Raw genomic sequence first — 230686 nt, 5'->3', positions numbered from 1 at the left:
AGAGCGCGTCGTGCCGCCGGAACGTCGAGACAGATGGGGGAGTGGAGCTGGAACAGGCATGAAGACCTTGTCGGCAGAGTGACGGAATCGCTGGGATCAGGCGGCCGCTCGATCGTGTCACTGGCCGGTGGGTCTCGTCATCGTGGTGGGATGGCGAGTTCGAAGCTTTACGGTACAGAATGTATCGTATGACGGCAACGACGTTGGGGCGACCGCGGCACGAGAACATCGACCGTGCCGTTCTCGATGCCGCTGTGCGGATCGTCGAACTCGAGAACTACCGGGCGTTGACGATCGGCCGCGTCGCCAAGGATGCCTCGACGACGCGTGCCGCCGTGTACCGGCGGTTCCGCACCACCGCAGAACTCGTCATCGCAGTGCTGAGCGACCGGTTCGGCACCGATCCCGGCGTCGACACCGGCGACCTCGAGACCGACCTGCGCACGATCCAGCGGCATCGCCTGGAACTGTTCAACCACCCGCTGATCGTGCGGGGCCTTCCGGGCCTGATCGACGACCTCTCGGTGCAGCCCGACGCCGCTCGCCGTTTCTCCGAGGAGTTCCTCGGCCCCCGGCGTACGGCGACGACTCGCGCGGTGCAGCGCGCGATCGATCGCGGCGAGCTCGATGCATCCGTGGATGTGGAGTGGATCAGCGACCTGCTCACCGGCCCGCTCCTGATGCGAGCGCTACTGCCGGGTCTTCAGGCGATCGATTCGGCGCTCGTCGAGCACACGATCAGCGTCGCTCTCGTCGAACTCGGCGCGAAGGCGCGCTCGCGGTAGTCGCTCCACGAGCGCATCGGACAGCGTGACCGAACCCGAGTCGTGCGGGCTGGTGCTTCAGCCGAAGGGCACCGCTTCGAGCACCGTGACCTGCACGGTGCGGTTCGGCGCCTCGTATGCGACGGAGTCGCCGACGTACCGGCCGGTGATCGCCGCGCCGAGCGGAGAGGTCGGTGAGTACACGTCGAGGTCGACGCTTCCATCGAGGTCGGCGAGCTCACGACTGCCGAGCAGGAAGCTCGTCGGCTCGGCGTCGTCGTCGAATCGCACCGTGATGCGCATTCCGGGCTCGACGAGTCCGTCGTCGGGCTTGAGACCCACCTCGGCGTTGCGCACCATCGCGCGAAGCTCGGTGGTGCGTGCCTGTTCGGTGTCGGTCAGCGTTCGCCCGGGCCGCGAGAGTTCGGCGAGTTCGGCTTCGAGCCGCTCCAGTGCGGTCGGCGTCATCCATACGGTTTCGATGGTCATCGGGGAGTTCCTCCCTCTCGGCGACCCCGCGGAGTCGTCTGGCAAAGAACTTCCCATCCTAGCCGACGTGCCGGATTTCGCGGCATCCGGAACCGCTCGCGCAGCGACCCGTTCTACCCGCTCAGCCAGGCGATCAAGGTTCCGATCGCGGTGAGGAGGATCAGCGCGAGGAGTCCGTAGCGCCGTATCTGCACCGCGACCAGCGCGACCGACGGGCGCCGGCGTCGTCGACGCCGGCGCCGGGGCGCGCGAGGAGGTTCGGTCGGAGTGCTCAGTTGGCGCTCGGCACGATGAGACCTCGTGTCGCTGTGCGAACTGCGGTGAAGCGGGCCTGCACGTCGGCCCAGTCGACGATCTCCCAGAACGCCTTCACGTAGTCGGCGCGCACGTTGCGGTAGTCGAGGTAGTACGCGTGCTCCCACACGTCGAGCTGCAGCAGCGGCGTGACGCCGAGCGGCGCGTTGCCCTGCTGATCGAAGAGATGGAAGATCACGGGCCGGGCGCCCACGCTATCCCAGGCGAGCACTGCCCAGCCCGAGCCCTGCACGCCGAGCGCGGTCGCCGTGAAGTGGGCACGGAACGCATCGAACGAGCCGAAGCCGTCGTCGATGGCCGCCGCGAGCTCGCCCTCGGGCGAACCTCCGCCGTCGGGCGACATGTTCTGCCAGAAGACGCTGTGGTTGATGTGGCCGCCGAGGTTGAATGCCAGGTCTTTCTCGAGCTTGTTGACGTTCGCGAGGTTGCCGCTCTCGCGGGCCTCGGCGAGCTGCTCGAGCGCGGTGTTCGCGCCGGTCACATATGCCTGGTGGTGCTTGGAGTGGTGCAACTCCATGATCGCCGCCGAGATGTGGGGCGCGAGCGCTGAATAGTCGTAGGGCAGGTCGGGCAGTGAATAGGCCGGCATTCGGATGCTTCCTTTCGATGTGCCGTTCGCGGTTGCGATGCGGCGGGTGGCGCGTGGCGGGGTCAGAGCTCGGGTATGTCGTGGTCGAGGCGGTGGAAGCGGCGATCGCGGTAGACGAGCGAGGGTGCTGGGGGCCCGAGGAACACCTCGAGCACCTCGGCGACGACGAGGGAGGAACTGCCGACCGGCACGGTCTGCAGCGTGCGACAGCGCAGGGCGGCGCGCGCGTCGGCGAGCCACGGCTCACCGGTCTCGAGCAGCGACCAGCCCTGTTCGGTCGTGAACCGGGGCTCGCCCGATCGCGCGAACGCGCGGGCGACGTCGACCTGATGTGCGGCGAGGAAGTGCACGACGAGGGTTCTGGCGGCGAGCAGCGCGCCGGCCGAACCCGTCGCTCGCGTCACCGAGAATGAGAGCGCAGGCGGGTCGGCCGCGACCGAAGCGACGCTCGACGCCGTCAGGCCGACCGGTCCGTCGGGCGTCATGCCCGTGATCAGTGCGATGCCGGCGGGGTGACCACGGAAGGCGGCCTTGAACCCTTCGGCGGCGTCGGACGTATCGGCGGTCACGATCGGGTCGCGCACTGCGGCGGCATCCGTCATGAATGCGACGCCTGCGGGGGGAGCGCGGTGATCACCGGGTGGTCGAAGCTGAGCATTCCGGTCTTGGCGGCGCCGCCGGGGGAGCCGAGAGCCGGTGCCCCGCCGTTCGAGATCTCGAAGAACTCGACGTTGGCCTTGTAGTAGTCGGCCCACATCTCGGGGAGGTCGTCTTCGTAGTAGATGGCCTCCACGGGGCACACGGGTTCGCAGGCGCCGCAGTCGACGCATTCATCGGGGTGGATGTAGAGCGAACGCTCACCCTCGTAGATGCAGTCGACGGGACATTCGTCGATGCAGGCCTTGTCTTTCACGTCGACGCATGGCAGCGCGATCACATACGTCACGGGGTGACCACCAACTTCACGATTCGCATGTCTCTACCGTAAAACCTCAAGTAGCCTTGAAGTCAAAACGAGAGGGCGCGGATGTCGCAGCGTGACGAGCACGAGACGGTGACGACGTCGACCGCGCGACACGCACCCGACGAACTGCTGACCGTCGGGGAGATGAGTCGGCGCACCGGCGTCGCGCCGTCGGCGTTGCGGTTCTACGAAGACCTCGGCCTCATCGCCTCGCATCGCACGGGCGGCAACCAGCGGCGGTACCCACGACACATGCTGCGGCGCGTCTCACTCATCTCGGTCGCGAAGCGGCTCGGCATTCCCCTCTCCGACGTGCAGACCGCGTTCGAGAACGTGCCGCTCGACACGACGCCGAGCCATGAGGACTGGCAGCGGGCCTCACGCCGCTGGAAGCGACAGCTCGAACAGCGCCGCCACGGCATCGAACGCCTCGAGCGCGAACTCACCGGATGCATCGGCTGCGGGTGCCTCTCGATGAAGGCGTGCGGGCTGCTGAACCCCGACGACGCACTCGGCGACGACGGGTCGGGCCCGCAACGGCTCTGACCCCCTCGGCGAGAGGGCGGGCGCCTCAGACCGCCGCGACGAGACGCGTCACTTCGGCCAGCACCTCGTTGTTGTATGTCGCGTCGGCACGATCGGTGCGCGTCATGATCGCGAGGATCAGGGGCTCGGCAGTCGGCCGCCAGAGCACACCGGCGTCGTTGACCACCCCGTAGTCGCCGCCACCGGTCTTGTCGGCGAGCTCGTACGGAGCGGTGAGGCCGGCTCGCATCCGGGCGCCCGATGTGGTGTTGCGGAGCATCCACTCCTGGAGTCGAGCAGCGGCGAGCACGCCGGCGCGCTGCTCGAGGATGAGCGCCCGGTACAGGTCGGCGATGTCGTCGGGCGTCGACGTGTCGCGCTCGTCGCCGGGCAACGCGTCGTTGAGCTCTGGTTCCCACCGGTCGAGTCGCGTCGCCTTCGCACCGAGCGATGACGCGAACGAGGTGACCGCCGACGGGCCGCCGAGTTCGCGGAGGATCAGGTTGCCGGCAGTGTTGTCGCTGAAGCGCAGCGCCGCGTCGGCGAGCTCTTCGGGTGTGGCCTGATAGGTCGTCGTCTTGTCGAGCACTTGCGAGTTCTCGACGATGTCGGCGCGGGTGAAGGGAATCGGCGTCGTCCAGTAGTCCTCGTCGTAGCCGCGGGCTTGCACGAGGGCGGCTGCCGCGAGGGTCTTGAACAGGGAGCACATCGGGAAGAGCTCACCGCCGCGGTACCGGAATGAGCGTCGCGAATCGTGCCAGAGGGCGGTGAAGCCGATGGTGACGGATGTCGCGCGCTCGAGTTCGGCGACCGCCCGCGCCAATTGGCGGTGACCGCCGACCGCGGGCGAGGCCGGCGCGGCGACTGCAGGGAGTGAGGTCGAGAAGACGGCCGCGGCTGCCCCGGCGGTGGCAATGCCGCCGAAGGCCAGCAACGAGCGGCGGGAGACGGGGGATGTCGGTCGATTCGTCATGTCCGGAGTCTGACCCGCGGTCGGCGATGCAGGCAAAGGCGGGAACGCGGCGATCAATGCGAGAATCGCATGCATGTCGCGACACCTCGATCTGCGAGCCGCGTGCGAGGCCTTCGTCTCCGTCGCCGAACACGAGAGCTTCACCGCCGGCGCAACGGGTGCGGGGGTCACGCAATCCGTGGCGAGCCGTCGCGTCGCGGCACTCGAACAGCACCTCGGGGCGCGGCTCTTCGAACGATCGTCGCGGCGGGTGGAGCTGACGGCGTTCGGTCGCGGTGTGCTGCCGAGCGCCATCAAACTCGTCGACGCGGCGCATGAGCTCTCCGACGACGCGGAGCGGTCACGTCGTCTTCCAGTGACAATCGGCGTGCCGCATCGCATCGATGAAGTGGATGCGGCGAAACTGACCTCTGTTGCAGCGCTCAGTTCGATGAACGTGGAACTCGTTCCCGCTCATCCCGCAGAACGGGCCGAGTCCCTCGCCGCCGGGCGCACGAGGCTCAATCTCGAGCCCATCGCACCCGATCGCGCTCAATGGGCGGAACCACTCGGCGTCGCGGGGTCCGCGCCGACGTCGCGCGACCGGGAGTTCTATTTCGCCGAGCTTCGCCCGCGCCGGGGCATCCGTCGCGTCGAACGACTGTGGTTGCAGCCCGAAGACGACGTGCCGCACGTGCGGGATCGCCTGGAACGGGTGAGGAACGGCGCCGGACTGGCGCCGGCACAGCTCCGCATATCGCCATCGAACATCAACGCGATGGCCGCGGTGCTCGGAGGTGAGGACCTCGTGCTCTGCACCTCGGCGGAGAGCGAGTCATTCGGTCTCCAGTGGCGGGCGCTCGGCGACCTCCACCTCGTGCGCGGGTACGCCCTCGCCTACCGGGAGGGGCAACTCGCGTCGCGATTCCTCGAGATCGCCGGCCCGTATCTCGCCGCACTGCTGCACTCGAGCAAGGTCAGCGGCTTGTCCGTCTCCACTCCGCCGACGAAGGGGCCCTCTGGTGGACACTGACCGGGCAGTACTGCGCGAAGCAGCCGACGTGCTCAGCGAGGCGGGCCTGCGTGCGTCGATCGCAGTGCGTGACCTCGGCAACGGCCGTGAGCTCTCGCTGGCCGCCGACGACGCCTACCCGCTCGCATCCGTCGTCAAGCTCCCACTCGCGCTCGCCGTGCTGCAACGCGTCGCCGCCGGGACGATCGACCCGGCGCGCCCGGTGACACTCGATCCGGGCGATCGCACGCCGGGTGTCACGGGCTACTGCCGATTCCGGCACCCGACGACCGTGTCGGTCGAAGACCTGCTCTACATGGCCGTGTGCCTGAGCGATGATACGGCGGCGGACGCCCTGTTCGCGCTCTGCCCGCCTGACGCGGTCACCGCGTCGCTTCGCGAGTCGGGCATCACGGGCATCAACGTGCGTCATTCGATCCGAGACCTGCATCTCACGCTCGCCAGCACGCTCCCGCCCGAGCAGATGCCGCAAGCGCTCGCGCTCGCCATCCGCGCCTCCACACGCGGCGGCGGCCACCTCATTCCGCAACTCGACGTGTCGAGCGCGAACGCCGGTACCGCGAACGCCTGCGTCGAACTGCTCGATCGCATCTGGCGTGACCCGTCGCTCAGCGGTCAGCGCGATCAGATGCGCGGTCTGCTGGGCATGAACGTCATGCGTCACCGACTCGCCCCCGACCTGGAATCGGACGATGCCGTGTGGCACTCCAAGACCGGCACGTTCCTGCATCTTCGCCATGAGGTCGGCGTGCTCGAGCACGCCGACGGTGGCGTCTTCGCGATCGCCGTGCTCAGCGAGTCATCCGTGCCCGCGCAGCGTCAGCCGCTCGCAGAACAGGCTCTCGGCTTCGCCGCGAAGCTCCTGCACGACCGGGTACGATCAGCGGCCTGACCGATGTGTCCGGCCTCCTCGCGTGCGCCGGCGCGCCGGCGCGCCGCACCAGGGCGATCGGGGGCGCCGGGATGCCCGTTCGGGCGACCATCGCCGCCCGAACGGCCGGTCGGGCCACTTGCCGCCGGCCCGGCCGGGGCGGAGACTGATTCGATGGCTGGTCTAGCGCCGTCGGCTGCCACCGCGACACGGACCGGGATGCCGCCCGCGGCAGTTCACCGGATCGACCGTCGCACCGCGCCCGCGCCCGCGCCCAGCGTCGCCGCGCCTCAGCGCCTGCGTTCCCTGCCGGACGGCAACGCCGCCCGCTCGACCGCGTTCGCCCTGCAGCGCCTCGCCGGCAACCGAGCCGTGAGCGACGAGCTCGCGGTGCGCAAGCCCGTCGCCGCCCGGCAGGCGCAATCGGCTCCACGTGCCGGTCGCGTGCTGCGCCCCGAGGTGCGTTCGACCGCCGAGCGCCGGTTCGGCTGGGACTTCCGCGACGTGCGCCTCCACGACGACGCCGCGACCGGGGAGCGCGTGCACGCCGCGGGCGCCAAGGCGCTCACCACGGGTGACGACATCGCGGTCGCCGGGCCCACGGGCGACCTCGAGAGCGAACGCAATCGGGGCCTGCTGCACCACGAGCTGTCGCACGTCGTCCAGCAGTCCCGCGACCGCAGGCGACCGGTGCCCGGCGGTGCCGCCGAGCGGCTCTCGAAGACGCCGGTGCGACCGCAGCCGGCGCCCACCGTGACCGCCGTGGTCGCCGGGGGCGAGCTCGGCTCAGGGCGCACGATGAACGTCACAGCGACCGCGGCCGGCAACGCTCCGCTCACCTGGACGCTCGTCGGAGCCCCAGCCGGCGTCACGGTCACCCCGCGGGGTCGCCGTGGCGCCGTCATCCGCTCGGCACCGGCCGCCCTCGGCACGGTGCCGGCCGGCGGCGGAACGAACTTCCAGGTGCAGGCGGCACTGACTGCGACTCCCGCCGACCTGGCCGTCTCGGGCAATGTGCTCTTCGTCACCGTCGACTCCATGGTGGTCAATCCCACCCCGGCGCAGATCGCCGTTCCCATCTTCGGCGGCGGGACGCAGGCGGCGCCCGCCAATGTGCTCGACCCGAACCGGGACGGACTCGTCGGCAGCACCGGCAACGTGGTCGTCACGACGCAGCCGGCCGGCAGAGTGGCGACCGCCACCCTTCGGCAGGCATCGGGTGCGACCGTCGCCGGCCTCGTGATCACCCCCGGCGACAAGACCGGTCCGCTCCGTGTGCGCGCCACGGACCCCGCAACCGCCACGTTCAACGAGGACGCACGCCATCGCATCGACTCGATGCCGAAGAAGGTCAACGGCATCGGCCCGTCGGGCGGCATGGGCGCGGTGGCCGGCAGCTACGGCCCGCTCAACCCGGTGCGGTTCAGCCAGACCGACGGCACCGCCCCGAGTGTGCGAGTGATCGGCGAGACCATCACCGCGGGCGGCTCCGACGCGTTCGGGCTCACGGCGAGGGTCAACCTGGGGCTCGGCGGACCCAACCCCGCACCGATCGGAGGGCTCTCGGCGCCCGCGAACAACTGGAACGACAGCCTCCGCACCGGTCACGCGGGAGTCGACGTCAACCGGTTCGTCGGGAAGAACGCGCCTGGCGGATCGCTACCCGCGGTCTGGCAGCTCCGGCAGGGCTTCCACGCGTTCGGCTGGGACGGCACCCGCTCACCGGTGGAGTTCGACAACGGGCTCCACATCCGCTCCCTCATCAGGCAGGGCAACAACTTCCGTTTCCGCACCGAGCACCGCTTCCCGGGCGGAGGCGTCGTGGCTCCTCTGGAGGCCTACGCGGCAGTGAACCCGCTCATCGTGCTGAACAACATCGCGACCGCGGCCAACGCGCCCGCCGCGGCCGGCGGCGTTGCGGCGGACGGCGTGGCGACCGGCAACGTCACCGTCAACACGACCGTGGCCGGCCGTAACGTGATCTGGAGCGTCGTGACCGGTCCCATCGCCATTCCGGGCGCGGCCGTCCCCGTGGGCGGACCCGTCGTCGTCACCTCGGGCCTCCGATCCGGCAACTTCCCCGTGAAGGTCGTCGACCAGGCCCTTCCGAACCGCGAAGGCACCGGTCGCGTTCGTCTCGTGAACGTGGCGCTCAACGGGCTCGCGGCGGTGCCGTCACCGGTGCCGGCGGGCACGCTCTCCGCGAACCTCGCGCTCAACGCGGCTCCGGGCGGCCGCACGGTCGTCTGGACCGTGGACGGCGCGGCGGCCGCGGCGGGCGTCACCGTGGTCGGCATCGCCGCTGCAGCTCCCGTCGCCACGACCGCGGTGCTCACCCGTCCGGCGGCGTTCACGGGCGCGGTCACCGTCACCGCGGTCGACAACGTGCTCGCGAACAAGCGCACGACACTGAGGGTGCGATTCCTGTGACGGGCGATGCTCGAGGCGAGGTGGCGACCGCGGGCCGCATCATCGTCGTGGACTTCCGGGTCGACGAAGAACCGGCGCCGGCCGGCGGTCCGGTGCAGTTCACGGCTGTCATCTCGCTCCACGCGGGCGCCACGGTCGGCCTCGTGGTCGGCGCCTCCCGCTCGACCGGTCGCAGTGATGAGTATGCGTTCACGGCAGCCGGACCCGACGGGGTACCGCTCGCCGACCCCTACGCGGACGCCGTCGAGGTCGGCGGCCTCGAGGGTGCATTCCCGCTCACTTCGGATGCCCCGCGGGTCGAGCGGATGCCGCTGAACCACTTCCTCGCGCTCGAACACGTGCGCGACCTGCTCGCCGACGGCGAGTCGGCCGAGCTCAACGTGCATTGCGCTCGGCGTATCCGGCTCGACGACGCGGGGCCCGGCGAGCCACCGAGTGCGACGGCCGAACTCCTCGTGACTCTGCGGCGGGACGACGACGCCCTGCGGCGATGGGCCGACGAGACCGCGGCGCTCGTGCTCGAGGGTCAGGATGTCGACGTGGTGCGGGAACAACGAGTGCTCGAGCTCCTGACCGCGCGCTCCGAACCAGTCGCCGACGCGCTCGACGCGCTCACGCGCCACGCCGACGGCCCCATCGCCGCACGCGCCCGATACGCGCTCGAGGCGCTGCGCGGGGGCTGACGCCGTGACCGACGTTCACCCGGCGAGCGCCCGCAACTCGTCGCCGCGATGAACTCATCGACCTCGTGATCCCCGGCGGCTCACCTCGGCACATGATGGTCGCAGCGCCGACGGAGTTCGATGTGCGCGAGTACGCGCAGACCGCGCACGGCAGCCTTCGCGACCGGCTCGACCTTCGCCCGGTTCGTCTGGTCGGGGCTCGACGGCCTGACGATCGTGCAGGACGCACTCGACGGCCTCGGCGTCCCGGACTGAACCAGAGCGCCCGACATCGCAGTCTCAAAAGATGCGCACCCCGATCTCTGCGGGTGCCGCGAGCAGGCCCTCGATCTCGTCATCGAGGCGGACCAGCGTCAGCGAGAACCCGGCCATGTCGAGTGACGTGCAGTATTCGCCGACATAGCTGCGGGCGACCGTGATGCCGCGTGCGGCGAGCTGCTCGTGCGCGTGGCCGTACGCGATGTACAACTCGCTGATGGGCGTGCCGCCGAGCCCGTTGATCATGAGCGCGACTCGGTCGCCGCTCTCGAACGGCAGGTCGCTGACGACCGGCTCGAGCAGGATGTCGACGAGCTCGTCGCCGGGCACGATCTTTGCGCGCCGGCGGCCCGGTTCGCCGTGGATGCCGACGCCGATCTCGATCTCATCGTCGCCGAGTTCGAACAACGGCGATCCCTTCGCCGGGGGCGTGCAGGCCGTGAGCGCGAGACCCATCGTGCGGGTCACGGAGTTGACCTTCTCCCCGATGCGCACGACCTCGTCGAGGTCGGCACCGGCCTCGGATGCCGCGCCCACCGCCTTGATCACGAAGAAGTTGCCCGCGACACCGCGACGGCCGACCGTCCAGGTCGAGTCCTGCACGGCGACGTCGTCGTCGATGAAGAGGGTTCGCACGTTCAGACCGTCGGCGAGGCTCATCTCCTCCGCCATGTCGAAGGCCATGCGGTCGCCCGTGTAGTTGTTCACGAGCAGGAGCACTCCCTTCGGCGAGTTCAGCAGTTTCGTCGTCTCGTAGACGTAGTCCATCGGCGGGGCGGCGAACACGTCGCCGGGACACGCGCCGTCGAGCATCCCCCTGCCGACCGCCATGACGTGCGCCGGCTCGTGGCCGGAGCCGGAGCCCTGGATGATCGAGACCTTGTCGTCGCGCGGGGCATCCGCTCGCATGATGAGGTTGTACTCCGGCACGTAGCGCAGGGTCTCGGGGTTGGCGAGGGCGAGGCCCTTGAGCATCTCCGGCACGAACTGCTGCGGGTCATTGACGATCTTCTTCATCTGCTCTTCTCCATTGCTCGGTGTTGCCTGACGGTTCCTCGGGTGTCGCGTGACGTCTTCGGCTCAGCTCACGCCGTCTTTGCTTCCCACCCGGCGGCGAGGGCTTCGAGGATCACGGCGACGCCCACCGCACCCGCATCGGGGGAGCCGATGCTGCGTTCGCCGGTGTAGGCGGCCCGGCCCCGCTTCGCGATCATCGGTGTCGTGGCGTCCGCCGCAGCGCGGGTGGCCGCGGCCGCTGCCGACACGATCGCCTCGGGGTCGTCGCCGGCTGCGACACCGGACTCGATCGAGTCGGTGAGCGGAGCCAACGCGTCGAGAAGGGTCTTGTCGCCGAGTTCCGCGTTGCCACGCGCCATGATGCCCGCGATGGCGGAGCGGAGCATGGCGACCACATCGTCGCCGCTGATCTCCGTCTGCCCCTTCACCGCGGATGCCGCCCGCAGGAACGCCGTACCCCAGATCGGGCCGGAGGTGCCCCCGATCCGGCCTGTGATGGCGACGGCGATCTTCGTGAGGAACGTGCTGACATCCGTGCGGTCGTAGGAATCCCAGTCGCTCAGTACGATCTCGAAGCCTCGGGCGAGGGAATAGCCGAAGTCCCCGTCGCCCACGACGGAGTCCAGTTCGCCGAAGTACTTCTCGTTGTCGACGGATGTCTGGGCGATCGTGCGCACCACGAACTCGACGTCGGTGAAGCTCGTCATCTGTCCTCCTCAGGACTCGGGGCGGGGTCGGTCGAGAATCGCAACGAGATCGTCGAGGGTGACCTCGACGCCCGGGTGGATGCCGAGCGGGTCGGCGATGACACGCGCGGCCTCCGCTTCGTCTCCGAGGGAGCTGACCACGAGTGAAGCGCCCGGGAAGTCCTCGTCGACCGTGTATGCGCTCACCGTGACGACAGTGCGCAGACCGGCGGCGACGGATGCCTCGACGCCGTTGCCGCTGTCTTCGATGACGATCGCGGCATCCGCTGCGGCTCCGAGTTCTTCGAGGGCGAGCAGGTAGATGTCGGGCGCGGGCTTCTTTCGCGCGACGATGTCGCCCGCGAACACCCGGAAGCCGGCCGCCGCCTCGGTGCCCACCGCGCGCTCGAGCACGGCGCGAACCGACGGCTCGGCCGATGTCGAGGCCACGGCGAGGCCCCACCCCGCGGCGGCGGCCTCCGCGGTGATGCGTGCGATCCCGGGTCGAGCAGGCAGCGCCCCCGAGTCGACGAGCTCGGTGTAGATCGCGGTCTTCCGCCGGTGCCATCGAGCCAGCAGTTCGCGCTGCCCCTCCTCGTCGGCGGGAAGGCCGTTGGCCGCGACGAACTCCGGCGTCAGCAGGCTCGCCATGCGCTCCTTGCCCCCGCCGATCAGCACCTTCTGGGCATAGTCGGCATCGCTCCACTCCACGGGAACGCCGAACTCGGCGAAGGTGCGATTGAACGCGGGCAGGTGGCCGTTTCGCTCGGTATCGGCGAGCACGCCGTCGCAGTCGAAGATGAGGAACGGCATGCTCACCACGCCTTGCCCGTGCTGCCGAACTTGGCGGCAAGGCCCGTCGTGAGGTCGACGATGTGTTGGCGCACGTCCGCGAAGAGCGACGGCGGATCCCACTTGTCGCGTTCCTCGGCACCTTTGAGGAACGCGAGGCTCGACGTCATGAACTCGATCTTGAGGGCGGTCGAGATGTTGACCTTGGCGCAGCCGCGCGCAATGAGGTCGGTGAACTGGTCATCGGTCATGCCGCTGCCGCCGTGCAAGGCGATCGGTGTCGACGTAGCGGCCACGAGGTCGGTCACGCGCTCGAAGTCGAGGTCGGGGGTCGACGAGTACACACCGTGGGCGTTGCCGATCGACGGCGCGAAGACGTCGACGCCGGTCTCGCGGATGAACTCGATCGCGACGTCGAGGCTCTGCCGACGAGTCGCCGTCTCGACCCCGATGCCGTCTTCCACACCCTGGATCGCCTCGATCTCACCCTCGACGTGCGCGCCATAGCGGCGCGCCTCCGCGACGACCTCGACCGTCTGGCGTTGGTTCTCCTCGACGGGCATCGTCGATGCGTCGAAGAGCACCGAGTTCCAGCCGCGGGCGAGGCAGTCGCTGATCACCTGCCGGTCGGGGCAGTGGTCGAGGTGCAGCGTGACGGGCACCTCGATTCCTCGCGTCATCGTCTCCCACATCGCGTAGAGCACGTCGAGACCGATCGACTGGACCGTCTTGACCGAGGTCTGCACGATGACCGGCGACCGCGCCTCGACCGCTCCGGCGAGCACCGCCTCGAGCGTGAGGTCGTTGACGACGTTGATGGCGGGCACGCCGTATTTCTGCGCGAAGGCCCGATCGACGATGTCCTTGAGAGACACGACTGCCATGGGGGGAACCTCCTCGTCGCCCGCTTCTTCAGCGTAGGCAGGTGCATCCTCCCGCGACATGAGTGCTTCCCCTACCCGGGGGTAGGGATTTCCTCCACAGCTCAGTGATGCACCGACTGCCCGGCGAGCACCGTGCGGTTGGCGGAGCCGGTCTTGCGCAGGATGGCGCCGACGTGCTTCTCGACGGTCTTCACCGAGATTCGCAGCTCGGTCGCGATCTGCTTGTCGGGCAGGCCCCGTTCGACCAGCGTTCGTACCTCCCGCTCGCGGGCGGTGAGGTGATCGTCGGGGGCGGCCGTGAGCGAGGCGGTGAAACGGCTCAGGAACTCGGAGGTCACGAGCGAATCGCCGCGGGCTGCAGCGACGATGGACCGCGCGAGGGCGGCCGGATCTGCGTCGTGTTCGACGAATCCGACGGCGCCGATCTGCGCGGCAGCCCGGACTCGGTCGTCGGTCACCGAGTCGATGAGCAGCACGACGGCGGCGGCGGGATCGACTGCGCGGAGGTACGCAGTGAGCTGCACCCCGTCGATGTGCGAGAGGTCGAGGTCGGAGAGCACGACGTGCGGACGAAGCAGCTCGAACGCCTCGACGGCCTGCACGGCGTCGCCGATCTCGCCGACGACCTGGATGTCGGGCTCGATCTGGCTGAGCATGCGCACGAGGCCCGCGCGAACCACGGGACGCTCGTGCACGATGAGGACCCGCCAGCGCGAGCGGGAAGCCTCGGAGAGCGCCGAATCGAAGCACGGCACGTCGGCGCGTATGCGCGTGCCCCATTGCGGTGTCGAGTCGATGTGGAGCGTCCCTCCGAGATGCCGGGCCCGGGCGGCGAGCCCCTGCAGCCCGAGACCCCTGGCGAGGCTCGAAGGTGTCCCGGTGATCGAGGAAAGGTCGAAGCCGCATCCGTCGTCCTCGATGAGCGCTGTCACGGTCTGCCCGCCGTAGACGAGACCGACACGCACCTGCCGCGCGCGGGCGTGCTCGAGCACGTTCGTCAACGACTCCTGCACGATGCGGAACAACTGCCGGGCAGTTTCGGGCGCGAGGGTCTCGGGCTCGCCGACCACGACGAGCCGAGTGTCGATCGCCGCCGTCGACTGCACCCATGCGAGTTCGAGCGCGACCGCCTCGTTGAGGGAACGGCCGTCGAGCAGCGCCGGCCCGAGTCCGAGCACCGTGAGCCGGGTCTCGCCGAGTGCAGAACGAGCGGCCGCACGTGCGTCGGCGAGGGCAACTGCCGCATTGCTTTCGCTGCCGAGCTCGCGTTCCGCAGCATCGAGGTGCAGCAGCACGGTGGCGAGTCCGCGCCCGACCGTATCGTGCACATCGCGCACGACGCGCTCGCGCTCGGCCATGATCGCAGCGTCGCTCTCCCTCTCTGCGGCCAGGGCATGCAGTCGCGCGTTGGTGATCGCGATGGCCGCATGCGTCGCGAACAGCTCCACGAGCGTCGCGTCCTCGTCGGTGAATCGTCGACCGTGCTCACGGCTGAAGACCACGCAAGTGCCGATGATCGCGCCGTCCCAGCGGATCGGCACGCCGATGACGCCGTGCAGTGATGCCCCGTCCTCGGTGGTGATGTGCCCGCCGCGCACATCGGCGTACTCGTCGAAGACGACCGAACGGCGAGCGCGAACCACTTCGCCGGTGACACCCTCATCGAGCGGGAAGGTGCGGCCGGAGAGGCATCCGACGCCGACGTCGACCTCCTTGCGGTAGGTGCCCGCGACCTCATCGACCGTACAGATCGACCCGCTCTCGCAGCCGAGCAGCTCCATCGTGTGACGCAGGATGCGTTCAAGCAGCGGCGCGAGTGCGAACTGCCCCGCGAGGTCTGTGGCCATGGCGGCGAGCGCGTCGAAACGCGCGTCTCGCGGCGCGGCGGCCGCCGAACGTTCCAACGAAGCCATGTGCGACGATCCTCACCGATTGCACTGCACACCCTGCACCTGCCCAGCCCATCATGCGCCTCGGGGGACCTTTTTCGCCAGACCGATCCGTCAGGTCGACGACAGCATCAGCTGCACACTCCGCCTCGACGCCCTGACGGCCTGACGATCGTGCAGAACGCGCATCGACGATCGAGCACGACGGCGTCGAACTCGGAGTCCTGCGCGACAACATGCCGTTCGGTCGCCCGGGGCCGGGCGAGTTCGGCACCTACTTCATCGGGTGCACCCGGTACACCTGGGTGATCGAACTCATGCTCCAGCATGTTCATCGGCGATCCGCCGGGCTTCCACGATCGCATCCTCGACGTCTCGACCGCGGTCACGGAGTCCATGTTCTTCGTGCCATCGAACAGACGCTCAGAAGTCTTGCGATCGATGATGCGGATGCCGCGGCATCCGCTCACTGAACGACGAAGCGGCCGCCCCGGCGTTTTGCCGGGACGGCCGCTCTTCTCTCCGCGAGTCAGGCCGTAGTCGCGTTGTCGCGCTTCGGCAGCTTCCACCCCGGCCGCACGAAGTGGCACGTGTAGCCGTTGGGGTACTTCTCGAGGTAGTCCTGGTGCTCGGGCTCGGCCTCCCAGAACGGGCCGGCGGGGGAGACCTCGGTCGTCGCCGGACCCGGCCAGAGGCCGGAGGCGTCGACGTCGGCGATCGTCTCGTACGCGACGACCTCCTGCTCGTCGTTCGTCGGGAAGATCGCCGAGCGGTAGCTCGTGCCGATGTCGTTGCCCTGGCGGTTCTTCGTCGACGGGTCGTGGATCTGGAAGAAGAACTCCAGAAGGCCCCGGTACGACTCCGTCTCGGGGTCGAACACGATCTCGATCGCCTCGGCGTGCGTGCCGTGGTTGCGGTAGGTCGCGTTCGGCACGTCGCCGCCCGTGTAACCCACGCGCGTGCTGATCACACCCGGGCGCTTGCGGATCAGGTCCTCCATGCCCCAGAAACAGCCGCCGGCGAGAATGGCGGTCTCGGTTCGTGCAGTCATCGTGCGTTCTCCTGGTTCTCGAAGAGGGTGCGGTATCGACCGTATCCCGCTTCGTCCAACTCGGCGAGTGGGATGAAGCGGAGGGCCCCGGAGTTCATGCAGTACCGAAGGCCGCCGTCATCGACTGGCCCGTCGTCGAAGACGTGCCCGAGGTGACTGTCGGCACCTGCCGAGCGCACTTCGACGCGCTTCATGAACAGTGAACGATCGGTGTGCTCGGTCACGGCATCGGGGTCGATCGGCTTCGTGAAGCTCGGCCAGCCCGAACGGCTGTCGTACTTGTCGGTCGAGGCGAAGAGCGGCTGCCCGGAGACGACGTCGACGTAGATGCCGGGCTCATGGTTGTTCCAATACTCGTTGCGGAAGGCGGGCTCGGTGCCGCCGTCTTGCGTGACCCGGTACTGATTCGGAGTGAGGCGGGCGAGGGCCTCGGGAGTCTTGCGGTAGTCCTGTGACACGTTTCCTCCAAGCTCGGCGCCGCTGGCTGCGGCGTCACCATGGAAAACCACGGCGGGTGCAGAAGTGTTCCGCATTCCGGGTCGCCGGGCTGTGGGTTCGCTGTGAACGGGGGGCCCGCTGCCGAGTTCGCCCACTCGTGACGTTCACGGGGTGCGCGGACATCCGGCACGGCGGGCTTGCAAACGAGCGGATCCGTTCGCTTAGCTGTCGGGATTGGCAACTTCCGCGGGCGGAGGGCGCTCGCGGATCGTCGCATTCCGGGGATCAGCCGCTGAGTCGCGTTCCCCGCATGGGGAGAAGCATGAGCGAAGCAACCGAACCATCGACCGCTGCACGGCGCGCGCCGGGTGGATCGACCGGACTCGGCACACGCCGCAGGCGACCGCCCGGTCGACGGTGGCGCGCGTTCGTCTCCGCAGGGGCCGTGGTCGGCCTCGCGGCTACGGCCGGCACCGGAATACTCGCGCAAGACGCCGTCGTCGACCGCGAAGCGAGCATCGAGAAGACCGCCGTGCTCACCGAGGCGACGAACCTCGATGCGAGCCAGCTCGGTGCGCACGGTGGAATCCTGACCGCTCGGGCGAGCCAAGACGCGACCGATGCGCTCAGCGGCGCCGAGGCGGAACTCGCGGCGGCGAGCGGCAAGTCCGACGCGGCCGACTTGGCGGCATCCGTCTCGGCCCTCAGGTCGTTCGAATTCTTGGCGCCCGAACGCGTGTTCGCCCTCGCCGATCTGACGCGCGCGCACGCGGCGACCGTGCACGCGGCGGTCGCGGAGTTCGACCGGATCGCTGCGGAGCGAGCCGCCGCGGAGCAGGCTGCAGCGGAGAAGGCGGCGGCGGAGAAGGCGGCGGCGGAGCAGGCCGCAGCAGAGCAAGCTGAAGGTGCACCGCCCGCGCCCGGCGCCTCCGCGCCTGGCGCGCCGGCGAATCCGAGTGAGGCACAGGTCATCGCCCGCGACATGATCGCCGTGCGATACGGGTGGGGCGACGATCAGTTCGGCTGTCTGGTGGCTCTCTGGAATCGTGAGTCGGGCTGGAACGTGTACGCCGGCAACCCGAACGGCGCCTACGGAATCCCGCAGGCGCTGCCGGGAAGCAAGATGGCCGCCGCCGGTGCCGACTGGCAGACGAGCGCGGCAACGCAGATCAGCTGGGGCCTCGGCTACGTTGCCGGAAGGTATGGCACCGCGTGCGGTGCATGGGCGCATTTCGAAGCGAACAACTGGTACTGACTCGCGCTGAGAGCTCCGACAGCGCGCGTGCGAGGTGCTCGCGCACGTTGATGACATTCACAGGTGAACATGAGGTTCTGTCCAGAACCTCTCGGCAGACTGGCTCCTTCGCCCGGGCACCCCCGCCTGTGGATCGTCGATCAAGGATCGCCATGCGCCCTGCGCCTCGGCGATCCGCCTTGTGAAAGTTATGCAGAACCCGACTTCTTCTTCTGAAACTCCTTCGTCCGAACACCGCGAGTCCACGGCCCTTCGCCCCAGGCCGGGCCGCAATCGCCCCCTCTGGAGGAGCGGCCCGATCCTCGCGGCCGCTGCGGTCGCCGTCGTCGGCGCCATGGTCGGCACCGGTTTCGCCGTGCAGTCCGCGGTGGCCGCGCAGAGCGAGAGCATCGCCGCGACCGAGACCCTCACCGCCGCTGCGAACCTCGACATCGAGCAGCTCGGTTCTCACGCCGGCATCCTCGAAGCTCGCGCGGTGAAGCAGGCCAACGACACGCTCACCGTCGCCAACGACACGATCGCGGCGGCACAGGGCAAGGTCGACACCACGGTGCTCGCCTCCTCCGTCGCCGCACTCGACGACTACGAACTGCTCGCCCCCGAGCGGGTCTTCGAGCTCGCGAACCAGACGCAGGCTCACGTCGCGCCGGTGCGGGCAGCGGTGGCCGAAGTCGATCGGTTCGCCGCCGAACAGGCTGCGGCCGCGGCCGCAGCGGCGGAAGCCGCCGCCGCTGCCGCTGCCGCTGCCGAAGCGGAGGAGGCCGCGACGCCCACGACCTCGACTCGCCCGACCGGACCCGCGAACCCCAGCGGAGCCCAGGCGACCGCTCGCGACCTCATGGCCTCCCTGTACGGCTGGGGCGACGACCAGTTCGGCTGCCTCGTCTCCCTCTGGAACCGCGAGTCCGGTTGGAACGTCTACGCCTCGAACTCCTCGAGTGGCGCATACGGGATTCCCCAGGCCCTGCCCGGGAGCAAGATGGGCAGCGCCGGTGCCGACTGGCAGACCAGTGCAGCGACCCAGATCACGTGGGGCCTCGGCTACATCGCTGGCCGCTACTCCACGCCGTGCGGCGCCTGGGACCACTCGGAGTCCGCCGGCTGGTACTGATCGCAGCCGAATGATTCGAGCGGCGGTGTCATCGGGTTCAGCCCGATGGCACCGCCGTTCGGTATTCACGGTTGTCAAGCGGCTGCGCGGCATCTCCGTGCCTCGATAGCCTGACGGCATGGACGAGCACGGGGGAGCCGGCCGGGATACCGGCAATGCGACGTCATCGGCGAGTGGTGGCATCGTCGCGCTCGGAAAACGCGTGACGGCCTGGGCGTTGGTCAGGAAGCCCGTTCGTGCGTTCCTGCTGTATCAGGAGCACCACGGCGCCATGCTCGCCGACAGTGTGAGCTACCGCGTGCTCTTCTCGGTCTTCGCGGGTGTCTTCCTGGGGTTCGCCATCGCCGGAGTCTGGCTGGCTGGGAACCCCGACGTGTTCGATGCGCTCATCGCCACGCTCGGTACGGCGATCCCCGGCCTCGTCGGCGACGGCGGGCTCATCGACCCCGACGACCTCGTGCAGCCGCTGACTCTCAGCATCGCGGGCATCATCGCGTTGGTCGGGCTCGTCGGAGCGGCCATCGGGGCGATCCGCTCGCTGCGCACGGCGTTCCGCGCGATCGGCGATCAGGCCGATGACCAGACGTTCTTCCTCTGGCTGCTGCTGCGCGACCTGCTGCTCGCCGTGGGCTTCGGTGCCGCTCTCGCGGCCGCAGCAGCGGTGACCTTCTTCAGCACGACGGCGCTGAGCACCGTTCTCGGCTGGCTCGGTATCGCCGCGCACAACGCCGTGTTCGATGCCGGCACCCGACTCGTCTCGATCGTCGTGATCTTCACCATCGACACGCTCGTGATCGCCGTGATGTTCCGCGTGCTCTCGGGCCTGCGCCCGAGCGCTCGTTCGCTCTGGACCGGGGCGGTCATCGGCGGCATCGGGCTGTCCGTGCTGCAGGTGCTCTCGAGCCTCTTCGTCGGCGGCGCGACGAGCAACCCGCTGCTCGCATCCTTCGGATCGCTCATCGCCCTGCTCATCTGGTTCAACCTGTCGTGCCAGGTGATCCTCGTCGCCGCGGCGTACATCGTCACGGGCGTCGACGAGGAGCACGACCGCGTGCACGCGCGCCACGGCGCTCCGACGATCGCGATTCGGCGTATGCAGCACGCCGAGCGACGGGCAGCGGATGCCGCGACTGAACTGGCAGCGGCGCGCGACGCGGTCGAGCGCGAGCGGACGGGCGGTTGACGGGGGCGACATGAAGGCCGCTGCACGCAAGAATGGGCAGATGCCGACCGTGTTGCACCTCGTCCGATCCGTGATCTCGCCGCTCACCCGCGCCCGTCTGTTCCGCTGGAGTGCTCCCCGAGTGCTGCCGCCGGTCGAGCGGGTGTTCGGGGCGGTCTCCGGCGGCCGGGTGCAACTGAGCGCACTCCTCGTTCCGTCGCTCGTGCTGCACACGACGGGCGCGAAGTCGGGGCAGTTGCGAGATACCGCGCTCATGTACACCCCAGACGGTCACGGGCGCGCGATCGTCGCAGGCACGAGCTTCGCGCGCGATCGGCATCCAGGCTGGACCTACAACCTGCTCGCGCACCCCGATGCCGTCATCACGGTGCGAGGCATACGGATGCCGGTGCGTGCGAGCGTGATCGGCAGTGGCGAACGCGATGCCGCGTGGGCCCGCATCGAAGCCCAGTGGCCGGGATACCGTGCGTACGAGCGCGACTCGGGTCGTGTCGTGCGATTGTTCCTGCTTCGGCCGGTCGCCGGGTCGCACGACGCCTCGATGTGAGGAGCGTGCACGATGCGTGACGAATGCCACAGGCCGTGCTCAGCACCCGCGACTACGCTGTGGACATGACGCGACGCCGCAGCGAACCCATCTACAGCGCGGCCATCGTGGCCGGGCGCGGGCTCTTCGGATTCTGGGGGCTGAAGCGCAGCGTCACTGGCGTCGAGAACGTGCCCAGGTCCGGTGGCGCGGTGCTCGCGATGACGCATTTCGGGTACTTCGAGTTCGCACTCGTCGAATGGGTGACCTGGCTGGCGACGCGCCGGCACATCCGGTTCATGGCCAAGCAGGGTGTCTTCGACAAGCCCGTCATCGGCCATCTCCTCCGCGGCATGAAGCACATCGCCGTCGACATGAAGGCCGGTGCCGCCGCCTACGCGAAGGCGGTCACCGCGCTGCGAGAAGGTGAACTGCTGGGCGTGTTCCCCGAGGCCGGCGTGAGCGCCTCCTTCACCGTGCGCGAGCTCAAGACCGGTGCGGCACGACTTGCGGCAGAGGCGGGCGTACCGATCATCCCGGTCGCGGTCTGGGGCGGTCATCGATTGATGACCAAGGGGCATCGAATCCGATTCTTCGAACGGTTCGGGGTGCCGGTGAGCTTCGCCTTCGGGGCACCGATCACGGTCGGCGCGAACGAAGACCCGCGAACCGTGACCGAGCGACTTCGAGAGACGATGCAGGCCCTCGTCGATCGACTCCAGGCCGAGTACCCCGGCAACGGCACCGGCAAGTGGTGGCAGCCTCGAAAGCTCGGTGGCACCGCGCCGACACCCGAAGAGGCGGCTGCCGCGGATGCCGCACGCGATGCGGCGCGTGCCGCGGCGCGTGACGGCGGCATCGCCCCGGCCGGCTGAACCGGTACGCGCAGCATCGCACGTCACCCGAGACATCCTCGATTCCACGGGTTAGGCTCGGAACATGTGCAGGAACATTCACACCCTCCACAATTTCGAGCCTGAGACCACCGACGACGAGGTGCACGCGGCTGCACTGCAGTTCGTGCGCAAGGTCAGCGGTTCGACGAAGCCCTCCAAGGCCAACGCCGAGGCGTTCGACCGCGCAGTCGCCGAGATCGCGCACGTCACGCGCCATCTGCTCGACGACCTCGTCACCACCGCACCGCCGAAGAACCGCGAGGTCGAGGCCGCCAAGGCCCGTGAGCGGGCGGCTGGTCGGTACGCCGCGATGCCGGCCGCGCAGACGGCGTGATCCCGCGAGGCGGCCGGGCGACGCGCCCACCGGGGGAGTAGCGTCGCTTCCATGGCCGATGCCGTCACTCTCACCGTTCCGGGTCCGCACGGCGATCGCGACGTGCGGATCTCCAGTCCGACACGGGTGCTCTGGCCAGAGGCCGGCATCACGAAGCTCGAACTCGCCGAGTACCTCATCGCGGTCGGCGGACCGTTCGTCGAGGCGAACGGCGACCGCCCGGTGTCACTGCAACGCTTTCCGGCGGGCGTCGACGGCGAGCAGTTCTTCTCGAAGAATCCACCGAAGGGCGCTCCCGAGTGGGTGCGGTCGGTGCCCGTGACCTACCCGAGCGGGCGCACGCATCCGCAGCTCGTGATCGACGAGCCCGCCGCTGCGGTGTGGGCCGCGCAGATGAACACGATCGTGTTCCATCCGTGGGCTTCGCGCGCCGAGACCCCCGACTTCCCCGATCAGCTGCGCATCGACCTCGATCCGCAGCCGGGCACGGGATTCAGCGAAGCCGTGCCCGTGGCGCTCGCGCTTCGCGAGCTCTTCGGCGAGGTGGGCCTCACCGGCTTCGTGAAGAGCTCGGGCAGCCGCGGCATCCACGTCTTCGCGCCGATCGAGCCCGAGCACGAGTTCCTCGACGTGCGGCACGCGGTGATCGCACTCGGCCGCGAGCTCGAGCGGCGGATGCCGCAACAGGTCACCACCAACTGGTGGAAAGAGGAGCGGGGCGACCGCATCTTCATCGACTTCAACCAGGCCAACCGCGATCGCACGATGGCGGGTGCCTACTGCCCGCGGCCGCTGCCGGTGGCCTCGGTGTCGTGCCCGCTCGAGTGGGACGAGCTCGAACAGACCGATCCGAGCGAGCACACCGTGCGCACCGTGCCCGAACGGCTGCAGCGAATCGGCGACCCCTGGAAGGGCATGCACGATGCGCCCGGCCGCATCGACACACTGCTCGAGTGGTGGCAGCGCGACCTCGACGACGGACTCGGCGAGTTGCCGTTCCCGCCCGACTTCCCGAAGATGCCGGGCGAGCCGCCACGTGTGCAGCCCAGCCGGGCGAAGCAGCAGCCCTGAATTCACCCGCGCGGGAGCGGCAGCGCTGCGACGACGTCGTACGAGGGCGTCGGTGCGCCGTCGACCGAGTCGCCGGCGAGTGCGGCGATGACCGAGGTGATCGAGCTGAGCGCGGTGCGGAACAGCAGCGACCCGGTGCTGATCCTCGCCACTCCGAGCGCCGCGAGCTCTGCGACGCTCAGGTTCGGCTGCACGAGCACGTTGAGCGGTGCGTCGATCTCGCCGGCGAGTGCGGCGATGGTCGCCGGCGTGAGCACGCCGGGCACGAAGATGCCGGATGCCCCGGCCGCCAGATACCGTCGGGCGCGCGAAACGGCACTGCGGTGCCGTTCCCCTGAGCGGATGCCGCTTCGCGCGGGGTCCTCGACCCAGAACGGGTCGGTACGGGCGTTCAGGTAGAGCTCCGGCGCAGCTGCGGCGATCGCGGCGACCTTCGCCGCGGCCAGATCAGGGTCGACGAGGCGCCCCTCCGCGTCGGAATCCTCGATGTTCACGCCGACGCATCCGAGTGCTGCGAGGTGGGCGGCGAAGTGGCCGACCACCTCGGGATCGTCGGAGAACCCGGCTTCGAGGTCGACGGTCAGTGCGACGTCGTGCTCGGCGGCACGGCGAGCGAGATCGATGGACTCCGGCCCGATGGCGCCGTCGCCGTCGCGCTTGCCCGCGGTGACGGCGATGCCGAGGCTCGTCGTGCCGATCGCGTCGTGGCCGGCGGCGTGGAGCCAGCGCACCGAGGCGAGGTCCCACGCGTTCGGCAGGAGCAGCGGATCGCCCGGCCGGTGCAGGGCGGTGAACTCAGCGAGCGTGAGCATGTGCTGTCATCTCCCCACGGTGCGTGCGGCGTCATCGGTGCGTGCGGCGTCGATGATCGCCGTGGCGATCGCGATCGCGTGATGCGGTGCGGGGCATGCACGAAGTCCGGCGCCGAAGGCGAGCACTCGGGCAGCGTGATCTGCATCGGCAGCGCGGTCCGGGCCGTCGAGTCGCAGCGTGACGACGTCATGATCGCCGCGATCGGGCAGCAGACGCCTCGTGAACGGCACCGGCGAATCGTCACGCAGCACGGCCTCGACGAGGGCCCGCGTGGGCTCCGCTTGGGTGGTGGCCGCGCGCTCGAGCGCTCGCTCGATGAGCGTCGCCGTCGCCGCGTACGCTTGCACGAGCAATTGCGTGCGCAGCACCCGATCGGTCTCGTCGAACGCTCCCGCTGCGGCGATCAGCTCGTCCACCGCGGCATCCGTGGCCGACGGATGGGCCGTCTCGCCGCTCGGATACGCCGACGCCACCGTCGCCACGAGCGCCGGCAACGAGTCGGGGTCGCGGAAGCCGAGCGCCGCGCCGAGCGTCACGACCGGAATTCGACGGGCCAGCACGGCCATCGCATCAGCGCGGTGCGTGCTTCCGCGAGCCACGCCCCAGCGATGGTCGACGAGGGCGGATCGCGTACGTTCGGCGGCCGCGCGAGCGAGGAGCGCCGGGTCGAGCGCGGCGAGGATCGCGTCGATGCGCGCCCGTCGAGCATCGTGTTCGGCACCGTTCACGAACCTCGACGCACGTGCGCGGAAGCGCTCCAACGACGTGTCGGCCGATCCTGCTGGTTCGGGAACCCGAGCGGCGGGGTCGGAGAGAATCCGTGCGACATCGGTGCGGTCGATGATCTCGGTCATGCCTCGACGCTATGCCCGGCACGCTTCGGTGGGCGACGAAGTGTCATCGTCGTATCGTGGAGCCATGCATGGAGATGCCGATCTCGCAGAACCCGCCCGCCTCATGGGCGAACCGGCCAGGGCGGCGATGCTCGTGGCGCTCCTCGACGGTCGCTCGCTCCCGGCGAGCGAGCTCGCCGCGATCGCAGGCATCGCCCCACCGACCGCGAGCGCGCACCTCGCGCAACTGCTCGGCGGCGGCCTCGTCACCGACCGGAAGCTCGGCCGGCATCGTTACTTCACGCTCGCGGGCCCCAACGTGGCGAATGCCGTCGAGGCCCTGCAGCTCATCGCGCCGCGCCGTGCCGTGACCTCGTATGCCCAGTCCGCCACCACCGAACGGCTCGCGCTCGCGCGCTCCTGTTACGACCACTTCGCCGGGCGGCTCGCGCTCGACCTCACGGACGCGCTCGTCGGGGAGGGCGTGATCGCGCCGCTCGTCGCAGGCGAGTCCGGCCACGTGCTCGATCCGCACACACCGCTCGCACAGCGCCTGCGCGTCGCCGAGCTTGCGGGCCCTTCCCGCCGGCCCGCCGTACGCGGCTGCCTCGACTGGACCGAGCGGCGCCCGCACATCGCCGGCCGCCTCGGCGAGCACCTGCTTGCCCGGCTCCTCGCCGAGGGCTGGGTCGGGCGGCGCTCCGGCGATCGCTCACTGCGGGTGACCGACGAGGGCGAGCGGGCATTCGCCTCGCTCGGGTGAGACGCCTGTTCAGACCTCGATGCCCGCCTGGCCTTCGACAGGGTGGACGTGTGCCGACGCCGCGGGTTGCGGGGAGCCGTGCACCTCGCGGTGCAGCCGCTCCATGCGCGCATCGAGCTCGGCCGCCGTGTGTGCGGCATCAGTCAGCCCGTCGAGCAGCTCCTGCGGCACCTGCCGGTCGTACTTGTAGTAGATCTTGTGCTCGAGGCTCGCCCAGAAGTCCATCGCGATCGTGCGGATCTGCACCTCGACGGCCACCGGGTGCGCACCCGTGGAGAGGAACACCGGCACCTCGACGATGACGTGCAGGCTCTGGTAGCCGTTGGCCTTCGGCTCCTTGATGTAGTCCTTGACCCGCATCACCTGGATGTCGCGCTGCGCCGTGAGCAGCTCGAAGATACGGTACGCGTCGGAGACGAAGCTGCAGGTCACCCGCACGCCCGCGATGTCGGTGATCGTGCCTCGGATCGTCTCGAACGTGGGATCGATGCCCTTGCGCTGCATCTTCTCGACGACGCTGTCGAGACTCTTCAGCCGGCTCGAGATGTGCTCGATGGGGTTGTAGTCGTGGGTCTGGCTGAACTCCTCGCGCAGGATCGAGAGCTTCGTGATCACCTCGTCCATGCCGAACTTATACCGGAGCATGAATCGCTCGGTCTCGTCGCGGAGCGCGCGCATCTCATCGAGCGTCTGGCCGTCGATGGTCTCGAGGGTGCGTTGCGCACGCGCCGTGAGCATGGGCGGTGTTGCGGCGTGCCTGGTTGGCGGCGTTCCGTCGAGCGGGGTCACGGATGCCACGCTACGACCTGAAGCTCTGGATTCCCTTTGATCGCCGCGTCCGTTCGCCGATGGCGCATCGCTAGTCTCGAGACATGGCAGATTGGCGCACCGTCGCACCCGGCATCCATCAGCGCCGGTACGACCCGTTCGACATCTCGATCGTCGTGATCGAGGGGGATGACGGTCTCCTCCTCGTCGACACCCGGGTGCAGCCGAGCGAGGCCGAAGAACTCGCCGCCGACATCGGGGCCCATTTCGAACGACCGGTGCGCTGGGTCGTCAACACCCACGCGCACTTCGACCACACGTTCGGCAACCAGGTCTTCGGGCCGGGTACGACGACGGATGCCGCGATCTACGGCCATGCCCGCATCCACGCGCACTTCTCCGAATTCGAGGGCCCGCGGCTCGCCGCCTGGCGAGCCGACCCCGCGCGTGAGCCCGATCGGCAGTGGGACGACGTGGTGCTCACCGCCCCGACGCATCCGCTCGCAGAACCCCTGATGCTCGACCTCGGGGGCCGTCTCGTCGAGCTGCTGCCACAGCTGCCGGCGCACACCGACACCGACCTCGTGGTGTTCGTGCCCGACGAACGGGTGTGGATCCTCGGCGACCTCATCGAGGAGTCCGGGCCGGTGATGTACGGATCGGGCAGCTTCCCCCTCGACTGGCCGGGCGTGCTCGAGTCGCTCGTCGCTCGGATGCGGCACGATGACCGCGTCATCCCGGGTCATGGCAGGGTCGTCGACCGTGCGTTCGTCGAGCAGCAGGCCGCTGAGCTCCGGCTGATCGCCGAACGATTCCGCGCGGCGCACGACGCCGGTCTCACGGCCGCCGAGGCGCTCGCGGCCCACGACGATTGGACGATCCCCGTCGACGGGCTCGTCGGCGCCGTCGAACGCGCCTACCTCGCACTCGATCGTGCCGCGGAGGCCGGCGCATGACGGGCGTCGGCGAGCCGTTCGAGATCAACGTCTCCGCGGGCGAGCTCGACGAGTTGCGCACGCGGTTGCGGCAGACGCGATTCGTCACGGCGAGCAGTGAACGCCCCTGGGCGGCGGGCGTGGATCCCACGTATCTCTCGGGGCTCGTCGCCGAGTGGGCCCACGGGTTCGACTGGAGCGCGGTCGAGGCAGGGCTCAATCGCCTCGACCACCGCGTGGCGGTCGTGCACGGCACTCGACTGCACTTCGTGCGCATGAGCGTCGGTGCGGCCGGCGGGCCGGTGCTGCCGCTCCTGCTCATGCACGGCTGGCCCTCGAGCTTTCTCGAGATGCTGCCGCTCGCCCGCGCGCTGCACGATGAAGGGGTGGCTCGAGGCATCCGGTTCGACCTCGTCATCCCCTCGATGCCCGGCTTCCTCTTCTCGGAACTGCCAGATGACCCGCTGACCAGGGAGGCCATGGCCGATCTGATAGCGGAGCTCATGCTGCAACTGCTCGGCGAGACGCGCTTCGGGGTGTTCGGCGGTGACATCGGCGGTACGGTGGCCGCCTGGATCGCCGCGAAGTACCCGGATCGCGTGCTCGGGCTCTACATGATCCACCCGCCGTTCCCGGCCGAGTTCACCGAGCCCGTGACCGACGCCGAACAGCGGTTGCTCGACGCCGAGGCTGCGTTCGACGAAGGCGACCAGGGCTACAGCGCGATCATGGGCACGAGGCCCGACACGATCGGCGCTGCACTCATCGATTCGCCGGCTGGCCTGCTCGCGTGGATCATCGACAAGCTGCGCGACTGGAGCGACGGCGGCGGCGACCTCGAGCGCCGGTTCGATCGCGAGAGCCTGCTCACGCTCGCGACCCTCTCCTGGTCGACCGGTTCGATCGGCACGTCGTTCCGTCAGTACTTCGACTTTCCGGCGAACCGACCCCGGCCCGTGATCTCGGTGCCGGCCGGGTTCACGCTCAGTGCCGAGGCGATCATCCGCGACATGCCGAAGAGCATCGCCGAACGCGCGTGCAGTGACATCCGAGTCTGGCATCCGGCGACCGTGGGCGGTCACTTCATGGCGCACGAGGAGCCCGAGCTGCTCGCGGGACACCTCGCCGCGTTCTTCGAGGCGCTCGAGCGCTGACGTCGCGCGCCGTCAGCGCTGCGATGCACCGCGCTGCGCGGCGCCGCGCTGCGCGGCGCCGCTCAGTCCCGCCCGACGGGGGCCGTGCGCTCGAGTTCCGATCCGATGGCGGCGAAGGCGCGGTCGAGCGCCGCCTCGAACCGGTGCGGCGGCGGCGCTCCGTACCCGACGACCATCGCAGGCCCACGTGACGATGCCGCATGGCCGTGGCGATACGAGCGCAGTCCATCGAGGTGAACGCCGAGCCGGTCGGCTGCGGCGGTGACGCGACGCTCGTCGACACCGGCCGGCAACTCGATCAGGCAGTGCAGCCCGGCTCGCATCCCGCTGACCCGGCATCCCTCGAGCTCTGCCGCGACGCGGCCCTCGAGGCGCTCGCGCCGTGCACGGTACTCGGCTCGGCGTCGCCGCACGGTGCGGTCGTACTCGTGCGCGCGCATGAAGGCGTCGAGTGTCGACTGGTTCAGCACATCGGCGAGACCGCTCGTCGCGAGCAGTTGCTCGTCGAAGGCGGAGGCGAGGCGCTCGGGGACGACCGCCCAACCGAGCCCCACGGCCGGCGCAAGGCTCTTCGACGCGGTGCCGAGGTAGATCACCGACTCAGGAGCGAGGGCCTGCAGAGCGCCGATCGCGCGCCGGTCGTAGCGGAATTCGCCGTCGTAGTCGTCTTCGACGATGAACGCCCCGGCGCGTTCGGCCCATGTGACCACATCGAGTCGCCTCGAGGGCGCCAGTGCCGCACCGGTCGGGAACTGGTGAGCGGGTGTCAGGAGCACGGCGTCGACGGCGAGCGCGTCGAGCTCTGCGACGACTGCGCCGTCGCGGTCGACCGGCACGGCGACGACCTCGAGTCCGGCGGCTCGGATGATGCGTCGGTGCGCCTCGTGCCCGTACTCCTCGACGGCGATGCGTCGGGCGCCGTGCGACACGAGGGCGCCCGCGACCATTGCGAGACCCGCGCCGAAGCCACGCGTGACCGCGATCCGGTCGGCAGGCGCCCAAACTCCGCGGGTGCGGGAGACGTACTCAGCGAGCGTGGAGGCAAGCGCGGGGGAGCCGCGGGGCGGGCCGTAGCCGAAGGTCGAAGCCGGCGCGTCGAGCGCCGACCGGCGGGCGGCCGTCGCCCACTCGCGACGCGGGAACGACGAGGCATCCGGAATGCCGCCGCGCAGATCGAGACCGAGGGGCCCGAGTGTGCGAGGTCGCTCCGACTCGGCGGTTGCGCCGACGCTGCGATCGCCGACCCAGGTGCCCGCGCCGACCCGCGTCTCGAGCCACCCTTCCGCCGCAAGACGCCCGTAGACCTCGGCCACGACGTTGCGCGCGATGCCGAGGTCGGCGGCGAGGGATCGGCTCGCGGGCAGCCGGCTGCCTGATTCGAGACGGCCATCACGTACTGCCGCGCGCAGCGCCTCTTCGAGTGACGACGACTTTCGACGCGCATCGAGGTCGAGGTGCAGGTCGAGGCCGTGAATGACCCAGGTTCTCGACATGGAATTGGACTGTAGCAGAGGGCCGATCGTTCGTAGCGTGGTGTCATGACCATCACCGATGCACTCGTCGACATCCCCGTTCGCCTCGACTTCGATGCGATCGTCCCGCGCTTCTCGCGCGCGGTCGCTTCGCTGGACCACGCCGCCACCGCCGAGCTCGATCGCGTCGGCGTCGACCCTGCGTTGCGTGAGATGGTGCGGTTGCGCGCCTCGCAACTGAACGGATGCGTCTACTGCGTCGACCTGCACTCGAAAGATGCACGCACGGCCGGTGTCACCGAGCAGAAGCTCCACGCGGTCGTGGTCTGGCGCGACTCGGGGCTGTTCACCGCCGCCGAGCGCGCCGCCCTGCACCTGACCGAGTCGATCACGCGCCTCTCGGAGACGCATGTGCCCGAGGAGGACCTCGCAGCCGTCGTCGCCGTCTTCGGTGAGGAGCGCGCAGCCGCGCTCGTCTCGCTCATCATCACGATCAACGTGTGGGACGCGATCGGCGTGACCACGCGGTGCTGGCCCGTGGCGCACGACGCGGCGTTCGCGTGACATCGGTCTGGGATGACGCAGAGATGACGGATGCCGCCAATCCACCGGTCCTGCAGTTGCGAGTCGTCATCGAGGCCGACGATTACGAGCGAGCCGTCGCGTTCTACCGCGACGCGCTCGGCATGCCCGAACTCATGGCGTACGCCGAGGGCGGCGACGACCGCGTCACGATCCTCGAAGCGGGTCGGGCGACGCTCGAGATCGCGAACCCGACGCACAAGCGCGTCATCGACGAACTCGAGGCCGACGGGGTGGCGAGCCAGCGCATCCGGCTCGCCTTCGAGGTCACCGACGGCGCGGGCACCACCCGCCGACTCGCCGACGCCGGGGCGGCGATCGTCGCCGAACCGGTGGTGACGCCATGGCGATCGCTCAACTCGCGCCTCGACGCGCCCGCCGGCCTGCAGATCACGGTGTTCGAAGAGCTCGAAGGCTCCGAGGAGCGAGCGCTGCGCGACGGGTTCAGCACGGAAGACGAACGCGACTGAGCGCTCGGCGACCGTCAGACGTCGCCGTCGAGGTAGAACCAACGGCGACCGTCGCGAATGAACCGGCTCCGTTCATGCAGCACGCCCGGGTCGCCGCCCGAACGGTATGAGGCACGGAACTCGACCTCGCCGTCCCGATCGAAGGGGCCACCGCGAACGGTGTCCACGATCTCGAGTCGATACCACCGCAGCTCGTGCTCGAGGTGGAGCACTGCCGGACGCGTGCTCGGATGCCACGTCGATCGCAGGTAGCGGCTGTCGCCGACCGCGAATGCCGTGTAGCGGGAGCGCATGAGCTGGGCGGCCGTCGGGGCATCCGTCGCCCCCGCGAGCAGGGGGCCGCAGCACTCGCCGAAGACGGACCCGCTGAGGCACGGGCATCGCGCGCCGGAGGCTGGAACGAAAGGGCGGTCGACAGTCGGCATCCTCCCAGTATCGCGGCGCCGCCGGCCGACCATCATGGTCCACACAGGAAGAACTGAGGAACCCTTCAGAAACTCAGGGCAGAGTGTCTGACTTGTGCCCTCGCTCGGGGGCCGTCCCCCAACAGAAACCCGATCCGAGCACCTCACTCTTATGCGCAACGACACTACTTCAACGCCCGAAACCTCAACGCCCGAAACCGAAACCGCCTCCGCAGAGCACCACCAGCGCCGCAGCATCCGCCGCCGTCGAATCGGCCGCAAGCGACTCATCGTCGCCGGCGCCATCGTCGCCACCGGCGTTGTCGTCGGCAGTGGATTCGCGGTGCAGGCAGGCGTCGTCACGCAGGCGAGCATCGACGCGACGGCCGCGCTCAGTGCATCGACCGGCGTGCACCAGGAGCAACTCGGAGCGTACAGCGCGATCGCCGAGGCCCGCACGCGCAACAGCGCGCAGGACACGATCACCGCAGCCAATGTCACGCTCGCCGCTGTGGACGGCAAGGTCGATTCCAGTGGGCTCGCGGCATCCGTCGCCTCGCTGGGTGACTACGAGCAGTTGCCGCTCGACTCCATCGTCGACCTCACGAAGCAGACTCGTGACGAGACCGCGAAGGCCGCCGCCGCGGCCGCGGAGTTCGACCGCATCGAGGCCGAGCAGGCCGCCGTCGCGGCCGCGGCACTCGCGCAAGCCAACACCCCTGACGGGGCACGTGCGACTGCCCGTGCTCTGGGCGCGTCGAAGTACGGATGGAACGACTCGCAGTTCCAGTGCCTGAACCAGCTCTGGCAGAAGGAGTCGGGCTGGTCGTACACCGCCTACAACGCCTCGAGCGGCGCCACCGGCATCCCGCAGTCGCTGCCCGGTAGCAAGATGGCCACCGCCGGCGCCGACTGGCAGTCCAACGCCGCGACCCAGATCAGCTGGGGCCTCGACTACATCGCGCGTGGCTACGGCACGCCGTGCAGCGCGTGGTCGCACTCCCAGTCGATGAACTGGTACTGACGCCGACCCATCTCGCGTATGGTTGCCGCACGGGGCCGTCCGGGCCTCCGATCAAAGGGCAAATCCATGTCAGACAAGTCGCCGAAGAAGTCGTCATCCAAGACGGCTGCCAGCAAGACCCTCAAAGAGAAGCGCGCCGACAAGAAGGCGAAGGTCGAGAACCGCAGCGGAAGCGACGCGGTGAGCGACGCCACGCACCGCAAGCGTTGACGGTCGTCGTCGTCGGCACCCCGTGATGAGGTTCGCCGTCGACACCGGTGCGATCGACCGTTCGGGCAGAATTGCGAGCGACGCCTGCGCTTCGACTTCGTCGTCCGTCCGAACGGTTTCGCCGTTCACACCGCGCGAGGGTCGAGCAGAGCGGCGCGATCCGGATGCCGGTCGAACCACTCGCCGACGTACCAGCAGCTCGGCACGATGTGGCGCGTCGAGGTCGCCTCGACGTCGTCGGCCGCGAATTCGACGAGCTCCCCGGCCAGGCCGTTGCCGCGGTACGGCGGGTTCGTGAAGGTCCGGGTGAACGCGACCGAGTCGCCGAGCACCCGATAATCGAGCACGCTCGCGATGTCTCCGTCGACCAGGAGCACGTAGCGGCGCGCGTCGGGGTCGTGGCTGAGTTCCTTGTGCACTTGCTCAGGCTACGCCGTGGGTGTTCAGTGTCCGCGGAGGCGATCGAGGTCTCGTCGCTCGCGTTTGGTGGGGCGGCCGGCGCCACGGTCGCGCGTGGCGACGACGGCCACGGTCTCGCGAGGCGGCGGGGGCGGCGTGCGATCGTCGACCGCCGCAGCTGCGAGCGTCGCCGACACGCGCTTGACGAGGGTCTGACGCACGACGAGCATGCGATCGAATCCGTCGATGCGAACGCGCACCTCGTCGCCCGGTCGTACGGGCTGCGCCGCCTTCGCGCGTTCACCGTTGACCCGCACATGTCCCGCGCGGCATGCGGCCGTCGCGGCAGATCGCGTCTTGAACTGGCGCACCGCCCACAGCCAGGCGTCGACGCGCACCGGTGACTCGCCGTTCATGTCACCAGCCTACGGGCGGGCCGTGCGCTCGCGGCGCGTGCGTCATGCTGGAGTCATGAGCGCAGCGAGCGGCGACGAATGGGTCGAAGGTCCCGACGGCGCACGGTATTGGGGCAGGTACGGCGCGGCGGGGCTACTCGTCGTCAGCCCGACGCGAGAGGTGCTGCTCCAGCACCGTGCGGTGTGGAGCCACTTCGGCGGCACCTGGGGGATCCCCGGCGGCGCGCGGCACGAGCACGAAACCGCTGTCGAGGCGGCCGTCCGCGAGGCCGGCGAAGAGGCGGGCGTGACGCCCGAACTTCTCAAGGTGCGTTTCAGCACCGTGCTCGACCTCGGATACTGGTCGTACACGACGGTCGTCGCCGATGCCACCGAACGATTCGAGCCGGTCGTGAGCGACCCCGAGAGCATCGAGTTGCGTTGGATCACTGCCGATCGGGTCACCGAGCTCGCGCTGCATCCGCGGTTCGCTGAAGCCTGGCCCGGCCTCGCCGCGAGACTCTGAGCCGCCGGATCAGGTGATGCGCTCGCCGACCTGCGAATTCGCAGCCCGCGGGAACCACGGCACGATCGGCGACGTGCGCGATCGGTACTCGTCGTAGTCGGGGTACTTCGAGCGCGAGATCGACTCGGTGAAGATCGTGGATCCGATGAAGAGCGTCGTCAGCAGTACGGCCCCGGCGATGCTCCAGTGCAGCCATGCACCCGTCGCGGTCACGGCGAACCCGTAGAAGACCCACCATTGCGCCTGCTCGAAGAAGAAGTTCGGGTGCCGCGAGACCCGGAACAAGCCAGTCTGCAGGAATCCGGCCTGCGGCGTGCGACCCGCTGCGCGCTCTGCGGCCTTCCACCGGTGGAACACCCACTGCTGGTGGTCGGCCATGGTCTCCCCGGCGAGGAATGCCAGGAACACGATCGCGAGCACTGCGTCGCCGGCCCCGAGCGGTGACGCGCCGGCCTCGAAGACGGTGTACGCAGGAAGGCAGATGAGCAGGATGATCGCGTTCTGGTAGATCGAGATGAACAACAGGTTGAACGTAGCGAACTGCGCGCGCGACATCCGCCCGCGCAGCACTGCCCAGCGGTAGTCCTCGCCGCCGGGGCGATAGCCGCCCTTGCGGGCGAAATTGAGGGTCAGACGGATGCCCCACGCACTCACGAGTGCCGCCATCAGCACGAGCCGCGCGTCGAATCCGCTCGCAGCCGCGAAGACCCAGACGTAGGCGATCGGGGCGATCGACCAGATGCGGTCGACCCACGAGTACTCGCGAGTGATGATCGAAGCGAGCCACGTCGCGAGCGCGATCGCGGCACAGATCAGGAGACACACGAGCAGTGGAGTCATGGCTGCATTCTACGGATCGATAGGATCGTGTCGTGGCTGGGGAGCGCGGGGGGGTGGTCGGTTCGGAGATCTGGACGATCCCGAACATCCTCAGCATGCTCAGACTCGCCCTCGTTCCCGTCTTCCTCGTCTTCCTCGTGCGCGGCGACTACGTCGTCTCGCTCGTCGTGCTGATCGTCGCGAGCTTCACCGACCTGCTCGACGGATACCTCGCGAGGCGCCTCGGGCAGGTGACCAGACTCGGGCAGTTGCTCGACCCTGCCGCCGATCGGCTGTACATCTTCGCCGCTCTCGTGGGGCTCGCCGCCCAGGGCCTCGTGCCGTGGTGGATCGTCGTCGTCATCGTCGCGCGAGACGTCTTCCTCCTCACCCTCGGCGTCGTGCTCGCAAACCACGGATACGGGCCGCTGCCAGTGCATCAGCTCGGCAAGGTCGCGACCTTCGCGCTGTTCTTCGGTCTGCCCGTGATCATGCTCGGGCTTGCATTCCCGGTCGTCGCCGACATCAGCCAGCCGGTCGGCTGGGCGATCACCCTGTGGGGGGCGTTCCTCTACTGGTGGGCCGGGATCATCTACGCGATCGAGACCGCTCGCGTCATCCGCATTCCGCGGGTGGCAGACGAGCCTCGATCGGATACGCTGGGACAGGGAGGTTAGTGTGGCGGATTCCGACATCACTCAGGCCGGTGGTACGAGCGAGACCGGTGGTGAACCGTCGACGACAACGTCGACGCATGCTGCGGTCGACGGTGCGACCGATACGACCATCGGCTTCAGCCGTGAGACGGCGGCGCAATTGAGCGCACTCGACGCCGACATCACTGCCGAAGAGCAGGAGGCGATCTCTGCGCTGCCCTCGGGGTCGGCGTTGCTCATCGTTCGTCGGGGCCCGAACAGCGGCGCCCGATTCCTCCTCGACACCGACGTCACGGTCGTCGGCCGTCACCCAGACGCCGACATCTTCCTCGACGACGTGACCGTCTCGCGGAAGCATGCGGAATTCGTCAGGCATCGCACCGCGTTCGAGGTGCGCGACCTCAGCTCGCTGAACGGCACCTACTACGACGGCGTGCGCATCGAGACGGCCCTCCTGAGCGATGGTGCAGAGGTGCAGATCGGCAAGTTCCGCCTCACGTTCTACGCCTCGCGACGCGACCTGGCTCCGGTGGCGAGCGAATAGTGGCAGCTCCCGCTGCGTCCACGCGCGCGAGCGGCCAGGCGCCACTGCTGGGCATCGGGCAGGTTCTCGCCCGACTCCAGCCCGAATTCCCCGAGCTGACTCCGTCGAAGCTGCGGTTCCTCGAAGAGCAACGTCTCGTCTCCCCGGCGCGCACCGCGGCGGGCTATCGCAAGTTCTCCACCGTCGATGTCGAGCGCATCACGGTCGTGCTGTCGATGCAACGCGACCACTACCTGCCGCTCAAGGTGATTCGCACGCACCTCGAGGCGATCGATGCGGGTGAGACGCCGGCACTACCGGGGGCGACGAGTGCCGCGGCGTTCCTCGCCGGTGCCCGCAGGTTCCGACGCGACGAACTCATCGCACAGGCCGGCGCGACGAGTGCGCTGCTCGACGACGCCGTCTCGACCTCGCTGCTGCCTGCCGCCGAGTACTACGGCGACGAGGCGCTCGGGGTGCTCCGCTCTCTCGTGGCGCTTCGCGCGGTGGGCATCGAGCCGCGCCATCTCCGCGGAGTACGAGCCGCGGCCGAGCGCGAGGCGGCACTCGTCGAGCGCGCGATCGCACCGTCGCGACGAGCGGATGCCGCAGACAAGGCTCGTGCCGTCGAGCACGGTCTCGAGCTCGCGGGTCATCTCGAGGCGGTGCACGCGAGCGTCGTGCGCGCCTCGCTCGGCCGCCCCGCGAGATGATGTCGCGACACGCCGTGACGTTCGGCCCGATGTGTTCGACAGAGCCCGCCCGCCTCGGTAGCGTGGAACTCGCGTCGACGGGGTGCCGGCGCGAGAGTGAGGGGCGAATCGGATGAGCAAGCTCGACCGGACTCCACGCTCGCGCTACGACCTCGGGTTGCTCTTCACCGATGGCATGCCGGTGCACGACGACGCCGTCGGGTATCGCGGCGCCGTCGCGGCTCGAGCCGCAGGCATCAGCTATCGACAGCTCGACTACTGGGCGCGCACGCAACTCGTCGAACCGACGGTGCGCGGCGCAGCGGGTTCCGGAACGCAGCGGCTCTACGGATTCCGCGACATCCTCGTGCTGAAGCTCGTGAAGCGGCTGCTCGACACCGGCATCTCGCTCCAGCAGATACGCACGGCCGTCTCCCAACTCCGAGAATCGGGCATCGACGACCTCGCCCAGACGACGCTCATGAGCGACGGCGCGAGCGTGTACCTCTGCACATCAGACGATGAAGTCATCGACCTCGTCAACCGCGGACAAGGTGTGTTCGGCATCGCGGTCGGCAAGGTGCTGCGAGAGGTCGAGTCGACGCTCGTCGAGATCGACACGCAGTCGGCCGATCCGCTCGACGAGCTCGCTGCACGACGCAGCGAACGCCCGCGCAAGATCTCCTGACGATCGCGCGGCCGGCCGCCGCGACTGAGCGTCCGCGCGACGGAGTGCCCGGGGGAGCGGCCTGTCTCAGCCGAAAGGTGTCGGGCCGTCGAGCGGCAGGCCGGCGAACTCGCCGATGCGCGCGGTGCGCAGCACGCGTTCGAGCAACTGGTCGAAGTGCGCCGACATCTCTTCGGCACTCTCACCGGGCCACATGTGCAGCGGCTTCGCGGCACCCTGCGCCTGCTGCAGCGAGGTGCGCTCGGGCAGCTGGGGCGAGAGCACGAGCGGGCCGAACATGTCGCGCAGCTCCTTGATGCGGAACTGGTGCTCGAGCGACTGCACGCGCGCGCGGTTCACGATGATGCCGAGCGGCTGCAGTCGAGGTGACAAGCCACGGCGGATCTCTTCGATCGCCCGGAGCGCCCGGTCGGCCGCCGCGACGGAGAAGAGCCCTGGCTCGGTGACGACTGCCACCCGGTCGCTCGCGGCCCATGCGGTGCGGGTCAGCGCGTTCAGCGACGGCGCGCAGTCGATGAGCACGAGTTCGTAGTCGGCTTCGACGTTCGCGAGCGCTTCTTCGAGCTTCCAGATATCGCGGATCGACGGGTGCGGCCCGTCGAAGTTGATGGCCGACGGGCTGCCGATCATCACGTCGATCGTCGATTGCGGGTTCGATCGAGCCCATCCGCTCGGCGCGATGGCCGAACGAACGATCTTCTCTTTCGGGGAAGCGAGCACGTCGGCGACGTTGAGATGGCCCGCAACCTGGATGTCCATGCCGGTCGAAACGTCGGACTGCGGGTCGAGGTCGACGACGAGGGTACGGACGCCGCGAGCGAACGCTGCGGACGCCAGTCCGAGGGTGACGGTCGTCTTGCCGACACCGCCCTTCAGAGAACTGACGCTGAGTACGTGCACGAACAGATACGTTACCTTTACTACTCGGGCGAAACCTAAACGTTCGCTGTGCGGAAACCCGTCTGAAAGGTCTGCATGTTCACGAAGATCCTGGTTGCCAATCGCGGCGAGATCGCCATCCGAGCGTTCCGGGCCGCTGTCGAGCTCGGTGCGAAGACGGTCGCGGTGTACCCATTCGAGGACCGCAACTCACTGCACCGCCTGAAGGCCGACGAGGCGTACCAGATCGGCGAGCCGGGGCATCCGGTGCGCGCATACCTCGATGTCACCGAGATCATCCGTGTGGCGAAGCTGTCGGGCGCCGATGCGATCTACCCGGGTTACGGATTCCTCTCGGAGAACCCCGAGCTCGCGCAGGCCGCCGAGGTGGCGGGTATCACCTTCATCGGTCCGCCGAAGCGGGTCCTCGAGATGGCGGGCAACAAGGTCACCGCGAAAGAGCATGCGATCGCCGCAGGCGTACCGGTGCTGAAGTCGACGCCGCCCTCGCGCGACATCGAGACCCTCATCAGCCAAGCCGACGAGGTCGGCTTCCCGATCTTCGCCAAGGCCGTCGCCGGCGGCGGCGGGCGCGGCATGCGCCGGGTGGGCACGAAAGATGATCTGCGCGCGGCCCTCGAAGAGGCGATGCGCGAGGCCGACAGCGCCTTCGGCGACTCGACGATGTTCCTCGAGCGGGCGGTGCTGCGGCCCCGTCACATCGAGGTGCAGGTGCTCGCGGATGCCTCGGGCGAGACGGTGCACCTCTTCGAACGCGACTGCTCGGTGCAGCGCCGCCACCAGAAGGTCATCGAGATCGCGCCGGCCCCGAACCTCTCCGACGAGGTGCGCCGCTCGCTCTACCGCGACGCGATCGCCTTCGCGAAGTCGATCGGTTACGTGAACGCCGGCACGGTGGAGTTCCTCCTCGACACGGCAGGGGAGCGCGCCGGCGAGCATGTCTTCATCGAGATGAATCCGCGCATCCAGGTCGAGCACACGGTCACCGAAGAGGTCACCGATGTCGACCTCGTGGTCTCGCAGATCCGCATCGCGGCGGGCGAGTCGCTGTCCGACCTCGGCTTGACGCAGGACTCGATCCGGCTCCGGGGTGCCGCACTGCAGTGCCGCATCACGACTGAAGACCCGACGGCTGGGTTCCGGCCCGACACCGGCAAGATCACCACGTACCGGTCGCCCGGTGGCGCCGGCATCCGCCTCGATGGCGGAACGATCAACCCGGGTGCCCAGATCAGCCCCCACTTCGACTCGATGCTCGCGAAGCTCACATGCCGCGGACGCGACTACCCGGCCGCGGTGGCACGCGCCAAGCGCGCCCTCGCCGAGTTCCGCATCCGCGGCGTCTCGACGAACATCTCGTTCCTGCAGGCGGTGCTCGAAGACCCGGCGTTCGTTGCCGGTGACCTCAGCACCTCGTTCATCGACGAGCGACCACAGCTCGTGCGCGGCCGCGTTTCGAAGGACCGTGGCACCAAGATCCTGAATTGGCTCGCGGATGTCACGGTGAACCAGCCGAACGGTGCCGCGCCGACCACCGTCAGCCCTGTTGAGAAGTTGCCCGCGATCGATCTCACGACCCCGGCACCGGCGGGATCGCGACAGCGTCTCCTCGAACTCGGCCCGGTCGGCTTCGCACAGGCGCTTCGCGCGCAGACGCCGCTCGCCGTGACCGAGACGACGTTCCGCGATGCGCACCAGTCGCTCCTCGCGACCCGCGTACGCACCCGCGACCTCGTGGCCGTCGCACCGTACGTCGCCCGTATGACGCCCGAGCTGCTCTCGGTCGAAGCGTGGGGCGGTGCGACCTACGACGTCGCCCTCCGTTTCCTCGGCGAAGACCCTTGGGAGCGCCTCGCTGCGCTCAGGCAGACGCTGCCCAACATCAACATCCAGATGCTCCTCCGCGGTCGCAACACGGTCGGGTACACGCCGTATCCGACCGAGGTCACCGATGCGTTCGTGCGCGAGGCCGCGGACACCGGCGTCGACATCTTCCGCATCTTCGACGCGCTCAACGACGTCTCGCAGATGCGTCCGGCGATCGATTCGGTGCTCTCGACCGGGCACGCCGTCGCCGAGGTCGCGTTGTGCTACACGGGCGATCTGCTCGATCCGGCCGAAGATCTCTACACGCTCGACTACTACCTCGGGCTCGCCGAGCAGATCGTCGACGCCGGGGCGCACGTGCTCGCGATCAAGGACATGGCCGGCCTCTTGCGGCCGACCGCCGCTGAGAAGCTCGTGACGGCGCTCCGCGAACGGTTCGACCTGCCGGTGCACCTGCACACTCACGACACCGCCGGCGGTCAGCTGGCGACGTTGCTCGCGGCGAGCCGCGCGGGCGTCGACGCCGTCGACGTCGCGAGCGCACCGATGGCGGGCACCACGAGCCAGCCATCGGCGTCGTCGCTCGTCGCCGCACTTGCGCACACCGAACGCGACACCGGTATCTCGCTCGACGCCGTCTCCGACCTCGAGCCCTATTGGGAGGCCGTGCGCCGCCTCTACCGCCCGTTCGAGTCGGGTCTGCCCGGCCCCACGGGCCGTGTGTACCGCCACGAGATCCCGGGCGGTCAGCTCTCGAACCTCCGACAGCAGGCGATCGCGCTGGGCCTGGCCGACGACTTCGAACTCATCGAAGACATGTACGCGGCTGCCGATCACATCCTCGGCCGGGTGCCGAAGGTGACGCCGTCCTCGAAGGTCGTCGGCGACCTCGCCCTCCACCTGGCAGCGGTCAAGGCCGATCCCGCCGACTTCGCCGCGAACCCCGAGAAGTACGACGTTCCCGACTCCGTGATCGGATTCATGGCCGGCGAGCTCGGCGACCTGCCCGGCGGATGGCCGGAGCCGTTCCGCACCAAGGTGCTCGCGGGCAAAGACATCCGCATCGGCGTCACCGAGCTCACCGCCGAACAGCGCGAGGCGCTCGAGGCCGACAGTGCGACGCGACGAGCAACGCTGAACGCCCTCCTCTTCCCGGCGCCCACGCGCCAGTACGAGCAAATCCGGGAGCTGTTCGGCGACCTCTCGGTCGTCGACACGGCCGACTACCTGTACGGCCTTCGCCAGGGCGCCGAGCACGTCGTCGAGATCGACACGGGGGTGCGCCTCTACGCGGGGCTCGAGGCGATCGGCGAAGCCGACGACAAGGGCATGCGCACCGTCATGACCATCCTGAACGGCCAGCTTCGGCCGGTCTTCGTCCGGGATCGCGCCATCGTCGTCGAGACCCGTACGGCCGAGAAGGCGGATGCCTCGCAGCCTGGGCAGATCGCCGCGCCGTTCTCCGGCGTGGTGACCCTCCAGGTCGAGGCCGGCGCCGAGATCGCGGCCGGCCAGAGCGTCGCCTCGATCGAGGCGATGAAGATGGAGGCTGCGATCACCTCGCCCATCGCGGGCGTCGTCGAGCGGGTCGCGATACCCAAGACGCAGCAGGTCGAAGCAGGTGACCTGCTCGTCGTGGTGCGCCCGCGCTAGGCTGGGCGTTGGTTGACACTGATGAGGAGGGGTATCGGTGGCTGAAGACAAGTTCGAAGAAGAAGCTGCGACGCGTCGCGGTTCGGCAACACGTACGTCGGCACTGGATCGCGGCCGCAGGTTGGCCGCGACCGGGGCGCACTCGGGTGCGGAGCTGGCAGAGAACCCGAACGTTCGGGTCGACCTGCCGCCGGCGCCGGTGCACGAGATGCCCGACGACGAGGTCGCAGTGGCGATCGACGATGTCGCGGTCAATCCGGGCAGCCTGGTCGGCGGTGGCAGCAGTACCACCTCCGTCGAGGTGATCACGCCGGCCCTCGCCGGTGCCGGATACCGCGGTGCCGCGCGGCGCGAGCCTTCGCCGTACGGCGCGCTGCTCGCCGCCGACGCATCGAAACTCCGCCGCGAGCGGGTCAGCACCGATACCGGCAGCCACGTCGCGGTCGTCGACGTCCCCGGCGAGCCGCAGCCCAGGGCAGAGGTGCCCGAAACAGCGGACTCGCTGACGGCCGACCGGCTCATCGACTTGAATCGCACGACGCGACCCGCGCCGCAGGGCGGCGTCAACCGGTTCGTCTACGAGGCATCCCTCCACCTCGTCAACCTCGGCGACTCGGCGAAGGTGCAAGCGCACAAGGCCATGAGCCAGCGCATCCAGAAGCGCTTCGAGGGTGGCGCGCGCTTCGTGCCGGTGCTCACCCGGAAGGGCGGGGTCGGTAAGACGACGATCACCGCGCTGCTCGGAATGGCCCTCGCCAACGCACGCGACGACCGCATCATCGCGATCGATGCCAATCCCGACCGCGGCACCCTCGCCGAGCGTGTCGACCGCCAGACCCGTGAGACCGTGCGCGACGTGGTGGCGAAGGCCTCGTCGATCGGCGGATACACCGACTTCTCCAGATTCGTCTCGCGCGATGAGACTCGTCTGGACATCCTCGCCTCCGACACCGATCCGACCCTGTCCGAGGCGTTCGACGACAATGACTACAACGTCGTCGCCGGTCTTGCCGCCCGGTACTACTCGATCGTGCTCACCGATTGCGGCACCGGCATCGTGCACTCCGTCATGCGTGCCACGCTCCAGCGTGCCGACTCGGTCGTGATCGTCTCGGGCGGCAGCGTCGACGAGGCCCGTCTCGCGTCCGAGACGCTGACGTGGCTCGAGGCCAACGGATACGGCGAACTCGTGCGCAATGCCATCGTGGCGATCAACCTCGCCACCCAGGGCACGCACCTCGTCAAGGTCGACGAGATCGAGGCGCATTTCCAGTCCAGGGTGCGCGAGATCGTGCGCATTCCCTACGACCCGCAGCTCGCGGCCGGTTCCGTCGTGAACTGGCACGAACTGCGCCCCGTCACCCAGCACGCGGCTCGTGAGCTCGCGGCGCTCGTGGTGGAAGGCATGCCCGCCGAGCGCGAGCACTGAACGGAGAACCATTGCCCGAACGACCCATTCGCCTGTTCGGCGACCCTGTCTTGAAGACCGTCTCCGCCCCCGTCGAACAGGCCGACGAGCGTGTGCGCGCACTCGTGACCGATCTGCTCGACAGCGTGAGAATTCCCGGCCGCGCAGGTGTGGCGGCCTCGCAGATCGGCGTGAACCTGCGGGCGTTCAGTTACAACGTCGACGGTGAAGTCGGCTACATCCTGAACCCCGAGATCGTCGAGGTCACCGGTGAGAAGGAGCTCATCGACGAGGGATGCCTCTCGGTTCCCGGGCTCTGGCACAAGACGCCGCGGCATCCGTTCGCCCGCGTGCGCGGCATCGACCTCGACGGCAATGAGATCGAGGTTTCGGGCACGGGGCTCATGGCCCAAGCCCTCCAGCACGAGACCGACCATCTCGACGGTCTGCTGTACATCGACCGCCTCGAGAAGGCCGAACGGCGTCTCGCGATGAAGGAGATTCGCGAGTCGGACTGGTTCTGACTCGCGAGCACCCACCGACGACGAAGGCCCCGCGAGCGGGGCCTTCGTCGTCTCGTGACTCAGTGCGTGATCGAACTCAGTGCACGATCGAGTGACCCTCGGTCGCCGGCGCGCCCGAGTACATCGCCTCGATGTGCGGTGCGAAGTCGGCGAGGATGATGTTGCGCTTGATGCTCATCTTCGGGGTCAGGTGTCCGCTCTCTTCGGTGAGCTCGATCGCGAGCAGGGTGAACTTGCGGATCGATTCTGCACGCGAGACCGTCTCGTTGGCCGCGTCGATCGCGCGCTGCACCTCGGCGAGCACCGCCGGGTTGACGGTGGCCTCCTCGATCGACATGCCGGCGTCTTCACTGTTGTTGTTGAGCCAGACGGGCAGCATCTCGGGGTCGAGGGTGATCAGCGCCGAGATGAACGGCTTCTTGTCGCCGACGACGATGATCTGGCCGACGAGCGGGTTCGCGCGAATGGGGTCTTCGAGCGCCGCGGGGGCGACGTTCTTGCCACCCGCCGTGACGATGATCTCTTTCTTGCGACCCGTGATCGTGAGAAAGCCGTCGGCGTCGAACGAGCCGAGGTCACCGGTCATGAACCATTCACCGTCGAACGATGCTGCGGTCGCCTCGGGGTTCTTCCAGTACTCCTTGAAGACATCGATGCCCTTGACCTGAATCTCACCGTCGTCGGCGAGACGCACTGCGACACCGGGGAGCGGTGGGCCGACCGTACCGATCTTCGACTTGTTCGCGAGGTTCACCGTTGCGGGCGCCGTGGTCTCGGTGAGGCCGTAGCCCTCGAGGATCGTGATGCCGAGGGCGTGGTAGAAGTGTCCGAGGCGCGGGCCGAGCGGCGCGGAGCCGGACACGGCGTACTTGACGTTGCCGCCCATGGCTTCACGGAGCTTCGAGAAGACGAGCGCGTCGAAGACCTTGAACTTGAGCTTCAGGCCGAAGGGGACCTTGCCGTTCTCCCTCGCGATCGAGTAAGCCACGGCAGTGTCGGCGGCGGCGCGGAAGATCTTGCCCTTGCCGCCGGCTTCGGCCTTCTGCTCGGAGACGTTGTAGACCTTCTCGAAGACTCGCGGCACTGCGAGCAGGAACGTCGGCTTGAAGCTCGCCAGGGAGGGGAGGAGTTGCTTGGTGTCGGGCTGGTGACCGACCCGCACCCCGGCGTGCACGGAGAGCACCGCGATGAAGCGCGCGAACACGTGCGCCGTCGTGATGAAGAGCAGCGTCGAGGCGCCGTCGGGGTCTGACACGACCTCGCTGAGGGCGACCGCGGAGTTGCGGGAGAGCTCGACGAAGTTCGAGTGGGTGAGCACGCACCCCTTGGGCTTGCCGGTCGAGCCGGAGGTGTAGATGAGCGTGGCGATGTCAGAGCCCACCGCGAGGTTGCGACGACGCTCGATCTCTTCGTCGGCCACCTCGGTGCCGCCGGCGATGAGCTTGTCGAGGTCGCCGAGGTCGATCTGCCAGGTTTCGCGGATCAACGGCAGATCGGGGTGCACCTCGTCGAAGCGCGCGAAATGGTCGGGCGTTTCGACGATGAGGGCGATCGCGCCGGAATCGCTGAGGTTCCATCGCACCTGGGCGGGTGCACTCGTCTCATAAACGGGCACGAGCACGGCGCCGGCGAACCACGTCGCGAAGTCGATCAGGGTCCACTCGTACCGGGTCTTGCACATCAGACCGATCTTGTCGCCCGGCTGGATGCCGGCGGCGACGAGCCCTTTCGAGAGTGCGATGACCTGGTCGTAGAACTCCTTGGTGGTGACGGGAGTCCAGCCGCCGTCGGCGGTCGGGAGCGAGAACAGCACGGAGTCGGGCGTCGCGGCGACGCGGTCGACCAGCAAGTCTGTGGTGTTCGCCTCGGGGTCGGCGGCAACCACGGGTGGGGTGGCGAATTCGATCACGGTAGCTCCTTCGGCACCGGGAGGGTTGCACGCGGCTCGGGTACCAGCGTGAACCGCGGCATTGGGGTCTACTACACTCTAGTCGTTGCTCGTGCGGCCCCAGGTCTCGGCTCGATCACGCTCGTCCCCATCTGAAAGGCAGCCTCCTGGTGCATGCGATCGGAATCGACATCGGTGGAACGAAGATCGCCGGAGCGGTCGTCGACGAGCTCGGCAACATCGTTGCGAACGAGCGAGTCGCGACTCCTGCCGGTGACGCGAGACAGATCGAAGACGCGGTCGTGCAGATGATCGATTCCCTGCGCGCCGGGGCAGCGGCCGAGATCGTCGCGATCGGGGTGGCGGCGGCGGGCTTCGTCGATGCTGCGCACTCCACGGTCTACTACGCACCGAACATCGATTGGCGCAACGAGCCCTTTCGCGAAAAGCTCGAGGCCCGGGTCGGTACTGCCGTGGTCGTCGACAACGACGCCAATGCGGCCGGCTGGGCCGAGTTCCGATTCGGGGCGGGCCGCATGGTCAGCGACATGGTGATGCTCACGATCGGCACCGGGGTGGGCGGCGCGATCGTCGCAGGCGATCGCCTCTTCCGCGGGGGGTTCGGCGCCGGTGCGGAACTCGGTCACCTCCGGGTGGTGCCCGACGGGCTTGCCTGTGGCTGCGGCCAGCGCGGATGCATCGAGCAGTACGGTTCGGGCCGGGCGCTGCTGCGCATGGCGAACGAGATCGCCGATGCCGGCGGCATCGGCCAGAACCTTGCGCGGGTTCGCACCGAGCACGGGGCCCTCGACGGGCGCCTCGTCGGCGCCCTCATCGAGTCCGGCGACCCCGGCGCGATCACTGCGCTGCGACAATTGGGCAACTGGCTCGGACAGGCGGCCGCGAGTCTCTCGGCGGTGCTCGATCCGCAGCGCTTCGTCTTCGGTGGTGGGGTCGCCGTTGCCGGAGAGCTGCTGCTCGAGCCGATCCGCGCGGCCTATCTCGAACACCTGCCCGCCCGCGGGTACCACCCCGAGCCCGACTTCGTGATCGCCGAGCTCGTCAACGATGCCGGGGTCGTCGGCGCGGCCGACCTCGCCCGGGTTTGGGTAGCCGAGCACGCCTGAGCCGGCGACGCTAGGCTGGGTCGGTGCCGCAGCGGGAAGGAGCTTCAGGGTGTTCTACTGGATCATGAAGCACCTCGTCATCGGGCCGATCCTGCTCTCGATCTTCCGACCGTGGGTCGTCGGCCTCGAGAACGTGCCCAAAGAGGGGCCCGTCGTCCTCGCTTCCAACCACCTCTCGTTCATCGACTCGATCTTCCTGCCGCTCATCGTCGACCGCCCGGTCGCCTTCCTCGCCAAGAGCGAGTACTTCACGGGCAAGGGCCTGAAGGGCTGGGCGACGAGACTGTTCCTCAAAGCGGCAGGGCAGCTCCCGATCGACCGATCGGGCGGCAAGGCTTCCGAGGCGTCGCTCGAGACCGGGCTCCGCGTGCTCGGCGAAGGCAAGATCCTCGGCATCTATCCCGAGGGCACCCGCAGCCCGGACGGCAAGCTGTATCGAGGTCGCACGGGCGTTGCCCGCATGGTGCTCGAGGCGGGCGTCCCGGTGATCCCCGTCGCGATGATCGGCACCGAGCACGTCATGCCGATCGGCACGCGCCTGCCGAAGGTGCGTCGCATCGGCATCATCCTCGGCGAATCGATCGACTTCAGTCGCTTCGAGGGACTCGAGGGCGACCGATTCGTGCTCCGTTCGGTGACCGACGAGCTCGTCTACGATCTTCGCGGGCTGAGCGGTCAGGAATACGTCGACGTCTACGCCAGTTCCGTCAAGGAGAAGCGCGCTCCGCAATCGCGATAGGCTCGTTCAGCGGTGGCGCGACGTGCGTCGCCGTTCTCTTTCCCGGCGCGATCGTGCGCCCCGAACCCCTCAGGACATCCCGTGGTACAGCTCGTCGAGCCGGTCGTGAAAGCAGATCCCTCCGTGATTGCCGGCCTCGACTATTGGCGCACGCTGCCCATCAAGCAGCAGCCGACGTGGCCCTCACCCGAGGCCGCTCACGCGGCATCCGCTGAGCTCGCGACCCTGCCGCCGCTCGTCTTCGCGGGCGAGGTCGACATCCTGCGCGAGCGGCTGGCCGCTGCCTCACGCGGCGAAGCGTTCCTGCTCCAGGGGGGCGACTGCGCCGAGACCTTCGCGGGCGCCACTGCCGACCAGATCCGCAATCGCGTGAAGACCGTGCTGCAGATGGCGGTCGTGCTCACCTACGGTGCGTCGATGCCGGTCGTGAAGATGGGGCGCATGGCGGGTCAGTTCGCCAAGCCCCGTTCGAGTGACAGCGAGACCCGGGGCGACGTCACACTTCCCGCCTACCGCGGCGACATCGTGAACGGCTACGACTTCACGCCCGAGTCACGCGCCGCCGACCCGGCGCGGCTCGTCAAGGGCTACCACACCGCCGCCTCGACCCTCAATCTCATCCGTGCGTTCACGCAGGGCGGCTTCGCGGACCTGCGCCAGGTGCACTCGTGGAACCAGGGCTTCGCTTCCAACCCCGCCAACGCCCGCTACGAGACCATGGCCCGCGAGATCGATCGCGCGATCAAGTTCATGGAGGCGTGCGGCGCCGACTTCGAAGCGATCAAGCACACGGAGTTCTACACCGGGCATGAGGGCCTGCTCATGGACTACGAGCGGCCCATGACCCGCATCGACTCGCGCACGGGCACGCCCTACGACACGTCGGCCCACTTCATCTGGATCGGTGAGCGTACGCGCGAGCTCGACGGCGCCCACGTCGACTTCCTCTCGCGGGTGCGCAATCCGATCGGTGTGAAGCTCGGCCCGTCGACGACACCCGAGACCATGCTCGAGCTCGTCGAGAAGCTCGACCCTGAGCGCGAGCCCGGCCGTCTCACCTTCATCACGCGCATGGGCGCCGGCAAGATCCGCGACGCGCTGCCCCCGCTCCTCGAGGCGATCAAGGCGAGCGATGCCAGCCCGTTGTGGGTCACCGACCCGATGCACGGCAACGGCATCACCACGCCCAACGGCTACAAGACGCGTCGCTTCGACGACGTCGTCGACGAGGTCAAGGGCTTCTTCGAGGCGCATCGCGACGCCGGAACGCACCCGGGTGGCATCCACGTCGAGTTGACCGGCGACGATGTCACGGAGTGCCTCGGCGGCTCCGAGCACATCGACGAAGAGACACTGGCGACGCGTTACGAGTCGCTCTGCGACCCGCGCCTGAACCACATGCAGTCGCTCGAGCTGGCCTTCCTCGTGGCCGAGGAGCTCGCGGCTCGCTGAGTTGGCGCGCGGGGCGTCCGGTGACGGGTGCCCCGCGCACCCGCTCGTGAGCGGGTGGCCGGCGTCAGGCCGTTCGTCCGATCTGCTTTGCTCAAAGCGTGAGCGTGCCGACGAGCTTCACTTCGCTCCTGCGCACTGCCTGCGCGTCCGCGGCGGGGTCTTGCGAGGTCACGGTGACGAACGCCAGGAACGGCGCGGGGAAGCTGTGCGCGACGGTGAACTCCGCCGCCTCGAGCGCCTCGATCGCATCGGAGAGCTTCATGCCGACGACGTTCGGCACGCTCACGAGGTCTTGGCCCTTCGAGATGACCACATCGATCGAGTCGGCGGGTCGCACGGGATCGGTGTTCGCACTCGCGCTCAACACGGCGTCGGCCTCGATTGCCCCGGAGTTGTCGAACTCGGAGCCGACCTCGTTCATTGTCAGGCCTACGGCGTCGAGCGCGGCCTCGGCCTCTGCCCTGGGCATGCCGACGATATCGGGCACACCGCCGGCCGAGACCACGAGCGTGAGCTTGCCGAGTTCGGCGTATTCGGAACCGACGGAATTGCCCTCGGCATCGAGCACGTCGATGACGAGGTCGGCCGGCACATCGGTCGAGAACTGCATGGCGCTGCCTTCGGCGACCGTGAAGTCGCTGAGCGCGTCGCGGGCTTCGGCGGAGGGGGAGCCTCGCACCTCGGGAACCGACAGGATGCTCGGCCCCTTCGAGACGTAGAGCGTGACGAGCGAGCCGCGCTGAGCTTGCGATCCGGCTTCGGGGTCTGTGCCCGAGACCTGGCCGATCGGCACCACGGGGTCGTTCCGTTCGGCGGGCTCGACCGTGAACCCGGCCTCTTGGAGCACGGTCGTCGCGCTGTCGGGCGTGAGAGTCGCGGTCTCGGGCACCTGGGTGAGCGCACCCGGCCCCGCGCCGAAGTACCAGCCGGTGCCGACGGCGAGCCCCGTGAGGAGCACGATGAAGGCGAGGATCCAGTAGCCGCGTCGCTTGCGTCGATCGGCACTCTTCGCGAGCGCCGCGGTGTCGTCGCCGTCGGATGCCTCGAGGGTCGCCGTCGAGGCGATCGCCGCACCGACACCGCTGAGCACGCGGGTCTCCGCCGTCGCGGCACCGGCTGGCAGCGCTGAAGCGGGCAGCACCATCGTCGCCTGAGTGGTGAGCGGACGGTGCGATGAGCGGATCGACGGCTCGACCTCGCGCAGCCGGTCGAGCATCTCGCGAGCGTCGTTCGGTCGCTCCTCGGGGTCTCGGGCGGTCGCCCAGAGCACGAGCTCGTCGAGTTCGACCGGCACCGCGGGGTTCTTCGAGCTCGGCGTGGGTACTTGGTCGTTCGCGTGCTGGTAGGCGATCGCCATCGGCGCTTCGCCGACGTAGGGCTGCTCGCCCGTGAGCATCTCGTACATCATGATGCCGACGGCGTAGATGTCGCTGCGAGCGTCGGCGACGCCACGGGTGACGAGTTCGGGCGAGAGGTAGGCGATCGTGCCGAGCAGTGCCTGCCCGGTGGCGGTGTTCGCGCTGGCGGCCCGTGCCAAGCCGAAATCACCGAGCTTGATGCGCCCGTCGTCGGCGAGTAGCACGTTCTCGGGCTTGAGGTCGCGATGCACGATGCCGGCCTTGTGCGCGGCTGCCAGGCCCGACAGCACGGCGTCCATGATGTCGACGGTCTGCTCGGGCGTGAGCTTCTTGTAATCCTTCAGCAGGTCGCGGAGCGTGATGCCCGGCAGATATTCCATGACGAGGTAGGCCATGTCGGCGTCTTGGCCCTGATCGAAGACGTTCACGACGTTCGGGTGGGCCAGTCGTGCGGCCGAGCGGGCCTCTTGCACGAAGCGGGTCTTGAAGGTGTTGTCGTCGGCGAGGTGGCCGTGCATGATCTTGATCGCGACCCGGCGCTCGAGGCGCAGGTCGGTCGCGAGGTAGACAGTGGCCATACCGCCGCGAGCGATCCGCGAGCGCACCTGATAGCGGCCGTCGATGAGACGGCCGATCATGGGATCTGCGGGCGCGGTGGTCACTCTCCGAGTCTACGAAGGGGTATATGCCGCAGTCGGCCCAAACGCCGACGGCGCGCCGATCGCAATCCCATCGTGATAAGCGGCGCCGCCCGGATCACCCGAGTTCGGAGAGCCAGGCCCTCGCCGACGCCTCCCACTTCGCGTAATGGTCGGGGTGGGCGCTCAGCTGCACGGCCTGGGCAGCTTGGGTGACGGTCAACTTCTCCCAGCCCGTGATGTCCAGCAGGCCCCGGGTGCGCCCGGGATTCGGGTTCGCGGTACCGCCGAAGAACGCCGTCGATGCCCGAACCGGGTCGAGCACCTCTTCGACGGTGCCCCAGCCCTGACTCGGACGCTGCTGGAAGAGCCCGAGTGAGTCGGCGTCGCCGTAGTTCGAGTTCTTGAGTCCGGATTCCTGTGCGGCCGCAGCGAGGGCGATGACGATGGCCTGGTCGGAGACGCCGAGGGCGCGGCCGACATCGATGATGATCCGAGCGTTGGCGCGCATCTCGTCGGTGAGAGTGACGCTCACGGATGCGACGGCCACTACGGCGACGGGCCTGGCGATGCGCAATACCTGCCCTGCGCGGATGACGGCGGAAGCATCGAGTCCGTTGGCCGCGACGAGTTCCTGCACGCCGACATCGTGGCGCGCCGCGATGTCCCAGAGCGTGTCGCCGTCCACCACGACGTAGGTGTCGGCGGTGACCGGGTCGGCGGGCGGCTGCGGTGCCGGTTGCGGTGCGGGTGACGGCGACGGCGCAGGCGCGGCCGGCGCATCGGCCGCCCCGGTCGCAGGCGGAAGCACGATCGACTCGCCGGGGAAGATCAGGCTCTGTCGGCTGAGTCCGTTGACGCTGAGCACCTGGTCGAGCGAAAGCCCGTACGCCGCGGCGATGCCGCTCATGGTGTCGCCTGCGGCGACCGTGTGGCGGGAGAGCTCGGCGGCGACCGGCGCAGGCGCAGGAGCGGGAGCAGGAGCCGCGGTGTCGCCGGGCAGGGCGAGTCGCTGGCCCGGGAAGATCAGGCTCGACCATCCGAGACCGTTCAGCGCCAGGATGTCGGCAGTGGCCACGCCGTACCGTTCGGCGATGCCGCTCACGGTGTCGCCGTCGCCGACGGTCACTTCGCCGGGCACGACGGCGGCCGATGGCGCACTCGACGCGGGCGGCGCGGTCGGCGCATTCGTCGCCTTCGCCTTCGGCAACCGCTTCGCCGATTGCGGCACCGCCTCGGCGGGCTGTGCGATGCCGAGCGTGACGGCGATCGTCGAGACGACCGCGAGCGGCAGCGTGATCAACCGGCGGATGCCTCGACGGCGGCGAGGCATTTCGAACTCGGCCCGTCGGGAACGGGCCGCCGGGTCTGGTTCAGGCTCGGTCTCGGCTTCGTACGACATCTTTCCCCCTTCGCCGGCGCGTTGCTCCCGGCCCCCGCGGCAACCGTCGCATAGCCCCACGGACGAGTCAAACACCTCAGCGCGAGTCCGGTGAAGCCGTGCCGCGACGCTCCGCGGCCGCTCGCACTCAAGTTCGGGTTCCGGAAGTCGCCCGGGTCATGGCAGTCTTGATCCGTGACCGATGCTGCCGAGACCGACTGGCTGACTGTTCCCGACCTCGTCGAGATGCTCGGGCAGAGCCCCAGTCGCATCCGCCGACTCATCGACGACCGGCATCTGCTCGCCGCCCGGGTCGACGGTGTGCTGAAGGTACCGTCGGTGTTCCTCCGAGACGAAGCGCCCCTGCCCGAACTGCACGGTACGGCCAACGTGCTCTCCGACGCGGGCTTCACCGATACTGAAGCGCTCGAGTGGATGCTCGCCGAGGAAGACAGCCTCGGGACCTCGCCGATCGCCGCCCTCAGGGCAGGCCGAAAGGCCGAGGTGCGTCGCATCGCGCAGGCGCTGGCCTGATCCGACGTCGCCGCGGCGCTGTGCAGCGCGTGGGGGCCGGTGGTTCAGCTCGCCCGACGGGTGACCGTCTTTGCGAGTGAACCGAGTTCGGCTCGGGCATCGCGGCTGAGCGGTGCGTCGTCGAGCGCCGCCATCGCCTTCGCGACGTTCGTGGTGATGAGCGCTTCGACCTCGTCGACCGCGCCGCATTCGCCGATGGTGCGCTGCAGCATCCGCACCTGTTCGGGCGTGAGGTCGGGGTCGCCGAGGAGTTCGTCGAGCAAGCGGCGCTGGCCGGGCGTGAGTCGTTCGCGGGCGATGGCGATGAGGATGGTGCGCTTGCCTTCGCGCAGGTCGTCGCCACTCGGCTTGCCGGTGACCTCGGGGTCGCCGAAGACGCCCAGCAGGTCGTCGCGCAGCTGATAGGCGATGCCGAGCGGCAGGCCGAACGCTCGAAGGGCGCCGAGCTGGGCACTCGAGGCTCCGGCGATCGCTCCGCCGATCACGAGCGGTGCTTCCACGCTGTACTTGGCCGACTTGTAGACGATGACGCGCTCGGCGCGGAGCCGTTGCTCCGATTCGGGCTGGGCGAGCCAGGCGCGCTCCTCGAGGATGTCGAGGTACTGACCGGCGGTCACCTCTGTGCGCATGCGCATGAACTCGCCGCGCGCGCCCCGGGCGGCTTCGCGATCGGGCAGTGCCGAGAGGCCCTCGTCGAGGAGCTCGTCGCTCCACCCGAGCAGCAGGTCGCCGAGCAGGATCGCCGCGGCGCGGCCGAAGTCGGGGGAGCTGCCGGCCCAGCCGGAATCGGTGTGCAACTGCTCGAAGAGTCGATGCGCCGACGGAGCACCGCGCCGGGTGTCGGAGTTGTCGATGATGTCATCGTGCAGCAGGGCGGCGGCGTGGAAGATCTCGAGCGCGGATGCCGCGGAGACGATGGGGAACCGGTCGCGACCGTCGTCGCCCGCGAACGGGTCGAACCCGCGCGCACCGACGGCCTCCCAGCCCCAGTAGCAGAACAGCGCCCGGAACCGTTTGCCTCCGCTGAGAAAGCGCCGTGAGAACGCATCGAGCGGCTCGAGGTCGGGGCTGATCGAGCGGAGAATGGAGGTGCGTTCGGCGAGGAAATCCTCGATGCGTTCGTGCACCAAATCGACCAGTCGGGAACCGTGAGCCACCTGCCTAGCCTAGCGAGGCAGCGCAGGGCTAGAATGAACTCGGATGCGTCGATCCCGAAGCCTGAGGGGAGTGAGATGCCGCTTTCAGAGCAGGAGCAACGTCTTCTCGAAGAGATGGAGCGCAACCTCTATCGCAATGACGCCGACTTCGTTCAAGCAGTCGGCGGCGTTCGAGGGCGCAGACCGAACTACCGGGCCATCGTGCTGGGCGTGCTGCTCGCCGTCGCCGGCGCCGGCGCACTCATCGCGGGGGTGGCATCGCAGCTGCTCATCATCGGCGTCATCGGGTTCGCCCTGATGTTCGCGGGTGTGCTCGTCGCGATCACGCCGTCGAAGCGAGGCGCGGCCACGGCCGCCCCTTCGGAGCCCGCAGCCGCAACGCAGGGCGGACGCCGTTCGGGCGGCGGCTTCATGGACCGCATGAACGATCGTTGGGATCGCCGCCAGCAGGGCCACGACTGATCCCTCCACTTCCCACCACCTGAACGGGTCGATCTTCGGATCGGCCCGTTTTTTCGTGCGCCGGGAGTCGAGATCGACCGTTCGGACAGCTCGGCCGGAGCCATCCGTCGCTGATCGCGGCTGATCGCGCCTGCTTCTCGTGCTCCGCCGCGGAACTCCCTCCACTCCACTCCACGCTCGGTCTTCCCACTGTTACCGGGAAACTCACAGCCAGCTGACGAGGAAAACGAGCGAATGTCGTTGATTGGTGGATGAGAGTGGAGTAAAGTGGGGTCACCTGGATTCTGGCCGGAGGAAAGGGGGTGATGTGGTGTTCCTCGGTAGCTATGAACCAAAGCTTGATGAGAAAGGCCGCGTCATTCTTCCGGCGAAGTTCCGGGAGGAGCTCTCGAGCGGCCTCGTGCTCACGCGCGGGCAGGAACGCTGCATCTACGTGTTCAGCGCACGGGAGTTCGAGAGCATGAGTGACAAGATCCGCCAAGCCCCGGTAACGAGCAAGCAGGCGCGCGATTACATGCGCGTCTTCCTCTCGGGGGCTTCCGCGGAGACCCCCGACAAGCAGCATCGCGTCACCATCCCGGCAACGCTTCGCGCGTACGCGGGCCTCGACCGCGACCTCACGGTCATCGGCACGGGCAGCCGGGTGGAGATCTGGGATGCGACGGCATGGGCGACTTACCTCGCCGAGCAAGAGGCGGCCTTCGCGGACACGGCGGAGGAGGTGATCCCCGGACTCTTCTGATCCTCGGGCTCCGACTCCCAGCCGGCCGCGCCTGGTGCACTTCCCCGCATCAGGACGAACGGATGGGGATCGGAACCCGAGGCCCGGAAGGCAAGGCAGATCATGGACATCGAACGCATCCACACCCCGGTCATGCTCGAGCGCACGCTGGAGCTCCTGGCCCCCGCCATCGAGGGTGACGGCGCCGTGCTCGTCGACGCAACGCTCGGCATGGGCGGACACGCGGCCGCGTTGCTCGAACGGTTCCCGAAACTCACCGTCATCGGCCTCGACCGTGACACTGACGCACTCGCCATTGCACGGGAGCGACTCGCGAAGTTCGGCGACCGCGCGCGATTCGTGCACACGGTGTACGACGGCATCGAGCGCGCGGTGCGCTCGGCGGGGTTCCGCGAGGTGCAGGGGGTGCTCTTCGACCTCGGCGTCTCCTCGCTCCAACTCGATCGGGCCGAGCGCGGCTTCGCGTACTCGAAAGACGCGCCGCTCGACATGCGCATGGACTTCACGAGCGGTCGCACCGCAGCCGACGTCATCGCCGAAGAGAGTGAAGAGGAACTGCGCCGCATCTTCCTCGACTACGGCGAAGAGAAGCTCGCCGCGCGATATGCACGAGCCATCGTCCGGGCGCGAACGGATGCTCCGATCACCCGTTCATCCGAACTCGTCGCCGTCATCCAGGCTGCGACCCCGGTCGCCGTGCAGCGCCAGGGGCACCCCGCCAAACGCGTCTTCCAGGCACTCCGCATCGAGGTCAACGAAGAGCTGTCGGTGCTCGAGCGTGCGATGCCGGCAGCGCTCGAGGCGATCGCCGTCGGCGGTCGCATCGTCGTGTTGGCCTACCAGTCGCTCGAGGACCGCATCGTCAAGCGCGCGCTCAGCGCCGCGTCGAGTTCCACCGCCCCTGCCGGGCTGCCGATGGAACTGCCCGAACACCGCCCGGTCTTCAAACTCCTCGTGCGCGGCGCCGAGCTCGCGAGCGAGGCCGAGCAGGTGGAGAACCCGCGTGCCAAGCCGGTGCGGCTGCGCGCGGCCGAACGACTGCGGAGGCCGTGATGAGTGCAGTGCCCGCCCAATCCCTCCCCGCGCCGCGCCGGGTCGCCCCCGAGCGCGCACCGGGGCGTCTTCGGCCGGCGCCCGAGCGCGCCGTACGCGCCGCCCGCGCGAAGCCGAGACTCGCCTACGCCGTCATCGCGCTCGGGGGCGTCGTCGTCATCATCGTCGCCCAGCTGCTGCTCTCGATCGCCGTCACGCAGGGGGCCTACGACATCGACGCTCTGCAGACCCGCCAGGCCGCACTCGATCGCGATGAGGCGACGCTCGCGGAAGACCTCGACCGTGTCGAGTCTCCCCAGTTCCTCGCGACGAAGGCCGAGGGGCTCGGCATGGTGCCGAACTCGAACCCTGTGTACCTGCGACTCTCCGATGGCGCGGTGCTCGGCCAGCCCACGGCAGCGTCGGGCGGTGCCGGCGCGTCTGCGCCGCTCGTCCCGAATGCGCTGATCGACGGCGTGCCGTCCGGCGGCGAGCAGCCCGCGGGAGAGACTCCGACCGGGGGAGTTCCCGGTGGCGCGGCGGCCGACGTACCAGCTGGCGCACCCGCTGCGCCGCCCGCCGACGGGGGTCTGCCGACTCCTGCCACGCACTGACCGTACGACCATTGGGAAGGCTCCGATGAACCGCACCAGCCGTCACCCGATGCGGCGGATCCTGTTCTCCGCGGCGGTGCTCGTCGCCGTGGTCGGCGTGTTCGTCGTGCGCCTCGTCGACATCCAGGTCGTGCGGGCGTCCGAACTCAGCGAGCAGGCTCAGGACGCGCGCTCCCAACCGGTCACGGTCTGGGGGGCGCGAGGCGATATCGTCGACGCCAACGGCAAGGTGCTCGCCGACAGCGTCATGAGGTACGACATCACGCTGTCGCCGAAGCAGGCGTCCAAGGCGCTCGTGGAGCGCGAGGTGCCCGACCCCGATGACCCCGACTCGACCAAGAAGGTCGAGGTGCCGCAGGCGGAGCTGGCGGCGGAACTCGGCGCCGTCGTTGGACTGACCGGCGACCAGGTGCAGGGCATCATCACCGCGGCGCTCGCAGAGGATCCGAGCTCCGACTACGCCTACGTCGTCAAGCTCGTCGACACCGAGACGTACGAAGCGGTGAAGGCGCTCGACATTCCGTGGGTGTACGCCGACGAACACCCGAGCCGTCGCTATCCGAACGGCGCGGTGGCGGGCAACCTCATCGGCTGGGTCGGCACCGACGGCGAGCCTGCGGCCGGACTCGAGCTCTCGGAAGACGAGTGCCTCGCGAGCGAGAACGGCGAGATCAGCTACCTGCACAGCCTGCAGGACTGGGTGAAGATTCCCGGCACCGAGGACGTGCACAAGCAGGCACGCAATGGCGGCACGCTCAAGCTCACGATCGACACCGATCTGCAGTGGGAAGTACAGCGAATCGCCGAGGCGCAGCGCCAGGCCGTCGGCGCCTCGTGGGCGATGGCCACCGTCATGGAAGTCAAGACCGGTCGACTCCTCGCAGTCGCCGATGTGCCGACGGTAGACCCGAACGAGCCGTCGGCGACTGCTGAGGATGATCGGGGATCTCGATCGTTCACCGCACCGTTCGAACCGGGCTCGACGTTCAAGGCGCTCACCGCGGCATCCGTCGTCAATGCAGGCAAGGCCGACCCGTTCAGCCAGGTCGTGGCGCCGTATCGATACGAGCCCTCGAACGGGGCCGACATCAACGACAGCTCCCGTCATGACGATCAGCAGCTCACCCTCACGGGTGTGCTCATCGAATCGTCGAACACCGGCATGTCGAAGTTCGGCGAACTGATGACCGACCGCGAACGGTACGACGACATGCTGAAGTTCGGCCTCGGCTCCGAGACCGAGGTCGGCTTCCCGGCCGAGGCGAGCGGCGACCTGCACGGCGACCCCGACGAGGACTGGGACAACCAGACCAAGTACGCCACGATGTTCGGACAGGGGCTCACCACGACGGCGGTGCAGATCGCCGGCGTCTACCAGACCATCGCCAACGGCGGCGTGCGCATGCCGGTCAGCCTCGTCGACGGCTGCGTCAGCGATGACGGTGCGGCGACGACGACGCCGTCGCAGGGTGAGCAGGTCATCTCGCCGGAAGCCGCGTCCGAGACGAGTCAGATGCTCGAGCGCGTCTACCAAGACGCGTGGCTCTCCGACGAATGGAACATCCCCGGTTACCGCGTCGCGGCGAAGACCGGAACGGCCCAGGTGCCCGACGGCAACGGCGGATACCTCAAGGAGTATCTCGTCTCCGTATCGGGCTTCGCGCCCGCAGATGACCCCCAGTTCGTCGTTTCGGTGAGCTACATGAATGCCGTTAAGATGAATTCGTCCGCCGCATCCGCTCCCGTCTTCCAAGAGGTGATGAGCCAGGTGCTGAAGAAGTACCGGACCGTTCCATCCGGCGCCCCGGCGCCCGAGCTGCCAGCTACCTGGTGAGAAAGTTGGGTTCGTGACCGGATCGCCTCTCACGGCCCTCCGGCCGAAGCACCCGAGTGCTCGATCGCTCTCCGGCCTCGCCGAAGCGTTCGGGTTCGCCGTGCTCGGCGACATCAGCGGAATCGAGGTGACGGGCGTCGGCCTGTCATCGAAGGCCGTGCAACCCGGCGACCTCTACGTCGGGGTTCCCGGGCGCAACGTGCACGGCGCCGAGTTCGCGGGTGCAGCGCGCGACGCGGGCGCGGTCGCGCTGCTCACCGATGCCGCCGGCGCCGAGCTCGCGTCCGACGCGGGCCTGCCGATCCTCGTCACGGCTGACGCGCGCGCCGCGCTCGGAGACGTCGCGGCGTGGATCCACCGCACCGCCGAGAACCCCGCGACGCTCTTCGCCGTCACCGGCACGAACGGCAAGACGAGCGTCGTCTACCTGCTCTACGGCATCCTGCGCCAGCTCGGCGTCATGGCCGGGCTCACCTCGACCGCTGAACGCCGCATCGGCGACGAGGCCGTCACGAGCTCGCTCACCACACCCGAGGCGAGCGAACTGCACGCCCTGCTCGCTCGCATGCGCGAGGTCGAGGTGCGAGCCGTCGGCGTCGAGGTCTCCGCACAGGCGCTCTCGCGTCACCGCGTCGACGGACTCGTCTTCGACGTCGTCGGCTTCACGAACCTCACCCACGACCACCTCGACGACTACTCGTCGATGGACGAGTACTTCGAGGCGAAGCGCGACCTGTTCCAGCCCGAGCGCGCGCGTCGCGGCGTGGTCACGATCGATTCGGAGTGGGGTCGTCGCCTCCTCGCAGAGTCGCGCATTCCGGTGACCACACTGACGACCGTCAAGGGAGTCGGCGCCGATTGGCGCGTCACCGTGCTCGAAGAGGGCGCCGACCACACCTCGTTCCTGCTCGAGGGGCCCGGCGGACGCCGACTCGAGACGCAGGTTCCACTGCTCGGTTGGTACATGGCTGCCAACGCAGCACTCGCGATCGTCATGCTCACCGAGGCCGGCTACGACCTCGACCTCATCGCCGCAGCGCTCGAACGCGATGGCGGCGTCGACGCCTACATCCCGGGCCGGGCGGAGCGCATCTCGGGCGACCGGGGCCCCGTCGTCTACATCGACTACGGCCACAGCCCCGACGCGTTCCTGCAGACGCTCGGCGCCATCCGGCGCAGCACCGACGGGCGCATCGTCATGGTCTTCGGCGCCGACGGCGACCGCGATACGACGAAGCGCGCCGAGATGGGCGCGATCGCCGCTCGCGGCGCCGACGTACTCGTCGTGACCGACTTCCACCCGCGGTTCGAAGACCCTGCGGCCATTCGCGCCGCGCTCATCGCCGGCGCCCGCGCTGCGGTGCCCGAGCGTGAGATCCACGAGATCGCCCAGCCGCGCGAGGCATTCCGCGCAGCGCTCGCCCTCGCCGGCGAAGGCGATGCGATCCTCTATGCGGGCCCAGGGCACGAGGACTATCACGAGGTGAAGGGTGTGAAGATCCCGTATTCGGCCAGAGACGACTCCAGACAGGCGCTGCGCGATGCGGGGTGGCCGGCATGATCGCCCTGACCCTGGCCGAGATCGCCTCGGCCACCGGCGGCGTGCTCCGACTCGACGGCACGAATGCCGCTCCCGAAACGATGATCGACGGCGTCGTGACGACCGACTCGCGTGAGATCGGTGTCGGGGGAGTCTTCGTCGCCAAGCGAGGCGAGTTCGATGACGGCCACCGCTTCGCACCCGCCGCGGCGGAGCAGGGTGCCGCTCTGCTCATCGTCGAGCACGCGCTCGAGCTGCCGGTGCCGGTGCCGCAGATCGTCGTCACCGATTCGGTCGATGCCCTCGGGGCATTGGCGACCGAGGTCGTGCGCCTGGTGCGCGAGCTCGGCCGTCTCCGCATCGTGGGCGTGACCGGCTCGAACGGCAAGACGACGACGAAGAACCTGCTGCGCACCGTGCTCGAGCGGGTCGGCCCGACGGTCGCTGCACGCGCCTCGTTCAACAACGAGGTCGGTGCTCCGATCACGATGCTGGAACTCACCTCTGAAACCGAGTTCCTCGTCGCCGAGATGGGGGCATCGGCGGTCGGCGAGATCGCTCGGCTCGTACGCATGGCCCGCCCCGACGTCGGCATCGTGCTCAAAGTCGGGCTCGCTCACGCCGGTGAGTTCGGCGGCATCGAGCAGACCGTGCGCGCCAAGTCCGAGATGGTCACCGACCTCCTCGAGACGGATGTCGCGGTGCTGAACGCCGACGACCCGCGAGTGGTGCCCATGGCTGGCCTGACCGCGGCGCGCGTCGTCTGGTTCGGATTCGGCGAGGCCGCCGACGTGCGCGCCAGTGACATCCGGGCGCACGCACGCGGTACCGACTTCACCGTGACGATTCCGGGTGGCGAGACGGCACGCGTGCGTTTCTCGGTGCTGGGCGAGCACCACGTCATGAACGCACTCGCGGCGATCGCGGCATCCATCGAACTCGGCGTGGCTCTGCCCGCGGTCGTCGACGCGCTCGAACAGGTGACCCTTGCCGAGCGCTGGCGCATGCAGGTCATGGGGGGCCGCGACGGTGTGACGATCATCAACGACGCCTACAACGCCAGCCCCGACTCGATGTCGGCCGCACTCAAGACGCTCGCGCAGGTGAAAGCGCCCGGCTCGCGCACGATCGCGGTGCTCGGCGAGATGAGCGAACTCGGCGAGTTCTCGGGCGAGGAGCACGATCGCATCGGCCTGCTGGCCGTTCGCCTCGGCATCTCGCAGCTCGTCGTGGTGGGGGCGGGCGCCCGGCGCCTGCACATCACGGCGATCAATGAAGGTTCATGGGACGGCGAATCCGCGTTCGTCGAGTCCGCCGACGAGGCATTCGACCTCGTCACGTCTTCCGTGCGCTCCGGCGACACGGTATTGGTGAAATCGTCGAATGCGGCGGGCCTCCGCCACCTCGGCGACCGACTGGGAGAATGGTTCGCGTGAGCACTGTGCAGGAACTCGGCGGGGCTGGGCAGATGATGGGCCTGCTCGATGACCGATTGAGAGAATGGTTCGCGTGAGAGCACTGCTGACCGCTGGGGCGTTGTCGCTCGCCTTCACGCTGTTTCTGACCCCGCTGTTCATCCGGCTGTTCACACGGCTCGGGTGGGGCCAGTTCATCCGCGACGACGGGCCGAAGAGCCACCACGTCAAGCGCGGCACGCCCACGATGGGCGGCATCATCTTCATCCTGGGCGCGTTGTTCGGATACTTCGTGGCGACCCTCGTCAGCAACGAGAAGCCGACGGCGTCGGGCATGCTCGTGCTCTTCATGATGGTCGGCCTCGGTGCGGTCGGATTCCTCGACGATTTCCTGAAGACGCGCAAGAAGCAGAGTCTCGGGCTCGGTGGCTGGGCGAAGGTGACCGGCCAAGTGGTCGTCGCTGGCGTGTTCGCGCTCCTCGCATTGCAGTTTCCGAACGAGCACGGCATTACGCCGGCGAACACGAAGGTCTCGTTCATCCGAGATCTCCCGCTCGATTTCATGGTCTTCGGCACTGTCGTCGGCATCATCCTCTATGTTCTGTGGGTCTGCGTGATCACGGCCGGCACCTCGAACGCCGTGAACGTCACCGACGGCCTCGACGGCCTCGCCGCCGGCGCTTCGATCCTCGCGATCGGCTCGTTCGTCATCATCGGCTTCTGGCAGTTCAACCAGTCGAGGTTCAGCGAGGGCCTCAACCAGAGCGACGCGTACCGTTCGTACGATGTGCGCGACCCGCTCGACATCGCGATCGTGGCGACGGCGATCGTCGGCGGCCTCATCGGCTTCCTCTGGTGGAACACCAACCCCGCGAAGATCATCATGGGCGACACGGGGTCGCTGGCGCTCGGCGGCGCCCTCGCAGCCCTCGCGATCGTCAGCCACACCGAACTGCTCCTCCTGCTCATCGGCGGACTCTTCGTCATCGAGACGGGGTCGGTCATCGTCCAGCGTGCCTACTTCAAGCTCACCCATGGCAAACGCATCTTCCTGATGAGCCCGATCCATCACCACTTCGAGCTGAAGGGCTGGGCCGAGGTCACGATCGTCGTGCGCTTCTGGATCATCGGCGGCCTGCTCGTCGCCGCGGGCGTCGGCGCCTTCTACTTCGAGTGGCTGCAGAGCTGATGACGGATGCTGCAACTCGCGTGCCCGATCGCCTCGATTCGCTGACCAGCTGGCACGCCGACTGGTCGGGTCTTCGCGTCGTCGTACTCGGACTCGGTGTCACGGGCTTCGCCGTCGCCGATACGCTCGCTGAGCTCGGTGCGAGGGTGCTCGTGGTCGCGCCCGAAGTCGATGACGACCGTGCCGGCATTCTCGAGGTGATCGGAGCAGAGCTGCTGCGGCATCCGCTCGATGCCGTGCCGACCGCGGTCGTGCAGTTCGCACCCGAACTCGTCGTCGCCTCACCGGGCTTGCCCCCCGATCATCCCGTGCTCGCATGGGCCGCGACCGAGTCGGTCGCGGTGTGGGGCGACATCGAGCTCGCCTGGCGCGTGCGCGACAAGGTGAACGCCGCCGAGTGGGTCCTCGTCACCGGAACGAACGGCAAGACCACGACCGTGCAGATGACGGCGACGTTCTTGGCCGCCAACGGCCTGCGCGCGGCACCGTGCGGCAACATCGGGGTTCCGGTGCTCGATGCCGTGCGCGACCCCGGCGGATTCGACGTGCTCGTCGTCGAGCTCTCGAGTTACCAGTTGCATCATCTGCCGAAGACCGGACCAGGCGCGCTGCACCCCTGGGCGAGTGTCGTGCTGAACGTGGCCGACGACCATCTCGACTGGCACGGTTCACCCGAGGCGTATCGTGCGGCGAAGGCGACGGTCTACGAGAACACGAAGGTCGCGTGCGTGTACAACCGCGCCGACGAGGCGACGCGTTTCATGGTCGAAGAGGCCGAGGTCGAAGAGGGTGCTCGCGCCATCGGGTTCGGACTCGACGTGCCCGGCCCGAGCGACTTCGGCGTCGTCGACGGAATTCTCTGCGACCGGGCGTTCCTCGATGATCGTCGTTCGGCAGCGCTCGAGATCATCACGCTCGACGAGCTGGAGCCGCATGGACTCGCCGCCCCGCACGTCGTGGCGAACATCCTCGCCGCGTCGGCGCTCGCGCGTTCGTACGGGGTACCGGTGGGCGTGATCCACGACGCGCTCGGCGACTTCCGTCTCGACGCGCACCGCATCGAGACGGTCGCGGTCGCCGGTGGCATCCGCTGGGTCGATGACTCGAAGGCGACGAACCCGCACGCGGCCGAAGCCTCGTTGCGCGCGTTCGGCAAGGTGGTCTGGATCGTCGGCGGTCTGCTGAAGGGCGTCGACGCCGATTCGCTCGTCGCTGCGCACGTCGGGCGGTTGCGCGCGGCGATCGTGATCGGCGTCGATCGCGCATCCCTCGTTGCCGCGTTCCGCCGACACGCCCCCGAGCTGCCGCTCTTCGAAGTGGCGACGGATGACACTGAAACGGTGATGCCCGACGCGGTCGCCTTGGCCGTGAGGGTTGCTGAAGACGGCGACACTGTGCTGCTTGCGCCTGCTGCGGCGTCGATGGACCAGTTCGCCGACTACGGCGACCGCGGGCGGCGGTTCCATGACGCAGTCCGATCGATGCTGGGGGGTGAGGCGGATGGCGACGCCGCCCCGCGCGAACCGCTCCCAGGAGCCTGACCGGCCGGGCGTCTCCGCCGCCCGCATCCGGCTCGGCCGCGTGTTCCGCGTCGAGTCGGCCGATTACTTCCTGCTCCTCGGCACCACGCTCTTCCTCGTCGTCTTCGGACTCGTCATGGTGCTTTCGGCATCCGTCGTGCAATCGCATCTCGAAGATGAGAGCTTCTTCGCCCAAGCGTTGCGGCAGGCGCTCTATGCCGTCTTCGGCGTTCCGATCATGCTCATCGCGAGCCGCATGCCCGAGCGGTTCTGGATGCGGATCGCATGGCCGGTGCTCATCGTGTCGTGCTTCCTCCAGCTTCTGGTCGTGGCGACGCCGCTCGGCATCAAGGTCGGCGGCAACACGAACTGGATCCAGCTCGGGCCCCTGCAGTTCCAGCCGTCGGAACTCATCAAGGTCGCCCTCGTCATGTGGCTCGGGCTGATCGTCACGAAGAAGGAGGCGCTGCTCGGAAATCTCGTGCACGGCATCCTGCCGATCATCCTCGTCGGCGGCGGAGCGATCGGGCTCGTGCTGCTCGGCGGCGACCTCGGCACCGTCATGGTCATGGGGGCGATGCTGCTCGGCGCGCTGTTCCTCATCGGCGTGCGATTGCGGCTGCTGATCCCGCCGCTCCTCGCCGCGGGGGCCATCTTCGTGCTCGTCGCGATCTCGAGCGAGAGCCGACTCCGACGCATCACCTCGTTCCTCGACGCGAACTGCGAGAGCGGCGGCACGGGCGACGCGGTCAGCGATTGCTGGCAGATCCAGCACGGCTCATTCGCCCTCGCCAACGGCGGCATCTTCGGCGTCGGCCTCGGCAACTCGGCCGCGAAATGGTCGTGGCTGCCGGCCGCCGACAACGACTTCATCTTCGCCATCATCGGCGAAGAACTCGGGTTGATCGGCGCCATCGTCGTCATCGCCATGTTCGTGCTGCTCGCCGTCGCACTCAGTCGCGTGCTGCGCGGGGCTCGCACCCCGTTCGCCCGCGCCGTCTCTGCGGCGGTGCTCGTGTGGATCATCGGTCAGGCGTGTGTCAATATCGGTGTCGTGCTCGGCGTCTTCCCAGTTCTCGGCGTGCCGCTTCCCCTCGTCTCGGCGGGTGGCACGGCCCTGCTCACCACGCTCTTCGCGATCGGCATCGTGTTGTCGGTCGCCCGCGACCCCGAGGCGGCTTCTCGTGCCGCCGCTCGGGTCGCGTCGCGCAAGAAGACACGCGGGGCGTCTGCGCGGGCACCGCGATGACCGTCTATCTCCTCGCAGGCGGGGGCACAGCCGGACACGTGAACCCCTTGCTCGCGGTGGCCGACAGGTTGCGCGAGCGCGACCCAGCGGCAACCGTGCTCGTGCTCGGCACGGCCGAAGGACTCGAGGCGCGGCTGGTGCCCGCTCGCGGCTACGAACTGCTGACCATCCCGAAGGTGCCGTTCCCGCGGCGCCCGAACCGTGCGGCTCTCGCATTCCCAGCGCGATTCCGCGCGTCGATCGAGTCGGTCCGCGCCATCATCGACGAGCGCGGGGTCGACGTCGTCGTGGGGTTCGGCGGCTACGTCTCGACGCCGGCGTACCTGGCCGCACGCCGGACCGGCATCCCGGTGGCGATCCACGAGGCCAACGCGAAGCCCGGGCTCGCCAATCGGCTCGGCGCCCGATTCGCCGCAACCGTCGGCGTCGCATTCGAGGCCACCCCGTTGCCCGGCGCCCGCCTCGTCGGCATGCCGCTTCGTCGTGAGATCGAGACGCTCGACCCTCCCGCACGTCGCGGCGATGCGGCCGCTCATTTCAGTCTCGACGCGTCCCGGCCGGTGCTGCTGGCCACGGGCGGCTCGCTGGGCGCACGCCGCATCAACCGCACGATGGTCGACTCGGCGGCCACGATCGCGGCTGCCGGGTGGCAGGTGCTGCACGTGACGGGCGCGAACTCCGAGGTCGCAGACCCAGGAGTCGACGGCTATCGCATGGTCCAGTACGCCGACCGCATGGACCTCGCTCTCGCGGTCGCAGATGTCGCCGTCTCGCGCGCCGGCGCGGCCACGGTCAGTGAGCTCGCGGCGCTCGGCATCCCGGCAGTGTTCGTGCCGTACCCCGTCGGCAACGGCGAGCAGCGCTTCAACGCCGCCGGCGTCGTCGAAGCCGGCGGCGGCGTGCTCGTCGACGATGCCGACTTCGTGCCCGAGTGGGTCGCCGCGCAACTGCTGCCGTTGCTGACCGACTCCGACCGCCATCGCGAGATGGCGGCCGCCGCGGCATCCGTGGGTTTCCGCGACGGCACCGACCGCATGGTCGCACTCGTCGACGAGGCGCTCGGCGAGGCAGCCGACGACCGCCTGCGAGGCGCGTAACGTTGACTGAACGGATGTCGCGGCATCCGCTCGCACCGAATCCAGCGCCCGTCGGGCGCCCCGCGACCGACCGACCGCATTCCGACCGTACCGAGGAAGAACAGCCGCACCGTGACGATCAAGCCCGACCTCTCCGCTCCGATCCCCGCTGAACTCGGCACCGTGCACTTCGTCGGCATCGGCGGGTCGGGCATGAGCGGCATCGCGCGGCTCATGCTCGAGGCCGGACACCGGGTCACGGGCTCCGACGCCCGCGACTCCGAAAATATCGCGGCATTGCGAGCGCTCGGCGCCGAGATTTCGATCGGCCATGACGCGGCGAACCTCGCTGACGACGTCGACACGGTCGTCGTCACCGGGGCGCTCTGGCTCGACAACCCCGAGTACCAGCTCGCACTCGAGCGCGGCCTGCCGGTGCTGCACCGTTCGCAGGCCCTCGCCGCGCTCATCGCGGGCCAGCGGCTCGTCTCGGTCGCCGGCGCCCACGGCAAGACCACCTCGACCGGCATGATCGTCACGGGCCTGCTCGCGCTCGGTGAAGACCCGAGCTTCGTCAACGGCGGCGTCATCGAAGAACTCGGCGTCTCGTCCGCATCGGGCGACGGTGAGTTGTTCGTGGTCGAGGCCGACGAGTCCGACGGCTCCTTCCTGCTCTACGACACCTCGGTCGCACTTGTGACGAACGTCGACCCCGACCATCTCGACCACTACGGTTCGCTCGAGGCGTTCGAGCAGGCGTTCGTCGATTTCGCCGACCGGGCCCGCGAGTTCGTCGTGATCTCCTCCGACGACGTCGGCGCGGCACGGGTGGCCTCGAGACTCGCGCACGAGCGAGTGATGACCTTCGGCGAGGCGGCGGATGCGACGGTGCGCGTGCACTCCATCGCAACCGACGGCCCCGTGGCATTCGCCGTCTCCTACCTGGGTTCCGAGTATCGCGCCCAGCTCCGCATCCCGGGGCGCCACAATGCGATCAACGCGGCGGGTGCGTTCGCGGTGCTCGTGGGCCTCGGCTTCGACCCCGCGGCATCTCTGGCCGGCATCGCACGGTTCGCCGGCACCGGCCGGCGTTTCGAGCTGCACGGCACCGTCGGCGGTGTGAGCGTCTATGACGACTACGCGCACCACCCGACCGAGGTCGCGGCCGCGCTGTCGGCTGCACGCACCGTGGTGGGGGAGGGACGCATCATCGCGGTGCACCAGCCGCATCTCTACAGTCGCACGCGGCTCTTCGCCAAGGAGTTCGCCGAGGTGCTCGAGCAGTTCGCCGACGAGACCGTCGTGCTCGATGTCTACGGCGCCAGGGAGGACCCCGAGCCCGGCGTGACCGGAGCACTCGTGAGCGAGCGATTCGAAGACCCGTCGCACGTGGCATTCGTGCGCGACTGGCAGGAGGCCGCCGACTACACCGCGGGCATCGCACGTGCGGGCGACTTCGTGATCACCCTCGGTTGCGGCGATGTGTACCGCATCGTGCCGCAGCTGCTCGGCTCGCTCGAGCGGGAGCGCGGATGACGGTGGTGCTGGAGTGAAGCGGCCCCAGGGGTTCGACGGGCCGGTCGCGCGTGCACCGCGCTCACAGCGTCCGGCTTCCCGGGATCCCGGCGAGACGGGCGGCCGGGCGGCGCAGGCCGCCGCATCCGAACCAGTGGTCCGGGCCGGAACCAGGAAGCGCGGCGCGGGCGCCGCGAGTTCGCCGTCTTTCGCTCCCGACCGCATCTCGACGGAGCCGATCGACGTCGTCGCCGCAGCTCCGGTGTCTTCGATCGCGTCGGGATCGGCGCACCCGCGAGTCGCCCCACGAGTGCCCGAGTCGCAGACGGACGCCGCGGGCGATGGCCGTTCGAAAGCAGGCCCGCTGCCACGGGATGCACGGGCCGCCAAGCGTGCGGTCGCGGCCGCCGCGAGGGAACGGCGCCGGTACGAGCGCCACGAGGTTCGGCGCTTCACGAAGCGGTCCCGGCGCCGGCGCATCGTCTGGTCGGTCGTGCTCGGTTCCGTCGCGGCGCTCGTGGTGGTGGTCGCGGTCGCCGCCTATTCGCCCTTGATGGCACTGCGCGAGGTGCGCGTCGAGGGTGCATCCCGCATTCCGGTGGCCGAGGTGCAGGCGGCGTTCTCCGACACCCTCGGCACGCCGTTGCCGCTGATCGCGAGCGGCGATGTGCTCGCGGCGCTCTCCGACTTCCCCCTCATCGAGACGTACTCGACGGAGACCATCCCGCCCGGAACCCTCGTCGTGCGCATCGTGGAGCGTGTTCCGGTGGGTGTCGTCGACAGCGGCGAGGGATTCGAACTCGTCGACGCAGCGGGTGTCGTGATCGAGCGGCCGGCGGAGCGACCCGAGGGGCAGCCGCTCATCGTGGCCGAGGGCGGTGTCGCGGGCGAGGGGTTCCGCGCAGCTGCAGCCGTGATCAGGAGCCTGCCGCCCGAGGTGCGGGGGCAGCTCGTGGGGGCGTCCGCGGCGACGGCCGACGATGTGCGCCTCGAACTCTCCACTGGGGCGACTGTCGTGTGGGGCAGCTCCGAGGATTCCGCGCAGAAGGCGACGGTGCTCGCCAAGCTCATGGGTGCTGCACCGCCCGATGTGGTCGGTGAGTACGACGTCTCGTCGCCGACGAGCGCCGTCACGCGGTGACCGAGGGGCCTGCGAGGCTGTTTTCGGGCTGATCCGGGACGCGGTTCGCGACACGCGGGCGCGCCTTGCGCAGGAGGATGCGACGGGCACCTACCGTCAACTTCAGGAATTGCATACTCAGCAAAACTTTAACCTTCGACTAGAGGTTCAGAGTTCGCACGGAAGGCCGGTCATGTCGACAAACCAGAACTACCTCGCCGTCATCAAGGTCGTCGGTATCGGCGGCGGCGGTGTCAACGCCGTCAACCGCATGATCGAACTCGGCCTCCGCGGAGTCGAGTTCATCGCGATCAACACCGACGCGCAGGCGCTGCTGATGTCCGACGCCGACGTCAAGCTCGACGTCGGGCGCGACCTCACGCGCGGCCTCGGCGCCGGCGCCGACCCCGAGGTCGGCCGAAGAGCCGCCGAAGACCACGCGGAGGAGATCGAGGAGGCGCTCGCGGGCGCCGACATGGTCTTCGTCACCGCGGGCGAAGGCGGCGGCACGGGCACGGGCGGTGCGCCGGTCGTCGCGCGCATCGCGAAGTCCATCGGCGCGCTCACCATCGGTGTCGTCACGAAGCCGTTCGGCTTCGAGGGCAAGCGACGCCAGACACAGGCCGAGCAGGGCGTCGCACGCCTGAAAGACGAGGTCGACACCCTCATCGTGGTGCCGAACGACCGGTTGCTCGAGATCAGCGACCGCGGCATCTCGATGCTCGAAGCGTTCGCGACCGCCGATCAGGTGCTCCTCGCCGGCGTGCAGGGCATCACCGACCTCATCACGACTCCAGGCCTCATCAACCTCGACTTCGCCGATGTCAAGTCGGTCATGCAGGGTGCGGGCTCGGCGCTCATGGGCATCGGCTCGTCGAGAGGGGCCGACCGCGCCATCAAGGCCGCCGAACTCGCCGTGGCGAGTCCGCTGCTCGAAGCATCGATCGACGGTGCGCACGGTGTGCTGCTCTCGATCCAGGGCGGATCCAACCTCGGCATCTTCGAGATCAACGACGCCGCACGCCTCGTGCAGGAGGCCGTGCACCCCGAGGCCAACATCATCTTCGGTGCCGTCATCGACGACACGCTCGGCGACGAAGTACGCGTCACGGTCATCGCCGCCGGCTTCGACGGCGGCGAACCGGGAGCGAAGCCCGTCGAGGCCCGGCGCACGAACTTCGCGCCGGCCGTGGTCGGTGCGGCGGTCGGCGGCGGTGCCATCTCGGGTGAGGCCGCCGACGTGATCGCCGAGATCGACATCGACGAACTGGTCGAGACGGCCAACTGGGGCGAGGTCGAGTCGAGCACCGCAGACCAGATCGTCTCCGACCCCGCGTTCGACACCGATGACGACGACCTCGACATCCCCGACTTCCTGAAGTGAACGGCATCCGCGGCCGGAGCGCCGCGGCGGGCGCCGACACGCTCGCCGGGCGCCTGGTCGAGGTGACCGGGCGAATCGCGGATGCCGCGGCCGACGCAGGTCGTGACGCCGACGAGTTGACAACGATCGTCGTCACCAAGTTCCAGCCGGCGACGCTCGTCGCCGAGCTCGCGGCGCTCGGGGTCGACGATTTCGGCGAGAACCGCCATCAGGAAGCGCAAGCCAAGGCCGCCGAGCTCGCGAGTCTCGGTTTGCGCTGGCACTTCATCGGCCAGTTGCAGAGCAAGAAGGCCAAACAGGTGCGCGCATACGCTTCGGCGATCCACTCGGTCGACCGCGCTGCGCTCGTCGACGGGCTCCGTTCCGACGAGGCATCCGTCGACTGCTTCGTGCAGGTGAACCTGACGGATGACCCCGGCCGCGGCGGCGTCGCTCCCGACGCGCTCGAGTCGCTCGTCGAGCGGGTGCTCGGCACACCCGGGCTGCGGCTTCGAGGGCTCATGGCGGTCGCTCCGCTCGGCGAGCCTGCGCGGCCCGCGTTCGCGCGCATGCGAGAGTTCTCCAAACTCGTGCAGTCATTAGAACCCACTGCACGCGATCTGTCCATGGGGATGTCGCACGATTTTCGCGACGCGATCATGGAGGGTGCGACACACCTGAGAATCGGAACGGCAATCACCGGGAATCGGCCGGTCGCCGGTTAACCTCGAAGAGACGGAACACAGACGGAGGCAGCGATGTCGAACCCGCTCAAGAAGACCATGGTCTATCTCGGACTCGCCGATGAAGAGCTCGAAGAGGAGACCCAGCAGGCACACGCGCCCGTACCGGTGACGCCGGTCGTGACCGCGGCGCCTGCCCCGCGGACCGGCGCGGCGGTCACACCGCTGCGCAAGAACCATGTCCAACCGAGCACACCGCAGGCGGAGATGAACGAGATCCTGACCGTGCACCCGCGTCAATACCGTGACGCGCAGGTGATCGCCGAGTCCTTCCGCGAGGGAGTACCGGTGATCATCAACCTCTCACAGATGTCGGATGCCGACGCTCGGCGTCTCATCGACTTCGCCAGCGGCCTCTCACAGGGCCTCTACGGCAAGATCGAGCGCGTCACGAGCAAGGTGTTCCTGCTCTCGCCCGCGCACGTCGTTGTCTCGGGAGAGACCGGCGAGAGCGAAGGCGACGTCGACGCGTCGTTCTTCACGCACGCGTAGCGCCCCGTGGGCGCTCTCGTCGTCGTTTGGAACATCCTTTACGCGCTGCTGCTCATCTACTTCTTCGTGATGTGGGGGCGGTTCGTGCTGGATCTGGTGCGCACCTTCAACAGATCGTGGCGCCCGAGAGGCGCCTGGCTCGTGATCGTGGAGCTCGTCTACAGTCTCACCGATCCGCTCGTGCGCTTCTTCCGGCGGCTCGTGCCGCCGATCCGCATCGGCCAGGTCGCCCTCGATCTGGGCTGGAGTCTGGCCATGCTCGTGGTGATCGTGGCGATGACAGTGGTGTCGCTTCTGGCGCAGGCAGCGGCCGTGCCCGGCTGATGATCTCCTCCGAGCATGAGGTCGAGAAGATCGGCACTCACGACTCTGAGGATCTCTTTGCTACCGTTAGCTGAACGTGATCGAACAGTTCGACAGATTTGAGGGTGGAAAGCCATGGCGCTAACTCCGGAAGATGTGGTCAACAAGCGCTTCCAGGCGACGAAGTTCCGGGAAGGGTACGACCAAGATGAGGTCGACGATTTCCTCGACGAGGTCGTGGTCGAGCTTCGTCGACTGTACGGGGAGAACGAAGAGCTGCGTCAGCGGCTCTCAGCGGCAGAGGCCCGTGCTGCGGATGCCTCGAAAGCGCCGGCTGCCGCGGCACCGACCCCGGCGGTGTACACCGAGCCGGCTGCGCCGCCTCCCACCGTCGCGGTGCAGATGCAGCAGCCCGCAGCTCCGCAGTCGGACTTCGACGAGCAGACGAGCACCACGAACCTCCTGCAGCTGGCCCGCCGGCTGCACGAGGAGCACGTGCGCGAGGGCATCGAGAAGCGCGACGCGCTCATCGCCGAGGGCCACGCGACTGCTGCGCGTGTCGTCGCCGAGGCCGAAGCGAAGCAGCGCGCCCAGATCGGCGTGCTCGACCAGGAGCGCGTGGCGCTCGAGAAGCGCGTCGACGAGCTTCGCCTGTTCGAGCGCGACTACCGGGCGAAGCTGAAGAACTACATCGAGGGCCAGCTCCGCGAGCTCGACACGGCGGCCCCGGTGCAGGCGTCGGGCAACCAGGGCTTCTCCGCTCCGGCGGGCCTGCCCGCTGAGCAGCCCGCACCGACCTTCCAGGGCTTTGGAGGCTGAGCGGGCCGTCAAGGTCGGCTCAACCACAGCACTCCTGGTCGTGGCCGGCGCCGCAATCGCGGCGTACGGCCTCGACCAGCTGAGCAAGTTCCTCGTCGTCACGAACCTCACCGAAGGTGAGATCGTGCCCGTACTGGGAACGCTGTTGCAATGGCAGTTCGTGCGCAACCCCGGTGCCGCGTTGTCGTTCGCGAGCGGCATGACCTGGATCTTCACGATCCTGGCCGCAGGCGTCATCACCTTCATCGTGTGGTTCGCACGTCGTATCCGCTCGGTCGCGTGGGCCATCGTGTTCGGGCTCCTGCTCGGCGGTGTGGTCGGGAATCTGACCGACCGGCTCTTCCGGGAGCCGTCCTTCGGCCTCGGGCACGTGATCGACTTCATCTCGACGCCGTGGCTCATCCCGGCCATCTACAACGTCGCCGACATGGCGATCGTGTCGAGCATGGTGCTCTTCATGATCCTCACGATTCGCGGCATCGGCCTCGACGGCTCGCGTCAACCGCGCGAATCAAAAACCGCCGAGACAGCGCCGGCCGCGCCGGAGGCCACCGCGGGCGAGGGCGATGCCCGGCTGCGCGAAGCCGCGCACGGCGCCTGATGGAGAACCGCTCCTTCCCTGTTCCCGACGGTCTCGACGGTTCGCGCGTCGACGCGGGGCTCGCAAAGCTCCTCGGGTTCTCGCGCACACTGGCCGCGGAGATCGCGTCCCGTGGCGGCGTGAGCCTCGACGGGGCATCCGTCGACAAATCCGACCGTCTGCGCGCCGGCGCCTGGCTCGAGGTGAGCTGGGAGGAGCCGCGCGGTCTCACGATCGAACCGATCGCGGTTCCCGATCTCGGCGTCATCCACGACGATGACGACCTCGTCGTCGTCGACAAGCCGGCGGGAGTCGCAGCACACCCCTCGGTCGGGTGGAACGGGCCGACCGTGGTCGGGGCGCTGGCCGCCGCCGGATTCCGCATCTCCACTTCCGGTGCACCCGAACGTCAAGGAGTCGTGCACCGCCTCGATGCGGGCACGAGCGGGCTCATGGTCGTCGCCAAGTCGGAGCGTGCGTACACCGAGCTGAAGCGACAGTTCCACGACCGCGAGGTCGAGAAGATCTATCACACGATCGTGCAGGGCCATCCTGACCCGCTCGCCGGCACGATCGACGCGCCGGTCGGCCGGCACCCCCGCTCGGAGTGGAAGTTCGCGGTGACCGCCGACGGCAAGCACGCGGTGACCCACTACGAGACGATCGAGGCGTTCCCGTACGCGTCGCTGCTCGAGGTGCATCTCGAGACGGGCCGCACGCACCAGATCCGTGTGCACATGGCCGCGCAACGCCACCCGTGCGCGGGCGACTCGATGTACGGCGCCGACCCGACGCTGTCTGCCCGGCTCGGCCTCGAGCGGCAATGGCTGCACGCCAAGCAACTCGCGTTCACCCACCCCGCAGGCGCAGCGTGGACGACCTTCGTGTCGGAGTACCCCGCCGACCTCGCACACGCGCTCGACGTGCTGCGCGGGGACTGACGCGCGGTCGACCTGGGCCAGGCGTCGCCCGGTCGCCGTAGACTTCAAGGACCCCGAAACACTCTCGCCGTACCCGATGAGGAGCCCAGTGGCCGCCGATTCCTTCGCCCATCTGCACGTGCACAGCGAGTACTCGATGCTCGACGGTGCGGCCCGGGTGGGGGAGCTCATCCAGGCGGCGAAGAACGAGGGCATGCCCGCCGTTGCGATCACCGACCACGGCAACGTGTTCGGCGCCTACGACTTCTGGAAGCAGGCGACCGACGCCGGCATCAAGCCGATCATCGGCACCGAGGCGTACATCACGCCGGGCACCGCGCGCGGCGACAAGACACGTATCCGGTGGGGCAGCGGGGGCGGCGACGACGTCTCGGGCTCGGGCGCCTACACGCACATGACGTTGCTGTCTGAGACGACCGAGGGCATGCACAACCTCTTCCGTCTCTCGAGCCGGGCGTCGATCGAGGGCTACTACTTCAAGCCCCGCATGGACCGCGAGCTGCTGTCGATGTACTCGAAGGGACTCATCGCCACGACCGGATGCCCCTCGGGCGAAGTGCAGACCCGGCTGCGGCTCGGCCAGTACGACGAAGCGGTGAAGGCGGCATCCGACTTCCGCGACATCTTCGGCAAAGAGAACTACTTCGCCGAGATCATGGACCACGGTCTCGGCATCGAACGCCGCATCATGGAAGACCTGCACCGGCTCGCGAAAGATCTGGGCCTGCCGCTCGTCGCCACGAACGACCTGCATTACACGCACGCCGACGACGCCAAGAGTCACGCGGCCCTGCTCTGCGTGCAATCGGGCTCGACTCTCGACGACCCCAACCGGTTCAAGTTCGACGCCGACGAGTTCTACCTGAAGACCGCGGCCGAGATGCGGCACGTCTTCCGCGACTACCCCGAGGCGTGCGACAACACCCTGCTCATCGCCGAACGTTGCGATGTGCAGTTCAACACCAACGCCAACTACATGCCGCGCTTCCCGGTGCCCGACGGGGAGAGCGAAGACACCTGGTTCGTCAAAGAGGTCGACCGCGGACTGGCCGTGCGCTACCCGAACGGCATCCCGGCCGAGGTGCGCACGCAGGCCGACTACGAGGTCGGCGTCATTCTGCAGATGGGCTTCCCCGGCTACTTCCTCGTCGTGGCCGACTTCATCAATTGGTCGAAGAACAACGGCATCCGGGTCGGCCCGGGCCGAGGCTCGGGTGCCGGCTCGATGGCGGCGTATGCGATGCGCATCACCGACCTCGACCCCCTGCAGCACGGCCTCATCTTCGAGCGGTTCCTGAACCCCGATCGCGTCTCGATGCCCGACTTCGACGTCGACTTCGACGAGCGTCGACGCGGTGAGGTCATCAAGTACGTGACCGAGAAATACGGCGACGAGCGGGTCGCCCAGATCGTGACGTACGGCACGATCAAGGCGAAGCAGGCGCTCAAAGACTCGGGCCGCGTACTCGGCTTCCCGTTCTCGATGGGCGAGAAGCTCACGAAGGCGATGCCGCCCGCGGTCATGGGCAAAGACATCCCGCTCACCGGCATCTTCGATACGAAGCACCCGCGGTACAAAGAGGCCTCTGATATCCGGGCCATCGTCGAGACCGACCCCGAGGCGAAGACCGTCTTCGAGACGGCACTCGGCCTCGAGAACCTGAAGCGCCAGTGGGGTGTGCACGCGGCCGGCGTGATCATGTCGAGCGATCCGCTCGCCGACATCATCCCGATCATGAAGCGCGAACAAGACGGTCAGATCGTCACCCAGTTCGACTACCCCGCGTGCGAAGCCCTCGGCCTCATCAAGATGGACTTCCTGGGGCTGCGCAACCTCACGATCATCGACGACGCCCTCGACAACATCGAGGCCAACCGTGGCCACCGCCCGGTGCTCGAAGACCTCGCGCTCGACGACCAGGGCGCTTACGACCTGCTGGCGAGGGGTGACACGCTCGGGGTGTTCCAGCTCGACGGCGGGCCGATGCGGTCGCTCCTGCGCCAGATGAAGCCCGATAATTTCGAAGACATCTCCGCCGTCATCGCGCTCTACCGGCCGGGGCCCATGGGCGCGAACTCGCACATCAACTACGCGCTGCGCAAGAACGACCTGCAGGAGATCACCCCGATCCACCCCGAGTTCGAGGAGTCGCTCCGGGAGATCCTCGACACGAGCTACGGCCTGATCATCTATCAGGAGCAGGTCATGGCGATCGCGCAGAAGGTCGCCGGGTTCTCGCTCGGTCAGGCCGACATCCTCCGCCGCGCGATGGGTAAGAAGAAGAAGTCCGAGCTCGACAAGCAGTACGAGGGCTTCTCGGGAGGCATGAAGGCCAACGGCTATTCCGATGCCGCAATCCAGAAGCTCTGGGAGATTCTGCTCCCGTTCTCGGACTACGCGTTCAACAAGGCTCACTCTGCCGCCTACGGCGTGCTGAGCTATTGGACGGCGTACCTCAAGGCGCACTACCCGGCCGAGTACATGGCGGCACTGCTCACGAGTGTCGGTGATGCGCGCGACAAGCTCGCCCTCTACCTCAACGAGTGCCGGCGCATGGGCATCAAGGTGCTTCCGCCCGACGTCAACGAGTCGATCGGGTACTTCGCCGCCGTCGGCGAGGACATCCGATTCGGACTCGGCGCGGTCCGTAACGTCGGTTTCAACGTGGTCGAAGCGATCCGCAGTGCACGCGAGACGAAGGGCCGGTTCGAGTCCTTCCACGACTTCCTGAAGAAGTCGCCGCTACCGGTGGCGAACAAGCGCACGGTCGAGTCGCTCGCGAAGGCGGGCGCGTTCGACTCGCTCGGACACACGCGTCGCTCGCTCGTCGAGATCCACGAGGGCGCGGTCGAGTCGGTCGTCAAGGAGAAGCGTGCCGAAGAGGTCGGCGACTTCGGCTTCGACTTCGACAGCCTCTTCGACGACGACGAGCGGGATGCCGCGCCGTCGCTCGTGCCTGCGCGTCCCGAATGGCCGAAGAAGCAGAAGCTGGCCTTCGAGCGCGAGATGCTGGGGCTCTACGTGTCCGACCACCCGCTTGCGGGACTCGAGGCTCCACTCGCGAAGCATGCGTCGACCACCATCACCGATCTGATGACCTCGGATTCGACGCAGGATGCCGACACCGTCACGGTCGCGGGTCTCGTCACGAGCGTTCAGCACCGCATCGCGAAGGCCTCGGGCAACCAGTACGGCATGATCACGGTCGAGGACTTCTCGGGCGAGATTACGGTGATGTTCATGGGCAAGGCCTACCAGGAGTTCGCTCCCGGCCTGCAGGCCGATTCGATCGTGGTCGTGCGCGGGCGCGTCAGCATGCGTGACGACGGCCTGAACCTGCATGCCTACAGTGTGCTGACGCCCGAAATCGGTCAGGACGAAGAATCGGGCATCGTGAAGATCACGCTGCCCGACCAACGGGCGACGCAAGAGACGACCGAGGCGCTCCGAGACGTGCTCGTGCGTCATCGCGGGGAGACCGAGGTTCGGATCACGCTGACGAAGGGCCGCGTCGGTCGTGTCTTCGAGGTCGGGCAGTACCCGGTCAAGGTGACCGCTGACCTGTACGGCGAGCTGAAGAGCCTGCTCGGCCCGAACTGCCTCGTGTGACGTTCGCCGCCTGACGAAAGCGGCGTCGCCTGCCCGACGCGTAGGCTGGAATGATCATGCTGCGCACCATCGATCTCCGTGGAACCCGTCCGACGACCGCAGGGCTTCTCGCTCTCGTGCCGCGGTCCGCGACGGACGTCTCGGCGGCGCTCGACGCCACTCGTTCGATCATCGACGAGGTGCGCGAGCGTGGCGAGGCGGCACTGCTCGACCAGGCCGAACGGTTCGACGGCGTTCGGCCCACGGCGGTGCGAGTGCCGGCCGATGAACTCGCCGCAGCGCTCGACGGGCTCACCCCCGAGATCCGCTCGGCGGCGCTCCAGACGATCGATCGGGTGCGCGCTGCGAGCGAGGCGCAGGTGCCGGCACCGCAGACGACCGAGCTCGCGGCCGGTGCCGTCGTCGAGCAGCGCTGGCAGCCCGTCGCCCGAGTCGGTCTCTACGTGCCGGGCGGCAAGGCCGTGTACCCGTCGAGCGTGATCATGAACGTCGTGCCGGCACAGGTCGCCGGGGTTCGCTCGATCGCGCTCGCATCCCCAGCCCAGTCCGCGTTCGGTGGGCGCATCCACCCGACGATCGTCGGCATCGCGGCGCTCCTCGGCATCACCGAGGTCTACGCCATGGGCGGCGCCGGGGCGATCGGTGCATTCGCGTACGGCGTCGAGGGCATCGGCCTCGAGCCCGTGCAGCGTGTCACCGGGCCCGGCAACGTCTACGTGGCAGCGGCCAAGCGTCTCGTGCAGGGCGTCACCGGCATCGACGCCGAGGCCGGTCCCACCGACATCCTCGTCATCGCCGACGACAGCGCCGACCCTGAGTTCGTTGCGGCCGATCTCCTGAGCCAGGCCGAGCACGACGAGCTCGCAGCAGCCGTACTGGTGACCGACTCGCCCGAGTTCGCGGCGCGCGTGAGCGAGCGCCTCGAGGTCCGGGCGAACGCCACCAGACACAGCGTGCGCGTGCGCCAGGCGATCGACGGTGCGCAGTCGGCACTCGTGCTCGTCGACGATCTCGAGCAGGCCGCAGACTTCGCGAACGCCTTCGGTCCCGAGCACCTCGAGATCCAGGTGCGTGACGCGGATGCCACGCTCGCACGCATCGAGAACGCGGGTGCGATCTTCGTGGGCGCGTTCTCACCCGTCAGCCTGGGTGACTACGCGGCCGGCTCGAATCACGTGCTGCCGACCGGTGGTCAGGCGCGGTATGCGTCGGGGCTCTCCGCGGCGACGTTCCTGCGGCCGCAGCAGGTCGTGCGGTACGACGAGGCGGCACTTCGCGTGGTCGCTCCCGTCATCGCTGCACTCTCGGCCGAAGAAGATTTGCCTGCACACGGGGAAGCGGTCTCGGCGCGCTTCGAACGATGACACGAGTGCGCTGACGTTGGCGGTCGGGCGGCCCAGCGGGGAGCACGCGCGAACCGCCGCCGCTAGGCTTGGAGCACCATGTACTGTCCGTTCTGCCGCCACCCCGATTCCCGCGTCATCGACTCGCGCACGAGCGATGACGGACTCTCGATTCGACGCCGACGCCAGTGCCCCGAGTGCGGACGCCGGTTCTCGACCACCGAGACCGCGAGCCTCGTCGTCATCAAGCGTTCCGGCGTCGTCGAGCCATTCAGTCGAGAGAAGGTCGTGCTCGGTGTGCGGAAGGCGTGTCAGGGTCGCCCTGTGACGGATTCCGATCTCGCGATGCTCGCGCAGAAGGTCGAGGAGACCATCCGCTCCACCGGCGCGTCGCAGCTCGAAGCGAACGACATCGGCCTCGCCATTCTGCCCCCGCTCAGGGAGCTCGACGAGGTCGCGTACTTGCGATTCGCGAGCGTCTACCAGGCCTTCGATTCGCTCGATGATTTCGAATCGGCGATCGAACAGCTTCGCGAGGAGCACGGCCGGCTTCCGGCTCGTCCAGTCGAGTGACGTCGGTCGGTTGCTCGCACTCCGATAGCCTGAGTGCGGCATGTATCGACTTCTCTTCTCCGTCTTCCTGTCTCGCATGGACCCTGAAGACGCCCATCACCTCGCATTCCGGGTAATCCGTGCGCTGCCCACCCTGGGGTTCGGAAAACTCGTCGAGCGGATGACCGCGCCCGATCCGTCGCTCGTCGTCGAGACGCTCGGCCTCCGATTCCCGTCGCCGTTCGGCGTCGCGGCCGGATTCGACAAAGACGGCCTCGCCGTGCGTGGCCTCGGCCAGCTGGGCTTCGGGCACGTCGAGGTGGGCACCATCACCGCGATCGCCCAGCCCGGCAACCCCCGGCCGAGGCTCTTCCGCCTCGTCGGCGATCGCGCCCTCGTGAACCGCATGGGATTCAACAACGGCGGGGCGGATGCCGCGGCGGGTCGCCTCTCGCGGCTGTCACGCCGTCGCGATCGCCCGGTTCTTGGCGTGAACATCGGCAAGAGCCGGGTCACCGAGGTCGAAGACGCCGTCGCCGACTACGAGCGGAGCGCCCGCGTGCTCGCGCCCTTCGCCGATTACCTCGTGGTCAACGTCAGCTCGCCGAACACCCCCGGACTCCGAGGCTTGCAGGAGATCGACTCGCTCGCCCCACTGCTCGAGTCTGTGCGTGCGGCCTCAGGAGACACCCCGCTGCTCGTCAAGATCGCTCCCGACCTCGCCGACTCGGAGATCGTGCGCATCTGCGAACTCGTGCAACGGCTCGGGCTCGACGGCATCATCGCGACGAACACGACCATCTCCCGCGCAGGCCTGCGCGCGGCGGCATCCGTCATCGATGCCATCGGGGCAGGGGGGCTCTCGGGCGCTCCACTTGCGGCCCGCTCGCTCGAGGTGCTGCGGGTCATTCGCGGGCAGGTGCCTGCTGAACTCTGCGTCGTCTCGGTCGGCGGTGTCGAGACCGCGGCCGACGTGCAAGACCGGCTGGACGCCGGCGCCACTCTGGTGCAGGGCTATTCAGCGTTCATCTACCGCGGGCCGCTCTGGGCGCGCCAAGTGAACCGCGGGCTCGCGAGGTTCGCACGCGACCGCCGCAACGCCCTCGCTGCACGCGTCTAGGCGCCGCAGGTCACTGCACTAGAGCACGCCGATCTCGGCGAGCTTGTCGGCGATCGTCGATCCGTCGCTCGCCGACACCCACGGCACACCCGCAGCGTGCTGCTCGCCTTTGGTACGACCGCCCGCGAGCACCGCCTCGCCCTTCGAGAGGCGCCGGATCGCGATGGCGGCCACCCGGCCAGGATGCTCCGCCGCGAAGCGCTCGTAGAGCTCCTCATCGTGCTGGCCGTCGTCGCCGATCAGCAGCCAGCGCATCTCGGGGAACTCGTCTGCGAGGCGTCGCAGGTTCTCTTCTTTGTGTTCGCGGCCGCTTCGGAACCAGCGGTCGTGCGTCGGACCCCAGTCGGTGAGCAGCAACGGGCCCGCGGGATAGAGATTGCGCGACAGGAATCGTGTCAGCGTCGGGGCGACGTTCCAAGCGCCCGTCGAGAGATAGATGACGGGCGAGCCCGGATGCGACCTGACGAGTCGTTCGAAAAGCACCGCCATGCCGGGCGTTGGGATGCGCGCGTGCTCGTCGAGCACGAAGGTGTTCCAGAATGCAACGAACGGCCGGGGGAGTGCAGTGACCATCACGGTGTCGTCGACATCGGAGATGATGCCGAAGCCGACATCGGGGCCGACGATCCAGATGGGCGCTTCGACGACCTCGGATCCTTCGGTGCGGAGGGTCACGCGATGCCAGCCCGGTTCGAGCGACACCGGCACCTTCGTGTCGACGACCCCGCCACGGTCGGCGAGAACCTCGACCCGTTGACCGGCGACCTCGATGACCACGGGCACGTCGCCGACGGGCACGCTCGTGAAGCTGCGCCATCCGCGAATGCCCTGTTCACCCCGGCGGCGTCGACGCTTGGACCGCTCGTTCGGGTCGACCGGGCGACTGAGCAGGACGCGGCAGAACACACGCACCCACTGGGTCGAGCCGTATCCGGTGTAGGGCACCACGGTGGGAACATGTCCCCGGCGTCGCGCCCAGCGTTCGCGGATCTCGTGGGCCCAGTCTTCGAGGCGCGCAGCACGATGCCGGACCTGGCGCTCTCGGGATCCGGCCGGAAGGGGGGAGCTCGCCGGCATCCACTCAGTCTGTCATGCGGGGGTGTCGCGCCGCGAAACGCGGCCGCGGGTGGTCGGAGCGCGCACGCGGCTCCCGGTAGAGTGGACGCGCACCTGAGGAGGTTCCGTGCCGAATGTCGACCTGATCCTGGGGGCCGATCCGAGCCGGAGGCGCTCGATCCGCACCGAACCGACGCAGCGACGCAGTACGCAGCGACTCGACGCGCTACTCGATGCCGCCGCCGAGATCGTCGACGAGTCAGGCTTCGAGCGGCTGACCACGCAGATGGTCGCCGAACGGGCCGGAGCGTCGATCGGCACGGTCTACCGCTATTTCCCCGACCGTGTCGCGGTGCTGCACGCACTGCGCGAGCGATCGATCCGGCGATTCCGGGAACGGGTCGCCGACGACCTGGCGCGCACCGAACTCGCAAGCTGGTGGCAAGTCGTCGACGTGGCGCTCGACGCCTGCGCTGCGATGTACCGCGACGAACCCGGTTTCAGTGTCGTGCACGCGGCGCAGCGCGAGATCGCCGACGACGATGTCGAGCCCGAGTTCGCCCACCGCATGGCGCGGGTGATCGATGCCGAATTCGGCGGCGATGCCGACCAGTCGGAGCTCCGGTTCCGCCTCGGTGTGGCGATCGAACTCGGCGACGCGCTCATCAGCCGTGCCTTCGAGCGCGCGGCGGCCGGCGACGAGCGCTACCTCACCGAGGCGAAGCGCCTCGTGCACGATTATCTCGCTGAACACCTCGGAGAAGCCCGCGCCGCCAGCAGCGCCGCCTGACGTGCACCGGGGCGCGTGCGTTGCCTCTCCGCCCGAATGGTGTTTGGCTTGAAACCGCGCCGGGCGAACGCCGGGCCAGGGATGAGGCAGCATGATCGAGTTCCGAGGCGTCACGAAGCAGTTCCCCGACGGCACGGTCGCGGTGGCGGGAGTGGACATCGTCATCCCGCCGCGCAAGACGACGGTGCTCGTCGGGTCCTCGGGGTCGGGCAAGACGACGCTCCTGCGAATGATCAACCGAATGGTCGACCCGACTTCGGGCCAAGTGCTCATCGACGGAACGGATGTCGCGACCCTCGATCCCGTCTCCCTTCGCCGCGGCATCGGCTACGTCATGCAGAACTCCGGTCTGCTGCCGCATCGCAAGGTGATCGACAACGTCGCGACGGTGCCGCTGCTGCGCGGTGAGAAGAAGCGCGAGGCGCACGCGCACGCACTCGAACTGCTCGATACGGTCGGACTCGATCGCTCGCTCGCCGACAAGTACCCGAGTCAGCTCTCGGGTGGGCAGCAGCAACGGGTGGGCGTCGCCCGCGGCCTCGCGGTCGACCCGAACATCCTGCTGATGGACGAGCCGTTCGGTGCGGTCGACCCGATCGTGCGCGCCGAGCTGCAGCAGGAGTTGCTGCGCCTGCAGGGCGAGCTCGGCAAGACCGTCGTCTTCGTGACCCACGACATCGACGAGGCGTTCCTCCTCGGCGACCAGGTCGTGATCATGCAGCACGGCGGCCAGATCTCGCAGGCGGCGTCTCCGGCCGAGATCCTCGCGAACCCGGCCGACGAGTTCGTCGCGGACTTCGTCGGCGCGAACCGCGGCAAACGTGCCCTGCACCTGACCGAGGTCGATGGGCGCCGGCTCGTCGTCGACGCCGACGGTCGCCCGGCTGGAGTGCTCGCCTCGTGAACTGGCTCTGGTCGAATCTCGACCTGGTCGGCGAGCTGACGCTCACGCACCTCGCATTGTCGGTGCCCGCGATCATACTGAGCTTCGTGGTCTCCGTGCCGATCGGCTGGGTCGCCCACCGCTACCGATGGTCGCGGGGGGTGTTGCTCGCGCTCTGCGCGCTGCTCTACGCGATTCCGTCGCTCGCGCTCTTCATCGCCCTGCCGGCGCTCACCGGTCTCGTGCTGCGTTCGCCGGTCAACCTCGTGATCGCCTTGACGCTCTACGGTGTGGCCGTCATCGTGCGCACCTCGGCCGATGCGTTCGACTCGGTCGATCGCGACACCCGCCAGTCGGCCACCGCGGTCGGGTATTCGCCGGCCGGCCGGTTCTGGGGCGTCGAGCTGCCGCTGGCCGGCCCCGTGCTGCTGTCGGGGCTTCGGGTCGTCGTGGTCAGCACCGTGAGCCTTGCGACGGTGGGTGCGGTGATCGGCGTGCGGAGCCTCGGCACGCTCTTCACCGACGGTTTCCAACGCGACATCCAGATCGAGATCTTCACCGGCATCGTCGCGACGATCGTGGTCGCCCTCGTGCTCGATTGGCTCTGCGTGGTCGCCGGCCGGCTGCTCATGCCGTGGTCGCGCACCGAAACAGCGAGGTCCCGCACCTCGTCGGCCGCGCTCGTGAAGCAGGCGGACGCCGCATGAACTTCATCCTCGACGGCATCGGCTGGATCCTCGACCCGGCGAATTGGGTCGGCGTCGGCAGCATTCCACAGCGCCTCTGGGAGCACGTGTGGATCTCGGCCGTCGTGCTCGTCATCGCCTCGGTGATCGCACTGCCCATCGGAGCGTTCATCGGACACACCGGCAAGGGTCGAGAGCTCGCAGTCAGAGTCTCGGGCGGGCTCCGAGCGTTGCCGACCCTCGGCGTGCTGACGCTCTTCGGCCTCTGGATCGGCATCGGTCTCGGCGCTCCGATCATCGCCCTCGTGATTCTCGCCATCCCGCCGCTGCTCGCGGGCGCCTACGCCGGATTCGAGTCCGTCGATCGGCGCACCATCGACGCGGCGCGCGCCATGGGCATGCGCGAATCGCAACTCATCGGCAAGGTCGAGGTGCCGCTCGGCATGCCGATCATCGTGGGCGGCATCCGCTCGGCGACGCTGCAGATCATCGCGACGGCGACGCTCGCCGCCTACATCGCCGATGACGGACTCGGCCGGTTCATCTTCGCCGGGCTCAAAACGCGCGACTACGCCGAAATGCTCGGCGGCTCGATCCTCGTCATCCTCCTCGCCCTCATCGTCGACGGCATCTTCGCGATCACGCAACGACTCGTGGTGCCCGCCGGCGTGCGTGCGACCCGAACCAGAGAGCTCCGCTCGCGGCCGACCCGGCCTCGAGCGGTCGTGGGGCAACCCATCATCGAAGGGAATCGAGAATGAACACAGCAGGAAAAGGCCGGCTCGCTGCCCTGGCAGCAGTCGCGGTCGGGGCGACAGTGGCCCTGGCAGGGTGCGCGTCGGGCGACCCGCTGGACAGCGGATCGGGAGGCGGCGACGCTTCGTCCGAGACGATCGTCGTCGGTTCGCAGGACTACTACTCCAACGAGATCATCGCCGAGATCTACGCGCAGGCGCTCGAGGAGAACGGCTACACGGTCGACCGGCAGCTCCGCATCGGACAGCGCGAGGTGTACATCCCCGAGATCGAGAGCGGGGAGATCGACGTCTTCCCCGAGTACACGGGTAACCTCCTCCAGTTCTACGTGCCCGACACCACCGCCACGACGAGCGACGACGTCTACGCCGAGCTCGAGACGTCGCTGCCCGAGGGCCTCCGGGTGCTCGACCAGTCGCCGGCGACCGATCAGGATTCGTACAACGTCACCAAGGAGTTCTCCGAGGCCAATGGCGTGACGAGCCTGGCCGATCTCGCGAAGGTGACGACTCCGTTGACGCTCGGCGGCAACTCCGAGCTGGAGACGCGTCCCTACGGTCCCGAAGGGCTGAAAGAGGTGTACGGCGTCGAGGTCGGGTTCACGCCGATCGAAGACAGCGGCGGCCCGCTGACCCTCAAGGCACTCATCGACGATCAGGTGCAGCTCGTGAACATCTACAGCGCCGACCCGAACATCAAGGCCAACGACCTCGTGACCCTCGAAGACCCCGAAGGTCTCTTCCTGGCGTCGAACGTCGTGCCCGTCGTCAGCGAGAAGGTGACCGACGAGATCGCGGAGGTGCTCAACACCGTAAGCGCCGCACTCACCCCCGAAGACCTCGTCGCGCTCAACTCGCTGAGCGTCAACGAACAGCAATCGGCCGACGAGATCGCGAAGAACTGGCTGGCCGAGAAGGCCCTCTTCTAGCGATTCGCGTCGAGATTCGAGGGGTCGGATGCTGCGGCATCCGGCCCTTCGCCGTCGACGGGCGCCGCCGAATCGTCGATGGGCCCCATTGCATCCTTCGTCGTGGCCCCCATGTGCTTCGACTCGGAACGCACCAAGAGCTTCTTCACGCCCCAAGCTGCGATCAGGAATACGGCGATGACTCCGACGAACAGGTAGCCGGCCCAGTGCAGTTCGCGGCTGAGCTCGCGGTAGCTCCCCGCCGCCAGCCAGCCGACGGTGACATAGGCGAAGGCCCAGATGACGCTCGCCGGAACCGTCCAGGCCATGAAGCGCCGGTAGCGCATCGAGCTCATGCCCACCGTGAGCGGGATGAGCGAGTGCAAGACGGGCAGGAAGCGGGAGATGAACACCGCTGGTCCGCCGCGGCGCTCGAGATAGCGCTGGGCGCGATCCCAGTTCTCGTCGCCGATCTTGCGCCCCACCCACGAGTGGTGGATGTGCGGCCCGAACCAGCGACCGAGGGCGAAGCCGATGCTCTCGCCGATGAGGGCGCCGACGATGACGGTGATCGTGAGGGCGAAGTACTCGCCGAGCCCGTCGACGGCAGTCGACGCCACGATCACGATCGTGTCGCCGGGTACGACGAGGCCGATCAGCACCGACGTCTCGAGGAGCATCCCGAGCCCGGCGAGCAGGGTGCGTGCGATCGGGTCGACAGCCTGGACGGTGTCGAGGATCCAGTCGAGGATCTCGTTCATCGTTCGAGCGTAGCGAGGGCCGCCGCGCCGTCGCATCAGTCTGCGGGCTGATTCCGGGTCGCCGGAACCCGTACCGTGGTCGGGGTCGACGGAACGCTCCGCAGTGTGTGCGCGGCCGGTGTTACGAGAACGGGCCGAGAGTGGCGAGCAGCGACACGATCGGAATCGCGATGATCGCCGCTGCCATCACGACCACCAGTCCCCGGAGCGCGACACTCGGCTGCCGGTCGGTCTCGCCGAGGCGGGACAGCCGTGCCTCGAGCATCTCGGCGTCGGGGATCACGCCGCCGGACTCGGCGTAGGTCCCGGGTTCGCCGCCGCTGCCGACCTGCAGCATCGCCCGGCGGAGTGCGTCGTCGCCCGCTGCTCGCCGTGCCTGATCGTCGGCGAGCATCTCTGCGAGCAGCGCGACCGAGCGCTCGGCGCGGTTGGCGATCGGGAACCAGGGGAGTGCGCTGTGCCAGGCGCGGAACGCGAGCAGCACGAGGTGATGCAACTGATCGAGATGCGCGCGCTCGTGGGCGATGACGGCGCGCAGCTCCGATTCGTCGAGCGCGTCGATCAGGCCCTCGGTGAGCACGGTGGCTGTGCGGATGCCGGGCACGCAGTATGCGAGTGGGAGGGGATGGGCGAGCACCCGAGTGCGCGGTTCGCCGGGCATCGGATCGCCGAGGATGTCGATGAGCTGGTGCTGGCGGCGGCGCTCGCGTTCGGCGCGCACGGCGGTGAGCGCCAGGTTGAGCGCGAGGTGCAGGGTGAGGCCCGCGGCGAGGGCGAGGGCGGCGATGTGCGCCACCCCGAATGATGGTGGGATCGGCCCGGCGAACAGGTGCGGGAGGAGTTCGCCTGCCGCGGCGAGCAGCGAACCCGCCGGGGAGGCGCCGAAGATCAGCAGGCTGCCGATCATCGAAAGCCCGCCGCCGAGGGCGATGGCCTGCCACAGGGCGAGTGCGATCGCGGGTGATCGGGAGGGCCAGGCTGCCCGGGAGAGCACGACTGGAATGGGCCAGGCGAGCAGGAGCGCGAACCCGCCGAGCAGTGCAGCGACGGCGAGCATGGTCAGGATTTGGAGAGCTCGTCGAGGAGCCGTCGCAGCGTGGCGGCCTCGCCGGCGCTCACGGTGCCGACGAAACGAGCGAGGGCCGCGTCGCGGTCGCTCGAGCGATCGAGCACCTCGTGCATGAGCTCTGCGGTGTGCTCTTCGCGGGTCAGGAGGGCTCGGTAGCGGTGCGGCCGGGTGTCGCGTGCGCGGGTCACGAAGCCCTTGCGCTCGAGGCGCGACAGCACCGTGAGCACCGTCGTCGTGGCGACGGCGCGGCCGGGCTCGCCATCGCGGAGCGCGAGCGCGTCGCGAAGATCGTTGGCCGCGAGCGCGGTGTCGCGCGACCACAGCACCTCCATCACGGAGCGCTCCAATTCGCCGAGACTCGCCATGCCTCCAGACTACCGTCGGCGAGCGAAATGTTCTACGCTCTGTAGAAGAGAGTTCTACGCGATGTAGAACAAACGATGGTCGCTTGCGATCGCGTGTGAAAGAGGCATCCTTGAACGAGCTGCTCGACCCGCTGCTCCTCGCCCGATGGCAGTTCGGGCTCACGACTGTCTACCACTTCCTGTTCGTTCCGATCACGATCGGTCTCGCGACCTCGGCGGCCATCTTCCAGACCGCGTGGTACCGCACCGGCAAGCTCGAATACCTGCGCATCACGCGCTTCTTCGGCACGATCTTCCTCATCAACTTCGCCATGGGCGTCGTGACGGGCATCGTGCAGGAGTTCCAGTTCGGCATGAACTGGTCGGAGTACTCGCGATTCGTCGGCGACGTCTTCGGCGCACCGCTCGCCCTCGAAGGACTGCTCGCGTTCTTCCTCGAAGCGACCTTCATCGGCATCTGGATCTTCGGTTGGAATCGCCTGCCGAGGGCCCTGCATCTCGCGAGCATCTGGATCGTCGCGGTCGGCACGATCCTGTCGGCGTACTTCATCCTCGCCGCGAATGCGTTCATGCAGAACCCGGTCGGCTTCCAGTTGAACGAAGAGCGCGGGCGCGCCGAGCTCGTCGACATCTGGGCGCTCCTGACGAACCCCGTGGCGCTCGCGGCCTTCCCGCACACGATCGCGGCGAGCTTCATGGTCGGCGCCGGTCTCATCATCTCGGCTGCCGCATGGCACCTCGCGCGCAATCAGCATCTCGACACGATGCGGCCTGCGCTGAAGTTCGGCCTCTGGACGATGGTGATTGCGGGCGTACTCACGGTCGTGTTCGGCGACCAGCTGAGCCTCGCGATGGTCGCGACCCAGCCGATGAAGATGGCCGCGGCCGAAGCCGCCTTCAACACGGTCTGCGGCGCGGATGCCTCGTTCTCGCTCTTCACGCTCGGCACCCCCGACGGATCGAGTGAGCTCTTCTCGATTCGGGTGCCGTACCTGCTCTCGCTCCTCTCGACGCACAGCTTCGACGGATGCGTCGAGGGCATCAACGACCTTCAGGCCCAGTATCAAGTGCTGTTCGGGCCCGGCGACTACGCGCCGATCCTCTGGGTGACGTACTGGTCGTTCCGTTGGATGATGGGCCTCGGGTTCCTGCACATCCTCGTCGCCCTCGTCGGCCTGTGGCTCACCCGCAAGGGGCGTATGCCGAAGCAGGCATGGGTTTGGAAGGCCGCGGTCTGGAGCTTCCCGCTCTCGCTCGCCGCGATGATCTTCGGCTGGGTCTTCACCGAGATGGGCCGGCAGCCCTGGATCGTCTTCAGCCAGCTCTTCACCGAATCCGCGGTGTCTCCGAACGTCTCCGGTCTCGACGTACTCATCTCGCTCATCGCCTTCACCCTGATCTACGGCGCCCTGGCGGTCGTCGAGTTCAAACTCGTCATCCGCGCGATCAAGAAGGGCCCGCCGGAACTCGCGGAACCCGACCCCGAGACCGGGCGCGTCGAACAACCCACCACGGTGTATTAGGAGGAATGCGCACATGGATCTCGCGGTGCTCTGGTTCTGGATCGTCGCCTTCCTCTTCGTCGGCTACTTCGTACTCGACGGCTTCGACTTCGGCGTCGGCATGTCCCTGCCGTTCCTCGGCAGGGACGAGACCGACCGTCGCGTGCTGATCAACACGATCGGCCCCGTGTGGGACCTCAACGAGACCTGGGTGATCGTCGCGGGCGCCTGTCTCTTCGCGGCGTTCCCCGAGTGGTACGCGACCCTTTTCTCCGGGTTCTATCTCGCCCTCCTCCTGATCCTGCTCGCGCTCATCGCTCGCGGTGTCTCGTTCGAGTACCGCCACCAGCGTCCCGAAGCGGCGTGGAAGCGACGCTTCGACTGGATGATCATCGTCGGCAGCGCGGTGCCTGCGCTCCTCTGGGGTGTCGCGTTCGCGAACATCGTGCAGGGCGTGCCGCTCGATGCCGACCACAACTACATCGGCAGCTTCCTCGACCTGCTGAACCCGTACGCGCTGCTCGGTGGAGTGACGACACTGCTCTTGTTCTTCACGCACGGCGTGGTGTTCGTTGCACTGAAGACCGACGGCGATATCCGCGACCGGGCACGGCGGCTCGCCACGAGGGCCGGTGCGCTCACCGTGCTCGTCGCGGCGTGCTTCCTCGTGTGGACCGGTTTCGCGTTCGGGTCCACCTGGTTCTGGATCCTCGCCGCCATCGCCGCGGTCGCGCTCATCGGCTCCTGGGTTGCGAACGTTCGCGGAGCCGAGGGGTGGGCATTCACGCTCATGGCCGTCACGATCGCGGCTGCCGTGTTCGCCCTGTTCGCCTCGCTCTTCCCCGACGTCATGCCGGCCTCGAACGATCCGGCGAACAGCCTGACGATCGCCTACGCCTCCTCGACGCCGTACACGCTCACGGTCATGACGTGGACCGCGGTGATCTTCCTGCCGCTCATCCTCGCGTACCAGGGCTGGACCTACTGGATCTTCCGCAAGCGTGTGATGCGCACGCACATCGAGGCGGCGGCGCACTGACGTGAAACCTCTCGACCCGAGGCTCGTGCGACGTTCGCGGGCGGCGCAGCGGTTCCTGCTCGCGGGCGGCGTGCTCGCGTTCGTCCAGGCGCTTGCGATCATCGCGTTCGCCTGGGCGCTCGCGACCCTCGTCGCCGGGATCATCGACGGAATGGCGTGGGCGGATGCCACTGCGCCGCTGACCGTACTCGCCGCTGCGGTTGCGGCTCGCGCCCTCGCCGCCTGGCTCTGGGAGTGGACGGGGTCTGCCGGCGCGATGCGAGTGAAGGGCGAGTTGCGCACCGAAATGCTCGCCGCGATCGAACGTCGCCCCGGCGGTCTTCCCGGATTCCCGACCGCGCGCATCGCCACGTTGCTCGGTCCGGGACTCGACGCGCTCGACGAGTACTTCGGGCGGTACCTGCCGCAGCTCGTGCTCACCGTGGTCGCGACGCCGCTCCTGATCGCGGCCGTGTGGCTCACCGACTGGCTGTCGGGGTTGATCCTCGTGATCGTGCTGCCGCTCATCCCGGTCTTCATGGCGCTCATCGGCATGGCGACCGAGGCCGTGCAGCGTCGTCAGTGGACGAGCCTGCAGTCGCTGTCACGCGGGTTCCTCGAGGTCGTCGGCGGTCTGTCGACTCTTCTGCTCTACGGCCGGGCCGAGCGGCAGACCCGGCGCATCCGTCAGGTGACCGACGACTACCGCGTGCACACGATGAAGGTGTTGCGCGTCACTTTCCTCTCGGGCTTCACCCTCGAGCTCGCAGCAAGCCTCTCGGTGGCACTCGTCGCAGTGTCGATCGGCCTGCGGCTCGTCGCCGGTGACATGACGCTCGCTTCGGGGCTTCTCGCGCTCGTACTCGCCCCCGAGGTCTTCTTGCCGCTGCGAAACGTCGGAGCGGCATTCCACGCATCCGCCGCGGGCGTCGAGGCATCGCGAGATGCGTTCGACCTCTTCGAGGCCACGGATGCCCCGGAGCGCGTGGAGCGGGCGGCGCACGGGTCGTTCGCTCCCGCGGCCAGCGGCGCAGGCCTGCACGTGCGAGGACTCGGCGTGCGCCTCGACGACCGTGAGATCTTCGGCGGGCTCGACTTCGATGCGGGGCCCGGCGAGATCCTCGCCCTCGCCGGGGAGAGCGGCGTCGGCAAGTCGAGCGTGCTCCGGGCGTTGCTCGGGTTCGTCCCCGCTTCAGGGAATGTCACGCTGGACGACGCCCTATTCGACGCCGCTGCGCGGCCGACTGATCGCGGCAGGCTCGCTTGGGCTGGGCAGACGCCGACACTGCTCGCCGGAACCGTCGCCGCGAACGTGCGGCTCGGTGACGAACACGCCGACCAAGCACTGCTCGGCGAGGCGCTCCGGCTCGGCGGCGTCGACGTCGCTCCCGAGCTCGAACTCGGCGCGGGCGGTTCCGGTCTCTCCGGAGGCCAGTCGCAACGGGTCGCGACGGCCCGGGCGGTGCACCGCCTGCTCGCCCGCGGCGCGTCGCTGCTGCTGCTCGACGAGCCGAGCTCGGCACTCGACGAGCGGCGGGAGGCCGAGCTCGTTGGGCACCTGCGGGAGATCGCGGCACGGGGGCGCACCGTCGTCGTCGCCACGCACCGCCCAGCTCTCCTCGACGCGGCCGACCGCGTCGTGACCCTCACGGCGGTGGCGCATGTCTGATCGCACACGCTCGGTCATGCGGCGCGCCGTGCCTGCGCCGAAGCGGCTCGCGCTGCCGGTGCTGCTCGGGGTCGCCTCCGCCGGCTCGACCATCGCGCTGCTCGCCTGTTCGGCGTGGTTGATCGCGCGCGCGGCCGAACAACCGCCGGTGCTCTACCTCCAGCTCGGCATCGTCGGGGTCCGGGCCTTCGCGCTCGGCCGCGCCACGTTCCGCTACCTCGAGCGCCTGACGGGCCACGACGCCTCGTTCCGGCAGCTGGCCAACATCAGGGTGGGCATCTTCGAGCGGATGCTCCCGCTCGCGCCCGACGGGCTGCGCACCAGCCGTCGCGGTGAGCTGCTCTCGCGGTTCGTCGGCGACGTCGACGAACTGCAGAACGTCACCTTGCGGGCCGTTCAGCCGGTCGTGAGTGCGGTACTCGTGCTCATCGCCGCGGTCACGGCGCTCGCGATGCTCGCACCGGCGGCCGCCATAGCCGTCGGCGTGGTTCTCGTCATCGGACTCCTCGTCGCACTCCTGGCCGAGCGCGCTGCAGCGGGCCGGGCCGAGCGTTCGATCGCGCCTCTGCGCGGCGCGCTGCAGGCGGCGGTCGTCGACCACGTGCAGGCGCTCGACGTGCTCGTCGCCTTCGACGCAGCGAGCGACGACCGGTCCCGCATTCGGGCGATCGGCGCCGACCTCGAACGAGCCACCCGCACTCGAACGGCGTCTGCCGGTGCGGCTGCGGCAGTCGTGACGGCCATCGGCGGCTTCGCAACGCTCGCGAGTCTGCTCGTGGCCTGGCCGGTGTTCGCAGCGGGCGGCATCGACGGGCCCGAGTTCGCGGTGCTCTGTCTCGTGCCCCTCGCGATCGCCGAGGTCGCAGGCGCCATCCCCATCGGGCTGGCCGCGTGGCGGGTCGCGCGCGTGAGTGCCGCGCGGGTCGCCGACGTCGTACCCGATTTGGTGCCGCCGGAGATTCCCGTCGCCCCGACAGCTCCGCGGGCGGCTCGATCGGAGCCGCACGACGGCCGACGAGAGCCCGGTCGGTCCGACGCGGGAGCAGGTTCGCGCGTGGGGCCGCCGGCGATCGAGCTCCGCGAGATCAGGGCGTCGTGGCCCGGAGGGCCCGCCGCCCTCGACGGACTCGATCTCACGCTCGCGCCGGGGGAACGGCTCCTCGTGCAGGGCGAGTCGGGCTCGGGCAAGACGACGCTCGCACACGTCCTCGTGCGCTTCCTCGAGTACCACGGTTCGTACCGGCTCGACGGAGTCGAGGCGCGAGCGCTCGACCCCGTCGACGTGCGGCGCACCGTCGGCCTCGTCGAACAGCGACCGTGGCTCTTCGACGAGGACATCAGGCAGAACCTCCTCTTCGCACGCGAGACGGCGAGCGACGAGGAGCTGATCGACGTGCTCGATCGGGTCGGTCTCGCCGATTGGGTCGCCGAACGCGGCGGCCTCGACGCGCGGGTGGGGGAACGCGGCACGCTCGTCTCCGGAGGACAGGCGCAGCGCATAGCCCTCGCGCGGGCGATGCTCGCCCGATTCCCGGTGCTCGTGCTCGACGAGCCGACCGCGAACGTCGACCCCGACCGGGCCGACGCGCTGCTCACCGAGATGCTCGGCGCGGCCGGAGCGGAACGCAGTGTCGTGCTCATCGCGCACGCCGGCGTCGACCCCGCGCTGGTCGATCGTCGCATCGAGATCAGCGACGGGCGGGCAGTCGACCTAGGCTGAGGGGATGCCCCGCCGCATCCGGAGCCTCGCGCTGGCGAGCTGGCGCGACCCCGCGCAGGTCTTCAGTGCGTTCGCCTCCGAGGCGCACACCGCCGTGTGGCTCGACGGCGGCCCCGGTGCGGAGGCCGGCTCGAGCATCATCGCCTGGGCGCATGGCGACAGCACGCTGCTCGTGGGGGATGCCCCGCCCGCCACGGTCTATGCGGCACTCGGCGCTGCGCTCGGCGGTGAGGTCGTCGATGCCCGTGCCGAGGTCGCCTCGCCGTCTCCACTCGGCTGGATCGGATGGTTCGGTTACGAGTTCGGCACCCGCACAGCGGGCCTGCCGTTCGATCGGGCAGAGACGCCGGATGCTGCATTCCTCTTCGCTGATCGTGCGATCGTGTTCGACCATGCCGCCGGCTCGGTGCGGCTCGAGTGGCTCGAAACAAGCGACCCCGCCGCAGCGTCGGAGTGGGCGCAGCGTGTCGCCGAGGCATTCGCGCTGCTGCCCGCTGAGGCGAACGCGGAAGCCGAACCCCCGCCGTCCCCGGCATCCGCACGGCCCGCATCGCGCTGGCGCCACCTCCCGGCCGACTACGCGCGCCTGATCGCGGCATGCCAAGCCGCGATCACCCGCGGCGACGCGTATCAGTTGTGTCTCACCAATCGCATCGACATCGACGTCCACCCTGATCCACTCGCGGCCTACCTGCGGCTTCGCCGCACGAGCCCGAGCCACCACGGCGGTTACCTGCGATTCGGCGACACCGCGCTGCTCAGCGCCTCGCCCGAGCAGTTCCTGCGCGTCGAATCGAGCGGCTCGGTCTCGACGAAGCCCATGAAGGGCACCCGGCCGCGGAGCGCGGACCCGGTGCTCGACGAGGCGCTGCGTCGAGACCTCGTCGAGAGCGAGAAGGAACGCGCCGAGAACCTCATGATCGTCGACCTCATGCGCAACGACCTCGGACGCGTCGCCGAGCTCGGCACCGTCGAGGTGCCGGTGCTCCTCGACGTGGAGGAGTACGCCCACGTGCACCAGCTCGTCTCGACGGTCACCGCGCAGTTGCGACATCCGCTCACTGCGCTCGATGTGGTCGAGTCGGCGTTCCCGGCCGGCTCGATGACGGGAGCGCCGAAGCACAGCGCGATGACGATCCTGCACGAGCTCGAAGCGGGGCCGCGTGGCGTGTACTCGGGGGTGTTCGGGTATCTCGGGGTCGACGGCGGCGCCGACCTCGCGATGGTGATCCGCTCGATCGTGCTGACGCCGAAGGGTGCGAGCGTCGGCACGGGAGGGGGCATCACGGCGTTGTCGGTCGCGGCCGAGGAGATCGAGGAGACGCGCATCAAGGCGAGGGCGCTGCTCGCTGTACTGGGCGCGGATCTGCCGGTCGCAGAGTGAGTAGGCTTGATCTTCGAGTGCGCCGCGGTGCGGCGCGCCCGGAAGCCCCCGAGCGATACACGATTGAGAGTCACGTGGCACACGACCAGGACCCAGCACACGCCGATGCGGGCGCGTACGACTTCGCCGCCATCCAGGCGAAGTGGCTTCCCGTGTGGGACGAGTCCGAGCCGTTCCGTGCCGGACGCCCGGGTGACACGAGGCCGCGCAAGTACATCCTCGACATGTTCTCCTACCCGTCGGGTGACCTGCACATGGGTCACGCCGAGGCGTTCGGCTACGGCGACGCCGTCGCGCGCTACTGGCGGCACCAGGGCTTCGACGTGCTGCACCCCGTGGGCTGGGACTCATTCGGCCTTCCTGCCGAGAACGCCGCGATCAAGCGCGGCGTCGATCCGAGCGCCTGGACCTACGCGAACATCGAACAGCAGAAGCGTGCCTTCCGCCAATATGCGCCGTCGTTCGACTGGTCACGGGAGCTGCACACGAGCGACCCCGAGTACTACAAGTGGAACCAGTGGCTGTTCCTGAAGCTCTACGAGAAGGGCATCGCCTACCGCAAAGACGGTCAGGTCAACTGGTGCCCCAACGACCAGACGGTGCTCGCCAACGAGCAAGTCATCGACGGGCACTGCGAGCGCTGCGGGTTCGTCGTGACGAAGAAGGCGCTCACGCAGTGGTACTTCCGCGTCACCGACTATGCCGACCGGCTGCTCGATGACCTGAACCAGCTCGAGGGCGCGTGGCCCTCGAAGGTGCTCTCGATGCAGCGAAACTGGATCGGCCGATCCTCGGGTGCCGATGTCGAGTTCGAGATCGAGGGTCGCGATGCACGGGTCAGCGTCTTCACGACTCGGCCCGACACCCTGTACGGCGCGACCTTCATGGTCGTCGCGCCCGACTCGGAGACCGCAGCCGAGCTCGCTGGCGGGGCATCCACCGAAGTGCAGACCCGGTTCCAGGACTACCTCGACTCGGTCCGTGCCGAGAGCGACATCGATCGCCTCTCGACCGACCGGCCGAAGACGGGCGTCTTCCTCGAGCGCTACGCGATCAACCCGGTCAACGGCGAGCGCCTGCCGATCTGGGCCGCCGACTACGTGCTCGCCGACTACGGTCATGGCGCGATCATGGCGGTGCCGGCGCACGACCAGCGCGACCTCGATTTCGCGCGCGCCTTCGGCCTGCCGGTGCGAGTGGTCGTCGATACGAACGCGCCCGTGACCGGCGTGATCCCGGTCATCCCGCTCGACGAGAACGGCGACCCCTACCTGCCTGACGACCTGCCGGCCGACGACCCGGCGTCAACAGGTGTCGCGCTCGCGGGCGAGGGCCGGCTCGTGAACTCGGGTCCGCTCAACGGCTTGTCGAAGTCCAACGCGATTCGCCGGGTCATCGAGCTCCTCACGGAGCGCGGTCTCGGGCGTTCGTCGAAGAACTACCGACTTCGCGACTGGCTGATCTCGCGTCAGCGGTACTGGGGCACGCCCATCCCGATCATCCATTGCCCGACGTGCGGCGAAGTGCCGGTGCCCGAGTCGGAACTGCCGGTGCGCCTGCCGGACTCAGCGGGGCTCGACCTCAAGCCGAAGGGCGCGAGCCCGCTCGGTGCGGCCGAGGACTGGGTCAATGTCGCGTGCCCGAAGTGCGGCGGTGCCGCGCGCCGCGACTCCGACACGATGGACACCTTCGTCGACAGTTCCTGGTACTACCTGCGCTACCTCGACCCGAACAACGACGAGCGCGCCTTCGACCCGGCCGAGGCTGAGAAGTGGCTGCCCGTCGACCAGTACGTCGGCGGCGTCGAGCACGCCATCCTGCACCTGCTCTATTCGCGCTTCATCACGAAGGTGCTCTTCGACCTCGGGTACCTGAGCTTCACCGAACCGTTCACCTCGCTCCTGAACCAGGGCATGGTCATCCTGAACGGCACGAAGATGTCGAAGTCCAAGGGCAACCTCGTCGAGTTCGCGAGCGAGCTGCAGGCGCACGGCGCAGACGCGCTGCGCGTCACGCTCGCGTTCGCCGGCCCGCCCGAAGACGACGTCGACTGGGCGGATGTCTCGCCGGTCGGTTCCGCGAAGTTCCTCGCGCGGGCGTGGCGCATCTCGGGCGAGGTCACCTCGAGCCCCGACATCGAATGGAAGACCGGCGACCCGGCCTTGCGTCGCGTCACGCACCGACTGCTGGCCGATGCACCGGGTCTCGTCGAGGCGTACAAGTTCAACGTCGTCGTCGCGCGACTCATGGAGTTGGTGAACGCCACACGCAAGGCGATCGACTCCGGCGCAGGGGCCGGAGACGCCGCCGTGCGCGAGTCCGCCGAGGTCACCGCGATGATCCTCGACCTGTTCGCTCCGTACACCGCTGAAGACATGTGGCAGCGGCTCGGCTACGAGCCGACCGTCGCGCTCGTGTCGTGGCGCAAAGCCGACCCCGCGCTGCTCGTCGAAGATTCGGTGACGGCCATCGTTCAGGTCGACGGCAAGGTGCGCGACCGTCTCGAAGTCTCGCCGAAGATCTCGGGCGACGAGCTCGAGGCATTGGCCCGTGTGTCGGCTGCGGTGACCCGTGCGGTGGGCGAGCGCGAGATCGTGAACGTCATCGTGCGAGCACCGCGACTGGTCAACATCGCGACCAAGGGCTGACAGGCGGAGCGACTCGGAGGCCCGACCATACTCTCTGGTCTCGTAACATAGGCGAATGCTGCCGCAGGGGTTGTCGATGTTGTGGGAGCCGGTCGGTCCCGAGGAGGCGTTGCGGGAGCGGTTCGGGTTCGATGAGTTCACGGCAGTTGTCGACTGGCTCTCGAAAGGGCTCGACGAAGTCTGGGGCATCTCGGTCGTGGGCTGCAGCCGGATCGTGATCAGCGATCACAACGCCATTCTGTGGGTCGAGAGCGATCGGGGCGCACTGGTGGTGAAGTGGTCGCGGGCTCAGGACCGGTTCGCGAGCCTGGAAGCCTCAGCGCGGTTGTTGCGAGTGCTCGGCGAGCAGGATGTACCGGTGGCTGCGCCGATCGTGGCGGTGGACGGCCGCGATCGGGTGGTGCTGGACGGGCCGATGGGTTCGTTGTCGATGGCGGTGCTCCCCGAACTGACGGGCGACTGGCTCGATGCGGAGGACGAGGCCGCGGTCCGGGCCGCGGGAGCTGCTCTGGCCGAGCTGCACGGCGCTCTTCGTACCTACCCGGTCGATCCGTTGCTGACGGCAACCGAGGTCGAAGGGGTGAAGGGTCGGATCGAGGGGTGGCTGGCGAACCACGATCGGGGGTTGGCGCCGACGGCGTCGCACCGGTTAAGAGAACTGGTGGCAGGTCTGCCGGAGTTGGACGACGATGCCCAACTCGTGCACAACGACTTTCGCGCGGCGAACATCCTGACGCGGGGATCGAAGGTCGTCGGAGTGCTCGACTTCGACGAGATGGTGTGGGACCACCGGGTGAACGACCTGGCCAAGGCCTGCGTCTACGTGAGCACGCGGTTCACCGACTGGCGCCCGACGCCGGTCGCCGTTCGCCGGACGCTGCGCGCCGGCTACGAGTCGGTGCGGCCGCTCCGGCCCGCCGAGACCCTGTGGTTCGACGTACTGGTTCTCTGGCACGCGATTCAGGCGATCCCGGGCACGGATGACCCGGCCGGGTGGGCTGAGGCGTTGTAGCGCACGTGACCCACGGGCTGACGGGCGGGGCGACTCGTCCTCGACAGGGCGCTCGTCGCATTCAGCGTCCGACGCTCTCTGCGGGAAGCGCGGGTGCGGTTCGCGGCTCGATTAGCGTGCGGGCATGCCCGCGAGCGACGAACCCGACCCGTTGGCCGCTCTCGACCCCGTTGCACGCCGACACGGTCCTCGCGTGCGCGTCGCAGTCGGAGCCGCGGTCGTGCTCTTCGTCGTCGCAGTCGCCATGGCTGCGCTCATGTCGTTCAGTGCGGCGGGCGGCGGTGAGCAGGGCCGCATCGAGGGAGCGGATCAGCAGAGCACGGATGCGTCCGACGGCGAAGCATCTGCCGCCGGCGTGGGTGCGCCTCCAGTGCTCGTGCACGTGCTCGGTGCCGTGGTCAAGCCCGGCCTCGTCGAGCTCGGGGCCGGGGCGCGCGTGGTCGACGCCATTTCGGCGGCCGGAGGCTTCACCGGCGAAGCGGATCCTGCCGGCGTGAACCTCGCGCGACTGCTCGTCGACGGCGAGCAGTTGGCCGTGCCGGTGCTCGGACAAGCGGCTGCGGCGCCAGTCGACAGCGGCGGCGGTGCGCCGGGTTCCGGCGAGGGGCTCGTGCACCTGAACAGCGCCGACGTCGCTGCGCTCGACACGCTCCCTCGCATCGGCCCGGCGCTGGCACAGCGCATCATCGATTGGCGCGAGACGAACGGACCGTTCACGAGCATCGAACAGTTGCTCGACGTGACCGGCATCGGGGACGCGGTCTTCTCCGGACTCGCGGACCTCGTGGCGCCCTGACATGCGCGATCTCCGGATGCTGCTGCCAGCTGCCACCGCATGGGTGGCGGCTTGGTGCGCGATCGGTTTGCCGAGTGCCGCGGCAGGTGCGGCGACACTCGCCTGGGTGCTGTGGGCTGCGGCGTGCATCGCCGGCGGCATCGCCGTGTGCGGCGGCATCCGAACTCGAAGCCGACGCTCGCTCCGCGACGGCCCCGGTGACGACCGTGATGTCCACGTCGACCGACGCGATCCGGATCAGCACGTCGAGGGAGTCTCGACGTTCGTGCGAGTGTCGGCGACGTTGCTCGTCGCACTCTCGGCGTGCGCGCTCGTGGTGAGTGCTGCGGCGCTCGGGCTCGGCGCTCGCGAAGCGTCGCCGCTCGCCGAGGCGGCGCGGCATCACCGCACCGCGGAGGTCGTGCTCGAACTGACCGCGGCCCCGCGCGCGATGAGCACCACGTGGTTCGCCGAGGGCGAGTTGGCGCCAATGCGTGTCGAGGGGCGTGTCGTCGTCGTCGTCGACGGTCACGGCACATCAGCGGTACCGGTCACGGCCGCCATCTCGCTCCCGGCCCGCGAGCTGCAGCTGGGCGCGCGAATCGGGTTCGATGCCCGGGTGGCCGCGCTCCCGAGTGCAGATGGCGCCGCTTTCCGATTGAGTCCGAGCGGTGACGTGCGAGTCGTGAGCGCGCCGCCGCCCTGGGTGGGATGGACGGTCGGTCTGCGGACGGGCTTCGCCGATGCCGCCGGCGCCCTCGGCGGCGACGGAGGCGCGCTCGTGCCGGGCCTTGCGATCGGTGACACGAGCGCCGTCGATGACGGGCTCGATGCGGCGATGAAGGCGAGTTCGCTGAGCCATCTGACGGCCGTGTCGGGAGCGAACTGCGCCATCGTCACGGCCGCGGCGTTCGCTCTCGCGGCGCTCCTCGGCCTTCCCCGACTTCTGCGGATCGTCGCTGCCCTGGCCGCGCTGGCGGGGTTCGTCGTGCTCGTGACGCCCGAGGCGAGTGTCGTGCGCGCTGCGGCGATGGCGATCGTGGTGCTCGTCGCCATCGCGGCGGGGCGGCCGGGTGGCGGGGTGGCTGCGCTCTCACTCGCGGTCATCGTGTTACTGACCGTCGACCCGTGGTACGCGCGGGACTACGGCTTCGCGCTGTCGGTGTGCGCGACCGCGGGCCTGCTGTTGCTCGCGGCGCCGTTGACCGGTGCCCTCACGCGGTGGATGCCGATGCCCATCGCCGCGGCGATCGGCGTGCCGCTCGCCGCCCAACTGGCGTGTCAGCCGGTGCTCGTGCTCCTCGATCCCGCTCTCGCACTCTATGGCGTGCCGGCGAACCTGCTCGCCGCCCCTGCGGCGCCGGTCGGCACGGTCGTCGGGCTCTTCGGCTGCCTCCTGCTGCCGATCCTGCCCTCGGTCGGATTCGCATTCCTCCAGTGCGCGTGGCTTCCGGCGACCTGGATCGCCTTGCTCGCCCGGGCATCGGCGGCACTTCCGGGTGCGAGGCTCGAGTGGCTGCCGGATGCCGCGGGCGCACTGCTGCTCGCCGCCTGCACGGCGATCGCGCTCTGGCTCGCGCTCGGCGCGCGTCGTCGGCAACAGCGCCGACTTCGTGTGGTCGCCGTGACGGCGCTGCTGATCGGTCTCGCGGTGCCCGTCGGCATGTTCGCGGGCGCACCTCTTCTCGGGGCGGCGACGAGGCCGGCCGATTGGGATGTCGCGGCCTGCGACATCGGACAGGGCGATGCGGTGTTCCTGCGCTCGGCGGGTGCGACGGCACTCATCGACACCGGGCCCGATCCTGCAGCGCTCGCCCGCTGCGTGTCGCTGCTCGGCGTCACGAGCATCGATCTGCTCGTGCTGACGCACTGGGACGCCGATCACGTCGAGGGAGCGTCGGCGGTGGCGGGCCTCGTCGGCACCGTGATCCACGGTCCGCTCGATGATGAACGTTCAGAACGGGCGCTCGACCCATTGGTCGAGGCGGGAGCCGAGCCCGTCGAAGTCGTCGCGGGGTTCGGCGGCACGCTCGGCGATGCGCGTTGGCGGGTGCTCTGGCCGAAACCGCGCGCCATGCCCGGCAACGATGCGAGTGTGGTGATCGATCTCACGGCGCCGAGATACCGAGGCCTGTTCCTCGGCGACCTCGGTGAGGAGGCACAGGATCGGCTGCTGCGTTCTGCGAGCCTCGGCCGGGTCGACCTGGTGAAGGTCGCCCATCATGGCTCGGCAGACCAGAGCGAGCGCCTCTACGACGAGCTGGACGCGACGATCGGCGTGATCGGTGTGGGCGCGGACAACGGTTACGGGCATCCGACCGAGCGGCTGCTCGATCTCTTGCAGGCGGAGGGCACAGCCGTGGTGCGCACCGACCGCTCGGGCACCTTGTTGCTCACCGCAGAGGGTGACGGCTTCAGGCTCTGGAGCGAGCGGAGCGAAAGCGCTGTCGGTGCGGGCCCGTAGAATCGACGAAGAGAACGGGAGGTGCCGTGGCAGCGCGCACAGGGGCATCGGCCAAGACGAAGACGACGATTCCGCAACTCGCATGGCATGCGATCCGGCCCGCTCCGATCGTGCTCGTCTCCGGCGCAGAAGACGTGCTCGCCGAGCGGTCGATCACGATGCTGCGCGACTTCCTGCGCGGTGAAGATCCCGCGCTCGAGGTGAGCGACCTCGAAGCCGACGGGTATCGCCGTGGTGAGCTCATCACCCTCGCGAGCCCCTCGCTGTTCGGCGAGCCGCGTCTCATCCGCGTGAGCGGGGTCGAACGTGCGAGCGACGACTTCCTGCTCGATGCGCTCGACTACCTCGGGCAGACAGCCGAGTCGACGACGCTCGTCTTGCGCCACCGCAGCGGAGTGCGCGGTAAGAAACTGCTCGATGCGGTGCGCGCCGGCGGCGGGGGCGGCATCGAGATCGTCTGCGCCGAGCTCAAGAAAGACGCAGAGAAGCAAGACTTCGCGGCCGCTGAGTTTCGCGCAGCGGGCCGCAAGATCGCCCCGGGCGCTCTGCGTGCGCTCGTGGGGGCATTCAGCGACGACCTCCGCGAACTCGCTGCAGCGTGCCGGCAGCTTCTGGCAGACGCGCCCGGCGACATCACCGAGGCGGTCGTTGCTCGCTACTACGGCGGGCGAGTCGAGACGAATGCCTTCGCGGTAGCCGATGCGGCCATCGCCGGTCGTCACGGCGAGGCGCTCATCGCCCTCCGGCACGCGCTCGACAGTGGCGCCGACCCGGTGCCCATGGTCGCCGCGTTCGCGATGAAGGTACGCACCATGGCGAAGGTCTCGGGCACTCGCGGCGGGGGCGCGCAGCTCGCGGGCTCGCTGAGCCTCGCGCCATGGCAGATCGATCGCGCACGACGCGACCTGGTCGGCTGGAGCGACGAGGGGCTCGGTCGAGCGATCGAGGCGCTCGCGGCCACCGACGCCGCAGTGAAGGGCGCAGAGCGCGACCCGGTCTTCGCGCTCGAACGATTGGTCGGCATCATCTCGTCCCGGGGACGAAACCGCCCGTAGCGGTCGCTACGAACGACGAAGGCCCCGGCACATCCGTGTCGGAGCCTTCGTGGAATACGTGTCGCGTCAGAGCGCGGCGACCTGCTTTGCGATCGCCGACTTCTTGTTCGCGGCCTGGTTCTTGTGGATGACGCCCTTGCTGGCCGCCTTGTCGAGCTTGCGGGTCGCGGCGCGGAGGGCGGTCGTCGCCTTCTCCTTGTCGCCCGAAGCGATGGCGTCGCGCGTTGCGCGAACGGCGCTCTTCACTTCGCTCTTGACGGCCTTGTTGCGCTCTTGCGCCTTGAGGTTCGTGCGGATGCGCTTGATCTGCGACTTGATGTTTGCCACGTGGAGTTCGTCTTTCGTTCTTGTGCGGGTACCGGATATGCCGAGCGAAGGTAGAGGGGCCTCGCCGGCGAATCGTGCGGGGTGGGACCCACACGGAAGCCAACAGGCAACGATACCAGCTCTCAGCGGGAGTCACCAATGCGCGCGCGCGCGAGTCGGGCGGCGGATGTCTCGTGCGATCCGGTGCGCGCCCGGCGTCGCTCGGCGCCGACGGCACGTCGGTCGAGTTCGGCGACCGCGCCGAGCACGATCGCGGCGAAGTCGTCCGGCCTGATGAGGCTGACGAGGTGGGTGGCTCCAGGAATGATCACGAGCCGCCCGTCGCGGGCGGCGTGGAGCAACCGGCGCTCTTCGAATCGGAAGTGGTCGAAGCGTCCGTTCACGAACCAGACGGGTACGTCGACCTCGGCGAGCGCGGCCTCGGGATCGAGTCGGCCGACCGCCTCGAGCACCGGCGCCATCACGTCGAGCGCGACGCCGCCCGCGAGCACATCGTCGGCGGCGCTCGGCGAGAGGAAGAGTCGCGCCATCGCGTCGTTGATGCGACGCCCCCGGTCGGGCATCGTGCCGATCGCGGCGGCGAGGCGGCGGTAGCCGTCGAGGGCGACACCCCGCGGGCGGGTGCCGCACGCCGCAGCGACGAGCCCGTCGAGACGGCCGGGATGGTGCGCGGCGTATTCGATCGAGATGTAGCCGCCGAGACTCAGGCCCACGAGGAGCCGCGGGATCGCGGGTTTGACGGGTTCGGCGGCGACCGGGTTCAGCGCCTGGTCGATGCTCTGCATCGCCGCCTCGAGCGAGAAGGGTTCGCCGCGCCGGGTCCCGTGTCCGGGCAGGTCGACGGCGACCGCTTCGATGTCGTGCCCGGCGAACAACTCGAGCTGCCGTCGCCACATCGTCGACGAGGTGCGGAGTCCGTGTACGAGCACGACGCGGGCGCGAGGCATCCGTCAGCCCACCCTGATCGCGCCGAGTTCGCGGGCCCGCGCCACCGCAGCGGTGCGCGAACCGACGTCGAGCTTCGTGAAGATGTGCACGAGGTGCGACTTGACGGTCGCCTCGCTCAGGAAGAGGGATCTGCCGATCTCGCGGTTCGTACGCCCCTCGGCGACGAGCGAGAGCACTTCGGCCTCTCGTACCGTGAGTCGCTCGCCGCTCGCGAGCGAGGCGTCGAGGCGCGAGGACATGCCGGGCGCGAGCGCCGCATCGCCGATCGCTGCCGCGTGCACCGCGGCGATGAGTTCGGCAGGCGGTGCATCTTTCAGCAGATAGCCGCTCGCACCGGCTTCGATCGCGCCGAGGATGTCGGCATCGGTGTCGTAGTTCGTCAGCACCAGCACGCGGGGCGAGCCCGGTTGCGAACGAATTCGACGGGTCGCCTCCGCGCCCTGCATGGCGCCGGGGTACTGCAGGTCCATGAGCACGAGGTCGACTTCGGATGCCGCGGCGAGCCGTACCGCGTCTTCGGCCGTCGTCGCCTCGCCGACCACCTCGAGGTCGGGCTCGCTCTCGAGCATCGCGCGGATGCCCGCACGCACGACGGGATGATCGTCGCTGAGCAGCAGCCGGATCACGCCGTCACCACCGGGATGCGAACGGAGACCGCGGTGCCATCGCCGGGTGTCGATTCGATGTCGACGCTCCCGCCGAGGGCCTCGGCGCGCTGTCGGATGGCGCGGAGGCCGAAGCCGCCCGCGGTTGTGCCCATGAGGTCATCGGCGTTCGAAGTGCTGAAGCCGATGCCGTCGTCGACCACGTCGAGCGCGATCTCATCGCCGAGGTAGCTCAGGGTGACGGAGGCGTGCGCGGCATCCGCATGCTGCAGCACGTTGGCGAGCGAACCCTGCGCGATGCGCAGGAGTGCCGCCTCGGCGGACATCGGCAGGAGTATCGGATCGCCGCTGGTGCCGAACTCGACCCGCAACGGTGTTCCCGCCTGCACCGACTGCTCGGTCGTGGCCTCCACGAGTCGCCGGAGCGCGGCGGGCAGTGTCTGCGCATCGAGCGAGGGCGGCGCGAGCTCGCGGATGAATCGCCGGGTCTCACCGAGATTCAGTGCGGCGGTCTCGCGTGCGAGCTGCAGCTTCTCTTGCGTCGCGGTGTCGGTCACATCGCGCTCGGCCGCGTGGAGCAGCATCTGGATGCTCGACAGGCCCTGTGCCACCGTGTCGTGGATCTCCTTGGCGAGGCGCTCGCGCTCGGCGAGTGTGCCGGCCTCCCGGCTCGCCGACGCCAACTCCTCGCGAGTGGTCATGAGATCGAGGATGAGCGCCTGGCGCTCCTGCGTCTCCTGCGCCATCGCGCGGTACCCGAGCCCGATGACGATCGCGACGCCCGCACTGATGAGCGGGCCGAGGATCGAGCCGACATTGAATCCGAGGTGGGTCGCGGTGCCCCAGACCGAGAGACCGAAGGTGAGCACGACGAGCGGCACTGCGATCGGGGCCGCCAGCACGTGCAGTTCGAGGAAGAAGAGCGGGAAGGCGAGGAACGCCGCATCTGGCGTCAGGGCCGACATGCCCACCCAGAGCCCGAGGAGCCCGATCAGCCAGACCACTCGCACCCAGGTCGGCAGGTGGCGGTGGGCCGCCGCGATGCCGGCGCCGTACCAGGCGAGAAATGCGACCGCGAGGATCGTCACGGAGACCTCATCGGGCGAATCGGCGAGCAACGCTCGCACGACGACGAAGAGCGCGAGCCCGACGACGAGCACGTGCAGGCCGAGTCGGAGCGCGGTGAAGACCGGACGGAGCGCCGAAGGCGCCACGCGCGTGTCGGGAATCTCGATCACGGCCATGTGCTCCGAGCGTAGCCCGGGGCCCTCGCGCGCGGCATCCGTCGAAAGTCTGAACGCAAGTCATGGGAGAATCGACAGGATGTCTCCGAGAGCTGCTAACCCGCCGGTGCCTGCCGCCACCGACCCCGCGCTGATCCGCAATTTCTGCATCATCGCGCATATCGACCATGGCAAGTCGACCCTTGCCGACCGCATGCTCGGAATCACCGGTGTCGTGAGCGATCGCGACATGCGCGCCCAGTACCTCGACCGCATGGACATCGAGCGCGAGCGCGGCATCACGATCAAGAGCCAGGCTGTGCGCATGCCGTGGCAGGTGGGCGAGACCTCGTACGCCCTGAACATGATCGACACCCCGGGCCATGTCGACTTCAGCTACGAGGTCTCCCGTTCACTCGCTGCGTGCGAGGGCGCGATCCTGCTCGTCGACGCGGCACAGGGCATTGAGGCGCAGACGCTCGCGAACCTCTACCTGGCGCTCGAGAACGATCTCGAGATCATCCCGGTGCTGAACAAGATCGACCTGCCGGCGGCCGATCCCGAGAAGTACGCGAAAGAGCTCGCCGACCTCATCGGCGGTTCGCCCGACGACGTGCTGAAGGTCTCGGGCAAGACCGGTGTCGGTGTCGAAGAGCTGCTCGACCGCGTCGTCGAGCGCATCCCGGCGCCGGTGGGCCGAGCGGATGCCCCGGCGCGCGCGATGATCTTCGACTCCGTCTACGACAGCTACCGCGGCGTCATCACCTATGTGCGCATGATCGACGGCCACCTGAACCCGCGTGAGCGCATCCAGATGATGTCGACGAAGGCGACCCACGAGATCCTCGAGATCGGCGTGAGTTCGCCCGAGCCGACCCCGTCGAAGGGCCTCGGCATCGGCGAGGTCGGCTATCTCATCACCGGTGTGAAAGACGTGCGCCAGTCGAAGGTCGGCGACACCGTCACGACCGCCGCGAAGCCCGCCACCGAGGCGCTGCCCGGCTACACCGAACCGCTGCCCATGGTCTTCTCCGGTCTCTACCCGATCGATGGCAGCGACTACCCCGAGCTCCGCGAGGCTCTCGACAAGCTGAAGCTCTCCGATGCCGCACTCGTCTACGAACCCGAGACCTCGGTCGCGCTCGGCTTCGGCTTCCGCTGCGGATTCCTCGGGCTCCTGCACCTCGAGATCGTCACCGAGCGCCTCGAGCGCGAGTTCGGGCTCGACCTCATCGCGACGGCGCCGTCGGTGATCTACGAGGTCACGACCGAAGACAAGAAGACCGTCACGGTCACGAACCCGAGCGAGTTCCCGACCGGCACGAAGATCGTCGAGGTTCGCGAGCCGATGGTGCGCGCCGCGATCCTCGCGCCGAAAGACTACGTCGGCACGATCATGGAGCTCTGCCAGTCCCGTCGCGGAGCGCTCATCGGCATGGAGTACCTCGGCGAAGACCGGGTCGAGATCCGCTACAACATGCCGCTCGGCGAGATCGTCTTCGACTTCTTCGACCAGCTGAAGTCGAAGACCGCGGGCTACGCGTCGCTCGACTACGAACCCACGGGCGACCAGGCCGCCGACCTCGTCAAGGTCGACATCTTGCTGCAGGGCGAGCAGGTCGACGCGTTCAGCGCGATCGTGCATCGCGACAAGGCCTACGCCTACGGCGTGCTCATGACCGGTCGCCTGCGCGAACTCATCCCGCGCCAGCAGTTTGAGGTGCCGATCCAGGCGGCCATCGGTGCCCGCATCATCGCGCGCGAGTCGATCCGTGCGATGCGCAAAGACGTTCTGGCCAAGTGCTACGGCGGTGACATCAGCCGCAAGCGCAAGCTCCTCGAGAAGCAGAAGGAGGGCAAGAAGCGCATGAAGATGGTCGGCCGTGTCGAGGTTCCCCAAGAGGCGTTCATCGCCGCGCTCTCCGGCGACGTGGAGAAGAAAGACAAGAAGTAGCGTTCCGTTCGGCCGTCTGCGTGATCGCGGCGAGCCGCCGCCGGAACGGTCACAGGAGACATCCGTAGAATCGACGGATGCCTGCCGCCCGATTGCCGCGCCCGACCTGCGCGCCGGTGCGGCGTCGCACCAGAGGAAAGGTCGACGGATGACCCGCCGAAACACGTTCACCGACCAATCGGTCACCTACGGGGCGATCGGGGCGACCCTCGCCCCCGACCTGCTTCGGTATCCGCCCGCCGGGTATCGGCCTGCCGAAGACGCGGTGCGACTGGGATCGGGCGTCGACCGCTTCGAGCGCGCTGCAGAATCGCTCATGACCTGGGGCATCCAGCGCGGTGCAGGTTTCGAGGTGACGGACGTCTCGTCCGGCACCGGTGCGCAGTACCCCGGCATCGTCTACGACGCCGAGGGGTCGCCGCTCGGCGAACAGCCCGCCGCGCGCAGCGAGGAACGCTTCGGTGCCGACGGCACACCCTATGTCGCCGCGGGCATGACCGCCACCCTGCAGCGCCAGCGCCGGTTCGGCGCCGCGAAGACCCCCGTGCTCGTCGTCTACGTCATCGACGAGCCCGACCGCATCGGCTTCGCCTACGGCACGACAGGTGACGGCCCCGAGAGCGGTGAGGAGTCCTTCATCCTCGAGCGCCGCGACGACGACACGGTGTGGCTCACGATCCGATCCATTCTCGCGACCTCGGGGGTCTCCGCACCGATGCAGCGCAAGCGCCGGCGCGAGCTCACGAAGCTCGAGCTCCGGGCGTTGCACCCCGCGGGCGGCGCGTAGGCGTGGCCTCCGCTCTGCCCCTCGGCGACCCGGCACCGGCCGACGGGCTCCTGCCGGCATCGACCGCCGTCGGCGCTGGCCAACGTGCGTTCGGCGTGTACATCCACGTGCCGTTCTGCCGCGTGCGCTGCGGCTACTGCGACTTCAACACGTACACCTCCGATGAGCTTCGCGGTGCGAGGCAGGTAGATTACGCCGACCATGCGATCGCCGAGGTCCGGATGTCGCGGCAGATGCTCGCGGCATCCGCCCTGCCTGAACGCCCCGCCTCGACGGTCTTCTTCGGCGGCGGCACGCCGACGCTGCTGCCCGCGACCGACCTCGTGCGGATGCTCGACGCTGTGCGCCAGGAGTTCGGGCTCGTTCCCGGCGCCGAGGTCACGACCGAGGCGAACCCCGACTCGGTCGGCCCCGACGATCTCGTGCGCCTCGCCGAGGGCGGGTTCACCCGGGTGTCGTTCGGCATGCAGTCGGCGGTGCCGCACGTGCTCGCCGCACTCGACCGCACGCACGACCCTGCACGGGTGCCGCTCGTCGTCGGTTGGGCACGAGACGCGGGCCTCGACGTCAGCCTCGACCTCATCTACGGCACGCCGGGGGAGTCGATCGACGACTGGCGGTTGAGTCTCGACCAGGCGATCGCGCAGGAGCCCGATCACCTGAGCGCCTACGCCCTCATCGTCGAAGACGGCACGAAGCTCGCCCGGCAGATCCGCCGCGGCGAACTCGCGACTCCGTCAGACGACCTCGAGGCGGACATGTACGAGCTCGCAGATGAGCGACTCGCCGCCGCGGGCTACGGGTGGTACGAGGTCAGCAACTGGGCGACGGATGCCTCGCATCGCTCGCGTCACAACCTCGGGTACTGGCGTGGCGACGACTGGTGGGGCGTGGGGCCCGGCGCGCACAGTCACGTGGGCGGGGTGCGTTGGTGGAACGCGAAGCACCCCTCCGCGTATGCCGATCGGGTGACCGCGGGCGTGTCACCTGCGGTGGGCCGGGAAGTGCTCGATGCCCCGACCCGCGAGACCGAACGTGTGATGCTCCTGACGAGGATCAGCGAGGGAGTCCACATCGCGTCACTGCACGCGGGTGGGCGTCACGCCGTGGCGGGGCTCATCGCCGATGGCCTCGTGGACGCGAAAACCGCCCTCTCCGGTGAGTTGGTACTCACCAGAAGAGGGCGGCTGCTCGCTGATGTCGTGGTCAGGCGCCTGCTCGACGAGTCGGAGCTCAGCTCACGAACTTGATCGAGAGCGGGTAGGTGTAGGGCTGGCCTTGGTTCGCCTTGACTGCGGCGATGATGCTGAAGACGATGTTGACGATGTAGACCGCGAGCAGTACGAAGATGCCGATGACGATGAAGGTCAGGATAGTGCCGACGACGTAGGCGATCGCCATGGTGATCTGGAAGTTCAACGCGGTCGCGGTGTGGGCGCGCACGAACGGCCCGCGGTCTTTCAGCACGAGATAGCCGATCAGGGCGGGAATGAAGCTGAAGAAGATGCCACCCACGTGAACGAGCGTCGCCCAGAGCTTCTCGTCGGCCGGACTGAGCTGCGCGCCCTGCTGGTAGGGGTTCGGCGGCGGCGGCGGGGGAGGCGGGGTGGCGTCGGACATGTTGTCTCCTTGATCGGTTCGCCCGAAGGCGATATTCGGTCTCGTCGCACGACAGGCGAGCTTTCAACCATCCCATGCTGGCACAGTGGCGCGCGCCGGGTACGGAATTCGCCCGGCGCGCTCCGGCCCGGACTACTTGATGAGGCGGATCGCGAACGGGTAGCGGTAGTGCTGGCCGTCTTTCGCCTTGAGGAACGCGATGATCGAGAAGACGACGCTCACGATCCATGCCGCCCACACGACGAGGACGCCGATGAAGATGATCGTCAGGATCCAGCCGACGACGTAGGCGATGAGGATCGTGATCTGGAAGTTCAGCGCCTCTTTCGCCTCGGTGTTCGTGAAGGAGCCCCTGTCTTTGAAGACGAGCCAGATGATGAGGGCCGGCAGGAATCCGAGGATGCCGCCGAGGTGCGCGAACGAGCCCCACTGCACATCTTGCTCTTGTGCGAGCGGCGCAGCTGCGACCGGTTGGGCGGGCGGAACGTTCTGATCGGGTGCTGATGAGTTCGGATCGGTCATGGCGGGTGCCTTTCGGGGTTCTCGGGTGAACCGCGTCTCGCGCGATCGGGCATCGCTGCAAGGGGGTGACTCGCGGGGATACCCATAAGCTAGCGCCGCCGCCCGCTGGTGGCAACGGCTTCGTCACGGGATGTCGCGATATGATTGGCACTCACTCAGAACGAGTGCTAAGCGTCTGACGGAAGCGAGGGCCATGGTCTCGGAACGCAGCCTCGCCGTGCTGCGCGTGATCGTTCAGGACTATGTCGCATCACGCGAGCCCGTCGGGTCGAAGACGATCGTCGAGCGGCACGCCTTCGGCGTGTCGGCCGCGACGATCCGCAACGACATGGCCCTCCTCGAAGAAGAAGAGCTGATCGCAGCTCCGCACACCTCGTCGGGTCGCATTCCGACCGACAAGGGCTACCGCGTCTTCGTCGACCAGCTCACCGACGTGCGCCCGCTGACCCCTGCCCAGCGGCAGGCGATCGAGACGTTCCTCGGCGAGTCGAGCGACCTCGACGAGCTGCTGGCCCGAACGGTGCGCCTCATCGCCCAACTCACCAAGCAGCTCGCGGTCGTGCAATACCCGAGCTTCGGCAGCGACCGCGTGCGTCACGTGGAGCTCGTCTCCCTCGCAGCCGATCGGGTGCTCTGCATCCTCATCACCGATTCAGGCCAGGTCGAACAGCGCCTCGCCGAACTCGAAGAACCGGTCGACGAGCACACGCTCGACGCCCTGCGGGCGAGGTTGAACGAGATCGCCGGTGGTCGCGCGATGGCGGATGCCGCCGAGGCCCTCTCCGGGGAGATCGACGGCGCTGACAGCCGGCACGCCGCGGTGCTGCACACGCTCGCGACCACGCTCGCCGAACAGGCACGCGCACAGCGCACCGAGCGGCTCGTCGTGGCCGGGGCCGCGAACCTCGTGCGCACCGAGCAGGACTTCGCCGGCTCGATCCTCGGCGTGATCGAGGCGATCGAGGAGCAGGTCACGTTGCTGAAACTCTTCGGCGAGATGGCGACCGACGAGCATGCGGTCACCGTGCGCATCGGGCGCGAGAACGCGTCGTTTGGCCTCGGCGAGACCTCGGTCGTCTCGAGCGCCTTCTCGATCCCCGGCCGCGACATCTCGCGACTCGGCATCGTCGGGCCCACCCGCATGGACTACTCCACCAGCATGGCGGCCGTTCGCGCCGTCGCACGTTACCTCTCCCGCACGCTCGGCGAGAGCTGAACCCGCCGCCCGTCGCACCCGACCGGCATCCGGCAATCGAAAGGACAAGCCCTCCGTGGCCGACCATTACGAGGTCCTCGGCGTCTCGCGCGACGCCACCCCCGACGAGATCAAGAAGGCGTACCGTCGTCTCGCCCGGGAGCTCCACCCCGACGTCAATCCGGGCGCCGAGGCATCCGAGCGATTCAAAGAGGTCACGCACGCGTACGACGTGCTCTCCGATGCCCGGCAGCGCGAGCAGTACGACCTCGGAGGTCAGGGCGGCTTCGGTGGTGGTCAGAACTTCGGCGGCTTCGGCGACATCTTCGAGACCTTCTTCGGCGCCGGCCAACAGAGCCGGGGTCCGAGATCGCGCCGGGAGCGGGGTCAAGACGCGCTCATCAGGGTCGAGGTGGGCCTCGACGAGGTCATCTTCGGCACGCACCGCGACATCGAGGTCGACACGGCGGTCACGTGCGAGACGTGCCACGGCTCGTGTTGCCAGCCCGGCACCTCACCCGTCACGTGCGACATCTGCCACGGCACCGGCTCGATCCAGCGCTCGGTGCGTTCGCTGCTCGGCAACGTCATGACCTCGAGCCCCTGCGGCACCTGCCGCGGCTACGGCACGATCATCGCGACGCCGTGCGTGACCTGCCAGGGGCAGGGCCGCGTGCGTGCGCGTCGCACGGTGCCGGTCGACGTTCCCGCCGGTGTCGACACCGGGGTTCGTCTGCAGATGCCGGGCTCCGGCGAGGCCGGCCCCGCCGGCGGTCCGAACGGCGACCTGTATCTCGAGATCAAGGTCAAGAACCACGAGGTGTTCAGCCGGAACGGCGATGACCTGCTGTGCACGCTCGAGGTCGCGATGACCGACGCGGTCCTCGGCACGACGGCCAACATCCCCGCACTCGACGGCGACGTCGAACTCGAGCTGAAGGCAGGGCTTCAGAGCGGCGAGATCCTCACCGTGAAAGACCGAGGCGTCACTCGGCTGCGCGGTGCAGGCCGCGGCGACCTGAAGGTCGGCGTGCAGATCGTCACCCCCACGAAGCTCTCCTCGAAGGAGCGCGAGCTCATTCAGCAGTTCGCCGCCTCGAAGAAGGCGCCCGAGCCCGAGCTCAGCCACTTCCAGCAGGGCATCTTCGCCCGACTGCGTGACCGGTTCCTCGGTTAGGCGGATGCCCCGGTGAGTCACCTCTACCTCGACGAATCGCTCGACCTCTCGGCCGTCGTATCCGGCGGCACCGTCGCGCTCTCCGGCGACGAGGCGCGGCACGCCGTGACCGTCTCAAGGGTACGAACGGGCGAGCGCATCGCGATCGGCGACGGCCACGGCACGCTCGTGCACGGCGTCGTGGCCTCGACGGGTGCGCGCGAGCTCGAACTCAGCGTCGACGAGGTCATCGCCGAACAGCCGCCGTCGCCGCGCATCACACTCGTGCAGGCGCTGGCGAAAGGCGACCGAGACGAGCTCGCGGTGCAAGCGGCGACCGAGCTCGGCGTCGACGTGATCGTGCCATGGGCGGCGAGCCGCTCCGTCTCCCGGTGGGAGGGTCCGAAAGCCGAGAAGGGCCGACTGCGATGGGCTTCGATCGTGCGCGAAGCCGTCAAGCAATCGATCCGCGCCTGGTTGCCGGTGGTTTCGCCGGTCACGACGACCGCACAGCTCGCCGAGCGACTCGGCGGGCAACGGATGCTGCTGCTCGAGCCGACGGCGACGGCGACGCTGACCGACATCCAGCCTGATGGGCGTGATCTTGCGCTCGTGGTCGGTCCCGAGGGCGGCATCGCCCCGGCCGAGTTGGAGCGCCTCACAGCTGCCGGTGCCGAACCCGTGCGGCTCGGGGCATCCGTGCTTCGTACTTCGACGGCCGGGCCGGCCGCGATCGCCGTGCTGAACGCGGCACTCGGGCGGTGGTGAGGCATCCGTCGCTACGATGGTGGAATGACCTCGTCCCGCGCAGAACCGACTCTCTTCGAGCGAATCGCCGCTCGTGAGATCCCCGCGCGGCTGGTCGCGGAGACCGACCGCATCATCGCCTTCCACGACGTCGCGCCCAAGGCGCCGGTGCACGTCGTGGTGACCCCGAAGTCGGGGGAGTACCGCGATGTCGTCGAGCTCGCAGCCGGCGACCCGGGTCTCCTCGCCGAACTCGTCGAGGTCGCGCACGGCGTCGCCGACGAACTCGCCGACGGCCAGTTCCGTCTCGTCTTCAATACCGGCGCCGCCGCCGGCCAGACCATCTTCCACGTGCACGCGCACGTGCTCGCGAACAACAGCCGTGACGGCGGTCTCGAGGAGGCCACGCTTGCCGATGAGTGACCCCATCGGTGCCGGAGACGCCTCGCAGCCCGCCGAGGCCGACGAGGAACGGCTCAGCATCGACGGCATCGCCATGGTGCGACTGCTCGGACCGCAAGACCGGCTGCTCACGACCATCCAGCGCGAATACCCCGGCGTGGCCGTGCACGTGCGCGGCAACGAGATCGCGATCCGCGGCGACGTCGACGATCGCGTGCGCGTGCGCCGCCTCATCGAAGAACTGCTGGAGCTTGTGAAGAACGGGCAAGACCCCACCCCCACCGAAGTGAGGAGCTCGGCCCGCATGCTCGACGCCGATCCCAACGCCAAGCCGTCCGAACTGCTCGGGCAGGTGATCATCTCGAGCCGAGGCAAGACCATCCGGCCTAAAACCGAGGGGCAGCGGCGCTACGTCGACGCGATCGACGAGCACACCATCGTCTTCGGCATCGGCCCAGCAGGCACCGGCAAGACGTACCTCGCGATGGCCAAGGCCGTGCAGGCGTTGCAGCGCAAAGAGGTCAGTCGCATCATCCTGACGAGACCCGCCGTCGAGGCAGGGGAGCGGCTCGGGTTCCTCCCCGGTACGTTGACGGACAAGATCGACCCGTACCTGCGCCCGCTCTACGACGCGCTCAACGAGATGATGGACCCAGAGCTCGTGCCCAAGCTGCTCGCGTCCGGCACGATCGAGGTCGCACCGCTGGCCTACATGCGTGGACGCACCTTGAACGACTCGTTCGTCGTGCTCGACGAGGCGCAGAACACCACGCCAGAGCAGATGAAGATGTTCCTCACCCGGCTCGGATTCGGATCGCAGATGGTCGTCACCGGCGACATCACCCAGATCGACCTCCCGGGCGGCGCGAGCGGGCTCCGACTCGTGACCCGAATCCTCGACCACGTCGACGACATCGAGTTCGTGCACCTCACGAGCGACGACGTCGTGCGGCACACCCTCGTCGGCCGCATCGTCGACGCGTACACCGAGTACGACCAACGCCAGCAAGCGCAGCGATTCGAACGCGACCAAGCACGAGAGTTCGCGAACCGTGCCGAACGGCGCGGTCACCAGGGTCCGCGCGACCACCAGCCACGGCTCGGTAAACGAGATGGACAGGCCAAGTGAGCGAGAAGGCGAGGTTCACGGCGTGAGCATCGAGATCAACAACGAGTCGGCGATCGAGGTCGATGAGGCCGCCATCCAGCGATTGGCCGTCTACGCGCTCGACGCGATGCACGTGCACCCAGACGCTGAGCTCGCGATCGTGCTCGTCGACGAGGGGGCGATGGAGCAACTGCACGTGCAGTGGATGGACGAGCCCGGCCCCACCGACGTGCTGAGCTTCCCGATGGACGAGCTGCGGCCCGGCACCGAGGAGTCGCCAACGCCACCGGGACTGCTCGGCGATGTCGTGCTGTGCCCGCAGGTGGCCGAAGCGCAGGCACGCGCAGCGGGGCATCCGCTCAACGACGAACTGATGCTGCTGACCACCCACGGAATCCTCCACCTGCTCGGCTTCGACCACGCCGAGCCGGCAGAAGAGAAAGAGATGTTCGGCGTCCAGCGCGACATCCTCGTCGGGTTCTCCATGCAGGAGCGGCGCCGCTGACATGCAGCCGTGGATCTTCCTCGGCGCGGCCTTCGTGCTCGTCGCATTCGGCGGGCTCATGGCTGCAGTCGATTCGGCCATCGCGTCGAGCTCGCGTGCCGACGTGACCGAGCTCGCGCTCGAGTCTCGTGCCCGGCGCTCGCTCCTCGCGATCGCCGACGACACCGGCGCGCACGTCAATGCGGTCAACTTCATGCGCATCATCGCCGAGACGACTGCAGCGGTGCTCGTGACCCTCGCCTTCGCGTCGTTCCTCGACAATGTGTGGCTCGTGCTGCTGTACTCGGCGCTCATCATGACTGCCGTGTCGTTCGTGCTCGTCGGCACCAGTCCGCGCAGCGTGGGCCGAGTCAACGCAGCGATGGTGCTGCGACTGACCGCGCCGCTCGTGCATTTCCTGCGCGTATTGCTCGGGCCGTTGGCCGGCGCCCTCGTCTCGCTCGGGAACCGGGTCACCCCCGGGCGGGCCAGGTTCGGCGGTGTCTCGAGCGAAGAGGAACTGCTCAGCATGGTCGACGAGGCGACCGAGCTCGACGTGCTCGAAGAGGGCGACCGTGAGCTCATCCACTCGATCTTCGAGTTCAACGACACGGTCGTTCGCGAGGTCATGGTGCCGCGTACCGACATGATCACGATCGAGTCGTCGGCGCATCTCTCGCACGCCATGGCCGTCTTCCTGAACGCCGGCTACTCGCGCGTTCCGGTGATCGAGCGTGACGCAGACGACGTCACCGGCATCCTCTATCTGCGCGATCTGGCCCGTCTCAGTTTCGAGCGCCCGCTCGACGCTGAGGGACTCACTGTCGGCGAACTCGTGCGACCGGCGGTGTTCGTTCCCGAATCGATGAAGGCCGACGCGCTTCTGCGTCAGATGCAGCTCGAGTCGAACCACCTCGCGATGGTCGTCGACGAGTACGGCGGCATCGCCGGACTCGTGACGCTGGAAGACCTGATCGAGGAACTCGTCGGCGACATCTCCGACGAGTACGACCGCGAGGCCGCTCAAGTCGAAGAGCTGGGTGATGGGCGGTTCCGCGTGAATGCGCGATTGCCGGTCGACGAGCTCGGCGAGCTCTTCGGCCTCGACCTCGACGACGAAGACGTCGACTCAGTGGGCGGCCTGCTCGCGAAAGAGCTCGGCCGCCTCGCGCTGCCGGGTGAACGCGTCACCGTGTCGGGCCTCGTGCTCGAGGCGGAGCGTACGGAAGGCCGACGCAAGCGCATCTCGACGATCCTCGTCGAACGCGATCAGGCGCTCATCGACGTGCAGAGCGCGTTCGAGTCGAGCAGCCCCGATGGAAGGAACAGCCGTGGCTGAGTACCGTGCCGGATTCGTCTCGTTCGTCGGGCGACCCAACGTCGGCAAGTCGACGCTCACGAACGCGCTCGTGGGTGAGAAGGTCGCCATCACGAGCTCGAAGCCGCAGACGACGCGGCGCGCCATTCGCGGCATCGTGCACCGCGAGAACGGCCAGCTCATCCTCGTCGACACCCCAGGATTGCACCGGCCGCGCACCCTGCTCGGCGAGCGTCTCAACGCTCTCGTGCAGTCCACGCTCGGCGACGTCGACGTGATCGCGTTCTGCGTGCCTGCGAACGAGCCGATCGGCCCCGGAGATCGATTCATCAACGAGCAGCTCGATCACTATCCGCGGGCCAAGAAGGTCGCGATCGTCACGAAGACGGATGCCGCGTCGAAGAAGCAGATCGCCGAGCACTTGCTCGCGGTGTCGGAGCTCCGCGAGTGGGCGGCGATCATTCCCGTGTCGGCGCCGCGCGGTGAGCAGCTCGATGTGCTCGTCGCCGAGCTGCTGGCGCTCCTTCCCGAGTCCGAGCAGCCGCTGTATCCGGCAGAGACCCTGACCGACGAAGACCCGGCCGAGCGCATCGCCGAGTTCATCCGCGAGGCCGCGCTCGAGGGCGTCTCCGACGAGCTGCCGCACTCGATCGCGGTCACCGTCGACGACATGGTCGAGCGAGAAGACAAAGACCTGCTCGAGATCTACGCGAATCTCTACGTCGAGCGCGACAGTCAGAAGGGCATCATCATCGGCAAGGGAGGGTCGCGCCTGCGCGAGGTCGGCACGACCGCTCGGGCACAGATCGAGGGCCTACTCGGCCGCAAGGTGCACCTCGCGCTGCACGTGAAGGTCGCAAAGGAGTGGCAGCGCGACCCGAAGCAGCTCGGCCGCCTCGGCTTCTGACCCGGTCCGGCTCATCGATCGTCAACGAGCGTGAAGCTCGAAGCGATCACAATGGCACCCGCGCCGTAACGCTGATCGACGGCCGTCTGCAGCGCGCCGTCATCGTATTCGACCTCGACGATGACGCATCCGCTCGCGAGGTCCATCCCGACCGAGACGATGTCGGACACCGCGTCCCGAAGGGCAGGCAACACTGGGGAGCTCTCGGGCTCGCACGCCGCCGAAGGGGTTTCGGCCGGCTGGGCAGTCGTGCCCGGGTCGACCAGTTGTGCAGAGCGATCGACGAGCACGGCGGTGCCCCTGAGAGCGAGTGTCTCGCCGTCCCAGTCGCCCCTGACCGAATAGTCGCCCCAGGTCACGCCCGCTACCGACTCCTCGCCGTCGACCGCATCCCAGTCCCAGCCCAAGATCATCGGGCCAGCGCACTGAGGAGGATACGACTCCATGATGCGCCCGAGGCACAGTTGCGGCCCGTCACCGGCATCGACCACGAAGCCGACTCGCGTCACCTCGGCCGGCAGGCTCGCCCGCTCGGGCACCCATGTGTCATCCGTAACGCGTGCCTCCACGTCGCTGTCCGTGGCACAACCGGCAACGATCAGTACAGCGCACGCGGCGAGCATCGCGCCGATCACCCGAACCACCATTCGCCCTCCTCCAGCTATTCTCTACGTCCGAGTCATACAGTGCGACCCAACATTTCGTGGTCTCCACTCGTCTGACGCGAGTCGCGGATGCCGCCGTAAGGTGTACCTCTCGAGGATGATTCCGGGCGCCGACTGAGGCTGTGCCACCGGTGAACGCGTACTGTGTATCGGTGCCCACCCCGATCAGCCGCGCGAAACTCACGACCGACATCGTGCTCGCAGGCGTGTTCGCGCTCGTGTGCCTCCCGCTCGCGTTGCTCGGCGCCGCGCCCGATGTCGCGGTGCTCATCGTCTTCGCCGGGGCGCTCGCGGTGCGCCGGTATTCGCCCGGGTGGTCGCTCGGGCTCGCCTGGGCCGCGGCGCTCGCGCAGATGCTGATGCTGCGCGACCTGCAGCTCTACGACGTCGCAGTCTTCGGCGTGCTCTACTCGAGCGCGGCACACGGCGGCCGAGTCGTGAAGTGGCTGGGCCTCGCGTCGGCGGGCGTCGGCGCCCTGCTCGCGACCGGGTATCTCGCGCTCATCAAACCGCTCATCGACAACGCCGGCTTCCTCGGTCCGCAGGACACGGTCAGCACGCTGATCCTGACCGTCGTGCTCTTCGTCGCATCGATCGCCGTGTTCGTACTGTCGTGGACGGCGGGCCTGCTCGTGCGCTCGGTGCGCGACACGCGTGAAGTGCGCCGGCGTGAAGACGCGGCGAACCGCGAACGAGAGCTGGTCGAGTACCGCTACGTCGTCGAACAGGAGCGCAACCGCATCGCCCGCGACATGCACGACGTCGTCGCGCATTCGCTCGCGGTCGTGATCGCTCAGGCCGACGGCGCCCGGTTCGCAGCCCCATCGCGCCCTGAAGCCGCCGTCGATGCACTCGGCACGATCGCCGGTGTCGCCCGCGGCGCTCTCGGTGACGTGCGCCTGCTCCTCGCAGAGCTCCGTCACGATGAGGCGGGCGCACCCCAGCCGGTGCTCGACGACCTCGACGGATTGCTCGAGCAGGTGCGCGCGGCGGGCCTCGACGTGCGCTTCGCCGAGATCGGCGAACGGCTGCCGCTCGGCACCGGCCACCAGATCGCGGTCTACCGCATCGCGCAGGAAGGCCTGACCAATGCCCTGCGACACGGCGACGTGAGCGCGCCGGTGCACCTCGAGCTGGCCTGGGACGCCGAAGGCGTGGCGATCACGCTCGTGAACGCCAGAAAAGCGGATGCCGCTTCGCCCGAGTCGCACGCGTTCCGCCACGGGATCCCCGGCATGCGCGAGCGAGCCCAGCTCACGGGTGGCACGTTGCGCGCGGAGGCCGGCGACGACGGCCTGTTCCGGCTCATCGCACGTATTCCGGCGCAGGCGGGAAGGCCCGCATGAGCGAGATCCGGGTCGCGCTGGTCGACGACCAGGCCTTGTTCCGTGCCGGCGTGCGCATGCTCATCGAATCGCAGCCCGACCTCGAGGTGGTCGGCGAAGCGGGCGATGGTGCGGCCGCGGTCGTCCTGGCGGCGCGCGAACGGCCCGATGTCGTACTCATGGACGTGCGCATGCCGGTGCAGGATGGCATCGCCGCGACCGAGCAGATCCTCGCGGCTGCCGAGCGCGACGGAGTCGTTCCCCCGAGGATCCTCGTGCTCACGACCTTCGATCTCGACGAGAACGCGGCTCGTGCGATCCGCGCAGGGGCGAGCGGGTTCGTGCTGAAGGACGCCGACCCCGAGTTCCTGCTCGCGGCGGTGCGCACGGTGCATCAGGGCAACCAGGTGATCGCTGCCGCAGCGACGCGCGCGCTGTTCGCCCATGTCGGGCGGGGCAGTGGCCGGCGCCCGGCGCCAGCCGCGTGGGCGGACCTCACCCCGCGTGAACGCGAGATCTTCGGTCTCGCGGCCCGCGGGCTCAGCAACGGCGAGATCGCGGCATCCGAGTTCCTCTCGGAGGCGACGGTGAAGACGCATATCAGTCGTATCCTCGCCAAGCTCAGCCTGCGCGATCGCGTGCAGCTCGTGGTGTTCGCCTACGAGCACGATCTCGACGCTCCGGCTCCCTGAGTTCGTCGAAGGGAGTCGCCGACGACAGGAGCGCTCGACAGGAGCGCCTCGACAGGCTCAGCGAGTCAGGCTCAGCGAGCCGGACCGGCGAGGTCTCGATACGGCGCTGGCGCGCCTACTCGACCGACGAAAGGGATCATCCCAGAGGATGACGGCGAACCATCCATTCGCCGGATGCCTCGACACCCGCGCCGTCCGTAACGTCGATGACATGCAGATCCAACCCTCTGACCTCGGCCTGATCGCCCGCGTCGCCGAACTCGGCAAGCGCTACGGAGACGGCCCGGGTGCCGTCACTGCCCTCGACGATGTCTCGCTCGGCCTCCGCCGCGGAGAGTTCACCGCCATCATGGGCCCATCGGGATCGGGCAAGTCGACGCTCATGCACATCATGGCCGGGCTCGACTCGCCGAGTGGTGGGCGGGTGTGGCTCGGCGACACCGATATCACCGAGCTCTCGGATTCGGCTTTGACCGTGCTGCGGCGACGCCGGATCGGCTTCATCTTCCAGTCGTTCAACCTCGTGCCGACACTCGACGTGCGCGGCAACGTCATGCTTCCGTTCGATCTCGACGGGCGCCGGCCCACGCGCGAGGAGCAGGGCTGGATCGACGAACTCTTCGACACGCTGGGCCTGCGTTCCCGCATCGGGCATCGACCGCACGAACTGTCAGGCGGCCAGCAGCAGCGCGTCGCGATCGCCAGGGCTTTGGCCACCCGGCCCGACCTCGTGTTCGCCGACGAGCCCACCGGCAATCTCGACTCGCGCACCGGTCGCGAGGTGCTCGGGCTCCTCGCCGCGGCCAGCGCCCGATACGGCCAGTCGATCGCCATGGTGACGCACGACCCGATCGCGGCGAGCCACGCCGACCGCATCCTCTTCCTCGCCGACGGTCGGATCGTCCGCGATTCGGGGCGCTCGACGGCCGGGGAGATCTCGACCTTCATGCTGTCCATGGAGGCGGCGGCCTGATGCGCAGCCAATTCAGGGATCAATGGCCGACGCTCATCGTTGCAACCCTCGCGGGCAGCTTCGGAGTCGCCCTGCTGCACGTCACCGGGCTGCTCGGTGCTGTGGTCGCCGCCGACGACGTCACCGGCTCGAGCGCGACGGTCGCGCTCATGCTCGGGATCGTCGCGAGCGTCTTCATCGTCATCGCGATCTACGTTTCCGCCATCGTCACCGCCAACACGGTCTCGACGGTCGTCGCCGGGCGCACGCGCCTCATCGCGTTGCTCCGCCTGATCGGCTCGAGCGCGAGGACCCAGCGTGCGCAGGTCGCCAAAGAGGGGTTCCTCATCGGTGTCGTGGGAGCCGCCGTCGGTGTCGTCATCGGTTCTGGCCTCGCGTTCGCGCTCGAGGAGGTCGCGGTGCGGGTCGACCTGCTCCCTGCAACCGACTACGACTATCTGAACCCCCAGGTCGCCCTGCCTGCGATCGCGGTCGTGTTGACGACGTGGCTCGCGTCGTGGGTCGGATCGCGCCGGGTGCTCGCCGTGAGTCCCGTCGAAGCAATCGGCAATGCGAACGAGCACGACCGCAGCGAGGTCACCGCGCAGCGCGCGCGCAACGTGATCGCCCTCGCGCTCGTCGTGGTGGGGCTCGTGCTGGTCGCGCTCGGGGTCATCGCGGGGTTGGTCAGCCCGTTCGGGGTCTTCATCGGGCTCGTCGGCGGCGTGGTCTCGTTCACGGGCATCGTGCTCGGTGCGCACCTGGTGATGCCGCCGGTGCTGCGGCTCGTCGGCCGGATGCTCGGGAGTTCGCCGGCCGCCCGGCTCGCAGCGGAGAACGCGGTGCGCCACCCCGAGCGCAGCTCGCGCATGACGATCGGCCTCGTGATCGGCGTGACGCTCGTGACGACCTTCAGCGTCACGATGCAGTCCTATCGCGACATCATCGCGGCGGCGCAGCGGGCCCAACCCGAGGTGTATCAGGGCATCGACGAGACGATGAACGTCACGGTGACGGTCTTCACCGTGCTGATCGGCTTCAGCGCCCTCATCGCCGCGATCGGCATGGTCAACACGCTCTCGCTCAGTGTGTTGCAGCGCACTCGCGAGCTGGGCCTGCTGCGGGCGCTCGGCTTCGATCGCCGGCAGCTGCGAGCGATGATCGTCGCCGAGAGCGCGTCGCTCACGATCGCGGCGACCCTGACGGGGCTCGTGCTCGGTTTCGTGTACGGCTGGGCGGGGGCGCAGGCGCTGCTCGGCAACGTGAACGGCAGCCCAGGCATCGTGCTGCCGGGCATTCCGTGGGCGATGTTCGGTGTGCTCATCGTCGCGGCCGGCGTGTTGACGATCGTGGCCTCGATCGCTCCGGCCCGGCGTGCGATGCGCGTCTCGCCGGTCGTCGCCCTCGCGGCCGACTAGGGACTCACGACGCGAGGTGAAGAAGGGGAACGGAACGAGCGGATGCATCGGATTGCATCCGCTCGTTCCGTCATGTTGCGCGCCCGGCCAGGCGCGGTGTTAGCCTTGCCGTGTGCTTCACGGCCTGCTTCTCCTTAGCTGCCGCAGCGAGTCCTAGTTCTCAGGCCTCCCTCGCTGCGGAGTTCGTCGTCGGCTGAAACCCATCCGTAAGCGAGAAGAGCACCTCATGCAGAACACCCAGAAGCCGTCTTCGATGCCCGTGCATCGCTACCGTGCGTTCCACGAGCAGATCCACGTCGATCTGCCCGATCGCACGTGGCCGTCCAAGCGCATCGAACGGGCGCCGCGTTGGTGCGCGGTCGACCTCCGTGACGGCAACCAGGCCCTCATCGACCCGATGAGCCCCGAGCGCAAGCGCATCATGTTCGACCTGCTGGTCAAGATGGGCTATAAGGAGATCGAGGTCGGGTTCCCGTCGGCAAGCCAGACGGACTTCGACTTCGTGCGCAGCCTCATCGAAGAGGGCGCGATCCCCGACGACGTCACGATCCAGGTGCTGACGCAGGCCCGCGATCACCTCATCGAGCGCACGTACGAGTCGATCTCCGGCGCGAAGCAGGCCATCGTGCACCTGTACAACTCGACGAGCATCCTGCAGCGCGAGGTCGTCTTCCGCACCGATAAGCAGGGCATCATCGATATCGCGCTGCACGGCGCGCGCAAGTGCCGTGAGATGGAATCGACCGTCCCCGGCACGACGGTCTACTACGAGTACTCGCCCGAGAGCTACACGGGCACCGAGCTCGAGTTCGCGGTCGACGTGTGCAACCAGGTCATCGAGATCTTCGAGCCGACGCCCGAGCGCAAGGTCATCATCAACCTGCCGGCGACGGTCGAGATGGCCACGCCCAACGTCTACGCCGACTCGATCGAATGGATGTCGCGGCACCTCGCCCACCGCGAGAATGTGATTCTCTCGCTGCACCCCCACAACGACCGCGGCACGGCCGTCGCCGCCGCCGAACTCGGGTATCTCGCCGGCGCCGACCGCATCGAAGGCTGCCTGTTCGGCAATGGCGAGCGCACCGGCAACGTCGACCTCGTCGCTCTCGGCATCAACCTGTTCACGCAGGGCATCGACCCGCAGATCGACTTCTCCGACATCGACGAGGTCAAGCGCACCGTCGAGTACTGCAACCAGCTGCCGGTGCCAGAGCGTCACCCGTGGGCCGGTGACCTCGTCTACACGGCGTTCTCGGGCTCGCACCAAGACGCCATCAAGAAGGGCTTCGAGGCGATGGATGCCGAAGCGGAGCGCCGCGGTGTCGCACTCGGTGAGCTCGAATGGGCGGTGCCGTACCTGCCCGTCGACCCGCGCGACCTCGGACGCAGCTACGAGGCCGTCATCCGTGTGAACTCGCAATCGGGCAAGGGAGGGGTCGCCTACCTCCTGAAGACCGATCACGCACTCGACCTGCCGCGCCGCCTGCAGATCGAGTTCTCGGGCGTCGTGCAGGCCAAGACCGACGCCGAGGGCGGCGAGGTCTCGAGCGATGAGATCTGGCGCGTCTTCAACGACGAGTACCTGCCGGCGCCCCAGGAGCACCCCGACGAGAAGTGGGGTCGCTTCGAACTGCTGTCGCTGCGCACCGAGAGCGCGCTCGACGGGGTCGTCAACGTGCGCGTCGGGCTGCGCGACGGCGAAGAGCGGGTCGAGGCCGACGCGAGCGGCAACGGTCCCATCTCGGCATTCCTCGCCGTACTCGGCGCAGAGGGCGTCAAGGTGGCGCTGCGCGACTACGTCGAGCACACGCTCGCGGCCAGCGGCAATTCACTCGCTGCCGCGTACGTCGAGCTCGAGGTCGACGGCCGGGTGCTGTGGGGTGTCGGCATCGACGCCGACATCTCGACGGCGTCGCTGAAGGCCGTCGTCTCCGCCGTCAACCGCGCACTGCGCAACGCGGTCGCGTCCGAGGCGGAGCGCGAGTTCGTCGGCGTCTGACGAGTCTCGGATGCCGCGCGCACGAGGTGCGCCCGCGGCATCCGGCGGTGCCACACATCGAGTTGCCCGACTCTGTCCAGAGTCGGGCAACTGGACGCGTGCAGGGTTGTCAGGCTCGACGCCAGACCTTCCAGGTGCCGAGTGCCCGCTGTTCGGGCAGGCTCCAACCGAAGCGCACCGAGCCCAGACGGGTGAGCGTGGTCACGACGACGCACACCGTGGCCGCGATGACCACGTTCACGCCGAGCGCGACGAGTACGACGAGCAGCACAGTGCCGGCCGTTGCGGCGATGGCGTAGAGCGATCCGACGTGCATGAGCGCGATCGGCAGGTTGAGGGCGACATCGCGGAGGATCGATCCGCCCACGGCCGAGAGCACTCCGATGAAGACCGCAGGCACTACCGGCACGCCATAGGCGAGGGCCTTCGAGGTGCCGATCGCGCCGAAGAGCCCGATCGTCACTGCGTCGAGGGCGATGATGAGGCCGTTGAGTTTCGTGAAGACGCGCAACAGTGCCATGCCGAGCAGGGCGGCCGCGGTCGCGATCGGCAGGTACCAGTTGCTCGAGATCGCGGCCGGCAGTTGATTCAGCAGCAGATCGCGCATGAGGCCGCCGCCGAGGCCGACGATGACACCGATGAGGGCGACGCCGAGCAGGTCGATGCGTCGTTCGGTCAGTCGGGCGGCGAACATCGCACCCTGGATCGCGCCGATGGCCACGGCTACGAGGTCGAGCCAGAGGGGGATCGTGAAGAGTGCGTGGTTCACGGCACCAGTGAACCACGCGCCGGAAGCGCGAGGAGACAACCGCGCCGCGGCATCCGCTTCGGCCGGTTCTGCTGCGCGGGGTGGGAGAATGAAGGGTGCCCGTGTATCGAGATGAAGCCGTCGTGCTCCGCACCCACAAGCTGGGTGAGGCCGACCGCATCGTCACGCTGTTGACGCGGCAGCACGGCAAGGTGCGCGCGGTCGCGAAGGGGGTGCGGCGCACCGGTTCGAAGTTCGGCTCCCGGCTCGAGCCGTTCATGGTCGCCGACCTGCAGTTGTACGAGGGCCGCAGCCTCGACGTCGTCACGCAGGCGGAGTCGCTCGGCTCCTACGGCGCGCTCATCACTCAGGACTACTCGGCCTACACCGCGGCGAACGCCATGGTCGAGGCCGCCGACAAGCTCACCGAGGCCGAGGGCTCGCTGCAGCAGTACCTGCTGCTCGTCGGCGCCCTGCGCTCGCTCTCGAGGAGCGAACACGGGGCGAGCCTCACGCTCGATTCGTACCTGCTGCGCGCGCTCGCACTTGCGGGCTGGGCGCCGAGCTTCCAGGACTGTGCCCGCTGCGGCAAGGTGGGCGAGCACACCGCCGTCGTCGTGCAGCTCGGCGGCGTGGTCTGCGACGAATGCGCACCGCCCGGCACTCCGCGCATCGCGGGTTCCACTGTGGCGCTGCTCGGCGCCTTACTCGCCGGAGACTGGGCGTTCGCGAAGGCCTCGAGCGACCGCGACCGGGGCCAGGCGAGCGGCATCATCGCCGCCTACACCCAATGGCACCTCGAGCGGGGTCTTCGCTCGTTGCCGCACGTATCCAGGGAGACGACCGCCCAGTGAGTCCGAAGCCCTTCACCCACCGTGACGCGGTTCCCTACCGGCCGATCGACTGGACGGGTCTGTATCCGCCCGAGCTGCCGAAAGGGGCGGTGCCCGAGCACGTCGCCATCGTCATGGACGGCAACGGCCGATGGGCCAACAAGCGCGGCCTCACTCGCATCGAGGGGCACAAGGCGGGCGAGGTGGCACTGCTCGACGTCGTGGCCGGCGCGATCCAGGCCGGCGTGAAGCACCTCTCGGTGTACGCCTTCTCGACCGAGAACTGGAAGCGTTCGCCCGAAGAGGTGCGCTTCCTCATGGGCTACAACCGCGACGTGCTGCATCGGCGGCGCGACCAGCTCAACGAGTGGGGGGTGCGCATCCGCTGGGCGGGGCGACGGCCGCGGCTCTGGGCCTCGGTGATCAAGGAACTGCAGTTCGCTGAGACGCTCACCGCGGGAAACGACACCCTCACCCTCACCATGTGCGTCAACTACGGCGGGCGCACCGAGATCGCCGACGCGGTGCGGTCGATCGCCGACGACGTGGCATCCGGCCGCCTGCGTCCCTCGGCCGTGTCGGAGAAGCTCATCGCGAAGCGGCTCTACGTGCCCGAACTGCCCGACGTCGACCTGTTCGTGCGCAGCTCGGGGGAGCAGCGCACGTCGAACTTCATGCTCTGGCAGTCGGCCTACGCCGAGATGGTGTTCCTCGATACGCTCTGGCCAGACTTCTCGCGCGTCGATCTCTGGCAGGCCATCGAGTTGTACGCGGGCCGTAACCGCCGCTTCGGCGGCGCAGTGGACACGCCGACCGTCAGCTGAAGCAGGGCCGCTGGCGCGCCGTTGTCACCGCCCGCGCCGTCGGAAGAGGCCGGCGAACAGGGCGTGCAGCAGCGGCAGCACCGAGAGCGCAACGAGAGTCGTGCTGAGCGCCGGGTTCGGCGTGGCGAGCAATGCGCCGCCGATGAGCAGGGCCGCGAAGAGCAGGGCGGAGACGACCCGGCGAGCGAGCCCTTCGATGCGATCGATGCGCTGCTCGAGCCGTGAGGTGTCGAAGGACAACCTGCCCTCGTCGGCCTTGGTGATGAGCGCATCGATGCGATTCGGCAACTGCCAGACCAGTTTCGCGTTCGTCGCGGCCTGCGCCCCGAGATCTTGTGCGAGGTTGCCGCGCTCCTCGTTCAGGAGCTGTGTGGCGTAGGGCTCGACCGCCTCCCACACATTGAACTCGGGGTCCAGTGCGCTGCACATGCCCGACGTCAGGGCCAGCGCCCGGAACAGCAGGAGCAGTTGCTCGGGCAGCTGGAAGGGCAGCGAGCGCATGACGTCGCCGAACTCGTCGCCGAAGTCGCTGAGCTCGCGCGGATCGACGTCTTTCAGCTGGGCGAATCCCAAGCCGCCGAACCGCGCGAAGAGCTGGGTGAGGGCGCGCTCGAGCTCACCGGTGTCGGCCGACGGCAGGAGTACGCCGATCTGCTGTGCCGCCTGGATCATGCCGCGACCGTCGCGCGCGGCGACGGCGATGACGAGGGTGCGGAGGCCGGCTCGCAGTTCGGCGGGCACCTCGGCCATCATGCCGAAGTCCACGAAGGTGAGCCGCCACTGCGCAGCGGTGCCAGGAGTGGCCGCGCCCGCGGAGGCGGCGCCCGCAGCTGCCGCGCCCGGGGTGACGAAGATATTGCCCGGGTGCGGGTCGGCGTGCACGAAACCGTGCGTGAACACCTGCTCGAACATGCTCTCGGCGAAGACCCGGGCCACCTCGCCAGGTGCGATGCCCGCAGCACGCAGCGCAGCGGTGTCATTGATCTTGATCGCCGTCACGTCCTCGAGCGTGAGCACGCGCCGAGTTGTACGCTCCCACACGATCGCGGGAGCGGCGACGCGGGAGTCGTCGGCGAAGGCTTCGGCGAATCGTTCACCGCTCGCGGCCTCGTGCAGGTAGTCGATCTCTTCGAGGCAGGTCGCCGCGAACTCCTCGACGAGCGCTGGTGCGTCGACCCGGTCGGACACGATTCGGACGCGCTGCACCCAGCCGGCGATGCGGCGGAGGGCCGCGAGGTCGACCGCGACGATCTGATCGATGCCCGGCCGCTGCACCTTGACCACCACGTCGACGAGTCCGGTGTCAGCGGTATCGCCATCGGCGAGTCGTGCGCGATGTACCTGGCCGAGTGAGGCGGCGGCGACCGGTGACTCGTCGACGCGGGCGAACACCCGCTCGAGCGGGGCACCGAGCTCGGCCTCGGCGAGCGCTCGGATCGCCGGGAACGGCTCGGCCGGCACTTCGTCTTGCAACCCCTCGAGCTCGGCGGTGATCTCGGGCGGGAGCACGTCGAGGCGGGAGGAGAGGAACTGCCCGACCTTGATCATGAGCCCGCCGAGGTCGACCGCGAGAACGCGGAACTGCTGTGCGAGCCGGCGCATCCGTCGTTCCCGCGAGCGCTCGGCGATGCCCGCGAGACCGATGCGGGGGAGCACGAGCTCGAACCACCAGAGCGCCGTGAGTTGGCGCGCCGCGAAGCGCAGAATGCGGCGCGTGCGCACGGGTCGGGCGCCTCCCTCCACCTGGTTCAGCCCTCGGCGAGGATCGAGTAGAGCCCGCGCCGGGTCTCGTCGAGCAGCTCGACCGCGCGCCGCGCCTGCTCGGGCGTGCCGCTGCGGGCGATCTGCGCGGCCGCAGCGGCGAGTTCGACGCCCGCCTTCGACAGTGCGCGGTGCTGGTCGGCCCCCTGCGGCCCTGCCGCCTCCCACGGTGCAGGTCGGTCGGCTCCGGCGGATGCCTCGTCGCGGCCGGCCTCGGTGAGCGAGTAGGTCTTGCGCCCCCGCAGTTCTTCCGCGACGATCAGCCCCTCGTCGGCGAGTAACTGCAGCGTCGGGTACACCGACCCCGCGCTCGGCTTCCATCTGCCGCCGCTGCGCTCTTCGATCTCGTGGATGATCTGGTAGCCGTGCATCGGCTCTTCGCTGAGCAGTGCCAGCACGGCCGCGCGCACGTCGCCCCGCGCCATGCGGGACGAGCCGGGTCGCTGCTCGAACGAAGAGCGCAACTGCTGCATCGCCTCCCAGATCGCGGCGGCGGGCCCGTCGCCCGAGAAGCCAGTTGAGCCGAAGTCTCCTGTGGAGCCTGATCCGTTCATGACGACCTCCTGAGGTGCAATCCAACGATACTCAACGATATATCGTTCAGGCCGGATCGGGAAGGGTGCCCGGGCCGGAGCGTCCGAAGACGCGAGCGATCCAGGCGTCTGCCTCGCGCGGATGTCGCAGCCGAACGACTTCGAGAGCGGGATGACGCGCCTCGGCCGCGGCGACGAGTTCGAGCCGGCCGGCATGCGTGTTCCAGGCCCATCGGACGATGTGCTCGGGGTCGGTGAAGATCGTGTGGAGCGGCGCCTCCCTATTGCCGTTCCAGAGCTCCTCGCGCCGCAGTCGACGGCGCACCGTGCGCGTGATCACTCGCTGCATCACGAGCGGGCGCGAGTAGTCGAGCGAGAGCATCACATCGGCCCGGCCGGCGAGCAGCTCGCGCACGGGCTCGTACAGCCACTCGATGACCCAGCTTTGTTGCGCTGTGAAGGCGTCGACATCGTCCACGAAGCTCGGGCGAGGCGTCCAGTCCGGTCCGTGGAAGAGGGCGTCGATCTCCAGGTACGGCAGGGCGGATGCCGCGGCGATCCGCCGCGCGAGGGTCGACTTGCCTGCCCCGCTCGTGCCTGCGACGAGGATGCGGCGCGGTGCGGGATCGGGCATCATCCGAGCCTATCGAGGTGCTGGTCGTAACGAGTTCGCCGGGTTGAAACTCGCGTGGGGAATACGGTGCACGATGCATCCGTTCGCATACTTCGTGAGTGAAGCCATCAAGATCGACATCTGGTCCGACATCGCGTGCCCGTGGTGCTACATCGGCAAGCGGCACCTCGAGAGCGGAATCGCCTCGCTCGGCGACGACGCGCCTGCCGTCGACATCACGTACCACTCCTTCGAGCTCTCGCCCGACACTCCGCTCGATTTCGAGGGCTCCACGGTCGAGTATCTGGCCGATCGCAGGGGTATGCCGGTCGAGCGCGCCGAGCAGATGCTCGAACACGTCACGGGCGTCGCCGCGAACGCCGGACTCGACTACCACTTCGAAAAAGTCGCCCACACGAAGACGCTGAAGGCGCACGAACTCCTGCACTTCGCGAAGGCCAACGGCAAGCAGCTCGAGCTGAAGGAGCGCCTGCTGAAGGCCTACTTCGTCGAGGGCGGGCGCGTGAACCGCATCGACGAGCTCGTGAGCTTCGCCGTCGAGGTCGGCCTCGACGCAGACGAGGCGCGCGAAGCGCTCGAGTCGGATCGCTACGCGTCAGACGTGCAGGCCGACATCGCGCAGGCACAGGACTACGGCATCAACGGTGTTCCGTTCTTCGTGATCGACGGCAAGTACGGCATCTCGGGTGCGCAACCTGCCGAGGTCTTCGCCCAAGCGATCACGCAGGTCGCCGGCGAGCGCGACGGAGCGGCCGCATGAGCGGTCCCGAGGCAGTTCAGGCGACGGATGCTGCTGTGCCCGCGCCGTTCGCGATGATCACGGGCGACCCTTCGGCGATGGTCTGCGAGGGTGACGTCTGCTACATCCCTGGCGCGCCGGTCGAGTAGGCGCGCCAGCGCCGTATCGAGACCCTGCGGCTATTCCGGATCGGAGATGTCAGCCACGGTGGCGCCGAGTGCGTCGATGAGCCGATCGGCGTCGACGAAGAGGCTGCGGCCGTGCTCGCCTGCTCCCATCGAGACGCGCCGGCCGGCGATCGAGGCATCGGCGACGACCGGCCATGCCGTGGTCGAGCCCAGCGGGGTGATCGTGCCGCGTTCGTAGCCCGTCGCGGCGAGCGCGAGCGAGGCATCGGGCAACTGGAGCTTGTTCACCCCGACGAGCGCACGCAGCTTGGGCCAGGAGATCTTGCGACCACCGGGCACGAGGGCGAACAGGAATGCGCCGTCGCTGCGCTTGACGACGAGCGACTTGACGATGTCGGCGGGCGTGATGCCCAGGAGCTCGGCCGCCTCCTCGATGTTGCGCGCTGCCGGGCGCTCGATGATCTCGACGTCGAGGCCTCGTGCAGCGGCATCCGCTCGCACTCGATCTACGCCCGTGAGCTCTGACATCTCGTCCTCCCCAGCCTCGTCTTCCCGTGAATCCTAGGCGCGCATGGCCGAAGCGGGCGAGCCTGCCCCGAACTCTGGGAGAATCTTGGTGATGTCCTCCACCACCATGCTTCCCGCGGGCCCGCTGACGATCGGCGGGCTCGCCCTCGACGTGCCCGTCGTGCTCGCCCCTATGGCCGGCATCACGAACACGGCGTTCCGTCGCCTCTGCCGCGAATTCGGCGCCGGTCTCTACGTCAGCGAGATGATCACCTCGCGTGCGCTCGTCGAGCGCACTCCCGAGTCGATGCGCCTCATCACGCACCACGAGTCAGAGACGCCGCGCTCGATCCAGCTCTACGGCGTCGACCCGAAGACCGTCGCCGAGGCGGTCACGATGCTCGTCGCCGAAGACCGTGCAGACCACATCGACCTGAACTTCGGATGCCCCGTGCCGAAGGTCACCCGCAAGGGCGGGGGAGCCGCGCTGCCGTGGAAGAGCGGGCTCTTCCGGGACATCGTCGAGGGCGCGGTGCAAGCCGCCGGCGAAATTCCGCTCACGATCAAGATGCGCAAGGGCATCGATGCCGACCACCTCACGTACCTCGAGGCGGGGCGCATCGCCGAAGGCGCGGGCGTCGCCGCAGTCGCACTGCACGCGCGCACCGCCTCGGAGTTCTACTCCGGCGAGGCAGACTGGTCGGCCATCGCGAAGCTCAAAGAGACCGTGACGAGCGTTCCGGTGCTCGGCAACGGCGACATCTGGTCGGCCGATGACGCACTGCGCATGGTCGCCGAGACCGGGTGCGACGGAGTCGTGGTCGGGCGCGGATGCCTCGGTCGTCCGTGGCTCTTCGGCGACCTCGCCGCAGCGTTCCGCGGAGAATCGCAGAGCTTCCAGCCGTCGCTCGGCGAGGTCGCGCAGACGTTCCGGCGCCACGCCGAGCTCCTCACCGAGTTCTTCGACAGCGAAGAACGAGGGTGCCGTGACATCCGCAAGCACGTCGCCTGGTACTTCAAGGGATATCCCGTCGGGGGAGACCTTCGGGCCCGGCTCGCGACGGTCGAGTCCCTCGCTCAGCTCGACGAGCTGCTCGGCACGCTCGACTGGTCGATGCCCTACCCGGGCGAGGGCGCCGAGGGTCCGCGCGGCCGTGCCGGCACTCCCAAGAAGCCGGCCCTGCCCGACGGCTGGCTCGACTCCCAAGAGCTCGTCGGCCACGATCGGGTCACCCTCGTCGACGCCGAACTCGACACGAGCGGCGGCTGAGCGTGCGCGAACGACTCTTCGGCGGATACGAACCCGCCGATACCGAACGCTGGCTCCCCGAACAGCACTCCTCGCGGCGCAGCGACTTCGCTCGCGATCGTGCGAGGCTCCTGCACTCCAGTGCGCTCCGCCGGCTGGCGGCCAAGACCCAGGTGCTGAGCCCCACTGCGGGGCTCGACTTCGCGCGCAATCGGCTCACGCACTCGCTCGAAGTGGCCCAAGTCGGTCGAGAGCTCGCCGAGAGTCTCGGGCTCGACCCCGACGTCGTCGACACCGCTTGCCTCGCGCACGACCTCGGCCACCCGCCCTTCGGCCACAACGGCGAGAAGGCGCTCAACACGTGGGCGATCGACGTCGGCGGATTCGAGGGCAACGCGCAGACGCTGCGACTGCTCACGAGGCTCGAGCCGAAGGTGTTCGGCCCCGACGGTCGCAGCTACGGCCTCAACCTCACGAGGGCGAGCCTCGACGCGAGCTGCAAGTACCCGTGGCCCGAAGAGACGAGCGTCGCCGACCCGTCGGGCCGGGCGAAGTTCGGCTTCTACCAGGGTGACGTCGAGGTGTTCCGTTGGCTCCGGGCCGGCGCACCCGAGCGGAGCCTCTGCATCGAGGCGCAGGTCATGGACCTCTCCGACGACATCGCCTACTCCGTGCACGACTTCGAAGACGCCGTGGTCAACGGCTACATCGACGTCGCCGCTCTCGGCGCACGCGTCGATCACGATGGCCTCGTCAGCTCGATGTACGAGTGGATCGGCGGGTCCATCGCCCACGACGAACTGATCGCGGCGTTCGATCGACTCGATTCGCTCGACGGTTGGCTCGACACCTGGGATGGCAGTCGCCGCGACCAAGGCCGTCTGAAGAACCTCACGAGCCAGCTCATCGGTCGCTTCGCGCACGCTGCGACCGCAGCGACTCGGGCGGCGTTCCCGGTCGCGAGCCTCATCCGATTCGACGCCGACGTCGTCGTGCCGCGCGAGATCCAGGCTGAGATCGCGGTACTGAAGGGCATCGTCGCGGCATTCGTGATGTCGCGCAACACCCGGCAGCCGATCTATCACCAGCAGCGGGAGGTGCTCACCTCCCTCGCCGACACGCTCCTCGAAACGGGCGAGCAGCACCTCGACTCGGGGTTCGCCGAAGACTGGCGAGCGGCCGCAGATGATGTTGCGCGCAAACGCGTCGTCGTCGACCAGGTCGCGAGTCTCACCGACCAATCGGCTCTCGCTTGGTACGAGCGCCTCGTGCAGCGCTGAGAACCGATGCCGTCGGCCGGCCGTCGGGACTTCCGGGCGAACTAGGATGAGAACCATGGCGGGCCGAATTCGACAGAGCGATGTCGATGAGGTGAAGGCCCGAACCAACATCGCCGACATCGTGGGCGAGCACGTCAATCTGAAGTCCGCCGGCGTCGGGTCGATGAAGGGGCTCTGTCCCTTCCACGACGAACGCAGTCCGAGCTTCCATGTGCGGCCTGGGCTCGGCTACTACCACTGCTTCGGCTGCGGCGAGTCGGGCGACGCGTACACGTTCCTGCAGCGAATGGACCACGTCTCCTTCACCGAAGCCGTCGAGCGGCTCGCAGGGCGCATCGGGCTCGAACTGCACTACGAAGACGGCGGGCAGGCCTCCGATCACGGCAACCGAGCTCGTCTGCTCGCCGCGAATCAAGCCGCTGCCGAGTTCTTCACCGAACGACTCGGCACGCCCGAGGCCGAGGTCGGTCGCCGGTTCCTCGGCGAGCGCGGGTTCGACGCCGAGGCGGCGAAGCGGTTCGGCGTCGGCTTCGCGCCGAAGAGCTGGGATGCGCTCACCGACCATCTGAAGGGCCGCGGGTACACGAGTGATGAGCTCGCGGCATCCGGCCTCGTTTCGCAGGGCGATCGTGGCATATACGACCGTTTCCGCGGCCGACTCGTCTGGCCGATTCGCGACGTCACCGGGCAGACCGTCGGCTTCGGCGCCCGGCGGCTGCTCGACGACGACAAGGGCCCCAAGTACTTGAACACCCCCGAGACCGCGGTCTACCACAAGTCGCAGGTGCTCTACGGCCTCGATCTCGCCAAGCGCGACATCTCCAAGTCGCGCCGGGTCGTCGTCGTCGAGGGGTACACCGATGTCATGGCCTGCCACCTCGCCGGCGTCACGACCGCGATCGCCACCTGCGGCACCTCGTTCGGCGTCGACCACATCAAGGTGCTGCGCCGAGTGCTCGGCGACGACTCGGGCCTCGGCGAGGTCGTGTTCACCTTCGACGGCGATGCCGCAGGCCAGCAGGCCGCGATGCGCGCCTTCGGCGAAGAGCAGCGCTTCGCAGCCCAGACCTTCGTCGCGGTCGCTCCCGACGGGCTCGACCCGTGCGACCTGCGTCTCGCTCGAGGCGACGCTGCGGTGCGCACCCTCATCGACTCGCGCACGCCGATGTTCGAGTTCGTCATCAAGCACACCCTCGCTCGCTACGACCTCGAAACAGTCGAGGGGCGGGTCGCCGCGCTTCGAGCGGCGGCGCCGATCATCGCCGAGATGCGCGACCCAGCGGCTCGCCCCGGGTACACGCACCAGCTCGCGCGCATGCTCGGCGTCGAACTCGCCGAGGTGACGCGCGCCGTGCGATCGGCATCGAGTCGCACGAAGCCGGCGGGGGAGCGGGGCGGGTCGCCGGCGCCCGCCACGGCCGGCGGTGGCGCGGCAGTCGCGACGGATGTCCCCGAGCGCCCGTTCTCGATCACCCAACTCCCGACCGACCCTGCCACCCGCCTCGAGCGCGATGCACTCCAGGCGATGCTGCAGTACCCCGACGCGGTCGGAGCTGAGCTGCTGCGTCACGCCGTCGACAGCCGCTTCGGCAATCCGTCGCTCGCCGTCATCCGTGATGGAATCGCCTCGGTGCTGGCCACCCCTGATACGGCGGTGCGTGTCGATCGTGTCATCGCCGAGGTGCCCGCGCCCTTCGCGGGCCTCGTGCAACAACTCGCGGTCGCCCCCGTGCCGCAGCGCAGTGAGGGCGAGCTCACTGCGTACGTGCAGGCGGTCGTGAGTGCGCTCGTCGATCGCGAGCTGCTGCGACAGAAGTCCGAGCTGCTCGGGCGCCTGCAGCGCACCGATCGTGCCGATCTCGCAGCGTACGGCACGCTGCAGCGCGCTCTCGTCGAGATCGAGACCGAGCGTCGAGCCCTTCGCGCGGAGTAGCGTGGGTCAGTCGTCGCCCACCACGATGCGATCGAGCTGCTCCCTGAGCTTCACCCCATCGGCGCCGGCGGGCCAGAGCTTGACGAGGTGTCCTTCAGCGTCGATGAGTGCGGTCATGGGCGGTTCGGTCACCGCGTAGGAGCGCCAGATCTGAAGTTCAGGATCGACGAGCACCGGCTGATCGACGTGATGCTCGTCGAGGTAGCTCGCGAGGGCCTCCCCATCGGTATCACCCGAGACTTGCGCGATGGCGATCATGTCGCCGTACTCCGAGTCGATCTCCGAGAGAACGGACTGTTGTTCAGCGCAGCTCGAACACCAGCTGGCCATGAACTGCACGATCAGGGGTCGGCCGGCCGCGAGCGTCTCGACGTCGACGGGTGTGTCATCGATGAGCGCACCCTCGAGGGCCGGGGCCGCGGGGCCGACCATGCCGGTTGCGTATGAGGCGCCCTCGGGCAGCGGCCCCGGCAATTGAGCGGCGCCCCCTCGAGGGCCGCTCGTGCAGGCGGCCAGGGCGAGGACGAGTGCGGCGACGGTGCCGATCATCGCGATCGGTCGCATGCCGGTCATTCTGGTCCTTCCGATCGTTCTGGTTCTTCGATGGCGGGGTCGAGCTCGGCGAGTGCGGGGACGAACACCATCGTCGCAGCAGCATCCGCTCGATGTTCGGCGACGACGTGGCCGTCGATGCTCACCCGATAACTCACGCCGTCTTCGAGTTCTGCGGCGCCGAGCTGGAAGCGGCAGAAGGTCGGGATGCGCGGTGCGTTCCCGTAGTCGATCTCGTCGACCTTCACGGCTTCGCCATCGTCGAGTACAGCCCCGAACGCTTCGTCACCGTTCTCGTCGAGCAAGGTCAGCTCGGCACCCTTGTGGAACTCGAGGTACGGCCTCGCGCCTGAGCACGAAGCGCCGAGCTCTCGGAGGTGACCATCGCGGACGACGAGTTCGAGCACACCGCCATCGGCGGCGGAATCGTCGGCGCCGCGTGAACTCGCGCACGCGGTGAGCGCGAGGGCCGGCAACAGGAGTGCGAGGCACAGTGCCGAACGTCGGACGGACGTGAACAAACGTTGCCTCCTCGTGCCCGTCAGTGCGGCGGGCGTGGTGGGTGGTGCAGGTGCGGGGGTGCCGACGCCGAACGGGGCGGCGCAGAACGGGAGTGGTTCCCGTTCTGCGCGCCCCGATCGGCGCGGTCGACTCAGCGGCCGTTGCCCGGTGCGTCGAGCTCGCAGGTGATCGTCTCGGTCGCCGAGGTGTCGTTCTCCGACGTCGCGGTGATCGTGACGGTGGCATCCCGGGCGGCGTCGGCACCGCGCGATGCATAGACCGGTACGGAGATCGTCTCCCCGGCCGTTGCGGTGACGATGCTGCTCGGCGTGTGCACCGACCAGCCGCGGCCCTCGATCGAGGTCGCGAGGCGATAGATGTCGCTGTTCGCCTTCGCATCCTCGACCGCGCCACCCGTGTTCGTCAGCGGAACGGCGCACTGCGCGATCGCGATGCCGTTCGCCTGCGCCTGCCCGTGCATGGAGGCGAGGTGACCGTTGACGACGGCCTTGCCGAGGTCGACGCCACGGGCTTGCGGCCCGGCGTTCACCGTCGAACGCACGGCGACGTCGTAGGCGAGGATGCCGTCGTCGTCGCGCTGCACGTTCACGACGTAGAAGTGCAGTCCGTTCGCAGTGTCGACGTGCTCGTACTCCGAGCCGGAGTCATTGCCGGCGTGGAAGAGCCCGTCGTTCAGCTGGCGCTGATCGCCTCGTGTGATCATGATCGGCGTGCCGTCGGGACGAACGTAGTCGACCGTCGCGATGTCCTGCGGGTTCGCGTCGATCGCCCAGATGAAGGGGTTGCGATCCCGGTTCTTCGTCTTCGCGATCATCACGCCGTGGTCGGGCTGGAACGAATCGGTGCCCATCTGGTCGATCACTTCCACGGTGTAGTTGTCGAAGGAACCGCCGTCGCAGTCGAACTGGGCCTGCCGGGTGCACGTGCCGGTCGAATCATCCGCCGCAGCCGCGCTCGGCTTGTCGAACACCAGGTTGATGCCGGTGAGTTCACCGGGACGCATGATGGCGCGCGAGACGACGTTCGTGACGATCGAACCGAGCGAATCGAGTTCGCTCTCCTGGAGGTTCAGGTAGTTCGACTCATCGATGATGCCGAGGTTGATGCGATTGCGCAGCGCGACGCCCGAGGGCTGGGATCCGCCGGCGACCGACGGGACACTCCATCGTTCGTGCGTGCCGCCCGGGCCGTTGAACGTTCCTCTGGCCAAGATGTCGAACGGTCCGCTGGTGTCGCGAAGCGGCCCGCCGTCGGCGGCTTCGGTACCGTACGGATTCCCGTAGTTGTCGGAGATGCCGAGGATGTGCGAGAACTCGTGGGCATAGGTTCCCATGCCCGACGACTCCGCCTGCGTCGAGTTGCCCGCCCGCCCGTTCGAGGCGAAGTTGGCGTTCGGCCAATGGTTGACCGCAGCCGCCCATGAGGTCCACGGAACGTAACGGGTCTTCGCCCAGTTCGCCATCGGCGCGCCGTTCTGGTCGAGGGCGATGCCGTTCTCGTCACGAGGAGGTCCGAAATCGTCGGTGACGTCTTCGGGGTTCTCGAACAGCATCTGACCGAACTCCTCCCACGTCGCCGACTCGTCGTGCCCGGCGGTGACGTAGAAGACCTGGTCGAACTGGGTCAGCGGATCCGTGCTGCCGATGTCGGCGCCCCAGAGTGCGAGCGCGTCGGTGCGGATGTTCTTGTCGCAGCTTTCGCCCTGTGGGCAGAACGCGGCGTTCGGCTTGTTGAACGAATCGTTCAGGCCGTACTCCTCGATGTTGCCCGGCAATTGGTATGGGCCGAATGCCTCCATCTGCACGCTGAGACGGCCGCCGGACTGCTCCATCCAGTACTCGTTGATGGTGTGGCCGTGGTTGAGCTCACTCGGCTTGTTGAGCAGGTCGAGGTAGAAGCCGGGCACGTCTTCTCGGTCGAGCCCGTTGGCGAGGCCGGAGGGATCCCCGAAGGCGTGCGTGCCTTCCGGCTGCGTCACGAGGAACGGCTGGTTCTCGAAGTCGACGAGCACGATGGCGCCGTTGAACTGCCGGTCGGAGCCCTCGGCGTCGTTGGCCCAGTCGGTGCCGGGGACGCCGACGTAGTCGTCCCAGGTCATGTCGTCCATGTTCTCCCAGCTCTGGGAGTCCACCGGATCGAGGACGTCGGGGTCGAAACTGCCGGGCGGGGCGGCCATCGCAGCGCCGTTCGAAACCGTCGCGAGCACGATGGCGCCCGCGGCCGCGACGAGCGCGACGGTCGTTCGCCTCATGCCGGTTCTGCGCCCGGCCTCGAGTCGTTCCATTGGGTTGTGTCGTGTCACTGCCAACCTCCCGATCGTGTTCACGGGCGATGCGGCCCGCTCCCAATCCTGTGAAGCGGTGTGAATCCGCTGACAAGATGATGTGCAGGAAGCCTCCCATCGCGAGTCCGCTGAGCGACAGACGTCAGTACATTCCGAAGAGTGGGGACTTCCGATCGGTATTGTTCGGAATTGTTGAACATTACGGTCCGATAACTTTGGGTTCTCCCTCAAGGTCGCCGTGCTACCTCTTGAAGGGTCTCCCGTACGCGCGGTGGGGCGCCCCCATCTCACGTCATGAGTGCGGGGAATGAGCAACCCGGTTCGTCCCGCTCGGGACCCGAACGTCCCGGTCTCACACAGCCCGGCAGCCGCCTCACGGCGGTCGTGCCGAAACCCATAGGAAGAGGTAGACGGATATGACATCCGCATCCAAGAACGGCCGGCGCAGCCTCGTCGCCGTGGCCGGTCTCTCGGTCGCAGCCCTGGCACTTGCCGGCTGCTCCGCCGGCGCCGGTGGCGAAAGCGCCTCGGGCGACTCGATCACCGTCGGCACGACCGACAAGGTGACGACGCTCGACCCGGCCGGCTCGTACGACAACGGCTCGCTCGCAGTGCAGACGCAGGTCTTCCCGTACCTGCTGAACACCGACTACCAGAACACCGACGTCGTGCCCGACCTCGCCGAGACCGCCGAGTTCACCGCACCGACCGAGTACACGGTCACGCTGCCCGAGGGCCTGAAGTGGGCCAACGGCAACGACCTGACGGCCGACGACGTGAAGTTCTCGTTCGACCGTCAGATCGCGATCGCCGACCCCAACGGCGCCTCGAGCCTGCTGTACAACCTCGACAGCACCGAGGTCGTCGACGACACCACCGTCGTCTTCCACCTGAAGGCCGAGAACGACCAGGTCTTCCCGCTGATCCTCACGAGCTTCCCGGGTGCGATCGTCGACGACGAGGTCTTCGCCGCCGACGAGCTGACCTCTGATGACGACATCGTCGCGGCGAACGCGTTCGCAGGCCCGTACACGATCGCGAGCTACGACTTCAACACCCTCATCTCGTTCAAGAAGAACCCCGAGTACAAGGGGCTCCTCGCCGAGGCGAAGACCGACACCGTCAACCTGAAGTACTACGCCGAGTCGTCGAACCTGAAGCTCGACGTTCAGGAGGGCAACATCGACGTCGCATACCGGAGCCTCTCCGCGACCGACATCGACGACCTCAAGGGCAACGACGCGGTGAACGTCGTCGAGGGCCCCGGTGGCGAGATCCGTTACATCGTCTTCAACTTCGACACGCAGCCCTACGGCGCGAAGACCGCTGAGGCCGACCCGGCCAAGGCACTCGCCGTTCGTCAGGCCGTCGCCGACCTCATCGACCGCGACGAGCTCGCGGAGCAGGTCTACAAGGGCACCTACACGCCGCTGTACTCGTACGTTCCCGCCGGCATCGCGGGTTCGACCGAGCCGCTGAAGGAGCTCTACGGTGACGGTGCCGGTGCACCCGACGCCGACAAGGCAACCGCCGCGCTCGAGGCCGCCGGGGTAACTACGCCGGTCGAGCTGAACCTGCAGTACTCGAACGACCACTACGGCCCGTCGTCGGCCGACGAGTACGCGCTCATCAAGGACCAGCTCGAGGCGAGCGGCCTGTTCACGGTGAACCTGCAGACCACCGAGTGGGTGCAGTACTCCGAGGACCGCACGTCCGACGTGTACCCGGCGTACCAGCTCGGCTGGTTCCCCGACTACTCCGACGCCGACAACTACGTCACGCCGTTCTTCCTGATCGAGAACTTCCTCGGGAACCACTACGTGAACCAGGAAGTCAACGACCTGATCATCAAGCAGGCATCGGAGCCCGACCCCGCCGCGCGCACCGCGCAGATCGAGGAGATCCAGCAGAAGGTGGCGGGCGACCTGTCGACCGTGCCGTACCTGCAGGGTGCCCAGGTCGCGGTCACCGGTACCGACGTTGAAGGTGCAGACGACACGCTCGACGCGTCGTTCAAGTTCCGCTACGCAGCGCTGTCGAAGGGCTGAGCCGACTGAACGGCTAGAGTCTCCTCAACGCAAGGAACGGGTGGCCCGCTCTCCGGAGCGGGCCACCCGCATTCCAGCTCACACCCGATTGGCGAACATTGACCTCAACGACGACGGCGCCCGCCAGCAGTGCGTCTCCTGAAAAACGGCGACCGCCGAAATCCTCCGGTGGCGGCCTCGGCCGATACATCATCGTGCGGGCGCTCCTCATCATCCCGACGGTGTTCATCCTCGTCACCCTCGTCTTCGTGCTCATGCGCTCGACCGGAGACCCGATCACCGCCGCGCTCGGCGGCCGGCTCACCGCCGACCAACTTGCCGAGCGCATCCACGCGGCAGGCTACGACCGACCGATCATCGTGCAGTACCTCGAGTACATCGGCCAGTTCTTCACCGGCAACTTCGGCACCACGATCACCGATCATCGTCCGGTCACCGAGATCCTCGTCACCTACGGCAGCGCGACCCTCGAGCTCGCGTTCTATGCACTGCTCGTCGCCTTCGTCGTCGGCATCCCGTTGGGCCTCGTCGCCGCGTACTTCCGCGACAAGGGTCAGGATGCCGCGTTGCGCGTGTTCGCCATCCTGTGCTACGCCACCCCGGTGTTCTTCGCCGGACTTCTGCTGAAGCTCGTCTTCTCCGTCTGGCTCGGCTGGCTGCCGGTGGCCGGGCGCGCTTCCGTCAGCGCGCAGCTCCAAATGGAGTTGCTGCCGAACAACACGGGCCTGTACACGATCGATGCGATCATGACGGGCAACCCGGCGGTACTCGGCGATGTGCTCGCCCACGCGGTGCTTCCGGCGATCGCGCTCGGCCTGTTGACTGCCGGCGTGTTCCTGCGGCTCGTGCGCACGAACGTGATCGGCACGCTCTCGACCGATTACGTCGATGCGGCGCGATCGCGCGGAGTCAGCGAGTACCGGCTCGTGCAGAAGCACGCGTACCGCCCCGCGCTCATCCCGATCATCACGGTCATCGGACTGCAGATCGCCCTCCTGCTCGGCGGCGCAGTGCTCACAGAGACGACGTTCGAGTGGAACGGGCTCGGGTTCCAACTGGTCGAATACATCCAGGCGCGCGACTTCGTCGCGGTACAGGGCATCGTCGCCCTGCTCGCCGTGATCGTCGCGCTCACCAACTTCATCGTCGACATCATCGCGGCGCTCATCGACCCGAGGGTGAGGTACTGACATGTCGACCGACACCGTCATCCGGGCGCCGAAACGGCGCCTCCGCGACCGGCTGCCCGTCGTGCACCAATTGCGCCAGAGCGTCGGCCTCCAGCGCGGCATGCTCGTCGCCGGCCTCGTGCTGACCGTCCTCTTCGTGCTGGTGGCGATCTTCGCGCCCCTGATCGCCCCGTACGGCTTCGCACAGCTGCGCGACGCCGAGGGGCCGTTCGGAAGCCAGCAGCCCCCGTCGGCCGAGCATCTCTTCGGCACGACGGTCGGCGGCTACGATGTGCTGTCTCGAGTGCTGTGGGGTGCGCAGACCGCGATCCTCGTGATCATCATCGCCGTCATCCTCTCGATCTTCGCGGGTGTGCTGCTGGGGCTCGTCTCCGGATACTTCGGCGGCTGGCTCGACCGCCTTCTCGTCGTGGTCTGCGACGCCATCTACGCCTTCCCCTCGCTGCTCCTCGCGATCGTCATGGCGATCGTGATCTCGGGAGGCCAGTCGAACCTGTGGGGCGGCGTGTTCGCGGCCGCGATCTCGATCACGGTCGTGTTCATCCCGCAGTACTTCCGCGTGATCCGCGCCGAGACGGTGCGCATCAAGGCCGAGGCTTACGTGGAGTCGGCGAAGGTGCTCGGCGCCTCCAACAGCCGGGTCATGTTCCGTCACGTGCTGCGGAACGCGACGCGCACACTCCCGCTCATCTTCACCCTGAACTCGTCAGAGGCCATCCTCACCCTCGCGGGCCTCGGCTTCATCGGCTTCGGTATCGAGCCGACCGCGGCCGCTGAGTGGGGCTACGACCTCAACAAGGCCCTGTCCGACGTCTCGAGCGGCATCTGGTGGACCGCGCTGTACCCCGGTCTGGCCATCGTGCTGGTCGTGCTCGGCATCACCCTTGTGGGCGAGAGCCTGAACGACCTCGCCGATCCGCGACTGCGCGGGCGACGCCGGGTGGCGCAGTCGTCGGGTGAGGTCGCAGAGACATCCGTCGTACCCGGCGGCACACTCACAGCCGGCCCGGGCGGCTTGTCGGGGCTCGAAGACGGCGAATCATTCGACGAGCACGGAATCGAGGTCCGGTCATGAGCACGGTCGTCAGCATCGAAGGGCTCGGCGTCTCGTTCGCCACCGACGCAGGCGCGGTCAAGGCCGTCGACGACGTGTCGCTCACGGTCGCCCGAGGTGAGGTTCTCGCGATCGTCGGTGAGTCGGGCAGCGGCAAGACGGTCACGGCGAAGGCCATTCTCGGGCTCCTGCCCGAGACTGCCACGGCCAGAGGCGCGGTCATCCTCTCCAACAAGGCGGGCACCGCCGAGCACGATGTCGTCTCGCTCTCGAAGAAGCAGTTGCGCAGCGTCAGGGGCACGGATGTCGCGATGGTGTTCCAGGAGCCGTCGAGCGCCCTGAACCCCGTCTACACCGTCGGGTGGCAGATCATCGAGGGGCTCCGCGCTCACACCAAGATCTCCAAGAAGGACGCACGCGCGAAGGCGGTCGAGATCCTCGGCCGCGTCGGCATCCCCGATCCTGAGCACCGTGTCGACCACTACCCGCACCAGTTCTCGGGCGGGCAGAAGCAGCGCGTCGTCATCGCGATGGCGCTCGTGCTCGACCCGGGTCTGATCGTCGCCGATGAGCCGACCACCGCGCTCGATGTCACGGTGCAGGCCGAGATCCTCGACCTGCTGCGTCGCTGCCGCGATGAGTTCGGCATGGGCATCGTGCTCATCACCCACAATATGGGTGTCGTTGCAGATCTCGCCGACCGGGTCGCGGTGATGTACCAGGGCAAGGTCGTCGAAGAGGCAGATGTCGAGACGCTCTTCGCCTCGCCGCAGGATGAGTACACGAAGGCGCTGCTCGCAGCGGTGCCGTACGTGGGCACCGGCACGGCGAGTGCGATCGACCGCGCCGAACAACGACCGTCGGATTGGGCCGACCAGGCGCCGGTCGTCGAGGCATCCGGTCTCGAGATCGTCTACCCGGGCCGGTTCGGCCGTTCGGGCTTCCGAGCCGTCGATGGAGTGGACTTCGTCATCCGCCCGGGTGAAGTGCTCGGCCTCGTGGGGGAGTCGGGATCGGGCAAGACGACGATCGGGCGTGCTATCGCCGGTCTGACGAAGATCACCGGCGGTTCCCTCCGCGTGCTCGGGCACGAGATGAACGACGTGCGCGAGCGCGAGTTCCGACCGTTGCGCAGCCGCATCGGCTTCGTCTTCCAAGACCCGGCGTCGAGCTTCAATCCGCTGCTCACGATCGCCGAGTGCGTCGCCGAACCGCTCGTGATCCACGGCCGGGCGTCGAATCCCGGCGCTGCGCGCGCCCGGGTCGACGAGCTGCTCGAGGCCGTGCAGTTGCCGCGTGCGTACGGTGACCGCTATCCGCATGAGCTCTCGGGCGGACAGCGGCAGCGTGCCAGCCTCGCCCGGGCGCTCGCGCTCGAACCCGAACTGCTCATCGCCGACGAACCGACCTCGGCGCTCGACGTCTCGGTGCAGGCTCGCGTGCTCGAACTGTTCGCCGAACTGCAACGCGAGTTCGGCTTCGCGTCGCTGTTCATCAGCCATGACCTTGCGGTCGTCGACTTGCTCGCCGACCGTATCGCGGTGCTCTACCGGGGCTCGCTGGTCGAGGAGGGCACCGGAGCCGAGGTGCTCGGCGCGCCGAGCGACCCGTACACTCAACGGCTGCTCGCCTCGCTGCCGGTGCCCGATCCGGTCGCTCAGGCCAGTCGACGGGAAGAACTCCGTCGACTCCGGGAGACCGTCTGATGCGTGGCGCCGCCCACGGGTTCCCGATCGTGCTGAGCGATCTCTCGGTCGAGTACCCGGCGCACGGTGCGAGCCCCGCGTACGTGGCCCTGCACGGGCTCACCCTCACGATCGCTCCCGGTGAAGTGCTCGGTCTGCTGGGCAGTGCCGGCAGCGGCAAGAGCACTCTCGCGAAGGTGCTCTCGGGCGCGGCGTTCGAGACTCGAGCCGGTGAGGGCCGAGCCGTCATCACCGGCGGCGACGCGACCGTGCTCGGCCAGTCGCTGCGGGGAATCCCGAAGCGGAAGGTGCCCGAGTACCGGTTCCACGTCGGGTATCTCCCTCAGGATGCCGCATCGAAGCTGCCGGCCGACCGGAGCGTTTCCGAGATCATCGCGGAGCCGATCCTCGAGCGCGATCGTCGCTACAACGCGCGCGCCCTCGCCACGAGGGTCGCGACGATGCTCGACGGTGTGCGGCTCTCGCTCGGCATGCTCGACAAGTACCCGTACGAGCTGTCGGGCGGGCAGCGGCAGCGCGTGGCCCTGGCACGCGCGCTCGTGCTCGGTCCGGCGGTGCTGGTCGCCGACGAACCGACCGCGGGCATCGACCTCACGGTGCGCGATGCGGTCGCGCAGCTGATCGGCGAGCTGCGGGATCAGCACACGTTCTCGGCGATGATCATCAGCCACGACCTGCCCGTGCTGCGAAGCACAGCCGACCGCATCGCCGTGCTCGACAAGGGCAAACTCGCCGCGATCGGCACGATCGACGAGGTGCTCGACGATCCGCGGCATCCGTACGTCATGGCCCTGGCCGGGGCGCTCGACGCCGGTCATGCCGTGACCGACGACCTCGATCTGGGTCCCTCGGCATGACGGATGCCGGACCTGGGAAGTTCACGACGCTCGAACCGGCCTCGAATTGGGAGTCGGGGCATCTTTTGCTAGAGTATTGACGCTGAACAAGCGATCCTCCATAGCTCAATTGGCAGAGCAATCGGCTGTTAACCGGTAGGTTCTTGGTTCGAGTCCAAGTGGGGGAGCAGTGAGGGCCGTCCGGGCATCCGGGCGGCCCTTCGTCGATGCGGGAGGTCTCGTGGACGAGCACGCAGATGCTGCGATGCCGCCTTCCGAGCCTGCCGAGACGATGCGGGCGGTGCGTTCTGGCGCGGTTCGAGACAGCCTCGCCGTCGGTCTCGCCACCGCGGTCTACGGCATCTCGTTTGGGGCTCTCTCGGTCGCAGCCGGGCTCGATGTCTGGCAGACCTGCTTCCTCAGCCTCGTGATGTTCACCGGCGGCTCCCAGTTCGCGCTCGTCGGCGTACTCGCGGGCGGTGGCGTCGCCGCGGGCGGCTCGGCGATCGCCACCGCCGCGATGCTCGGCATCCGCAACGTGGTCTACGGCATGCGTATGAAACCGATCGTCGACGGTGCCGACGGCGGTGGCGTCTGGCGGCGCATCGCCGCAGCATGGATCACCATCGACGAATCCACGGCGGTCGCCCTTGCACAATCGAGTGAGCGCGGTGCGCGCATCGGGTTCTGGGTCACGGGCGTCACGATCTTCGTCGGCTGGAACCTCACCACACTCGCCGGTGCGCTCATCGGCGACGCGCTCGGCGACACGAGGGCGTGGGGGCTGGATGCCGCGGCCGCAGCAGCCTTCCTCGGGCTGCTCTGGCCACGCCTGAAGCGCTTCCAGGCAGGGGCGGTCGCCGTGGCGGCCGCAGTCGTGGCCACGCTCACGACACCGGTGCTGATGCCCGGCGTGCCGGTGCTCGTCGCCGCGGTGGTCGCGGTCATCGCTGGCTGGTTCGACCTCTTCAACCGGAGGCGTGCATCGTGACGACCTGGCACATCATCCTCATCGCGACGGCCGCGACGCTGGCTCTCAAACTCGTCGGCCACTTCGTGCCGGCCGGATTCCTCGAACGCGAGCGGCCCGCGCGCATCGCGGACCTGCTGACCGTCGCGCTGCTGGCTGCGCTCATCGCGGTGCAGACACTCGGGGTCGGCCAAGAGATCGTCATCGACGCACGCGTCCCCGCGGTGATCGTCGCTGCCGCGCTGTATGCGCTCAAAGTGCCGTTCGTCGTGGTCGTCGCCGTCGCCGCAGCGGTGGCGGCCGGCATCCGTGCATTCGTGTGAATCGGGCGCACGAGGCATCCGTCACGCTGAACCGGGTGAGGCCTCGAGGTCGTCGACTCCCGGCATCCACTGCTGACCGGGCTTGCCCCAACCCAGCTTGCGGCTGATCTTCGCGACGATGCGCTGGTCGCGTTCACCGAGGCGGTCGGTGTAGAGCGTGCCGTCGAGGTGGTCGTATTCGTGCTGGAAGATGCGCGCGAGCCACCCCTCAGCCTCGATCTCGAACCGCTGGCCGTCGAGATCGGTTGCGCGGAGGATCGCACGCTCGGCCCTGCGCAGGCCGAAGCGCTCGCCGGGCACGGAGAGGCATCCCTCCGATTCTTCGTCGACGTCGGGCTCGCCGGCCGGCGGCGGTGTGATCCAGAGCTCGGGGTTGATCGCGACACCGCGCCAAAGGGTGGCCGACTCGTCGACCCAGCCGTAGGTGAAGAGCCGCAGGCCGACGCCGACCTGCGGTGCGGCGAGGCCGACGCCGGGCGCGGCATCCATCGTCTCGAACATGTCGCGCACGAGTGTGCGGAGATCGTCGTCGATCGTCTCGACGGGAAGAGCGGGTGAGTGCAGCACCGGGTCGCCGGTGATTCGTATGGGGAGCACGGCCATTCGGCAAGGATATCCGGCTGCGAACGGGTAGGGTCGATGCGTGGATCCGGACCTGAGTGAGCTTTCTGAACAGATCGCCCTCGACCCCACCCAGTTCATCGGAATCCCGCTCGCTCTCGTCGGCGCGGTGTTCCTCTCCCTCGGTGCGCAGTTCCAGCACCGTGGTGTCGTCAAGGTCGAGTCGCACACCGTCGACACCCTCGGCAAGGGGCTGAACGGCCGGCAGCTCGCCCTCCTGCTTGCGAGGCCGTCGTGGGTCATCGGCACGGTCATGCTCGGGCTCGCGATCGTCTTCCAGCTGTCGAGCCTCTACTTCGCGCCGATCATCGTGGTGCAGCCGCTCGGCGCGATCGCGCTCGTCATCACCTCGATCCTCAACTCGCGCATCAACAACGTGAAGCTGAACGGCAAGTCGATCTCGGCGATCGTGATGTGCGTGGGCGGCGTGTTCCTGTTCGTCGGCGTCGCCGCGTTCACCGCCGTCGACAAGCCGGTCACCGATCAGCAGCTCGTGACGATCCTGATCATCCTCGCCGTGGTGCTCGCCCTCGCCGCCGTGGCGTTCGGCATGTTCCGGGAGCGCATCCGGGCGATCTTCTACGTGATCATGGCGGGCGTACTGTACGGATTCGTCGCGACGCTCGCCAAGGTCGTGCTCGGCCGGCTCCAGCAGGGCGAGTTCGAATGGCTCAGCTGGCTGTGCGTGCTCGGCCTGCTCGGCGCGACGGCGCTCGGCGCCTACTTCGTGCAGAACGCCTACGCCTCGGGACCGCCCGATCTCGTCATCGCCGGACTGACGGTCGTCGACCCCATGGTGGCGGTCGCAATCGGCATTCTCGTGCTCGGCGAAGCTTCGCAGGCGCCGCTCTGGGCGATCGGCGTGTTCATCCTCGCCGGGGTGATCGCCGTGTGGGGTGTGTTCCAGCTCGCACGAAACCACCCGCAGACGCGCTTGTGAGCTGAACCGAACTCACACTCCGACATGCGAGCGCACGGCAGCGTGCGTTGCGCTGCGTAGACTATCGTCGGATTCAGTCCGCGCGCCGATCCGCCTGTCGCGGCGCCCCGACGAGGCCGATCGCTTCGATTCGATGAAATGGTGAGGAACAACCCCACGTGTCTGACACCCCCGGTGCGCGTACCCCCGCCGGCACCGCCGGCGCGGAGACCGATCGACCGCTCACGGTCCTGATCGGCGCCGACACCTTCGCCCCCGATGTCAACGGTGCCGCCCGCTTCGCGGAGCGCCTCGCTGCGGGCCTCGCCGAGCGCGGCCATGACGTGCACGTCATGGCTCCGGCAGCGAGCCGAAAGCACGGCACGTGGAAGGAGGTGCACGAAGGTCAGGAGATCACCGCGCATCGCCTTCGGAGCTGGCGCTGGTACCCGCACGACTGGCTTCGCTTCGCACTGCCGTGGCGCATCAAGCAGAACAGCTCCCGCATCATCGACCAGGTGCGGCCCGATGTCGTGCACTTCCAGTCGCACATCATCACCGGCCGCGGCCTCTCAGTCGAAGCGAAGAAGCGCGGCATCCGGATCATCGGGACCAACCACTTCATGCCCGAGAACATGCTCGAGTTCACGCTGTTGCCGCCCGCCTGGCAGGAATGGGCCGTCGGGCTGGCATGGAAGGCTGCCGGCCGTACGTTCGGCCGCGCCGAAGCGGTGACGACGCCGACCCGCAAGGCGGCGCAGTTCCTCGAGAAGCACACCGGTCTCTCGGAGGTGCACGCCATCTCGTGCGGCGTCGACGCGCACAAGTATTCGCCGAGCTGGGAGCCTCGCACCGAGAACCGCATCCTGTTCGTCGGCCGAGTCACCGGCGAGAAGCAGATCGATGTGCTGCTGCGTGCGCTCACCCTGCTCCCCGATTCGCTCGACGCGAAAGTCGAGATCGTCGGCGGCGGCGACCAGAAGAAGAACCTCGAGCACCTGGCCGTGGAACTCGGCATCGCCGACCGGGTGACCTTCACGGGGTACGTCACCGATGACGAGCTGCGCGAGGCCTACCAGCGCGCCTCTGTGTTGGCGATGCCATCGATCGCCGAGCTGCAGAGCATCGTCACGATGGAGGCGATGGCCTCGGCACTGCCGATCGTCGCCGCCAACGCGATGGCGCTTCCGCACCTCGTGCACGACGGAGAGAACGGATACCTCTTCGAGCCGGGCAGTGCCGAAGATCTCGCCGCAAAGCTCCGCACCGTGCTCGAAGCATCCCCAGCCGACTACCGTGCACTGAAAGACGGGTCGATCCGACTCATCGCCGCACACGACATCCAGCGCACGATCTCGACATTCGAGAGCCTGTATCGTGGGAGGCCGGTGACCGACCCGGTCACCGATACCGCGCCGGCGACGCATCGAGATTGATCCGGCGCGCGGGGCGGTAGCTCAGCTGGTCAGAGCAGTGGACTCATAATCCATCGGTCACGGGTTCAAGTCCCGTCCGCCCTACCTCGATATCTGTCTGATCAGGTCTTCTCGTCCTGATGGACGGACAGAGACTTGACTGGCTCTTCACTTATTCACCACAAATGCGCGCGGATTGTCGCAGGCCTGCGTTCGTTATCGAGTGATCAGGCAGACAGCGGGGACTCGATCCAGAACCTGCCAGTAGCCGCCACGCCGGTGCTTGCGGCGTCGCGGAGCATTTTGTAGGTTCCCGCGAATCATGTCCAATTCCCACCGCAGTTGTCACCGATTTATCCAAACGGACAACTCTTCGGGATTCGATCGCGTTGCGGTTGTCGTACCGCTGCCTGGCATCTTCATCGGGCGGGGTAGACGGGCATCACCCAGTTCGAGCGCATGGCGAGCATTTGTGGAGTTTGGCGCTTTGTGGCGGCGTTCTGTGTCGTCAGTCGCCGATGACGAGGATGCTCGCGGCTGCTTCGATGACGTCGTCTGTGATGGTTTCGAGTTGGTTGATTCTCAGCACTCGGGTGATCTGGGGGAAGAGTCGTTCGAGGAGTCGGAAGTTTCCGCGAGCGGAGCACTAGGGGACAGCCCCCTACATGCGGCCTTGCTATCGATTGCCGTGAGCATTAGACATGAATCGACCGACTACCCCGCTACACACCATGCGCCACGCGGCGCGAACAGAGAGGACATCGATCATGGTTGCTGCTCAGGAGGGGGTTGCGAACGTCGTGCTGGTGCACGGTGCTTTCGCCGACGGTTCCGGATGGCGCGGTGTCTACGACAACCTGACAGGTCGCGGCTACAAAGTCACGATCGTGCAGATTCCGCTCACATCGCTGGAAGACGACGTCGCGGCCACCACTAGAGTGCTCGATATGCAGGGTGGGCCTGCAATTCTGGTGGGCCATTCTTGGGGTGGCTCAGTCATCACCGAGGCAGGCGTTCACCCAAACGTTGCCGGACTCGTCTACGTGTCCGCGCTCGCGCCCGACGCCGGCGAAACCACGGCCCAACTGTACGAGGGGTTCGCGCCGGCGTCCAACTTTGTGATCGACGTGGGCGATGACGGATTTGGGTTCTTGAATGCCGATAAGTTCAGGGTCGGTTTCGCGGCGGATCTGAGCGATGCGGATGCTGCTTTCCTTCGCGATTCGCAAGTGCCGATCAACATGTCGGTTTTCGCGACACCTGTGAAAAACGCGGCCTGGCGTGACAAGCCCAGCTGGGCAGTCATCGGGACAGAGGACAACGCGTTCGATCAAGCAATGTTGCAGCACATGGCAACCCGGATCGGCGCCGCGATCACCAACGTGCAGGCGAGCCACGCGCTGTTTATTTCGCAGGCCGACGCGATCTCCGACGTCATCGCTGCCGCTGCGGAACAAACGGCCACCAGCTAGATCCGGCCGCCGGGGTCGTGCCCGATCCGCAGGAGCACCGGTCACTGAACGCTCCGTTGCGTGACCGACGCATAGGTGAGGGAACGTTCGTGGGAATGATCGCGACGGCCCGGTCATGGCACTCGGGGACGGACGACGGCGGCGCTCAAGGTGCGTGCCCGGGTGACGCGGCGCACCCTGGCGCTGGGTCGCCGCCAATATCATCTGAGTACTCGCAGCGATCAACGGGGACCGCTGCACCCGTAAGGAGTGATCATGCCTGCCCAGAGGGAGACGTTCAATTTCGGTGTGCCGTGGGAATCGGCGTACGGGTACGATCAAGCGCTGAAGGTGGGCGATACGTTGTACATCTCTGGCCAGGTCCCACATGACCAGGACGGCAACTTCATAGGCTCCGGCGCCTTCCAACTCCAAGTCGAGGCGGTACTCGCCAACCTTGACCTCGTGCTCAACCACTTCGGGGCAACTCGAAGCCAGGTCGTGGAGACCACGGTGCTGGTTAGAAATCTGCGCGAGAACTTCAACACGTTCGCACGGATGCACGCTGACTACTTTGGCGATCATCGCCCTACAAGCACAATTATGGGTGTGCCCGACCTTGCTCTCCCTGACCAGCTGGTGGAGATGGGTGCGCTTGCGCGCCTCGACGTGGAGCCCTAGTTCCACAGCCACCCCCCGGCTGACGCGGTCAGCGGTCAGCGGTCGGCGGACTAAGACAAGCCGCAGACTCACCAGGCGCGCGCCTAGCGAAGTGGACGCCTGCGCTTACTCGAGCCCTACCATTGCAAGCCGAAGGGCGTCCAACTCAGCGTCGGGCTTCTCCCGCACGGGGCGCAGCACCTGTTCGGCATCCTCACCCACGGGCCCCCTTGCACGGGCAGGCTGTTCCTCGGCAAGCTCAATCACTAGCTCTGCGGACCTCTGAGCACTGAGGCCGGCCCCCTGCATCGCGTTCAGGGCGTCCGAGAATCGACCGAATGCCGCCCCGTACAGCTTCCGCTGCTCGTCCGACATCCCCTCCGCAACGCGCGCCAATGCGTTAGCGGTTTTTGCGGGGCCACCGGTGAGCATGTTGCCGGCCTGAGCGACCACAACGTCGATGCCGAATGGCTTGAGTTCTGCGCGGTACACATCTGCCAACGCTTCGAGAGTGGCTTTTGTGGCACTGGACGGGCCGTTGAAGGGTAGCGGGAAGCGCCCCGTCATCGCCCCAAGGATCACAATCCGGCCCTGCGCCGCCCGCAGAGCAGGAAGGAGCGCATTGGTTGCAGAGATGGTACCGAACACGTTCACCTCGAACTCGCGTCGCACTTCCGCCAGCGGCAGAGCCTCCAGGGGGCCCGGAGTCAGAATGCCTGCGTTGTTGATCAGGACGTCCAGACCTTCCGCGCCCACGGCATGTGTTACCTCAGCCCCCCATGCGCGGACGCGCGCCTCGTCGGTGACGTCCACCACGGCGGCTTCGATCGTGCCCGCCCCCGCCTCCTGCAGGTTGCCCGCATCTTCCGATGAGAGCACAGTCCCGAAAACCCGGTACCCCTTGCCGGCCAGCTGGAGCGCCAGCTCCCGTCCCAAGCCGCTCCCCGCTCCGGTGATGGCTACCGTGCGGGTTCTCTCTACAGCGCGTTCCGTCATGGGTCTACTCCTCTTCTATTCATGGTCAGGCTGGTGGGTCTCCTCTTGTATTCATGGTCAGGCTGGTGGGTCACGCGGGGCCGCGATCGCCGCTCGCCGAGGCCTGTGAGAAGGATGTTCACAGTCGTGCGGAGGCGTGTTCTGACCCATTAAAGCCTAGTTACTTTGTTTTGCAAAGCGCCTCGTGAAAGATTACCACCGTAGAATGGGCAGATGGGTGCGCGCGATGAGGTGGCTGCTTGCGATGCCGCAGTGACTCTCGCTTTCAGCGTCCTGGGTAAGCGATGGAACGGCATGATCGTCGCAACGCTCGGTCCGAGGCCCGCTTCTTTCGCGATGCTGCGTCGCGCCGTCGGCGGAATCAGTGACACAGTGCTCTCCGAGCGGCTCAGCGAACTTGCCCGAGCCGGTCTCGTCGCGCGAACGGTTTCAAGCGGGCCACCCGTGGCGGTTTCGTACGCATTGACTGCCGGCGGGCAGAGCCTCTTGCCAATCCTCGACCAGCTCGGCGCGTGGGCCTCGGAGAACCTTCAGAAGCGGACTGTGGCCGCCACCGAGCGGTCCTGAGTCCTAAGGCCCCGGTCGAAAGGGGTGCGCGGCGCCTGCCTCCGCTCGTCAGGGAGATCCTCGCGGCGGCGTGGTGGGGAGGTCGAGGTGGCGACGCAGTGCAACCGAAATCTCCTCGAGGTGACCGAATTGCTCGGGGCTGAGCGCGTCGACGAACAGCTCGCGCACGGCACGCAGGTGTGGGACCGACCCTCGCCGGAACATGTCTCGGCCGTGGTCCGTCGCGATCACGTTCACGCCGATCGGGTCGTCAACGCAGGGTGCTCTGCGGATGAGCTGGCGTTTCTCCATCCGACCCAGATGGTGCGAGAGCCGGCTCCGCTCCCATCCGACGATTTCTGCCAGCTCCGACGATCTCAGGGTGTGCGCCGGTGCCTCGGTAAGAGCAAGCAGCACGCCGTAGTCGCCCGCCGACAGTGACGACTCGGTTTGCATTCGACTTCCCAGGCGCGTTCGAAGTACTTCTGATGTCTCGATGTAGTCCCGCCAAATACGCAGTTGCTCGTGCGTGGGCATCGTGCGGTGGCCTTTGACCATCTCTCCTCCTCGGAATAGACATGTCAACATCAATGTTGCAGTATTGACGTGTCAATCGTTGCACGGATCACCCAGAGGTTCGTCGCGGCGGGCGATCCCACCCCTCCCCAAATCAGCCCAACCATAGGAGCAATAAGAATGACCAAGATCGCCATCATCCTCGGGAGCACCCGCCCCGGCCGCAACGGCAAGCAGGTCGCCGACTGGGTGCTCGATCAGGCCGCGAAGCGCGACGACGCGGAGTTCGAACTCGTCGACCTCGCCGACTACCCGCTTCCGCACCTTGACGAGCCGATGCCGCCCGCGACCGGCCAGTACAAGAACGATCACACCAGGAAGTGGTCCGAGAAGATCGCCGAGTTCGACGGCTACATCTTCGTCACTCCCGAATACAACCATTCCACATCCGGGGTGCTCAAGAACGCGATCGACTACCTGCACGCCGAGTGGAACAACAAGGCCGCTGCCCTGGTGGGTTACGGCGGGGTGGGTGGCGCGCGCGCGATCGAGCATCTGCGGCTAGTGCTGGCCGAGCTTCAGGTGGCGACCGTCCGCCAGACCCTCACTCTCTCGCTCATGACTGAGTTCGAGAACTTCGCCACCTTCACCCCCGGGGACTTCCAGGTCGGCTTCATCAACACTCTGTTCGATCAGCTCATCGCGTGGTCGAGAGCTCTCGAGGATGTAAGGAAGCCGGAGCCCGCTGAGCGCGCGGCGTGAGCCGAACCGAAGACCTACCAGTTGAGGTGGACCCCATCTGCCGATTCACCCCGCACAAACCTTCCTGCCCAAGACGCAATTGAAGAGAAGGAGGCGCCTTCGCGTGAACAACCGGCATGATCTCGCCCCTCAGTGGGAGAACTACCGTCAGTACTGGAAGGGGTGGGGCGGGGAATACTCCACCGATGGCCCGCTCAACATCTACCGGAGCGGGCTGCAATATTCGCGGCTGAACGGGATCTCTCACAACCAAGCTCATCCGCGGGAGGTAATCGAAACCGCCCGGGAGCGTCTTGCCGGCGTGCCGTGGATATGGGAGGTGACCGAGGAGTCTGACCCGGAAACACGCGATGTGCTGACCGCGTGGGGTGCGCAGCACTACACCTACACCGTGGTGATGGAGCTCGACCTCACCCGGTCGTCGTCTTACCTCCCGTCCGCGCAACTGCCTGGGGTCTCCGAGTGGACCCCCGGCGGCGATCACACCGAGTGGGTTCGAGGCTGGGCCTCAGCCATGTGGCTGCCGGAGTCGGAGATTGAGCGCGCCGCTCGCATCGATGAGGCACGCGGCGACGACGGCGGCCGCATCGTGAGGTACGCCTTTACGGCGGATGGGGAGATCCGGGCGACCACGGAACTGCTGCTGGCAGGCGGGGTCGCGGGGATCTACCTGGTCGCGACGCAGGAGGCGTATCGCCGTCGGGGTATGGCTACTGCCCTTGTCTCTGCCGCGCTGGTCCGCGCTCGGGAAGAAGGAATGCCGCTCGCTACCCTTCAGGCCAGCGGCGACGGTGAACCGGTATACCGCCGGATGGGCTTCGAGCCGGTGTCCGCCGTCCACGCTTACTCACCACCACCCGCATGAACACCAAGGCGGATAACTGATCCGGGGCGCACCCGATCCTCCGGGTGACAGCGTCGCTGACGCGTCCTCACGCACGGGGGGCCTGGCTCACACCCTGGTGTCAGCCAGGCTCACCTCGCGCCGAAGTCGCGTGGCGCGCCGTGAAGCGAATGAACCGCGGTGACCGACACAACGTGGTGGAAGGTGAGGCTCCACCACGGCGCCAGATCGGCCGAGTCCGTCGCGACCATCGCCCATCAATCATCGAAACAACAGATGCGAGAGAAAACATGAAAGTCGAACAGACCACTTCACGGCTGCACTTCGTGACCACAGAGCACACGAACTGGGTGATCTATGACGGCGCAGACGGCGTCCTGCTTATTGATTCGGGATATCTGGGCCAGCGTGGACTGCTGAAGGAATCATTGCAGCGGCTGGGAAAGGACCCCGCGGATGTTGCGGCGGTGCTGCTCACACACGCACATGCGGATCACATCGGGGGCGCGAGCTGGTTGGCCACTGAGTACGGGGTTCCCGTCTATGGCCGCGACGAGGAAGTACCCCATCTGCACCGCGAACGGATCGAGCAAGTGGGGCCCGCTGACGTTCTACGCAATATCTTCCGTCCCGGAGTCCTCGCGTGGGCGGCAGGGATCCTGCCGTTGGTCGAGGGTAAGCCAAAGTTGGGCGTCCCGAGTGCGAAGAAGCTGCCCCGCCGCTCAGACGGCACGGTCGACCTACCCGGGGCACCCGCGGCGATAGCTGCGCCGGGCCACACCTCGGGCAACACAATGTTTCACTTCGCGGACGAGGGGACCGTCATCGTCGGCGACGCTCTCGTAACCGCGCACCGAACCTCCCACAGCGCCGGGCCCCAGATGCTCCTTCCGATGTTCCATGAAGATGAACAGACGGCGCGAGAGTCCCTGAACGCCCTCGCGCAGATTGATGCTCTTCTGCTCTTGCCCGGGCACGGGCCGAGTTGGAAGGGGAGGCCGGCCGACGCCGTGGCGCGTGCCCTGACGCGGTGATCCTGAGCTCCCGTCCGTGGGGACGGCGTTGCAGTTCTGCTCCTAGGGAGCAACCGTGCTCGCTCCTTATCAATCGGCCGGGTCCCCTCCGGCTTAGCCGTAAGGCCGGGCCGAGCCGAGGAAGAAGCTGCCAGCACGCGTTCGGCCCCGGATACACGAACCGCCGATACGCGGCCCGCGGCTTCTTCCGAGGCTCCGCCCGCGCCACCCCGGTCTCCCGGAATATCCGCGCCAACGACGCGATCAACGGCACCGGGGCCATCCCGAGAGCACGCATCTTGTCGTGCGGACTGCTGTCGGTATGACTGACTCGCTTGGTTAGGCCGCGAGTGCGACGTTTGCGATCATTTCATACTCGATCGGGGTCGGTTACCCGAGGCCACGTTGCCGGCGTCGGCGGTGGTAGGTCCGTTCGATCCAGATCACGATCTCGAGCCGCAGTTCTCCTCTCGTGTCGGAAGGTGGCGCCGCGATCCGCGGCGCCGGGTTCAACCGGCGCCATCCGTGTCCTCACTGACTTCACACGGGCGGCGCTGAGTGGACCTCACCCCGAACTCACGCGGGCTTGCCGTCGTGGGAGATGCCGTCGTACTCGTGGTGCGGGATGCCGAGCGCGGACGGGTTCATCGCCCAGTCGGGGCCGTATGCTTCGAAGCCGGCGATCACCGGGGGCGGGAAGTCGGGATCGATGAAGGTGCCGACCGCTGCGCCGACCATGTCGGGTGCGACGGCGAGTTCCCAGTACACGGCCGAACCGAACTGGGGGCAGAAGTGGTAGGTGGCGCCTCCGCTGTCACAGGACAGATAGTCGACCGGCTTCCCGCCTTCGGTGGGAAATGTCCATGTCGTGGACTCGCCCTCGATCGTCACGTGCTCTCTGGGTAGACGTGCTTGGACGCTGAAGACGCTGCCGGTGCGCCGCTGGCACTCGTAGCACTGGCAGAGGGAAATGCGCGCCGGATCGGGTCCGGCGTAGGTGAGGGTGAGCTGTCCGCAGTTGCAGGCAGACGTACGAGTGGGCATTTCATGACTCCTTCGCTGAGCTCTTTGGGGAAGTGTCACCGGCGTCCGTTCACAGCGGCTCCACGTCGGGCAGGCTCCACGTGCCATCGAACAACGGTGCGGTCGGGCTGTAGCAGCGGAACATCGGGTAGAACCCATTGCCTGGCACCGTCTCGATCCAGTTGCTCGTGGAATCTCCGCCTTGTTCGGGACCGAAGTAGATGTCGATGGAGCCATCGCTGTTCTTCGCGAGCTCGTCGTATCCGGAGCGGGCCGCATCATTCGCCGGATTCTGCACCATGGAGCGCGTCTCGGTGTCGTAGAGGGTCAGCGACCAGAATGCCGCAGCCGGAGGATTCGCTGGGATATGCAGACGGTAGCCCCGGCCGCCGTCGAAGTGGTTGCCGTCCCGGTCTCTGAATGCCTGAACATAGGTGGCACCGGGGCCGGGCACCATCTTTCCGATGCCCGGCGAGAGGTAGATGGCTCCGTAGGTGTACTGGGTGGTCTCGTCGAGCTGGCTGTAGTACTCGGCCTCGTGGTCGGGGCGGACGAGGATCACCCAGTCCCACTGCGTGTGCGGGAAAGCCGTTGCACCGGTCATTCGGCTGGTGTTCTCGTACATCACGTTGCGCGCCATCGCATCGCCGAGCACTGCGGCCTCCTCGAGGATGGCTGTCTGGCGCGCGTCGGGCTGGAAGGGCACGCCCTTCTCGATGCCGAGCGGCTTGAGCATCGCCATGAAGAAGCGATCGTGCTCCTGCACCGGGTTGTTGTCGATCACCCTGGACAGTCGTGCCCAGAACTCCAGACCGCCCGGGGGAGTCGTGTCTATCTCCTCTCCCGAGATCGAAACGAAGCGATTCGGCGTCGGGTCGTCGCGATCAGTCCACGGGTACACCTTGACGTTCCGGATGCGTTGCACGGCGTCGGGCTTGTCTCCGTCGACGATGATTCCGCGGACGAGCATGTTGTGGTCGTTCATATTTGCTCGCACCGTGTAATACCCGTCGACGGTATAGTCGCCTTCGTCGTCAGGGGGGAGCAGGAGGAATCTGCCTCCGCTGCCGGCATCCGGTCCGGGCAGTCCGACGTCGATGACGGATCGTTGCCAGAAGTCGTCGACCAGACCCACGATGGCGCCCGGCGGGATCTCGATAACGACGGGGCCGTTGGCGAGGTCGAAGTTCACGAACGCATAGATGGTGGTGTCGTTCGCTGTGAGCCAGAGCGACTTCGGGTCGACGAAGTTGTCTGCGATGCCCAGGTCGAGGTAGTCGATGCCGAGGTCGTGCTTCGCGGTGACCCGGATCGACTCGAAGGAGACGGCTGGGTAGGCCCAGAGGTATGCCTGCACCGCGCGTTGGAAGTCCATCTCGTCGAAGAGCCGTTGTGAGGTCTCCGCAGTCGGGTATCCCAACGGGTACTGCAGGGTGCCGATTCGGGACTCGAGGGTCTCTGCGCTCCGTGCGGCGGCACGCTTCGGACTGTCCATGATGATTCTCCTTCTGTTGTCGTTGACTCGGATGGGCATGTGCTTCTTCCGCCGATGAAGACTGCGCTGCTAGGCGATGACGTGGATCGCGTACGCGACGGTGAAGCCCAGGGTGGTGGCTATCCCGGCGAGCTTGCCGCCGTGGTGGAACGCCTCCGGCATCATCGTGTCGGCGAGCATCGTGATGATCGCGCCCGCCGCGAACGACAGTACGAACGCGACGGTGTCGGGAGACGCCTCCTGGAAGACGGCGAAGCCGACGAGGGAGGCGAGACCCGAGACGACCGCGATCCCGATCCACATCCAGAGCACGCGGGTCTTCTTCCACCCTCCGGTGAGCAATCCTGTGGAGGAGGCGATGGATTCGGGCAGGTTCGAGATGAATACCGCGGCGAGGTAGGCGACTCCCACTTCGCCGCCCTGGAAGATCGTGAGCCCGATGACCATCGACTCGGGGATGCCGTCGAGCACGCTGCCGAGGACGATCGCGAGGGGCGAGCCATCCTCCTGTTTGCCGTCGAGATCCTTGCGGTGACTGCCGCCCATGTGATCGATGAGCCAATCCCCGCCGAAGAAGACCAGGCAGCCTGCGGCAAGACCGAACGCCACCCACCCTGTGCCGGTCGAGGCTTCAGCGGCCTCCTCGATGAGGTCGAAGGCGACAGCGCTGATGAGCACACCGGCACCGAAAGCCATGATCAGCCCGATCCACTTCAGGGAGATGTGGAACCAGAAGGCGACGAGCGCTCCGATGACGAGGGATGAGGCGGCGATGGCTCCCCATACGAATGACTCGAGCATGACATCCTCCATCCCGACCGCGCGGTCGAACTGATCTCAGACCCTGAAGAACTGCCCGGCTCGGCCGACGTAGAGAAGCACGAGGGCGGTGACGGAAACCGCGATGCTGAGGATCGCGGTCGAGAGGAAGCCAGGGGCGGCCACCGCGAGGAGGACGGCGGCCCCGACGGAGACGAGGAGGAGGATCGTGATGACGACCCGTGCACCATTGCTGCCGCGGAGGAGGCCCGTCGCGATGAAGATGGTCACCGCACCGAGGATGGCCGTGGCGTTGGCGAAGCTGGTCAGCGCCACGCTGCCACCGAACCTGCTCACGAGCTCACTGTTGCCGAGTTGGAACAGGAGGAGGATCCCGGTGACGACGTTGATGGCTCCCGCGATCCACACGGTAACGCTGACCAACGTCACAGCGCCCGGTCGTGCGGAATTGGCTTCGGACATCGGCGGCCTTCCCTCTCGCGGTGGATGTCGGCGAGAGCACAGTAACGCGGCCGGGATACGAGCGCGTCATGTGATCCGCGTGAAGTGATGGGTGTCGACGGGTTCGTCGGTATCGAAGCCTCCGAACGCCGGATACGCCTTCACGTTCGTGAGTCGCTCGGCGTCAGGGTGCGAGCGAACGATTCACCTCATCTATGTGATGCGGTGGCGGCGGCGATGTCATCCAATGGTGGTGAGGATCCGGAGTTGTTCCGCCCCGCCGCCCGCCGGACTCGGGGGCCGGAACCACCCGTCCACGGATGATGCGGAGGATGACGTGGCTTCGAATTACACGGAACGGCTGCGTCGATTGGCTATCAACCAAGCCGGCGCTGCAGACGACAGCGCCGTGACCGCTGCGGATACCACGAGTATCGATCCGAAGACTCTCTCGCTGTGCAGGATCGCCGCCCTCGTCGCGATTGGCGCAGCCGCGCCCTCGTTCGGCGAGCAGGCCGATGCAGCAGTGAGTGCAGGGGCGTCGGCTGACGAGATCGTCGACGTGCTCATCGCGGTCAGCTCCGTGGTCGGTGTGCCCCGCGTCGTCGCCGCAGCACCCGAAATCGCCCTGGCCCTCGGCTATGACGTCGAAGACCTGGCGGAATGAGTGGCTGAACAGTGGGTGTAAAACGCAGCGCTTTGGGGCCCGTCACAGATGGGAATGGTCACTGGCCGTTTCATCGAGCCACGAGAGATTGCGACCACGATCGCTTACCTCGTCTCGCCACTCGCGGCTAGCGTCCATGGCGCCAACTGGGTCGTCGATGCCGGGGTCTCGAAGACCATCTAGGCAGGAAGGTTGCCCAGGGCGAATCTCTATGGCCGTCCTCCCACGGGTACGTACGGCTTTAGCAGCGCAAGTATCTTTGCTAGGAGACCCACGAAGAAGACTTGAGCCGAGTCGTGCCGCGGTCCCTTACGTACCTATCCGTGACTGAGAGGGAGGGTGTCCATGGCGATGTCGAGAAGCTCTCCAAGCGGGCGCGTGTGATCGTCGCTCTCCCACGAGCTGATCGCGGCATCGACGCAGCCGAGCGCAGAAGCAATGAGCGCGGCCGGACGCGGGTCGGAGGCGTCGGAGGGGTCCGTTCCGAGGCGGCGCGCCAGTTCTGGTTTCAGGATCTCGTGCCAACTGGCGTTCTTTTCGCCGTGCTTCGCTGCCAGCGCAGGGGTGGTCGTGATCAGTCGCGCCAAGCGCCGCGCTGAGTCCGGATTTGCTGCGTAGCGCTGGATCAGCACATCCAACGATCGCCGGAGTGCAAGCCACGGTGCTTCATCATCTGGGCGGGATCTCAGCGCGTGTAGAAGTTCAACTGGAGAGTCTGCGACTTCGGAAAGCAGCGCGTCGTCCTTCGACGAGAAGTAGCGGAAGAAGGTGCTGCGAGAGATGCCCGCTACGGCGCAGATGTCATCGACAGTCGTCGCTTCATAGCCCTTCGCTTCGAACAGGTCGAAAGCCATGGCGGAAACCTGAGCCGTCATTGCCTGCCGGGCCATGACACGCGCTCCACCTCGTCGAGGAGCAATTTGATCGACCATGCCCACAATGCTACATCCATTCTCAAATGGGATGGTGTGTCATAATTGGGTCACTGTTTTGCTTAGGAAGGAAGTCTCATCGTGTCCGTTCACAAGGTCATCGTTATTACTGGGTCCAGCGACGGAATTGGTGCTGCCGCTGCGCGCCAACTCCACAAGAATGGACACCATGTAGTTGTTGTTGGTCGTTCCGCAAAGAAGACGCGCGCCGTCGCCTCTGAGCTTGGCGCCGATCACTTCATCGTTGATTTCGCCCGCCTGGACGACGTACGCAAGCTCGCCGCCGATCTCGAAACCGCCTACCCGCGGATTGATGTCCTGGCCAACAACGCCGGCGGTGTGTTCGGGGACCCGACGAAGACTATCGACGGGTTTGAAAAGACTTTTCAAATCAACCACCTCGCCCCGTTCCTGCTCACCAGCTTGCTGATGGACAAACTCATCGCCTCACAAGCAACCGTCATTCAGACGAGTACGCTTCACGGAGGTCTGGGTAAGGCGATCGATATCGACGACCTCAATATGGATCGCAACTTCGAAGCTGTCCGCGCCTATGGACAGGCGAAGCTCGAGAACACCCTTTTCACCAAAGAGTTGCACCGTCGATTCCACAGCCGGGGTTTATCGGCAGCTGCGTTCTACCCAGGAAATATTGCAACCAACTTTGCGTCAGAGACGACTAGTCGGCTGATGAAGACCATCGTGACCAACCCTGTGACCCGGAAGCTGCTGCTCACCACACCGGAGAACGGCGCCGACCAGCTCGCCTGGCTCGCCGAGGGCACCCCGGGTGAAACATGGGTATCGGGGGAGTATTACGCGAAACGCACAGCAGGAAAAAAGCTGAACCCGCTCGCCCTTGACGCTGACCTCGCACGCGACCTTTGGGACCGCTCCGAGCAGCTCCTGAAGTGACCCGCGTGCTTTATCTGCGACTGGCGGCGTCTCGAAATAGTAAAGGTTTTCGAGACGGGGCAGACCCATCCAATTCTCTTCGTGCCTAGGTGCTCATACATGTCTATAGCGGGCCCTCAAACGTCCAGACAGCGACCACGATCCAGTCTTTATTGAAATCGGGGCGTGGGCATTTTGAGGTTGCGGGCTGTGCGTAACGTGTCGTTGAGGACGGCGCGCGGTTCGGTCGCGTGCGGATCAGTGTGCGCCGCGAGGCTCACGCGTGCGATCGGGAACTTAGTCGTTGCCCATGCCGCAGTTGTGCCGATGAGGCGAGGAAAGCGGTATGGCATGAGAGCTGCGCGGTGCTGGCGGAGGTCAATACCTCTTGCCTCAAGGACGGGGAGTAGTTCTCGAGTCCTCAAAAATGCTTTTCTGAACGCCAGACCATTTCCGATCATTGCGGCCATTGAGCCTGTCTGGATCGCTTGGGCGAACATGCCCGCGTCGGAGATGAAGTGAAGCCACAGCCGCCCCCTCATGTCCTTTTCCTCGTTGATGTCGAGCCCTGCTTGTTGGAATGCGGCGCGGACATCGAGTTCGCGCGTGCTCAGCGGCATGGAGGTCATACCGATGGTGACGGATCTGAACAACGCGCCGTGGAGTATGCCGTCTACTCCGTACCCGCCGCCGGCCATCGGCAATCCAAATATGACTTGATCGGCAGGAAGAGGCGCGATGGCGGCTAGTGGCTCTTCCCAAATGTTGCCGAATACCAACACAGTCGCCCTACCGATTCGAGGAGCCAGGAACTCCACGGCTTCAGCGAGACGGTGATGGCCTACGCTCAGCACGATGAGATCGAATCCATCCTCCGGGGAGATCGATTCTCGCACTGCCGTCTGGAACGATTCCTGCACTCGCTGGCCACGCGCCTTGCGACGCGCGTCGATGAGGTCCATCCTGACGTCGCCGCTGTAGTCGATGGAGCGACCTGGACGGACGTAGAACTCGACCTCGTGCCCGGCGGATTGAAGTACTCGCCCGTAGATCGTCGCTATCGTTCCGCGCCCGAACATCAAAATACGCATGCTATTCCTTCGAATAAGGTGGAGTCCATCTCCGTTTATCAGAATATGGAGACAATCTCCGTTTGTCAAAGTAGGAAGATCGTGGACGTGCCAAGAGTGCCAAGGGCAGATGCCCGCCGAAATAGGGAAGCAATCGTGGCGGCCGCACGATCGGCGTTTGATCGCGACGAACACATACGCTTCGACGATTTCGCGGCACGTGCCGGCGTGGGCATCGGCACTCTGTATCGGCACTTTCCCACAAGGGAATCGCTAGCGGCCGCGGTCTATGGGGGTGAGATGGCCGCGCTCCGCGACCAAGCACACGACTCGACGCGCTCGCCTGGCGAGAACCTCGAAGCATTCTTGCGCGGTTTCGTAGAGTATGTCGTCGAGCACGCAGGCCTCGCGCGAACTCTTGCAGCTGTCGTCGACCCTGCGACCCAAATCGAGGGCGGAACCGAACTCGAACACACGGTTTCCGACCTCATGACTCGCGCGGCCGTCGAAGGGACAGTCCGCGCCGACATTGAGCCGGGCGCCGTGATGGTTGTGCTTCACGGCATCGGTTCCGCAGCAGACCGCCCCATGTGGGCATCAGAATCGCGCGCGGTAGCGGAGATACTGATCGCCGGGCTAAAAACGTCCCGGTAACTCGCTCCTCCAAGCGGCAGCCCGCGTTCTCGCCACAATTCACGCCAAATAGCGATCACAGAACGCGGCCAAATATCGGTCAGCTCCACAGGTTTCCGCGGCGCGATCTGTCTTGGAAATACGTCTCACCGTAAAGTGTCTTTGCGCCACCCGTTCTAGCAGTTTCTGAGGCACGAATGATCTCGTGAGACATCTCGGTTATACGCGGGTCAGTACTAGAAGCCAGGACGCGAAGTTGCAGGTCGACGCCCTGGTCAAATCCGGCGTCCAGGAGCGTGACATCTTCGCCGACGTCACCTCCGGCAGCCGGACCGCGATCTCACGCCCCGGAATGAAGAAGCTCCTCGAGTACGCCCAGCCCGGTGACACCGTCGTAGTGTGGCGGGTCGATCGCCTTGGGCGATCCTTGATCGATGTGCTGAACACGGTGAAGCTGCTCCGGGAGCGGGATGTGCAGGTGAAGAGCATCTCGGATGGCATCGACCCGTCCACGACCTCGGGTCGGCTGATGCTGAACATGCTCGCCACCTTGGCTGAGTACGAGCGCGAGCCGATTACCGAGCGGGTGAACGCCGGGATCACGGCCGCCCGGGAGGGTGGCACCAAGTTCGGCCGGCCTCTGTCGGATCCCGTCGTCGTTGCCGACAAGCTCAAGCTCGTCACGGAAGCGAGGGCGAAGGGCCGCACCGCCGAGGACGCCGCGAAACTTGTCGGGTGGAGCCGCGCCACTCTTTACCGGCATCAGCAGGCCCTCGCGGCGCGCGAGAGCACCTCCGTGTAGGTGACTCGTGGACGCTGTGGAGCGGTGGCGTGTTCTTCGGCTGCATGTCGAAGACCAGATCCCGCTCGCCGTCCTCGCCCGGGAGACCGGGATCTCGGCCCGGACCTTGCAACGCTGGCATCAGCTCTACCGAATAGGCGGCGTCGCAGCCCTCGACTCTCGTGCGCGCGCAGACAAAGGTGTGGGAACACAAATGAATGTGAACCGTGATCGGGCGTCTCTGGAGCCGCTCGGGCGACAGCACGGCAACCCATCCATCGATGCGCCCTACCCGCGGCCGGAACTGAAGCGGTCCGGAGTTGGCCGCCACCGGGATGCGCTGTCGCACTTTGGGCTACGCGCCGAGTAGGCCGATCGCCAGGGCTCTGTTCACGGCGTTGTTTCGCGATGACACGCCCAGCTTGCGGTAGATGGAACCCACTTCCGTGCTCACGGTATTGCGGGAGATGAACAGGCGCGCTCCGATCTCGGGGATCGTGAGATGCGTCTGCAGGTACGGGAGCAGCCGCAGCTCGGCAGGAGTCAAAGGCGCCGTTCCGGCTGACTCCGCAGCGCCCGAATCGATGATGGCCCGAAAATCGGACACATCCTCGACGAGGGCCCCGAGCGCCGGGCGACGAACCAGAAGATCGTGGGCCTCGCGCATCAGGTGACGAGCCGCCGCGTGATCGCCCATGGCGAAGGACGTCTTCGCCAGACACAGGCGCACGCGGACGGCCAGGGTAGGGAGGGCTGAGGTGCAGAACTGGCGAGCGCGCATCGCTCGAGTGAGCTCCGTCGTTGCTGTTGTCGGGTCGCCGCGGTGAAGGGCGAGCCGGGCCGCCGCAGCGAACGCCACTACCGATATGGAGTAGTCGTCGAGGCGGTGGTTCGCGATCGACGCGAGGGCCGCGCCGACGAGTTGGACGGCTTCCACCCACCGGCCACGATCCATGGCGATCATCGCGCGTTCGGAATCAGCGAGCACTTGGACGTCATTGTTGCCGGTGGCTCTGCTCAGCTCAGATGCCTCGGAGAACATCAGCTCCGCGGCGTCCACGTCTCCGTTGAGGAAGTGCATCTCAGCTGCGATGTAAACCGCTTGGTCACGCCAGATGCTCGAAGGCGGCTCCTGCGCTAGGGCGAAAGTGGCGTGGGCGGTGGCCTGATCCGGCCCGTTTGCGCACATCATTGCCAGGAGCATCGCCAGGGCAGACGCGAATGATGCTGTGCCGTCGACTGGCGGCAGGTCGAACGAAGCCTCCTCGACGAGGTTCGCCCACTTCTCCGATTCTCGGGCGTGCCCCGACATCACCGCGATCCACCCGGCCAGGACCGCCAGCGGAGGGTAGTCGGCAACCGCGTTCTCGCCGAGCACGTCGACCCAACGTCGAACGGTCGCCATCTGGCCTGCCTGATAGATCGTCAGGGCGTTCTCGGCGACGAGGCGCACGCATCGGTCACGTTCGGGAGTGGCAAGGAGATGTTCGATCGCCATGGCCGGCGATCCGTGGGATTCGTACCAGTCCGCTGCGCGAGTATGGAGGGGTGTGATCAGCTCTGGTTCCGCCTGCCGTAGTTCGGCTTCCAGGAACTCGCGGAAGAGTGGATGGTAGCGGTACCACCCGCGGCGACGATCGAGGGGGATCAGGAACACATTGGAGACTTCGAGTTCCCGCAACTGCCCTTGAGAACCGGTTGCATCGAGCACGGAGTCGCAGAGGTCTGCGCAGAACTGGTCGAGGACCGCGGTGCGCCGGAGGAAGCACTGCAATCGACTCGGCAGTCCGGCCAATGATTCCCGGTACAGGTAGTCGGCGACGTATCTGTCGTCGCCGGTGAGGAGGATCGTCTGGTCGGCGGTGTCGTGCGCGATAACGGCCGCAAGGTAGAGGCCGACCGGCCAGCCTTCCGTAGATCGGGTGACGGCCTCAGCATCACCGATCGTCAGGGCGACATCGGCTTCGGCGAAGATGTGTTGCGCTGCGGCGGCATCCAACGCCAAGTCGTTGACGCCGAACTCGATCGTCTCGCCGGAGGCGCGGAGCCGCGGGACGTGCGGTTGCTCGATGCGGCTGGCCACCACTATCTGGGACCCCTGGGGGATCCCGGTGATGACGACGCTCAGCACGTCATGACACGCCGGCGAACTGAGTTCGTGGAGGTCGTCGAGCATGAGCACGAACGGAGTCGTACTCGCGCGGAGGGCCGCGGCCAGCCGCGGTGCCGCGCGGCCGAGGGCCGACGTGGCATGACCGCGCATGTCGGTGATAAGAGACGGGTCGGCCCCTGTGCCACGCACGAATGCAGATGCCAGCAACGAGAGCAGGATCGCGGGGTCGTCGTCATAGTGGTCGAGCGTCGACCAGACGACGGCCCGTTGCTCGAGTGCGGCCCATTCCGCGAGGAGAGTCGACTTCCCATAGCCGGAGGGTGCGCTGATCGCGACGACCCGGCGGCCGCTGTTGCGCCCCGACGCGATGAGATCGACACGGCTAACGAGGCCGTCTCGAGGGAGCGGAATCGCCAGTTTGGTTTCCAGCAACAGCTGATCGAGTTCGACTGCCCCCGCAGCTGCGATCCGAGCGGTGTCGGTCACGTTCGAATCGTAGAACTGCCGCCGCTCCAGTGCAACCAGTGCCGCAGGACGTGACGATCCTCGGCCGCGAGCACGGAACCGTCAGCGACGGCGCAGAGCCGCGATCGCCGCCCGATTGGTATCGAAGACCTTCTCTGCGGTCAGGATGCCGAGGCGAACGAGCCGGGCACGAGCGTCCGGACGCACCCGGCTGAAACTCAGCTCGACCCTGTTCGCGTGAAGCCACTCCTTGAGCGACTCGAAGCTCTCGGCCCCGGTGACATCGACATCGTCGACGGCGACGAGATCCACGACGAGATGATCGACGGCGCCAGCGCCCCCTGGAACCGCCACCACTGCTCTCTTGACCGCGTCATCGAAGACGGCGCCATTGGCGAAGAACAACGGAGCCGCCATGCGCACGACGATCGTTCCCGGGGCGCTGAAAGTTCCCACCGGCGCTGCCGATACGAGCGACTCGAGTGGGTCGTCATCCGCCGCCAGGATGTCGATGCTTGGCCTCGACGCGCGCCTGACGATATTGATGAGTGCGAGCACGAACGAGACGATGATGCCGGGAATCGCACCTACGAACAGGGTGACGAGGAAGCAGGCGGCGCCGATCGTGAACTCGAATCGGTCGAGTCTCCAGAGCTGCGCAAACTCCCTGATGCCGAGCAATGGTACGACCGCGACGGCGACGATGGCCCCGATCGCGGGTGACGGGATCTCCTCGAGCAATGCTGTACCGAAGATGAGCAGCAAGAAAGTACCCACCGCGGTTATGAGGGAGGGGAGTTGGGTCTTCGACCCCAGCTGGTCCATCGCGGCCGTACGCGACGTCGATGAGCCGATGGCGAATCCGCCGGTCGCTCCGGCTGCGATGTTACCCAGCCCGAAAGCGAGCAAGTCATGGTTCGGCTTCGTCGCGTAGCCGTTCTTCTCCCCGTAGGCCCGGGAGACCAGCAGTCCCTCTGCGGTCGTGACCATGGTGAGGGCGATCGCCGAGGGGATGAGGAGCAGCCAGGTCGCCCAGTCGATGACCGGCCATGTGAGTGTCGGCGGCCCAGCCTCCACCGTGCCGAGCACGTCGACGCCTGCATTGTCCAGATCGGCCGTCACGACGAGGATCGTGGCGAAGATGAGGACGATGAGCGCCCACGGGACCGCGCGGGCGAGTCGCCGTCCGATCAGCAGCACGGCGAGGGCAGCCACGGAGATCGCAATCGACAGGCATTCATCGTCCCCAGCCCGCCGACCAGATCACCGACCTTCTCGACGAACTCCCCACCCGAATCGATCTTCACGCCGAGCATCTTCGCGACCTGGCTCACCAGGATGTCGAGCGCCAGGCCGCCGACGAACCCGACGAGGATCGGCTTCGAGAGGAAGTTGGCGAGGAAGCCGAGTTTGAAGAATGCCATCAGTGCGAACATCACGCCGCAGAGGATGGCTTGGGCCAACGCCAGCGTCACGTAATCGGCGCTCCCGGCAACCGCGAGTCCCCCGATCGATGACGCGACGAGGGCAGCAGCCGCAGCATCGGGAGACGCGACTACCTGACGCGAGGAGACGACCAGGGCATAGACGACGGCCGGGACGACGAGCGCGTACAGGCCTGCCGTCGGAGGGAGACCGGCGATCTGCGCGTATCCGATGTTGAGCGGGACGGCGATCGCGAGCAGCGTGACGCCGGCCACCGCCTCGCGCATGAAGTTCCGGCCGGTCAACCCGGCGAGGGGCCTGTCCATGGTTTGTTCCTTTCGGCCGCACAGGAGCGCCCCGCCGCCGCGCGTCACTGCCGTGCGAGCTTCCGGCCGGTGAGGCCGGCTCGATTTCGCTGGGCCGTCAGGTCTTGTCGAAGAACGACTGCAGCGGGTTGTACAGCCGGAGGATGACGAAGTAGCCCTTATCCGGCACTGTCTGCGATCCGTTCGTGTGAATTCAGTTGTCATTCGGAAGCAGCGTCGCTGCAGGCCCTATTGCAGCCTGGAACCACGGCGCATCGCATCATGGAGATCGCGTGAAACCATCCGCGAAGCGGTGGCGCAACGAACCAGTAGAAGTCACGCCGGTGGGCGAACCCGAGGTGGCCGCCCACTACGGCCGCGTGAGCGCCGCGGACAGGTTCATGTGATCTGCGTGATGACCTATCACTCCCCGACTGATTTTCTTGGCGGGTACGCAGGAACTGACCTGGAGGAGACCGCGATGTCCGCGACCGAAACACCCAGAACATCCGTACCCGATGTGGTGGCCACGCCGTCGCGCGTGAAGACGGGGATCGGGACGTTGGAGTTCACCGACGGCTACCCGACGAAACAGACGGCGGCGACGTTGCGCGACCACCTCGACTACCTGCATGGCGTCGAATCGTTCATGAACTCGGTCCAAGGTGTGTCGCTCGTTGCTCTTCGTCAGGGTTTCCACGACGCAGGGATCGAGGACGGCGACATCCTGCTCTACTCGAAGCTGATGGACTCGAGATCGTTGTTCCTCACGGGCAACGCGGACACCGTCTACTTCTGGGGGTTCCTCGATCTCTCGCGCGGGCCGGTCGTGATCGAGACCCCCTCGGACACGCTCGGCGTCGTTGACGACATGTGGTTCCGATGGATCACCGACTTCGGGCTTCCCGGCCCCGATCGTGGCGAAGGCGGGACGTACCTCCTCGTGCCGCCCGGATACGACGGACCACTGCCGGAAGGCGGCGCCTACGTGCGCCATTCCCGCACCAACCGGGTGATATTCCTCGGGCGAGCCTTCATCAACGAGTACCCGGGCAACGACCCTGCTCCCGCCGCCGCCCGCATCCGCGAGCAGCTGAAGGTCTACCCGTACGCGCCGGGCGGTGTCGGAAGCAGCATTGGAGCGTACCTGACCGGGAAGGGCCCGCTGGGCCAGCTCACTGCGTCGAAGAGCCCTCGTTTCATGGAAGGCAGCGGGCTCGCCATGAACACGCTCCCGCCCACCGACTTCGGCCACTTCGAGATGCTGGACGCGCTCGTTCAACTCGAGCCGGCCGAGGCGCTCGATCCCGACGTGGCCGGCGATTTCGCCGCCATCGGGATCATCAAGGACGGAAAGTTCGCGCCCGATGACCGGCTGCGCGCGATTCTGGACGACGCCGCATCAGTCGGAAACGCCGCCTCGCGTACGTTGGGGATGGGTGCCCACCCGTCGGACGACTTCCGCTACTACGACGACTCCGCGTGGTGGAACATGCTGTTCGACGGCGGCTTCGAGTTCATCACCCCGCCGCCCCGCATCACCGCCGAAGGGATCGAGCCTTACCCGAACGGAAATGCCCGTAAGCTCCACGCTCGCACGTCGTTCTTCTACACCGCAACGGGCGTCACCCCGGCGATGTGCATGCGGTTGACCAATGCCGGTTCGCAGTACCTCGTGGCCAATGTCGACCAGAACGGCGCCGCCTTCGACGGCTCTAAGACCTATCGGGTGCGATTGCCGAAGGACATCCCCGCCGCCCGGTTCTGGTCGCTGAACGCCTACGACAACCAGACCCGCTCGCTGCTGCAAACGGATCAGATCTACCCGCGAGCCGGCAGCCAGGAATACCCCTCGCCGGCGGCGCAGGCCGAGTCCGATGGCTCCACGGTGGTCTACTTCGCCCCGACCCAGCCCGATGGCATCCCGCGCTCGAACTGGATCCAGACCGATCCCGAGCGCGGGTGGTTCGTACTGCTGCGCCTCTACAGCCCGCTGCAGCCGTTCTTCGACCAGACGTGGAGGCCTGGGGAGTTCGAGCTGGTGCGCTAGCTGACGTGCAATCGGACATCGGAGGAACCGGTGCGCTGGAACAAGAAGACGGTCGAGCCCAAGGCCGTGGCTGACGTGGCCGCGGTGAACGCAGGCTCGGGAAACCATCGCAACGCCTTCATTCTGATCGGGCTCGGGGGAGCGGTCCTCGTCGGGTTCGGAATTGCCGGACTCGGGTCGATCATCGCCCCGGTGTTCCTCGCGGTGGTGCTGACGATCTGCATGCATCCCCTCCGGATCTGGCTGGAACGACACCGCATCCCGCGCGGAATCGCCACCGGGGCCGTCGTGCTGGCGGTGATCCTGTTGCTGCTCGGGTTCGGATACGCCGTCCTCGTCGCCTTCGGCCAGTTCAGCGCGCTGCTCCCGGAATTCGCGGACCAGATCACTGCGTTCGGCCAGGATGTCGTCGCCTGGTTGAACTCACTCGGCATCTCGTCGAGGGAACTCAGTGCTCTCGCCGCCGATTTCGACCCGTCCAAGCTGGTCGCATTCGTCGAAGGCCTGATCGGTGGATTGGCCGGCATCGGCTCGGCCCTCGTCATCCTCCTCACCGTCGCGCTGCTGATGGGCATGGATGCCGGCTACATGCCCGCCGTACTTGCCCAGACCGGCACGACCCACCCGCTGCTGGTCACCGGCCTGTCGAACTACGCCGCCAACGTACGCCGCTACATGGTCTGGACCACTCTGCTCGGCCTTCTGCAGGGCGTCATCGACTTCATCGCCCTGGTCCTGCTCGGCGTTCCCGGAGCATTCATCTGGGGATTGCTGGCGTTCCTCTGCAGCTTCATCCCGAACGTCGGTTACTTCCTCGCGCTCGTCCCGCCGATCGTCTTCGGCGCGCTCGTCGGCGGCTGGCCCACGGTGATCGCGGTGATCGTCGTCTACGGCGTCATCAACGCGATCGTGCAATCGGTCATCCAGCCGCGGGTGATCGGCAACGCCGTCTCACTCAGTCAGACCATCACCTTCTTCTCCGTGCTCTTCTGGGCCGTCATCCTCGGGCCGATCGGTGCCATCCTGGCCATTCCGCTGACGCTCCTCGTTCGCCTGATGCTCGTTGACACGTACCCGCCAGCCAGCTGGGTCCGACCATTGCTCGGCGACCTCACTGGCACCAGAGACCTCATCGCCGAGGAGGATGCGGAGATCAAAGGCGCCAGGAAGGCTCGCACGATAACCACGACGTCACCCGGAACGGTTACTCCATCGTGACCGATCCTGATCCGCGGGCACTACCGCCGGTGCGGCGGCGTCGCCTCATCGCGTTGGGACTGCTCCGTGCCCTCGGCTCGACAGTCGTGCTCGTCGCGCTCTACTTCCTGCTGCCATTCTTCCTGGCGGAGCTCGGTAATCCGGGCCTTTTCCCCCCGAGTTGGACGCCGCTACTCTGACAGGGCAGCTCCGCTTTCCGTCTGTGACGGACGGATACCTCATCCGTCAGCGGTGTTGTACGTGCTCTGGAGTTCACCCAGCCGAACTGGATCGCAACATCACAACATCAGAGGAGACGGACATGACACCGACCGAAGAACCTCAAGACAGCCCGGGTATCTCGTTGCGAGACCAGGACCTGCGATTCATCGGCACTGAGGAGACCTTTTCCACTGCTGAGTTGATAGCGCTGAACGACACGCTAGCCTTCGAGGCTGATGATCTTGTCGAGATGGGACCGCGCCGCATCGATGCGATGGATGAGGCAGGGCTCAACGTTCAGATTCTCTCCGCGCATGCGCCCGGTGTGCAGAATGTCCCAGGTCAGGAAGGCATCGATTTTGCCTATCGGCTCAACAAGGTGCTCGTCGATGGGCCGATGGCCACCTATCGGGGGCGGTTCCAGGCGTTTGCCACCTTGCCGTTGCAGAGCCCGGAGGCCTCAGCGGATGAGCTGGAACGCGCTGTCCGGGAAGATGGCTTCCTGGGTGCCTTGACCAATGGGATCATCGGGAAGAGGTTCCTCGATCATCCAGATTTTGAGCCCGTGCTGGCTCGTGCCGAAGCCCTTAGTGTGCCGATATATATCCATCCCGGCCTGCCACCTGACGATGTTTTCCAGATTTATTACAGCAATATGTTGCCGGAGTATCAGACGAAGTTCCAGGACCGGGTTCTCAGTCTCTCCGCATATGGATGGCACCAAGAAGTAACTATTCAATGCCTTCGCATGATCACATCTGGCGTTTTCGACAGATTTCCAAAACTACAGATCATTATCGGCCATATGGGCGAGGGCCTTCCGTTCTTCTACAAGCGCGTCGTGGAAAAGATGAGTGGCGTGACCGAAAGCTCACTGGATAAGCCGTTCGAGCAATATTTCCACGACAACTTCTGGTTCACAACGAGCGCATTCTTTCAAGATGAACTCCTCGATCTCTTGTTGAAGTACATCAGTGTGGATCGGGTGATGTTTGCGACCGACTACCCGTTTGCGAACATGAAGGAAGGAACCGACTGGTTTCGGGCCGTTGACCTGCCACGTGAGAGCAAGGAAAAATTGCGTTCCGAAATGCAGAAGGGCTATTCGGGATAAAGGTCTGACGCCCCCAGGGCCGGGGTTCGAACTCGACCAGATGAGGGTTCATCTGCTCCACCTGGAGTGCGATCGCCGGGTTCGCAAGAGGTCGTGGCACGAGTACGACGGAATATTGAAACCCGCGTAGTAGATCCGAAGTTCCCGTGTCGTCTCTATAACTGCTGACATCGTTCATGGCTAACCGGGCACGCCATCCCAGTTGTCACTCGCCAGTCCAACAGGCCCGCTCATGATTCACCTGATCCGCAACACCCTTCAGGTTCGCGTCGCGGGAGCACTGGGACGAGCGCGCGGTCGCTTCCCGAACACGCCGCAGCGGTGAAGTCCCTCTACCTCGTGACCCGGTCGCTTGACCCCACCGGCCGGGGACGGGCACGATGGATGACCAGGTGGAAGCCCGCGATGAACGCCTTCGCGCTCACGTTCGAAGGCCGCCTCGACGAACCGAATGCGCTTGGACCAGATCCACTGTTATTTGACACACCCCCCGTGACCCCACCGGATGTCCGAAGAGCCCGTTTAGTTGACTTGACAGTTACAGATCGAGGGGATGTGAGACAGGGGTGCAAGCGGTTATTGATGTTGTCGTCATCGGAGGTCTGGTGTCGCACCCGTCCAGAAGTGGGGGTTCTCAGGCCTCACGCAGGGAGCCCGGGCACATAGACGTGTTCGGCAACCACCCCACGAACGATGACGGCGCGTACATCCGCAAGAAAACCCGGTGGTGGGGACCGCCGGCCGACCTTCTCGCCGAGACCTACCCCGATCTGACCGTCGCCAGCACCTACGGGTACTCCCACGACGGGGACGGTCTCAACGCCGAAGGCGCCAAGTGAGACCATCGCGCATGGTCAACGGCGCGGACGCGAACCCTCGGGTGATCTCCACGCCGGACTTCGTCGGTCGCGACCGGGAGCTGGCTGAGCTCCGCGACGCAGTCACCCAGCCGCCCGCGATCGTGCTGGTGGAGGGCGAGGCGGGCATCGGGAAGAGCCGGCTACTGCAGGAGTGGCTCGCAAGGCCGAACACGCTCTCCGCCCTGGTGTCGGTGTGCCCGCCCCTGCGGGAGTCGCTTACGCTGGGCCCGATCGTCGACGCGTTCCGGGGGGTCGAGCGGCTCGTGGCGGGGCTGCGGCTCACCGAGCTCGCGGGTGCGCTGCGGCCATTGTTCCCGGAATGGTCGGTCGACCTGCCGCCCGCCCTCGAACCGCTCGACGACGCGAAGACGGCACGGCATCGTCTGTTCCGCGCGCTCGACGAGCTGCTCAGGGCGCTCGGCGTGGAGGTCCTCGTCTTGGAGGACGCCCACTGGGCGGACGACGTCACGCTGGAGTTCCTCCTGTTCCTCATCTCCCGCCAGCGCTCGGACGGACCGAGCCTGGTGATCTCCTACCGCCCGGAGGAGGTGGACGCAGGGTCGCTGCTGTTGCGGCTGACCTCCCGGCTGCCGGTCGGGGTCACCGGTTCGAGGATCGCCCTCGCGTCAGTGCAACCCGACGACACGGCGTCGCTGGTGTCGTCGATGCTGGGCGGGGAACCGGTCTCCGACGAGTTCCGCACCTTCCTGCACGAGCGGACCGGTGGCGTACCCCTGGCGATCGAGGAATCCGTCCGGCTCCTCTACGACCGCGCGGACATCATCTTCCGCGACGGGCAATGGGTCCGGCTGGCGCTCAGCGAGCTCCAGGTGCCACCCACCGTCCGTGATTCCACCCGGGAGCGGGTGGACCGCCTGTCGCCCGCGGCGCAGCAGACGCTGCGGGCGTCGGCTGTCCTGGCCGAGTGGTCGTCGGAGGCCGCGATCGCAGCGACCGCCGGCCTCACGCCCGAGGAGGCCCGCGCCGGCATCGCAGAGGCGGCCGGCGCCAGGATCCTGGCCGGCGACGACCTCGGCCGGTGGCGGTTCCGGCACGTCCTGGTCGGCACGGCGGTCTACGATGCCGTCGCACGCACCGATCGGGGGCTCCTGCACCGCAAGGCCGGCGAGGCGCTGGAGAGCGTCGATCCGCGGCCCGTCGCGCGCCTGGCCCTCCATTTCCGCGAGGCCGGCGAGACCGAGCCGTGGGCGCGATACGCCGAACAGGCGGCGGCGCAGGCCATGGCGTCGGGCGACAACACCGCGGCTGTCGTCCTGCTCGTCGACCTCCTGACCGAGGCGTCGCTCCCGCCAGACGAGCTGGCCCGCAACGCGAGGACCGCGGGGCTCGCCGCCCTCGGGCGGCGCGAGCCGGTCGACGGGGTCTACCACCGCGTCGTACGCGGCCTGCGCACGGTGCTCGACGTCCCCGGGCTGTCCGCCCGGGAGCAGGCCGAGATCCGCAACCCGCTGGGCCGGCTCCTGATCACCGGCGGCGAGGCGGGGGCCGCGCGCGAGGAGCTCGAGCGAGCGGTGGCGGACCTCGGCCACGACCCCGCCGAGGCGGCCAAGGCCATGACGTACTTGGGCTGGGCCTACGGGTCGCCGTGGCCGGCCTCGACGCATCGACGCTGGCTGCGTCGTGCCGCCGACCTCGCGGCCGGGATCGAGTCGCCCGCGATCCGACTGAATCTGGCGGGCAACCGCGCGGCCGCGTTCCTCATGCTCGGCGACGACGAGGCCTGGGAGGTCGTCGCCGAGCTCCCGTTCGACGGCGCTACCGCGCCGGAGCGGCTCGACGTCGCCCGCATCCACACCAACGTCGGGACGGGCGCGGTGATGTGGGGCCGGTACGCCGACGCGGAGCGACACCTCGCCGTCGCGCTGAGGCTCGCCGACGCCGAGGGGTCCTCGAGGCTGCGCAACAACATCCAGCTCGAACTGGCCAACCTGGACTGGTTCACCGGCCGGTGGGAGGGACTCGCAGACCGCAGCGCCGCGTTCGTCGAGGCGAACCCGGACCGGCCGGCGATCCACCTGGCGGGCGTCCGGCTGACCGCCCGGCTGGCCTCCGCGGCCGGACGGCGCCGGGAGGCGGAGGAGCAGTTCGGGTTCGTCCTCGACGAGGCGACGCGGCTCGGCGCCGCCGACGACATGATGGAGCCCGCCGCCGAGCTGGCGCGACTATGGCTGGCGGACGGCGATATCGCCCGGGCCCTGCAGATCACCGACCCGCCGCTTCGGACCGTCCGGGCAAAGGGCATCTGGCTGTGGGCGACCGACCTCGCACCCGTGCGGGTCGAGGCGCTGATCGCGGCGGAGGACGTCGAGGCCGCGACAGCGCTCACCGAGGAGCTCTCGCGCGAGCTGCACGGCCACACCGCCCCGGCCCCTCGGGCCGCGCTGGCCCTGTGCAGGGCGCACGTGGCCGCCGCGCGCGGCGACTCGGCCACGGCCGCTGCCTCGTACGCGCAGGCGGCGCAGGCGTGGGACGCGCTGCCGCGGCCGTACGACGCCCTGCGTGCGCGCGAAGGCCAGGCCGTCGCGCTCCTGGCCGCAGGCCGAGTCCCCGAGGGGCGGCAGTTGCTGTCCACTCAGTACGAGGGGCTGTACCGGCTCGGCGCTCGCCGGGACGCCGACCGGGTCATCCAGCGGCTCCGCGAGCACGGCGGGGAGGTACCCCGGCTATGGCGCGGCGGCCGGAACGGGTACGGCGACCGGCTCTCGCCCCGCGAGCTGGAGGTGGTCCGGCTGGTGGTCGCCGGCAGGACGAACCGGGAGATCAGCCAGATCCTCGCCAAGTCGCCGGCCACCGTGGACCAGCAGCTGAGGTCGGCTATGCGCAAGGCCAAGGTGACCTCCCGAACCGCCCTCGCCGTCAAGGTGACCGAGGCCGGCATGCTCGTGGACGACGACCCAGGCGCGACGCTCTCGTAAAGATTGACGTATTCGCCGGATAGCGACGTGCGGGCTGCCTGCCGGAGCATGACCTGCATGTACCACGACCCGGAGTCGCACGCCCGCCAGGAGATCGTCGCACGTGACGACACGAGCACCGATCCCGCGCCGCCCCAGTCGGGTGGACCGTGCACCACCGACGGCTCCGTCGATCCCGACGGCGCCGCCGATCCCGACTGCGCCGCCGACCGTCCGGACCAACTGAGCCACGACCCTTACCAACCCCTGTAGACCGGAGGCCCACCCATGAGACTCACCGCCATCGTCACGACGCTGGCCGTCACGGCCGGCCTGATCATGGGTACGGCGCTCCCGGCGGCGGCTGAGCCGGATGCCGGCCCGCCCGAAGCCAAGATCTCGAGTGACCTGAAGGAGCGCTTCCACGAGGACCCGGTCGCCGACTTCTGGATCACGTTCAACACCAAAGCCGACCTGACGCCCGCGAAGGAGCTCACCGACTGGGACGAGCGCGGCCAGTTCGTCTACGACGCCCTCAAGAAGTCTGTTCGGGCGTCCGAGGCGGCCGTCGCCGCCGAGCTCGACGCGGCGGGCGTGAAGTACACGTCCTACCCACTCGTCAATGCCGTGCTCGTCAAGGGCGGCACGCAGAACCTCGCGCTCGACATCGCTTCGGTCGGACAGGTCGCCGAGATCCACGCGTCGCCGCAGGTCGCGCTCGTCGAACCCGTCGATGAGGGGGCGCCCGCCAACGAGGGCGTCCGCCCTCAGGACGAGGCCGCGGGCGACGCGGGCGTCGACGCGTGGGGCGTGGACGCCATCCGCGCCCCCGAAGCCTGGGCGATGGGCGCCACCGGCGCCGGCATCACCGTGTCCAACCTCGACTCGGGCGTCCAGTTCGACCACCCGGCGCTGATGTCGAAGTACCGCGGCGCCAAGTCGGACGGCACCTTCACCCACGACCACAACTGGATGGCCGCCCGGGGCACCTGCTCGGACGCGCCGTGCGACGACAACGGCCACGGCACGCACACCATGGGCACGATGGTGGGCGACGACGGCATCAATCACGTCGGCGTCGCCCCGGGCGCGAACTGGATCGCGACCAACGGCTGCTGCGACAGCTCCGGGGTCGAGTCCCTGCTCGAGTCCGGCTGGTGGCTGCTGGCCCCGACCGACCTCCAGGGCAAGAACCCGGACCCCTCCAGGCGCCCGCACGTTATCAACAACTCGTGGGGCCAAGAGGCCGAGCACAACTTCGACAACTTCTTCCAGGCCATCGACGAGGCGTGGACGGCTGCCGGCATCTTCAGCGTCTGGTCGTCGGGCAACACCTCACCGGGTGCGAGCTGCGACACCGTCTCCTCGCCGGGGTCGGCCCCGAGCGCCTACTCCGTCGGCGCCTACAACGTGGACGGCAACCTGGCGGCCTTCTCGCGCAAGGGCGAGGGCGAGAACAGCCAGATCAAGCCCGAGATCTCGGCGCCCGGGGTGGGTGTCCGCTCGTCCTACCCCGGCAACCAGTACGTCGAGATGTCCGGCACGTCGATGGCCGCACCGCACGTCGCAGGCGCAGTCGCGGACCTGTGGAGCTATGACCCGACGCTCATCGGGCAGGTCGAGGAGACCCGTCGCCTGCTCGGCGAGTCGGCCGTCGACGTCGACAACACGTCGTGCGGCGGCACCGCCGACTTCAACAACATGTACGGCGAGGGTCGGCTCGACCTGCCCCGCCTGCTCGAACTCGCACCCCGTCAGGGCGGCACGCTGACGGGCGTGGTCACCGCGAACGGCGAGCCGGTCGTCGGCGCCGACGTGACGATCAGCGGCCCGTTCAGCCGCTCCGTCGGGACGGACGAGAACGGCCGATTCTCGGCGAACCTGCCCGTCGGTGACTACCGGCTCAGCACGCAGGTCTTCGGCTACCTGACCGCGACGGCCGAGTTCTCGATCGCCCTCGGCGAGGAGTCCTCCGCCGACCTCCCGCTCACGGTGGCCGCACGGCACGACATCCGCGGCACGGTGGTCGACGGGGACGGCGACCCCGTCCCGAACGCGGACGTGTCGGTCAAGGGCACGCCGCTGGAACCCGTCCGCACGGACGCCGACGGCGCGTTCACGATGGCTGGCGTGCCCGAGGGCCGGTACGGAATTGCCGTCACACCCAACGCCTGCTTCTCGCCCACGTCCGTCCCGCTGACGGTCGACGCCGAGAACGAGCGGCTGGAGATCCCGGTAGGGCTCGTCGTCGACGAGGGCGGCTACAGCTGCGCCGTCTCCGAGGGGGAGCACCTGCGCGGTACCGACCCCGTCAGCTTCACGAGCGGCGTCTGGGCGACGGTGGAGCTGCCGTTCCCGATCGCGCTCTACAACGGGAGCCACGACACGCTCAGCATCGGCCTGCGCGGCGTCATCGCTCCAGGCGATTCCACGGGACCGGGCACCGGCGGCGCCGGCGCCTTCCCGTTCTCCGCCGAGACCCCAGTCCAGTTCGCCCCGGGTGGCGGCGTGTTCACGGCCGCGACGAAGCTCGACGGCGAGGACGCGTTCGTCGTCGAGTACCGCGACGCCAAGATCTGGTCCTACCCGATCCGGTCGGAGTACACGGAGCCGGTCAACTTCTCGGCCACGTTCACCCGCTCGGGCAAGATCCTCTTCGGGTACGGCGAGGGCATCGGCACCGACGACGCCGTGACGGGCGGCGCCCGCGCCATCACGGGCATCCAGGGCTGGGCGGGCGTGGACGGCATCCAGTTCTCGAACAACGCGCCGGTGCTCCATGACGGGATGCTCGTCACGTACGACCTGCCCGACTGGGGCTACCTCGATGCCACCGTCGTCGACAAGAACGACGGACTGCCGGTGTCCGGGGCCACGGTCTCGTTCACCGACAAGGACGGCCTCGTCGAGCGCGTCACGACCAACGGGACGGGCCTCGTGCACCGCCAGCTTCCCGTCGCCGACTATACGATGACGGTCGAGGCGCCGAACTACGTCACCGGGTCGTACGAGTTCACCTTGGATGAGCTCTTCGCGAAAGCGACCATCGACGCGCCCCTGACCACGGGCGTCGCCGACCTGAAGACCGACGGTCTGGACGCCGTGATGGGCACAGACCAGAACGGCGTCGGCTCGCTGAAGCTGACCAACACCGGGTCCTCCCCGCTCACGTACGACCTGGGGGAGGCCGAACGCCATCCCGAACTCGACGCTCCCGCCGCCACGACGCGCACCGGGACGGAGGCGGACAGCACGATCGACCTCACCGCCTGGCAGGCCGGTGCGATCGACATGGTGCCGTCGAACGTCGACGGTGAGCTGGTGGCGTCCGCTGCCGCGGAGGAGACCGCCTCCGCCGAGGTCGGCGCGACGGCCGGCGGCGAGGTCATCACCCGCATCGCGATCCCGGGCACCATCGCGGAGAAGGAGCCCACGGGTGTCGGGTACGACGGAGACGTGTGGATCCACGATTACAACAAGCGGACCAACACCGCCTACACGGTGACGGGCAAGCCCACCGGCAAGGTCTTCGACGCGTCGTGGAACCCCGACTACCGGGCGTTCGACATGGCGCTCGACACCAAGACCGGCGACATGTGCCAGATGGAGGACAGCCCCGACAGCTACATCCACTGCTTTGACCGGGAGACGGGCAAGGAGACCCGGCAGATCAAGGGTGACTGGTCGACGCTGCCCCTGACCGGGCTCGCTTACAACCCCGCCGAGGACGTGTTCTATGTCGGCGGCCGGAGCAATGGCATGATCGGGACAGTCGCGGGCACCTCCCACGACGACGCGGGCGCGCTGCTGTCGTTCTGCACCCCGCCGCTGCCGGAGATCATGGGCCTGGCCTTCAACCAGGCGTCGAACACCATCTGGTACACCGACCTGACCTCGAACCGGCCCACCCGCCTGCTGCAGGTCGACCCTGATGACTGCTCGCTCGTCAACGCGTGGTGGTTCCCGGGCCAGAAGGTGGGCGCGGGCGGCGGCCTCGAGACCGACTCGACCGGCGCGCTGTGGGCGGTGGACCAGTTGACCGACGACGTCATGCTCGTCGACGTCGAGGACGACCTGATCACCGACCTGCCCTGGCTGTCGCTCTCCTCGAACGGTGGCACCCTCGCCCCAGGAGAGTCGACGACGGTCAAGGTCTCGATCTCCTCGAAGGACGTCGACCCCGCCACCTTGGGGGCGAACATCGTCGTGCGGTCTGACTCCGGGCGGCAGTCGAAGACCTACGTCCCGGTGACGCTCACGACCACGATGTACCAGGTGGGCGTCGACGCCGGCGGGCCCTCGTTCACCGATGCCACCGGCTTCACCTGGTCCGCCGACCAGGCGGCCGGCGAAGGCACGTGGGGCTTCCAGGGCAAGGACAAGGCGACCTCCACGCGCACCCCGATCGAGGGCACCGAGGACGACACTCTGTTCCAGTCCCAGCGCACCACGCCGGACAAGGACCTCGTTTACACGTTCCCCGATGCACCGAAGGGCACCTACGCCGTCGACCTCGGGTTCGCGGAGACCAAGCAGGTGCGCCCGGGCAAGCGGGTGTTCGACGTCCTCGTCGACGACGAGCTGACGCAGTACGCCTACGACGCAGCCTCCGCCGTGGGTCCGGATGCCGCCGATTGGCACACCGCCGTCGTGCAGCATGAGGGCGGCCCGCTGACCGTCGAGCTGCGGGGCTCGAAGGGCCTGCGGGCCCCGAGCGTCGCGGCGCTGCGCGTCACGCTCGACCCGCGCGGGACCGAGGCCGAGCCTGAGCCCCAGCCCGAGCAGCCGGAACCGGGCCCCGTGCCCGTGGCTCCGGCCGGTCGCTCGTACTCGATGCAGGTGACCGATGGGCTCTACCGGCAGGGCACCACGGACTCCGGATGGCACGGTGACGACGTCTGCGGCCCCCTATGGTTCGACTCCAGCTTCCTGTTCCCGTTCTACGACACGGCCTGGGACGGCGTGTGCGTGACGACGAACGGGTCGCTGGTCTTCGACCGGGCGAGCACGCTGGGCGGCAACTCGGCACTGCCGTCGGGGAGCCCGATCGACGCCATCTACCCGCTGTGGGACGACCTCGTCGTCGACGACCAGGCGGGCATCTACTTCGGCGAAACCGAGGTCGATGGGACGGCCGCGGAGGTCATCGAGTGGCGCAACGCCACCTTCTACAGCGACCGGACGGCCCGGGTGAGCTTCTCGGTCACCCTGATCGCGGACGGCCGCATCCAGATCGGGTACGGCGACGGCGTCGGCGGCGACAGCCCCCTCACCCGCGGGTCGTCGGCGACGGTCGGCCTGGAGAGCCTGACGCGCAACCCCGCGAGCCAGTACTCGTTCAACGAGACCGCGCTGACGTCCGGGCTGGGACTGGAGTACACGCTCCCGGCGTCGGGCACGATCGAGGGGACGGTCACCGACGCGAACGACGGCAAGCCGATCGCGGGTGCGATCGTCACGCTGCTCGGGCCCGCCGGCGACCGGGTCATCACGGCCGACGAGCTGGGCCGGTGGAAGGCTCAGGCCCTGGTCGGCGAGAACACCGTGGAGGTCTCTGCGCCGAATTACGTTACGGCGGGCCGGCCGGTGACCATCGCCGCGAAGGACCAGGCCGAGGTGGTCGACACCGCACTGACGACCGGCGTCGCGACCGTCACGGGAGGCGACCTCGACTGGTTCCTGGGCCTGGGCCTGGGCCAGACGGCAACGACTGACGTGACCGTCACGAATGCAGGTTCCGCCCCGCTCCAGGTCCGGCTGAGCGAACAGCGGCGCGCTGACGACAGCGGGCACGAGGCCGCCGATCTGCCGTGGCTGACGCTCAAGGGCGAGGCCGTGGACGGCATGGTCGAGCTCGGAGTCGGCGAGTCCACCGCGGTCACGGCGAAAGTCGACAACGCCGGCGTCGAGCCGGGCGTGCTCGTCGGGGACGTGCTCGTCGCGTCCAATGCCGGCAAGGGCGCGTCCCAGTTCGAGCCGGTACAGCTGGCGACCTCGGCCTACTGGCAGGGCGTCGACGTCGGCGGGGCCGGGTTCGTCGGCACGGACGGCTTCGTCTGGTCGCCCGACCGGGCGCTGGACTCGGAGCTGTGGGGGTACGTCGGTGGTGCCGAGCGCGCCACGAAGGCCGACATCGGCGGCACCGAGGACGACGACCTGTTCCGCACCCAGCGGACCGGCAAGACGTTCAGCTACGTGTTCAAGGACGCGCCCGCCGGAACGTACCGGATCGGCCTCGACTTCGCGGAGATCGACAAGGTCAAGGCTGGCAAGCGGGCGTTCGACGTCCTGGTGAACGGGGCGCCCGTCCTCCACGACCACGACGTCCAGGCAACCGTGGGTGCGCTGACGGCGGACGTGCAGGAGGCTACCGTCGAGCACGCCGGCGGCGACCTGACGATCGAGTTCCGCGGCGAGATCAGCGAGCGCGAGCCGATCGTCAATGCCGTGAAGGTTCAGGAGGACCCGCGCCTCTGACCTCGTGATGATGGGCCGCCGGCCAGTGTCGGAGCCTCCCCGGTCATCGATCGCCCAGGGGAGGCTCCGGTGCGACCGGCCGCGGCTCAGCCGCCGGCCCTGGCGGCCGCGTTCTTCGACGCGCTCACCGGCCGGTGGTCACGTCAACTGAAGGTGGGGCCCACCGCGGCAATCGAAGCGCGGAGCACGTCGTGCGGCAGAGTTCGCCTCTGGCCGAAGTGTCCAGCGCTTACGTTGGTGGGTGTGAGTAGTGCTGTTGACGTTGAATCACAGGTTGGTGCTGACGGCTTTGTCGTGATCGAGCCGAACATCCTGTACTTCGGGACCCCGGTGGTGTTGGTCACGACCGAGAACTCCGATGGGACGTTCAACCTCGCGCCGATCTCCTCGGCATGGGCGCTGGGCCACACCCTGGTGCTCGGGATCGGCTCAGCCGGTCAGACCGTCACGAATCTTCTCGAACGACCTGAGCTGGTCGTGAGTGTGCCGTCCGCGGGGTCGTGGGCGAACATTGAACGGCTGGCGTCGTTGACGGGGCGGTTCCCGGTCCCGGCGAGCAAACCCGCTGGTATGAGGTTCGAACCGGACAAATTCGGTGCCGCCGGGTTGACGCCCGCCCCGTCCGCGACGGTCCGGCCGCCGCGGGTGGCGGAGTGCCCGTTCCAGCTCGAGGGTGAAGCCGTGAACGTGATCCCTGGGGCAGCGAGCGGGTTCATGATCATCGAGGCGGCTGTGAGCCGGGTCCACGCCGCTGAGCAGATCGTGGTGCCGGGCACCAACCATGTGGATCCCGGGGTATGGGAACCGCTGATCTACAACTTCCGTCACTACTTCGGACTCAGCACCCAACTCGGGCACTCCTACCGCTCCGATACCCCCACCACGTCCACGGCCACGTGATCGCAGCGCCGGACTCGTCGCTGGGGTCTCAGCTGCTGGTGTGCTGACGGGAGTGGTTGAGCCGGTAGGCGTCAGTGCCGGTCTCTATGATTCGCACTGTCGGTTCTTCGAGTCCGAAGAGGGGGAAGCGGGCTCCAGGCGATTCCATCGGGCTTGCGACCGGTCTCTAGCCGACGCAGCAGTCGACCCGCACGGATGTCGACCTCCACGACGCAATTGTCGGCGTCACAGGCGGAATACGCGCGCACGCCGTCGGGATGGAGAACGATCGCCTGAGGGTGATTCGGCGTTGCGACTCGATGCACGACCTCCCCGGATCGGCGATCGACCACCGCGATCTCCGAAGCCTCCCTGAGAGCGACGACGATGTGCGAACCGTTGGCCGTCACCGCCGTGCCGAATCCGATCGACGGCAACTCGATCCAGGCGACGTGCTCGACGAGCTCCGTATCGATGACGGAAATGCGAGGCGAACCCTGGTCGGCCGTGTAGGCGAAACGTCCCTGGGGCTCGAGGCAGATGCGATTCACCTTCTCAGTGACCACCACGATGCCGACGAGCGTGCGCGAAGGGACATCGATCACGCTGACGCTCCCCGGGCCGACATTCGCCGTCACGATGCGACTTCCGTCGGCGCTGACCGCGAACGTGTGGGATTCCGCCTGACCGGTTGGCAACCGCGCGACGACGCGAAGGGTTCGCCGGTCGATCACGGTGACCGATTCGTCGAGTTCAGTGGAGACGATCACGTGATCGCTCGTGAGCAGACTGGACTGGTGCGGACGGCTCGGGAAGGCCAGGCGGATTTCGCCGACACGTTGAAAGGTCAGGAGATCGACGATATCGACCCGCCGGCCATCGCTTCCGGGGGACCCGACAGGCGCATCGCTGTACACCGGCATATACGCAAGTCGTCCGTCGCCTGTCGCGACGACCTCGTGCGGTGCGAAGCCTGAGGCGATCACGGCCCCTACGGTTTTCGACGTCTCGAGGTCGATCACCTCGAGCATGCTGTCGTCTTTGCATACGACGAGCAATCGTCCGTCGTTCATGGCGCCTCCGCTTTCCAGTGAAGGGCATGACCGACGTTCGTGTCCATCGGAAGACCCGGCCGGCTTACTGGGTGGAACGAGCTTTGCCGTGCGGCTTCGGGGACGCCTAGATTCACAGCAGCCCCGGGCCGATCGCGCTTGGCGCACCCGAGGTCAGCACGAACGATCAAAGGAGATCACATGAAATCGCTCATACGCTCCGGAGCCGCCCTCGTCGCCGCGGCGGCGCTCGGCGCCGGCCTGGCGCTCGGTGGAGCGGCCCTCGGCAACGACCGGGGCAACGGACATGGGAACGGACACGGAAACGGAAACGGTGGACAGTCGGTGTCCGCCGACGAGATCTACCTCGACGAGATCAAGGACTACGGCGTGTGTCGCGGCACCGATCCCGAGTGCTACAACGAGTGGGGCAACGGATGGGTCGAGGGTGAGCAGAAGCGCATCTTCGTCTGGAGCCGCACCGCGGGCCCGCGCCACGCCCACCTCGGCACACCGCTGGCACCAGGGCTCAACCCGCCGCTGAACGCCGACAACGTCGCCCAGATCGCCCTGAAGGCGTGGGCCGAGGAACGTGGGATCGCCGTCGACTACACGGAGGACCTCGCGAGCTTCAGCCGGCTGAACAACTACCAGGCCGTCGTGTTCCTGGGTTCCAACCGTGACACGCTCGACGACGCCGCGCAGACCACGCTCATGCAGTACGTCCGCGGCGGCGGTGGTTTCGTCGGCATCCACAATGCCTTCGGTGCCGAGTACCACTGGCCGTACTACGAGGGTCTCCTGGGCGGAGCGAACTTCTACAACCACGGACCGAACCGCGAGGGAACGGTCGAGCGGATCAACAGGAAGGACGTGTCGACCTCGTTCATGCCGAAGACCTGGGTCTTCAAGGACGAGTGGTACAACTTGGTGCCCTACCCGAGCTACGTCAACGTGTTGCTCGAGGTCGACCAAGCGACCAGTGAGGCGACCCCCGCCGGCCACGGCGAATCGCACCCGGTCAGCTGGTGCCACTACTACGACGGCGGACGGTCATGGCTGACGACACTCGGTCACGACGTCGCGGCCTGGACCGACGCTCCGCTGGCGGGCGACGAGTTCTTCAAGCAGCACGTCATGGAGGGTCTGGAGAGCGCCATGGGTATCAAGCCGTTCTGCGCGGTCTAACGCCGAACCAAGAACCGAGAGTCCCAGGTAGGGGGTCTGAACCCATCCGTGTGGAGGGTTCAGGCCCCCTCTCAGCGCCTTGAGACGGTGCTACGGAGGACCGTGTTCCATTGAGTGGAATCATGACAGCGTCGACGCGAGGCACGCTTGCCGCCCTCTCGAACTCGACGGATACTGCACTCATGCGATCCGCACTCAGAGACGAGCCGGTGTGCGTGCTCGACCGGATCCTCGCCATCCTCGATACCGTCCGCGAGTCGCACGGCACAACCACGATCACCCAGCTCGCTCTGGCCACCGGCATCCCGAAGTCCACCGTCTCGCGACTCGTTGGCGACCTCATCCGGCAGCGATACCTGATGCGCAGCGAGTATGGAGTCGTGATCGGTCTGAAGCTCTTCGAGCTCGGCGCACGCGCGAGCACCCCCCGGCGCCTCAGCATCGCTGCACTGCCGGTGCTGGCCGAGCTGTTCAACGCGACCGGTGAGCACCTGAACGTCGCCGTTCAGGAGGGGAGCGACATGCTCTCGGTGATCTCGGTGCGGGGGCGGTTGCGGCCGGTGCCGTCCCGGGCGGGAGTTCGAGTGCCTTCAGTGACGACCGCCCTCGGCAAGGCGGTCCTGGCCTTCACGAACGACGAGTCGGTGCTCTCCAGCGTGATGACCGGGCTCGACCCTCACCAGCGTCACATGCTCGAGCGGGAGCTCGCCATGGTTCGCAGAGAATCAGTCGCCATCGACCGCTGCGAGACCTTCCCCGGAGTCGTCGGGGTCGCGAGCCCGGTCCTGTCACCGGAACGCGTGCCGGTGGCGGCGATCTCCGTAGCGGGGCCGGTGACGGACATGGACGCGAGCCGGATGATGCCACTGGTGCGGCACGCGGCTCTCGCGCTCACACACCGGCTGGCACTGCAGATGGCCTGATCGATGCCCGACGCCGTGAACGACGCACTCGGCGTCCTCGACCGGATGACCTCCATCCTCGAGGCCTTCGACCAGGACGACAGGGGGTTGGGCATCTCCGAACTCGCTCTGCGCGCAGGCCTTCCCAAGTCCACCGTCTCCCGACTGGTCGCGACGCTCGTGCGCCAGAGCTATCTCGAGCGCGACGGGAAGCGGATCCATCTGGGCCTACGGTTGTTCGAGCTCGGGCAGCTCGCCGAGCAGCCGCGGCAACTCAGGGTCGCCGCTCTGCCGGTGATGGCAGGCCTCCGTCACAAGACGGGCGAGAACGTGCACCTTGCCATCCTCGACCGGAATGAGATGGTCTGCATCGCCGTCATGCGCGGCCGTTCGGCGGCGCCGCCGGCAGTACGCGTCGGCGGACGGCTCCCGATCCATGCCACAGCGCTGGGAAAGGCAGTGCTCGCGCACTCACCCGCTTCCGACGTCGACGATGTCGTCTCTTCAGGACTCGATGCCTGGACGTCCCAGACGATCAGCGATCCGGCAGTGCTGAGGCGTCAGCTCGCCGACATCCGACGGGGTGAGCTCGCTGCAGAGGTGGGGGAGTTCGCCGCCGGCTTGTCTTGCGCGGCGAGCGCGGTGTTCGCGCCCTCGGGCAGGCTCGTGGGGGCGATCTCGGTGTCGGGACGCGCGGACGGATTCGACGCTGACCGGTTCGCGCCGGCCATCCGCGCGGCTGCGCTGACTCTCACGGGCCGCCTCGGCGCGGGCAGGCCAGGAGCGGTCTGACGCCCGTCAGTGCACGCGTCGGTCGTCGCGACGACCCGTCATCGTCGCGACGATCATGTCGCCGATGAGCCGTCGGTGCGATTCCTGGAGCGCGGGGTCGAGCATGTCTCTCTCGAAGATGGCGGCGAACGTGTGCCGGTTGGCGACATGGAAGCATGCGTAGGCGCTGATGATCATGTGCACGTCCAGCGCATCGACGTCGGCGCGAAAGATGCCGTCGTGCACCCCTCGCTCGATGACCTCCTCGAGCAGCGTGATCGCCGTGACGTTCTCCCGCAGGATCGTCGGGGATTGACGCAGATGCTCGGCGCGATGGATGTTCTCGATGCTGACGAGCTGGATGAATGCCTCGTGCGTCGTGTGGTGATCGTATGTCGCCTCTGCGAGCGTTCGCAGTGCCTCGTCGGGGGACAGTTCGTCGATGTGGATGCCGCGCTCGACCTGGCGGATCTGCGCGTAGACGCGTTCCAGAACTGCGAGGTAGAGCCCCTCCTTCGAGCCGAAGTAGTAATAGATCATGCGCTTCGTGGTGCGCGTACGCGCGGCGATCTCGTCGACTCGCGCACCCGCATAGCCGTTCGCTGCGAATTCCGCGGTGGCGACCTCGAGGATGTCCCCCTGGGTGCGGATCGCACGGTCGGTCATCCCGCTGTCGCGCAGATCGCTCAGCCGATCGGTCATGACGAGCTCCCTCCAGTGCCGGACTGCTCCTCAGCGCAGATGAGCTCTCGGAAGTGCTGCTCCATCCGGTCACGATCGGGCAACATGCCCGTGATGATTCGGAGACTAGCGCATGCCTGGCCCACGGCCATCCGCCCGCCGTCGAGCACAGGATGCCCTCGATCGATAGCCTGCCGGACGAGTTCGGTCTCGAGCGGTCGGTAGACGACATCCGACACCCACGCTCCTCCCCGCAGCTGGTCGAGGTCGAGGGCGATCCCCGGGTGATGGAGCATCCCCATCGGTGTTGCGTGGACGACGCCGCTTGCTTGGGCGATGGCATGGGGAAGGTCGTGCAGTTTGCACGTCACGATGGTCTGCGTCGGGAAATGAACCCGCATGCGGGCGGCGAGGTCCTCGGCGCGGGTGTCGTCCATGTCCGACAGATCTAGCCGCGCCGTGCCCTTCGAGAGGAGCGCGTATGCGGTCGCAGCGCCGGCGCCGCCGCAGCCGATCTGCACGACGCGCTCGAACGATGCTCCTGGCAGGCCTGTCGTGAGACCGTCGCGGTATCCCATCCAGTCCGTGTTGTACCCGACGAGACGGCCATCGTCGAACACCACGAGATTCACTGCACCCAGCTGCGCGGCATCCGTGTCCAGCTCATCGACGAGATCGAGGACGAGTTGCTTGCAGGGGTGGGTGATGTTCATCGCGGCGAAACCAGCAGATTCGGCTTCGGCGAGTATCGCGCCGACGTCCTCGGCCGGTCGGCCGAGCTCGATGAGATCCAAGATGCGGTACTCGTAGTCGAGTCCCATCTCGGTGGCCTCTCCTTCATGCATCGCCGGCGTCAGGGATGCGGTGATGCCTTCGCCGATCAGGCCGACGAGGTAGTGCTCCCGGCGCGGGCGAAGACCCGATCCGATGTCCCGCTCTTGATCCGTCACGAGGCATCCGGGAATTCGAAGTCGACCGTCGCGAGTGACGCCTTCACGGGTGCGGAGATCCTGAGCACCTCGGCGTGGGCAGGGTGCCGCGTGTAGGCATCCAGCGCGTCAAGATCATCGAAGTCGGCAACGAGCGCAAGTTCATGCGAGGCCGGGCCTCCCAGCACATCTGTACCGACGCTCATGCTTCGCAGTTGCGGGATCTGCTCCGGCAGCGCCCGCAAGAGTGACATCCAGTGCTCTCGCTGTTCGGTCGTGAATTCGGGGACGAATCGAAAGACGGCGACGTGGCGGATCACGCGGGAGCCTCCTGACTTGCGGCGCGGCGATGCTCGTACTGGGCGGCCAGTCGGACGGGCGCGTTGAGCGCGCCGTAGCCCGCATATCCATCACGTCGTTCGACGACCTCGAGGAACACGGTCCCGATGGGAGGTGTATAGAAGTGCAGGAACGCCCCGGACTCGTCCCGGTCGTACATGACGTTCAGTTCCCTGAGCTCATCCAGGAGGGCGGGGTCGATCTGGAAGCGCGCCTCGATGTCGTCGTAGTAGTTCGCGGGGATGTCGAGGGGTCTGAAGCCGCGCTCTCGCGCCGCCCGAGCGAGCGCGAGGATATCGGACGTTGCGAAGGCGATGTGCTGCGGCAGTATCGCATCTTCGCCAGCACCGGAGGGCACCAGATTGAGAGCGATTCGTAGGGTTCCGTTGGCGCTGCGAAGGACCTGGCTGCGCACGAGGCCCACCGGTGCGGCCACTTCGATCGATGCCTCCGCACGCAGGTCGAGTACAGAGTGGAAGAAGAGAACCCCTGCATCGAAGTGCTGCCACGGCTGAGCAAGGTTGACGTGATCGACACGTTCGATCATGTGCGGGTCATCGTGATCGGGGGTGCCGAACTCACCCACCCATCGCGGCTCCGTTTCTCCAGCGGCACCGAAGAACACCTCCGAACCGTCGGGCGCTCGAACACCCACGAGGGGTTCCTCGCCTGCTCCCTCCTCGCGAGGGACCTCGGGCGCGAAGAGTTCCTTCGCCCGTCGCAATGCGGTGGCGGGATCGCTCACCGAGAGGCCGAGGCCGGCCACCGTCGGCTGCGGATGCTCCGAGTCCGGCGCGCCGAGCACGACCCGAGCTGCCCCCTGCGACCACAGCTCGACGTTCTTGGTCCGGTGCGCGCCATGGGAGCGAAAGCCCAGTTGCATGAGAAGGCGTCTGAGCTCATGCAGCTCGCTGGTTCGCAACTCTACGTAGTTCATGTCGGCGGCGGACTCGATGTCGGGAAGCGTGGCGGTCGACATTCGAGCGGCGCGGCCGCCCGCGGCGGTGCCCAAGGATACGGCTGTCTCATGCTCGAGCCAGCGCAGGGAGCGTCGAGCGTCGATCGCCGTAGCGCGGGGATCGGCTTGGCGGAACGTGTCGTTGAATATCTCGAGCGAGACATGACCGTCGTAGCCCGTGCGAACGAGGTGTGCCATGAAGGTGCCGAGGTCGAAGCCGCCCTCGCCTGGGAAGACGCGGTGGTGTCGGCTCCACGAGAGCACGTCCATCGAGAGGAGTGGGGCGTCTGCCATCTGGACGAAGAAGATCTTGTCGGCGGGTATGGTCTCGATCGCCTGAGGATCATGCCCCTTCGAGAGGATATGGAAGCTGTCGAGACAGAGGCCGACGCGGGGATGATCGGTCAGGCGCACGATGCGAGCGGCGGTTTCATAGCTGTCGACGAATCGGCCCCAAGCGAGCGCCTCATAGGCGACGCGAACGCCGAAGCGCCCGGCGACATCTCCGAGTTGCCGGAGTTGGGCCGCGGCAAGCTGCTCATCGCCGCTGCGCGCAGTCGCGACGTTGCTGCACAGCAGCATGGTTTCGATGCCAAGGCGATTCATGAGGGCGAACTTCGCCGCTGCGCGACGAACGTTCTGCTCGAGGAGTTCGGGGCCGACACCCTCGAAGTCGCGAAAGGGCTGGTACAGGTCGAGAGACAGCCCGAGCTGCTCGGCTCGCGCTCTGATGGCCTCAGGCGACTGCGGCGAGGCGATCAGATCAGGCTCGAAGATCTCGACTCCATCGAAGCCCGCCTCGTGTGCGGCGACGAGCTTCTGATCGAGTGTGCCGCTCAGGCATACTGTGGCGATCGATGTGCGCATGGCGCCTCTCTGCGGCCACCGGCGATGGTGCCTACATGATTCTCGGAACAGCATTGCATGGGTCTGTACTAACTAGTACATTCGAGATCGAAGGGCGATCGACGACGATTCAAGCCGCTGAAAGGGGATACTCGATGACGAGTCTCGCCGAATGGAACACGATCCCCGCTCGGTCGGGCGGACCGGTCTCCGTGCTCGGTCGCATCATCTCGATCCTCGAGGCGGTGAAGGAGTCCGGCGGCTCGATCTCGATCACCGATCTCGCGATGCGGACCGGCTTGCCGAAGTCCACCGTCTCGCGCCTCGTCGCGGAGCTGACCGGGCAGCGCTACCTGGAGCGCGCGGACGACGGCGTGACGCTCGGGCTGCGTCTTTTCGAGCTCGGCGCACGCGCGAGCCTCCCTCGCCGGCTCCTCGCCGCTGCGGCGCCCGTGATACGGCACCTGCGGGATGTCACGGGAGAACGAGTGGGGCTCTGGGTGCCGCAGGGGACCGACATGGTGTCGATCGCCGCCGTCGCGGGTCGCCTTCCGATGCTCCCGACGCGGGCCGGCATGCACTCGCCCGCACTGACGACGGCGAGCGGCAAAGCCTACCTCGCCTTCTGTGCCGATCAGGGCGTACTGGACCGGGTGAGCGCACCGCTCATCGCCGCCGCCGCCGACCACTTCCGAGACGAACTCACTCATGTGCGTGCCTCGGTCGTCGCGATGGACTTGGAGGTCTCGTACCCCGGCATCCTCGCCGTCGCCAGCCCCGTCCTCTCGGGTGACCGCGTCGTGCTCGGTGCCATCTCCATCGCGGGCCCCAGCGGAGCGATGGACCCGGATCGCGTCGCACCCCTGGTTCGTGCCGCAGGCACGAACGTCAGCCGCCGACTCACGGCCGCGTAAGGCATGCGCACCGCCGACTGGACCGATTCGGTCAGCGTTCTCGACCGCGTGACGGCCGTATTCGACGCTTTCGGCGAGCAAGATGTAGGCCTCGGTGTCTCGGAGCTGGCCCGGCGTGCCAACCTTCCGAAGTCGACGGTCTCGAGGATCGCCGCCGATCTCGTCACGCAGCGTTTCCTCGACCGCGACGGCGACAAGCTTTATCTGGGCGTCCGCCTCTTCGAGCTGGCGCAGAGCGTGGAGGAGCCGCGAAGGCTCCGTCACTTCGCGCTCCCCGTGATGGCCGAGCTGCGCGACGCGACCGGTCAGACGGTGAACCTCGCGATTCTCGACGGAGCCGACGTCGTCTTCATCGCAATCTTGCGCGGCGGGCCGACCTCCAAGCCACTCGCCAGGATCGGCGGCCGCCTCCCAGCACACGCGACGGCGCTCGGAAAGGCCATCTTGGCGTTCTCCCCGCGGGGTGTCAGCGAGCGCATCATCCAGGGTCGACTGGAAGTGCGAACACCGCACACGATCGCCGAGCCGTCAGCGCTCCTGCGGGAGTTGAGCGACATCCGCAGGCTCGGGGTGGCCACCGCGATGGATGAGTGCGCGAACGACCGCGCTTGCGCGGCGAGCCCGATCCTCGATCATGGCGGCGCGCCCATCGCCGCGATCTCCGTCGCTGGCTCAGCCTCCGACGTGGTGCCCGACCGCATCGCTCCGGACGTGCGCGCTGCCGCCCTGAGCCTGAGTCGTCGGATGTGCGCAGGAGGCCATCACTGACTGTGGAGACGGGAACGGGGTGGGTGCGCATTCGCACCCACCCCGTTTGCTGATCTCTGAGGTCAGTCTGCCGTCTCGCGGATCGCCTGGTAGGCCTCGAGGTTCTCGCCGGTGAAGTAGCCCTCGAAGAACTCCTCCGCCTGGCTGATGAAGGCATCCATGTCGATGTCCTCCTGCTCGATCACGGTGAAGGCGTCGTTCGCGCGGTACTCGTCGAGGATCTCCTCGGTCTGCTCGTCGACGCAATCGCGATTCTCAGGCCGAATCTCGTGGATCGTCGCCTCGAGCAGCGCCGTCTGCTCCTCGCTGAGCTTCTCGTAGGTCTTGTCGCTGACGATGATCCAGTGGATGCCGACGTTGTGGTCGTTGAGGATCGCAGTGTTGAGGACCTCGTCATAGCTCGACGAGCGGGTCGCGACGATGGGGTTCTCCTGGCCCACCGCGATCCCCTGCTGCAGAGCGGTGTAGACCTCCTCCACCGCAACCGAGACGGGGCTGGTCACTCCGAGCGCTTCGGCATTCGCGAGGAAGATGGGGGAGTTCGGGAACCGGATGGGCACGCCCGCCAGATCGTCGGGGCTGTGCACCTCGACATCCTTGGTCGTGAACGTGCGGTTGCCGAAGAACCAGCCGTCGACGACGTTGACACCGGTGGCCTCGTGGAAGCCCGAGAACAGGTCTTCCGAGCTCTCATCGATCCATTGGAACGCGTGGTCCACGTCATTGAATGCGTAAGCGGCATCGACGACGCCGATCGGTTCGTAGGTGGCGCTCAGCGCGGACGCGCCCTGCAGGTCGATGTCGATATCGCCTGCCTGGACCTGCGGGAATCGGTCGGCATCAGGGCCGAGCTGACTCGCCGGATACAGCTCGACGGTCAAGCCGATGTCGGCGTCCTCGAGGCGCTCTTTGAGCAGCTCGACACCGCAGAAATAGTTCGGCGTCTGCTCATTCTGGCTCGTTGCGACAGTAAGCGTGACGGGCTTGTTCTCCGAAGCGCCCGCATCGCCGGTCTCTTCGGGAGCACCGCCTCCTCCGGCACAGCCGGTGATGGCGAGGGTGGTTGCTGCGAGCATCGACGCGGCGATTAGGCCTCGGCGCATCGAACGGGCTGTGCCCATGGGACTCTCCTCTTCTTCTGCGCACGTCTTCGTGCGAGTACTGGCATGACATTCTGTGGCCGGAGCACGACATCCGGTCGACACCTCTCGCACGGGGCGGGATCGTCGTCGACCACGCTGTCAAGTTACGGCCCGGTGGCAGTGCTGACTCTTACCGACATCGATCGGTTCGCAAAGCGATGTCCCGTCGAGTGGAACATGCGGTCCCGGGCCGCCGCCCGTGGCATTCGCCGCTGAATGGAACGTTCCCTGTGCGTCGATCCATCGTGGCATACGCTCTCTCCGGACCGTCGCGAAGGCGACGATGCAGGGAGGCTCCGTGACGGCATCCGAACCCGTGCCACTTCGCATCGGCGTCGTCGGAGTCGGCTTCATGGGGCGCCAGCACATCGACTTCATCCGATCGGCGTCAGGCGCGGCCCTGGCGGCGATCGCCGACCCGGTCTTACCCGGCGACATCGGCTTCGAGTGTCCGACGTTTCAGGACACCGCGGGAATGCTGGCATCCGAGCAGCTCGATGCGGTCATCATCGCCAACCCGAACCCGCTGCATGTGGAGTCGGCTGTCGAATGCCTCGAGGCCGGCGTCGCGGTACTCCTCGAGAAGCCGGTCGCCATGCGCTACGCCGAGTCCCGTCGGCTCGTCGACACCGTCGCGCGTCTGGACGGACGCCTCTTGGTCGGCCACCATCGGCGTCACCATCCCGCCGTCGCGCGCGCCCGCACCGCGATCCACGACGGTGAGCTCGGACAGATCGTCGCCGTCAGCGGACTCTGGTCGGCACGCAAAGGGGACGCGTATTTCACCGACACGCCCTGGCACCGCCTGCCCGGTGCCGGCGTGACGCTCATCAACGTCGTGCACGACGTCGATCTGCTGCGGCACCTCTGCGGCGAGGTAGCCGAGATTCAGGCGATGCACAGCTCGCATGCCCGAGGCCTCGAGGTCGAGGACACGGTGTCGCTGAATCTCAGATTCGAGAGCGGAGCGGTTGGAAGCTTCCTCGCCTCCGATGCCGGAGTCTCGCCGTGGGGCTGGGACCAGGCCACCGAAGAGACGCTCGCGTTCCCATTCCTTCCCGACGGGGTGGCCTATAGGATCGTCGGCACGCGCGGGGCATTGTCGGTGCCCAACCTCGCGAAGTACGCCTACGATGCGTCAGTGCCGCCAGATTGGTACTCGCCCCTGTCGCGCACCTACCTCCCCGTTGCATCGCGGGGCTCGTTCCAGGCGCAGCTCGATCACTTCATCGAGGTCGCGCGTGGACGTGCGGAACCCCTCGTTTCAGCCGAGGACGCCTCGCGCACGCTCGCGCTCGTCGAGGCGGCAGGGCGTGCCGCCCGCACCGGCGCAACGGTCGACGTCGCACGATTCAGGGCAGAGATCGAAGCAGCAGAGCAGTCATGACCCGGGGACATGACGAGGAAGGCCGGCGATGACGAAGCTGGATGTTCGGATATTCGACGCGATCGTCGTCGGGGGAGGACTCGCGGGCTTGGCGGCGACGCAGCGTCTCGCCGCGCACGGACGGAGTGTCGCCCTCGTCGAGAAGCGCGATCGGCTCGGAGGCAGCTCCGCGATGAGCGGAGGATGGTTCGCACTGTCCGGCACGACGCTCCAGCGCCGAGCAGGCGTCGAGGACTCCGACGACCTCTTCCTCGCGGACATGATCGAGACCGGCGGGGGCTTCGCCGACAAGGTGCTGACGCGGGCGCTCGTCGACCGGCAAGCGAATGCGGTCGCCGCGATCGATCATGCTGGGGCGTGGACCGACGAACTCAAGGTCAGTGCAGGGATGACGGTGGCACGGGCACATCTGATTCGCATCGGCGATCTGCTCGCGCATCTCGAGTACGAGGCGGTCGCCGCGGGTGCCGCAATCCTCCCCGGACACGCGGCCGGCGGACTTGTCACGGATGGATCCAGAGTGGCGGGCATCACGTCCGAGAACGGAGTCCTCATCGCGGGCTCGGGGGTCGTCCTCGCCAGCGGGGGATTCTCGCGCTCGCGCGAACTGCTCGAGCTCTTCGTGCCCGATCAGGCTGCGGCCATGCCGTACGGCGGTGTCGGGAACACGGGCGACGGGCTTCGAATGGCCTGGATGCTGGGTGCTGGACTGGCCGACATCGGGCACGTCGCCGGCACCTACGGACAGCACGCGGAGACGACGGACGATGAGCACGAGCTGCTGACCGCCAATTACCTCGGGGCGATCCTCGTGAACTCTCGCGGGGAGCGCTTCGCGGACGAGTCGGAGTCGTACAAGGTCCTCGGGTCTGCGGTGCTGCGCCAGCCCGGGCGGACGGCCTTCCAGATCTTCGACTCCGTCGTGCGGGCCCGTTCGAAGCCCGGCGTTCCGCTCTCGGACATGGAGCGCCTCGAGGAGCTCGGGCACCTCGTGAGCGCACCCACGATCGCGGCGCTCGGGCGCGAACTCGGAATCCCGCCGGAAAGGCTCGAACGCACGGTCGCGCGCTACAACGAGAGCGTGTCGGGTCGCCATGAGGACCCATTCGGCAGGACGGGTCTCGTGAACGGGGTGGGCGCGCTGATGCCAGTGGTAACCGGACCGTTCTACGCGTACGCCGCGGTGACCGCGATGACCTCGACGTATGGCGGACTCAGCGTCGCGGCGGACAGCTCGGTGAAGCGGATCGACGGAAGCCGCATCGAGGGGCTCTACGCCGCCGGGGAGGTCGTCGGCGGCTTCCATGGTGCGTCCTACATGACGGGCACAGCGCTCACGAAGGCGCTGGTGTTCGGGTTCGAGGCCGCCGACGCGATCGCTCAAGGCTGACCCGTCGCATCACAGCTCTTCGTGGGCGTCGGAATCGCGGATGCTCTCGCGCGCCAACCGGTCGGCGGCGCGAATCCCCAGTTCGTACCCATACACGCCCGCGCCTGCGATCACCACGCGCGCGACCGAGGAGATCAGGGAGTGGTGGTAGACGGCATCGCGAGCATGGATGTTCGTGATGTGCACCTCGATGACCGGAGCGGTGAGCATCCTGAGCGCATCGAGGAGCGGAACGGACTGGAAACTGAAGCCCGCCGGGTTGATCACCACGATCGCTTGCCGGCGAAAGGCCTCATGCACCCACTCGACGACTTCGTGCTCCGCGTTGGATTGCGCGAAGAAGAGATCGAACCCCAGCTCGCGCGCAACTCGCTCGCAGTCGCGGCGCACGTCGTCCAACGTCGTGGTGCCATACAGCTCGGGCTGGCGCAGACCGAGCATGTTCAGATTCGAGCCGTTCAGCACGAAGAGGGTTCTGGCCACAGGAATTCCTTTCAGGCGCAACCGACGTGTTCGTCCGACGGCCCCGCGACGGTGGGGGAGGACACGAGCGTCGCGGGGCCATCGGAGACTGGGGCCCGGCTACATGAGGCCGAGCAGCGTCGGCAGGCTCGTGACGATCACTGGGAACAGTGTCAGGAGCAGCAGAACGACTCCGAGCGGGATCAGGAAGGGCAGGATTCCGCGGAACAGCTCGCCCATGGGTCTGCGAGTGATCGAGCCGACGACGAACAGCACTGCACCGACCGGTGGTGTCAGCGATCCGATCATCAGGTTGAGGATCATGATGACGCCCAGCTGCACCGGATCGATACCGAACTGCGCGATGATCGGCATGAGGATCGGCACGAGCACCAGGATCACCGGCGGGGCCTCGAGGGGGATGCCGAGCAGGATCAAGAGCAGGTTGAGCATCAGCAGGAACACGATCGGGTTGTCGGTGAAGCCCGTGAGCCATTCGCCCAACGCCCGGGAGACCTGCTCGCGCGCGAGCACCTGACCCATGAGGTTCGACGCGCCGAGGATCAGAAGGATCCCAGCGGACACGACGACTGTCTCCTTGGCTGCCTTCCAGAACACCCGCCAGTTCAGGGTGCGGTAGATCGCTCCCAGGATGAGCATGTAGACCGCCGCGATGCCCGCGCTCTCGGTGGGCGTGAACAGTCCGCTGAAGATGCCGCCGAGGATGATCACGGGTAGCATCGCCGGGCCGATCACTCGCACGGCGGCCTTGGCGAGCATCGACCCGACGAAGGGCTGGCTGACCGCGACGTCGGGGTGGCGCCGCACCCAGAAGAAGACGTAGGCGCCCAGACCGAGCGCCATGAGCATCGCCGGGATGATCGAGCCTGCGAACAGGGCACCGGTCGAGATCGACGCGGTCGCGGCGAAGAGCACGGCAGGTATGCTCGGCGGCATGACGGTGCTCATGAGCGAGCCCGATGCCGTGAGGCCTGCCGAGAATCCGTATGGGTAACCGGACTTGAGCATCTGGGGGATCTGGACCTTGCTCGTCGACGCGGCGTCCGCGAGCGCGGAGCCGCTGATCCAAGAGAAGCCGATCGCGGTGCCGAGGTTCACGTAGGCGAGATTGCCCGGCAGCCGCGGCAGGAGCGACCGCGCCAGGTCGTACAGCCGCGTGGCGATGCCGAGATGGTTTGCGATGGTGCCGACGAAGATGAACAGGGGGACTGCGAGCAGTGGGAAGCTGTTGATCCCGTTCACCACGGACGAGATCGCGTAACCCGCGGAGAGGCCGTGGCTGTAGAAGTACAGCATGCTCGACGCGATCATCGCGAACGCGACGGGCACCCGGAGGAAGAGGAAGAGGACGAACAGCAGGATGTAGAGCCAGAGGTCCAAGGATCAGCCTTCCATCTCGCCGATGTCGAGCTTGCGCTCCGGACGGTTCGCGAACGGTATCTTGAAGGTGGAGTGGATCGCGGCCGACACGAAGCCGACGAGCGCGAAGAGGTACAGCACGCCGACCGGCATATGCATCGCGGCGCTGAGTCTGACCCATTCAGTCTCGATCTTGACGAATGCCTCGTATGCGAGGGCGAGACTCGTGGCGACCATGATGACTGCCGAGATGACCCGCAGCGCAACGAAGAGCCGCCTTCCGGCAAGCAGCTCGTCGAAGATCTCGAGCACGATATGGCCGTTGCGACCCACGAGGTAGCCGGTCGTGATGAAGGTCATGGCGATCATCGACATGAGGGCGATCTCTCCGGCGCCGACCCAGCTGATCGACGGGAAGTAGCGGCCGAGCACCTGATACATGACGCCGAAGACGATGAGAGCGAAGAGTGAAACGCCGATCGCGATCTCGATCCGGGAGAGCACTCGGATGAACGTGGGGTCGGCTGGAACGCCCGTGTTGAGTTCGGGCCCTGCGTAGAAGGTGTCGGTGTGGGGATAGATGGATTCCCCGAGGTCAGCCTCCGAGGCCTTGCGCACTGCCTTCTCGGGCTCATCGGACCGGCCCTCCTCGGGGTCGGACCCACGTTCCTTGTCGGTCACGGCGTCACCGCCACGGTGTCAGGGTGCATTGTCAACCTCTCTGTTGATGCGGGCCGAGCGTGCTCGCGCACATCGCTGCCCCTGCGACTCTGGTCTGCGATCCTGCGCGTGCAAAGTCGAGTCTCGCCGAATGGGACACGCGCTGCACGCATCGATCCGCCCCCGTCGAAGTCGACGGAGACGGATCGGTGGTGCGTCGGAATCGACTACTTGACGACGGTCACGGTCGCACTCGACATGAGCTGCTCCTGAACGGCCTCGGAGTTGAGGACGTTGACCCGCAGGGTCAAGGTCACCTCTCCCGTCGGCACGTTGTTGTCGAGGTCGGCGGCGTCGAACTTGACGATGATCCGGTTCTTGTTGGCCGTCACCTTCGAGGCCGGGATCGGAGTCGGCGAGAGCGGAGTGACCAGCACTGCGCCGCTCTCGTACTCGTATCCCGGCGGCAGCTCGAAGTGTGCCGAGATCTTACGGTTCACGCCGGTGAACAGGCCCGTCCCCGAGCCGAGGTCGAGCCGGGCAGGTGTGAACCTCAGCGCGCCCGGCTGATCCTGCGGCTCCAGGTACACTTCGATCTTGCCGGTCGGCCGTGGATCAGTGCAGTCATTGAAGTAGTACTCGCCGGCACGGTCGAATGTGTGCTGATAGGTCTCTCCTGGCTGCAGCTTGACGTTGAACTCACCCTCGAAGAACTGCGTCGCGCAGTGCGGCTTCAGGTTCGGGAAGTTCGGGAACGTCTCGGCCCCCGGATTGCTGAACGTCACCGTCGTGCCGACCGGCACTCGCAGATGCGTGGGCTGCATCCCGTTCTGCGACACGCTGTCGCGTGCCGCTTCGGTGTCGGCGGTGCGGTTGGAGCGTGCGAGAAGTACCGTGTTGCCGACCGTCTCGCCAGCGACAGCAGCGCCGCCCACCGGACGACGGATCGACAGCGGAGCCGTGTCCGGCCCCTCCTGGCTTCCCGACTCGGTCGTGTAGGTGCCACCGAGCTTGAACGCCCACAGCGAGTCGCCCTGCGTGACCGACCCGCCGTACGGGTTGGTCGACCCGGCGGCGAACACCGCGACGTACTGCTCGCCGTCGACCTTGTAGGTGATCGGGGCGGAGGCGATGCCGGAGCCCGTCTGGAAGTTCCAGAGCACGTCGCCGTCCGTGGCATCCATCGCGAGCAGCTCGCCGTCGATCTGCCCGACGAAGAGCAGGTCGGATGCCGTCGTCAGCGGTCCTTGACCGTGCGACATGTCGGTGCCGAGGTGGTTCTGCCACGCGACTTCACCGGTCGACGCGTCGTACGCGAGGATGCCGCCGGTCTGGTACTGCCCGATGGCCCGCAAGCCGTTGGCGGACGCGCCGTTGTAGTGTGCCACCGGATTGGCGCCGTACGGGAAGTAGACGAGGTTCGTGCTGTGGCTGTACGAGTGGTTCGACCAGTCGCCGCCGCCGTTCTGGCTGGTGGTCGACAGGATCGGCGCATCCCATTGCGGGTCGTACATGCAGCCCTCACGGTGCCCCGACGGGTGCCCGTCGGGATAGCTGAGGAACGGCTCGTCGACTGCGACGTAGCTGTCGGGGTTGAAGACCAGGTTGCCCTCGGCGTCGGCCTGGTAGCCGTTGTAGTTCGGCACGCCACGCCAGGGATCGCCGGGGATGTTCTCCGGGTCGAGCTTCTCCCACACGAGGCATTCCGGCAGGAGCCGTGTCTCGGGGAAAAGCTGCGTCTGGGAGTGGTTCTGGCGCGAGTCGGTGATCATGGGCTTGTCGATCACGGGGAGCACCGGTTCGCCGTTCGTGCGGTCGAGCACGAACTGGTGCCCCGACTTGCTGCCGTAGAAGACGACCTTCCGCTCCTCGCCCCCGATCTCGATATCGGCCAGGGTCGGTGGGTGCACGTTGTCCATGTCCCAGACGTCGTGCCGGATGGACTGGTGGTGCCACTTGTACTCGCCGGTCGTGGCGTCGACGGCCACCATCGTGCTCGAGAAGAGGTTGTCTCCGGGGCGGAGGGACCCGTTCTGCGAGGATGTGCAGCTGCGGGCGTTGCCGAAGGTCATGTAGTACATGCCGAGCTCAGCGTCCACAGCGCCGTGCATCCATGACGTCGCACCGCCTTCCTCAGCGCAGTCGGTGCCATCGGGGAGCACCGGACCCCACGTCGCCGACGCATCGAACGTCACGCCGTCGACTCCGGTGAACTGCTGGCCCCGCTTCGGTCCGCCGAAGAAGTGCCACAGGTAGGATCCGTCGCTCGCATCGAGCGCGACGACGGCGCCGCGGTCGCCGTCCGCCGCGTGGGCGTAGACGATTCCGTTGTAGTACACGGTCGCGACTTTTCCGACCCGTCCCAGATCTTCACCCCCCGGGCCGATGGGCTGCTCCGCCCAGATCTCCTGGCCGGTGGCCTCGTCGAGGGCGACGACATGGTTGTCGCCTGCGAGGGTGAAGATCTTGCCGTCACCGGCCGAGACGCCACGGCGAGTGCCCGACAGGCCGTAGACGTCGTTCTCCCACTTCCAGATGGGATCACCCGTCGCGCCGTCGACGGCGATCACGCCGCCGCTCGGCGTATCGAGGAAGATCACGCCGTCGACGACGATGGGGGTCGTCTGCTGACCCACATCATCGGAGGCGGGTGCGACCGCGGACACGTGCGTGCGCCAGGCCGGTGCGAGGTCGTCGACGTTGCGTTTCCGGATCTGCGTCAACCCGGAGTAGTGCTGATTGCCGAGGTTTCCGCCGACGGTCGGCATGTCGGCGCCCGTCGGTTCCAAGCCCGTCAGCTCTGTGGGCGGGACCGGTTCGGCCGGTCCCACCAGTCCATGGGCGGGTGAAGCGACCATCGCGAGCACAACCAGTGCCCCGATTCCCGCGACGCCCAACCTCGTGGTCAGTCGTGTGCGCATCCCTTGACTCCTTGATCGTCGTTGATCTGACGGCGGATGAGCTCGCGCCCGCCCGACGTCGTTCTGGGGTGCCGCCAGCCCGCCCGACATTTGCGATCGGTGAAACCGGTCAGCGCTGGGGACGCTATCGCCGCCCCCGTTCGGGGGCAAGCACACGACCCATCGAGTGGTACAACTCCCGTCGTGACGCGGGCACAGCCATCGGATCGCCGAGGCCATTTCTGCCCAATGGGACACGCTTTGTCGACGACGACGGCGTGTGCCTAACATGCGGCAGTCCCCACCAACGCTCAAGACGGAGTTGTCATGGCCGCTGCCGCACCCAAATCCCTGTCGCCTGAACAGGAGCAGGAGCTCGACGACGTGTTCGCCCGCGCGCGGGCGGCGCTCGCAATCATCGAGACCTATGACCAGGACCGCGTCGACCGTTTGATCCAGGCCGTCGCGTGGTCGGTCGCGAATCGCTCAGCATTCCATCGGCTGGTCGGGATGGGAATCGAGGAGTCCGGCCTCGGCGACTTCGAGAGTCGTATGAACAAGCGGATGAAGATTCGCGGCGTCCTTCGTGACGCGCTCCGGAGCCCTTCAGTGGGAATCATCGAGGAGGACGCCGAGAAAGGCCTCGTCAAGTATGGAAAACCGGTCGGGGTCATCGGATGTGTCGTTCCGACGACCAACCCAGACTTGACGCCCGCCGGCAACGCGATCTACGCCATCAAGGCGCGCGACGTGGTCGTGTTCTCACCGCACCCGCGCTCGAAGCACACGACCCTCGAGACCGTCCGGCTCATGCGCGAGGCGCTCGAAGCGGAGGGTGCTCCGGCCGACATCCTGCAGTGCATCACGCTTCCGAGTCTGACGGCGTCGCAGGAGATCATGCGCCGCTCGGACCTCGTGATCGCCACGGGCGGCCAGGGACTGGTCCGGGCGGCCTACAGCTCGGGAACGCCCGCCTACGGGGTCGGAGCAGGCAACGCGACCGAGTTCGTCGACGAGACCGCGGATCTCCAGGAGACAGCACGCAACTGCATGCTGTCGAAGACGTCGGACTTCGGCTCGGGCTGCTCGGCGGATGGGAACGTTCTGGTGCCGGCGGCGAGATATCGGGAGATGCTCGAAGCGCTCCAGGGTGAAGGCGGCTACCTCGCCACCTCGGACGAGCGCGCGGCGCTGCAGTCGGTGATGTGGGACGAGGAAGGGCACCGTCTGCCCGACACCGTCGCCGTATCGCCGCAGTCGCTTGCGATGGCGGCCGGATTCGAGATCCCGTCGCACAGCAGGTTCATCCTGGTTGAGGGCGACGGCATCGCCGACGACAGGCAGTTCTGCAAGGAGAAGCTCACGACTCTGATGGCGGTCCACGCCTACGAGGGCAGCTTCGAGGATGGCGTGGAACTCGCGAAGCGGCTCTACGACATCGGCGGCAAGGGACACTCGTGCGGCATCGCCTCCACCGACGACGCGCACATCGACTATTTCGCTCGACACATGCCGGTCTCGCGCATCATGGTGCGCCAACCGAACTCGAAGGCGAACGCGGGATCGTTCACGAACGGGATGCCGATGACCTCGTCGATGGGATGCGGCACCTGGGGAGGCAACATCACCTCCGAGAACGTCTCCCTCCATCACTACCTGAATACGACCTGGGTCGCGCGCACCATCGAGGAGGACCGGCCATCCGACGAGGAGCTGTTCGGAGACTTCTACGACACCGCGCTCGAATCGGCGGACGCGACATTGGCCGCGGCCCCGTGAGCACACCCATTGAGCACGATGAGCAAAGCGAGCCGATGACCGGAGCATCGCCGGAAGAGCTCGTCGACGAAGCACGGCGATGGTGGCAGACGGAGATCATCGACGTCCGCCCAGGCGAAATCGCGCTCCGCGGATATCCCATTGAGCAGCTCATCGGCAACGTCGGCTTCGTCGACACAATCTGGCTCATGCTGCTCGGCGAGCTGCCAACGCGTGAACAGGCGACCCTCTTCGAAGCAGCACTCGTGGCGTCCGTCGATCACGGGCCCCAGGCTCCTTCGATCGCCATCGCCCGGATGGCGACGACCTGCGGCGTGCCCGTCAACGGTGCGATGGCCTCGGGGATCAACGTGCTCGGCGACATCCATGGCGGTCCGGGCCAGCAGTGCATGGAGTTGTACCTCGAGATCGACGCCGAGCTCGGGCGGGTCGGTGATCTCGAAGAGGCGGCCCGCGTCGTCCTCCAACGACACCGCGATGCGGGCATCAGGTATTTCCCCGGGTTCGGCCACCGATTCCATCCGCTCGATCCGCGCACGCCGCGTCTGTTGTCGCTCGTCGACGCCGCAGCTGCGGAGGGCGTCGTGGACGGTCGCTTCGCGGAGATCGGACGCGCCGTCGAGGACGCGATCAGCGCGGGAAAGCCCAAACGGATTCCCATGAACGTCGACGGAGTGACGGCCGTCATCTACTGCGAGCTCGGTCTGGCACCCGAACTCGGTCGCGGTGTCTTCATCCTCGCTCGCTCCGTCGGCATCCTCGCTCACGCAATCGAGCAGATGACGCAGGGAGGCCGCATCAAGGGGCCAATGCCGAAATCCATCGGATACACCTATACGGGTCCGACACGCCGACCCGTTCCGAACACACGCGACCAATGAAGGAGATTGCAATGAAGGACCTGGTGTCCAACCAGATCGTCCGTTATCTGGAGGCGCGCGAGGTCGAGCACGTCTTCGGTCTGTGCGGGCATACGAACATCGCGCTGCTCGCAGCCCTCGAGAAGAGCGACCGGATCTCCTTCGTGAACGTGCGTCACGAGCAGATCGCCGCCCACGCTGCGGACGGCTACGCACGGGCGACCAAGCGGACAGGAGTCGTACTCACACACCTCGGCCCTGGGCTGACGAATGCCACAACGGGAGTGGCAAACGCCGCGCTCGACTCGATCCCGATGGTCGTCATCGCGGGCGACGTGCCGACGCATTACTTCGGGAAGCATCCGCATCAGGAGATCAATCTCCACTCCGATGCGGCCCAGTACGAGATCTATCGGCCGTTCGTCAAGCGGGCGTGGCGCGTCGATCGGCCGCACCTCATCGCCGAGGTGCTGGACAAGGCGTTCACCCTTGCGGAGAGCGGCCGCCCCGGGCCCGTGCTCGTCGACGTGCCCATGGACGTGTTCTCAGCGGAGGTCGATGTCGCACTATTCGACAAGGTGGTCGGCAACACCCGCTCGCTCGCGAGACCCAGCCTCGATGAGGCGGTCGCCGAGCGGATCGTGCAGAGCCTGCTGGATGCCGACAGGCCCGTGCTCTACGTCGGTGGGGGCATCGTCGCGGCAGACGCGGCATCAGAGCTCGCCGAGTTCGCCGGACTGCTGTCGCTGCCTGTTGCACACAGCCTCATGGGCAAAGGCGCAATGCCCGACGACAACGCCCTGGTCCTGGGCATGACGGGATTCTGGGGAACAGCGTTCACCAATGAGACGACGCGAACGGCCGACTGGATCCTCGCACTGGGCACCAGATTCGCGGAAGCCGACTCGAGCTCGTGGTACGCCGAGTACACCTTCGACATCCCGGCCACGAAGCTCATGCAGATCGACATCGATCCTGCTGAGCTGGGGCGCAACTACCCGCTCGAGATCGGCGCACTGGCAGACCTCAAGTCCGCGCTGGCCGTGCTCATCCGGGTCGCGCGGCGGCTCGCTCCGGCAGGTGTGCAGCGCACCGAGCTGCTCGCGCAGATCGCCGCGAACCGCGCGGCGATGAAGCTCCAGAACGCGGATGCCCAAGTCTCCGACGCATGGCCCATGCGGCCCGAGCGTATCCTCTCCGAGACTCGGGAGGTGCTGCCGCGTGACGCGATCATCACCACGGATGTGGGCTGGAACAAGAACGGGGTCGGTCAGCAGTTCGACATCCTCACCCCAGGTACGTTCCTCACACCGGGCGGCTTCGCGACCATGGGTTTCGGCGCGCCGGCCGCTGTCGGCGCGAAGATCGCCCGCCCGGATCGCGTCGTCGTCTCCCTCGTGGGAGACGGCGGCTTCGGACAGAACCCCGCGGTGCTCGCCACTGCGCGCGAGCAGAGTGTCGCCGTCGTCTGGGTCGTGATGAACAACAACGCCTTCGGCACCATCGCAGGACTCGAGAAGGCCGCCTTCGACACCACTTACGGGACCGTCTTCGGCAACGCGGAGGATCCCATGTACACGGACTTCGCGGCGATCGCGGAAGCGTACGGGGTCACCGGCATCAGGGTCGATTCGGCTGCGGAGTTCAAGCCCGCCCTCCAGCGGGCGATCGCGCTCGGCAGTCCGGTCGTGATCGACGTGTCGATGGTGAACGTGCCGACGCCGACGACCGGTCACTGGAACATCCTGGACATCTACTCGCCGGGCGAAACGATCGAGCACGTCGCGACACGATGACCTCCGTGGTCGCAAGAAGGACTCACTGATCCGTTAGGCGGTCGGCTCATGAACGTCGTACCTGGTGCGCAGAACGTCTCCATCTCGACCGTGTGCTTGTCCGGCACGCTCGAGGACAAACTGCGCGCCGCCGCCGCGGCCGGCTTCGCCGGCGTGGAAATGCTCGAGTACGACCTCGTCATGTCGCCGTGGTCGCCTCGCCGACTGGCCGAGGAGGCTACGGGCCTCGGTCTGTCGGTCGAGGTGTATCAGCCGTTTCACGTCGAGACGGTGCCGCCCGACCTGTTCGGCGCCAGCTTGCGTCACGCGGAGCGGACGTTCGACCTGCTGTCCGAGCTCGGTGCGCGCGTCCTGGTGTGCTGCTCCGCCAGAACCGCGAGGGGACTCGACGACGACGATCTCACGGCGGAGCAGTTGCACACCATTGCAGAGCGCGCCGAGCAACGCGGGCTGCGGCTCGCGTACGAAGCCGTGCCTTGGGGGCGCGTTCGTACGCACGAGGAGGCCTGGCGCATCGTCCAACGAGTCGACCACCCCGCGCTCGGTCTGTGTCTCGACAGCTTCCATGTTCTCTCGGTGGACAACGATCCCGCCGTCATCGCGCAGATGGACATCGACAAGGTGTTCCACGTCCAGCTTGCAGATGCACCCCGATTGAACATGGATGTCCGCGAGTGGAGCCTTCATTACCGGATGTTCCCGGGACAGGGCTCACTCGACGTCGCGGGTTTCCTCGGTCAGATCCTGACCATGGGATACTCAGGCCCGATCGCTCTCGAAGTGTTCAACGACGTCTACCAGCAGGAAGATCCCAGACACGCCGCCACCGACGCGATGCGCTCAATGCTTGCGCTCGCAGAGGCGGTAGCCGCACGCGGCTCGGGCGAACTTCTCCAGCAGTTCTCTCACGGCGACGTGACGCCGGCTCCTCGGCTCGACGGTTTCGCGTTCGCGGAGCTCGCTGTGGACGAGGTGTCGGCTCCGTTGGCTTCACGTGTCCTCGACGCCCTCGGGTTCTCCCATGTCGGGCAGCATCGCTCCAAGCCGGTGCAGTTGTGGGAGCAGGGTGGCGCTCGGCTCCTGCTCAACCTCGCCCCGGAGCGATCGATCGACCCTGCCACTGCATCGATCTGTGCGCTCGCGGTCGACAGCACGGATGCGACTGCCTCGATGCAACGGGCGCAGAGCCTGTTGGCGCCGAAGCTCGCCCGACGTCGCGGACCTGACGAGACGGACCTGAGCTCCGTGGCCACGCCCGATGGCACTGCGCTGTTCTTCTGCGACTCCGCAGGCCGGCGTCGTTGGCTCGACGACTTCAGGCCGACCGGCGCGCCGGCGGGCCCCTCGCCACTCCTCGGGAAGATCGATCATGTGTCGATCACCGAGTCGATCGACGACTTCGATCAGTCCACGTTGTTCTTCCGCGCCGTCCTCGGCCTCGTGCCGGGGGAGTCCACGGAAGTCACCGCTCCCTTCGGGCTCATCCGCAACTGGTCGGCAAGCGATCCCAGCGGAGGCGTGCGCATCGCGTTGAGCACCACGCCGTTGCGGCGTGGCGATTGGGCGCCCGGTGTGTCGAGCCCGCAACTCGTCGCATTCGCCACGGATGACGCGATCACTTGCGCAAAGATCATGCGTGAGCGCGGGGCACCGATCCTCGAAATTCCGGGCAATTATTACGACAACCTCGACGCCCGCTTCTCCATGCCGGCCGAGTTCGTCGACCATCTTCGCGAGAACTCGATCCTGTATGACCGCGACGAGCATGGGGGAGAGTTCCTGCACTTCTTCACCGAGATGCTGGGCTCGCGCGTCTTCTTCGAGGTGGTGCAGCGCATCAACGGCTATGACGGCTTCGGTGACCCCCACAGTGTGCCGTTGCGCATGGCCGCGCACCGCCGCCAGCGGCTGCGGATGCTGGCGAGCGCGCCGACCGATACCCCCTCTGAACACCGGCACGACTATTCGCTCGCCCATCTGACGGCGCTGAGCCTGTCACCGCCCGAGTTGGTCGATGCCGCCGCCGCCGCCGGCTACCGCTATGTGGGCCTGCGTATGACCAAGGTCACGGCGCAGGAGCCCCACTATCCTCTGGCATACGACCCGGCATTGATGCGGGCCACCAAGACGCACCTCGCGGCGACCGGCATCGAGGTCCTCGACATCGAGCTCGCGCGGATGACCTCCGGAGACAATCCGCGAGACTATCTGCGCTTCCTGGAGGCCGGCGCCGAGCTCGGAGCACGCCACGTCATCACACAACTGCCGGATTCGGATTTCTCGCGCAAGACTGATCGATTCGCCGAGCTGTGTCAGCTGGCCCTGCCTCTCGGCTTGACCATCGACCTGGAATTTCCGTCATGGACGGAAACGCCGAACCTGACCGAGGCCACTCGGGTCCTGCGAACGGCAGACCAACCCAACGCCGGGTTGCTCATCGACCTCCTGCACTTCGCTCGGTCGGGATCCAGCGTGGCCGAATTGCGAGAGCTTCCGCGCGACTGGTTCCACTACGCCCACGTGTGCGACGCCCCCGGAGAGATCCCCGCCACCACGGCAGGATTGATCCACACCGCTCGATTCGAGCGGCTCTTTCCTGGCGAGGGCGAGATCGACATGCTCGGCATCCTCGCAGCCCTGCCGGCGGGCATTCCGTTCGCACTGGAGATCCCGCGGGCGATGCTCGTGGCGCAGGTCGGTGCGAAGGAGCATGCCCGCCTCGCGATCGGCGCCGCCCGCCGTCATCTCGACGCGGCTCACCTGGTCAGCTGAAGGTGTGGAATGCAGGGTCCCATCGAGTGGGAACGTTCGTCGCGTCGACCCTTCGGTACCGCAACCAGGTCGGGCGGCCTGTGCGGGGGAGTACGCGCAGCCGGGGCACGATCGGAATCAATGTCGAGACCTTCACAGAGTGGTCGATATTTGACATGACCGTGGTAATGCGCCGTCGGCAGTCTCGTGCGGGGCTCGCATGACGGGCCTGTACTCCCTCAGTCGATGTGGAGTCCAGCCTGGTGGGCGATGTCCGCTGCCGCTGTGCGTGAGGTGACGTCGAGTTTTCTGTAGAGGCGCTGCGCCGTCGCCTTCAGCGTGTTGGGGCTGATGAAGAGCTCGCCGGAGATTTCGGTCATGGAGCGATTGGTTGGAAGCATGGTGAGCACTTCGCGTTCGCGTTTCGTCAGACTCGCGAGGAGAACCGAGGTGTCCGCACGAGGTTCGCGTTGCCGTGCGGGTACGGGCGTGCCGGGCGTCCCTTCTGCGAGTACCTCGAGGTGACCTGGACTGATGAGTTCATAGCTGGTGTAGAGGTGCTCCCGTTCGATGATGGCGTGCGCGAGTTCGAAGTCTCTCGCAGCCGAAATCGGCCGGTCGAGACCGAGGGCCGCTGCGGCCGTGATGAGGAGAGCGTTTGCCCGAGTTCGGGGTGGTGCTCCTGCACCGATTGCGTGGTGGGCATGCTCCAGCGCTGCGTGGAAGTCGCCGCGTCGGTATTCACGCTCGGCATCGAGGGCGTGTGCGGCGAACGTCGTGGCGGTCGGTGGAGTGACCGGGTGGCCCAGCCGCATCCAGATGGCCCGAAGGAGGCGTTCAGTGATCCCACCTCTCGACACTGCCGCCGGATGACGATCGAGTTCCTTGACCACATCCGTCTCGAGCAACGCACGCTCGGCGGCGGTTCCGACATGCCAGGAGCGAACCCACAGTGCGGCAGCCCAATACTCGCCGATCCGGTGAGCCTCCATCAGGCCAAGCTCCGCTCGGGACTCTTCGGGATGACGGCGGTTGATGTGAATCAGCGCGGCGGTGAGATGGATGGCAGCGTCGTAGCGGGGGTTCGGCCGGCTGAGCCCACGGGCGCGCTCGAGCCAGTACTCACCAGCGGCGAGACGCCCCCGGAATGTGTTGCGCCATGCCAAGTGCCCGGCCGCACGCCGCGCGATATCCAGCTGTTCGGTGGCCAGAGCCAGCCGGTGTGCTTCCTCGTACTCATACTCGACGGCCAGCTGGTCGTCGCCGGAGAGTTCCAGGGTGCGACCCCACTGCACGAACAGGTGCGGCAGGTTCGCGCGTAACGGCGCCACTTCGTGATCTGGCGCGGCGTCGAGGCGCCGCCGTGCTTCCAAGGCCGCCTCGACGCCTCGGGCGTATGCCCCACGCGTTCGTTCGGCGGCGGCGGTCGCGGTCAGCTCGATCAGCTGTGTGGCGAGCGAGCTCCCGGCGTCCTCGGATCGGACGGAGAAGTAGTGGTCGCGCTCGAAGCGGTGGGGCTCGCCACCGCTGACGACATGCTTCAGGTAGTTGGCCGCGATGACCATGCCGGCATTGTCCACGAAGACGGCGCCCGGGAGGGCGCGTACCGCCGCAAGCAAGTGAACAGCTTCGGTGCTCGCATATCGGTCCCAGTGTTTCTGGACGAGAGCGGTAGCCGCCTCCGCCCCCTCGCGCTGGGCGATCGCCACGACGGCATCCGCAAGGTTCTCAGCTTCAACCCAGTCGCCTCCGGGAGGTGGTTGTGGTGCTCCAGGGTCGGATGTCACAACCGGCGACCCGTGATCCTGGCCGACGGTTCGGGCAGGCCACACCACGTCTCACCCAGATCGAGATCGAACATACGTGAACCCCTTGCACGCGTCGTCGAAACGTCAATAACAGTGAGGTGACGGATCTGCGATCCGAAAAGTGTCAGACCGACCGGGCGACCGCGAACAACCCTGAGATGGACCACGAAGGAACCATTCAGTAATACAAAAAACCTACCCGTGCTGTTCCGCCCAACGAGTACTAATTCCGGGGTGCATTCCGAGGGGAACCCTCAAACTTCCCGTCGCCTATTGAAGACTGTCCGTGATTCACAGCTCTTCACCGCGTCATCTACGCGGTGGCCGTGGGTCGGGGGAGAGCTCGCACCGCGCCATCCAGGCGTCGGCCGCGAGTTGGGGGAAAGGATCGTCATGCAGGGTAAAGCCACCTATCGGAAATCGGGAGAACGCAGGCGCATCTTCGGCACAAGCAAACGCCGTAGTGGGTTGCTCGCCGTCATCCTCAGCGTTGGTCTGCTCGCCAGCGGGCTGAGTGGGTTGGCTGCGCTGACCACCACTTCGCCTGCGGAAGCTGCGCCGGAGGCATGGACATGTTCTTCCTTCGGCTATCTCTTCCAGACGCCGGACGCGACAACACACCAGATCGTCCAGGTCGACCTGGTGAGCGGCGAGGCAACGGCGATTGGTACCACGCCGGACTCCGTCAATGCCGTCGGCTACAACACCCTCGACAACTACATGTACGGCTGGGACAACGACACGGCCACGATCGTTCGCATCTCTTCCGATGGAACCTTAGAGGACCTCGGCAGCCCGGCCGGAGCACCGGCCGGTGTCGGCTACCAGGTCGGCGACTTCGACGACGCCGGTCACCTGTACCTCCAGTACGGAGGTTTTGGGACGCTGGAATGGATCGAGGTTGATCTCGCACCGGGCTCTGCGACGTATGGGCAGCTCATTTCCTCGGGTACTGCGACCAAACCCGCCGATCTCGGAAACATGCCCTCTGACTGGACTTTCGTCAACGGCTCGTTCTATGGCCTCGCTGACACGGCCTCGGGCACCGGCGCCGCGCAGCTGATCGCCTTCAACACGGCCACGCATGAAACGACGAACCTTGGGCCGGTGACCGGCACCGATGGGAATAGCACCTACGGGGCTGCGTACGCCGATGCTGCCGGGAACCTCTACTTCGGTCAAAACGACACCGGCGTGATCTACCGGGTGGACCCCTCCACCCGCGCCTCGATCCTATTGTCGAATGGCCCCATCTCGGGAGGAAACGACGGTGCCCGCTGCGCCACCGCCGCAATCCCGACGATCACCGTCGTGAAGCAGGTCAACGGGCGCGCGACGGCTGCAGACCAGTTCACGGTCGGCCTGAATGACACCGCTGGCACCACGTTGACCTCCGCCACCACCACCGGGGCCAACACCTCGGCTTCCACAACCAACTGGCCGGTGTCGCAGGATGCCACTTATACAATCACCGACGCGATGGCCGTCGGCTCACCTGGCAGTCTGGCGTCGTATGCCGCCACCGTCGTATGTGTGGACGGCAGCGGGGCGACGGTCACGACCGGGGGGGCCGTCGGTGCGTGGACCTTGAATGTCGCCGCCGCGGACGACTACACCTGCACGGTCACGAACACGGCCAACACGTCCAGTTACACCGTCTCGAAGACATCTTCGGCGACAACCGTCACCCCGGGCGCAACTCTCACATATACGGTGACGGTGACGAACACTGGAACCGTCCCCTACACCGCCGACAACCCAGCCTCACTGACAGACGATCTGTCTGCGGTACTGGATGACGCCACCTACAACGGGGACGCCTCGAATGGCGCCACCGTGGATGGCACCACGCTGTCCTGGTCCGGGCCGCTGGCAGTCGGTGAAACGCAGGCAATCACCTACTCGGCGACGGTCAATGACCCGGACACTGGCGATCATGCGTTGGCCAACACGGTCGTTCCGACTGGCGAAGGCGGTACATGCGATCCTGCCCTCGAATGCACCACGACGACTCCGGTCCAGTCGTTGACTCTCACGAAGACGGCGGACACGAATGAGGTCGTGCCTGGTGACACCATCACCTACACAGTCACGCTGGAGAACACGGGCCAGGCCGACTATACAGCGGCCGCTGCGGCATCCTTCACCGATGACCTGACCGAAGTGCTGGACGACGCGAGCTACAACAACGACGCAACCGGCGGCGCAACATACGCGGACCCTGTGCTGTCGTGGTCGGGGCCGCTTGCGGTCGGGGCGACGCAAACGATCACCTACTCGGTGACGGTCGATGATCCCGTCACGGGGGACTCGAGGTTGACCAACGCGATCGTGTCGACGACACCGGGCACGAACTGTCCGGCCGACTCCGATGATCCGGCCTGTATCGTGCTGATCCCTTCGGGCTCGTACACGGTGGCCAAGTCCTCATCGACGACGATGGTAACCCCCGGTGACACGGTGACGTACACGGTGACGGTCACGAACACCGGCCAGGTCGACTACACCGCAGCCGATCCGGCGTCCTTCGACGACGATCTGACGGCGGTGCTGGATGACGCCGCGTACAACGACGACGCATCGAACGGTGCCACCGTCGATGGCGTCACGTTGTCCTGGTCGGGCGGCCTCGCGGTCGGTGAGACCGTGACGATCACCTACTCGTTGACGGTGAACAATCCAGACAACGGGGATCACGATCTCACCAACACGGTCGCACCGACCGGCCCGGGCGGCTCCTGCGACCCCGACGATTGCAAGACCACAACACTGGTCCAGTCGTTCACAGCCACGAAGACGGCTGACGCGACCGACGTCGTGCCTGGTGACACGATCACCTACACGATCACGATCGAGAACACCGGTCAGGTCGACTACACGGCCGACGCCCCGGCGACCTTCAGCGATGACCTGACCGGCGTGCTCGACGATGCGAGCTACAACGACGACGCCAGCGGTGGCGCAAGCTTCGCCGATCCGGTGTTGTCGTGGTCGGGCCCGCTGGCGGTGGGTGCATCGGCGACGATCACCTACTCAGTGACGGTCGACGACCCCGAAACTGGAGACGCGGTATTGCCGAACGCGGTTGTCACCGGCGATGGTGGCAACTGCCCCGTCGGCTCTGACGACCCGGCGTGTTTCGTGGAGATCCCGTCGGGGTCCTACACGGTGGCGAAGTCGGCCTCCGTGCCGACCGTCGACCAGGACGGCACCCTGACCTACACCGTCACCGTGACCAACACCGGGTCGATCGGCTACACGGCTGACAAGCCCGCCTCGTTCTCCGACGACCTCTCGGCCGTGCTGGACGACGCAACCTACAACGGCGATGCCAGCAACGGCGCCACGGTCACCGGCGCCACGCTCTCGTGGTCCGGAGCCTTGGCGGTCGGTCAGGAGATCGCCATCACCTATTCGGTCACGGTGAACAATCCGGACACGGGGGATAAGGTTCTGAACAACTTCGTGCGACCGACCTCCCCAGGTGGCTCGTGCGTGACCGATGTTGAATGCACCAACACGACACCGGTCCGTGCGCTCGAGGCGTTCAAGACGAGTGACAGCACCAGCACCGCCCCGGGTAAGACCGTGACCTACACGATCACGCTCACCAACACCGGTACGGCGGATTACACCGCGGCTGACCCGGCCTCGTTCTCCGACAACCTCTCGGCGGTGCTCGACGATGCGAGCTACAACGACGACGCGACGGGCGGTGCCGGGTACACCGCACCAGTGCTGTCGTGGTCGGGTCCGCTCAGTATCGGCGGGGTCCAGACCGTCACCTACTCGGTGACGGTGAACAGTCCGGATCTGGGGGACCATGTGCTGCGGAACGCGGTCGTCACTCCGGGCAGCAACTGTGTTGCCGACTCGGATGACGAGGCGTGCTCGACGACGACCGAAGTCGACGACCCGCCATCGCCGGGCGGGCTGGCCTCGACCGGCATCGGCCCCTGGCTGACGCCGTCGGTGATCGCGGCGCTGCTCGCAGTCATGGCAGGTCTCGGTATCGTCCTCATCCGACGTCGCCCGGCGGCGAAGTAACCGAGTAGCGGTGGGCGGGTCAGCGCATCTCCCGCTGACCCGCCCGCACCCCGGAGGAACACCATGACCGCTTGCCACCCTCGAAGGGCGATCATTACCGTCGTCGCGGCGATAGCACTCACGCTCGCCTTCGCACCTACCGCGGCGACAGCCGCTTCGGCACCGCAGTTGTCCGTGACGCTGAACAGCAGCGAGACGACCGTCACCGCCGGCGACGAGGTCATCTACACGGGCGAGGTCAAGAACCTCGGCGACGCCGACACAGACGTCAAGGTCGTCGTGGCCGCCCCCACCTACGTCACGCTCGAGGCGAGCAACGACGCGACGGTCGAGAAGAGCGAAGCAACGTGGACCACAAGTCTCGGTGCCGGGAAGACCTCGAAATTCGCCATTCACGCGACCATCGGCAGGATTCCGGATACCGATCGGCGCGTGACCACACTCGCCAGCGTCTACATCGGCGACAATGCCTCGCCCATAGTCCGTACAGCGAACGCGAGCTTCATCACCGGCGTGGATGACACCCCCGGCGGGCAGGCAACCAAGGCCGCGGCGACAACGCCAGACGATGGGGCTCCCGGTGGACTGGTGCCCTGGCTCATCGCCGGTGGAGCGCTGTTCGTTCTGATCATCGCCGCGGCCGTCTCTTTGCCGACCCGCCGACGTCAGCGGCAGCGAACTCTCGACAGGGCGACGGACTCCGAGCGACAGATCGAGCGAATGAGTCACGGTGAACCCTGATGCGAGCGACCGTCTTCTGGTCGCGCTCACTCGCCAGTGGCCGAAGGACCGAGCCGGAGTGCTCCTCGGCCACGCCGGTTCACGTGCTGGGCCGGCGCGTCTCCAGGAAGGCCGGGCAGGAAGCTGCTCGAGGACATTCACCGACGAGAAACGGAAGTCTCGATGACCAACACCGTGTATGCAACACCGCGTTCAGATGGCCAAGAGGAATCCTCGACGCACGATGAGCAGCCCCTGTTCGCGCGTCGATTCGGACGCAACAGCTTGGACGCGTTATTTCCCGTTGAGGACCGGGCAGTGGCGCTTGCGGGCCTGGTGGCGGCCGGTTCGGCGGCTTTTGAACCTGTTGGTGCACGCTTCGGCAACCCGGATCCGACAGCTTTCGGCCGGCTGCTGGAGGATTTCGAATCCGGCATGCCGGAGCACCCGGCCGAAGACGCGGGCGCCCTGGTCGAGCGCATCGCGACGACGTTCCTCACCGGCGCTGTGGACTGGCGCCACCCGTCGCTGCAGGTGAATGTCGGCGCGCCCCCGACACTCGTCGCCTCCGCTCTCTACGCGCTTGGGCTGGACGCCAATGTCAACCTTGTGAACGACGGGGTTGCCGGGCGCGTGATCGAGGCTGAGGCACTCGTCTCTCGTGTGCTCAGCACGCTCGCAGGGGTATCAGAGAGTGCAGCTCGCGGGCTGTTCGTGTTCGGCGGTACCGGGACGATCGCGTACGGAATCCGATGCGGCCTCGCGAAGGCGACACCTGACATCGACAGTCAAGGAGTGAGCAAGGACACCTTCGTCGCCATCACCGAAGAGGCACATTTCTCCCACGCACGTAGCGCTCGCTGGCTGGGGCTGGGCGACAACCAGATCGTGACTCTGCCGTCCGATGAACAGCGCGCCACGCGATTCGACGAGGCCTGCAAGATGATCGAGACCAAGATCGCTGGAGGGGGTCGCCTCGCAGCGCTTGTGCTCAACTGCGGGACGACGTATGACCACAGCGTTGACGGCGTCGCACGGTTCCGTCGTTTCATCGACGAGCTCGTGGAGCGGTACAACCTCGACTACCGCCCGCACATCCACGTGGATAGTGTCATCGGCTGGGAGTGGCTGTTCTTTCGCGACTCTACGTTTGCCGCAGGCCACGAGATCGACCAGAACACTCAGCGCATACTGCTCGAGCAGGCTGCGCTCGTCACCTCGGCGATCCAGAACGCGGACTCCTGGGGGGTGGACTTTCACAAAGGGGCAGGCTGCTGCCCGGTCGACTGCAGCGTTGTGCAGTTCAACGACGCCCGCGATTTGGGCTACCTCAACGGAGCTGAAAGGCCCGACGAGATGCACCAGGTGGCGCCCGAGCTGAGCACCCAATCGCCAGCGGACTACACCTTGGAGACATCACGAGCCGGGGCGAAGGCGCTCGCTGCGCTCGGGTCACTCCATGCCCTCGGTGCCGAAGGCTACCGGACCGTGCTCGCCGGACTCGTCGACGCTGCACAGGCCTTCCGCCGTCAGATCGACAGGTACTCGGATCTGCAGGTCGAGAACCCGTACTCACGCGGGTACCAGTCGATGGTGCGCATATATCCGCCGGACCTGGTGGGCTCGCCGCTCCGAGCTACCGAGCGAACGAGCGACAGTGCCGAGCAGCAGGAGTTCACCGCCGCGGTGAATGACTACATCCGTCGATTCGTCGATTGGGACGAGCGCGAACGGACGTCTCAAGGCGGCGCCGGACCGTACTACTCCTACAGCAGCAGATTCGCTTCGACTCCGTCGGGGGCTCGACTGGCGGGCCTGAAGTTCTATCCGACGTCGCCACGGCTCTCCAACGCCGACGCTCGCGATTCAGCCAAGTTCCTGTTCGCTCTCAAAGCACGATTCGACAGCGAGAACTGACGAGGTCGCGTCAGTTCACGTGCCCGTGCCGGCTGGCCCACTCATGGCGAGGTCGGAAATGAAGCCGTCCGAGGACATCCATCGACGAAAACGGAGTCAGTAGCGTGAGAATCGCCATCATTGGACTTGGTGCAGCCGGCGCATGCATGTTGGACAGCCTCCATCGGAGGCTCGGGCACCGGACTGATATCGGCCTGACCCTCTACGACCCTGTCGACGAACCGTGGGTCGGACGCGCGTTTCAGGACGATGGCGACTGGGTGCTCGCCAACGTAACGGTGCCCAATATGTCGGTCCGGCATGGCGACGACGCGCACGCCAAGCGCTGGCTCGTTCGAGGGAATCATCTCGACCCGCAACATTCTGGGCACACCTTCCTGCCGCGGTCGCTCTACGGGCGCTATCTCTCAGAGCATGCGAACGGGCTCGTCGACGAGATGCGAGGTCGAGGCTGGAACGTCGAGTTCGTCAAGGAACGAGCGACCTCGCTCACGCCGAATGGCGACTCCGGATACACGATCGGCAGCACCGGGCGTCGCGACGAACACGACCATGTCATTCTTTGCGCCGGTGGTAGCGTCCTCGCCGACCAATACGGTCTCGCCTCACATGAAGGCTACGTCGCGGCTCCATATCCGACCGACAAAAACCTCAGCGACATCCCATCGGATGCTGCGATCGGGATCCTCGGAAGCGGCCTCACCGCGGTCGACACCATAGCGGCGCTCACCGCGCGCGGCCATGCCGGCCCGGTGAGCCTGTATTCACGATCGGGCGTCCTCCCGTTCGTCCGTCGCCCGGGACCCGACTGGGTGGCCAAACACCTCACATCCGATCGAATCGCGGACCTCGCGCGCGCAACCGGCGAACTCCGTCTTGCCGATCTGGAGCGACTCTTCAACCAAGAGGTCCAGGCCTGGGGAGGCACACCGCGAGGCATCTTCCCGCCGCCGCCGATCGCCGACCCGCAGTCTTGGCTGCGCTGGCAGCTTCAGCAACAGCCCCACGACCGCCGTGACCTGGAGACGTTCATCTTTCAGAAGTCGGTGGCCACTGCCGGCCTCTGGGGTGACATCTGGTACGCCCTGCGCCACCAGGACAGAGACCGGTTGACGACGGCCCCCACGCTCCGCGACATCATGAGCCGCGTGAGTCCGATGCCGCCAGTCAACGCGGAGAAGGTCCTGGCAATGCTCGACACCGGCCAGATGAAGGTGAGGACAGGCATCGAGTCAGTGCTCCCTGCACGACAAGGATTCGATGTACAGCTGCCCTCGACCAAGGAGCACGTCGACTACGTCGTGAACGCAATCACTCCCAGCAGCTATGGCGTCCATCCGAGCGTGCAAGAGCTCGTGGACAGCGCAATCAAACATGGTCTGGCCAGACAGCACGACTTTGGAGGCATCGAGGTGACCGGCGCCACCAGTGCGGTCCGCGGCCCCAGAGAACAGGGTGGTCTGTACGCCTTGGGTGACCTGACCAGAGGTGCATTCTTCTTCATCTTCGGACTGTCTCTCCTGGTGGAACGTAGCGCCGACATCGCCGCCGCGATCCATCGGACGTCGATATGAGACAACCCGGTTCTGGTGCGTTGTCACGGATACCCACCCCGGTGTACATCGCCGTCGCCGAGCGGCACGCCTCCATGGTGCGATACATCGCCTACCGAGTCACCTGACCGGCCATCCCGTGTACGCCTCCGCCAGGTAGGTGCGGCCGGCTTCCGACTCGACGACGGAGCGCAGTTCGCCGAGCTGGCGCCGCCGGTCGAAGTCGCCTGCATCCGGCGTGATATGGAGCAAGTTCGTCATCCACCAGGAGAAGTGCTGCGCCTTCCAGATGCGCTTCAGGGCGAGCTCGGCGTAGCCGTCGATGAGGCGGGAGTCGTGTTCGAGGATCAGGGTGCGCAGAGCCTCGGCGAGCACGATGACGTCGGCCACGGCGAGGTTCATGCCCTTCGCGCCGGTCGGCGGAACCGTGTGCGCAGCATCGCCGACGAGTGCGGCGCGGCCGCGGCGGAGCTCGTGGGCGACGAAGCTGCGGAAGCGGAGCACGTCGCGTTGGAAGATCGGTCCCTCGGTGAGCGTCGAACCCGGTACGCGTTCCTGGAGCGTCTCCCAGATCTCCGTCTCGCTCATCGCGTTCGGGTCGGCGTCGGGATCGCACTGGAAGTACATCCGCTGCACTTCGGAGCTGCGCTGACTGATGAGTGCGAAACCGGCATCCGAATTGCTGTAGATGAGTTCGTGAGAGCTCGGTGGCGCCTCGCAGAGGATGCCGAACCAGGCGAACGGGTACTCGCGGAAGTATCCGCCTGTCACAGAGCCTGTGACGGCTGCGCGGACGACACTGCGCGAGCCGTCGGCCCCGACGACGAAGTCGGCATCGAGTTCGAGGACGCCGCCGTTCGCGTCGGTCGCGATGACGCGCGGTCGGTCGCCCTCGGCACCCTCGACGTGCGTCGCTGTGACGCCGAAGCGGAGATCCTGTCCGGCTCTCAGTCGGAGCGAGAGAAGATCCGTGAGCACCTCGTGCTGCGGATACAGCCAGACGCTGCGCCCGACGAGGCCGGGGAAGTCGATCCGGTGCCCTTCGCCCTGGAAGCGCAACTCGATTCCGTCGTGCCGCTGGCCCGTGGTGTGAACGCGCGAGTTCGGATCGATGGCGGCGAGGAGGTCGACCGTGCCCTGTTCGAGGATGCCGGCGCGGATCGTCGTCTCGATCTCCTCGCGGGAGCGCTGGTCGATGACGATCGAAGAGACGCCCGCATCCGCGAGCAGCTGGGAGAGCACGAGACCGGCGGGGCCCGCGCCGACGATGGCGACCTGCGTACGGCCGGTGGTGGTCATGGCGTCTCCCTCGACGATCGAACGGCACGGGATCGCCGCGCGGCTGGTTCACATTGTGTGCCGTCGCTCTCTCGATCCAGGGCGGTATCCCGTTCATCGGGAATCTGGGCTCAGTGGAATCGGTACTCAGTGGCGGAAGCCCAGCACCCGCTCGATGTCGCGAGCTGCGCGGTGCAGCTCTACCAGCGCGTACTGCGACTCCGCCTCCCGCGGAAGGACGACGGAGAGTGCGGCGATGACCGCGGACGTCTCATCCCGGATCGGTACGGCGATGCCGGTGGAGACCTCTTCGATGTAGCCGGGCGCGACTGCATGACCGAGTACGCGCACTTCTGCGAGCTTGTGCCGCACTGCTGCCGGGTCGGACAGGGTCGCGCGGGTGAGGCGCGTCAGTGGGGCTGCGAGGATGCGGTCCTGAACGTCGTGGTCGGCGAAGGCCAGCAGCACCAGTCCGGAGCTGGAGGCGTGCAGCGGCAGCCGACCGGCGACCCGGGTGATGTTCGAGCCGGAACTCGGGCTGCTCAGTCGCTCGAGGAACAGCGCCTCGTCTTGCTCGAGGATCGCGAGTTGAGTGTGCTCGCGCACCCTGGCCTGCACGCGCTCCATGAACGGCATCGCCGCCTGACGCAGGCGCAGGGCGCCGGAAGAGCGCGTGGCGAGCTCCCACAGTCGCATGCCGATGCGCACTCGCCGACTCCCGTCGCGCTCGAGGAGTCCGGCTTCGACGAGCTCTGCAACGATGCGGTGGGCGCTGGACGAGGGGAGCCCCGATCGTCGTCCGATCTCGGCGGTCGTCTGCACGGTTCGGGTGGGAGTGAACGTCTCCAGGATCCGCACGAGGCGATCGGTCGAGGAGTCGCCGGACGGTGAGTTGGCCACGGTGACAGCATGACAGAGATGGAGATCAATTCCCATTGATCGGGAGTAGGGCTCGGGAGCGGCCATATCCGGCGGAGGATGTGAGCAGCCCGTTGAGGTGTTGAAGGAGGCCTATGTCAGACCGCGCAACCGCAGCTCCGGAGTCGCCGCCCGAGTCATCCGATCAGGCCTCGCAGCGGGGGATCACCCAGGAGATCCAGAACCGGCACGCGGCATACGAGCAACGCGAGGCCGCGGGCGAGAGGCTGCCGGCGACGATGTACGATTTCCCGCCGTATCGCTCCAGCGTCCTGCGGCATCCGACCAAGAACCCGAAGCTCGTCGACCCGGAGACGATCGAACTGCTCTCGCCGGCATTCGGTCAGCGTGATGTCGCCGCGATCGAGTCCGACCTCACGATCCAGCACGACGGTGAGCCGCTCGGCGAGCGGATGACCGTGCGCGGACGACTGCTCGACTCATGGGGTCGCCCGGTGGCGAATCAATTGGTCGAAATCTGGCAGGCCAACTCCGCCGGTCGTTACATCCATCAGCGTGACCAGCATCCGGCCCCCCTCGATCCGAACTTCACGGGTGCCGGGCGGGCCGTCACGAACGACGACGGCGAGTATGTGTTCACGACGATCAAACCGGGGCCGTATCCGTGGAAGAACCACGTGAACGCGTGGCGTCCGGCGCATATCCACTTCTCGATCTTCGGTTCCTCGTTCACGCAGCGGATCGTGACCCAGATGTATTTCCCGGGCGATCCGCTGTTCGCTCTCGACCCGATCTACAACACGATCTGGCGGCAGAAGGATCGAGATGCGCTCATCAGCGTCTACGACCACGACCTCACTTCTCCCGAGTGGTCGACGGGGTATCGCTTCGACATCGTCGTCGATGGACCCGATGCCACCTGGTTCGAACCCGAAGGGGAGTGACGTGCCCGTACCCGCACGAACGCATCGACCGACACCCGGGCAGACCGTCGGGCCCTTCTTCGCCTACGGCGTCGAGTTCCCGCTGATGAATCAGATCGTGCATCCGCATTCGCCGGGTGCGATCGTGCTCGGAGGCACCGTGTACGACGGCAACGGCTCGCCCGTGCCGGACGCCTTCGTGGAGATCTTCTCGCCAGGCGCCGACGGCTCGGTGCCGCGAGCGCGAGGTTCGTTCCGACGGGACGGTCACACGTTCACGGGCTTCGGGCGCGCCTTCACGAACGATGAGGGGCACTACGAATTCTGGACGCGGAACCCCGGCGCCACGACCGACGGCGCTGCGGCCTTCGTCGCTGCGATCGTCTACGCTCGCGGCCTCCCGAACAAGCTGCACACCCGCATCTACCTCCCCGACGACGAGCCCGCCCTCGACGCCGATGCACTTCTCGCCACCCTCCCGGCCGATGAACGGGCTACGCTCATCGCAACGCGCACCCCCGACGGATATCTCCACCACGACATCCGGCTGCAGGGGGAGAAGGAGACCGTCTTCCTTGCCTTCTGAACCGGGTACGCCGTTCGACATCGGCCTGCTCTCACCTGTCACCGTCGAATTCGAAGAGGACACGACGGATGCCGCGATCCTCGCGCATCTGGTCGCGGTCGAAGTGGCTCTCACGAAGGCGTGGGGCGCGGTCGGGGTGGCACCGGCGCAGGCCGTTGCCGAGGTCGTGGCCGCCCTCGGCGAGACCGGATCGGGCCGACCGGCCGACGACGTGCTCCGGCTCTCCGCCGCTTCGGTCGTGCCTGCCGCACGTGCCGGGGGAAACCCGGTGATCCCCTTGGTCGCATTGCTGCGCACACGAGTCGGCGGGGATGCAGCGGCATGGGTGCATCGCGGGGCGACGAGCCAGGACATCCTCGACTCTGCACTCATGGTCACCGCCCGCCGTGCAGGCGAGCGGATCCAGCAGGACCTCGTGAGGGCGGAGCGCCGGCTCATCGACCTCTCCAGAGCTCAGCGAGACGTCGCCGCCGCCGCCCGCACCCTCACGCAACACGGCGTTCCGACCACGGTTGGACTGCGGATGGCCACGTGGCTGCGCGCGGTCTCGCGAGCCCGCGCCCGGCTCGGCGATGCGGTGGCCGGGCTGCCGGCGCAGCTGGGCGGCGCAGGGGGCACGCTGTCATCCTTCGTCGAGATCGGCGGAGCGGATGCCGCGGCCGCCCTTCCCGCGGCCTTCGCAGCAGAATTGCAGCTGGCCGTCCCCGCAGCGCCCTGGCACACTGCCCGATGGCCCGTGACCGAGCTGGCCGATGCGCTGGTGCAGACGAACGATGCACTCGGCGTCATCGCCGCGGACGTCGCCACGCTCAGCCGCACCGAGATCGGCGAGTTGGCGGAGGGTGCCGGCGGGGGATCCAGCGCCATGCCCCAGAAGCAGAACCCGGCGGCATCCATCCTGATCCGCTCCGCCGCGATCCGCGCGCCGCACTTGGGTGCCACACTGCACACCGCCGCGGCACTCGCCGTCGACGAGCGGCCGGATGGTGCGTGGCACGCCGAATGGCCGACCCTGCGCGAGCTGCTGCGCCTGACCCGCGGCGCGAGCGGCACCGCGGCAGACCTGCTCGCCGGACTCAGGGTGAACGGTGAGGCCGTCGCCCGAAACCTGGCTCTCACTCACGGGCTCATCGTCGCGGAACGACTGTCGATCCGGCTCACGCCGATCATCGGCCAGGATGCCGTGGCGGACATCATCGCGCGTGCGAGCGCCGGTGAATCGCTGGCGGCGCTCGTGCAGGGGAAGTCGGGCGGCGTCGACATCGGCGAGCTGCTCGATCCCGCGCAGTACACCGGGCTCGCCGGCCCGCTCGTCGACGAGGCGATCGCCACTGCGGAGAAGGAATTGCCGTGACCACCCCCGACGTCGCGCTGACCGATCCGGTCGGGCCCGAAGGCGCGCCGCTGCTCGTTCTCGGGCCATCACTCGGCACTTCCGGGATCCTCTGGGAGCACTGCATCCCGACCCTCGCCCGGCGGTATCGGGTGACCACCTGGGACCTCCCGGGGCATGGCGCCTCCGCCCCGTCGGCGGAGCCGTTCACCGTCGGCGAGCTCGCCGACGCCGTCGCCCGTGTCGTGTCGAGCCGAGAGCCCTTCCGCTACGCCGGCGTGTCGCTCGGTGGTGCGGTCGGACTGGAGCTTCTGCTCCGGCATCCGGACCGCGTTCCCAGCGCCGCGATCATCGCCTCCGGCGCGCAGCTCGGCACCCAGGATGACTGGGCGGCGCGCGCGGCCAAGGTGCGCGCCGAGAGCACCTCCAGCGTGCTCATCTCCTCCGCCCAACGCTGGTTCGCACCGGACTCCATCGCCCGCGAACCGGAGCTGTGCGGGCGGCTCCTGCACGTACTGCAGGATGCCGACGACGAGAGCTACGCGCGCTGCTGCGAAGCTCTCGCCGCCTACGACGTGCGCGGCAGGCTCGGTGACATCACCGCACCGGTGCTCGCGGCATGGGGCGAGTACGACGTCGTAGCGCCCGAGGAGAAGGCGCAGGAGATCGCATCCGGTGTGCAGGCCGGACGGATCGCCAGAATTGCGGATGCCGCGCACTTGCCGCCCGCGGAACAGGCCGCGACGATCGCGGGGCTGTTGCTCGAGTTCTTCGACTCCGAGGAGGAAGCATCATGACCAGACCGGTTGGTGCAGGGCTCACCGACGAAGAGCGCTACCGACAGGGCATGACCGTCCGCCGTGCGGTGCTCTCCGATGCGCACGTCGACCGCGCAGACGCGAACACCACCGAACTCACCGCGGACTGGCAGGACTTCATCACCCGCGTCGCCTGGGGCGACGTCTGGTCCAGGCCCGGACTCGACCGGCGCTCCCGGTCGATCGCGGTGCTGTCGTCGCTGATCGCGCACGGTCATCATGAGGAGCTCGCGATGCACCTGCGCGGAGCGCTGCGCAATGGACTCACGATCGACGAGATCCGCGAGGTGATCCTGCAGTCTGCCGTCTACTCGGGAGTTCCGGCCGCGAACACCGCCTTCCGCATCGCAGCCGAAGTATTCGCTCGATCCGATTCCGGGGAGGGCAGGTGATCGACAAGAGGGTTCCCGACGCCGCCACCGCGGTCGCCGACATCACGGACGGCGCGACGGTGATGATCGGCGGCTTCGGGCGGGCCGGTCAGCCCGTCGAGCTCATCGACGCCCTCATCGCCCACGGTGCATCCGACCTCACGATCGTCAACAACAATGCCGGAAACGGCGACACGGGCCTTGCAGCCCTGCTCGCGACGAAGCGGGTGCGCAAGATCATCTGCTCGTTCCCGCGGCAGCACGATTCGTGGGTGTTCGACGGGCTGTACCGGGCCGGACAGATCGAACTGGACCTCGTGCCTCAGGGCAACCTGGCCGAACGCATCCGCGCTGCCGGGGCCGGAATCGGTGCGTTCTTCTCGCCGACCGGCGTCGGCACACAGCTCGCCGAGGGCAAAGAGCGCCGGGAGATCGACGGGCGCACGTACGTGCTGGAGTATCCGATCAGAGCGGACTTCGCGCTCATCTCCGCGTTGACGGGCGACCGATGGGGAAACCTCGTCTATCGCGAGACGGCGCGCAACTTCGGCCCGATCATGGCGACGGCCGCCGCCACGACCATCGCCCAGGTGGACGACGTCGTCGAGTTGGGGACGCTCGATCCCGAAGCCGTGGTGACCCCAGGGATCTTCGTGAACCGCCTCGTCGCCGTCGGCCCCCGCTCGTGGGTGCACGATGGAGTGTTCGTCGGCGGCGTCGACATCGAAGGACGACCGCTCGCCGCGAGCGAGGGGGCCCAGTGAGCGCCCGCATCACCCGTGACGAGCTCGCCGAGCGAATCGCCGCGGATATCCCCGAGGGTTCCTACGTGAACCTCGGCATCGGTGCTCCGACGCTCGTCGCGAATTATCTGCCCGACGACCTCGAGATCATCCTGCACACCGAGAACGGACTGCTCGGAATGGGTTCTGCCCCCGAAGCGGGCCGCATCGACCCCGATCTGATCAACGCGGGAAAACAGCCGGTGACGGCATCGCCGGGAGCCGCGTACTTCCACCACGCGGACTCCTTCGCGATGATGCGCGGCGGGCACCTCGATGTCTGCGTGCTCGGGGCGTTCCAGGTGTCGCAGTCCGGCGATCTTGCGAACTGGTCGACCGGTGCGCCCGGTGCGATCCCCGCGGTCGGCGGCGCGATGGACCTCGCGATCGGCGCGAAGTCGGTGTACGTCATGACGGATCTGCTCGCGAAAGACGGCTCCTCCAAGCTCGTCGCGGCGTGCACGTATCCGCTCACCGGCGTCGGCTGCGTCACACGGGTCTACACCGACCATGCGATCTTCGACGTCACGCCGAGCGGGTTCGCCGTGAGAGAGGCGTTCGGCGACAACACCGCCGACTCGCTGGCGGAGCTGACCGGGCTCGCTCTCGGCGCATCCGATACGCAAATGGAGCAGGCGTGACCGCGTGACCGACGTCGCGTGGTGATCTTCGGTATGTCGACGGCATGCGCCGGTTCGTCACGAGAGAACGCCGAGGTTACTCGGTAGCGGTGGCGCTGTCGGCTTTCGTGAGCTGTCCGCCGGCGAGGCCGGCGAGGATCGACCCGACATCGAGTCCGGTCAGTGACTTCACGACCTCGGTGCCTTCGCTGAGCACCTGACCGACGGTCTTGGTGATCGCGCTCGCGCCGTCTGTCGAGACGACAGTGAGGTTCTTGATGTTCGAGATCGG

General features: G+C 67.5%; 218 protein-coding genes, 2 tRNA genes and 4 pseudogenes (2 of these 224 running past the window's edge). 151 read left to right on the top strand and 73 right to left on the bottom strand.

All coding sequences use genetic code 11. The annotated features are described in order from the left end of the window. A protein-coding gene (locus AC1C2S_RS19845) for an aminotransferase-like domain-containing protein (protein ID WP_495354315.1) crosses the window boundary here: on the bottom strand, positions 1-60 show its start. The gene continues 1113 nt to the left of window position 1, outside the view; only the first 60 of its 1173 coding nucleotides appear in the window; it begins with the start codon at positions 58-60; its stop codon lies beyond the left edge, outside the window. 128 nt (positions 61-188) lie between these two features. Between AC1C2S_RS19845 and AC1C2S_RS19840 the strand changes: the two genes are divergently transcribed. Further along, positions 189-785 (top strand): TetR/AcrR family transcriptional regulator, encoded by a 597-nt coding sequence (locus tag AC1C2S_RS19840; protein WP_495354314.1) that lies wholly within the window; start codon positions 189-191, stop codon positions 783-785. 57 nt (positions 786-842) lie between these two features. Here AC1C2S_RS19840 and AC1C2S_RS19835 read toward each other — a convergent pair whose 3' ends face one another. The 4 genes from AC1C2S_RS19835 to fdxA form a co-directional block, all read right to left on the bottom strand. Further along, entirely contained in the window at positions 843-1253 is a 411-nt protein-coding gene (locus AC1C2S_RS19835; protein ID WP_495354313.1) for a GreA/GreB family elongation factor, read from the bottom strand. A gap of 271 nt (positions 1254-1524) precedes the next feature. Further along, positions 1525-2157, bottom strand: coding sequence for a superoxide dismutase (locus AC1C2S_RS19830; protein WP_495354312.1), 633 nt, complete (start codon positions 2155-2157; stop codon positions 1525-1527). Positions 2158-2219: 62 nt separating this feature from the next. Continuing rightward, a complete protein-coding gene (locus AC1C2S_RS19825; RefSeq protein ID WP_495354311.1) occupies positions 2220-2759 on the bottom strand; it encodes a flavin reductase family protein in 540 nt (179 codons plus the stop codon). After that, positions 2756-3103, bottom strand: coding sequence for a ferredoxin (fdxA, locus tag AC1C2S_RS19820; RefSeq protein WP_495354310.1), 348 nt, complete (start codon positions 3101-3103; stop codon positions 2756-2758). Before fdxA ends, AC1C2S_RS19825 begins: the two co-directional genes overlap by 4 nt. A gap of 81 nt (positions 3104-3184) precedes the next feature. Between fdxA and soxR the strand changes: the two genes are divergently transcribed. Then, entirely contained in the window at positions 3185-3667 is a 483-nt protein-coding gene (gene soxR, locus AC1C2S_RS19815; protein ID WP_495354309.1) for a redox-sensitive transcriptional activator SoxR, read from the top strand. A 25-nt stretch (positions 3668-3692) separates the two neighbouring features. Here soxR and bla read toward each other — a convergent pair whose 3' ends face one another. After that, the gene (gene bla, locus AC1C2S_RS19810; protein WP_495354308.1) at positions 3693-4619 is read right to left on the bottom strand and encodes a class A beta-lactamase; all 927 of its coding nucleotides are present in this window, start codon (positions 4617-4619) and stop codon (positions 3693-3695) included. A gap of 73 nt (positions 4620-4692) precedes the next feature. On the opposite strand from bla, the gene AC1C2S_RS19805 reads away from it, so the two are divergent. From AC1C2S_RS19805 to AC1C2S_RS19785, 5 genes are all read left to right on the top strand, one after another. Further along, positions 4693-5631 (top strand): LysR family transcriptional regulator, encoded by a 939-nt coding sequence (locus tag AC1C2S_RS19805; RefSeq protein ID WP_495354307.1) that lies wholly within the window; start codon positions 4693-4695, stop codon positions 5629-5631. Then, positions 5621-6523 (top strand): serine hydrolase, encoded by a 903-nt coding sequence (locus AC1C2S_RS19800; RefSeq protein ID WP_495354306.1) that lies wholly within the window; start codon positions 5621-5623, stop codon positions 6521-6523. Before AC1C2S_RS19805 ends, AC1C2S_RS19800 begins: the two co-directional genes overlap by 11 nt. A 153-nt stretch (positions 6524-6676) precedes the next feature. Continuing rightward, complete coding sequence (locus tag AC1C2S_RS19795) at positions 6677-8932, top strand: eCIS core domain-containing protein (protein ID WP_495354305.1); 2256 nt, start codon at positions 6677-6679, stop codon at positions 8930-8932. After that, positions 8929-9615, top strand: a complete 687-nt coding sequence (locus AC1C2S_RS19790; protein WP_495354304.1) for a hypothetical protein — start codon at positions 8929-8931, stop codon at positions 9613-9615. The genes AC1C2S_RS19795 and AC1C2S_RS19790 overlap by 4 nt, the downstream gene beginning before the upstream one ends. 120 nt (positions 9616-9735) lie before the next feature. Further along, positions 9736-9870 (top strand): hypothetical protein, encoded by a 135-nt coding sequence (locus AC1C2S_RS19785; RefSeq protein WP_495354303.1) that lies wholly within the window; start codon positions 9736-9738, stop codon positions 9868-9870. A gap of 24 nt (positions 9871-9894) precedes the next feature. On the opposite strand, the gene dhaK is transcribed toward AC1C2S_RS19785, so the two are convergent. The 5 genes from dhaK to AC1C2S_RS19760 form a co-directional block, all read right to left on the bottom strand. Next, positions 9895-10890: a dihydroxyacetone kinase subunit DhaK gene (gene dhaK / locus AC1C2S_RS19780; protein ID WP_495354302.1), complete on the bottom strand. Its 996-nt coding sequence runs from the start codon at positions 10888-10890 to the stop codon at positions 9895-9897. A 68-nt stretch (positions 10891-10958) separates the two neighbouring features. Beyond that, positions 10959-11597 (bottom strand): dihydroxyacetone kinase subunit DhaL, encoded by a 639-nt coding sequence (gene dhaL, locus AC1C2S_RS19775; RefSeq protein ID WP_495354301.1) that lies wholly within the window; start codon positions 11595-11597, stop codon positions 10959-10961. A gap of 9 nt (positions 11598-11606) precedes the next feature. Continuing rightward, positions 11607-12389 (bottom strand): HAD-IA family hydrolase, encoded by a 783-nt coding sequence (locus tag AC1C2S_RS19770; protein WP_495354300.1) that lies wholly within the window; start codon positions 12387-12389, stop codon positions 11607-11609. Positions 12390-12391: 2 nt separating this feature from the next. After that, the gene (locus AC1C2S_RS19765; RefSeq protein ID WP_495354299.1) at positions 12392-13252 is read right to left on the bottom strand and encodes a class II fructose-bisphosphate aldolase; all 861 of its coding nucleotides are present in this window, start codon (positions 13250-13252) and stop codon (positions 12392-12394) included. A 101-nt stretch (positions 13253-13353) separates the two neighbouring features. Next, complete coding sequence (locus AC1C2S_RS19760; protein ID WP_495354298.1) at positions 13354-15165, bottom strand: GAF domain-containing protein; 1812 nt, start codon at positions 15163-15165, stop codon at positions 13354-13356. Positions 15166-15377: 212 nt separating this feature from the next. Here AC1C2S_RS19760 and AC1C2S_RS19755 point away from each other — a divergent pair, with 212 nt between their 5' ends. Beyond that, a complete protein-coding gene (locus AC1C2S_RS19755) occupies positions 15378-15614 on the top strand; it encodes a hypothetical protein (protein WP_495354297.1) in 237 nt (78 codons plus the stop codon). Positions 15615-15670: 56 nt separating this feature from the next. On the opposite strand, the gene msrA is transcribed toward AC1C2S_RS19755, so the two are convergent. After that, on the bottom strand, positions 15671-16192 hold the full coding sequence (gene msrA / locus AC1C2S_RS19750; RefSeq protein ID WP_495354296.1) for a peptide-methionine (S)-S-oxide reductase MsrA: 522 nt from the start codon (positions 16190-16192) through the stop codon (positions 15671-15673). After that, a complete protein-coding gene (msrB, locus tag AC1C2S_RS19745; protein ID WP_495354295.1) occupies positions 16189-16650 on the bottom strand; it encodes a peptide-methionine (R)-S-oxide reductase MsrB in 462 nt (153 codons plus the stop codon). The genes msrA and msrB overlap by 4 nt, the downstream gene beginning before the upstream one ends. A gap of 302 nt (positions 16651-16952) precedes the next feature. Here msrB and AC1C2S_RS19740 point away from each other — a divergent pair, with 302 nt between their 5' ends. The 7 genes from AC1C2S_RS19740 to ligD all read left to right on the top strand — a co-directional run bounded on the left by AC1C2S_RS19740 (position 16953) and on the right by ligD (position 23006). After that, a complete protein-coding gene (locus AC1C2S_RS19740) occupies positions 16953-17885 on the top strand; it encodes an aggregation-promoting factor C-terminal-like domain-containing protein (RefSeq protein WP_495354294.1) in 933 nt (310 codons plus the stop codon). A gap of 334 nt (positions 17886-18219) precedes the next feature. Next, positions 18220-18996: an aggregation-promoting factor C-terminal-like domain-containing protein gene (locus tag AC1C2S_RS19735; RefSeq protein ID WP_495354293.1), complete on the top strand. Its 777-nt coding sequence runs from the start codon at positions 18220-18222 to the stop codon at positions 18994-18996. 118 nt (positions 18997-19114) lie between these two features. Continuing rightward, a complete protein-coding gene (locus AC1C2S_RS19730) occupies positions 19115-20179 on the top strand; it encodes a YihY/virulence factor BrkB family protein (RefSeq protein WP_495354292.1) in 1065 nt (354 codons plus the stop codon). A 40-nt stretch (positions 20180-20219) separates the two neighbouring features. Beyond that, the gene (locus AC1C2S_RS19725; RefSeq protein WP_495354291.1) at positions 20220-20726 is read left to right on the top strand and encodes a nitroreductase family deazaflavin-dependent oxidoreductase; all 507 of its coding nucleotides are present in this window, start codon (positions 20220-20222) and stop codon (positions 20724-20726) included. A gap of 65 nt (positions 20727-20791) precedes the next feature. Further along, entirely contained in the window at positions 20792-21580 is a 789-nt protein-coding gene (locus AC1C2S_RS19720; protein WP_495354290.1) for a lysophospholipid acyltransferase family protein, read from the top strand. Between the two features lie 64 nt (positions 21581-21644). Next, positions 21645-21935, top strand: a complete 291-nt coding sequence (locus AC1C2S_RS19715) for a DUF2277 domain-containing protein (protein ID WP_495354289.1) — start codon at positions 21645-21647, stop codon at positions 21933-21935. Positions 21936-21986: 51 nt separating this feature from the next. After that, complete coding sequence (ligD, locus tag AC1C2S_RS19710; RefSeq protein WP_495354288.1) at positions 21987-23006, top strand: non-homologous end-joining DNA ligase; 1020 nt, start codon at positions 21987-21989, stop codon at positions 23004-23006. A 2-nt stretch (positions 23007-23008) separates the two neighbouring features. Here the strand turns inward: ligD and AC1C2S_RS19705 are convergent, their stop codons facing one another. Both AC1C2S_RS19705 and AC1C2S_RS19700 read right to left on the bottom strand, forming a co-directional pair. Then, complete coding sequence (locus tag AC1C2S_RS19705) at positions 23009-23818, bottom strand: isocitrate lyase/PEP mutase family protein (protein WP_495354287.1); 810 nt, start codon at positions 23816-23818, stop codon at positions 23009-23011. 6 nt (positions 23819-23824) lie between these two features. Further along, positions 23825-24673 (bottom strand): hypothetical protein, encoded by an 849-nt coding sequence (locus tag AC1C2S_RS19700; protein ID WP_495354286.1) that lies wholly within the window; start codon positions 24671-24673, stop codon positions 23825-23827. Positions 24674-24737: 64 nt separating this feature from the next. Here AC1C2S_RS19700 and AC1C2S_RS19695 point away from each other — a divergent pair, with 64 nt between their 5' ends. Further along, the gene (locus AC1C2S_RS19695; RefSeq protein WP_495354285.1) at positions 24738-25415 is read left to right on the top strand and encodes an ArsR/SmtB family transcription factor; all 678 of its coding nucleotides are present in this window, start codon (positions 24738-24740) and stop codon (positions 25413-25415) included. Positions 25416-25424: 9 nt separating this feature from the next. Here AC1C2S_RS19695 and AC1C2S_RS19690 read toward each other — a convergent pair whose 3' ends face one another. Continuing rightward, positions 25425-26153 carry a GTP pyrophosphokinase gene (locus AC1C2S_RS19690; RefSeq protein ID WP_495354431.1) on the bottom strand — a complete coding sequence of 243 codons (729 nt, stop codon included), beginning with the start codon at positions 26151-26153 and terminating at the stop codon, positions 25425-25427. A 134-nt stretch (positions 26154-26287) separates the two neighbouring features. On the opposite strand from AC1C2S_RS19690, the gene AC1C2S_RS19685 reads away from it, so the two are divergent. Together AC1C2S_RS19685 and AC1C2S_RS19680 are read left to right on the top strand one after the other, a co-directional pair. Beyond that, positions 26288-27139, top strand: a complete 852-nt coding sequence (locus tag AC1C2S_RS19685) for an MBL fold metallo-hydrolase (protein ID WP_495354284.1) — start codon at positions 26288-26290, stop codon at positions 27137-27139. Beyond that, a complete protein-coding gene (locus AC1C2S_RS19680) occupies positions 27136-28272 on the top strand; it encodes an epoxide hydrolase family protein (protein WP_495354283.1) in 1137 nt (378 codons plus the stop codon). The genes AC1C2S_RS19685 and AC1C2S_RS19680 overlap by 4 nt, the downstream gene beginning before the upstream one ends. A 62-nt stretch (positions 28273-28334) precedes the next feature. On the opposite strand, the gene pdxR is transcribed toward AC1C2S_RS19680, so the two are convergent. After that, entirely contained in the window at positions 28335-29765 is a 1431-nt protein-coding gene (pdxR, locus tag AC1C2S_RS19675) for a MocR-like pyridoxine biosynthesis transcription factor PdxR (protein ID WP_495354282.1), read from the bottom strand. Positions 29766-29810: 45 nt separating this feature from the next. Here pdxR and AC1C2S_RS19670 point away from each other — a divergent pair, with 45 nt between their 5' ends. After that, positions 29811-30308, top strand: a complete 498-nt coding sequence (locus tag AC1C2S_RS19670; protein WP_495354281.1) for a carboxymuconolactone decarboxylase family protein — start codon at positions 29811-29813, stop codon at positions 30306-30308. Beyond that, positions 30305-30796 carry a VOC family protein gene (locus AC1C2S_RS19665; RefSeq protein ID WP_495354280.1) on the top strand — a complete coding sequence of 164 codons (492 nt, stop codon included), beginning with the start codon at positions 30305-30307 and terminating at the stop codon, positions 30794-30796. Before AC1C2S_RS19670 ends, AC1C2S_RS19665 begins: the two co-directional genes overlap by 4 nt. Positions 30797-30810: 14 nt before the next feature. On the opposite strand, the gene AC1C2S_RS19660 is transcribed toward AC1C2S_RS19665, so the two are convergent. After that, complete coding sequence (locus AC1C2S_RS19660; RefSeq protein ID WP_495354279.1) at positions 30811-31221, bottom strand: YchJ family protein; 411 nt, start codon at positions 31219-31221, stop codon at positions 30811-30813. Positions 31222-31372: 151 nt separating this feature from the next. Here AC1C2S_RS19660 and AC1C2S_RS19655 point away from each other — a divergent pair, with 151 nt between their 5' ends. Both AC1C2S_RS19655 and AC1C2S_RS19650 read left to right on the top strand, forming a co-directional pair. Further along, positions 31373-32224, top strand: a complete 852-nt coding sequence (locus AC1C2S_RS19655; protein WP_495354278.1) for an aggregation-promoting factor C-terminal-like domain-containing protein — start codon at positions 31373-31375, stop codon at positions 32222-32224. A 66-nt stretch (positions 32225-32290) separates the two neighbouring features. Further along, positions 32291-32434: a hypothetical protein gene (locus AC1C2S_RS19650; protein ID WP_495354277.1), complete on the top strand. Its 144-nt coding sequence runs from the start codon at positions 32291-32293 to the stop codon at positions 32432-32434. 125 nt (positions 32435-32559) lie between these two features. On the opposite strand, the gene AC1C2S_RS19645 is transcribed toward AC1C2S_RS19650, so the two are convergent. Beyond that, positions 32560-32853, bottom strand: coding sequence for a GNAT family N-acetyltransferase (locus AC1C2S_RS19645; protein WP_495354276.1), 294 nt, complete (start codon positions 32851-32853; stop codon positions 32560-32562). Positions 32854-32877: 24 nt separating this feature from the next. After that, complete coding sequence (locus AC1C2S_RS19640) at positions 32878-33249, bottom strand: RNA-binding S4 domain-containing protein (RefSeq protein ID WP_495354275.1); 372 nt, start codon at positions 33247-33249, stop codon at positions 32878-32880. 55 nt (positions 33250-33304) lie between these two features. Here AC1C2S_RS19640 and AC1C2S_RS19635 point away from each other — a divergent pair, with 55 nt between their 5' ends. Continuing rightward, the gene (locus tag AC1C2S_RS19635; RefSeq protein WP_495354274.1) at positions 33305-33754 is read left to right on the top strand and encodes an NUDIX domain-containing protein; all 450 of its coding nucleotides are present in this window, start codon (positions 33305-33307) and stop codon (positions 33752-33754) included. A gap of 9 nt (positions 33755-33763) precedes the next feature. On the opposite strand, the gene AC1C2S_RS19630 is transcribed toward AC1C2S_RS19635, so the two are convergent. Further along, positions 33764-34594 (bottom strand): DUF1295 domain-containing protein, encoded by an 831-nt coding sequence (locus AC1C2S_RS19630; protein WP_495354273.1) that lies wholly within the window; start codon positions 34592-34594, stop codon positions 33764-33766. A 32-nt stretch (positions 34595-34626) separates the two neighbouring features. On the opposite strand from AC1C2S_RS19630, the gene AC1C2S_RS19625 reads away from it, so the two are divergent. The 4 genes from AC1C2S_RS19625 (at position 34627) to AC1C2S_RS19610 (ending at position 37132) form a co-directional block, all read left to right on the top strand. After that, on the top strand, positions 34627-35250 hold the full coding sequence (locus tag AC1C2S_RS19625) for a CDP-alcohol phosphatidyltransferase family protein (protein WP_495354272.1): 624 nt from the start codon (positions 34627-34629) through the stop codon (positions 35248-35250). Positions 35251-35359: 109 nt separating this feature from the next. Next, entirely contained in the window at positions 35360-35773 is a 414-nt protein-coding gene (locus AC1C2S_RS19620; RefSeq protein ID WP_495354430.1) for an FHA domain-containing protein, read from the top strand. Next, complete coding sequence (ftsR, locus tag AC1C2S_RS19615) at positions 35773-36465, top strand: transcriptional regulator FtsR (RefSeq protein ID WP_495354271.1); 693 nt, start codon at positions 35773-35775, stop codon at positions 36463-36465. Before AC1C2S_RS19620 ends, ftsR begins: the two co-directional genes overlap by 1 nt. Positions 36466-36577: 112 nt before the next feature. Next, positions 36578-37132: a MerR family transcriptional regulator gene (locus AC1C2S_RS19610; RefSeq protein WP_495354270.1), complete on the top strand. Its 555-nt coding sequence runs from the start codon at positions 36578-36580 to the stop codon at positions 37130-37132. A 66-nt stretch (positions 37133-37198) separates the two neighbouring features. Here the strand turns inward: AC1C2S_RS19610 and AC1C2S_RS19605 are convergent, their stop codons facing one another. After that, positions 37199-38032 carry a ParA family protein gene (locus AC1C2S_RS19605; protein WP_495354269.1) on the bottom strand — a complete coding sequence of 278 codons (834 nt, stop codon included), beginning with the start codon at positions 38030-38032 and terminating at the stop codon, positions 37199-37201. Positions 38033-38107: 75 nt separating this feature from the next. On the opposite strand from AC1C2S_RS19605, the gene AC1C2S_RS19600 reads away from it, so the two are divergent. From AC1C2S_RS19600 to def (AC1C2S_RS19590), 3 genes are read left to right on the top strand one after another with little or no spacing between them, the layout of a single operon-like run. Next, positions 38108-41512 carry a pyruvate carboxylase gene (locus tag AC1C2S_RS19600; RefSeq protein ID WP_495354268.1) on the top strand — a complete coding sequence of 1135 codons (3405 nt, stop codon included), beginning with the start codon at positions 38108-38110 and terminating at the stop codon, positions 41510-41512. A gap of 37 nt (positions 41513-41549) precedes the next feature. Next, positions 41550-42941, top strand: a complete 1392-nt coding sequence (locus tag AC1C2S_RS19595; RefSeq protein WP_495354267.1) for a MinD/ParA family ATP-binding protein — start codon at positions 41550-41552, stop codon at positions 42939-42941. Positions 42942-42952: 11 nt separating this feature from the next. Then, positions 42953-43444: a peptide deformylase gene (def, locus tag AC1C2S_RS19590; protein WP_495354266.1), complete on the top strand. Its 492-nt coding sequence runs from the start codon at positions 42953-42955 to the stop codon at positions 43442-43444. A 76-nt stretch (positions 43445-43520) separates the two neighbouring features. Here def (AC1C2S_RS19590) and AC1C2S_RS19585 read toward each other — a convergent pair whose 3' ends face one another. Then, positions 43521-45353, bottom strand: coding sequence for an AMP-dependent synthetase/ligase (locus AC1C2S_RS19585; RefSeq protein WP_495354265.1), 1833 nt, complete (start codon positions 45351-45353; stop codon positions 43521-43523). A 149-nt stretch (positions 45354-45502) separates the two neighbouring features. On the opposite strand from AC1C2S_RS19585, the gene AC1C2S_RS19580 reads away from it, so the two are divergent. The 3 genes from AC1C2S_RS19580 to AC1C2S_RS19570 all read left to right on the top strand — a co-directional run bounded on the left by AC1C2S_RS19580 (position 45503) and on the right by AC1C2S_RS19570 (position 48650). After that, positions 45503-46459, top strand: coding sequence for an ROK family glucokinase (locus AC1C2S_RS19580; RefSeq protein WP_495354264.1), 957 nt, complete (start codon positions 45503-45505; stop codon positions 46457-46459). Between the two features lie 49 nt (positions 46460-46508). Next, positions 46509-47198, top strand: a complete 690-nt coding sequence (locus AC1C2S_RS19575) for a lysophospholipid acyltransferase family protein (protein WP_495354263.1) — start codon at positions 46509-46511, stop codon at positions 47196-47198. 81 nt (positions 47199-47279) lie between these two features. Next, positions 47280-48650: a class II 3-deoxy-7-phosphoheptulonate synthase gene (locus AC1C2S_RS19570; protein WP_495354262.1), complete on the top strand. Its 1371-nt coding sequence runs from the start codon at positions 47280-47282 to the stop codon at positions 48648-48650. A 91-nt stretch (positions 48651-48741) separates the two neighbouring features. On the opposite strand, the gene pknB is transcribed toward AC1C2S_RS19570, so the two are convergent. Together pknB and AC1C2S_RS19560 are read right to left on the bottom strand one after the other, a co-directional pair. After that, positions 48742-50670: a Stk1 family PASTA domain-containing Ser/Thr kinase gene (pknB, locus tag AC1C2S_RS19565; RefSeq protein ID WP_495354261.1), complete on the bottom strand. Its 1929-nt coding sequence runs from the start codon at positions 50668-50670 to the stop codon at positions 48742-48744. Positions 50671-50764: 94 nt separating this feature from the next. Beyond that, positions 50765-51979: a LysM peptidoglycan-binding domain-containing protein gene (locus tag AC1C2S_RS19560; RefSeq protein ID WP_495354429.1), complete on the bottom strand. Its 1215-nt coding sequence runs from the start codon at positions 51977-51979 to the stop codon at positions 50765-50767. A gap of 243 nt (positions 51980-52222) precedes the next feature. Between AC1C2S_RS19560 and AC1C2S_RS19555 the strand changes: the two genes are divergently transcribed. Beyond that, complete coding sequence (locus tag AC1C2S_RS19555) at positions 52223-52561, top strand: Rv2175c family DNA-binding protein (RefSeq protein WP_495354260.1); 339 nt, start codon at positions 52223-52225, stop codon at positions 52559-52561. Positions 52562-52605: 44 nt separating this feature from the next. On the opposite strand, the gene AC1C2S_RS19550 is transcribed toward AC1C2S_RS19555, so the two are convergent. Further along, positions 52606-53718 (bottom strand): polyprenyl synthetase family protein, encoded by a 1113-nt coding sequence (locus tag AC1C2S_RS19550; RefSeq protein ID WP_495354259.1) that lies wholly within the window; start codon positions 53716-53718, stop codon positions 52606-52608. 75 nt (positions 53719-53793) lie between these two features. Here AC1C2S_RS19550 and AC1C2S_RS19545 point away from each other — a divergent pair, with 75 nt between their 5' ends. The 24 genes from AC1C2S_RS19545 (at position 53794) to AC1C2S_RS19430 (ending at position 80892) form a co-directional block, all read left to right on the top strand. Continuing rightward, positions 53794-54180, top strand: coding sequence for an SCO2097 family morphological protein (locus tag AC1C2S_RS19545; RefSeq protein WP_495354258.1), 387 nt, complete (start codon positions 53794-53796; stop codon positions 54178-54180). A gap of 310 nt (positions 54181-54490) precedes the next feature. Then, the gene (mraZ, locus tag AC1C2S_RS19540; RefSeq protein ID WP_495354428.1) at positions 54491-54922 is read left to right on the top strand and encodes a division/cell wall cluster transcriptional repressor MraZ; all 432 of its coding nucleotides are present in this window, start codon (positions 54491-54493) and stop codon (positions 54920-54922) included. Between the two features lie 102 nt (positions 54923-55024). Next, positions 55025-55975 (top strand): 16S rRNA (cytosine(1402)-N(4))-methyltransferase RsmH, encoded by a 951-nt coding sequence (gene rsmH / locus AC1C2S_RS19535; RefSeq protein WP_495354257.1) that lies wholly within the window; start codon positions 55025-55027, stop codon positions 55973-55975. After that, on the top strand, positions 55975-56568 hold the full coding sequence (ftsL, locus tag AC1C2S_RS19530; RefSeq protein WP_495354256.1) for a cell division protein FtsL: 594 nt from the start codon (positions 55975-55977) through the stop codon (positions 56566-56568). The genes rsmH and ftsL overlap by 1 nt, the downstream gene beginning before the upstream one ends. A gap of 25 nt (positions 56569-56593) precedes the next feature. Further along, positions 56594-58402, top strand: coding sequence for a peptidoglycan D,D-transpeptidase FtsI family protein (locus tag AC1C2S_RS19525; protein ID WP_495354255.1), 1809 nt, complete (start codon positions 56594-56596; stop codon positions 58400-58402). A gap of 13 nt (positions 58403-58415) precedes the next feature. Next, positions 58416-59963, top strand: coding sequence for a Mur ligase family protein (locus tag AC1C2S_RS19520; protein WP_495354254.1), 1548 nt, complete (start codon positions 58416-58418; stop codon positions 59961-59963). Then, a complete protein-coding gene (locus AC1C2S_RS19515) occupies positions 59960-61378 on the top strand; it encodes a UDP-N-acetylmuramoyl-tripeptide--D-alanyl-D-alanine ligase (RefSeq protein ID WP_495354253.1) in 1419 nt (472 codons plus the stop codon). The genes AC1C2S_RS19520 and AC1C2S_RS19515 overlap by 4 nt, the downstream gene beginning before the upstream one ends. A 73-nt stretch (positions 61379-61451) precedes the next feature. Then, on the top strand, positions 61452-62546 hold the full coding sequence (gene mraY, locus AC1C2S_RS19510) for a phospho-N-acetylmuramoyl-pentapeptide-transferase (protein ID WP_495354252.1): 1095 nt from the start codon (positions 61452-61454) through the stop codon (positions 62544-62546). Next, complete coding sequence (gene murD, locus AC1C2S_RS19505) at positions 62546-64087, top strand: UDP-N-acetylmuramoyl-L-alanine--D-glutamate ligase (protein WP_495354251.1); 1542 nt, start codon at positions 62546-62548, stop codon at positions 64085-64087. Before mraY ends, murD begins: the two co-directional genes overlap by 1 nt. Beyond that, positions 64047-65315, top strand: coding sequence for a putative lipid II flippase FtsW (gene ftsW, locus AC1C2S_RS19500; protein WP_495354250.1), 1269 nt, complete (start codon positions 64047-64049; stop codon positions 65313-65315). Before murD ends, ftsW begins: the two co-directional genes overlap by 41 nt. Continuing rightward, the gene (gene murG, locus AC1C2S_RS19495; RefSeq protein ID WP_495354249.1) at positions 65312-66412 is read left to right on the top strand and encodes an undecaprenyldiphospho-muramoylpentapeptide beta-N-acetylglucosaminyltransferase; all 1101 of its coding nucleotides are present in this window, start codon (positions 65312-65314) and stop codon (positions 66410-66412) included. Before ftsW ends, murG begins: the two co-directional genes overlap by 4 nt. A gap of 111 nt (positions 66413-66523) precedes the next feature. Next, entirely contained in the window at positions 66524-67927 is a 1404-nt protein-coding gene (gene murC, locus AC1C2S_RS19490) for a UDP-N-acetylmuramate--L-alanine ligase (RefSeq protein WP_495354248.1), read from the top strand. Between the two features lie 13 nt (positions 67928-67940). Beyond that, a complete protein-coding gene (locus AC1C2S_RS19485; protein ID WP_495354247.1) occupies positions 67941-69047 on the top strand; it encodes a cell division protein FtsQ/DivIB in 1107 nt (368 codons plus the stop codon). 172 nt (positions 69048-69219) lie between these two features. Next, positions 69220-70410, top strand: a complete 1191-nt coding sequence (gene ftsZ, locus AC1C2S_RS19480) for a cell division protein FtsZ (protein ID WP_495354246.1) — start codon at positions 69220-69222, stop codon at positions 70408-70410. After that, positions 70407-71114: a YggS family pyridoxal phosphate-dependent enzyme gene (locus AC1C2S_RS19475; RefSeq protein ID WP_495354245.1), complete on the top strand. Its 708-nt coding sequence runs from the start codon at positions 70407-70409 to the stop codon at positions 71112-71114. The genes ftsZ and AC1C2S_RS19475 overlap by 4 nt, the downstream gene beginning before the upstream one ends. A 33-nt stretch (positions 71115-71147) precedes the next feature. Further along, a complete protein-coding gene (locus AC1C2S_RS19470) occupies positions 71148-71624 on the top strand; it encodes a cell division protein SepF (protein ID WP_495354244.1) in 477 nt (158 codons plus the stop codon). A gap of 6 nt (positions 71625-71630) precedes the next feature. Then, complete coding sequence (locus AC1C2S_RS19465) at positions 71631-71948, top strand: YggT family protein (RefSeq protein WP_495354243.1); 318 nt, start codon at positions 71631-71633, stop codon at positions 71946-71948. 114 nt (positions 71949-72062) lie between these two features. Next, positions 72063-72746 (top strand): DivIVA domain-containing protein, encoded by a 684-nt coding sequence (locus tag AC1C2S_RS19460; RefSeq protein ID WP_495354242.1) that lies wholly within the window; start codon positions 72063-72065, stop codon positions 72744-72746. Beyond that, a complete protein-coding gene (gene lspA / locus AC1C2S_RS19455) occupies positions 72736-73347 on the top strand; it encodes a signal peptidase II (RefSeq protein ID WP_495354241.1) in 612 nt (203 codons plus the stop codon). Before AC1C2S_RS19460 ends, lspA begins: the two co-directional genes overlap by 11 nt. Further along, a complete protein-coding gene (locus AC1C2S_RS19450) occupies positions 73347-74267 on the top strand; it encodes an RluA family pseudouridine synthase (protein ID WP_495354240.1) in 921 nt (306 codons plus the stop codon). The genes lspA and AC1C2S_RS19450 overlap by 1 nt, the downstream gene beginning before the upstream one ends. 76 nt (positions 74268-74343) lie before the next feature. Then, positions 74344-77877: a DNA polymerase III subunit alpha gene (dnaE, locus tag AC1C2S_RS19445; RefSeq protein WP_495354239.1), complete on the top strand. Its 3534-nt coding sequence runs from the start codon at positions 74344-74346 to the stop codon at positions 77875-77877. A gap of 56 nt (positions 77878-77933) precedes the next feature. Further along, positions 77934-79241, top strand: a complete 1308-nt coding sequence (gene hisD / locus AC1C2S_RS19440) for a histidinol dehydrogenase (protein ID WP_495354238.1) — start codon at positions 77934-77936, stop codon at positions 79239-79241. A 78-nt stretch (positions 79242-79319) separates the two neighbouring features. Further along, the gene (gene nrdR / locus AC1C2S_RS19435; RefSeq protein WP_495354237.1) at positions 79320-79793 is read left to right on the top strand and encodes a transcriptional regulator NrdR; all 474 of its coding nucleotides are present in this window, start codon (positions 79320-79322) and stop codon (positions 79791-79793) included. Between the two features lie 40 nt (positions 79794-79833). Then, positions 79834-80892, top strand: coding sequence for a quinone-dependent dihydroorotate dehydrogenase (locus tag AC1C2S_RS19430; protein WP_495354236.1), 1059 nt, complete (start codon positions 79834-79836; stop codon positions 80890-80892). 18 nt (positions 80893-80910) lie between these two features. Here AC1C2S_RS19430 and AC1C2S_RS19425 read toward each other — a convergent pair whose 3' ends face one another. Next, on the bottom strand, positions 80911-81969 hold the full coding sequence (locus AC1C2S_RS19425) for an App1 family protein phosphatidate phosphatase (RefSeq protein WP_495354235.1): 1059 nt from the start codon (positions 81967-81969) through the stop codon (positions 80911-80913). Positions 81970-82075: 106 nt separating this feature from the next. Here AC1C2S_RS19425 and AC1C2S_RS19420 point away from each other — a divergent pair, with 106 nt between their 5' ends. The 5 genes from AC1C2S_RS19420 (at position 82076) to AC1C2S_RS19400 (ending at position 85991) form a co-directional block, all read left to right on the top strand. Next, complete coding sequence (locus AC1C2S_RS19420) at positions 82076-82738, top strand: TetR/AcrR family transcriptional regulator (protein WP_495354234.1); 663 nt, start codon at positions 82076-82078, stop codon at positions 82736-82738. Between the two features lie 91 nt (positions 82739-82829). Further along, positions 82830-83642, top strand: coding sequence for an ABC transporter ATP-binding protein (locus AC1C2S_RS19415; protein WP_495354233.1), 813 nt, complete (start codon positions 82830-82832; stop codon positions 83640-83642). After that, the gene (locus AC1C2S_RS19410) at positions 83639-84328 is read left to right on the top strand and encodes an ABC transporter permease (protein WP_495354232.1); all 690 of its coding nucleotides are present in this window, start codon (positions 83639-83641) and stop codon (positions 84326-84328) included. Before AC1C2S_RS19415 ends, AC1C2S_RS19410 begins: the two co-directional genes overlap by 4 nt. After that, positions 84325-85068, top strand: coding sequence for an ABC transporter permease (locus AC1C2S_RS19405; protein ID WP_495354231.1), 744 nt, complete (start codon positions 84325-84327; stop codon positions 85066-85068). The genes AC1C2S_RS19410 and AC1C2S_RS19405 overlap by 4 nt, the downstream gene beginning before the upstream one ends. After that, positions 85065-85991, top strand: coding sequence for an ABC transporter substrate-binding protein (locus tag AC1C2S_RS19400; RefSeq protein ID WP_495354230.1), 927 nt, complete (start codon positions 85065-85067; stop codon positions 85989-85991). Before AC1C2S_RS19405 ends, AC1C2S_RS19400 begins: the two co-directional genes overlap by 4 nt. Here the strand turns inward: AC1C2S_RS19400 and AC1C2S_RS19395 are convergent. The 3 genes from AC1C2S_RS19395 to AC1C2S_RS19385 form a co-directional block, all read right to left on the bottom strand. Beyond that, entirely contained in the window at positions 85988-86731 is a 744-nt protein-coding gene (locus tag AC1C2S_RS19395) for a DedA family protein (protein WP_495354229.1), read from the bottom strand. The genes AC1C2S_RS19400 and AC1C2S_RS19395 overlap by 4 nt on opposite strands. A 121-nt stretch (positions 86732-86852) precedes the next feature. Next, positions 86853-87788: a M56 family metallopeptidase gene (locus AC1C2S_RS19390; protein ID WP_495354228.1), complete on the bottom strand. Its 936-nt coding sequence runs from the start codon at positions 87786-87788 to the stop codon at positions 86853-86855. Between the two features lie 2 nt (positions 87789-87790). Then, positions 87791-88165, bottom strand: coding sequence for a BlaI/MecI/CopY family transcriptional regulator (locus AC1C2S_RS19385; protein WP_495354227.1), 375 nt, complete (start codon positions 88163-88165; stop codon positions 87791-87793). 110 nt (positions 88166-88275) lie between these two features. Here AC1C2S_RS19385 and AC1C2S_RS19380 point away from each other — a divergent pair, with 110 nt between their 5' ends. The 10 genes from AC1C2S_RS19380 (at position 88276) to holA (ending at position 103412) form a co-directional block, all read left to right on the top strand. Then, a complete protein-coding gene (locus AC1C2S_RS19380) occupies positions 88276-89688 on the top strand; it encodes a cytochrome ubiquinol oxidase subunit I (RefSeq protein ID WP_495354427.1) in 1413 nt (470 codons plus the stop codon). Positions 89689-89701: 13 nt separating this feature from the next. Beyond that, positions 89702-90706, top strand: a complete 1005-nt coding sequence (gene cydB, locus AC1C2S_RS19375; RefSeq protein WP_495354226.1) for a cytochrome d ubiquinol oxidase subunit II — start codon at positions 89702-89704, stop codon at positions 90704-90706. 1 nt (position 90707) lies between these two features. Continuing rightward, a complete protein-coding gene (gene cydD / locus AC1C2S_RS19370; protein WP_495354225.1) occupies positions 90708-92354 on the top strand; it encodes a thiol reductant ABC exporter subunit CydD in 1647 nt (548 codons plus the stop codon). Then, positions 92347-94074, top strand: a complete 1728-nt coding sequence (gene cydC / locus AC1C2S_RS19365; RefSeq protein WP_495354224.1) for a thiol reductant ABC exporter subunit CydC — start codon at positions 92347-92349, stop codon at positions 94072-94074. The genes cydD and cydC overlap by 8 nt, the downstream gene beginning before the upstream one ends. A gap of 4 nt (positions 94075-94078) precedes the next feature. Next, positions 94079-95458: an aminodeoxychorismate synthase component I gene (pabB, locus tag AC1C2S_RS19360; protein WP_495354223.1), complete on the top strand. Its 1380-nt coding sequence runs from the start codon at positions 94079-94081 to the stop codon at positions 95456-95458. A 74-nt stretch (positions 95459-95532) separates the two neighbouring features. Continuing rightward, on the top strand, positions 95533-98106 hold the full coding sequence (leuS, locus tag AC1C2S_RS19355; RefSeq protein ID WP_495354222.1) for a leucine--tRNA ligase: 2574 nt from the start codon (positions 95533-95535) through the stop codon (positions 98104-98106). A 55-nt stretch (positions 98107-98161) separates the two neighbouring features. Then, the gene (locus AC1C2S_RS19350; RefSeq protein ID WP_495354221.1) at positions 98162-99118 is read left to right on the top strand and encodes a phosphotransferase; all 957 of its coding nucleotides are present in this window, start codon (positions 98162-98164) and stop codon (positions 99116-99118) included. Between the two features lie 124 nt (positions 99119-99242). Beyond that, complete coding sequence (locus AC1C2S_RS19345; RefSeq protein WP_495354220.1) at positions 99243-99914, top strand: ComEA family DNA-binding protein; 672 nt, start codon at positions 99243-99245, stop codon at positions 99912-99914. 1 nt (position 99915) lies between these two features. Then, on the top strand, positions 99916-102357 hold the full coding sequence (locus tag AC1C2S_RS19340; RefSeq protein WP_495354219.1) for a ComEC/Rec2 family competence protein: 2442 nt from the start codon (positions 99916-99918) through the stop codon (positions 102355-102357). A 26-nt stretch (positions 102358-102383) separates the two neighbouring features. Continuing rightward, the gene (gene holA, locus AC1C2S_RS19335; protein ID WP_495354218.1) at positions 102384-103412 is read left to right on the top strand and encodes a DNA polymerase III subunit delta; all 1029 of its coding nucleotides are present in this window, start codon (positions 102384-102386) and stop codon (positions 103410-103412) included. A gap of 66 nt (positions 103413-103478) precedes the next feature. On the opposite strand, the gene rpsT is transcribed toward holA, so the two are convergent. The 4 genes from rpsT to AC1C2S_RS19315 all read right to left on the bottom strand — a co-directional run bounded on the left by rpsT (position 103479) and on the right by AC1C2S_RS19315 (position 106536). Continuing rightward, complete coding sequence (gene rpsT / locus AC1C2S_RS19330) at positions 103479-103739, bottom strand: 30S ribosomal protein S20 (RefSeq protein WP_495354217.1); 261 nt, start codon at positions 103737-103739, stop codon at positions 103479-103481. Positions 103740-103861: 122 nt separating this feature from the next. Continuing rightward, positions 103862-104686: an alpha/beta fold hydrolase gene (locus AC1C2S_RS19325; RefSeq protein WP_495354216.1), complete on the bottom strand. Its 825-nt coding sequence runs from the start codon at positions 104684-104686 to the stop codon at positions 103862-103864. A gap of 3 nt (positions 104687-104689) precedes the next feature. Next, positions 104690-105313, bottom strand: a complete 624-nt coding sequence (locus AC1C2S_RS19320) for a response regulator (RefSeq protein WP_495354215.1) — start codon at positions 105311-105313, stop codon at positions 104690-104692. After that, the gene (locus tag AC1C2S_RS19315; RefSeq protein WP_495354214.1) at positions 105310-106536 is read right to left on the bottom strand and encodes a sensor histidine kinase; all 1227 of its coding nucleotides are present in this window, start codon (positions 106534-106536) and stop codon (positions 105310-105312) included. The genes AC1C2S_RS19320 and AC1C2S_RS19315 overlap by 4 nt, the downstream gene beginning before the upstream one ends. Before the next feature lie 79 nt (positions 106537-106615). On the opposite strand from AC1C2S_RS19315, the gene lepA reads away from it, so the two are divergent. From lepA to hemW, 3 genes are all read left to right on the top strand, one after another. Continuing rightward, a complete protein-coding gene (gene lepA / locus AC1C2S_RS19310) occupies positions 106616-108469 on the top strand; it encodes a translation elongation factor 4 (protein WP_495354213.1) in 1854 nt (617 codons plus the stop codon). A 148-nt stretch (positions 108470-108617) separates the two neighbouring features. Next, positions 108618-109256 (top strand): DUF1990 domain-containing protein, encoded by a 639-nt coding sequence (locus tag AC1C2S_RS19305; protein ID WP_495354212.1) that lies wholly within the window; start codon positions 108618-108620, stop codon positions 109254-109256. A 2-nt stretch (positions 109257-109258) separates the two neighbouring features. Beyond that, positions 109259-110506: a radical SAM family heme chaperone HemW gene (gene hemW, locus AC1C2S_RS19300; RefSeq protein WP_495354211.1), complete on the top strand. Its 1248-nt coding sequence runs from the start codon at positions 109259-109261 to the stop codon at positions 110504-110506. Here hemW and AC1C2S_RS19295 read toward each other — a convergent pair. Both AC1C2S_RS19295 and AC1C2S_RS19290 read right to left on the bottom strand, forming a co-directional pair. Further along, complete coding sequence (locus AC1C2S_RS19295) at positions 110490-110876, bottom strand: DUF4870 domain-containing protein (protein WP_495354210.1); 387 nt, start codon at positions 110874-110876, stop codon at positions 110490-110492. The two genes, hemW and AC1C2S_RS19295, sit on opposite strands and share 17 nt — an antisense overlap. Before the next feature lie 132 nt (positions 110877-111008). After that, positions 111009-111398, bottom strand: coding sequence for a DUF4870 domain-containing protein (locus AC1C2S_RS19290; RefSeq protein ID WP_495354209.1), 390 nt, complete (start codon positions 111396-111398; stop codon positions 111009-111011). Positions 111399-111591: 193 nt separating this feature from the next. On the opposite strand from AC1C2S_RS19290, the gene hrcA reads away from it, so the two are divergent. Genes hrcA through era form a run of 8 tightly spaced genes read left to right on the top strand, consistent with a single transcriptional unit; the run spans position 111592 to position 118715 of the window. Further along, positions 111592-112614, top strand: coding sequence for a heat-inducible transcriptional repressor HrcA (gene hrcA, locus AC1C2S_RS19285; protein WP_495354208.1), 1023 nt, complete (start codon positions 111592-111594; stop codon positions 112612-112614). A gap of 55 nt (positions 112615-112669) precedes the next feature. Beyond that, on the top strand, positions 112670-113770 hold the full coding sequence (gene dnaJ, locus AC1C2S_RS19280) for a molecular chaperone DnaJ (RefSeq protein ID WP_495354207.1): 1101 nt from the start codon (positions 112670-112672) through the stop codon (positions 113768-113770). Positions 113771-113782: 12 nt separating this feature from the next. Next, positions 113783-114517 carry a 16S rRNA (uracil(1498)-N(3))-methyltransferase gene (locus AC1C2S_RS19275; protein WP_495354206.1) on the top strand — a complete coding sequence of 245 codons (735 nt, stop codon included), beginning with the start codon at positions 113783-113785 and terminating at the stop codon, positions 114515-114517. 24 nt (positions 114518-114541) lie between these two features. Beyond that, positions 114542-114919, top strand: a complete 378-nt coding sequence (locus AC1C2S_RS19270; protein ID WP_495354205.1) for an HIT domain-containing protein — start codon at positions 114542-114544, stop codon at positions 114917-114919. Then, positions 114912-116027 (top strand): PhoH family protein, encoded by a 1116-nt coding sequence (locus AC1C2S_RS19265; protein ID WP_495354204.1) that lies wholly within the window; start codon positions 114912-114914, stop codon positions 116025-116027. The genes AC1C2S_RS19270 and AC1C2S_RS19265 overlap by 8 nt, the downstream gene beginning before the upstream one ends. 22 nt (positions 116028-116049) lie before the next feature. Further along, positions 116050-116511: an rRNA maturation RNase YbeY gene (ybeY, locus tag AC1C2S_RS19260; RefSeq protein WP_495354203.1), complete on the top strand. Its 462-nt coding sequence runs from the start codon at positions 116050-116052 to the stop codon at positions 116509-116511. A gap of 1 nt (position 116512) precedes the next feature. Continuing rightward, positions 116513-117829, top strand: a complete 1317-nt coding sequence (locus AC1C2S_RS19255; RefSeq protein WP_495354202.1) for a hemolysin family protein — start codon at positions 116513-116515, stop codon at positions 117827-117829. Next, a complete protein-coding gene (era, locus tag AC1C2S_RS19250; RefSeq protein WP_495354201.1) occupies positions 117807-118715 on the top strand; it encodes a GTPase Era in 909 nt (302 codons plus the stop codon). The genes AC1C2S_RS19255 and era overlap by 23 nt, the downstream gene beginning before the upstream one ends. Before the next feature lie 11 nt (positions 118716-118726). Here the strand turns inward: era and AC1C2S_RS19245 are convergent, their stop codons facing one another. After that, positions 118727-119362, bottom strand: a complete 636-nt coding sequence (locus AC1C2S_RS19245; protein ID WP_495354200.1) for a hypothetical protein — start codon at positions 119360-119362, stop codon at positions 118727-118729. A 170-nt stretch (positions 119363-119532) separates the two neighbouring features. Between AC1C2S_RS19245 and AC1C2S_RS19240 the strand changes: the two genes are divergently transcribed. The 5 genes from AC1C2S_RS19240 to leuA all read left to right on the top strand — a co-directional run bounded on the left by AC1C2S_RS19240 (position 119533) and on the right by leuA (position 125769). Continuing rightward, positions 119533-120726, top strand: coding sequence for a sensor histidine kinase (locus AC1C2S_RS19240; protein WP_495354199.1), 1194 nt, complete (start codon positions 119533-119535; stop codon positions 120724-120726). After that, positions 120723-121397, top strand: coding sequence for a response regulator (locus AC1C2S_RS19235; protein WP_495354198.1), 675 nt, complete (start codon positions 120723-120725; stop codon positions 121395-121397). The genes AC1C2S_RS19240 and AC1C2S_RS19235 overlap by 4 nt, the downstream gene beginning before the upstream one ends. A gap of 211 nt (positions 121398-121608) precedes the next feature. Further along, positions 121609-122370: an ABC transporter ATP-binding protein gene (locus tag AC1C2S_RS19230; protein WP_495354197.1), complete on the top strand. Its 762-nt coding sequence runs from the start codon at positions 121609-121611 to the stop codon at positions 122368-122370. Beyond that, positions 122370-123767, top strand: a complete 1398-nt coding sequence (locus AC1C2S_RS19225; RefSeq protein ID WP_495354196.1) for an ABC transporter permease — start codon at positions 122370-122372, stop codon at positions 123765-123767. The genes AC1C2S_RS19230 and AC1C2S_RS19225 overlap by 1 nt, the downstream gene beginning before the upstream one ends. A gap of 226 nt (positions 123768-123993) precedes the next feature. Then, a complete protein-coding gene (gene leuA, locus AC1C2S_RS19220; protein WP_495354195.1) occupies positions 123994-125769 on the top strand; it encodes a 2-isopropylmalate synthase in 1776 nt (591 codons plus the stop codon). 109 nt (positions 125770-125878) lie between these two features. Here leuA and AC1C2S_RS19215 read toward each other — a convergent pair whose 3' ends face one another. Next, complete coding sequence (locus tag AC1C2S_RS19215) at positions 125879-126538, bottom strand: trimeric intracellular cation channel family protein (protein ID WP_495354194.1); 660 nt, start codon at positions 126536-126538, stop codon at positions 125879-125881. Between the two features lie 95 nt (positions 126539-126633). Here AC1C2S_RS19215 and recO point away from each other — a divergent pair, with 95 nt between their 5' ends. Both recO and AC1C2S_RS19205 read left to right on the top strand, forming a co-directional pair. After that, complete coding sequence (recO, locus tag AC1C2S_RS19210; protein WP_495354193.1) at positions 126634-127371, top strand: DNA repair protein RecO; 738 nt, start codon at positions 126634-126636, stop codon at positions 127369-127371. Next, positions 127368-128174, top strand: a complete 807-nt coding sequence (locus tag AC1C2S_RS19205; protein ID WP_495354192.1) for an isoprenyl transferase — start codon at positions 127368-127370, stop codon at positions 128172-128174. The genes recO and AC1C2S_RS19205 overlap by 4 nt, the downstream gene beginning before the upstream one ends. 24 nt (positions 128175-128198) lie before the next feature. On the opposite strand, the gene AC1C2S_RS19200 is transcribed toward AC1C2S_RS19205, so the two are convergent. From AC1C2S_RS19200 to AC1C2S_RS19190, 3 genes are read right to left on the bottom strand one after another with little or no spacing between them, the layout of a single operon-like run. Beyond that, positions 128199-129896 (bottom strand): ABC1 kinase family protein, encoded by a 1698-nt coding sequence (locus AC1C2S_RS19200; protein WP_495354191.1) that lies wholly within the window; start codon positions 129894-129896, stop codon positions 128199-128201. Between the two features lie 26 nt (positions 129897-129922). After that, positions 129923-130489, bottom strand: coding sequence for a PadR family transcriptional regulator (locus AC1C2S_RS19195; RefSeq protein WP_495354190.1), 567 nt, complete (start codon positions 130487-130489; stop codon positions 129923-129925). Positions 130490-130535: 46 nt separating this feature from the next. After that, on the bottom strand, positions 130536-131102 hold the full coding sequence (locus tag AC1C2S_RS19190) for a P-loop NTPase family protein (protein ID WP_495354189.1): 567 nt from the start codon (positions 131100-131102) through the stop codon (positions 130536-130538). Between the two features lie 94 nt (positions 131103-131196). On the opposite strand from AC1C2S_RS19190, the gene AC1C2S_RS19185 reads away from it, so the two are divergent. Both AC1C2S_RS19185 and AC1C2S_RS19180 read left to right on the top strand, forming a co-directional pair. Next, positions 131197-131862, top strand: coding sequence for a DsbA family oxidoreductase (locus AC1C2S_RS19185; RefSeq protein WP_495354426.1), 666 nt, complete (start codon positions 131197-131199; stop codon positions 131860-131862). Continuing rightward, positions 131859-131990, top strand: coding sequence for a hypothetical protein (locus AC1C2S_RS19180; RefSeq protein WP_495354188.1), 132 nt, complete (start codon positions 131859-131861; stop codon positions 131988-131990). Before AC1C2S_RS19185 ends, AC1C2S_RS19180 begins: the two co-directional genes overlap by 4 nt. Before the next feature lie 30 nt (positions 131991-132020). On the opposite strand, the gene AC1C2S_RS19175 is transcribed toward AC1C2S_RS19180, so the two are convergent. Beyond that, the gene (locus AC1C2S_RS19175; protein WP_495354187.1) at positions 132021-132497 is read right to left on the bottom strand and encodes an aminoacyl-tRNA deacylase; all 477 of its coding nucleotides are present in this window, start codon (positions 132495-132497) and stop codon (positions 132021-132023) included. Positions 132498-132588: 91 nt separating this feature from the next. On the opposite strand from AC1C2S_RS19175, the gene dusB reads away from it, so the two are divergent. The 3 genes from dusB to dnaG are packed head-to-tail and all read left to right on the top strand — an operon-like array spanning position 132589 to position 136938. Beyond that, positions 132589-133746, top strand: a complete 1158-nt coding sequence (gene dusB, locus AC1C2S_RS19170; RefSeq protein WP_495354186.1) for a tRNA dihydrouridine synthase DusB — start codon at positions 132589-132591, stop codon at positions 133744-133746. A 2-nt stretch (positions 133747-133748) separates the two neighbouring features. After that, on the top strand, positions 133749-135005 hold the full coding sequence (locus AC1C2S_RS19165) for a deoxyguanosinetriphosphate triphosphohydrolase (protein ID WP_495354185.1): 1257 nt from the start codon (positions 133749-133751) through the stop codon (positions 135003-135005). Between the two features lie 55 nt (positions 135006-135060). Further along, complete coding sequence (gene dnaG, locus AC1C2S_RS19160) at positions 135061-136938, top strand: DNA primase (protein WP_495354184.1); 1878 nt, start codon at positions 135061-135063, stop codon at positions 136936-136938. A 6-nt stretch (positions 136939-136944) separates the two neighbouring features. Here the strand turns inward: dnaG and AC1C2S_RS19155 are convergent, their stop codons facing one another. From AC1C2S_RS19155 to AC1C2S_RS19145, 3 genes are all read right to left on the bottom strand, one after another. Continuing rightward, positions 136945-137511, bottom strand: coding sequence for a TlpA family protein disulfide reductase (locus tag AC1C2S_RS19155; protein ID WP_495354183.1), 567 nt, complete (start codon positions 137509-137511; stop codon positions 136945-136947). Next, positions 137508-138011 carry a hypothetical protein gene (locus AC1C2S_RS19150; protein WP_495354182.1) on the bottom strand — a complete coding sequence of 168 codons (504 nt, stop codon included), beginning with the start codon at positions 138009-138011 and terminating at the stop codon, positions 137508-137510. Before AC1C2S_RS19150 ends, AC1C2S_RS19155 begins: the two co-directional genes overlap by 4 nt. Before the next feature lie 131 nt (positions 138012-138142). Then, complete coding sequence (locus AC1C2S_RS19145) at positions 138143-140263, bottom strand: metallopeptidase domain-containing protein (RefSeq protein ID WP_495354181.1); 2121 nt, start codon at positions 140261-140263, stop codon at positions 138143-138145. Positions 140264-140712: 449 nt separating this feature from the next. Here AC1C2S_RS19145 and AC1C2S_RS19140 point away from each other — a divergent pair, with 449 nt between their 5' ends. The 8 genes from AC1C2S_RS19140 to AC1C2S_RS19105 all read left to right on the top strand — a co-directional run bounded on the left by AC1C2S_RS19140 (position 140713) and on the right by AC1C2S_RS19105 (position 148423). Further along, entirely contained in the window at positions 140713-142344 is a 1632-nt protein-coding gene (locus AC1C2S_RS19140) for an ABC transporter substrate-binding protein (protein WP_495354180.1), read from the top strand. Between the two features lie 98 nt (positions 142345-142442). Further along, positions 142443-143534 carry an ABC transporter permease gene (locus tag AC1C2S_RS19135; protein ID WP_495354179.1) on the top strand — a complete coding sequence of 364 codons (1092 nt, stop codon included), beginning with the start codon at positions 142443-142445 and terminating at the stop codon, positions 143532-143534. A 1-nt stretch (position 143535) separates the two neighbouring features. Next, complete coding sequence (locus AC1C2S_RS19130) at positions 143536-144609, top strand: ABC transporter permease (RefSeq protein ID WP_495354178.1); 1074 nt, start codon at positions 143536-143538, stop codon at positions 144607-144609. Next, positions 144606-146294: an ABC transporter ATP-binding protein gene (locus AC1C2S_RS19125; protein WP_495354177.1), complete on the top strand. Its 1689-nt coding sequence runs from the start codon at positions 144606-144608 to the stop codon at positions 146292-146294. The genes AC1C2S_RS19130 and AC1C2S_RS19125 overlap by 4 nt, the downstream gene beginning before the upstream one ends. Then, positions 146294-147151 carry an ATP-binding cassette domain-containing protein gene (locus tag AC1C2S_RS19120; RefSeq protein WP_495354176.1) on the top strand — a complete coding sequence of 286 codons (858 nt, stop codon included), beginning with the start codon at positions 146294-146296 and terminating at the stop codon, positions 147149-147151. Before AC1C2S_RS19125 ends, AC1C2S_RS19120 begins: the two co-directional genes overlap by 1 nt. A gap of 94 nt (positions 147152-147245) precedes the next feature. Then, a tRNA-Asn gene (locus AC1C2S_RS19115) sits at positions 147246-147318 on the top strand. 77 nt (positions 147319-147395) lie between these two features. After that, entirely contained in the window at positions 147396-148121 is a 726-nt protein-coding gene (locus AC1C2S_RS19110; protein ID WP_495354425.1) for an AzlC family ABC transporter permease, read from the top strand. Continuing rightward, a complete protein-coding gene (locus AC1C2S_RS19105) occupies positions 148118-148423 on the top strand; it encodes an AzlD domain-containing protein (RefSeq protein ID WP_495354175.1) in 306 nt (101 codons plus the stop codon). Before AC1C2S_RS19110 ends, AC1C2S_RS19105 begins: the two co-directional genes overlap by 4 nt. A gap of 21 nt (positions 148424-148444) precedes the next feature. Here AC1C2S_RS19105 and def (AC1C2S_RS19100) read toward each other — a convergent pair whose 3' ends face one another. Beyond that, complete coding sequence (gene def / locus AC1C2S_RS19100) at positions 148445-149026, bottom strand: peptide deformylase (RefSeq protein ID WP_495354174.1); 582 nt, start codon at positions 149024-149026, stop codon at positions 148445-148447. Positions 149027-149066: 40 nt separating this feature from the next. Here def (AC1C2S_RS19100) and AC1C2S_RS19095 point away from each other — a divergent pair, with 40 nt between their 5' ends. The 3 genes from AC1C2S_RS19095 (at position 149067) to AC1C2S_RS19085 (ending at position 151483) form a co-directional block, all read left to right on the top strand. Further along, positions 149067-149984 carry a DMT family transporter gene (locus AC1C2S_RS19095; RefSeq protein ID WP_495354173.1) on the top strand — a complete coding sequence of 306 codons (918 nt, stop codon included), beginning with the start codon at positions 149067-149069 and terminating at the stop codon, positions 149982-149984. Positions 149985-150142: 158 nt separating this feature from the next. Further along, entirely contained in the window at positions 150143-151399 is a 1257-nt protein-coding gene (locus AC1C2S_RS19090; RefSeq protein WP_495354172.1) for a glycosyltransferase, read from the top strand. A 10-nt stretch (positions 151400-151409) separates the two neighbouring features. Then, positions 151410-151483: transfer RNA gene (locus AC1C2S_RS19085), tRNA-Ile, on the top strand. Between the two features lie 403 nt (positions 151484-151886). Here the strand turns inward: AC1C2S_RS19085 and AC1C2S_RS19080 are convergent. Next, positions 151887-152015, bottom strand: a pseudogene (locus AC1C2S_RS19080) (AAA family ATPase); the annotation flags it as partial. A gap of 130 nt (positions 152016-152145) precedes the next feature. Between AC1C2S_RS19080 and AC1C2S_RS19075 the strand changes: the two are divergent. After that, positions 152146-152850, top strand: coding sequence for an alpha/beta fold hydrolase (locus tag AC1C2S_RS19075; protein ID WP_495354171.1), 705 nt, complete (start codon positions 152146-152148; stop codon positions 152848-152850). Positions 152851-153105: 255 nt separating this feature from the next. Next, entirely contained in the window at positions 153106-153510 is a 405-nt protein-coding gene (locus AC1C2S_RS19070; protein ID WP_495354170.1) for a RidA family protein, read from the top strand. 105 nt (positions 153511-153615) lie between these two features. On the opposite strand, the gene AC1C2S_RS19065 is transcribed toward AC1C2S_RS19070, so the two are convergent. After that, positions 153616-154485 (bottom strand): SDR family NAD(P)-dependent oxidoreductase, encoded by an 870-nt coding sequence (locus tag AC1C2S_RS19065; RefSeq protein WP_495354169.1) that lies wholly within the window; start codon positions 154483-154485, stop codon positions 153616-153618. A 213-nt stretch (positions 154486-154698) separates the two neighbouring features. Here AC1C2S_RS19065 and AC1C2S_RS19060 point away from each other — a divergent pair, with 213 nt between their 5' ends. After that, on the top strand, positions 154699-155052 hold the full coding sequence (locus tag AC1C2S_RS19060; RefSeq protein ID WP_495354168.1) for a winged helix-turn-helix transcriptional regulator: 354 nt from the start codon (positions 154699-154701) through the stop codon (positions 155050-155052). A gap of 48 nt (positions 155053-155100) precedes the next feature. On the opposite strand, the gene AC1C2S_RS19055 is transcribed toward AC1C2S_RS19060, so the two are convergent. Then, positions 155101-155589, bottom strand: a complete 489-nt coding sequence (locus AC1C2S_RS19055; protein ID WP_495354167.1) for a MarR family winged helix-turn-helix transcriptional regulator — start codon at positions 155587-155589, stop codon at positions 155101-155103. Positions 155590-155727: 138 nt separating this feature from the next. Between AC1C2S_RS19055 and AC1C2S_RS19050 the strand changes: the two genes are divergently transcribed. From AC1C2S_RS19050 to AC1C2S_RS19040, 3 genes are all read left to right on the top strand, one after another. After that, the gene (locus tag AC1C2S_RS19050) at positions 155728-156309 is read left to right on the top strand and encodes an NADPH-dependent FMN reductase (protein WP_495354166.1); all 582 of its coding nucleotides are present in this window, start codon (positions 155728-155730) and stop codon (positions 156307-156309) included. Between the two features lie 103 nt (positions 156310-156412). Further along, positions 156413-157174 carry a GNAT family N-acetyltransferase gene (locus AC1C2S_RS19045; protein ID WP_495354165.1) on the top strand — a complete coding sequence of 254 codons (762 nt, stop codon included), beginning with the start codon at positions 156413-156415 and terminating at the stop codon, positions 157172-157174. A gap of 269 nt (positions 157175-157443) precedes the next feature. Next, positions 157444-158187: an MBL fold metallo-hydrolase gene (locus tag AC1C2S_RS19040; RefSeq protein WP_495354164.1), complete on the top strand. Its 744-nt coding sequence runs from the start codon at positions 157444-157446 to the stop codon at positions 158185-158187. A gap of 124 nt (positions 158188-158311) precedes the next feature. Here the strand turns inward: AC1C2S_RS19040 and AC1C2S_RS19035 are convergent. From AC1C2S_RS19035 to AC1C2S_RS19015, 5 genes and pseudogenes are all read right to left on the bottom strand, one after another. After that, positions 158312-158482: pseudogene (locus AC1C2S_RS19035) on the bottom strand (IS481 family transposase); the annotation flags it as partial. 260 nt (positions 158483-158742) lie between these two features. Beyond that, complete coding sequence (locus tag AC1C2S_RS19030; protein WP_495354163.1) at positions 158743-159210, bottom strand: GFA family protein; 468 nt, start codon at positions 159208-159210, stop codon at positions 158743-158745. A 49-nt stretch (positions 159211-159259) separates the two neighbouring features. After that, positions 159260-160684: a DUF1254 domain-containing protein gene (locus AC1C2S_RS19025; RefSeq protein WP_495354162.1), complete on the bottom strand. Its 1425-nt coding sequence runs from the start codon at positions 160682-160684 to the stop codon at positions 159260-159262. Positions 160685-160753: 69 nt separating this feature from the next. Next, entirely contained in the window at positions 160754-161485 is a 732-nt protein-coding gene (locus AC1C2S_RS19020; protein ID WP_495354161.1) for a ZIP family metal transporter, read from the bottom strand. Positions 161486-161521: 36 nt separating this feature from the next. After that, positions 161522-161926 carry a hypothetical protein gene (locus AC1C2S_RS19015; RefSeq protein WP_495354160.1) on the bottom strand — a complete coding sequence of 135 codons (405 nt, stop codon included), beginning with the start codon at positions 161924-161926 and terminating at the stop codon, positions 161522-161524. Positions 161927-162314: 388 nt separating this feature from the next. Here AC1C2S_RS19015 and AC1C2S_RS19010 point away from each other — a divergent pair, with 388 nt between their 5' ends. Together AC1C2S_RS19010 and AC1C2S_RS19005 are read left to right on the top strand one after the other, a co-directional pair. Continuing rightward, entirely contained in the window at positions 162315-162572 is a 258-nt protein-coding gene (locus AC1C2S_RS19010) for a carboxymuconolactone decarboxylase family protein (RefSeq protein ID WP_495354159.1), read from the top strand. A gap of 48 nt (positions 162573-162620) precedes the next feature. Then, positions 162621-162755: an SDR family oxidoreductase gene (locus AC1C2S_RS19005; RefSeq protein WP_495354158.1), complete on the top strand. Its 135-nt coding sequence runs from the start codon at positions 162621-162623 to the stop codon at positions 162753-162755. 134 nt (positions 162756-162889) lie between these two features. Here the strand turns inward: AC1C2S_RS19005 and AC1C2S_RS19000 are convergent, their stop codons facing one another. Beyond that, positions 162890-163504 carry a TetR family transcriptional regulator gene (locus AC1C2S_RS19000; RefSeq protein WP_495354157.1) on the bottom strand — a complete coding sequence of 205 codons (615 nt, stop codon included), beginning with the start codon at positions 163502-163504 and terminating at the stop codon, positions 162890-162892. 81 nt (positions 163505-163585) lie between these two features. Here AC1C2S_RS19000 and AC1C2S_RS18995 point away from each other — a divergent pair, with 81 nt between their 5' ends. Continuing rightward, a complete protein-coding gene (locus tag AC1C2S_RS18995) occupies positions 163586-164419 on the top strand; it encodes an SDR family NAD(P)-dependent oxidoreductase (RefSeq protein ID WP_495354156.1) in 834 nt (277 codons plus the stop codon). Positions 164420-164568: 149 nt separating this feature from the next. On the opposite strand, the gene AC1C2S_RS18990 is transcribed toward AC1C2S_RS18995, so the two are convergent. Then, positions 164569-165489 carry a ketopantoate reductase family protein gene (locus tag AC1C2S_RS18990; RefSeq protein ID WP_495354155.1) on the bottom strand — a complete coding sequence of 307 codons (921 nt, stop codon included), beginning with the start codon at positions 165487-165489 and terminating at the stop codon, positions 164569-164571. A 135-nt stretch (positions 165490-165624) separates the two neighbouring features. Here AC1C2S_RS18990 and AC1C2S_RS18985 point away from each other — a divergent pair, with 135 nt between their 5' ends. The 3 genes from AC1C2S_RS18985 to AC1C2S_RS18975 all read left to right on the top strand — a co-directional run bounded on the left by AC1C2S_RS18985 (position 165625) and on the right by AC1C2S_RS18975 (position 167252). Continuing rightward, positions 165625-166122 carry a TetR/AcrR family transcriptional regulator gene (locus tag AC1C2S_RS18985; protein WP_495354154.1) on the top strand — a complete coding sequence of 166 codons (498 nt, stop codon included), beginning with the start codon at positions 165625-165627 and terminating at the stop codon, positions 166120-166122. Positions 166123-166306: 184 nt separating this feature from the next. Beyond that, positions 166307-166903 carry a recombinase family protein gene (locus tag AC1C2S_RS18980; RefSeq protein WP_495354153.1) on the top strand — a complete coding sequence of 199 codons (597 nt, stop codon included), beginning with the start codon at positions 166307-166309 and terminating at the stop codon, positions 166901-166903. Between the two features lie 7 nt (positions 166904-166910). Then, on the top strand, positions 166911-167252 hold the full coding sequence (locus AC1C2S_RS18975; RefSeq protein WP_495354152.1) for a helix-turn-helix domain-containing protein: 342 nt from the start codon (positions 166911-166913) through the stop codon (positions 167250-167252). Here the strand turns inward: AC1C2S_RS18975 and AC1C2S_RS18970 are convergent. From AC1C2S_RS18970 to AC1C2S_RS18960, 3 genes and pseudogenes are all read right to left on the bottom strand, one after another. After that, a complete protein-coding gene (locus tag AC1C2S_RS18970) occupies positions 167238-169481 on the bottom strand; it encodes a winged helix-turn-helix domain-containing protein (RefSeq protein WP_495354151.1) in 2244 nt (747 codons plus the stop codon). The two genes, AC1C2S_RS18975 and AC1C2S_RS18970, sit on opposite strands and share 15 nt — an antisense overlap. 81 nt (positions 169482-169562) lie before the next feature. Next, positions 169563-169877, bottom strand: coding sequence for an STAS domain-containing protein (locus AC1C2S_RS18965; RefSeq protein ID WP_495354424.1), 315 nt, complete (start codon positions 169875-169877; stop codon positions 169563-169565). A 258-nt stretch (positions 169878-170135) separates the two neighbouring features. Then, positions 170136-171172 (bottom strand): annotated as a pseudogene (locus AC1C2S_RS18960) (SulP family inorganic anion transporter); the annotation flags it as partial. A 226-nt stretch (positions 171173-171398) separates the two neighbouring features. Here AC1C2S_RS18960 and AC1C2S_RS18955 point away from each other — a divergent pair. From AC1C2S_RS18955 to AC1C2S_RS18910, 10 genes and pseudogenes are all read left to right on the top strand, one after another. Then, positions 171399-173240, top strand: coding sequence for a DUF1254 domain-containing protein (locus AC1C2S_RS18955; RefSeq protein ID WP_495354150.1), 1842 nt, complete (start codon positions 171399-171401; stop codon positions 173238-173240). A gap of 30 nt (positions 173241-173270) precedes the next feature. Then, positions 173271-174458: an AI-2E family transporter gene (locus tag AC1C2S_RS18950; protein ID WP_495354149.1), complete on the top strand. Its 1188-nt coding sequence runs from the start codon at positions 173271-173273 to the stop codon at positions 174456-174458. Continuing rightward, the gene (locus AC1C2S_RS18945; RefSeq protein ID WP_495354148.1) at positions 174455-174637 is read left to right on the top strand and encodes a hypothetical protein; all 183 of its coding nucleotides are present in this window, start codon (positions 174455-174457) and stop codon (positions 174635-174637) included. Before AC1C2S_RS18950 ends, AC1C2S_RS18945 begins: the two co-directional genes overlap by 4 nt. A 122-nt stretch (positions 174638-174759) precedes the next feature. After that, a complete protein-coding gene (locus tag AC1C2S_RS18940; protein ID WP_495354147.1) occupies positions 174760-175773 on the top strand; it encodes an amidohydrolase family protein in 1014 nt (337 codons plus the stop codon). A 286-nt stretch (positions 175774-176059) separates the two neighbouring features. After that, a pseudogene (locus tag AC1C2S_RS18935) lies at positions 176060-176211 on the top strand (IS256 family transposase); the annotation flags it as partial. A 230-nt stretch (positions 176212-176441) separates the two neighbouring features. After that, the gene (locus AC1C2S_RS18930; RefSeq protein ID WP_495354146.1) at positions 176442-176612 is read left to right on the top strand and encodes a hypothetical protein; all 171 of its coding nucleotides are present in this window, start codon (positions 176442-176444) and stop codon (positions 176610-176612) included. 11 nt (positions 176613-176623) lie between these two features. Then, positions 176624-179569, top strand: coding sequence for a helix-turn-helix transcriptional regulator (locus tag AC1C2S_RS18925; protein ID WP_495354145.1), 2946 nt, complete (start codon positions 176624-176626; stop codon positions 179567-179569). A 57-nt stretch (positions 179570-179626) separates the two neighbouring features. Next, positions 179627-179821 carry a hypothetical protein gene (locus AC1C2S_RS18920; protein ID WP_495354144.1) on the top strand — a complete coding sequence of 65 codons (195 nt, stop codon included), beginning with the start codon at positions 179627-179629 and terminating at the stop codon, positions 179819-179821. Positions 179822-179836: 15 nt separating this feature from the next. Continuing rightward, complete coding sequence (locus AC1C2S_RS18915; protein ID WP_495354143.1) at positions 179837-186025, top strand: S8 family serine peptidase; 6189 nt, start codon at positions 179837-179839, stop codon at positions 186023-186025. A 294-nt stretch (positions 186026-186319) separates the two neighbouring features. Then, positions 186320-186925, top strand: a complete 606-nt coding sequence (locus AC1C2S_RS18910) for a flavin reductase family protein (protein WP_495354142.1) — start codon at positions 186320-186322, stop codon at positions 186923-186925. A gap of 71 nt (positions 186926-186996) precedes the next feature. On the opposite strand, the gene AC1C2S_RS18905 is transcribed toward AC1C2S_RS18910, so the two are convergent. Further along, on the bottom strand, positions 186997-188124 hold the full coding sequence (locus AC1C2S_RS18905) for a YncE family protein (protein WP_495354141.1): 1128 nt from the start codon (positions 188122-188124) through the stop codon (positions 186997-186999). A 33-nt stretch (positions 188125-188157) separates the two neighbouring features. Between AC1C2S_RS18905 and AC1C2S_RS18900 the strand changes: the two genes are divergently transcribed. The 3 genes from AC1C2S_RS18900 to AC1C2S_RS18890 all read left to right on the top strand — a co-directional run bounded on the left by AC1C2S_RS18900 (position 188158) and on the right by AC1C2S_RS18890 (position 190838). Continuing rightward, positions 188158-189144, top strand: a complete 987-nt coding sequence (locus tag AC1C2S_RS18900) for a ThuA domain-containing protein (RefSeq protein ID WP_495354140.1) — start codon at positions 188158-188160, stop codon at positions 189142-189144. 182 nt (positions 189145-189326) lie between these two features. Beyond that, entirely contained in the window at positions 189327-190067 is a 741-nt protein-coding gene (locus tag AC1C2S_RS18895) for an IclR family transcriptional regulator (RefSeq protein WP_495354139.1), read from the top strand. A gap of 3 nt (positions 190068-190070) precedes the next feature. After that, entirely contained in the window at positions 190071-190838 is a 768-nt protein-coding gene (locus AC1C2S_RS18890; protein WP_495354138.1) for an IclR family transcriptional regulator, read from the top strand. Between the two features lie 6 nt (positions 190839-190844). Here AC1C2S_RS18890 and AC1C2S_RS18885 read toward each other — a convergent pair whose 3' ends face one another. The 4 genes from AC1C2S_RS18885 to AC1C2S_RS18870 are packed head-to-tail and all read right to left on the bottom strand — an operon-like array spanning position 190845 to position 194591. Next, positions 190845-191519, bottom strand: coding sequence for a TetR family transcriptional regulator (locus AC1C2S_RS18885; RefSeq protein ID WP_495354137.1), 675 nt, complete (start codon positions 191517-191519; stop codon positions 190845-190847). Then, a complete protein-coding gene (locus AC1C2S_RS18880) occupies positions 191516-192448 on the bottom strand; it encodes a shikimate dehydrogenase (protein WP_495354136.1) in 933 nt (310 codons plus the stop codon). The genes AC1C2S_RS18885 and AC1C2S_RS18880 overlap by 4 nt, the downstream gene beginning before the upstream one ends. Then, positions 192445-192747 (bottom strand): Dabb family protein, encoded by a 303-nt coding sequence (locus tag AC1C2S_RS18875; RefSeq protein WP_495354135.1) that lies wholly within the window; start codon positions 192745-192747, stop codon positions 192445-192447. The genes AC1C2S_RS18880 and AC1C2S_RS18875 overlap by 4 nt, the downstream gene beginning before the upstream one ends. After that, the gene (locus AC1C2S_RS18870; RefSeq protein ID WP_495354134.1) at positions 192744-194591 is read right to left on the bottom strand and encodes a bifunctional sugar phosphate isomerase/epimerase/4-hydroxyphenylpyruvate dioxygenase family protein; all 1848 of its coding nucleotides are present in this window, start codon (positions 194589-194591) and stop codon (positions 192744-192746) included. The genes AC1C2S_RS18875 and AC1C2S_RS18870 overlap by 4 nt, the downstream gene beginning before the upstream one ends. A 134-nt stretch (positions 194592-194725) precedes the next feature. Here AC1C2S_RS18870 and AC1C2S_RS18865 point away from each other — a divergent pair, with 134 nt between their 5' ends. Both AC1C2S_RS18865 and AC1C2S_RS18860 read left to right on the top strand, forming a co-directional pair. Next, complete coding sequence (locus AC1C2S_RS18865; RefSeq protein ID WP_495354133.1) at positions 194726-195484, top strand: IclR family transcriptional regulator; 759 nt, start codon at positions 194726-194728, stop codon at positions 195482-195484. 3 nt (positions 195485-195487) lie between these two features. Further along, positions 195488-196252: an IclR family transcriptional regulator gene (locus tag AC1C2S_RS18860; RefSeq protein ID WP_495354132.1), complete on the top strand. Its 765-nt coding sequence runs from the start codon at positions 195488-195490 to the stop codon at positions 196250-196252. Positions 196253-196314: 62 nt separating this feature from the next. On the opposite strand, the gene dctP is transcribed toward AC1C2S_RS18860, so the two are convergent. Then, positions 196315-197373 carry a TRAP transporter substrate-binding protein DctP gene (dctP, locus tag AC1C2S_RS18855; protein WP_495354131.1) on the bottom strand — a complete coding sequence of 353 codons (1059 nt, stop codon included), beginning with the start codon at positions 197371-197373 and terminating at the stop codon, positions 196315-196317. 319 nt (positions 197374-197692) lie between these two features. Between dctP and AC1C2S_RS18850 the strand changes: the two genes are divergently transcribed. Together AC1C2S_RS18850 and AC1C2S_RS18845 are read left to right on the top strand one after the other, a co-directional pair. After that, on the top strand, positions 197693-198781 hold the full coding sequence (locus AC1C2S_RS18850) for a Gfo/Idh/MocA family protein (RefSeq protein WP_495354130.1): 1089 nt from the start codon (positions 197693-197695) through the stop codon (positions 198779-198781). Between the two features lie 28 nt (positions 198782-198809). Further along, positions 198810-200171, top strand: coding sequence for an FAD-dependent oxidoreductase (locus AC1C2S_RS18845; RefSeq protein ID WP_495354129.1), 1362 nt, complete (start codon positions 198810-198812; stop codon positions 200169-200171). A 9-nt stretch (positions 200172-200180) separates the two neighbouring features. On the opposite strand, the gene AC1C2S_RS18840 is transcribed toward AC1C2S_RS18845, so the two are convergent. The 4 genes from AC1C2S_RS18840 to AC1C2S_RS18825 form a co-directional block, all read right to left on the bottom strand. Beyond that, on the bottom strand, positions 200181-200636 hold the full coding sequence (locus tag AC1C2S_RS18840; RefSeq protein WP_495354128.1) for a type II 3-dehydroquinate dehydratase: 456 nt from the start codon (positions 200634-200636) through the stop codon (positions 200181-200183). A gap of 117 nt (positions 200637-200753) precedes the next feature. Then, positions 200754-202034 carry a TRAP transporter large permease gene (locus tag AC1C2S_RS18835; RefSeq protein WP_495354127.1) on the bottom strand — a complete coding sequence of 427 codons (1281 nt, stop codon included), beginning with the start codon at positions 202032-202034 and terminating at the stop codon, positions 200754-200756. A 3-nt stretch (positions 202035-202037) separates the two neighbouring features. Then, on the bottom strand, positions 202038-202694 hold the full coding sequence (locus AC1C2S_RS18830; RefSeq protein WP_495354126.1) for a TRAP transporter small permease: 657 nt from the start codon (positions 202692-202694) through the stop codon (positions 202038-202040). A 206-nt stretch (positions 202695-202900) separates the two neighbouring features. Further along, positions 202901-205594 carry an outer membrane protein assembly factor BamB family protein gene (locus AC1C2S_RS18825; RefSeq protein ID WP_495354125.1) on the bottom strand — a complete coding sequence of 898 codons (2694 nt, stop codon included), beginning with the start codon at positions 205592-205594 and terminating at the stop codon, positions 202901-202903. Positions 205595-205900: 306 nt separating this feature from the next. On the opposite strand from AC1C2S_RS18825, the gene AC1C2S_RS18820 reads away from it, so the two are divergent. From AC1C2S_RS18820 to AC1C2S_RS18805, 4 genes are read left to right on the top strand one after another with little or no spacing between them, the layout of a single operon-like run. Then, positions 205901-207352 carry an aldehyde dehydrogenase family protein gene (locus tag AC1C2S_RS18820; RefSeq protein WP_495354124.1) on the top strand — a complete coding sequence of 484 codons (1452 nt, stop codon included), beginning with the start codon at positions 205901-205903 and terminating at the stop codon, positions 207350-207352. A 35-nt stretch (positions 207353-207387) separates the two neighbouring features. Then, the gene (locus tag AC1C2S_RS18815; RefSeq protein WP_495354123.1) at positions 207388-208233 is read left to right on the top strand and encodes a citryl-CoA lyase; all 846 of its coding nucleotides are present in this window, start codon (positions 207388-207390) and stop codon (positions 208231-208233) included. Between the two features lie 11 nt (positions 208234-208244). Further along, on the top strand, positions 208245-210008 hold the full coding sequence (locus AC1C2S_RS18810; RefSeq protein WP_495354122.1) for a thiamine pyrophosphate-binding protein: 1764 nt from the start codon (positions 208245-208247) through the stop codon (positions 210006-210008). Positions 210009-210056: 48 nt separating this feature from the next. After that, positions 210057-212780, top strand: a complete 2724-nt coding sequence (locus tag AC1C2S_RS18805) for a TIM barrel protein (protein WP_495354121.1) — start codon at positions 210057-210059, stop codon at positions 212778-212780. A gap of 218 nt (positions 212781-212998) precedes the next feature. Here the strand turns inward: AC1C2S_RS18805 and AC1C2S_RS18800 are convergent, their stop codons facing one another. Beyond that, positions 212999-214324, bottom strand: a complete 1326-nt coding sequence (locus AC1C2S_RS18800) for a LuxR family transcriptional regulator (protein WP_495354120.1) — start codon at positions 214322-214324, stop codon at positions 212999-213001. Positions 214325-214960: 636 nt separating this feature from the next. Between AC1C2S_RS18800 and AC1C2S_RS18795 the strand changes: the two genes are divergently transcribed. The 4 genes from AC1C2S_RS18795 to AC1C2S_RS18780 all read left to right on the top strand — a co-directional run bounded on the left by AC1C2S_RS18795 (position 214961) and on the right by AC1C2S_RS18780 (position 222825). Continuing rightward, positions 214961-218614, top strand: coding sequence for a DUF7927 domain-containing protein (locus AC1C2S_RS18795; RefSeq protein ID WP_495354119.1), 3654 nt, complete (start codon positions 214961-214963; stop codon positions 218612-218614). Between the two features lie 174 nt (positions 218615-218788). Further along, on the top strand, positions 218789-219355 hold the full coding sequence (locus AC1C2S_RS18790) for a hypothetical protein (RefSeq protein ID WP_495354118.1): 567 nt from the start codon (positions 218789-218791) through the stop codon (positions 219353-219355). 162 nt (positions 219356-219517) lie between these two features. Then, positions 219518-221251, top strand: a complete 1734-nt coding sequence (locus tag AC1C2S_RS18785) for a pyridoxal-dependent decarboxylase (protein ID WP_495354117.1) — start codon at positions 219518-219520, stop codon at positions 221249-221251. 104 nt (positions 221252-221355) lie between these two features. Beyond that, complete coding sequence (locus tag AC1C2S_RS18780; RefSeq protein ID WP_495354116.1) at positions 221356-222825, top strand: FAD/NAD(P)-binding protein; 1470 nt, start codon at positions 221356-221358, stop codon at positions 222823-222825. A 99-nt stretch (positions 222826-222924) separates the two neighbouring features. Here AC1C2S_RS18780 and AC1C2S_RS18775 read toward each other — a convergent pair whose 3' ends face one another. Together AC1C2S_RS18775 and AC1C2S_RS18770 are read right to left on the bottom strand one after the other, a co-directional pair. Continuing rightward, positions 222925-224103: a 4-hydroxybenzoate 3-monooxygenase gene (locus tag AC1C2S_RS18775; RefSeq protein ID WP_495354115.1), complete on the bottom strand. Its 1179-nt coding sequence runs from the start codon at positions 224101-224103 to the stop codon at positions 222925-222927. 126 nt (positions 224104-224229) lie between these two features. Further along, positions 224230-224982, bottom strand: a complete 753-nt coding sequence (locus AC1C2S_RS18770; RefSeq protein ID WP_495354114.1) for an IclR family transcriptional regulator — start codon at positions 224980-224982, stop codon at positions 224230-224232. Between the two features lie 113 nt (positions 224983-225095). On the opposite strand from AC1C2S_RS18770, the gene pcaH reads away from it, so the two are divergent. From pcaH to AC1C2S_RS18735, 7 genes are read left to right on the top strand one after another with little or no spacing between them, the layout of a single operon-like run. Beyond that, on the top strand, positions 225096-225905 hold the full coding sequence (gene pcaH / locus AC1C2S_RS18765) for a protocatechuate 3,4-dioxygenase subunit beta (protein ID WP_495354113.1): 810 nt from the start codon (positions 225096-225098) through the stop codon (positions 225903-225905). Between the two features lies 1 nt (position 225906). Continuing rightward, complete coding sequence (gene pcaG, locus AC1C2S_RS18760) at positions 225907-226470, top strand: protocatechuate 3,4-dioxygenase subunit alpha (protein WP_495354112.1); 564 nt, start codon at positions 225907-225909, stop codon at positions 226468-226470. After that, positions 226460-227824 (top strand): lyase family protein, encoded by a 1365-nt coding sequence (locus tag AC1C2S_RS18755; RefSeq protein WP_495354111.1) that lies wholly within the window; start codon positions 226460-226462, stop codon positions 227822-227824. The genes pcaG and AC1C2S_RS18755 overlap by 11 nt, the downstream gene beginning before the upstream one ends. Further along, positions 227821-228600 (top strand): alpha/beta fold hydrolase, encoded by a 780-nt coding sequence (locus AC1C2S_RS18750; protein ID WP_495354110.1) that lies wholly within the window; start codon positions 227821-227823, stop codon positions 228598-228600. Before AC1C2S_RS18755 ends, AC1C2S_RS18750 begins: the two co-directional genes overlap by 4 nt. Further along, complete coding sequence (gene pcaC, locus AC1C2S_RS18745; protein ID WP_495354109.1) at positions 228597-229013, top strand: 4-carboxymuconolactone decarboxylase; 417 nt, start codon at positions 228597-228599, stop codon at positions 229011-229013. The genes AC1C2S_RS18750 and pcaC overlap by 4 nt, the downstream gene beginning before the upstream one ends. Continuing rightward, on the top strand, positions 229010-229756 hold the full coding sequence (locus tag AC1C2S_RS18740; RefSeq protein WP_495354108.1) for a 3-oxoacid CoA-transferase subunit A: 747 nt from the start codon (positions 229010-229012) through the stop codon (positions 229754-229756). The genes pcaC and AC1C2S_RS18740 overlap by 4 nt, the downstream gene beginning before the upstream one ends. Further along, positions 229753-230415: a 3-oxoacid CoA-transferase subunit B gene (locus AC1C2S_RS18735; protein ID WP_495354107.1), complete on the top strand. Its 663-nt coding sequence runs from the start codon at positions 229753-229755 to the stop codon at positions 230413-230415. Before AC1C2S_RS18740 ends, AC1C2S_RS18735 begins: the two co-directional genes overlap by 4 nt. A gap of 76 nt (positions 230416-230491) precedes the next feature. On the opposite strand, the gene AC1C2S_RS18730 is transcribed toward AC1C2S_RS18735, so the two are convergent. After that, positions 230492-230686, bottom strand: the final stretch of a protein-coding gene (locus AC1C2S_RS18730; RefSeq protein ID WP_495354106.1) for a flotillin family protein. The gene runs 1266 nt beyond the window's last position; only the last 195 of its 1461 coding nucleotides appear in the window; its start codon lies off the right edge, out of view; its stop codon occupies positions 230492-230494.

This window comes from Agromyces sp. Y782 (assembly GCF_059445405.1).
Note: the sequence above shows the minus strand (reverse complement) of the source record. Positions and strands in the feature narration are given on the sequence as shown.

Bases quoted from the DNA above. Each gene is read 5' to 3' on its own strand.
- dhaK (WP_495354302.1), bottom strand. From the start codon at position 10,890: ATGAAGAAGATCGTCAATGACCCGCAGCAGTTCGTGCCGGAGATGCTC.
- dnaE (WP_495354239.1), top strand. From the start codon at position 74,344: ATGAGGAGCCCAGTGGCCGCCGATTCCTTCGCCCATCTGCACGTGCAC.
- AC1C2S_RS19795 (WP_495354305.1), top strand. From the start codon at position 6,677: ATGGCTGGTCTAGCGCCGTCGGCTGCCACCGCGACACGGACCGGGATG.
- AC1C2S_RS19705 (WP_495354287.1), bottom strand. From the start codon at position 23,818: ATGCTCACGCTCGCTGAGTTCACCGCCCTGCACCGGCCGGGCGATCCG.
- AC1C2S_RS18860 (WP_495354132.1), top strand. From the start codon at position 195,488: ATGCGCACCGCCGACTGGACCGATTCGGTCAGCGTTCTCGACCGCGTG.
- cydC (WP_495354224.1), top strand. From the start codon at position 92,347: ATGTCTGATCGCACACGCTCGGTCATGCGGCGCGCCGTGCCTGCGCCG.
- AC1C2S_RS19395 (WP_495354229.1), bottom strand. From the start codon at position 86,731: ATGAACGAGATCCTCGACTGGATCCTCGACACCGTCCAGGCTGTCGAC.
- AC1C2S_RS19740 (WP_495354294.1), top strand. From the start codon at position 16,953: ATGAGCGAAGCAACCGAACCATCGACCGCTGCACGGCGCGCGCCGGGT.
- AC1C2S_RS18865 (WP_495354133.1), top strand. From the start codon at position 194,726: ATGACGAGTCTCGCCGAATGGAACACGATCCCCGCTCGGTCGGGCGGA.
- cydB (WP_495354226.1), top strand. From the start codon at position 89,702: ATGGATCTCGCGGTGCTCTGGTTCTGGATCGTCGCCTTCCTCTTCGTC.
- AC1C2S_RS19340 (WP_495354219.1), top strand. From the start codon at position 99,916: ATGCGCGATCTCCGGATGCTGCTGCCAGCTGCCACCGCATGGGTGGCG.
- AC1C2S_RS19840 (WP_495354314.1), top strand. From the start codon at position 189: ATGACGGCAACGACGTTGGGGCGACCGCGGCACGAGAACATCGACCGT.
- AC1C2S_RS19110 (WP_495354425.1), top strand. From the start codon at position 147,396: ATGCCGCCTTCCGAGCCTGCCGAGACGATGCGGGCGGTGCGTTCTGGC.
- AC1C2S_RS19385 (WP_495354227.1), bottom strand. From the start codon at position 88,165: ATGGCGAGTCTCGGCGAATTGGAGCGCTCCGTGATGGAGGTGCTGTGG.
- AC1C2S_RS18895 (WP_495354139.1), top strand. From the start codon at position 189,327: ATGCGATCCGCACTCAGAGACGAGCCGGTGTGCGTGCTCGACCGGATC.
- AC1C2S_RS19670 (WP_495354281.1), top strand. From the start codon at position 29,811: ATGACCATCACCGATGCACTCGTCGACATCCCCGTTCGCCTCGACTTC.
- dctP (WP_495354131.1), bottom strand. From the start codon at position 197,373: ATGGGCACAGCCCGTTCGATGCGCCGAGGCCTAATCGCCGCGTCGATG.
- AC1C2S_RS19700 (WP_495354286.1), bottom strand. From the start codon at position 24,673: ATGACCGAGATCATCGACCGCACCGATGTCGCACGGATTCTCTCCGAC.
- AC1C2S_RS19460 (WP_495354242.1), top strand. From the start codon at position 72,063: ATGGCGCTAACTCCGGAAGATGTGGTCAACAAGCGCTTCCAGGCGACG.
- AC1C2S_RS19655 (WP_495354278.1), top strand. From the start codon at position 31,373: ATGCGCAACGACACTACTTCAACGCCCGAAACCTCAACGCCCGAAACC.
- AC1C2S_RS19050 (WP_495354166.1), top strand. From the start codon at position 155,728: ATGACCAAGATCGCCATCATCCTCGGGAGCACCCGCCCCGGCCGCAAC.
- AC1C2S_RS18920 (WP_495354144.1), top strand. From the start codon at position 179,627: ATGTACCACGACCCGGAGTCGCACGCCCGCCAGGAGATCGTCGCACGT.
- AC1C2S_RS19650 (WP_495354277.1), top strand. From the start codon at position 32,291: ATGTCAGACAAGTCGCCGAAGAAGTCGTCATCCAAGACGGCTGCCAGC.
- AC1C2S_RS19560 (WP_495354429.1), bottom strand. From the start codon at position 51,979: ATGCCTCGCCGCCGTCGAGGCATCCGCCGGTTGATCACGCTGCCGCTC.
- AC1C2S_RS18900 (WP_495354140.1), top strand. From the start codon at position 188,158: ATGAAATCGCTCATACGCTCCGGAGCCGCCCTCGTCGCCGCGGCGGCG.
- murD (WP_495354251.1), top strand. From the start codon at position 62,546: ATGACGGATGCTGCAACTCGCGTGCCCGATCGCCTCGATTCGCTGACC.
- AC1C2S_RS18785 (WP_495354117.1), top strand. From the start codon at position 219,518: ATGACCAACACCGTGTATGCAACACCGCGTTCAGATGGCCAAGAGGAA.
- AC1C2S_RS19835 (WP_495354313.1), bottom strand. From the start codon at position 1,253: ATGACCATCGAAACCGTATGGATGACGCCGACCGCACTGGAGCGGCTC.
- AC1C2S_RS18870 (WP_495354134.1), bottom strand. From the start codon at position 194,591: ATGCGCACATCGATCGCCACAGTATGCCTGAGCGGCACACTCGATCAG.
- AC1C2S_RS18805 (WP_495354121.1), top strand. From the start codon at position 210,057: ATGAACGTCGTACCTGGTGCGCAGAACGTCTCCATCTCGACCGTGTGC.
- AC1C2S_RS19075 (WP_495354171.1), top strand. From the start codon at position 152,146: ATGGTTGCTGCTCAGGAGGGGGTTGCGAACGTCGTGCTGGTGCACGGT.
- AC1C2S_RS19825 (WP_495354311.1), bottom strand. From the start codon at position 2,759: ATGACGGATGCCGCCGCAGTGCGCGACCCGATCGTGACCGCCGATACG.
- AC1C2S_RS19230 (WP_495354197.1), top strand. From the start codon at position 121,609: ATGCAGATCCAACCCTCTGACCTCGGCCTGATCGCCCGCGTCGCCGAA.
- AC1C2S_RS18925 (WP_495354145.1), top strand. From the start codon at position 176,624: ATGGTCAACGGCGCGGACGCGAACCCTCGGGTGATCTCCACGCCGGAC.
- AC1C2S_RS19125 (WP_495354177.1), top strand. From the start codon at position 144,606: ATGAGCACGGTCGTCAGCATCGAAGGGCTCGGCGTCTCGTTCGCCACC.
- AC1C2S_RS19415 (WP_495354233.1), top strand. From the start codon at position 82,830: ATGATCGAGTTCCGAGGCGTCACGAAGCAGTTCCCCGACGGCACGGTC.
- AC1C2S_RS18820 (WP_495354124.1), top strand. From the start codon at position 205,901: ATGGCCGCTGCCGCACCCAAATCCCTGTCGCCTGAACAGGAGCAGGAG.
- AC1C2S_RS19690 (WP_495354431.1), bottom strand. From the start codon at position 26,153: ATGCTCACGGCGCGTGCGCAACGCACCCTCGAGACCATCGACGGCCAG.
- msrA (WP_495354296.1), bottom strand. From the start codon at position 16,192: ATGACTGCACGAACCGAGACCGCCATTCTCGCCGGCGGCTGTTTCTGG.
- AC1C2S_RS18885 (WP_495354137.1), bottom strand. From the start codon at position 191,519: ATGACCGATCGGCTGAGCGATCTGCGCGACAGCGGGATGACCGACCGT.
- AC1C2S_RS18940 (WP_495354147.1), top strand. From the start codon at position 174,760: ATGACACCGACCGAAGAACCTCAAGACAGCCCGGGTATCTCGTTGCGA.
- AC1C2S_RS19295 (WP_495354210.1), bottom strand. From the start codon at position 110,876: ATGTCCGACGCCACCCCGCCTCCCCCGCCGCCGCCGCCGAACCCCTAC.
- AC1C2S_RS19030 (WP_495354163.1), bottom strand. From the start codon at position 159,210: ATGCCCACTCGTACGTCTGCCTGCAACTGCGGACAGCTCACCCTCACC.
- AC1C2S_RS19020 (WP_495354161.1), bottom strand. From the start codon at position 161,485: ATGCTCGAGTCATTCGTATGGGGAGCCATCGCCGCCTCATCCCTCGTC.
- AC1C2S_RS19265 (WP_495354204.1), top strand. From the start codon at position 114,912: ATGAGTGACCCCATCGGTGCCGGAGACGCCTCGCAGCCCGCCGAGGCC.
- dnaG (WP_495354184.1), top strand. From the start codon at position 135,061: ATGGCGGGCCGAATTCGACAGAGCGATGTCGATGAGGTGAAGGCCCGA.
- AC1C2S_RS18845 (WP_495354129.1), top strand. From the start codon at position 198,810: ATGACGAAGCTGGATGTTCGGATATTCGACGCGATCGTCGTCGGGGGA.
- dhaL (WP_495354301.1), bottom strand. From the start codon at position 11,597: ATGACGAGCTTCACCGACGTCGAGTTCGTGGTGCGCACGATCGCCCAG.
- AC1C2S_RS19715 (WP_495354289.1), top strand. From the start codon at position 21,645: ATGTGCAGGAACATTCACACCCTCCACAATTTCGAGCCTGAGACCACC.
- hisD (WP_495354238.1), top strand. From the start codon at position 77,934: ATGCTGCGCACCATCGATCTCCGTGGAACCCGTCCGACGACCGCAGGG.
- AC1C2S_RS19070 (WP_495354170.1), top strand. From the start codon at position 153,106: ATGCCTGCCCAGAGGGAGACGTTCAATTTCGGTGTGCCGTGGGAATCG.
- AC1C2S_RS19770 (WP_495354300.1), bottom strand. From the start codon at position 12,389: ATGCCGTTCCTCATCTTCGACTGCGACGGCGTGCTCGCCGATACCGAG.
- ligD (WP_495354288.1), top strand. From the start codon at position 21,987: ATGGCCGATGCCGTCACTCTCACCGTTCCGGGTCCGCACGGCGATCGC.
- AC1C2S_RS19725 (WP_495354291.1), top strand. From the start codon at position 20,220: ATGCCGACCGTGTTGCACCTCGTCCGATCCGTGATCTCGCCGCTCACC.
- AC1C2S_RS18775 (WP_495354115.1), bottom strand. From the start codon at position 224,103: ATGACCACCACCGGCCGTACGCAGGTCGCCATCGTCGGCGCGGGCCCC.
- AC1C2S_RS19180 (WP_495354188.1), top strand. From the start codon at position 131,859: ATGAGCGGTCCCGAGGCAGTTCAGGCGACGGATGCTGCTGTGCCCGCG.
- AC1C2S_RS19305 (WP_495354212.1), top strand. From the start codon at position 108,618: ATGACCCGCCGAAACACGTTCACCGACCAATCGGTCACCTACGGGGCG.
- AC1C2S_RS18810 (WP_495354122.1), top strand. From the start codon at position 208,245: ATGAAGGACCTGGTGTCCAACCAGATCGTCCGTTATCTGGAGGCGCGC.
- AC1C2S_RS19735 (WP_495354293.1), top strand. From the start codon at position 18,220: ATGGTCGGCACCGGTTTCGCCGTGCAGTCCGCGGTGGCCGCGCAGAGC.
- AC1C2S_RS19255 (WP_495354202.1), top strand. From the start codon at position 116,513: ATGCAGCCGTGGATCTTCCTCGGCGCGGCCTTCGTGCTCGTCGCATTC.
- AC1C2S_RS19140 (WP_495354180.1), top strand. From the start codon at position 140,713: ATGACATCCGCATCCAAGAACGGCCGGCGCAGCCTCGTCGCCGTGGCC.
- AC1C2S_RS19005 (WP_495354158.1), top strand. From the start codon at position 162,621: ATGGGAATGGTCACTGGCCGTTTCATCGAGCCACGAGAGATTGCGACC.
- AC1C2S_RS19055 (WP_495354167.1), bottom strand. From the start codon at position 155,589: ATGGTCAAAGGCCACCGCACGATGCCCACGCACGAGCAACTGCGTATT.
- AC1C2S_RS18825 (WP_495354125.1), bottom strand. From the start codon at position 205,594: ATGCGCACACGACTGACCACGAGGTTGGGCGTCGCGGGAATCGGGGCA.
- AC1C2S_RS19640 (WP_495354275.1), bottom strand. From the start codon at position 33,249: ATGAACGGCGAGTCACCGGTGCGCGTCGACGCCTGGCTGTGGGCGGTG.
- era (WP_495354201.1), top strand. From the start codon at position 117,807: ATGGAAGGAACAGCCGTGGCTGAGTACCGTGCCGGATTCGTCTCGTTC.
- AC1C2S_RS19545 (WP_495354258.1), top strand. From the start codon at position 53,794: ATGCCGCTTTCAGAGCAGGAGCAACGTCTTCTCGAAGAGATGGAGCGC.
- pcaC (WP_495354109.1), top strand. From the start codon at position 228,597: ATGACCAGACCGGTTGGTGCAGGGCTCACCGACGAAGAGCGCTACCGA.
- AC1C2S_RS19145 (WP_495354181.1), bottom strand. From the start codon at position 140,263: ATGAGGCGAACGACCGTCGCGCTCGTCGCGGCCGCGGGCGCCATCGTG.
- AC1C2S_RS18915 (WP_495354143.1), top strand. From the start codon at position 179,837: ATGAGACTCACCGCCATCGTCACGACGCTGGCCGTCACGGCCGGCCTG.
- AC1C2S_RS18795 (WP_495354119.1), top strand. From the start codon at position 214,961: ATGCAGGGTAAAGCCACCTATCGGAAATCGGGAGAACGCAGGCGCATC.
- AC1C2S_RS19040 (WP_495354164.1), top strand. From the start codon at position 157,444: ATGAAAGTCGAACAGACCACTTCACGGCTGCACTTCGTGACCACAGAG.
- AC1C2S_RS19680 (WP_495354283.1), top strand. From the start codon at position 27,136: ATGACGGGCGTCGGCGAGCCGTTCGAGATCAACGTCTCCGCGGGCGAG.
- AC1C2S_RS19515 (WP_495354253.1), top strand. From the start codon at position 59,960: ATGATCGCCCTGACCCTGGCCGAGATCGCCTCGGCCACCGGCGGCGTG.
- AC1C2S_RS19120 (WP_495354176.1), top strand. From the start codon at position 146,294: ATGCGTGGCGCCGCCCACGGGTTCCCGATCGTGCTGAGCGATCTCTCG.
- leuA (WP_495354195.1), top strand. From the start codon at position 123,994: ATGCAGAACACCCAGAAGCCGTCTTCGATGCCCGTGCATCGCTACCGT.
- AC1C2S_RS19830 (WP_495354312.1), bottom strand. From the start codon at position 2,157: ATGCCGGCCTATTCACTGCCCGACCTGCCCTACGACTATTCAGCGCTC.
- AC1C2S_RS19760 (WP_495354298.1), bottom strand. From the start codon at position 15,165: ATGGCTTCGTTGGAACGTTCGGCGGCCGCCGCGCCGCGAGACGCGCGT.
- AC1C2S_RS19430 (WP_495354236.1), top strand. From the start codon at position 79,834: ATGTATCGACTTCTCTTCTCCGTCTTCCTGTCTCGCATGGACCCTGAA.
- AC1C2S_RS19785 (WP_495354303.1), top strand. From the start codon at position 9,736: ATGTGCGCGAGTACGCGCAGACCGCGCACGGCAGCCTTCGCGACCGGC.
- AC1C2S_RS19600 (WP_495354268.1), top strand. From the start codon at position 38,108: ATGTTCACGAAGATCCTGGTTGCCAATCGCGGCGAGATCGCCATCCGA.
- AC1C2S_RS18990 (WP_495354155.1), bottom strand. From the start codon at position 165,489: ATGCGTATTTTGATGTTCGGGCGCGGAACGATAGCGACGATCTACGGG.
- AC1C2S_RS18965 (WP_495354424.1), bottom strand. From the start codon at position 169,877: ATGGCGGCTCCGTTGTTCTTCGCCAATGGCGCCGTCTTCGATGACGCG.
- AC1C2S_RS19805 (WP_495354307.1), top strand. From the start codon at position 4,693: ATGTCGCGACACCTCGATCTGCGAGCCGCGTGCGAGGCCTTCGTCTCC.
- AC1C2S_RS19315 (WP_495354214.1), bottom strand. From the start codon at position 106,536: ATGGCCGTGATCGAGATTCCCGACACGCGCGTGGCGCCTTCGGCGCTC.
- nrdR (WP_495354237.1), top strand. From the start codon at position 79,320: ATGTACTGTCCGTTCTGCCGCCACCCCGATTCCCGCGTCATCGACTCG.
- AC1C2S_RS19755 (WP_495354297.1), top strand. From the start codon at position 15,378: ATGCCGTTCGGTCGCCCGGGGCCGGGCGAGTTCGGCACCTACTTCATC.
- AC1C2S_RS19470 (WP_495354244.1), top strand. From the start codon at position 71,148: ATGTCGAACCCGCTCAAGAAGACCATGGTCTATCTCGGACTCGCCGAT.
- AC1C2S_RS19635 (WP_495354274.1), top strand. From the start codon at position 33,305: ATGAGCGCAGCGAGCGGCGACGAATGGGTCGAAGGTCCCGACGGCGCA.
- AC1C2S_RS19060 (WP_495354168.1), top strand. From the start codon at position 154,699: ATGGGTGCGCGCGATGAGGTGGCTGCTTGCGATGCCGCAGTGACTCTC.
- murG (WP_495354249.1), top strand. From the start codon at position 65,312: ATGACCGTCTATCTCCTCGCAGGCGGGGGCACAGCCGGACACGTGAAC.
- AC1C2S_RS18815 (WP_495354123.1), top strand. From the start codon at position 207,388: ATGACCGGAGCATCGCCGGAAGAGCTCGTCGACGAAGCACGGCGATGG.
- soxR (WP_495354309.1), top strand. From the start codon at position 3,185: ATGTCGCAGCGTGACGAGCACGAGACGGTGACGACGTCGACCGCGCGA.
- pabB (WP_495354223.1), top strand. From the start codon at position 94,079: ATGCCCCGCCGCATCCGGAGCCTCGCGCTGGCGAGCTGGCGCGACCCC.
- AC1C2S_RS19245 (WP_495354200.1), bottom strand. From the start codon at position 119,362: ATGGTGGTTCGGGTGATCGGCGCGATGCTCGCCGCGTGCGCTGTACTG.
- AC1C2S_RS19175 (WP_495354187.1), bottom strand. From the start codon at position 132,497: ATGTCAGAGCTCACGGGCGTAGATCGAGTGCGAGCGGATGCCGCTGCA.
- AC1C2S_RS19190 (WP_495354189.1), bottom strand. From the start codon at position 131,102: ATGCCCGATCCCGCACCGCGCCGCATCCTCGTCGCAGGCACGAGCGGG.
- AC1C2S_RS19345 (WP_495354220.1), top strand. From the start codon at position 99,243: ATGCCCGCGAGCGACGAACCCGACCCGTTGGCCGCTCTCGACCCCGTT.
- AC1C2S_RS19730 (WP_495354292.1), top strand. From the start codon at position 19,115: ATGGACGAGCACGGGGGAGCCGGCCGGGATACCGGCAATGCGACGTCA.
- AC1C2S_RS19015 (WP_495354160.1), bottom strand. From the start codon at position 161,926: ATGTCCGAAGCCAATTCCGCACGACCGGGCGCTGTGACGTTGGTCAGC.
- AC1C2S_RS19630 (WP_495354273.1), bottom strand. From the start codon at position 34,594: ATGACTCCACTGCTCGTGTGTCTCCTGATCTGTGCCGCGATCGCGCTC.
- AC1C2S_RS19225 (WP_495354196.1), top strand. From the start codon at position 122,370: ATGCGCAGCCAATTCAGGGATCAATGGCCGACGCTCATCGTTGCAACC.
- AC1C2S_RS19660 (WP_495354279.1), bottom strand. From the start codon at position 31,221: ATGCCGACTGTCGACCGCCCTTTCGTTCCAGCCTCCGGCGCGCGATGC.
- ftsL (WP_495354256.1), top strand. From the start codon at position 55,975: ATGAGTGCAGTGCCCGCCCAATCCCTCCCCGCGCCGCGCCGGGTCGCC.
- AC1C2S_RS19130 (WP_495354178.1), top strand. From the start codon at position 143,536: ATGTCGACCGACACCGTCATCCGGGCGCCGAAACGGCGCCTCCGCGAC.
- AC1C2S_RS19695 (WP_495354285.1), top strand. From the start codon at position 24,738: ATGCATGGAGATGCCGATCTCGCAGAACCCGCCCGCCTCATGGGCGAA.
- AC1C2S_RS19425 (WP_495354235.1), bottom strand. From the start codon at position 81,969: ATGCCGGCGAGCTCCCCCCTTCCGGCCGGATCCCGAGAGCGCCAGGTC.
- AC1C2S_RS19610 (WP_495354270.1), top strand. From the start codon at position 36,578: ATGAGCAAGCTCGACCGGACTCCACGCTCGCGCTACGACCTCGGGTTG.
- AC1C2S_RS19350 (WP_495354221.1), top strand. From the start codon at position 98,162: ATGCTGCCGCAGGGGTTGTCGATGTTGTGGGAGCCGGTCGGTCCCGAG.
- AC1C2S_RS18890 (WP_495354138.1), top strand. From the start codon at position 190,071: ATGCCCGACGCCGTGAACGACGCACTCGGCGTCCTCGACCGGATGACC.
- def (WP_495354174.1), bottom strand. From the start codon at position 149,026: ATGGCCGTGCTCCCCATACGAATCACCGGCGACCCGGTGCTGCACTCA.
- AC1C2S_RS19195 (WP_495354190.1), bottom strand. From the start codon at position 130,489: ATGAACGGATCAGGCTCCACAGGAGACTTCGGCTCAACTGGCTTCTCG.
- bla (WP_495354308.1), bottom strand. From the start codon at position 4,619: ATGACGAATCGACCGACATCCCCCGTCTCCCGCCGCTCGTTGCTGGCC.
- AC1C2S_RS19390 (WP_495354228.1), bottom strand. From the start codon at position 87,788: ATGCTCGCCGTCGCTGCACTGCTCGGCGGGTTCGCGCTCCTGCTCGCC.
- AC1C2S_RS19065 (WP_495354169.1), bottom strand. From the start codon at position 154,485: ATGACGGAACGCGCTGTAGAGAGAACCCGCACGGTAGCCATCACCGGA.
- AC1C2S_RS18800 (WP_495354120.1), bottom strand. From the start codon at position 214,324: ATGGTCATCGCGGCCAACTACCTGAAGCATGTCGTCAGCGGTGGCGAG.
- AC1C2S_RS19235 (WP_495354198.1), top strand. From the start codon at position 120,723: ATGAGCGAGATCCGGGTCGCGCTGGTCGACGACCAGGCCTTGTTCCGT.
- AC1C2S_RS19325 (WP_495354216.1), bottom strand. From the start codon at position 104,686: ATGCCTCGCGCCCGCGTCGTGCTCGTACACGGACTCCGCACCTCGTCG.
- ftsW (WP_495354250.1), top strand. From the start codon at position 64,047: ATGGCGACGCCGCCCCGCGCGAACCGCTCCCAGGAGCCTGACCGGCCG.
- AC1C2S_RS19290 (WP_495354209.1), bottom strand. From the start codon at position 111,398: ATGACCGATCCGAACTCATCAGCACCCGATCAGAACGTTCCGCCCGCC.
- AC1C2S_RS19025 (WP_495354162.1), bottom strand. From the start codon at position 160,684: ATGGACAGTCCGAAGCGTGCCGCCGCACGGAGCGCAGAGACCCTCGAG.
- AC1C2S_RS19155 (WP_495354183.1), bottom strand. From the start codon at position 137,511: ATGACCGGCATGCGACCGATCGCGATGATCGGCACCGTCGCCGCACTC.
- rsmH (WP_495354257.1), top strand. From the start codon at position 55,025: ATGGACATCGAACGCATCCACACCCCGGTCATGCTCGAGCGCACGCTG.
- pdxR (WP_495354282.1), bottom strand. From the start codon at position 29,765: ATGTCGAGAACCTGGGTCATTCACGGCCTCGACCTGCACCTCGACCTC.
- AC1C2S_RS19450 (WP_495354240.1), top strand. From the start codon at position 73,347: ATGGAGAACCGCTCCTTCCCTGTTCCCGACGGTCTCGACGGTTCGCGC.
- ftsZ (WP_495354246.1), top strand. From the start codon at position 69,220: ATGTCGACAAACCAGAACTACCTCGCCGTCATCAAGGTCGTCGGTATC.
- AC1C2S_RS19720 (WP_495354290.1), top strand. From the start codon at position 20,792: ATGACGCGACGCCGCAGCGAACCCATCTACAGCGCGGCCATCGTGGCC.
- lepA (WP_495354213.1), top strand. From the start codon at position 106,616: ATGTCTCCGAGAGCTGCTAACCCGCCGGTGCCTGCCGCCACCGACCCC.
- AC1C2S_RS19405 (WP_495354231.1), top strand. From the start codon at position 84,325: ATGAACTTCATCCTCGACGGCATCGGCTGGATCCTCGACCCGGCGAAT.
- pcaH (WP_495354113.1), top strand. From the start codon at position 225,096: ATGTCAGACCGCGCAACCGCAGCTCCGGAGTCGCCGCCCGAGTCATCC.
- AC1C2S_RS19400 (WP_495354230.1), top strand. From the start codon at position 85,065: ATGAACACAGCAGGAAAAGGCCGGCTCGCTGCCCTGGCAGCAGTCGCG.
- AC1C2S_RS19685 (WP_495354284.1), top strand. From the start codon at position 26,288: ATGGCAGATTGGCGCACCGTCGCACCCGGCATCCATCAGCGCCGGTAC.
- dusB (WP_495354186.1), top strand. From the start codon at position 132,589: ATGTCCTCCACCACCATGCTTCCCGCGGGCCCGCTGACGATCGGCGGG.
- hrcA (WP_495354208.1), top strand. From the start codon at position 111,592: ATGGTCTCGGAACGCAGCCTCGCCGTGCTGCGCGTGATCGTTCAGGAC.
- AC1C2S_RS19765 (WP_495354299.1), bottom strand. From the start codon at position 13,252: ATGGCAGTCGTGTCTCTCAAGGACATCGTCGATCGGGCCTTCGCGCAG.
- AC1C2S_RS19525 (WP_495354255.1), top strand. From the start codon at position 56,594: ATGAACCGCACCAGCCGTCACCCGATGCGGCGGATCCTGTTCTCCGCG.
- AC1C2S_RS19270 (WP_495354205.1), top strand. From the start codon at position 114,542: ATGACCTCGTCCCGCGCAGAACCGACTCTCTTCGAGCGAATCGCCGCT.
- AC1C2S_RS19000 (WP_495354157.1), bottom strand. From the start codon at position 163,504: ATGGTCGATCAAATTGCTCCTCGACGAGGTGGAGCGCGTGTCATGGCC.